The sequence below is a fragment of the Gammaproteobacteria bacterium genome (assembly GCA_019748175.1).
Lineage (GTDB): Bacteria > Pseudomonadota > Gammaproteobacteria > JAIEPX01 > JAIEPX01 > JAIEPX01.
In genome coordinates this window covers 115,343-346,028 of sequence record JAIEPX010000008.1, presented here as the reverse complement: position 1 = coordinate 346,028, position 230,686 = coordinate 115,343, and the positions used below count along the sequence as shown (strand labels likewise).

Genomic DNA, 230,686 nt, shown 5'->3' with positions numbered 1-230,686 from the left:
TAGATTCTGCATAAGGCACAGTATAGCAGAGAGATAATGATAAGAGAATCCGGCCTAGCCTCTCGTTTGGATTGACCCACACCGCTAATGCCTATTAGAATGTTCATCCGATTACTTCATAGTTCGGGGCTATAGCTCAGCTGGGAGAGCGCTTGCATGGCATGCAAGAGGTCGGCGGTTCGATCCCGCCTAGCTCCACCAATACCTCAGCATCTCCTGGTTAAGCATTTTGGTTACTCAATAACCAGTATTCACTGGCGCTTGATTCAAATTTCGTCTAATGCGAGGGATATCCTTGCTATTGATAATTTGTTTTGCTACGATTTCCAGCTCACAGACGTCCCCATCGTCTAGAGGCCTAGGACACCGCCCTTTCACGGCGATAACAGGGGTTCGAATCCCCTTGGGGACGCCATCAACGTCGACTCACTTCTAATATATTCGGTAGCTGCCCAAGTCGAGCAATAACTTTAGACAGCGTTATAGTTGAGGATAACTCAATCGTTAACTGAATTATCATTGTATGATCTTTTTTATCAATCTGACTTGTTAATGAGTGCAAAGCTATTTTTTCATTGGCTAAATACGACGAGATATTTCCCAAGACATCAGAATTATTATTTGCCAATATGCTCAGATCAATTGAATATTGAACTTCAGCAGTATCACCCCAATTCACTTCAATTAAACGATCAGGATTCAAGTCATTTTTATCACTCACATTTTGACAATCTTGTCGATGAATTGAAACACCATGACCTAGTGTGACATATCCAATAATTAAATCACCTGGAACAGGTTTACAACAGCGTGCATAATGCGTTAATAAATTACTCACACCAGAAATTTCAATTGCTGAATTCGTGAGGGCTTTCTTTATAGGCCGTTTTTTTTCTATGACAGCTGGCGCAATTGTGTGCAATTGTTCACCATGACGTTCAGCAAGAATTGCACTAATAACTGCACCGATACTTAAATCACCATGGCCCAATGCCGAAAACAAATCATCTTTATTATGAAAATTAAATTTCTCAAGAACTGTTTGAGTCAAATGTAATTTTTCTTTTCCTCGCCGGGCTTCTTTATCAAACAAATCAGCGCCCGCAACTTTATTCTTGTCATAATCTTGAATTCTAAACCAGTGATGCACTTTTGCTTTTGCTCGAGGTGTCATCAAATAACCTCGTTGCGCACTTAACCAATCACGACTCGGATGAGGCTCTTTTCCGGTTAAAACTTCAACTTTATCACCCATCTCCAGCTGATAATTTAATGACACCATCACATCGTTCACTTTAGCTCCGCGACATCGATGCCCAATATCAGTATGAATATTGTACGCAAAATCGAGCGGCGTAGAACCTCGAGGAAAATCTAACACATCGCCATTGGGAGTAAAAACATAAACTCGATCATCAAAAATATGAGAGTAGGCTTCTTTTTCCTGTTCTCCACTTCTTACAATTTCTTTTTGCCAATCAATCAAATTACGAAGCCATGCTATTTTCGCATCATAGCCTGCTTTAGAATTTTTTCCACCTTCTTTATACACCCAATGAGCCGCAACACCTAGTTCAGATTCCTCATGCATGGCATAAGTTCGAATTTGAATTTCAACATTTCGCGCGCCAGGACCTATAATTGCAGTATGAATTGATCGATATCCATTTGGTTTTGGCTTTACAATATAATCATCAAATTCTTTTTTAATATGATGCCATTTCGCATGAACAGTACTTAATATTTTATAACAATCTTCTACTGTTGGCACCAATAATCTCAGTGCTGTGACATCGTAAATTTCATCGAAAGGTACTTTTTTACGTTCCATTTTTTTTGCAATACTATAAATATGTTTAGAACGACCTGTAATTTCGTAGTGTGATATCCCCTCTGATTTTAGGGCTGTTTCTATTTCAGAGCGAACTTCCTGAACAAAATTTTCACGCTCTTCCTGCCTCATTTCTAAAGACTCAGCAATTTCTTTGTAGCGTTCTGGCTCCAAATATCGAAATGCGTAATCTTCCAATTGCCATTTGATTTGCCCCACACCTAATCGATTTGCCAATGGGGCGTAGATATCCATTGTTTCTTGTGCAACACGTTTACGTTCGCGATCACCTAATATAGCGACATGACGAAGAACAGCGAGACGTTCCACCAGTTTTATCAATACAACACGAACATCATCAACCATGGCAAGGAGCATTTTTCGTAAATTATCGATACTGCTCGTGAACAAAGCACTTTGAGTAAGACGGCCATGCGAAATATGAATCGCATCCATCTGCTCGGTACCTTTAATTAATTTGCGTATCCCAATACCAAATTGCTCTTCTACGTCATCCAAACTGACATGAGCGTAATGCACAACAGGGAATAGTAAACCTGCAATAATCGTTTCATCATCGAGTCCTAATTCTGCGAGATTTTCTGCCATGACTAATCCATGAAGAAAAGAAGACTCGCCATGAGGGGTGGCTTGGGAAATTCCAGTGACTTGAGCTAAGCTAGCTGCCTGGCGAATAGGATTGCTATCCAGTCCTTTGCGCAAAATAACGAGATGATCAAGCCAATCAGCAAGATTAATGTTGCTATATTGTTGGCTTTTAAATGAATCACGGCTTTCCATAATTTATCTCTTAATGAACAACGCCATCGCTTCAACATGGCTGGTCTGCGGGAACATATCCATTACTCCCGCGCTGTGGCAAGTATATCCTAATTCATCCAATTTGGCCGCATCTCGAGCTAAGGTTGCTGGGTTACAGGAGACATACACAATGCGACTCGGTTGCCACTGTACAATCCCTGGTATGATATCGACCGCACCCGTGCGAGGGGGATCCAACAAAACCTTATCATAATGCTGATAATACCAAGACAAATGCGAACTATTTCGACTTAAATCAGCAACGAAAAACTCAGCGTTCGAAATTTTATTTAATCGTGCGTTTTCACGAGCACGTGATACTGATGTTTCAGAACCTTCAACTCCTACTACGGATTTACAAAACCGGGCGATCGGAAGCGTAAAATTTCCGATTCCACAAAATAAATCGAGAGCAATATCAGAATATTTTAATTCTAATAAATCCAATGCTTGCTTCACAATTTGTTGATTCATCACAACATTGATTTGAGTAAAATCGATAGGGTGAAATTGCATTTCTAAATTATAATTCGACAAATGATAAGTTAAACGCTCTGCCCCATCGAATGGCCAAAGACGATTAATCGTTGAAATCCCCTTAGACTGAAGATAAATATGCCACTTCTTGGATCTTCCGAATTCAACTAATTTATTTTTATCATCGTCAGTCAGCGGAACCATATGTCGAAAAATTAATGCGACTGTCTCTTCTGATACAGCAACTTCAACTTGTGGAATTTGATCATAACAATTTAAGCTCTGAATTAAATTCTTTAACACTTCCAGCTGTTGCCCTACAGCAGGATGAAGCACCTCACATTGTGTAATCTCAGCTAAAAAACGCGGATCACGCTCACGAAAACCAACGAGCATCTTCTCTTTTTTAATCACATACTTAACACCTAAACGCGCTTTACTTCGATACCCCCATACAGGGCCGACAAGAGGTGGCAAAGTCACTGAAGGCGTTACCTTCCCGATACGAGCTAACAAGTCGAGGAGCGCTTGTTGTTTATGCTGAATTTGAGCTTCTGGCGCCATATGCTGGAGGGAACAACCACCACATACCCCATAGTGTTTGCACAATGGAGTGACCCGATCTGCTGAAGGCTTTACTACCTGAACGACCTCAGCTTCATCATATTGGCTGTGGCGTTTTGTGATGCGGAATTCCACCTCTTCTCCCACCAAAGCCCCATCAATAAAAATCGCTTTTCCATCGATATGGGCAATGCCTCGTCCTTCATGACTGAGAGTAGATATGGTTGTTCTATGGAGAGAGTCTGTCTTCATTCTGCCACCCAATATGCTGACGTGATAGATAGAGTGACAGTTTAACATACTAGCGTTATCTTTCCATAATTAATCTAAAATTCTCACCATCTCCACTATAGCCGGCATTTCTTTTTCTAGAGATCTCATTGGTGAGGATACCTCTAATGAATCACTCTTGTTTCCACAGTTGAAAAACAATTGAAATCCCCATGAAGACACTGAACCACGAGCGGATGACATTTGTGGTATTTTTTCAGAGTCAATAACTAGCGCATCAGACATAATGATTTTTTCAGGTGCCGGCTCTTTATTAGTGTCAGACTGACTTTTCACTAAAGAATATTTTTGAGATAATTTTATATCCGTCAATCTATCACGCATATCAATTTGAGCCAACATGGAATCATATTTCTTCACTCTAGTATCACGACGTTCGTTAATTACAGTGCTTACGTAATAAGTACCACATAATAATGCTGCCATACCTACGCCTACAAATAAAAATGCTGGGCCCAGCACAAAAGCCATCGCAACACCAAGACCTACCACAATTGGAGCCGTGATACTAAATCCATAGCCAACTACCGCTCTGAATGATTCTTTGAATGCTACAGGTTTTATCTTAAAATCGCTGTGATAGTTCACAGTGTCTTTTGAGTCTTCACCACTCACGTGATTTCTTAAATTTTTGATCAATTCTAGTGTAGACGTTCTTTGGCTTTCAACTTCACTCTGAATATTACCATCGATTAACTTACTAGCTAAAAACCCGTAGAAGGCATCCGCATTTTGCGCATCTGAAAGTTTTGCTCCAATCATTTTTTCAATCAAATGAAAGTCTTTCTTTTTACGATTACTATCTGTATTAGTTAGCAATGCAGTAATATACTCTTTCAATAACTCCCTTTCAGATAATTGAACAACATCTCGCAACCTTTGACTCGACGTCGCCTGCAATTTTTGAATAGCCAAATTATTATTAATTTGTTGAATCTTTTCCCTTTCAAAATGATAATCATGATAGGCGTTAACGATAAATTTTGTTAGAGAAAATAGTGAGAAAACACCCGCAACTATCGCTGGAAAAAGTATTGCGGAAACTCCAACTAAGCCTGCACCACCAATTAGTCCTGTTACTACAGTAACCCCCATAAGAACTGCCCACCATCCAGATACAGTAGCGTTTGATAGAATGAATGGTATATTGAATAAAATTCTCCATGATAGAGAGCCCACCTGATTTTCTGAAATAGGTCTCATGGAATCTTTTACATCGTCAAGCGAAACAGGCTTCATTGATTCTTGCACATCAGAAGAACTCATATTTTTCATTGAGGAAAAACTATTAATAGCCTGATTTTGTTTATAACGCACTTTCTCTTGTTTTAATTTCTCAGAAATTTTTTGGTGACGTCTTTTTTTCATTTCTTGAGTCAGTGTTAAACAACCATAACCAATACCTAGGCCCAACGCCACTAGAAAAACAATTGGGAGTGTCGCACTAAATCCTAAAGCTGCAACAAACGGAATCGCTGCAATAAATCCACTCATCACAACAACAATACTCATCCCTGTCGCATTAGCCATAATAAAATTACCGATTAATCTCAATACTCTACCTACAAATCGTGTATCTTTATCAGCAATAGGTGTGGCTTTTACTTTAGTTTTCAGACCCGCTTCGATTCTTTTTCTTAACTCTTCTCTATTTCCTATGGTAGGATCTTGAATGAATTTCTCCCAGGCCTGTAAATCTTCTTGAGTCGCTTTATTTCCAACAGCACTTCTGAATACATAGTACAACTCCTGCAATTCAAGCTCAGAAAGATTTTTGTTTGAAAGATTCTGCAATGCAGTATTAAATAGACTCGCATTGAAGTCAGCCCATTTGTCTTTAATTTTTTTTCGAGAATTATTATTGTTATTTTTCACAGGCAATTCATTCAAAGCAGATAGCATGGCGCGATGACGTTCAATGACCATTACGATTTTTTTTGTTTCTTTTTCTATTCGATCATCTTCAGCTAGCTTTTCACTTATAACACTGAATACTGAACCCAATAATCGCCAGCTTAAAATCGCTATAATAATTGCAGTCTGACCTTTCAAATGATCTGATGTCACCATTTCAGGAGTCGTTTCACATTTGACAATAAAACTTGCCAATGAACTGACTAAAGTAAAATTATCGTAGCCGTTAACGATTTCAAAACCCAGCGTTGAGAGTATATCTGTGACATCGTTTTGGGAATTGACTTGATCAAGGACGTTTCCGAATTGGACGTTAGCATCACCAGCATTAAACGCATCGGCCTTTTGCTGACCTACCTTTAATAACGCTATGCCTTCTTCACCACGTTTCATAAAGCACCTTTCGCTACTGATCCGTCAAACTCTCTAGTTTGAGCATCCAACCCAAACGCTACACAACCCCTATAGAACTAAGAGTAATGATAACAAACCAAGCTTAAGGTCACATTAACAAAGGATAATTTGAGGCTGTAAATTAATGAATACGTATAATTACATAGGTCGAGGAGGAAAGAATGGGGTAAGATCTAAGATCAATACTTTTGCTTATTCATTATGCCTTATATGAAACATCTATATTTATTGATCTTAGATATGACACAGTTCAGCAGGAAGTGGGCGTAACCCTCTAAAACAGTGGAAGGGAGACCAAGATGATCTTATGGATGATACCCGCTAAGATGGCTGTCGCTGGTATTGTAATGACCCAGGCAACCACGATTTGACGCGCCACCCCCCAGCGAACGGCTGACAGGCGCTGAAGAGCACCTACACCTATGATGGCGCCTGTGATGGTATGAGTCGTTGAAACGGGGATTCCAAGCCCAGTGGCTAGCATCAACGTCATGGATCCACTCAACTCAGCTGATGAGCCTCCAACAGGGTTAAGTTTAGTGATCTTCATGCCCATGGTTTTGACTATTCTAAATCCCCCAAATAGCGTCCCTAAAGCCATGGCTGAATAACAGCTAAAAACCACCCATAATGGAACATGAAAACTAGGTCCAATTAGATTACCTGTGAAAAGGAGCAGCGCAATGATACCCATCGATTTTTGAGCATCATTACCGCCATGCCCCACACTCAATAAGGCCGATGTGACAAGTTGGATTCGCCTAAAAATCGTATCAACCTTTTGTGGGGATTTGTGAAAAAACAAGCGGGTCGAGATAAACATAAAGATAGTCCCTAATATTAATCCTAAAATAGGGGACAAGAAAATTGAAACCACTGTCTTAATAATTCCGGACCAAACTAATTTACTAAAGCCCGCTTTTACGATGGCGGCACCAATCATAGCGCCAATTAATGCATGAGAAGAACTCGAGGGAATTCCGAAATACCAGGTTAGCAAATTCCAAATAATGGCAGCTATTAAAGCAGATAAAATAAATACAGTATTAACAACCTCCACCGAAACAATGCCTGTCCCAATGGTGGCAGCAACATGCAAACCAAAAATAAAAAAAGCTAAAAAATTAAACGCTGCCGACCAAATAACAGCTTGAAACGGCCTCAATACACGAGTAGACACAACCGTTGCAATAGCATTTGCCGCATCATGAAAACCATTCAAAAAGTCAAAAAATAACGTTATTGCAATAGTAATATAGATTAATATAAGCATTGAATTCATTTAGCTATATTCCAAAATAATACCTTCAGCAATGTAGGCAATCATTTGATAGCGATCAGTAATCGACTCCAAAAGCCCATATACCTCTTTCAGTTTTAAAATGGTTTTAAAATCGTCTTGTTTGTCATACAGTTCCGATATACCTGCAATGAGTAAATGATCAGCATTCGATTCGTGCTCTTTTATTTCTCGACATAGAGTCAAAATTTCAGAATGATGTTTTAAGTTCGACAGCATTCGCAGTACCTGTACTACTAGCTTTGCCGCATTTCGACAAACAAGCGCTAACTCTTTCATGATGTCAGGAAAAACATGCAAATGATAATGACTACATCGCTGAGCAGTTAAATTGATAGTATTCACGGCATCATAAATTTCGTTATTTAGGCTGTGGATATCATGTCGGTCAAATGGTGTAATAAAGGTCATGTGCGCTTGAGTAAATAGATTTCTCGCCTCAGATTTGGCCTGTTCTTTTGACTCAGTGATAGCCATAATCGCTTGATCTTCGAATTTGTCTTCATTCACAGCCTTGAGAAAGGTTTCAGACATTTCAAGCAGTAAATCTCCGAGAGTGTTAAACCCATCAAAGAATATCTTCTGCTGTGGCAATAACTTTTTAAGCATATCTATCAATTCTCCCTGACAGCAGTACAAGTAACTGCTTCCCATTAATCAACCCCAAAGCCTCACCCCTAGGTGATCGCGCATCGTTAAGCGCAAGCCGCTTACTCCTTGAATACAGACTCAAGATTTTAACAAAATTCCGCGAGATTTCTACACAATTGTATTGGTTCATACTGGTGCCTAACTTTATAAGCACCCTAATGTCTCAATCCCTACTAAGTTAAAAGCATTCCTGACGGCACCTGTATCATAAGCTAGATCAGACGCAGCTAGCAACGTATAACATGCAGCCTGTTGAAAATCAGTATACTCGTTCCAATAACCATCGCGATTGCACTTTAACATCAAGTTAAACGCTTTTTTGACATCCCAACCCGGTGAAGTGGCTAAAATATAAAAGAAGTGGTTAAAAACACCACTGCCATGATGAACGATAAACCCGTTTATGTCTTCCTCATCCTCGAAATTATTCTTCACAAAGTCTACAAGTTCTATGTAATTGATTGAGCAATTTGAAACGTTTAGATAACAATCCGCAGAAGATCTATCACGGGACGGTCTATCTAAATATCGCATGGCTACGTTAGGATCTGGATTTCTAATGATTGAACTCCCAATATTCCATATCATATCAGCAGTGTGATAATTGGCTGTATAAAGAACGGGAAATTTTTCACGTAAATAAGCATTTGAAACAACCGCTGCCATATCGGAAAATGCTTCATTCAAAGCACCTGACTCCTCATAATATTGAAGATTAGAATGAGTGGCAGTAAAACCATGACTCATCTCATGCCCTACAACATCTAGAGCAACAAAGGGATAAAAACTAATCTTTCCTCGCTCAGTTTTTGAATTAAGCACAGTTGATCCGTCACCGAAATTTATCGTTGCAGAAACAGGATCCCAAAATGCATTTTCCAATGGCTGATGTTTTTGTTTAGTAACATGAACTCTTAAGACAGTTTTAGGCAAATCAAGGACCTTAGTTTGATACCAATCTTGATACATCTTTTGCACAAGATGTCCAAAAAAATACGCATCATCTGCCGGAGAATAAGCCCCATAGAATTGATTCGTATCCCGAACTTCACTATTACATTTATATGAAAAAGGGCGAAGATAACCAATATAATTTGAACTACTCGGATTTGCGCTACTCATATCTACGACAATAAAATTGGAAATTTTATCATCCATAATACATTTAGACGATCGCCCACTAACATCTAATGGGGGTATGCCTGCAACGCCATAATGATATTCTGTTGTTTTTTCATTCCCGCCAGGACCTGTATCTGAAATATTTTTGACATCATTCCACACCCTAATAATTTTATTTCGTTTATTAGGATCTAAAAATGCGTGATAATATATCGGTACTTCATCATCCGCAGAAGCATAAAAACTGACCTCATATAATGGCGACAACTTCTCTTCTTGTTTTTTTATAATCAACTGAACCGATTCGTGATCGAACGACCACTGAATTTCTGAATGTTTTTGTAAAAAATACGCTTTAGTTTCAGACAATGCACGATCTAAACGTTCAGATGTTTTTAATCCTTCTAACTCATCTATACTAAAATTGATCTCATGAATTAATTGCCCGATTACTTTTTTTTCGGGCAACCCTCGTTGAGCAACATGACTATTTTCGTGGATTGTTATTTCACCATCAAGAACTCGAATTCCGTGATAATACTGATAATAAGTCGTGCTGTATTGCTGGGTGTCAGTCAAATACGTTTTTTCATGCTTGATGACCAGAGCATTCTCAGGAATTTTTTGATGTGAAACCGCTCTTTGAGAGAGTGATTGAGGAGATAATATTTGAAAGCCCTGCAGTGATTGATCCGCATTATGATTTAAATAACGATGTACATTATAGGCATTTGATAGTGATGTGTAAAAACAAACTGCAATTAACAATAATAATTTTTTCATAATGCACCTATTTAGAATAAATATCGACACTCTATTCAGCTTAAAAAATTTTAGGTTTTTGCTAATTAACCTTCTCATCAGCCTTAGGTATGCGTAGATCCAATGATAACAGTTTTGAGATCATAGTCTATACAGTAGTGCCCTAGGTAAACATTATGCCCTGTGCCAATGGCAACTCCTGCCCCCCATTAATTGTGTTGGTCTGGCGCCTCATATAGGCTTTCCAACTGTCGGAGCCGGCTTCTCGACCACCGCCGGTGTCTTTTTCTCCACCAAAAGCGCCGCCAATTTCTGCACCCGACGTTCCCACGTTGATATTCGCAATACCACAATCACTGCCAACAGCCGACAAAAATTGCTCCGCACGCATAATGGATTCTGTGAATAATGCTGAGGACAAGCCGTGACTAACTTCATTATGCCATCTAATCGCTTCGTTAAAATCCTGATACGTCATTAGATATAAAATTGGCGAAAATGTTTCTCGATGCACAACCGCCCAATCGTGATGTGCTTTGATGATAGTGGGTTCAACAAAAAATCCCGGTCGATTGATGACATTACCTCCGCACAAAATCTCTCCACCCAAGACCGCAACTTCTCGCAAAGTCGTACTATAACGATCACGCGCGGCTGCATCAATAACGGGTCCCAATAAAGTATTTTCTTGCAAAGGATCACCGATTTTAATTTGCGAATATGCTGACAATAATCCTTGAAGTAATTCATGATAACGACTCTGATGAACAAAAACGCGACGAGTCGTTGTGCATCGTTGACCTGCAGTACCCACTGCACCAAAAACAATAGACGGTATCGCTTTTTTCAAGTCAGCAGTTTCATCAACAATCACCGCATTATTCCCGCTTAATTCTAGCAGACTTCTTCCTAATCTTTCTGCAACCCATACGCTCACTTTACGCCCTACAGCACTCGAACCAGTAAATGAAATTAACGGCAAACGTCGATCACGAACCATTTGTTCGCTTAAATCTAAATTATCCGTGATGAATAAATTAAACACACCTTGAAACCCTTTTTTCTCCATCACATGGTTACACAAGTGTTGAACAGCAATTGCGCACAACGGCGTTTTAGGGGAGGGTTTCCAAACAACGGTATTTCCACACACTGCTGCTAAAAATGCGTTCCAAGCCCACACTGCGACTGGGAAATTAAATGCGGTGATTATGCCCACAGGACCCAAAGGATGCCATTGTTCCATCAAACGATGTTTTGGACGTTCGGAAGGAATTGTTTTTCCGTACAACATACGTGATTGCCCCACGGCGAAATCCGCCATATCAATCATTTCTTGGACTTCACCATCACCTTCAACTTTGATTTTTCCGGTCTCAAGAGAGACCAAGGTTCCTAGATAATCTTTATTTTCTCGTAATAAATCTGCTATAGCTCGTATTATTTCACCGCGTTCTGGAGCCGGAACACTTCGCCACTGCTCAAAAGCGGCCGTTGCACTTGACATTACATGCTCATAATCCTGAGCACTCGCAGAATTGACCGCAGCAATCACCTCTTCGTTAGCAGGATTGATTGACTCTAGCCTGTTACCTGCTTCCGTTTCTGACCACCACCGCGAGCCGGTCGATGTACCCGAATTGATGGGCTTAATACCCAATTCCTGCAAAACTGCCATATAAAACTCCTTTTTTATCCCAGCCAGTCCAATATCAAAGATTCGCCAGTTTAACACCGGCTCGTGGCTAAGGAAAATCATTTGAACTCAAGGTGTTAGAATATTTTCCTTTCACGCACCCCTACCAACGAGAACCCGTCTGCATTGCAAAACACCCCAAACATTGCTATTTTTATAACTGAGACAAACGACTTTAAGAAGTGAATATGAGCGCATTGAAACAACTGACCAAAGTAAGCAAGCTTGGGAAAACCGAGTTGCGAGAAATCCGCAAACTTGTTGATATCTGTAAGAAAGCCGACGGTTTTGAAACAAAATTTTACTACAACATACTTAAAGATCGTCGCATCCCAGAATTCGATGATTTCTTTTATTATCTAAACGGTAATCTAGTCGGATACCTCGCTATTTTTTGCTTTAAAGAAAACGAAGCCGAAGTCAGCGCTTGTGTTCATCCCAAAAATCGTCATCAAGGAATTTTTAAACGTTTATTTGAAGAAGCAGTCGATGAATTACGTCGACGTGGCATTCAAGATGCCTTGTTGTTGGTTCAACACGGATCTGAACCTGCAGAAACAATTTGTAAACATTACAATGCTACTTTTGCACATGCCGAACTTGAAATGACATCAGAACGTTTCGTAGAAATTCCTGATTTACCTCTAGTTGAACTTCGTGATGTCACTAAAGATGATGCCATGGAATTAGCACGCATCGACGCAGCCGGTTTTGACACTGACTTCAATAAAATGGTTTATCGCTTTTTAAGTGGTATGAAAGAAAAAGATCGCACGGTATGGATGGCAACTCACAACGGTGAAAATATCGGAAAAGTACACGTTCGTTTTGATGATGATGGAAGAGGCTATATTCACGACCTCTGTGTGCCACCAGAGCATCGCCGCAAAAAATATGCAACATCTATGGTTCAAGCGTGTTTAATTAAAATGAAAAAAATGGGCTTCAGAGGAATTTATCTTGATGTTGAAGGCTCCAATCCTAACGCAATTCAACTCTACTCAAAGTGTGGTTTTGAAATTTCTGCGACTCATGATTTTTGGCGTTACACAACGGCGTCGCGAGTGTAAGGTGTCAGATCTAAGATTAACACATCCCTCACTCCTCCGAGTATTGACCTTAGATCTAACACTATTGCTATGAAACAGCAAACATTCCACTTCACAATTCAAGACCCAACTCGCTTTAACATTCGAAAAAACCTATTATTAAAGAGCTTCACGGAAGTAAAAGAAGGAGAAAACGCCAATTTTTCTGATCTAAATATTGGCGCAAATGATATCGCATTACAGAAACTAGAATATAAAAACTTACTTGCCAATTTATTACACAAAGCAAATTGTTTTTTCGCGCCACCAACCTATGCCATCAACGATAGTAATTTTGCACAAGTGCTTACACTGTTACAGAAAAAATATGCTAACAGCGATTACACCTGGATTTACAAGCCCGCAACTCTCAACAACGGTCAAGGTATTAAATTATTCGCACACATAGATGATATTGTTCTGCATTACCAAACACAGCAACGCTTAGGTGGCGATTTTGTCATTCAGCAATATATTGACAACCCAAATTTACTCGATGGCCACAAATATACACTTCGACTCTACGTGATCCTAACAAACTATGCAGGCTACCAACTGTATGAGCACGGCTACTATAATATAGGCCGACAAAAATACCCTGGTAAAAAAAATTTCAGTGATTTAAGTGCGCATCTCACCAACGAACATCTGACAGAACCACTACCCAACGTCATCCAAATGCCCACCAGTATCGTCCCCGAATTTCATATGCTAATGCCACAAATTAAATCGATTGTAGACCAAACCATGCGAGCCTTTGCCCAATCAACCCCAGAATATTTCGCACCCGCCCAACATAAAGCCTTCGACATTCTCGGCTTTGATTTCCTTCTCGACAACACCCTGCAACTCTGGCTCTTAGAAATTAACCATGGCCCCTGGTTCCCAACCACAGAACCCCATAATTTGCAGCAGCATTTGTTCAATGCGTTCTGGCAATATCTAGTCGATGATTTTGCAATTCCAATTGCCACTAACCAGCACTAACCAGGCGTCGCGTCTTGAGTTATTATAGGTTTTGCAAATTCGCTATTAATTTTATTCTATCTTGCCAGTATATTCATTTAGCATTAATGTTTATACATTTTTTGCATCTTCTTCAGTAAGTAGTTATCAGATGTATCGCTACTCATTAAATATGATTGATGCTCTCAAATCACAAGAGTTGTTAGCTTTTTAGAAGAGAGAAAGTATTAGATCTAATATCAGTGCTTCGATATATTTAGCAGTTAACAGATCGAGTATTGATTATAGATCTGTCCTCTTCTTATAACATCTTTCCGTTTTTTATACGCTATAATGACATTGTTACTAATATCTTTTGAGTAACCGAAGCTCATATTTCTGTAGTAAACAAAGGAGGTCATTTCAATGGCTACTGCATTCCAGGTTACATGTATAAAAAGAGATAAACCTAGTTTACTAGGTATCCGTAAAGGACCCATATCACATATTGGTGGTGTTTCTAATGGCCTGATATGGAGACATACAACTCAGGAAGCAATAAATAACATCCTCCATGGATATTACTCATATTTTGTAGAGGTTAATTCTACTATTGCTAAAGTTGAAGTCGCTACAAATAATGGAATTATGTACTTAAAAACTAACAAAGATGGGCATTTAACAGATAATCTGTCGTCTTTACCGGAATGCCCATAAATGATGCTTGAAGAATAAAACATAGCGTCAACTCTTGAATTGTTATAGGTTTTGCAATTTCAGTATTAAATTTGTTATATCAAACCTGTGTTTTAATATATTATTAGCGGTTACAGATGATTACATCTTCTGCACTAACTAAGTAATCAGATGTGTAACTACTCAATATTATGATTGCTGAAGAAACAATATTAGACTAGCTTGACTGTGAAGATTCAATAGGCGACCCGCTTGTTTGATAAACTCATATAAAAATTCTAAATTTTAAATGGAACAATTCTGTTTCTGAATAATACAACTTGTGTTTTCAATAAAATATTGAAGTTTGCCTAAATTATTAATATGTACTATATATGAATATGAAAGGATGAATTAATTTCTGGGTTATTTTTAAAGGGGTCAAAAAATGTTTAAATTTAGAATTGAAAAAAAGGAGAATTACGATTCAGGCTATGATATGATTTTTCCTGAGAAAATTGATAAAATAATAAATGAAAAATATTCTGAATCTGCAGACTATACTCGAATATTATCTGAAATATGTAGAAAGATGGCTTTTGCAGTGGGATCTGTCTATTGGTTTTTGTGGAGTTATTTTCAAATACAAATTTTTATTGTTATTTTCGGATTTTTTTCACTACTTCTTTTCTTTGCTTTAGATGCCGTTCAATATTACAATGGATACAAGAACTGTGAAAGACAAGCTAAGAGATTTGAAAAAAACAGAGATCGAAACCATAATACTGAGGAGGATTATGAGGATGATCTATATTTTCATGACCCCATTGATTTACCTTTTTGGCTTAAATTAATATCTCTCTCGCTTGCTTTTGTTTTGTTGATAATCGGTTTTTTTATAGCTATATATCAATGTTTATATGTTGGTATCTGTTACCCTAAATAGAGATTTTTTGAAAGTTCTCTATAATCTCTTCAGCATTTCTTGAAGAATGGGACCAGGTCTAACATTGAAAAATCAGTCTCGCAGTCTGCATAAGCCCACATGTTAAAAGGGCAGAACAGATGTCGCGTCTTGAGCTGTTACATTAATTGCTAATTTCGAATTAAGTATAATTTACTATTACTATATTTTTATATAATATTGGCGCGTAATGCTAGCTTGCAAAGTATGACTTGCATTTTACTGCAAAATTGCATATTATACTTAGCATTAATCAACAATTTTGCAAGGTATACTTTGAATGAAGCTTAATGAGATATTAATTGATCAAAATCCACACTGGTCAGGGCAGCCCCATATGAACCTCATGGAACGGCAGCTCTTTCCAAGTCTGCTGAAGTTTTTACCCATTCCAGAAATTATGGTACTGACAGGGGTTCGCCGCTGCGGCAAAACAACTCATTTTAAATTTCTGATCAATCATTTATTATCAGTGACCGAGCCAAAATCAATCCTGTATCTGAATTTTGATGATCCTAGTTTTCAAAATTATTTAACAAATTCTGCGAAAATCTATGAATTAATTGAGGTCGCAGAAACGTTGGTCGGTGAAAAAATCAAATATCTATTTTTAGATGAGATTCAAAATGTCGAAAAATGGGAACAATTTGCAAAAAGCACTAATGATAGTCAACGGTTTAAAAAAATATTTGTCACTGGGTCAAACTCATCATTACTAAATAGTGATTATGCGAGCTTGCTAACAGGTAGATATATTGAGCAGCGAGTTTACCCGATGAACTTTCAAGAAATTCTCTTGGCACGTGGTATAACTGATCGCATCAGCATGATCACAGAAAAAGGTAAGACACTGAATATCCTCGAGGAAATGCTGCATTTTGGTGGATTTCCACGAGTGGTATCCGAAAAAGATGCCACGATCAAACGTGAGTTACTAATTAACTATTACAACGGTATATTATATAAAGATTGCATCTTACCTTCAGAGCTGCGGGACACTAAAACTTTTCTACAATTGGCGCATTATCTCATCTCCAACATCGGTAGCCTTTTTTCATACAGAAATCTAGCAGATGCTTTGCAATCAAGCGATGTAACACTCAAAGAATTCATCCACGTCCTAACGAACAGCTTTACGTGGTTTGAGCTTACTAATTTTAATTGGTCTCTACAATCACAATCCAAAGCCAAGAAAAAAAGCTATATTATCGATAATGGATTATTTACTGCAGTCGCGTTTCAAATATTATCCAACGAAGGTAAGTTACTAGAAAATCTTGTTTTCAGCGAGCTCACCAAGAAATACGGCGATAATATATATTTCAATAACGACCAAAACGAGTGTGATTTTATTGTCAAAGACAAACTCGAAATCATCGCAGTTCAAGTTTGTTACGAAGTTACTACAAAAAATCGTCAACGAGAAACACAAGGTCTCACTACTGCGATGGATAAACTTTCCTCTCATTCCGGATATATCATAACATTTAACCAAGAGGAAATTTTAACAGATAAAACAAAAATCATTCCTTTCTGGAAATTCTTTGGCTGGTAGGGGCAGAATCAGACGCGACGCCGAAGCCTTACAGAATCACTCTTAGAGGATTGCCAGGTGAAGTTGCGAAATTCTGTTCGTATTCATAATCTTCTACTTTATCGAAGAAATGTTGTTTCTGTTGTTCATTGCTGCAATAAGCGGTGTTTCGTTATACGTATCCCGCACATGAATTTTAGCGTTAATTGAAGGATTTTTAAGACGCTCTATACTTGTTGTTTCATCTTCAAGGTGTTCTAAGGTCGGTGGTATATAACCAAATTCATTTTAATTATATTCCTGAGTTGAGTTGGATCTAGCGTTGGTATATCTAAAGTAGGTTTGATATTACTCTCATAGGTACTTTGGATCCGTTCGCTCAGCTCATCAATTTCCTTTTCTACATAATGATATAAGAGATGTTCAGGTGAATTCTCAGTACCTAATTCTTTCTCAATGTCAGCAATTTCGCTTTCCGGGAGAAGCCCTGTCTTGGAGTATATGATCTGCTTCATCAGCCCTATCACTGCGTCATCGATATCGTCGTCAATCGCCACAAAAGGTTCAACCTCTACGTCGTTTCGACAACAGTCTACTAGATAAGTCTTATCTACTTTGAATTCATGTTTTAACACGCGATCGGCTCCAGTCGTAGGGGATTAATACCATCATGGGATAATATCATAAAGGCCTTAACGTTTTATTAATTATTGAAGAAGGCAAAATTCAATATAACTATGAGCTCTTTTGAGTTCCCACTTCCCCAGTGGCCATAAACCCCGTAGAATAACCTTTTTATTAACTCAGTCTGTAGCAATATGAAGCCACAAACACTATTTATCTCTGACCTGCACTTGCAGGAGACAGAGCCGCACATTGTAACGCTGTTTGAGCAATTTCTAAACCAGTACGCACCTCAAGCGGAAACCCTGTATATATTGGGCGATTTGTTCGAAGTCTGGCCTGGCGACGATGAGAACACTCCGTTTGCTCAAAAGATCAAAACTCTGATTAAAACCTGCGTTTCAAATGGAACACCCGTCAAAATTTTACCGGGAAATCGAGATTTTCTATTAGGGCCACGTTTTGCACAAGAAACAGGCTGCACTGTTCTGAAAGATCCTACAGTCATTCAACTCTACAACGAAGCCATTTTGTTACTCCACGGAGATACTCTGTGCACGCAAGATCGACTTCATCAAATTTACAGAAGCATCGTACAAAATCCACTTTTTAATCGATTCGCAACAACCGTTTTGCCACTGTCTTTTAGAAAAAAAATGGGTGGACTACTTCGTAAATTCAGCAAAAAACACACGAAAAAATTAAATCCCACAGCAATGGATGTTATCAAAGAAAGTGTTTCTCTCGCATTTAAAAATCACAACACTAGAATCATGATTCACGGCCATACGCATCGTCAAAAAACGGATGTCACGAATGAAAATAATAAGATATTTACACGTTATGTTTTAAATGCCTGGCACGAAACTGGCAGCGCTTTGAGTATAGATGCAAATGGAAATAAAAATTTTCTAGAGGTTAAGTCATCACTGCAGAAACTAGCCTAAATAAAAAGCTCTCGACTTTTAATCACTTTACTTCCTAAACGAACTTGCATAGTCATTCGCATGATTTGCTTGGCAGTACGCAATATATCGAGGTTGTCATATTTATTTTCTGCAATGGCTAATAAATGAGCGCCACTAAAAACCGTTTGATGATTGAAGTTTTGCAAGTTTTCACAAAAACCGAGATCCGGCTGAAAAGCATACCATTGCGTAGCCACAATAGAATTTAAAGTATCGGCCGTTTGAGCCCAAGAAAACCCAAAACCCAATTCGACTAATAAATTTTTTTCAAACCGCCGCAATATGGGCTCAATTTCTTGATTTTTCTGGAGCGCAAGTAAACTTGCATGATAGTCATCAAAAATTTCAGGATGAGAATCATGTTGATGCAATAATCGAACAATTAATTCATTGATATACAATCCTGCAAGTAATGAATTTTTCTCGAGTAAAATAGGTGAGCCACTTGATTCCAATTGATTTAATGAAACTAATTCAGATTTTCCAGACCAGGAAATTAAAATGGGAACAAAAGACCGTAAATGTCCGCGATAACGAGATTGCTGACTTCGAGCACCTCGAGCAATTGCCCCTAAACGCCCAAAATCACGTGTTAATAAATCAACTAGTAAACTAGTCTCCCTAAATGGACGTGCATGTAGAACAAAGGCAGGTTGAAGTAAAACGCGTTCTGTCAAAATAAATTTCCAAAAAATTTTTGCTCTGTCGAACAATAATTCACAGTATATCAATACTTAAAAAGCAGCGCTTCCTGGCACTCGAGGAAATGGGATTAAATCTCGTACATTTTTGACACCCGTGATATATCCTAAGAAACGCTCAAAACCCAGACCGAAACCCGCATGTGGCACAGTACCATACGCTCGCAAATCGAGATACCAACGATACGTATCTTTATCAAGATGCATTTCTGTCATTCGTTTATCTAAAATATCAAAACGCTCTTCACGCTGACTGCCTCCAATTATTTCTCCAATTCCAGGCGCTAACACATCCATTGCAGCCACTGTTTTTCCATCTTCATTTAATCGCATGTAAAAACCTTTAATATCTTTAGGATAATTCATCAAGATAATCGGTTTACCAACATGCTCTTCTGCTAAATAACGTTCGTGTTCTGATTGAAGATCAATTCCCCAGGCTACATCGAATTCAAATTTTTGATTTACTTTTTCCAAAATTGAGATTGCTTCGGTATATTCCATTTTGACAAACTCATCTTGAGCTAATTTTTCGAGGCGTTGAATGCATTCTTTATCAACCCACTGCGCAAAAAATGCCATATCATCGGGTCTTTGTGACAAGACTGTTTGACAAACATGTTTTAACAATTTTTCTGCTAACAACGCAATATCAGACAATTCTGCAAAAGCCACTTCAGGTTCCACCATCCAAAACTCAGCTAAGTGACGACTGGTATTTGAATTTTCAGCACGAAATGTAGGCCCAAAGGTGTACACTTTTGACATCGCTAAGGCATACGCTTCGATATTTAATTGTCCGGACACCGTTAAAAAAGATTCGCGCCCAAAAAAATCTTGTTTGAAATCAACTTTACCTTTCTCATCACGCGGAGGATTTAAAGAATCCAGCGTGCTAACGCGAAATAATTCTCCTGCACCCTCGCAATCACTCGCCGTAATAATTGGCGTATTTACCCAATAAAAGCCTTCTTGATCGAAAAACTGGTGAATGGCCAATGCGACGCAATGACGGACGCGTGTTAATGCGCTAAAAGTATTTGTTCGCGGACGCAAATGCGCAACCGTTCGTAAAAATTCCATCGTATGGCGTTTGGGTTGAATCGGATAGGTTTCAGGATCATCGACCCAACCAATCACTTGCACATCTGTTGCTTGCACTTCGTAAGCTTGCTCTTGGCCAGGAGATTTCACCAAATTTCCTTCCACAGCCAATGCACATCCCGACGTCAACTTTAATATTTCAGAAGTATAATTTTTCAGTTCTTGCGGCACCACAATTTGGATAGGTGCAAAACAAGACCCATCATGTAATTGGATAAACGACACTCCCGCCTTCGAATCACGACGAGTGCGTACCCATCCCTTTACAACAATCACCGAGTCGGTAGGCACTGCCCCCGATAATAATTCAGCCACTGAATTGACCATTTTCGCCTCACAATCTTAACAATACCCCATCCTCTATATAATCCTAGATTCTGCAGCGGGCCTACAAGAAGCCCCTAATGCAGTGAATTTAGGATTAACCTTCAAGGAACTAGCATAGGGAGTTCAACCTCCCGCAGTCAAGGGGTCACCTGACTTGATATCATCTTCCGGTTAAAGATTTTGGGTGTTTAGGCCAATCAATGCTCTCTATCCATGAATGTTGTCGCCAAACAATCTACTACTAAGCAAAACCGCACCCAAAGCTGAAGATTAGGCAATATCCAGGTCTAGCTGCGTACCGTAGTGCACTTTGACTGAGAAACCCCAAAATTTTCACTCAAAAGATGTGGATTCTTAGAAATATAGAGCCTATACTAATGAAAAGGACCTATTTTCACCAACATTACGAAAGCGATGCGAAAAAAGTGGACAGAGTGTTTTATGGCTGCTAGACTAATATTTTTAATGTTAATTTTAGGAACTTTAATCGATGAACAAAATCTATGTAGGCAATTTGCCTTTCTCCGTTGATGAACAAGAGTTACATCAAATGTTCGAACAATTTGGAGAAATTGAGTCAGCAAATCTGATTATTGATCGCGCTTCTGGCCGATCTAAAGGATTCGGATTTGTATCATTCAAAGATAAAGACGCTATGTCAAAGGCTTTATCTATGAATGACACTGAAATCAATGGTCGTAAGCTACGTGTAAACGAAGCTCGTGAACGTACCGAAGGTGGTAGTGGCGGACGCGGCGATCGTCGCGGAAGCGGAAGCCACAGCGGTCGCGGTGGTGAGAGAGAACGATACTAAGATATTGTGGGCAAATCTAAACCATTTGCCCACTTTTCTTTCTGCAGATAATATCCCTTATTAATCATTTCTCTGAAAATGAACATATCCTTTTTTCTATCTCTGCAATAACTATTCAACTTAGCTATGACACAACCAGAGCCCCTACTTAAGCAAAGGTATTGTTGCTTATATACTACTGTTGAAATCTCTGACCTGATTATCTGGATTCAACCTAGATCCTAGGTAACACTACATCACCTAAGCTGTAATCCTAGGTTCTGCAGTTGGAATCTAGGATAATGGCTAAAACGTTCAGATTTTGTCCAGGTTGGGTGAAAAAATTGATTTTAAAACCGGTGTTTACTCTTGTTTAAAATCAATTTTTACGCCCAAGATGGGCTAAATATGGACGTTTCCTTCATGTGGTAAATAGCTACAGTTAACTTTCGTAACCCAAATCACGTAAGGCCCGCTCATCATCAGCCCAGTGATCACGAACTTTAACCCACATTTTTAAATTCACCTGCACTTCCATATTCTTTTCAATATCCATTCTCGCTTGCTGTCCTACTTTTTTTAATACTGCCCCGCCTTTTCCAATGACGATGGATTTTTGACTATCTTTTTCAACCCAAATAATTGCATGAATATGGGTAATATTGCCTTCTTCTTTAAAGCTTTCTATTTGCACTGCAATTGCATAAGGAATTTCTTGACCTAAAATACGAAATAATTTTTCACGAATAATTTCTGCGGCAATAAACTTCATTGTACGATCTGTAACTTGATCTTCAGCGAATAAATGCGGGCCTTCTGGCAATAACCGATTGACTTCTTTGATTAATACATCCACTTGTACATTTTTTCTAGCTGAAATCGGGATAATCGTTTTAAACGGATAATATTCTTGCATTTCTGATAGCCTGGGTAATAATCGTTCTTTATCAGCAAGCGTATCAACTTTATTTAATACTAAAATCACGGGGCAATTAATATTTTTTAATTTTTCTAAAACTAACTCGTCGTCTTCAGTCCATTTTAAACTATCAATCACAAAAAGAATAACATCAACTTCTTGCAGGACGCCACTCGCTGCTTTATTGAGCTGACGATTGAGTTCTTTTTTAGCTTTAGCGTGTAACCCAGGGGTATCGACATAAACCGCTTGAATAAGCCCTTCTGTACGAATCCCTAAAATACTATACCGCGTTGTTTGAGGCCGCCGTGAAGTGATTGAAATTTTTTGCCCCACAAGACAATTTAAAAGGGTGGATTTTCCTACATTGGGTCGACCTACGATCGCCACATAACCACAAAAGGTTTTTTCATTTAACATGGACATTTTTTTCAATCTCAATTAAAAAATTTTCAGCGGCTTGTTGCTCTGCAGCCCGTCGAGTGGTCGCCACACTTTTTGTATTAATATCCATACCCTCAACCTGGCATTGCACATGAAAAATTTGGGCGTGAGCCTCACCTTCCACAGCCAATATTGTATATTGCGGCAACGGTAATTGATGAGACTGCAAATATTCCTGCAGACGCGTTTTGGGATCTTTTAGTTGTTTCATTGCAAGCGGATCTTTCATGCGACTATCAAACCATGAGAGCACTCTTTCACGACACGTTGTAAAATCAGAATCAAGATAAATTGCTGCAATGATAGCTTCCAAAGAATCCGCCAAAATCGAATCCCTCTGAAAACCTCCGCTCTTTAATTCACCTATACCTAAAATTAAACAATCACCCATTTTAAATTCTCTAGAAATGGATGCTAGCGTTACTCCGTTCACTAAATTAGCTCGTAATCGAGATAATTCACCTTCTTTTAAATTTGGATAGTGTTGATATAACGCTTCCGCAATTATGAAATTTAACAGTGAATCGCCAAAGAACTCTAAACGTTCATTATTTTTTCCAGACACACTGCGATGTGTCAACGCGAGCTGAAGAAGCTCTTTGTCTTTAAACTGATATCCCAGCCGCTCTGTTAAATATTGCCTTGTATTTTCCATCAATGAATCTCAGTAAACAGGCGATTCCAACGAACATTTGTTTTATTTGAATCCCAACTGAGCCAAATGGCAAAAGCACGGCCAATTAGATATTCTTCTGGAACTGTTCCCCAATAACGACTGTCTGCACTATAATCTCGATTATCACCCATCATAAAATAATGACGAGGTGGAACAGTGACATCAAATTCTTGAAACCATCCGCGATCTTGGCTGATAAAAATATCATGTTGAACGCCATCTAAATTTTCGCGCTTACGAATTACAGGCTTAGGTAATTCACCAGGATCTTCATTCATGGCAGGGCCTAACACCTCTTGCTTCATTTCTTTACCGTTGATGGTTAAGGTTTTATTTTTATAAACAATGTGATCGCCTGGCAAACCAATTACTCGCTTAATAAATCGAACGGCAGTATCTTCAGGATAATAAAATAAAGCAATATCACCGCGTTTAGGCTCACCCACTTCATAGATTTTTTTTTGCAAAACAGGCAGACGCAAACCATAGGAATATTGTTTCACAACAATAAAATCTCCGGGCATCACAGTAGGTTCCAAAGATCCTGTGGGAACTCGATAAGGTTGAATGATGAAAGATCGAATGATCAAGACAATAAATAACGCAGGGAAAAAAGATCGGGCATAATCAAAATACCACGGCTGTTTTTTTCCCGCCAATTCACGCTTCTTTTCAAAAAAGAATTTATCGAGAAAAGTTAATATTCCCGTACCTATTACCAACAGAACTAAGTAGAAAGGGAAATCGTAATTAATTGGCATACTCAATAGATATCTCCTACGTTATTTCTCGACTTTTAAAATGGCTAAAAATGCTTCTTGCGGAATCTCAACTCTACCGATTTGTTTCATACGTTTTTTACCGGCTTTTTGTTTCTCTAACAATTTTCGTTTACGTGATACGTCACCGCCATAACATTTAGCGATCACATTTTTTCGTAATGCTTTAACAGTTTGTCGTGCAATGACATGGTTGCCTATAGCTGCTTGAATAGCCACATCAAACATTTGCCGTGGAATAATTTCACGTAATCGATCTGTTAACTCTCGACCTCGCACCATTGTTTTATCTTTGTGCACAATAGATGCCAACGCATCGACTTTCTCACTATTAATTAAAATATCCAGCTTGGATAAATCCGCTTCTTGGAAATGATCAAAACTATAATCTAACGATGCATAACCCCGGCTCACCGATTTTAAGCGATCAAAAAAATCAAGCACAATTTCATTCATTGGTAATTCGTACACTAATTGCACTTGATTTCCCAAATAATGTAGCTTTTTTTGAATGCCACGACGTTCAATGCATAATGTTATGACATTTCCAACATATTCTTGAGGAACTAAGATCGTTGCTACCGCAATAGGCTCTCGCATTTCTGCAATATAATTCGGTTCTGGTAAACGCGATGGGTTGTCTATTTTTAGTACTTCGCCTTTGGTGTTTACCACTTCATACACTACCGTCGGAGCACTGGTGATCAAATCTAAATTATATTCTCGTTCAAGTCTCTCTTGAACAATTTCCATGTGCAGCATTCCTAGAAATCCGCAGCGAAATCCAAATCCTAACGCGTCTGAATTTTCAGGTTCATAAAATAATGCTGCGTCATTTAATCGCAATTTACCCAATGCATCACGGAAAGATTCATAATCATCGGCATTAATAGGAAACAACCCCGCAAAAACTTGGGGTTTCATTTGTTGAAAACCTGGCAACGCCTCTTTTGCAGGATTATGAGAATGCGTTAATGTATCTCCTACAGGTGCACCGTAGATATCTTTGATGTTTGCAATCACATACCCTACTTCACCTGCTGATAAAATACCTAAAGAAGTACGTTTTGGTGTAAAAACTCCAATGTCATCTACAGAATGCGTTTTTCCCGTGGACATGACGAGCATCTTATCGCCTTTTTTTAGCACGCCTTCCATTACTCTCACCAGGGAAACAACACCCAAATACGCATCAAACCAGGAATCAATGATTAATGCTTGAAGTGGATTTGTGTCTAATCCTTGTGGTGGAGGAATGCGTTTGACAAGCGCTTCCATCAATTCATCAATACCAAGCCCCGTTTTTGCACTCACTAACACCGCATCTTGCGCCTCAATTCCGATGATTTCTTCGATTTCATGTTTCACTCGGTCAGGATCTGCTGAGGGTAAATCGACTTTATTGAGGACTGGTACGACATCGAGGCCCTGATCCATCGCGGTGTAGCAAACAGCTAAGGTCTGAGCTTCTACGCCTTGTGCGGCATCAACCACTAATAAGGCACCTTCACAGGCTGCCAAAGACCGTGAGACTTCATAAGAAAAATCCACGTGCCCTGGAGTATCAATAAAATTTAGCTGATATATCTGCTGATCGGCGGCCTTATAGTGCAAGGTGACACTATGAGCTTTAATGGTGATACCTCGCTCTCGCTCCAAATCCATAGAATCGAGCACTTGCTCGCTCATTTCACGTGAGGACAGACCCCCACACAGCTGGATAAATCGATCCGCCAGTGTAGACTTCCCATGATCAATATGGGCAATGATTGAAAAGTTTCTTATTCGTTTCATAGATCGTATGATACACAAAGGACGCACGTCTTGCACTATTTGAGCCCAGAAGTTGCAAATATTCTATTGTTTCTGTCAATTGACAAGCTCAATCCGGGTGTTATTCTCCAATAAACAGCGCACTCAGGGAGATATGCAACGTGTCCAATCAGGTACCTACAACGATTCAAGATAACCCGTCCAATCAATCACGATCTTCTGCTCAAAAAACAATAGAAGAATTACTCGACATTGCGGGTGTCAAAATTAATGGAAACAATCCCTGGGACATTCAAGTTCATAATGACAATTTCTATAAACGTGTTTTATCTAATAAAGAATTAGGTCTAGGTGAATCTTACATGGACAAGTGGTGGGACTGTGCACAGCTAGATACACTATTTGATAAATTAGTTAGTGCAAACATCGAATCAAAAATGCGATTATCTTTGCATCTAAAATTTAATCTACTCATTGCCAGACTTTTCAATCAGCAGACAAAAATGCTCTCTAAAAAAGTTGCGCTTCAACATTACGATTTAAGTAACGAGTTATACAGTAAAATGCTCGACAAACGCATGATTTACAGTTGTGCGTACTGGAAAAATGCTGAAACCTTGGACGAAGCTCAAGAAGCGAAATTGGATTTAATTTGTCAGAAGTTACAACTTGAGCCTGGAATGACCTTACTCGATGTTGGATGTGGCTGGGGTGGATTGGCACGATATGCTGCCGAACAATATGGTGTGCGAGTCACGGGAATTACTCTCTCTCAACAACAATGTGATTACGCAAAAGAATACTGCAAAGATTTTGATATCCAGATTCGCTTACTAGATTATCGAGATATAAACCAGAAATACGACAGAATTGTTTCAGTCGGAATGTTTGAACACGTTGGGCATAAAAATTATCACCACTTTATGAAAATTATCTATGATGCCTTAGACGATCATTCATTATTTTTATTACATACTATCGGTAATAATGAAACAATGTACGCAACTAACGAATGGGTTCAGAAACATATTTTTCCGAATAGCATGCTTCCGTCCATTGCGCAAATTGGAAATTCCTCAGAAAAATTATTTATCATGGAAGATTGGCAAAGTTTTGGCGCCTACTATGACAGGACTTTACTCAGCTGGCACCAAAACTTTAAAGATCACTGGGATGAATTAAAATCTGAATTTGACGAACGTTTTTATCGCATGTGGGAATATTATTTATTGTCATCGGCAGGGTGCTTCCGCTGTCGATCCATTCAATTGTGGCAAATCGTTTTCTCGCGCAAAGGAATTGATGGTGTATATCTCTCGCCACGCTAAGAGGAACGAGTCAGATCAACTAACTCTGCATCAAGCAAAAATCTGCCCCTTTCCCTTCATATTGATCAATAATTACTTTTAATTCACGAGCTGCTATTTGTGGACATGGTTGATGTAAAATTGCACTAATCACACAAATGCCACTCACACCACAGTCTAATACTTGATGAACATTATTTTTGTTAATGCCACCAATCGCTACAATAGGAACATTGGTTTGAGAGCAAAATCTTTTCGCTTTTTCTAACCCCCAAGGATTAGTGAGATCCGGTCGTGATTTTGAAGCTAAAATGGGACTGATAGCAATATAATTCACTGATTGATTTAAGGCACTGTACGCTTGCTCTTCAGTTTCTACAGAAAGCCCAATGATGGCACCATCTCCCAGTATTCGTCTTGCATCCGATACAGTGCAATCTTTTTGTCCCAAATGAATCCAAGGAGTACCTATGGCTTTCGCAACCTCAGGACTATCATTAATGATCAGAGGAATATCGTATTCATCGAGCACTGGTTTTATGGATGCTGCAATTTCACAATAACGAGAAAAATCAGGATCTTTTTCTCGAAGTTGCACGGCAGTAACTCCACCTTTAACTGCTAAAATAATGGCTTTTTTAAATTCATCCAATGTCGAATATTTTTCTCGATCTGTCACCAAATAAAGACTTAATTTCTTAGCCTCAATTGTGCTCGTCAAATTGTAAGTATTGCGAAATAGTTTCATGATTTAATCTCGATAGAGTATCTAAAAATTGAAGTTGAAATGAACCTGTGCCTTGTGATTTTTCGGCAGCAATTTGTCCTGCAATTCCGTTTATTGCCATCGCCGCGGCGGTACAGATTAATTTATTTTCACCGGATGTTAATAGCGCTCCAGTAAGTGCAGACGCTGTGCATCCCATGCCTGTTACTTGAGTCATCATTTTATGCCCGTTGTTGATGCTCAATATGAAATTGCCGTCAGTAATATAATCTGTTTCACCACTGATACAAATAATTATTCCATACGTTTTTGCAGCTGTTTTTGCGAGTTCCAACAGTTCTCTTGGATCAGATGTATTATCAACGCCTCGGGTTTGATGACCATCAGAAAAAAGCGATCCAATTTCTGAAGCGTTGGCTCTTATTACGGTCAGGTTAAAATTATCGATAATTGATTTTGCAGTATCAGTACGATAATGAGTTGCACCTGATCCTACCGGATCAAGTACAACTGGAATTTTTCGAAGATTGGCCGTTTTAATTGCAGCATGCATGCTCGGAATCCAACCTGCGCTCAATGTTCCAATATTAACCACCAGAGCATTTGCCAATGTCGACATCTCTTCAACTTCTTCGATCGCATGCGCCATAACAGGCGACGCACCGATCGCTAATAAAGCGTTGGCTGTTTGTTGCATCACCACATAATTGGTAATATTGTGGATTAAGGGTGTCGTTTCCCGAACTTTGGAAAATAAAGAATAAACAGTATCGTCATTAAAATTCATTACACTTCCCTCCGCAGGTGCGATCCTGATCAGGTTCAATGGGTATTTCTCAACCAGAATCCACTGGTACCCCTCGCTCGAGGTCTTCAAATCGAGCTAGTGCTTAAACCTAGATTCTGCAGTTGGAATCTAGGTTAAACTCATCCTAATAAAATATTGCTATGCTGTCAAACCGATAAATTTCATTATTAATCTGATATACTGATAATAGAGGAGGAACTGTTATGAAAATATATCTGGTAAGGCACGGAAAATATGTGACCGATGATTCAATCGCTGCGTACCCTCTCAGTGACGAAGGCCGAGGCGACATTTTGCGCTTAGCCGATCATTTATCAAAAATAAATTTAAAAATCCCTCATGTTTTTCACAGCACAAAAACGCGCGCTCTCGAAACTGCACAAATACTGGCGAAGGTAGTTAATGAAAGTCGTTGTGAATATATTGAAGGATTAGAACCGAACGATCATATTTTACCGATGTTAAAAAAAATCTGGAATTTTTCTGAAGATGTGATGATTGTTGGGCATCTTCCTTTTTTAAGCAAACTCACTAGCATGCTTTTAGCTCAGGATGAAAATGCTAATCTCATCGATTTTCATCCTGGAACGGCCGTTTGCTTAAATCACGACAATAATTATTGCAACATACTTTGGGTTCTTACGCCTGAGATGTATTAAGCCGCCGCTAACTAATCGAACTTCGTAACATCCAGGCTGTTTTTTCATGCTGAGTTAATCGCTCGATTAGAGTATCACCGCTAACCTCATCACCCAGTTTTTGAATCGCTGGAATAGCATCGCGAATTTCACGACAGAGTAGTTCGTGGTCAGCTAATAATTGTTTGAGCATATCATTAGCACTTGGAACTTTAGTAGATTCTTTAATATTACCGAACGATGTAAATTGCGCGAATGAACCTGGAGAAAAGTGCCCCAATGCTCGAATGCGTTCAGCCAAAACATCCACTGCCCCTTGTAATTCTTCGTACTGTGATTCAAACATTAAATGAAGAGAAGGAAATAAAGGTGAAGTAACATTCCAGTGAAAGTTTTGAGTCTTTACATACAACAAATATGTGTCAGACATTATTACAGATAACTGCTTTACGATTTGAGAACAATTTTTGTCAGAAATACCAATTTTGACGCTCATAATAAATCTCCTTTTAGATGTCACAAAAAATCCTGATTAGATCGACTAATATTGGGTTAGTATAGACTGTTTTCTGTGTGGTGTCTTGGTCGATACGTTTGAGGGGTCAGATCTTTGCTTGATGCATTCTAAACTAATAATACATCAAGCAAAGATCTGACCCCTCACATTACACATTATTGATAATAATTCTGGGGAGGAATTCCCGCTCCACCACCTTGATATTGCTCAGGGTATTGCGCGGGCGGTATTTGATACGCAGGTAGTGCCTGATATAGCGCTGGATTGTATGGCGGCGGAGGAAAATAACTATTTTGCGGACCACTATTCCCTTGCCCACCCGATATATGTGGAACAAACGCTGGAGTGTGACCGTGCGCTGATCGATATTGTTGATACTGAGAATAACCTTGATATGCCTGTTGATTTTGGCCGGTACTTTGCTGACTTGCAAAAAACTGCCCTTGCCGAGCATATTGCTGAGGACCGTAAGGAGACTCCCCTTGTGTTTGCGGATAAACTGGTTGATAAAGAGGCGGAGCACTAGCAGGAGGTCCAGCAGGAGGTTGCGGTGGAGAATTCCCAAAGAAAGTCTGTTGACCACTTCCAGCACCAGTGTTTTGGGGTGGTAACGAATGCGAGTGTTTAACTCCAGAAGAAGCCTGCTCATACAGAGGAGCTTGACCTTGAGGAACCATAGGTGCACTCGCAGAACTTGATGGTAATCTACCTTGCGGCGGCGCAGGAGGAGGAGAAAAATAATCACTGTCATCTATGTCATCATCAACACCATGCCAACTCATTATCCATCGCTCCAATAATCCGAACGAAACAACAATCAACGCAATACCTAAAATAGGAACAATACGTTTTAAAAAGAATTGCCCGAAATTTCCAAGATCCTTACTCTCCGTTTTAACAGCTATAAAAATTCTTAGTACTTCAAAAAATAGATTGATCACATCCAAAAATAAATTCATCGCAGCTTCAACGGGTGATCTAAATGCTCCGATTTTCAATAGATAAACATCATAAACTAAATACAGAGAAAAAACAGCAACACCCGCAGCTCCGTAAAGCAACATGACTAACGGAGTTGGAAAAATTAATGAGATTAGGCCTAAAATAATCAGGCCTGTTAATGCTGTTGATAAAAAAGAACCCAACAATGAAATTCTGCGTAAACTAAAACTTGCTTTAACCCAAGCATAATTGTGCAACATTAGAGTCATACCTACTGTCACCGCAGCTGCAGCACAAATGATAAACATGCCACTTTCTACCGTTGCTGCAATCAATGCTAATTGTGGCCCTAAAACGATTCCCAATGTTGTTGCAAAAAATAAGAAAGCGTAGAAAGCACCAGAATATTCTTCAAAGGCATAATGGAGTAAAATAAACGCGAACAAAGAAATGAACATTACAGCCATCGCAGCGGGAAGTACCAGAAAAGGGATTGGTGTAATAAACGCTAAGGATGCGCCTGCTCCACAAAGAAACAATGCATAGAAAAAGAATCGCCATGTCTGCGCGACAAATTGATTGCTGCCTGGCTTGGCTATAGGTACAGAACCTTCATGAAAGTCATTCTTTCTAGATTTTTGTCTTCTTTGAGGTCTCGCTTCAACATTACCCCAAAAGTTTTCTTCATATCGTAAATCTCGAGCCATATCTACTTCCTCTCATATTGAATTTATTTGAAAATTCTAACAAAAAATCTGGGAAAAAACAACAAAAATGCCCTTCCCTGCCCTATTTTCACTGCTTTTCTTCCTTTTCCAAAGGCACTATTCACAAAATCTATCTATCGAATTATACTTTTTGAGAGGAGAGCACGCCCTCCTCCCAAAACATCTCCAAGGCATCCGACATCAGTCTGGAAATTATCTATCCAGACTATTCTCGTCTTTAATATACCTGTCGCTACGTACATAACCGTTATACACAGTGAATATTAATGAAATCTTAACGCCTCGAGACAAGAATCTATCAATTTCCACGCAATCATCACTAACAACGCCGACCTAAACAGCATTAATTCACAAAAAATGTTACTCCTCAACTGCACTTCGTATAGTTTCACTTGACTTTTAATCTAACCCTAATATATGATTCATCAACGTAATAAATACATGCAAAGGTTGGGTTATGAGGCAAAAAGTTTTAGGTTTCTTTAAATTTCTACCCCCAAAGTCCACTCCCCCTTTAATCAGTGATATTGATCGCGAAGTGATAATAAGCAAAAGAAATCCTATTGGCACAACATTAGAAGTGGAACAAAAAAGAATCGAAGACGAAATAGCCCAAATTGGGCAGGATGCTATGGTACTACAGCTAGAGAAAGAAGCTGTAGCATTAACTGAAATCAATAAAAGATTGCTAGAAATCAATAAAAAATCAGAGGCTTTCCTCCCGAAACTCGAAAATCAACAGTCATCCATGAAAGAAGCCATCAAACAAACCTACATGGACATCCAAAAAGCAGGCCTCGACTTTAACAACAATAAAGCATTGTACGAAACTCAAGGAACTCTTAGACGACGCCAAATGGTTATTGAAAAAAATCCCAACCTCTTAAATTTAGACTATAATATCAAAATGACAGAGACAAAATATTAAGTATTTTCTGCAATCGTAAAGGCATCTATTGAGGAAAGCTATGAAGAGAGGTACACGCTTATTTTCAAGTTATATATCGCCATTTTCTCGACCAGCGATAGCAAGTCTCAAAAGTAAGCTGATTGACTCTTATAGTCATTCTTCTTTCTTACATTCATTAATGAATGATTTTTCTAGAAGTCCGTACAAAAACCCTCTCGCACTCATTAATCGTGATACTCCACCACAATATTCCGATTCAGAATTAGAAGTTCAGGAAGCCTGTAAAAATTCTTCTCGAATTGTAGTAGAAAAAAAACATATGGGGGTGCTGTATCAATATTTCACTGAAGCCAGAACCACAGATTCAATCATGGGTCGTTTTTATAATACAATGAATTTCGAAGATTTTTTACAACGACTTTTTCAAAAACGATTTTTGACTTGCTATTTAAATGGCAGATTATTAATTCCACGCGACAAATCAGATGTCTTAGGAAAAGCCCTCTTTAAAGATAAGGTTAGTAAATTATTGAGTGGGTCAAACCCTTTCTCTCATCATCGACAATTATTATTAAATATTGGTACTGAAGCAGATCGTGATGAAATATTTAAAGAATATTTGACACTTCACGAATTAATACTAACACCTATGCTTTTAGCGCAAACAATATCTATTATCATCGGTACTGGATCACGTTCAATTGATTGGCCCTATGTTAGGGAGGCCGAATTATCAGCAGATCTAGTCGTACTTACAAACACAGTCGCACCTGAATTTGGTAATGGCGCTACACTACATCCTGATTTTATTTTTTGTGTGCTTTTAGAGAATCACTCACCTCAATTTTCAACGCGCATCAATAATATTAAAGAGAACACTCCTCTCCTGAATGCAGCAAGACAATTGTATGGGGGAAAACTTGCTATTGATTATACTGGTGATGATGCAAGAAAAAATCTTAACGATGAGTTTCTTCCTCTAAACGTAATGGGAGTTGATGTCTGGTTGTATAAACCTGCTTACCTTGCTCGAATTAAATCTTTGTTAAAAACATTATTCTTAAGTAACGATGAAGCAATGCGCAGAGCTGATACCGGCACAGTTTTTACTCTAAAAGGTATGGGACTAGGTGAATTTGGATTTTCTGAACCGCATAATCAGGAACAGTTAGAGCAATTATTTGTTCAAGCTGTAAAAGAAGTATTAAATGAAAATGCAAAAAGATTTACGCATATTCGAACTGTAAGCTTAACTAATCTCCCAAGTGATTGGAAAGACTGGAGTACAAATCATTGGATGGACCCTCGGGAAGAGGCCAAAATTGATGGCGTACGTCTTGTTAGAAGCGTGACCACACCCACCTCTAAGACATTACCTAATGATCATAATGAAATTGGCGGAACCCATTTTTGCGGCGATTCAGGCTCTTTTATAGGGAATGAAGGACAAATCGGTTTAGGAAGAGAAAATAGCGATGACCCTGCCACCTTATACTCTATGTTAGACCCTACACAACTCGATCCTAGACATAATCCCCGGTTACAATCGGCGGACTCTATCGTCATTCTGGATAGTGAGGCCAATACACTCACGCCCTTTAGGCAAAGCGATTTTGGTAAACGCTTCGACGCCAATGCCCCAAATAGCCCTCTGACCCATCGATTTGATTAATTAAGGCCCGAATCACCTGTATCTGTAAAACTAATGTGTTTGCAGCCCCAAACCCGCTCTAAGCCACTTCAAGACTACTATAAAGCCACCATAGTACTTTCTCACTTCAAACTTATACAAATTTAATATTTTGTTAACAATTAGCCTGTACAATCTATATCACATTGTTAATTAATCCTTAGTTGAGGCAGGTATATGAAAAAAGGTATTGAAACTGTTAGACGAGTTTGTAAAAGTAAAATTAAGGCATTCTTTGAACCGGAAAAGCTCCACACAGCGGTTTATTCAGACCAAGCCGAGGTTATTTTCAGACGTGATGGGAGGCCAATAACCACTATTGCAAACGATGGCGGCTATATAGGGCGTGAGTTTTCAGATGAGGTCAAAACATTACGTAATTATGTTCTAGGCAACCGTCCACTTATTGGTTATGGTGGTTGCATATGTCCACATTTTGCGATCAACTGGGGCAAAGACAGAGAGCCGATGGATATGCATGTTCATATCACTGATCCCACCGCTAATAAAGTAATTGTTGTATCGAACGCGGCCTTAAGATATCAAATTGGTGAATTATCTCGCGAATTAGGCAGCAGTGGTAAATCATTGACAATTCATGATGTATTGGCAGAACAAGAGTATTTGACTGTGCATAATGTTGCAATGAATCAATTTATTGTATCTGTTGGCAAGGATCATATTAGTCAATTACAAGAAGGTCTCTTGGTGCCCAATCAATTAAACGTGAGTGATATAGACAAGTCAGCTCCTGAAGTTGTTTCATTGCCCGATTTACAAAATGGAACTTCATTACTTTTAGCATGCATACGTTCAGGATCTCTAGATAAAGCTGAAACGTTAGCTACAAAGATGAAAGTCGAACGCGTGTTAAAAGAAGGTGATAAAAACGGCTATGAAAAGAAAACTCAACAGGAATTATTTTGCTTCTGGAAATCTGCAAATCCGACAAACGATGCGAAAATGCCTGAAGAGAAACACTTCTCAATTAGCATGACGGAAAAGAAGCAATAGAGTGATGTGAAGTTTGTGGTCAAAACCTAAATTCAGGTTTTGACCACTTATCCATAGTTGAAATCCACCCATCACTACTGCTAGCGCCATTTCACAATACGGTGTCTCATTTATTTTTCTTAAGCGTACCTTTGCTCTTCTTAATAGAAGAGCTAGTTTCAGGTATGAAGGGTTCCAGAGCCCCCTTATCCCGCCCCTTCGCCATTAGAATGTCTCGGACAAAATCAGTAGGCAAATCAGGGTTTTCCAGAGCTGCTTTTCCTATAGTAGCCCAATACTCTATCTGCTGGGCTGTACTACGAAATTCAGCCTTTGCTACTTTAGAAGCTGCCTGATATAACTTGTCACTAACTCGTACGGCTATACTCATAAAATCCACCTTGCTACTTATGTCACAATTAACAACAATCGTAACATAAGTATAGCACAGACAGAAGATCTTATTGCTGTTGACATCAATAACTGATCGCTCTTTAATGACTGCATAATTTACGTGTTTAAGGAGCGAACAAAATGTTAAGTAGTTATCCGGCTATTCAACCTTATGAACAACATATGCTGTCTGTAGCAGAGCCTCATCAATTGTATGTGGAAGTGTGCGGAAATCCTAATGGCATGCCTGTATTGTTCGTTCATGGTGGACCGGGGGGTGGATGTTCAGAAGATCATCGTCGATTTTTTGATCCTAATAAATATCGCATTATTTTATTTGATCAACGCGGCAGCGGTCGATCAACTCCGCATGCTGATCTAACTGAAAATACAACGCAAGCATTAGTCAGTGATATGGAAATGATTAGGGATTTTTTAGGGGTGGATCAATGGGTATTGTTTGGTGGCTCTTGGGGTTCGACCTTGAGTTTAGTCTATGCTCAAACATACCCAGATCGTGTGGCCGGACTGATTTTGCGAGGCATTTTCCTTTCACGACAGCACGACATGTATTGGTTATTCAACGGTAAAGGTGCGAATTACGTATATCCCGATTATTGGGAAGATTTTACTTCTGCCGTGAATCTGAATGGCCATAGTAATTATATTGATGCGTATCATGCCGTATTGACCGGAGAAGACGAAGTGGCTCGGATGGCTGCAGCAAAAGCCTGGTCAGCTTGGGAAGGTCGGTGCTCATCTTTGCAGCTTACTCAAGATGCCATGCAATGGACTTCTGATCCTCACACTGCTCTGAGCCTGGCTCGTATAGAATGCCATTATATGGTGAACAACTGCTTCCTCGCCCCCAATCAAATTTTGGATAATATGGATAAAATAGAGAATATCCCGGGGATTATTGTTCACGGTCGTTACGATATGGTCTGCACCTTTGAAAATGCTTGGCGCCTACACAAAGCCTGGCCAGCCTCGACATTGCAGATTATTCCCGATGCCGGGCATTCCAGCAAAGAATCCGGAATTATCGATGCTTTAGTCAGAGCGACCCAGACCATGATTGAGCAAATTCGATGAAAAATTATGATATTCAAGCAATTTTGCATTGACTTTACCCTGAAGCCACTATAGAATCTCATGTAACTAATCAACATCCTGGAGCCAATATGAAACTCAAAACACCGGCATTAGTAGAAGAAGTCAAAACACCTTTGTTAGAACATATAGACTACTTACCCCCCTTAGCATGGCTCACACGAGTATTATTAGATCCTTCTATTACCTCTTCTTATAACGAACCCGAGTTTCAAGACAAAGACGGAAAGTTGGTTGATAGTACAGGTCAAGCGCACTTATCAGTTGCTTCTGAAGACAATGAACATGATTTTTTATTGGGCCAAACTGCAAACGAAACAGCTGAGACAGAAGCAGAACGCGAGCTTCGACCTCTTATACCACGCATTAAAGCGTATCTTACTTATGTAGCAAAAAAAGTGTTTGTTGAAACTTATGAGTTTGATGGGCTTCACCTTTCTGATGCTACGTATACCGGTGCAGATGGAACAGAAAGAGTCTATCCGGACGATGAATTAACGTCATCAATGATTGCCTGGACTATTTTTGGATTCCCTAATCGACCACAATGGTTAAAAGGTCATTTTCGCGAATTAGTGCATGATAGGTGGACAATACTAAAAAATATGTTTGGAAGCGATATTCACCCAGATCCAAAACAATATCGTCTCACCGGTAAAAAAATCGGTGTCGGTACTCGATTAGTGCTATTAATCGGCATTCTGGTTGAAGCACTCTTCATAAAGACTACAATTTTCCTGATAAAAGCGATTGAAATTATCCCTAAGATCGCTCTGAACATTTTTAAATTTGTTACCGAATATATTCCTTCGTTCTTGAAAAATGTAACTGGTACTTTAATTGGCCAAACAACAAAAAATATTGCTCTTACTACAGAACTTTATAATATGGGTAAATTATCAGTCGGCTATTTAATCGGTGGTTATTTAGTATTCGGAATCGCTACGCTGATGTTGGCTCCGATTCATTATGCATTTCGTTTTGCCACTATCGCGACAACTGCTTTCGCGTCGCCACTCAAAAGTGCAAAAGCAGCATGGGCGTTGGGCTCATCATTTGTGATCCATGAAAAACTCGGTAACTTCAATTATATCCCAGTAGTGCTGATGGGGAGTATTTTCTTAGCTGCAAGCATTGCACTGTCTTCAGCATTGTGGGCGATTGCATTACCGCTTGTGTTTACTGGGCTAACTTCCTTATTTCCAGCCTTAACTGGCGTGATCAACGGTCTATTAGCTTCTCCGTTTGTTGCCAGCAGCTGGGCGACCATTAATACAGCCATTGCCTCTGCATGGTCTTATGTAGGACTAACAGCAGCGTTTGCTTATGCTTCCAGCGCATTAGCAACCTACATGGGGATTCACATCGCTGCATCAACGCTCGCAGTCGGTGTTGCAACTGCTCTTGTTGCCACTCCAACCGTTATTTTCGCTGCACGCATTGTTGAAGCCTTTAGTAATGGTTGGGCTCGGTTAAACCAGATGTCATTCAGATCAGCATTTTTCCCTGTGTTTTTTGCACCGGAAAAAGATGGCAGTGTACATGGGCATAATCACCATCATGGTCACGGCGAGGAAGTAAATCTTCAAGAACATCCCTCTCGAGACACTTACAGAGTGGTTGGAAATAAGAACGATTCAGTTGAAGAAGTTGATAATGCAGCCCACAATGCTCATAGATTTGGATCAGCTGTAGACGGAAAACCTCATACAAAAGTGTGGGCATATAACCCTGCAACAAAACAACTGACTGTTGATGGGCGAATTCCGACTACCCATGACTTAGATGAATCAGTTAATGTTCACGAATCAGATGCAACTGATAGCGTAATAAAGATGACAGTTACTCTTCCCAATGTTAATGATGGCTACTTCAATCTTACTTTCGTTGAAAGTAAACTTATTAAGTGTGATTTCCGGGAAACTAAGTCACACGTTATGGAAAAATTACGTTCGCCAGTCAAAACGCTTTCTTCGATCAATTAAGAAGTGATTGAAAGGGTCAGATCTAATAATAACGCAAACTTTGTGTTTAGAGATACTCAGCTTTTAATGCAAGTATGCGTTTAGATTAGACCTGACCCTTTTCGTGATCTTTACCCAGCTTTGGCCTCTTTGTTCACCTATGCAAATCCACTCTGTCGCCACGCCTCATATAATATTATTGCAGCAGCATTCGACAAATTTAAACTACGACTATCCGGCAACATGGGAATTCTCAAACAATTTTCTTTGGGAAGTGATTCCAAAATATTTTTCGGCAATCCTCGCGTCTCAGGGCCTAGCATTAAATAATCACCCGACTGAAAATGAACGTCAGTGTAATTAACAGAACCTTTTGTTGTAATGGCAAATAATCTCGCTGGATTATTTTGATTTAAAAAATCACTGTAATTCTCATAGATTTTAACAGACGCAAATTCATGATAATCCAATCCTGCACGACGTAATCGCGCATCATCTAATTCAAAACCTAGCGGTTTAATTAAATGTAATTGCGCACCGGTATTTGCACACAATCGAATAATATTGCCGGTGTTTGGCGGAATCTCAGGCTCATATAAAACAACGTGAAATTCAGCCACAATTTTTAACCAATAACATCAGGCAGATTTTTTCCCGAGTTCGATTGGGAATCAGCGTCTTTTTTTGTTCCTTTTTTATCTGACTTAATATCTTTTCGCACATTATCCTGAGACGTTTTACTTTGATCATCTCCTGATTCAGGTGCAGGAGCCACTGAAGCAACTCTTCCATTCATTTGTGTTTTAATGTCGTTTTCCCGTTTTTGTAGATACGCATCTCGCACTAAAATATACGGATCAAAGGCTTCATCGATCACTTTATCAGTAGGACGTAACTCAGCGCGAGTTTGCAGTTTTTCAGTGAAATAAATTTTCCACGCTACATTTTCGGGCTGAATATAAGGCCAAAAAGTAAATGCGTAAACATTACACGGCACTGCCACTAAATCACGGAAAGTATAAATTCCAATAAAAGGCATCACGATATAGTTTGATTGTTTCCATCCCCAACGAGCCATCGTGATTCCAAAATCTTGTTGATGTAAAGGAAATCCTACTCTCTGAGCGACATCTAAAAATCCTACTAATCCAAATGTAGAATTTAAAACAAACCGTGCACTATCTTGATACGCGTAACGCATTTCGCCTTGTAATATATCGTTGATCACACGAGAGGGTTCATAAAGGTTAGAAAACATCCTGCCAATTCCGCCTTGAACAGGAACGGGTGTTAATGTGTCATAAACATCAGCGAGGGGACGCAGGAGGACATAATCCAATGAGCGGTTAAATTTAAACATCTCGCGATTATATTTCTCATAGGGATCAATCTTGTTACTGGTGGTAGCGCATGCTGCTAATACCAACACTGAACTAAGCACGAGGGCCCTATGGCATCGTTTAAGGATTTGCGTCACATTTTTATTCATACCTGACTTCCTGTCGTTAAAAAGTTTGACCTGGATATTGCATAACTAATCGTAGCGACAAGCACAAGAGTGCTGAAATCTTCTGTAGATTCAGCGTTATTGTGCTTCGCAGTAGATTGCTTATGCAATATCCAGGTCTTAACTATACCAGAGATCAATTGTTGAACATAGAGGCGCCAGACCCTTGTAAGAGTATCAGGAAGGAGTTTCCTGCTTTAGCGTGAACTACTCGTGACTTTTAAAATTTTTCAGTGTATAATAGTCGTTTTCAAGTGGTTGCTATGGGCTCAGCGCGGTTGCGGATAGGTCAAGGTAATTACACTGTACGGTACCTGTCCCACCCAATAACAGTGAATACAGGGCATAAACAAACTAGCAAGCGATACTGAGGACTCTATGACCACATCAACACCTATTATTACATTCGATAAGTTAGGGCTTAACCCTAAACTTCTACCCTCTTTGGCCAATCAAGGCTACGAATTGCCTACGCATATTCAAGCTGAATGCATACCCATTATGCTATCGGGCAGAGACTTACTCGGACAAGCCTCAACAGGCACTGGTAAAACGGCTGCTTTTGCATTACCAATTTTATCCAATTTAGACGAGAATCAAATACCACCCCAAGCCCTAATTTTAACTCCGACCCGCGAATTAGCGCTTCAAGTTTCAGAGGCTTTCCAAACCTATGCTAAAAATGCCATCAAAGATTTTCATGTTCTGCCTGTTTATGGCGGCACCGATTATCGCGGTCAATTACAAGCACTCAAACGCGGCGTTCATGTCGTCGTCGGAACACCCGGACGAATTCTTGATCATTTAAATCGAGGCACTTTAGTTTTATCACAACTCAAAACTGTGGTACTGGATGAAGCAGACGAAATGTTAAATATGGGATTTTTAGAAGATGTTAAAACTATCCTTTCAAAAATTACAATTCCTCATCAAGTCGCTTTATTTTCAGCAACTATGCCCGCTAGTTTACGCAGTATAGTGAACGAACATTTAAAAGATCCAGCTAAAATACATGTCAAACAAAGCTCCGCTTCAAAGGTGAATATTGATCAAGGCTATATGGTCGTCAGTCATCAACATAAATTGGAAGCGCTCACACGCTACTTAGAAGTTGAAGATATTGAAGGTGTATTAATTTTTACTCGTACAAAAATTGGATCCGAAGAAGTTGCCAATAAACTTGAAGCGCGCGGTTATGCTGTCTCTGCATTAAACGGCGATATGCCACAATCCGCTCGTGAAAATGTTATCCGCAAAATTAAAAATGGTTCTTTGGATATTATTGTCGCGACAGAAGTTGCCGCAAGAGGACTTGATGTCGAGCGAATTAATCATGTAATTAATTATGATATTCCACAAGACATTGAATCCTATACGCATCGAATTGGACGCACAGGTCGTGCAGGTAGAACAGGCAAAGCAATGCTGTTTGTTTCTCCACGCGAAACACGAATGCTGCGTGCTATTGAAAATTCCAGCGCATCACCCTTAAAAGAATTGCAACCACCCACTACAAGTCAAATTAACAAAAAAAGAGCAGATGTTCTTAGCCTTGAAATTGGGAAAATTCTGGCTAATACCTCTTTAGATTATTATCGAGAATTAGTTAAGAGATTAGCGCATGATCATGAATGTTCTGAAACTGATATTGCTGCGGCATTTGCTTCACTGAGTGGCAAAGCGAATCCAGCGTCTGCAAAATCACAAGAAACTTTCGTTGAAAAATCTGATCAACCTAGAGATCGAAATAATGGTCGCCCCAGCAATTTTAAACGTAGCTTCAATGATAAACGTCCTGATAAAAAAAGACGTTTCGGTGAAGGCAATGACAGAGATGCGAATAAGAAACGTGGTAACGCAGAAAATAAACCACGCAATGCTGAAAGTAGACCGCGTAATGCTGAAAGTAGACCACGCAATGCTGAAGATAGACCGCGTAATGCAGAGAATAGACCACGTAATGCTGAAAGTAGACCACGTAACGCAGAGAATAGACCACGTAATGCTGAAAGTAGACCACGCAATGCTGAAGATAGACCACGTAACGCAGAAAATAGACCGCTTTTTAAAAAGAAATTATCAACCAATCGATAATACGAAATGTTTTATCCTAGATTCTACATTTAGAATCTAGGATTATTCTGATTTTAAGCTTCGCATTAATAAAGCTTGAACTGCTTCCGCCGCAGTAATTTGACCTTGTACAACTCTGCTAACTTGTTCAAGAATGGGCATTTCAATGCCAAGAGACTGAGCGCGTTTAGCAACGATAATGGCATTTTGTCTTCCCTCTACCACTTGTCCCACTTCTTTTTCTGCTTGATCAAGAGGGTGTCCTTGCCCCAACGCAAAACCAAATCGCCAGTTGCGTGATTGACTACCGGTACAGGTGAGAACTAAATCACCTAATCCTGCAAGCCCCATAAAAGTTTCCATTTTGCCGCCTAGCGCAATTCCTAACCGACTCATTTCAGCAAGCGCTCGTGTGATGAGCGCACAACGGGCGTTGGCACCATAACCTAATCCATCAGAAATTCCGGCAGCGATCGCGAGGGGATTTTTGACTGCGCCACTGATTTGTACACCAATAATATCGGTGTTGATATAGGGTCTAAATGTGCGAGTATGAAATCGTTCAACCAGCTCGTTGGAAAATGTTGAGTCATGACTCGCAACAGTAATAGCAGTCGGTAAATTTTGCGCTACTTCTGCAGCAAAACTCGGGCCAGCAAGAACTGCCGTAGGAATTGACCATGAAACCAAATCTTGCACCACTTCGTGCAATAATTTACCTGTAGAAGGATCAAGACCTTTTGTTGCCCATGCTAATCGAGAATTTGTATTGAGCAACGGTAATAATTCTGTGATGAGTTCGCGAAATGCGTGACTGGGTACGACAATTAAAATATCACTGACGCCATGCACTGCTTCTTGTAAATCAGCAGTCACTGAAAGCGACTCAGGAAAAGGACATTGCGGCAAGTAAACTGCATTAACTCGCTGTCGTGACATTTCAGCTATTCGCTCGGGATTTCTGCCCCATAATCGGATAGTTTGGCCACGTTGAGAAAGTAATATGGCTAGTGCTGTTCCCCACGAGCCTGATCCTAAAACAGCCATGGGAGAAAATGTATTTTGATCAGATAGCATATTTTCGAATTTCCTATTTGAAAAATTTATCTCAGAAAAGTGAGGTCAGGTCGAGGGATGCTTCCTTTCATATATTCAGGGGAGAGAATCACTATTCTCTCCCCTAAACCCCTCATCACGAGAGGAAAATCTTCTACACCTTGAGTGCAAATGATTTCCGTTAGGCGGGAATTGCTGGAGCTGACTCCACTTCCTAATCTGCGAAAATCTTTTTCAAATTAATTCGTTGTAACGCCTTCTTCACCTTGTTTCAATTGTTGCTGATAGACAGCATCAAAGTTGATAGGTGCCAAATACAATTGTGGAAATCCACCACGAGTGACTAAACTTGTGATCGTTTCGCGCGCATAGGGAAATAAAATGTTTGGACAGAAACTGCCTAAAAGTTGGCTGCGCTGTTCTTCATTAAAATTACCAATGCTGAAAATGCCCGCTTGTTTTGTTTCTGCGAGAAAAGCTGTTTTTTCTTTGATTTTCACTGTGACTGTGACACCCAAGATAACTTCGTACACATTTCCTTCAAGGACACTGCTGGTTGTTTGCAAATCAATATTTACTTTAGGTTCCCAAGGTTCGCGGAAAATGTTTGGTGATTCTGGTGATTCAAAAGAAGAATCCTTAACGTAAATTCGTTGAATCGCAAATTCTGGACCATGCTCTCCGTTTTCAGTTGCTCCGACATTTTCTGATGCATTCATAATCTTTCCTCTTTAAAAAATTTCAATTTAACCTACTGAGAGACTTCCCCATTCTCTCGACCTATTAACCGATTGGGTTGATGATATTATAGCGAAGATTGGGAGTCTGTGCGACTTCCACTTAAGAGTTTTGTTAGTTCTCCCGATTTGTCTAGAGCATAAAGATCATCACAACCGCCTATATGTTGATCATCAATGAAGATTTGCGGCACGGTTCGGCGGCCACTACGCTCCATCATGATCTCTCTTTCCTTGGGATCGAGATCGACTCGAATCTCTTGGAATTCAATTCCTTTTTTGGCTAGAAGCTCTTTGGCGCGGACGCAGTAAGGGCAGTTTGCAGAACTATAGACGACAACGTTTGACATGGCGAGCCTCCTATTCAATAACGGTTGTTACAGGCAATCCTTCTTGCCGCCACGCAGATAATCCACCACCCAAATAGCACGCTGAAAGACCTTCTTGTTGCAGTAACTTAAGCATAGGATTAATGCCACTACCATTGCTATCAATCAGTATGATGGGTCGATTTTTGGCTTTTTGCAGTTGCGCTTGTTGGTCCTTGAAGTTTTCAGGGGTAATGTTGAGCGCACTGATGATATGGCCTTGTTGATATTCTTCTTTTTTTCGAACATCAATGACTAGGGCTTTTTCGTGATTGATGAGTCGGGTCATCTCGGTACAATCTATACGTTGTGCGCCGCCTTGACGATCTTTCAGTTCGAAAAACAGCAGTGTTCCTAGCGTAATGACAAAAGCCAACGTTAAAGGCCAGTGGGCTAATAAAAATGGCAAAAGATCGTTCAATGGTTTCTCCTCTATCTATAAGCCCTCGATCCTACCAACATTTTTCTTTACTTTCTATAAGGAAACAAGGCCTCTTGATGTTCAACTACCTGTTTCGGCAAATCAAGAACTCGTTGAAGGAAAGTTTCTAGGCCCGAATTAGGTTGGCGACTAAGCTCCTTCGCTAGCTGCGATTTTAAATGCTCTTCCAAGTCCGGAGTATTATCACGATGAATTTCACCAAAATTTTCGGGATGCTTTGTGAGTATGGAAATTACATTTTTTTTTAATTTTTCTTGCCAACCTGCTTGATTCCGCAGTTCATATTTTCCGAAAGTCTCTAAACTTATTTGGCGTTTTTCTCTGAGTTGTTCAGACGTTTCAAAATCATATTTTTTGTTGAGATATTGCAATGCTGGCGTGAGTTCTTTTAGGCCTTTGGATATGAGTTGATTAGTGATGGATAAACCGTTCCACGAATTGGCAAAATAAACGAAGCCTGTTTGCGATTCGATATTGATCGCGACAAACGCTTTGCTATCTCCGTTATCTCCCCAGTGAAATGCAATAATGCCTTCTTCCGTTTTGAGTAATCCCCAACCGAGTCCCCATGATAATTGTTCTAAATCCGTCGGAGATACACCTTTTTCAATTGCCCAACGATCTGTGCTGAGTGTCTTTTCTTTGGAAAATTCAAAAGCGGATTGCAATAATTCATCGCGTGCTTGCACCCAAGCAACAACAAAGCGCGCATAATCGTCTGCCGTGGTATAAAGGCCTGAAGCGGCTGTTGCAGTTGTCGCAGGCGCAACAGGTAATGATTTTTTCATATCAGCGTTATGATGCACAGCGACGGGTTGATCTGTTGGGCGAGTCATGTACGAATGACGCATAGGAACTTGATCGAAAATAAATTCTTGTGTCAGTTCTGCGTATGTTTTTCCCGTGCGCTTTTCGATAATTTTTTGCAACAAAAAATAACCATAACCTGAATAGCCAAATTTTTCCCCAGGGTTTGCATAAAATTTCATATCAGCCGCATCGCCAGCATTTGGCAATCCAGAATGGTGTGTAAAGATTATTCGGGCAGTAAGTTGTTCACGTTCATTATACTGATTCAACGCATGATATTCGGGAATATCTTGTATGTCTTGCATTTTTCCAAACGGCTGATCCAAATCAATTACGCCTAGTTTAGCTAATTTCAACACTAACATGGCAAACAGAGGTTTAGTTAATGAAGCAGCTTCAAACACGGTTTTTTCCGTGACTGGAGTGTTCAAACTCCGATCTGCAACACCCAAAGCGATAGACTCTTGCGGCTTGCCATTGATCACCTGACAAAAAGAAATACCCGGAATTTTTCCCACTGCAAGTAATGATGTTATTTCTGCTTTTGACCAACTCATATTTCACCTTTATATCGTAGTGTTGTGCCCATATTGAAATTATAGCATTTACGTGTTGAAGCGTCGCGTTTTGAGTTGTGAGAAGTTTCGTTTATATGTTGGAATAAGTGTTCTTACTTAGGATCTTATGCTCCATACTTCCTTTGCTTGGGCCCAAGCTTCCTCTTGAGCATTTATCAGACGTAATATAATTTCATCCAACTGAATAGTCGTTCTTTTAATCGAGAGATTTTCTCCTTTAATAGCCAATCCAAACGCATCTTCTACACCCGGGATTAAATAACGGTGTAAATTAATTCCTAGCAATTCAAGATGACGTTGATAATCACGAAATATATCATTGTTATCTTGACCAATTAATTCAAGCATTCTATTTTGAAGTTGTGTGAACAATTTTGAAGAATAAAACCTTGCATTTTGCTGATCTTTATTTTGCCGCATAATAATCAACTCTATCTAAATTGAAAAAATGCAGAATATCGATGGCCAGCAATAAAGTCAAATCTTAGAACCCACCTGAAAACATCTTAGATTCAGGCCATAATTCTAGTTTAAACCATATGAAAATATTGCTTATGTTTTTGAAAGATGTTGCTGATATCGTATCAGTGGGAAGAAAGCCTAAAAAAAAGAAATCTAAATAACAATAATCTTTATCTTTACTTAGGTGCTCACCATTATGCAAATTGTTGTTGATACAAATGTAATTTTCTCAGGCATTTTTTTTCATGGCCCGCCGGGTAAAATACTGGAAAATATTTTGACTACAGATCTTTCCATGGTTTCCCCTCTATCTACAAGTCATCGACCCTACCAATATCACAGCGCAGAATCAATTTTATCCTATAAGCCAGACCTATTATTGATGCAACACTGAAATCCCAAAAATATACGTTTCATGATATTTTCAATATTTGACTTATCTTAATTTTGTACTATATTTAAATTGTGATTATCATTTAGCGTATTTTTGCTATAAAAAGGTATTTTAATATCAATACAGTAGTTTTTGTGTGACGGAGGAATCCTCCCCACACGAAACTCAACACTTGAGGTGAAATATGAGTAGCTCTAAACCCTCCAAGTCTCATTTGATCAAAAGTAATAGGCTATGCTCACCGCCCGAAGCAGGCATGGGTAAGCTTAGTTCAAAGCCTCGAACACATTTTCAGGCTAAAATGCTAGGATCATTTTGTCTTGGAACTTTCTTGATCGGATATTCTTTGAATGTTTTCGCAGATGCGGGCCCAATGCCTGACCCAACGATGGTCGACCCTAATTTAACAGTTAGCACTCTCTATAGCGATCTAGATGGATTTGATCACCCAACATCAGCTGCGGATACGATAGTCGATACCAAAAGCCTCCGAAACCCAATTGGAATGGTATTTCTTCCTAACAAAAATCCCACTGTTAAATACGACATGCTAGTACTCGAAAAAAATACTGGTAAGGTCAAAAGAATCAAATTTGACTTAAATGGCACACCTATGGGAGACCCTGTGACCGTGCTCGATTTAGCTGTTAATAACTTTAGTGAAAGGGGACTGTTATCCATTGCACTACATCCCGACTTCACTAACAAAGGTGGAAAAGTCTATCTGTTTTTTACAGAAAGATTAGCAGTAAATAACACTCCTAGCGGATTCAGCACATTGGCAGGTGCATCTACTAGAGTATGCCTTTCTGCAGGCCCTGTGACTGCTGGATGCCCGGCTGGACCAACTTATCCGGCTAGCGTTAGTCGGTGGATTGGACCTAATGCGGGAGATATAGCCCCACTAGCTAACGATCAGTTGTTTACAGGAACAAGAATTACCGTCCCTACATCTGTTTTCAACGGTATTTCAAATGTTACTGTCCCTGCATCAAGTAGTAACCAAGTAATTTTACCCGCAAACATCATCACTGCTGATGACAATGATGATACTAGCGCAACCGTTGTGACATCTCCTGCTGGTCCGCCAGCTTTTGGCGCTGACACTATCCCAGCGTCAGTAGATGCTCCTAAAACCCCACTATTGGGCAATCGTGTAGCATATTTTAACTTTGACCCAACTGCATCCGCTACCTTAGCAGGATCTGGTGTAGTAAACACAAGCGGTGGAGCTTTAACTTACGCTGGCGATATCATTCGTCTGCGATCATTCCAAAATGATCGAAATACTCGAAACACATCTAAGATAAGCGCTGGGGTTGACTATTGTGTCTCTAGAGCCGCAGATGGCACTTGCCCACCTGCAGTTGCGTTTTGGACTCGTAATTTTAATGGTAACCACAACAGCGGAAAAATTGTCTTTGGGCATGACAAGAAACTTTACATCATGCTGGGAGATGCTGGTCGAAGAGGAATGACTCAAAATATTAAGAAAAATCTTGGTATTCTCAAGGATGGTCAACTCATGGGTAAAGATGACATATTTGGTGGCATAGCACCAGATAATGCCCATATGACCGGGGTTGTTTTACGCCTCAACGACAATGGCACTGCACCCAGCGATAACCCCTTCTACGCGAAGGCATCAAAACGAGTTGTTGAAACTGAAGCCATCCTTGGGCGTTCTCTCAATATTGCTTCAGACAACATTCATCCTAGCAGCGAAAAAGTTGAAGTCTTGAATAACTTCAAAAAAATCTATGCTTATGGCCTACGTAATGGCTTTGGTCTTGCGATTGACCCCTATAGTGGAAATCTTTGGGATGCTGAAAACTCTGGAAAGGCATTCGAAGAAATCAATCTTATCAAAAAAGCGCATAATGGTGGTTGGATTCAAGTGATGGGACCGATTGACCGCATGGATGGCCCTGGGGGTAATTCATCCAGTTTCTTCTCACAGTTAGGTGACTTCCCAAGTGTAACGCCAGACGCGGGCTATCCGTCTTCTGTAACTCCGCCTACTGGCCTACTGCCAAGTTTAATGCCTACTACATGGGGTGATTTCAAAGCCATTGAAACATTATGGGGAATTGGTCGTTCAGGTGGGATAGGTCTTTCAGGTGCAGCTCTGACAAACACATTAACAGGACCTAGGGGCGTTCAGCAACCTCGATTCTTAGCTGCGCCATTACCAGGTTTTCCGAATAGCGATGTCATAGCAGCATCAAAAGCCGAAGCATTAGATGCAATGTATATGCCTGAAGGAGCTCATCTTAGAGATCCTCTCTATAGCACCAAACATGTGGTGGCTAATGGTGGATTAGGCTTTATTAATGGCAAAGCTCTTGGAAAGCAAAATAAAGGCGACCTGGTATTTGGGTCCGGTGTAACTCGGCAACAGTTAGAGACTGTTACGAATACCATCCTGACTAGACCTACTGGTGCCCCTTCTACCAACGGTTATGAAGGAACTGATTATTTCTATAATTGGCTCCTCACTTCCCCATTAATTCCAAAACCTGACGGTAGCCTGTCAACAAGTAACTATGGACATTTGTACAAGTTACATGTCAAAAGCCACCATAGGAGTAAAATTGGATATTCTGATCCAGCTCTCTTTGACGGTGTTGCCGATAATCGAGGAATAGATGACTGGGTCACTGAACAATCCTCAGTCCTCTTCGGATTAAACTTTGGTACAGTAACTGATGTCGTCACAGGTCCAGATGGCAACTTGTTCGTCTTATCGTTAAATAGGCTCGTTTGCAAAGGCGCGGTGACTTCAGGTTGTACTGGTAATGCAGCAAATGATGTCTCTGGAACCGGTAGAATTTACATGATTTCCAAAGTTCCAGGTACACCTGAAGGCTCAGATGACGATGGCGACCGTGAAGATAATGATAGTAATGAAGACTAAGGCAATTTTAAATTAGATTGACTTGATTATGTCTTGAAGCCGGGAGAAGTAAAAATCTCCCGGCTTTTCTTTTCGGAGGTCATTTATATAGAGTAACAGAGTAAACGATGAAATTGGACGGCCACAGAGATCTTGAAGAATATCCATTAGCGAGATGACGGCTAAAGTCGCACCCCAACCCCGAATTGACTTTTAAGAGCCCAGCACATAACCTCAGCAGCAATTTCAACACAATCGGTAAACTATGAATCATCGACCACTAGTACTAATTATTCTCGATGGCTGGGGATACCGCGAAAACCCAGTCTACAATGCTATAGAACAAGCTAAAACACCCACGTGGCATAAACTCTGGGCTGAATACCCCCATACGCTCATCAACGCGTCAGGTTATGCGGTAGGACTACCCGAAGGGCAAATGGGAAACTCCGAAGTCGGTCACCTACACATGGGTGCAGGAAGATCCGTTCCTCAAGATCTCGTTCGAATTGACCAATCTATTCAAAACGGCTCTTTTGAAGACAACCCAGTATTTAATCAAGCTTTCGAACAAGCAAACTCCACGAACAAAACGGTACACATTCTCGGATTAGTTTCGCCGGGTGGCGTTCACAGCCATGAAAAACACATTCAAGCATTCATCGCACTTGCTGCAAAAAAAGGCGTAAAAAAACTTTGCATGCATGCAATTTTAGACGGACGTGACACACCACCGCGCTCAGCATTACCTTCACTCGCGCTCATCGACAAACAATTAAACCAATCAGGCTATCAACCGATCGCATCAATCTGCGGACGCTACTACGCGATGGATCGCGACAAAAGATGGGAACGCACTCAAACCGCTTACGCTATGTATACCTCTGGAGAAGCAGCCTGCTACGCAAACTCCCCTGCTACGGCATTAGAATTGGCATACGAACGCGATGAAAGTGATGAATTTGTAAAACCCACTTTAATTTCACCAGATTACAACAACACAAACACGCCTCCAAATTCTCAATTTCAAGCACCTATTATTCAAGATAACGACATTGTATTCTTTATGAATTTCCGCGCAGATCGCACTCGACAACTCACACGCGCTTTTATTCAACAAGACTTTGATTTTTTTCCTCGCAAAAAAAATCCGAAAATTGCAGACTTTATTTCGTTAACTCAATACGCAGAAGATTTAAAAACTCATATTGCATTTCCTCCCATCAATTTAACGAATGTTGTAGGACAATGTGTCGCTGATGCGGGATTAAAACAATTACGCATTGCAGAAACAGAAAAATATGCGCACGTCACTTTCTTTTTTAATGGGGGTCGCGAACAACCCTTTAATAATGAAGACCGTATATTAGTTCCTTCACCTAGAATTTCAACATACGACCTTCAACCTGAAATGAGCGCTCCAGAACTCACCCAAAAATTATGCGAAGCCATTAAAAGCCAACAATACGCGGCCATCATTTGCAACTTCGCCAACGCCGACATGGTAGGGCATAGCGGAAAATTAGATGCAACAATCAAAGCCATTGAGGCCATCGATAAAAGTCTTGCTCAAATAGTGGATGCATTACATTCCGTAGGCGGCGAAGCCCTCATCACCTCTGATCACGGCAATGCAGAATTCATGTTCGACGAACTCACTCAACAAGCACACACCGCACACACAACAAATCCGGTGCCTGTCATTTATGTTGGCCGCCCCTGTGAAGTGGCTACAGCAGAAGGTAACCTTGCTGATATAGGGCCGACCATGTTAATGTTACTAGGCCTGAAACTGCCAAAGGAAATGACGGCACATCCCCTGTTTAAATTGTTGGGATAAGTAATGCGATGGAAAAAATGAATCGAGTCTATAGTCTACTGTTATTATCCTTGACACTACTGTCCACCTCAGCGACAGCCAATGTCTCTACGGCTCGAACTCAACTCAATAATGTCGACCAAGCCATCACACAAACCAAACAATTTATTTCTCAGCGAAAAAACAAACTGGAAAATATTCAAAATGAATTAAAACATGCCGAAATGGCGATGAGTGAATGGCATACAAAATTGGCTAAGACAAAACAATTCCTTCAGCAATCGACTCTCACCATTCAACAACTGCAAGCACAACTGGCTCAGCTTAACCACGAACGTGAAGAACAGTTTCAAGCCCTGGGTATCCAAATCAAAGCCCAATATATGGTAGGCGAAAAACACCCCTTAAAAATTTTGTTAAATAATGAAAATCATGCGAATATTGATCGCAACAATAAATATTCTGAATTACTTGCACAACATCGCGTAACCATTTTGAAATCTCTCGAAAAAAACCAGCAATTACTTGCTCTCAAAAAAGCGGCATTACAGCAACAACAAGATGAGTTAACTCATTTACAACAGCAGCAATTCTTTGCCCACAAAAAATTACAAGATCAGTTACAGCAACGTCAACAACTGATGAGTCAAATTGGCCAAAGTATTTCCAAACAAGAAACGAATTTACGCAATTTGGAACAAAATAAAAAACAATTAAATACATTGCTAAGTCAACTTCAACAGAAAACGAGTTATTCTGGAGGGGACGTTAGCAAACATCATGCTCATTTGGCTTGGCCCGTCAAAGGCAAAGTCATTTCTGAATTTGGTCAACCCATAAAAGGCAGCCAGCTGAGAACCAATGGTATTGTAATCGGCGCAAAATACGGTAATACTGTGAAAGCTGTTGCTCCCGGTAAGGTAGTGTTCGCGGACTGGATGCCAGGTCTTGGATTTATGATTATTATCGATCACGGCCAATCTTACATGAGCATTTATGGCCACAACCAACGACTGTTAATGACTGTCGGTGATATCGTCAAAGTGGGTGATGAAATTAGTTTGGTGGGAGATAGCGGCGGTCAACCCGAACCAGGATTATATTTTGGTATACGACATCAAGGTAAACCCATCAATCCGCACGATTGGTTGACTTAACTGGTAAATTTGAGATTTCTGAACTATGTTTACTGCGACAAGGGATACAGGGAGTGTACTGTGAATTCAATTAAACGTGTTTTTTACGGATTATTGTCATTAGTAATTATTACAGGCTTGTGCATTACGAGCGCGAGTTTAGCATCTGATACTGCTACTGCACAAAATAGATCCTCTTCCTTAGAAATCCCTGTTCAAGACATTCAACGCTTCTCAACCGTTATTGCGCAAATTAAACGCTATTATATAGAAACCCCCACCGATAAAGTACTCTTCAACAATGCAATCCGCGGCATGCTTTTGAGCCTCGACCCTCATTCTTCTTTTCTTGATGAAGATGATCTTAAAGATTTGCAAACTGTTACAACCGGAGAATTTGGCGGCATTGGAATCGAAATCATCCCAGAAAATGGTTATATTAAAGTGATCAGCCCTTTGGATGATACCCCCGCATTTAAATCGGGAATTAAAGCAGGTGACTTGATCATTCGAATTAATGATAAAATTATTCGTAAAATGACAGTGCGAGATGCAATCAACATGATTCGTGGTAAACGCGGCACATTCGTCGACTTAACTATCCTGAGAAAAAATGAAAAGAAACCATTACATTTTAAAGTGATGCGTGATGTTGTTAAAGTGGCTTCTGTTAAAAGTAAAATGCTGGAACCAGGATATGGTTATGCGCGGATTGTATTTTTCCAAGCTCCTGCTGCGGACGATTTGAAAAACGCAATTCTCAAATTACAAACAGAAGCGAAAGGAAAGCTCAACGGCCTCGTACTCGATTTACGCAATAATCCCGGTGGATTATTAGACTCTGCAATACATATTTCTGATTTATTCTTGGATGCACCTAGATTAAAACGAGATGGTTTGATTGTTTACACTAAAGGTCGTATCCCAGGTACTGACATACACGCAAAAGCAACACCCGGAGATTTGATCGAAGGTGTGCCTATGGTTGTATTAATTAATAATGGTTCTGCATCTGCTTCTGAAATTGTTGCTGGTGCACTGCAAGATTACAAACGCGCTATTGTTATGGGAACCCGAAGTTTTGGTAAAGGTTCTGTTCAAACAATTATTCCTATCGATCGCACGAGTGGAATTAAATTAACCACAGCGCTTTACTACACACCTGCAGGTCGATCTATTCAGGCGACCGGTATTGTTCCTGATATTATTGTCAATGATCTCAAAGTGAATAGGGATACCGAAGATAAATTAGTGGATGACGTTGATGAAAAAGATTTATCAGGTCATTTAGGTAACCCCAAAGATAAAGAGTCTGAAAAAGCACCGAAGGATAAAGATATGGTTACACCAACAGACGAACAGTCGGCAGCACCAGTTAATCCCCTTGTTTATGAAGATTATCAACTCTTTGAAGCTTTAAATATGTTGAAAGGCGTTCATGCTGAACGAGATCTGGGTGATCTTCAACCAGTTGCTTCTAAACCAAAGCCTAGTGCTTTAGCTGAGAAAAAATAGACTAGGAGAGGGGTCAGATCTAATATAACTGCTTTTACATATTTGCTAGGTAAATGTATTGATATTAGATCTGACCCCTTTCCTTTTTTACACTGCAACAGGCGCTTTAATCGCAGGATGATGTCGATAATCTACAATTTCAAAATCTTCAAATTGATAATCAAACAATGAATCAGGCTTTCGAAGAATTTTTAACTTGGGCAGTGCCATAGGCTTTCGTGATAATTGCTGTGTCACTTGATCCATGTGATTGGAATAAATATGACAATCTCCCCCGCTCCAAATAAATTCTCCTACTTCTAAATTACATTGTTGCGCAATCATATGTGTCAATAATGAATATGAAGCGATATTAAATGGGACACCTAAAAATGCATCTGCTGAGCGTTGCGTCAACTTACATGACAAACGACCTTTAGCAACATAAAATTGAAACAATAAATGACAGGGTGGTAAAGCCATGTTATTTACCTCACCCGCATTCCAAGCGCTTACAATTAATCGACGTGAATCAGGTTCGGTTTTAATGGTGTCTACAAGTTGTTGCATTTGATCAATTACTGTGCCGTCTTTTGATACCCAATGACGCCATTGTTTTCCATACACAGGCCCGAGCTCACCGTATTGATCAGCCCATTCATTCCAAATTGTCACACCATGTTCATTCAGATATTGAATATTGGTATCGCCACGAAGAATCCACAACAACTCGTATATGACGCTTTTCAAATGAACTTTTTTTGTTGTGAGCAAAGGAAATCCTTGTGAGAGATCAAAACGCATATCGTAACCAAAAATACTCAACGTGCCTGTTTTTGTACGATCTTCTTTTTTAATTCCGCGCATTAAAATTTCTTGCAAAAAATTCAAATATTGTTGCATACCCCTTACTCCTTAATTAGCTTGCTTTACTTGAGTTTTTCTTACCACGATAAGAATTCCAGAGCAAAAATCCACCTACTGCTATCATCGGAAAGCAAAGCAATTGCCCCATCGTTAACCAGCCAAATGCTAAAATTCCAATTTCAACGTCAGGTTCCCGTACAAATTCAATGAGAAAACGAAAGACACCATACGCTAATAAAAATAATCCGGTCACTGCCAAAGGTGGACGTTTTCGAGCAGAAAAAGTCCAAATCAAAATAAATAAGACAACGCCTTCCAAAAGAAATTCATACAATTGTGATGGATGCCGCGGCAAATTATCAGCATGCGGAAAAACCATCGCCCAAGGAACATTGGTGACACGTCCCCACAATTCACCATTAATAAAATTCCCAATTCGGCCCATTCCTAGACCCACCGGAACCAGCGGAACTACAAAATCGGCTATCTCGGCAAATGATTTTTTAGTTTTAAACATAAAAATCAAAACGCCAACCAGCACTCCCAGCAAACCACCATGAAATGACATGCCACCGTGCCATGTTTGTAAAATTTCTGTGGGCTTAGTGATCAGAAATAGTGGATTATAAAAAACGAAGTAGCCTAATCGCCCCCCAATTACCACACCTAAAACCATGTAGAACATGAGGTCAGTGACTTGTTCTCTTGTCCAACCACCCTTCATGTAGGCGCGATACTGTCCTAAAAGCCAAGCACCTGCAAATCCGATCAAATACATGATGCCATACCAAAAAACTTTGACGGGCCCAATTTGCAAAGCAACCGGATTAATGTCGGGATACTGTATCATAATAAAATCCATTCAAGTTGATACACGACTATACCAGCCATTCTATGCGTTGTGTAGATGGGGAGTCAGGACTTTATCTCTAGCATTTTTTCTTATTTAATCAATTAATTTTGCTGTGAAACTATAGGCGCGACGCCGCCATTCCCATTTTATTATTCTCTTGGTACAATGCACTTTTGGAGTCTTCTTAAACCTAAGGATGAGGTACTACTTATGCTATCTAAACATAAGCACTTGATTAAATTCGCTGCTCTCCCTACTATTTTCTTATCATCTTATGCATTTGCCAGTGGTATTCAGTTAGATACCAGCTATTCATCTGCTGGATATGCTTGGGCAGGTCGTGCTGCATTGCATGATGATGCTAGTACTGGCTATTATAATCCGGCGATATATTCTACTTTCTGTCATCCTCAGATTGGTTTAGCACCGCTTTTTGCTTATGTGAATCCTGACGTAAAAATGCTCAACGCACAAATCGATGCCTCCGCTATTGGACGAGGGATTATTCCTACAGTGGGTAATGACAGAGCCAGTATTGGTGGATGGAATATTCTCGCAGGGCTACATGCCGCTCTTCCATTACCATATCATTTTAGTCTCGGACTTAACGTAGCTACGCCTTGGGGTTTATCATTTGAGTATCCTCGCTCATCAAAATCACGTTATTTTGCACAAGAAGGCGCTCTAAAAGTTGTAGACATCGATCCAGGTATCTCATTTGAAGCGTTTAGAGGATTTTCTATTGGTGCAGGCCTTGATGCGATTTACACTCATTTCTCAAGCAAGCTTGCTATTCCGAAATTTACTCCCGCACCCGCTAACGATACCTATGTTACCAACAAAAATGGCGATAAATGGTCTTACGGTTGGAACGCGGGGCTACTCTACAGAGCACCAACACGCACCGAAATTGGTGTGGGTTACCATTCTAAAGTATCCACCACAACAAGCGGTACAAGTTCTGCAATCGACGGAGCCTCTAGACTCGAATTTGATGGTCGAGCTTATACAAAGTTCGTTTATCCTGAATTTTTCAACGTCAGTGTTACTCAAGCTCTCTCCCCTTGCTGGACTTTCTTGGCAGATATTCGTTACACGAATTGGAGTAGTGTGGATAAAAACGTCATTAAATTTAGCGGTGATGTCGCTACCGAAGTACCTACTATCATTTTACCACTCGACTGGAAAGACTCTTTCAACTTTGCAGTCGGCGTTGCTTACAAACCCACTGAACAGTGGAAATTGAAAGCGGGTTTTGGCTATGACGAAACACCAATACCTTCAGATGATAAACGCCCCTTCCTCATCCCAGATAACAACCGTTATGTTATCGGATTAGGCGCTCAATATTATATTAATCCGTGCTTACACTGGGATGCGGGTTATACGATGAAAATAGTTGCAAGAAGCCATATGAATGGCAAACTCACATCAGGGCCCATAGTTATTACGTCTGATGCGTACGCGTCCACTTTAATTAGTGAATTCTCATTTGCATTAACCTGGGATATCGCTTAAAAAAAGGGTCAGGCATGCATCTATGCATTTAACCTCGTTAGATGCATAGATGCTAAAAATGCATGACTGACCCCATCATCTACCCGCACGTATTAATCCACCAAGCCCTGCATCTTCTAATGCTAATTCCATGTGACCACGAATTTCAATAGGATCGTCCATCGCCAAAACTTCTTCCAGTAATTTACGCGCTTTACTCATCGTAAACGTTCGAATAACCCATTTAACTCTCGGTAAACGAGCTGCACTCAAACTCAACGCATCAAATCCCATTGCGATTAATATGGGAACAGCAATCGGATCACCCGATAATTCTCCACACAAACTTACTCGTTTACCTTCTTTATGCACATTACTCACAACATACATCATCGCGTGCAAAACAGCAGGATGTAATGGATCATAAAGACCCGCAACTCGCGCATTACTTCGATCAACGGCTAAAATATATTGTGTTAAATCGTTACTACCAATTGAAACAAAATCAACTCGCTTTGCAATTTCACGTGATAAATAAACTGCGGACGGTACTTCTATCATCACGCCAAATGCGGGCATTGTGACATTTTCACCCTCATCACATAACTCTTCATGGGCTTGCACAAAAAGCCGACGCGCCTCTTCCACTTCTGCAATAGTACTCACCATCGGTAACATCACTTGCAAATTATCAAACCCTTGATTCGCTCTCATCATCGCACGAATTTGTACTAGAAAAATATCCGGATGATCTAACGTAATTCTAATTCCGCGCCAACCTAAAAATGGATTTTTTTCTTCAATTGGAAAATACGGCAATGGTTTATCACCACCGACATCCAATGTGCGCATCATCACTGCACGTGGTGAAAATGCTTTTAATAATTGGCGATAAATAATACGTTGCTCTTCTTCTGTTGGAAATCTATCGCGCGCCATAAAAGGAACTTCGGTACGATGCAATCCCACACCTTCAGCACCAACACTCAGCGAACGTCCAACATCAGACATTAATCCGGTATTTACGTATAAAGAAGTGACATAACCATCCAGTGTTTCTGCGGGTAAATCTCTTAATTCTTCGAGTTCAGAATCTAATTGTTTTTCTTCACGAGATAAACGTTCAAATTCTTCGGTAACTGTCGCAGATGGATTTACATAAACTTGACCATAATAGCCATCAATAATAATTTGACACTCGTCACATTTTGCAACGGGCATACCCGTCACACCCATTACAACAGGAATTCCCATTGCCCGCGCTAAAATAGCCACATGCGAATTACTAGAACCTTTAATAGAGACCACACCTACGAGTCGATCTTCAGGAACTTCAGCCAAAACTGATGGCGTAACTTCTTCACCAATTAATATTGTTCGCTCTGGAAATTGAATGGTCTTTTTTTCTTGCGCTTGGAGATGAAATAAAATTCGTTGACCTAAATCTCGAAAATCTGTTGCACGTTCTCTTAAATAGGAATCATCCATCTCTTCGAATGTGTTCACATATTGAGTGATGACATTCTTCAATGCACCTTGAGCCCAAACTCCGGATTGAATAACATTTTTAATTTTTGTAATAAAAGAATTGCTTTCGAGGACGTGTAAATAAGCTTCAAATAATCCGAGTTCTTCATCCGGTAAACTGCTACCCATCATTTCGTGTAGTCGTGAAATTTCTTTGATCGCTTCAGCAAAAGCATGATCTAACAATTGTTCTTCTTCCGCGATATTTTCTGCGACACGTTCAGGCACTGCATCGAGATCTGTCAGAGGGAAAACAGCAACAGCCGTTCCAATTCCAACGCCAGGTGCACTTGGTAATCCGGAATATGTCGCTTCACGTAAAATACTCGAAGGTGCAACGTCAGTTTCCCACAACGTTCCCATCACTTGCGCGTGAGCAATAATTCCCGACAATTGAGCACATAACGTAATTAAAAAAGATTCTTCAGATTCATCAAATTGGGTAGGATCTTCTTGTTGTACCGTTAAAACTCCCATTAATTCACGACTATGAGTGAGTGGCACACCAAGAAATGCGGGGAATTTTTCTTCACCAGAATCAGGAATGACATGAAAATTGGGATGTTCAGGAGCTCGATCTAAATTGATAGGCTCTCCTCGCTCACCCACTAATCCAACTAATCCTTCACCATATTTAATTCGTGTTTTGAAAATCAGCTCGGGGTTGAGGCCTTCTGTTGCCGCTAAGACATAGTCTCCTCTTTCCGGATCGACAATAAAAATACTGCAGGCATCCGCTGAGGTATTTTCTTTCACTAAACGTACGACAATACTTAAGGCTTCACCAATATCTTTGGTGGCATTAACCTTTTGTACTATGCGTCGTAACGCTTTGAGCATCGCACTGTTTACTCCTACATTGCATCAATAATCTACTGCGAAGCACAATTATTTATGCGATATCCAGTTTAAATAATTGAGGCTCAAATTCTTTGAGCATTTCTCGATATACTTGGCGTTTAAATAAAATAATTTGTTTTGCAGGATACCAATAATCAACCCACTGCCACGATACAAATTCCGGTTTTGCAGTAGCGTCTAATTGTATAGCAGAATCATCGCTTATTAAACGCAGTAAAAACCATCGCTGTTTTTGACCAATACACAACGGCTGCATATGATAGCGCCTAAAACGTTTCGGCAAATAATACGTGTACCACTCTTTGCTAACCGCAACAATTTTGACATCAGTAGGTTTTAATCCCACTTCTTCATATAGTTCACGGAACATCGCTTCTTCGGCATTTTCGTTTTCGTTAATTCCGCCTTGCGGAAATTGCCATCCTCCCATCCGACCGAATCGTTTGCCCCATAACAGCTTACCTTCGGAATTGGATACGACGATACCAACATTGAGTCTGAAACCATCTGCATCTATCATGAACGCCACTCTTCCCTATACATAAAAAACTGGTTTTATTGTTTCATAAAGATCGGATTGAATCCAGCCTTAGTGCCTTTAATTTTAACAAGCGAAATGCCAGCCCATAGTTTTAGAAAGATGCTCCAACATAATAGCCCCTCGAATGCTGGTTCCTTTTTGATTGACACGTGGGCTCACAACAGCAATTCCCGCATGCCCCATCGCAGAAGCAAGAATATAACCAGATACTCCGCTTTTTGCAGGCATTCCAACTTTAACCATGTAGCTACCTGTCTCGTTATACAGACCGCAGGTTGACATCACAGCAATAACCGTTCGAGTCGTTTCTTTTGAAATCAGTTGTTCGCCTTTCTCATTCTGACCGCCATTGGCAAGCAACATAGGCAAATGACTTGCTTGAACTGCGGTAGCCTCATAAGAACATAATGCAAAATACGCATCTAAATCTTGATTCACTTCGCCTGGAAGCAAACCACGGCTTTTCAATAAATAGGCTAATGCCCGATTACGATCTCCAGTACGACGTTCAGAAGCATAGACCTTATGATCCAAAATCAAATGGGTTCCGAATAGTCGTTCCATCCAACCATCCAGCCACGCTAATTTTTGTTCTGCATTTCCAGGTATATGTGCGCTGAGTGAAATTGCACCGGAATTTAACATAGGATTTGCAGGCAAAGGCCCGTAAAGATCCAAACGAGAAATATTATCAAAATCACCGCCTGATGGTTCTACTTGAGTCCACTGAAGAATTTGATCAAGGCCGTATTCTTCGACTAAACCAATTAATACCACTAATTTCGCAGTACTTTGTAAAGTCACTTTGATATCGGGATTATCGCCAGCAAATAGTTGAGTACCATCTAAAAGACGGACAGCTATCGCTGTGACATCAACGGGCACTGAGGCTAGCTCAGGAATATAATTCGCTGCTGCACCCTCATTATTTTGTCGGGCTAACTCTACGGCTTCCTCGATTACCCCTTGAAGCTTTTGTACATCTATCGTTGTCATGAGACCTCCCCTATTATAGTAGCCTAAACCAGGTATTATGCCTAATTACCGCCCTTTAAGCTAGCATTCATAACAGTTTCGAAGTCTCTGCTATACTTAGCGTAAGTTTAGTTAACAAGGTAGTACGCTATGATTAAGAGTCAGGAATTTAATCCTTTTAACATCTTGCCCCGCCAATTGATGTTGCTGATTATGTTACAAACATTTGCTGAAGAGGGGCATGGCTCATTAGAAATTATTTTGGATTATCAAAAAGCCAATAAAGATTTCACTGCTATTTTGTCAGACGAATCAAATTTAAAATATATTTTTGATTCCTTACCTCAAGAATTTAATATCGCTATGTATCCAAGCTTGCGGCGACGCATGATAACCACGGAAGAAGGGCGTTATCGTGCAGGGCTAGCATTGTTATTTTTGAAGTATCTTTATGAACACGTGAAACCATTTCCTAACGATGATTTTCTCATTAATCATTATAACGATTATCATACATCGCTGAAGTATCTGGAAGAGTACTTCGTTGATTACCCCATGCCTATGTACATCTGTGGTTTTGTGTCATTTTACATATCAAAACGCCTATTGACACTAAATCCTTTAGATAAAGATCTTCTAGAAAAAGGAGCTAAAATATACAATATTTCTACTAACTGTATTATTCGAGCTGACGAACTAGAACATCCCTTAGCAAAAATATTTTACGCCGATATGAATTCACAGCTTCAACGGGTGAACGTCAGGATCGAAGATTTTAATAAAGAAAATCCTCATCCGAATATGTTAATGAACTTATCTGATTTGATCAAAATATTAAATGAAAAATTATCAATCGATATCTCAAAATTTGATGACGAAACACAAACATTACTCTTTGTAACATGGCGAAAACTAGCATTAGAAAATTATTATCATGCCTGTGATCTTTTTGCATTCTCATACCAAAATAACAAACTGATTCAACTGACAGAATATTTTTACCATTGCTATCAAATAAATCATTTCCATAGACATACGTTGGCCTTCAACCCACTCTTTGTGCATATTGAGAATAAAGAAAACCTTCTATTTCTACTAGAGAAATTCTCGATTGATTCATTGGTAGATCTTCATCAAAGTTTCCGCGTGAACCACCCACATCCGGATTCAATTTTGCTAACAACTATATTGACCATGAATAAAAGTGAATTAAATGAATTCAGATTACTAATAAGTGATATTTTAACTTTGCCTCAAAAAGAAAATTCGGGCTGGAGATTTTGCTTTCATGAAGCTTATCGTAATGCTATTGATGAGGGCACACTAAAAACTGTATCTCCTCGTCAGATGAAAATGGTACTGCACTATTTTATTCTGGTGAATCATTACGATCAAATTGAGTCTATTCTTGAAAGAGATGCAAGCATACCAAACTGCGTCTTTCATTGTAGAAGTAATCAAGTTCATGACATCGCCTTGGCTGTTTTTAAGCAAATTATCGATTTTACAAGATCCCATTCTTTTACACAGTTGTATCAAAAAGAAATGATATTGAAAGTGATTTATCAAGATTGCATTTTTCTATCAACTTTAAAACTGACTGAACAATCAGAGTTCACAAAAATTGCCTCTATCCTTGTCGATACTTTTGCGCAAATGATAATTCCTCAATTGCCAGATCAAGAAGACTTGAAAGTCTATGATTATATCTTTAACAATAAAGCACTGTTCCGTGAATTTACTGAGGTTATTCACCAAAAACTCAGTGCATAAAGGAGCGACACCTTTATCCTAAATTCTGCAGTCGGTATCGTAGCGAGATGTTCTAAGGTGCTGAATCTAGAATATTGAGCCCTTTCCTCTGAAAAACCCCTTTACAACCCCCCTAAGACCTTATATAATATCATGCATTATTAACAACTTTTTAGTAAATCATGGTATTATTCATCAAGATATTGATCACTGTCTTCTGCGTTTACGCAGCAGGTCGGCTATTCCTATTGGCCTGGCAAGAACGATTACACACCAAACCTTTAGCCCTCATGGAAAAGATCAAGTTGGGAATCACCGGTTTTGTCGCCAATGTGGCCGACACCGTTGGAATGGGCAGTTTTGCCGTGATAGTTGCCTTCGACAAGTACTGGAACCTCATGGAAGATGAGAAGCTTCCTGGAACCCTGAATGCTCATAGTGTCTTGCCAGGCTTATGCCAATCACTCTTCTTTCTGCAAGCCGTACCTGTTGAAATAACAACCCTCCTGTCCCTGATCGTAGCAGCCAGTGTTGGCGGCTTCTTCGGGGGATTTTTTGTATCCAAGCTCGACAAGGATCGCCTGCGATTTCTGATGTTTTTAGGCTATGCGGGGATTGCTATCCTTATTATAGCCAGCAAACTAGGGCTGCTTCCGATCGGGGGCGAATTGATGTCTCTGCATGGCATTTGGCTGGTTGCGGGTATTGTTGGTATGCTACTTACAGGCACCCTGCCAGCGATTGGTGTTGGCTCCTACGCCCCTACTCTTGTTATTCTCTTTTTGCTCGGCATGAGCCCACTTGCGGCTTTCCCTATCATGACCGCTTCAGGCGCCATACTACAATCAACAGCGGCCCTTGTTTTCATCGCACGAAAGCAAGTTGCCGTTAAAGCCTCTCTTATCTTGTCATTGACAGGCGTGCTCGGTGTTCTGGTCGCCGCTCCGATGATCACCTATATCAACTCGGATAGTTTGCGTTGGTTATTGTTAGCCATTGTCCTGTACAACGTTCATAGGCTTTGGAAATCTTCTGTGCGACGCGCAGTTCCGGCATAAGAAAAAGATAAGAGGTCATGAAAGACAGCAGCACAAATTTAAAAAAACTGACAGACATCTTAAGCGATTGTCAGTTTCACGATGGCGACTCTCTAGGAGAACGTCTTGGGGTGACGCGCGCAGCTATTTGGAAAATGACAGAGAAACTCTGTAATTATCAAGTTCCTATCACCTCTGTAAAAGGTAAAGGATACACTTTAAGTGAACCTTTAATTTTACTCGATGAAAAAACAATTAAAAATTTTTTGGACCCCGCGATACACAAACAAATTGATTTATCCGTTTTAGAATCCGTTAGTTCAACCATTACTTATTTAAAACAAAATTTTACTCAACAAAAAAATTCCATTTGTATTGCTGAACACCAATCAGAAGGAATAGGTCGACTAGGGCGAGTGTGGACTTCACCATTTGGACTGAATCTTTATTTTTCTTGTCGATATCAATTTCACTGTGATGTTGCCGAATTATCTGGCTTAAGCCTAGCAACGAGTATTGCGGTATTGAAAACCCTGCAAAAATTTGGCATTTCTCCCGAAATAAAATGGCCCAATGATATTTTTTGCCATGACAAAAAATGTGCGGGTTGTCACATTGAACTCATCGCAGAATCCAATGGTACATGTCATGCGATAATCAGCGTTGGTATTAATGTAAATATGATTCGATTTCCTACGCAGATCACCCAACCCTGGACTTCACTTGCTCTTGAAACCAACGAACGATTTGATCGCAATCACATTGCTGCCGAATTAATTCAGCAACTTTTCACTACACTAGAAAAATTCTCGTCAGATGGCTTACCGGCGTTTAAAGAATTTTACCGTCAACATGATTACCTACATGACCAATGGATTACTGTTCAGCAACACAGCAGTCGCTTTGAGGGCAAAGCGGTTGGGATAGACGATTTGGGTCGACTATTGTTACAAATGAAGCCCGGAAACATCGTTACCATATCGTCCGGGGACGCTACACTTAAGAAAACGATTCTCTCTTCCAAGTCACTCTGACGAAAGAACAATGACTTAGCTGAGCATATACCGAATTCTCACAAGGCGACGTTTTTTTTCCCGAACATATGATCTTGTTTTCCATTACAAAACACACTATCTTGTGTCCTATCTGAATGAAACACCTATATATTGGGGTACAGCCTTATCCGCTTAACTATACATAGTGGGTGTTCATCAATCAGCCCGAGCCCAGTCATCGAACACATAAAGGAGCAATTTTTTCATGACATCTGCCTCTCAAATGCCTTTTACCGATGCGAGTGAACGCCTCGGCGCCAACAATACAATAAATGCTATCCAGGCGGACGTTTTGGCGCCCGGTCAACTTCGAGTCATTAAACGCGACAATACTTTAGCCGCGTACGACGAAAGTAAAATTGCTAACGCTATTACTCGTGCATTTAATAGTCTTGCAGATGAAGGTCTTGCTCGAGATCCTGATACCGTGACCGAAATAGTTAATCGCCTCGTCCAAGATGTTACTGCTAAATTTCACCGAAGCTGGCCTGCAGGTGGCACCATTCATATTGAAGATATTCAGGAACGCGTAGAATACGCACTGATGAAATCGGAAGAACATCAAGTTTTTCGTCGCTACGTATTATACCGCGATGATCGTCGTCAAAAACGCGAAGAAGCCGCAACAAAAGCTAAACAAACTACCCATACTCTTAATATTAAACATCTCGACGGAACCATCAAACCTCTAGACGAATCTTGGTTACATGCACAAATCGTTGCTGCATGCAAAAGTTTATCCGACGTTAATCCAGACGTCATTCTTAAGCAAACCTTACGAAATTTATTTGATGGCGCCACAATTAACGATGTTTACAAAACAGCGACACTCAGCGCACGTGCACTTTACGAACGCGAACCCAATTACGGATTTACTGCAGCACGATTATTACAAAATGATTTACGTCAGGAAGTTCTCACTTTTCTCGGCTTAAATTCTAACTGGTCACAAGCAGAACTGAATAAAAATTACGGCGATGTTTTTATTAAGTATATAGAACGTGGCATCGAGCTAGGAACGCTGGATCCTAAACTAACATCCTTCAATTTAGAAAAGTTAGGAAACGCAATTCAAGGCGAACGCGATGATAAATTCACGTATTTAGGCCTTCAAACTTTGTATGATCGTTATTTCTTACACAGCAAAGGTATTCATTACGAATTAGCTCAAACTTTTTTCATGCGAGTTGCGATGGGTCTTGCCATTGCCGAAAAGAAAAACAAAACGCAACATGCGATCGATTTTTACAATTTACTGTCTACTTTCGACTATATGTCTTCAACACCTACACTTTTTAATGCAGGCACTTTGCGACCACAATTATCCAGTTGCTTTTTAACAACGATTCCTGATGATTTGGAAGGTATTTACGGCGCTATACGTGATAACGCATTGCTCTCTAAATTTGCGGGCGGAATAGGAAACGATTGGACTCCAGTACGCGGCATTGGTGCTCATATCAAAGGTACTAACGGTAAATCGCAAGGCGTAGTGCCTTTCATGAATGTGGCCGATGCAACTGCCATCGCAGTGAATCAAGGTGGAAAACGTAAAGGCGCAGTGTGCGGTTATCTTGAAGCGTGGCACATGGATTTTGAAGAATTTCTTGAGCTACGAAAAAACACGGGTGACGATAGACGTCGAACTCACGACATGAACACCGCCGCATGGGTTCCGGATTTATTAATGAAACGTGTTTTTGAAAATAAAGAATGGACTTTATTTTCACCCGAAGAAGTTCCTAATCTTCACGACAGCTATGGTTTAGAATTTGAAAAATTATATGTTCAATACGAACAAAAAGCGGAACGCGGAGAAATTCGAAGTCACAAAATTGCAGCACAATCACTTTGGCGTAAAATGTTAGGCATGCTTTACGAAACGGGGCATCCGTGGGTTACATTTAAAGATGCGTGCAATTTACGGTCACCGCAACAGCATGCGGGCGTAATTCACAGCTCTAATTTGTGCACAGAAATTACATTGAATACCAATAAAGACGAAATTGCCGTGTGTAATTTAGGCAGTATTAATTTAGCAAATCACATCACTGAAAAAGGTTTGGATCAGGAAAAATTGGCCCAAACAGTTAAAACAGCCGTGCGAATGTTAGATAACGTCATCGATATTAATTTTTATACGGTTCCACAAGCACGTCGCTCTAATTTACAACATCGTCCAGTGGGTCTTGGGATTATGGGATTTCAAGATGCGTTATATGCTCAACGAATTCCTTACACCTCAGACGAAGCTGTGAATTTTGCAGACCGATCTATGGAAGCTATTAGTTATTACGCCATCAGTGCATCCAGCGAATTGGCTGAAGAACGGGGCACATACGCAAGTTACGAAGGATCTTTATGGAGTAAAGGCATTCTACCACTTGATTCAATTGCACTCTTGCATGAAGCCCGCGGTGAATACCTGGAACAAAACACGGACAGCACACTAGATTGGGATAAACTGCGCACACGAGTAGCCACCAAAGGAATGCGCAATTCAAATGTGATGGCGATTGCTCCCACAGCAACCATTTCAAACATCTGTGGTGTAAGCCAATCTATAGAACCTACCTATCAAAATTTATTCGTAAAATCGAATATGTCAGGAGAGTTCACTGTCATTAATCCACATTTAGTACGAGATCTAAAAGCGCTTAATATGTGGGATGATTTAATGATCAACGATTTAAAATATTACGACGGCAGTTTGAAATCAATCAAACGTATTCCTGAAGAATTGAAAAAACTCTACCTAACAGCCTTCGAAATTGAACCTCGTTGGTTAGTAGAAGCAGGATCTCGTCGTCAGAAATGGATTGATCAAGCACAATCGTTAAATCTTTATATGGCAGAACCGTCTGGCAAAAAATTGGACGTGTTATATCGCATGGCATGGATACGTGGATTAAAAACAACGTATTATTTGCGAAGCCTTGGTGCAACGAACGCAGAGAAATCAACCATCACTGATGGTGCGCTTAATGCTGTAAAAGTCGATGCGCCCAAAGCTTGTTCAATCGATGATCCTGGTTGCGAATCTTGCCAATAGCTTTTAAAAAACAAACTGAAACAAGGAGTACCTGAAATGAGCGGAAATACAATGAAATCGAGTTTACTTAACTGGGATGATTACGAATCGGCATCTGCTGCTGTCATTCCTAAAAGTGAAAGCATCGCAGGTGCTATCGTCAGTACTTTTGGTCCAACAATAGAGCCTATAGTTGCACCGCAAATTGACGCTCCTGAAATACTAACCAAGAATGGACTTGATCGAGCCATCGCAGACCAAATTAACCTGCAGCAGTCCGCGGGTGGATCAGTAGGACTTGAACTGCTTCAAATGGGCGAAAAACGCATCGTTGTTGATGACAAAAAAATTATTAATTGCCGTGCTGATCTCAATCAACTCGTTCCGTTTAAATACGAATGGGCTTGGAAAAAATATAATGACGCGTGCGCGAACCACTGGATGCCCAATGAAATTAATATGTCAGCAGACGTCGCATTATGGAAAGATCCGTTTGGTCTCACTGAAGATGAACGTATTATTATTAAACGAAACCTTGGCTTTTTCTCTACTGCAGATTCTCTGGTCGCTAATAATTTAGTCTTGGCTGTTTATCGCCATATTACCAATCCTGAATGCCGTCAATATTTATTACGACAAGCCTTTGAAGAAGCGATTCATACTCACGCATATCAACATGTCATTCAAAGCTTGGGATTAGATGAAGCAGAAGTTTTTAATATGTACCGTGAAATTCCATCCGTTGCTACCAAAGCTAATTGGGCATTGAAATATACGCAAAGTTTAGGTGACCCTAATTTTCATACAGGTACTCTTGAAAACGATCAACGCTTATTGCGCGATCTGATAGCATTTTATGTGGTATTCGAAGGTATTTTCTTCTACGTAGGATTCACACAAATTCTATCAATGGGAAGACGCAACAAGATGGTTGGTACGTCAGAACAATTTCAATATATTTTGCGTGATGAATCGATGCACCTTAATTTTGGTATAGACGTGATTAACCAAATAAAAATTGAAAATCCACATTTATGGACCAAAGAATTTCAAGCAGAGATGATAGGTCTCATTCGTGAAGGTGTGGATTTAGAATATCAATATGCCGTTGATACAATGCCTCGTGGAATTTTGGGTCTGAACTCAGATATGTTTAAAGATTATCTACATTTCATCGCGAATCGACGCTGCGCTCAAATTGGACTCACAGAACAATTCCCTGGTGCAGAAAATCCTTTCCCATGGATGAGTGAAATGATGGATCTGAAAAAAGAAAAGAATTTCTTTGAAACACGCGTCACAGAGTACCAAACAGGCGGTACTTTGAAGTGGGATGAAGAATAATTCGTTCTAACATGAGAGGAGAATACTTCTTCTCCTCTTAGCCCTTCGCAACCCAATATCCACAGGCATTTCAGCCTCTTGTGGTTCAAAAAAGCAGCTTTTCTAATTTACGCTATAATTTAGTTTAGGGAATAATGTTTAGGAGAACAGCATGCGTAATTTATGGCTAAAAGTGTTAGTGTCAGCGTTTGGACTATTCGGAATATCAAGTGCAGCACAAGCATGGGATGAAGGTATTTACTTAACTCAATATACACTGGAAAATCCAACCAAGCTAGATTATTTAATTCGCGAAGCAAAAGCAACCGGTATTAATACCTTTGTGATAGACCATGACTATCACAGCTCTCGTTTTGCTCCTGCGATTGCAAAAGTCAAAGCTGCTGGTCTTAAGTTCATTGCACGGATCGTTGTATTTTCTGATGGCGCATCTTATGAACAAATGCGTTCAAAAGCCTATTGGGAAAAAAGATATAAATTTGTAGAAAATGCGATGAACGCGGGCGCTAACTCTATACAACTCGATTATATTCGTTATAGCTCTAAATTACCTGCTAATCCACAACATCCCAAAGATGTTTACCAAGTTATCAAATGGTTCAAAGAAAAAGTTAATGCAAGAAAAATCCCCTTGGAAATTGATATCTTTGGTGAAGTGAGTTACTACCCGTCTATGCATATTGGACAAGATATCAAAATGTTTGCAGATATAGTCGACGGTGTAAATCCCATGGTGTACCCATCTCACTATTGGCCATATCAAAAATATTCGGCCGAACCTTATAAAACTGTTAATAGCTCACTCAACTCGCTTGCAAAACAGTTTAACAACGATCCACCCTTTACCGTTCATGCATTTATAGAAGCAGCCAATTATCATTATTTAAAGAAAACGAGTACTAAAGAGAAACAAGCGTATTTATTACAACAAATCCGAGCGGTTGAAAATGCAACCGATGTTGCTGGTTGGTACGTGTGGAGTGCTAACAATGTGTATGAAAATCTTTTCGAAGTTTTGAAAAACAATAAAACTAAAGATTCAGATTTTTCACATAACAAAACAGCTCAAAACTAATGGCAGGAAGTGGTCAAGTCTTGAATTATTAATTTAGGTAGGATAGGACTTACTTATCCTGCCTAAATTAATAATTCAAGACTGCCCCCCTTGCACATCCTCAACCAGCTGCCGAACCAAAAGTTCTAACTAATGACGCAGTTTCCTGAATTTCTTGGGCGCATTCTTCGCTTGAATTATGAATGAAAAACGAACCAGTAAAGGCTGCTTTCAGTAGACATAACCCTGTGACCGCTAACAGCAAGTTCGCAAGGATTAATTGTAAAAAGCCGTAATAAGCAAGTTTATATTCTGCTTCACTGACAATGACCTTACACTCTTTCTTTAATCTTTTCCAATCAATATCAGTCGATGAACTGCAAAGATAAGGTCTACATGTTTCTGTTAATCGAAGTGCCAACTCAATCGCGCCTTGAGCATCATCTCGATACTCAGATCTTTTCATTGAATCTGCTTTATCCAGCAGTTCCAATAGATGAGTATAAACTTTTGCTTTCTTACGACTCAGTATATCATTTGATCGTCGACATTGTTTTTTGTGCTCTTGTAATTCAAGATAAGTTAATTCTAAGCTGCACCATTTTTCAGGAATCTCACAATGAGCAATATTTTTCTTAGCATCTCTGATAAGGGTATTACATTCTACTTGAAGCCTTAACCAATCTGCTGCCGAAATTTGATCTTCTGGCAATAATAAGAGCCTTTCAAACCGAACTTTCAAATCGGAAATCAATGCCAATAATCGACAAGCATCTTCGTCATGCCATTTTTCTTGTAAATCTTGGACTGAGTCTATCATGCTCATCAGCTGATCATAAACCTGTGCTTTTCTAAAACTCAGCGTTTTATTTTGGCACAGTAAATTGCCACGTTTACAGTAGAGCTCAATATAAAGCAATTCCAGCTTGAAAAAATCTTCTGGAAGCTGGAACTCTTTGAGTTGATTTCTTGCATCACCAATAATTGATTGACATTCTGATTGTAGCGCAGACCAATCAGCGTGCGTAAATTGAATTGAAGTCAATGATAAAAAAGGCTCGCATCGCTCAAACAAGCCATTGGCTAACTTAAGTAAGATATTAGCATTTTGAAAATGATCCTTATTATTTAGAGCATTAGATTTCCCAATAAGATCCATAATAAGCATGTAAAGTCGCGCTTTCTTAAGGCTGATCGAATCTTTTAACTTGTTTAACTTAGATTTTTTATCTATTACTCTCATAGCAGATGAAAGTTCATCATAACTAAAGTAAGAAAAAACGGGCGTTTGATCATCTATCTTTTTAATTTCATCAATATTTGCTTTACCATCAGATTTTATAATTTTTTGTACTAATTCAAACACTTCTTCGCATTGCAAAGACTCTTTCAAATCCGCATAAAAGTTGACATTTTCTAGTGGTAATTGATGAAGAGCTTCAAATCGTTCACACAATGCTTCGCTGAAATAAATAGTCACAATACGCTCATCTAAAGTTGCAGCTGCATTGGTGATGGTACAACACATCCAATTTTCTTCACGTGGAATTTGGTTTGCCGAAACTTGTGGATTTATTTGTTTGTAAATTAATGAAATTCCGCACGCTTCATTATTATCACTCCAGTATCCAAATCCCATAGCTTTTTTAAAAGCTGAAAAACTTGCAACTGGAACCTCGAGCTCTTCTTGATCTAGAGGAACTATATAACTCAACGGTAATATAATATTAATTCCACCAAATGCATCTCCTTGAGTGTATTGAGTCGTATTCGCCCATGAATTTCGGATTTGCATCTTCTGGGTAAAATTCCCAAACATGGGAGTTCTTTCTAAATCTATTTGAACTTGATGTCTTAATTTTTGGTCTTCTAAAGGTGATAAAAAGTCAATAACACCTAGAACCTCTAAATGATGGAGATCAGTACAAATTTCACGATAGGTACCTGTTAGTTTCTTTACTCTCATCTTAGCCTCATAGTGTGCTCTAACCTATTTGTCATATAAATTAGGTGATATCGATGTATACTATAACATAACTTATCAAAAACTTGAAGGCATATGGTACCTCATAGTCCTCAAAGCAAGTTTACGCTATACTTTTGAATCCTCCTATCCCAAGGATTACTCATGTGCGGTCGATTTGCCGTCTATACAGACCCTCGAGAGCTTGCTGACTACTTCTCAGCAACCCTAGCCTATGATATCGAACTTTCGTACAACATCGCCCCGACTCGCACTGTTCCTGTTCTTATCACACTCGATAACGATCGCATGATCGTTCCTATGCGCTGGGGACTTATCCCTTCGTGGCACAAAGAAGGCTCTAAACTAGCAATGCTCAATAATGCCCGAGGTGAAACTGTCGAAAGCAAACCTTCCTTCAGACATTCATTCCGCCACCAACGTTGCCTCATCTTAGCCGACGGATTTTACGAATGGGATGCGGATAAAACCCCTAAACAACCGTATTATATTCCGATGAAAAATCGCGAACCATTCGGACTCACAAGCTTATGGGCCCGGTGGATATCCAACGAAAAAACCATTGATAGTTGCTGCATAATTACCATGCCAGCGAACTCGGTTGTCTCGCCTATACACGATCGCATGCCATCCATAATGCCCGCGGATCTTATCGATACATGGCTTGATAATAATGTGCAAGATGTTTCAAAGCTGAAGAAGATACTGGAAAATACAGCTGCGTGTGATTTACTAGCACCCTATGCTGTCACTACTCGTGTGAATAAAGCGAATTTTGATGACGCTCAGTGCATTCAGCCTATATTGAGTTAACCCGTCACCGAAAGCATGGTAGGTGTAAATTCATCTATAGTTCTTGTGACTCTATTCAGTGATTCTTCTACATAATTCTTCGCCAAGAAACCAAATCGTCCCGTTGTAATCTTATAGCAAATAGGCTGTGCGCAGAGGCTGGCTAACGCAACAATAATATTAATCAAAAATCTTCCAAAGCTATATCCCAACTCACTCAACACATTATCTTTACTATGTACAACGGCGGTTAATCGAATTTGGAATTTTTCAAAAGCTTTAGGATCATTTTCAGGACGAGACATCACAAATTGATCCACCGTTTTTTGCAGTCTTTTAGCTAAATTACCGACATTAAAGGAATATCTTGGAGGAAGAGTGTCTGAATACTCTTTCATTTCTTGAATTCTGCCATACATGTATTTTACTTTTCGTGCATAGGCTTTATGAGCTTCAGATTCTGACGTCAGCAAACTCTGCAAAATACCTTGAATTTCTCCCCTTCTCGCACTTTCATCTGGAAACACATCATAATTAGAGATCTTCTTATTGCCAACGGTATCCCATTGGTCATCGTAATCCATTAAAGTGCATATCGTGCGGCTCATTACAGCTCTAAAATGAGCCCCTGGAAAACGGCTCATATTTTTACCGATAAAATCGATTATAGGAGAAACATCTCCAGAAGTATTGAATTTATTTAACTCGATCCTTAATTGGTTAATAAAAATTGATCGCTCAATTTTATCACTATCATAAAATATATCTTTAACGTAATACCGTTCAGAACGCTCAAGGAGATATCGATCAAGCGACCTGAATAAGCTTGCAGAAAGAGACATTCTTCTAACATGAGCTAGACTTATACCCACCGGCTCCAACGTTGCTTTAATCAAAAGCAGAGCACTTCTCTTTAGCTTTATCTGCTCACTATAATCCCCTCTTAAAAAAGCAGTATCTTCTGCAGAAGCATCCAGTTCACCTAACGTTCTAGTGATGAATCTTATAAGCAAATCATGCCGCTCAAGTAAATTTTGTATTTTACTGACTCTGTCTACTGCCAAATGATGGTCTAGTGTTTTTTTATAACCACTCTCAGGTGTTTCATTATCGTTGAGCTCCAATGGTTTTGATAATTCCTCCAATTCCGTTTGAAGAGGACCACACTTATCTTGGAGTTCTTTTAATTTATTGTCATAATCACGCAAAGTTGATTCAAATTTATATCTTATAATATCTGATATTCGACTACGAGTAGCGTCCAGTAAAAATGTTACTACTCTTGAGTATTGTTTATTTTCTTGAGGGAATTTTGACACCCGAATTGTTTCTAAAAATTCTTCAGCCAACGTTTCAAGTTTATCCTGCTCATCATATAATTTCGGGGATTTTCTGTATAGATTCCAATTATTGATGAAGTCTCCTTCGCCATTGAATTCTTCTATCCTCTCAACAAATTGTTTTATTAAAATTTGGATCTCAATAAACTTTTCAAGAACAGGAACACTATCCTGCATTTTTTCTTTTTCAAGAGAAACCTCTGAAATTTTATCGAGCAGTGATCTTTCATTGCCTTTTAAGTCAATAGCCCTAATATGAGCATTAATTTCAGTCAGTCGAGGGACCGCTGTTTTTATATGATCGCCATCTGCAATAAGCTTCTGAAAATCATCGATTTTTTTACAAACCATAGCATTCAAGAATGATCGTGTTTCATTAAATTCTTGATCAGAGGGGTTTGGCCAAAACAAACTCTCTTGCCTAGATCGAAATTCTTTGATTTTTGCTATACTGCCATCGGCCATTTCAATTATTGATAAACATTTATCAAAACCACAGGGCGCTACATCATCATCCGATTTAAAACAGAGCAAGTTATCAATCTTCTCAAATTGTATATATGATATACTGACATGCAAACATCTTTTCACAAATTCTAATTTATTGATAAGATCCTTATAATGGCCTGGGAATACTTTATTATCTTCAATTTTAGAAAATAAAGTTTCGAGGTACACCTTTTGATCTACTATCCATAAAAGGGTAAATTCTTTGTCATTCTGTAATCGAGTAATTAAGTCTCCGTCCACTTCTTTATGTTTTGAAACAAAACCTATTACTTCCTGAACTAAACCATTGTACTGCCTAGTATCAGAAAGTTGGCGCTTGTGCTCTTCTATAGCACAACCTAAGCGCGTGGTTTCACTTCTTCTCTCCACCACTAACTGACGCATTTGTTCAGGATTAGAAGCCCGCATTTGCTCTAGAAATTTTGCTTCAGAGTATGCTTTTTCTATTATTTTTTTCCTCGCAATTATCTGCGCTAATATATCAGCTAAATCTTTATGGAATATTTCTAAATTACCCGCCATTTCTTTAGCTAATTCTGATAATTCATTTTGAAATTTATTATCTTTATCAAATTTCTTAAATAAAGGATCAACAGCAGAAGATTCGGTTACTCTGTTAATTAGGGCACCTACTGATTCATGAAATGCGAGTATCGAAGCATGTTCCTGATTTACTTGATCAAAATCTAATTGCAAGGACTGAAGATCTTTAGATAAAACCCCCACCTCAAAATGAATGCCCTTAAGAGCGATCTTATATTTTTCTAATATCTTTTTAAGCTCTTGGTGATAAACCTGTAATTCTTTACAACATACTAGATTTTTATCTTTTTTATATCGAGACACAGCTTCATTTAATTGGCCTTGTAGCTGATCAATCAAATATTGATTGTCACTATATTTATTTCGATTATCAGTTACTTTCAGATCAATTTCCGTCATGCTACAATGGTATAGTGGAATTACATAAGGAATTCCAACACCTTTAATACGTTCTAATAATTTAACAGGAACGAGCTCAGTATTTCGAATAGGCTCTTTTGTCACGGCATGATAAACACTTCTAATGTGCTCACCAGGTAATTCAATAAATTTTTCTAGTCTCTCAAATGCGGCTTTGAATTCTTGCAAAGCTGCGAGCGCTCTATCTAATGCTAAAATCTGCTCAAGCCCTTTCAAACTTTTGGCTTTAGTCAGATAATGTTGATCAAAACCTATTACCGACGGCAAAAAATTTTGAATCTGACGAGTGCTTTCTCTTAACAAGCTTTGACATAGCACATCCTCATCTAATAATACTTGAACATTCTGGTTGAGTAGACATGTCTGAAAATAGAGATTCATTCCTAGTAATAAACCCATTAACGGATGTTCGAAATATTCTTTAAAATGAGGTTCAGCATCGAATTCTTGAGTCTCTATATCATAATGAGCACTGTCAACTTGGCTATTTTGTACTTCAGCAGGGGGCGCATTTTGACTAGCGTTATCGGTTGCTACTTCTTTTGAGGTATAAGATAGTAATTGATAGCGAAACTTACTTTTGCTATCTTTGGATTGCTTAACATGTTCTATCTTAAAGCTTTGGCCAAATATCCCGCGAATGATAGAGCCTACAGGAATTGGAAGAGCAAGAGGTCCAACACCAGCATAATATGAATTATGTAAATCAAGTGTTAGCGAATCAGGATTAAAATACGGTAATATTTGATGTAGTTCCCGGGGGAAGGCATTGTAATGCATCAATACAAGCTCGACTAATTCATAGGCAAATTTAGCACTATTTCTATAATGATTTATATCAGGTATTCTGTTTCCTTCACTTCTAAAATCAATCTTTACAGAATCTAAAAGACCTTCAAGATCTATTGGCAGGGCGGCTTTTTCAGCATCTATTTCAGAAATTCTAACTCTGAACTCTTGGAAATAAACTTCTAGACTTATACCGGGTATATCGAGTGTTCTTGGAAAATAGGTTCTCTGATTCGCACGAAGTATTCTTAGCATATTGGCGCATAAATTTCCTCGCATTGAAACTGCTGATTTAATCACATCTGCTAAGTGCTCTTTCAGCTCATTGCAAAACACCTCTTCGCGATAAAGTTTAGCTTTAATCGCTTGGAAATAAACGCTTATATCTACACCGGGCATTTCGAGTGTTTTTGCAAAAAAGGTATTCTGATTCTTCTCGAGTATTTTTACTACATTAGTGCTTTTATCGCCTTGCATTGAAGCTGCTGTTTTAATCACATTCCCCAAGTGCGCTTCCAGCTCTTTGCAAAACACCTCTTCGCGACTATAAACATAGTCTTTATATCTATAGAAAAGCAAGGACCCGTCTTTAATAATGCCTAATATTCCCAAAACTCCTGGCTCACCACCACTACAAAAATTTGATTCTATAGCTCTATGAACCCGACCCAAAATGTCCTGACAAGCTAAGCTCATTTTATGAAAATACTTTAATTCAACAGATGAGTCTGCAGATAAGGGATGCCTTGTTAATTGATCTTCCATTTTTTGGAGGAGTGCGTCCAACAAGCGCCCTAGAGGACTATCGATGTACTTTGTATATACTGGCTTTTTCAAAGGTTTTCGCTCTCTATGTTACAAGCCCATTTTGATAAAATATTGATAATTCTACATGAGAAATCTTAACATTAACTTAAGGTTTTCACAATCTAGGTAGCCGCGGATGTACCACCCATAAAATATTTGCCAACATAACACATATTTATAATTGTAAATACACCTTTATCATCATTTGCTAACCTATGCCCCAGCAGCCCATTTCTCTATTGTACCGATTGATCTCACGACGATGTTGCGCATAATTCGGGTCAAACTTAGCCACCAAGGCCCAAAACCGCTTTGAGTGGTTAAGATGCCGGGTATGACATAACTCATGAATCATAATATATCGAACAAGCGGACTCGGTAAAAAAATCAATTTGGCATTGAGTGAAATGTTTCCATTGCTATCACAACTTCCCCATCGGGTTTTCTGCTCTCGAATTGATATTTTTTGAAATGACAAACCAATTTCATGAGCAACAATTTCTAACATAGGTATTAATAATGTTTGAGCTTTTTGTCGCAACCATTTTTTCAGAAAAGTCTGACATTCTAGCGTATTTTCTATATTTCCCATCAGTATTATTGTGCAATCAGGACGAGGTATAATTTTTGTTCGACCCATTGCTGGCACCAATTCAACACGCCAATTTTCATCCGACATCAGCAATCGAATCTGTGTTGGAATCCCTTCACTGAGTTGAACTTTAGTGTGATATGTTTTTAATTTTTTTTCTATCCATGATCGATGAGTTGTGAGTAAATTTTCTACATTATAAAAACCAAATCGATAAGGGATTACGATTTCTAATCCCTCTTGAGGACATACTTTTAATTGCAGATGTTTTGCACGACGACTTTTGCGTAATCGGTATGTCGGTGGCCAACTCTGTAGGTCTGTTTGCAAGGCAAAATATCCCTTTATAATCTATAATATAAGATATGCAGTTTAGGTAAAGAACTGCTCATTAGGGCAAATAATCTCATAGGATAGGACGAAGTACAAATGCCGATCGATGTTTACATATATGATGCTATTCGAACACCCAGAGGACGAGGAAAACCTGACGGAACCCTTTATGAGGTTACTCCTGTCAAGCTCGCAGCAGGGCTATTAAGGGTCTTGAAAAAACGTAACCACTTTAAAAGTAAGGACATAGATGCCGTTCTCATGGGGTGCGTGAGCCCCGTCGGCGACCAAGGAGCGGATATTGCTAAAGCCGCCGCATTGCTTGCGGGTTGGAACCACTCAATTCCAGGAATTCAAATTAATTGCTTTTGCGCCTCAGGGCTTGAAGCTGTCAATTTGGCAGCAATGAGGATAGCCGCTGGCTCGGATCATTGTGTTGTGGCTGGTGGTGTTGAATGCATGTCGCGGTTACCTTCAGGATCGGATGGTGGCGCTCTCATTCATGATCCTAGCCTAACAATGCCACATAAAATTATTCCGCAAGGTGTTAGTGCCGATTTGATCGCAACTATCGACGGTTTTACTCGTGAAGATGTAGATCAATTTGCATTACGTTCTCAACATTGCGCAGCTGTAGCCATACAAAATAATTATTTTGGTAAATCAATTATTCCCGTTTACGATGAAAATCACTGTCTTATTCTTGATCATGATGAACATCCTCGATCAGATACTTCACTCGCGAAATTAAAAGCATTAAAACCTTCATTCGCGGCACTCGGCAAAATTGGATTCGATGAAGTCGCTATTTGTCGATATCCTGGCATTGAACGAATTCATCATGTGCACACGGCAGGAAATTCATCCGGTATCGTCGATGGCGCTGGCGTTGTTTTGTTAGGCGATAAATCGGTTGGAGAAAAATTAAAAATTAAACCTCGAGGAAAAATAATTGCCTCTGCATTGATAGGAACCGATCCTACCATTATGTTAGTCGGCCCAGCTCCTGCTACAAAAAAGGTGTTAGAAAAAGCAAAAATGACGTTAGATCAAATTGACTTATTTGAAGTTAACGAAGCATTTGCATCTGTTGTATTACGTTATATGAAAGAATTAAAAATCCCATTAGAGAAGGTTAATGTTAATGGGGGTGCGATTGCTTTAGGTCATCCTGTAGGTGCTACCGGTACAATGTTGCTCGGCACTTTACTGGATGAACTCGAACGACGAGAATTACGTTACGGATTGTGCACTTTGTGTGCAGCAAGCGGAATGGCCGTAGCCACTATTATTGAACGTGTAAAATAGTCGCGAGATAGAAGGAGAAATGCAATGACAGGGATTCGCTACACAAAAGACTCAGACGACATTGTGACGCTGCAATTCGATTTGCATGGATCAGTCAATAAGATCGACCTTGTTTTCATCGAGGAATTTGGAAAAGCGCTGGATCAACTTGAAAAAGAAGACAATACTATAAAAGGCGTTATTATCACTTCAGCAAAAGATTCTTTTATAGCGGGAGCTGATTTAAAAGCAATTTTATCACTTACAAAAAAAATGGCTGCAGATTTTTTATATGTGATCAGTCTTTTTAAGTCGTTGCTTCGACGCCTCGAAAAACTATCAATACCGGTTGTTGCAGCAATTAATGGATCAGCGTTGGGTGGTGGAATTGAGTTCACATTGGCTTGTCATCATCGAATTGCGATAAACGCACCTTCTATTCAACTAGGACTACCGGAGATTACGCTAGGATTAGCTCCTGGGGGCGGTGGCATTGTACGTTTAATTCACCTCTTAGGTGCTGAATACGCGATTCCCTATATTTTGAGTGGTTGCATTCTTTCGCCACCGGAAGCTTTAAAAAAAGGCCTTATTAATGAGCTTGCTAATGATCGGAAGGAGTTAATGCAAAAAGCGAAAGCCTGGATCCAAAATAATCCTCATGCACAACAGCCTTGGGATATGCCTGATCATAAAATACCAGGTGGCGACATGCGCAACCCTAAAATGGTTCAATGGATCGCTGCGACTACAGCGTCAATCGTTAAGAAAACGTGTGGAGGGAATCTAGCCATTCAAGAAATTTTATATGTGGCTTCCCAAGTCTTATCCATACATTTTGATGCAGCACAACGCGTTGAGAGCCGATCATTGGTTAAATTAGCACTCACACAAGAAGCTAAAAATAAAATTAACACTCTATTTTTACAGCTGAATGAAATCAACAATGGAAAGAGTCGTCCAAAGAATATCCCCCACTTTTCCTTTGAAAAAATTGGTATTCTTGGCGCTGGCATGATGGGACGTGGAATTGCATTGGTCTGCGCAAAAAAAGGAATCAATGTCATCCTAAAAGATATTAATCACAGCAGTGCACATGCAGGAAAAGAATCTATAGAAAAATATTTAGAGGGCGATCACAATAAAGCTGCCATATTAAGTCGTATTTATCCAACTGAAGACCCACACGATTTACAAGATTGTGATCTCATTATTGAAGCTGTATTTGAAAATGTTGACATTAAAGCGAAAGTCACTAAAGAAACAGAATCCTACATTAATAAAAAAGGGATTTTTGCTTCAAATACTTCAACATTACCGATTTCACTATTAGCTAATGCAATACAAAAGCCCGAGAATTTTATTGGTATTCATTTTTTCTCTCCTGTGGATAAAATGCGATTGATTGAAATTATTGTGGGTAAAAAAACAAGTAAGGAAACTCTTGCGAAAGCGTTTGATTTTGCTCGAAAAATCAACAAAACTCCCATAATCATCAATGATAGCCGAGGTTTTTTTACTTCACGTGTATTCGGGACATTTCTTGATGAAGGTGCACGTTTACTCGAAGAAGGTGTGAATCCCGTTAAAATAGAACACGCAGCAAAACTCGCTGGAATGCCCGTCGGACCACTTGCTATTTCTGACGAGATCAGCCAGAAACTCATTATTTCTATTGCAGAAACGAATGACCAACTTGATATTGTGCTGGGTAAAGCAACGGCAATGAATGGTGAAGCAAGTTTGCGCGTTGCAAAAATATTGGTTGAAAAATACCACCGATCAGGCAAAGCTTACGATGGTGGGTTTTATGAATATCCTGAAAAAGGAAAAAAATATCTTTGGCCAGAATTGAAAAAACTTTTCGGTATTCCGCAAAAAATTATGCCCACTCAAGATATTCAAGATCGATTATTGTTTCGTCAAGCTCTCGAAGCCGTCCGATGCTACGACGAAGGCGTCCTCAACTCTGTCGCCGAAGCCAACATCGGCTCCATCTTCGGCATCGGTTTCCCCAGCTCTACCGGCGGCATTCTTCAATTCATCAACGCCTACGGCCTCGATGCCTTCTACTCTCGCGCCCTCGAACTCACCAATCAATACGGCGACCGCTTCTCCCCTCCTGCCCTCTTAAAGTCCATGGCCGCGAAAAAGAAGCTTTTCGAGTAAATTATGCAAAAATGGCGTCGCGTCTTGAGTTGCTAAACGATCTTGAAAAGGTAGATCTTGCCCAGTCTTCTAAACTCGACGCTTTCTTTTATTCATTTAGCTCTGGAAAGTTTATTAAAAAAACCTTCAAGACTTCTTAAGTTATCCTTGTGGCAACAAAATTTAATTATCCTGAGTCACGTAGGCGAAGAATCCGACTTTCTTGGAGAAAAATAAAGCGCAGCGAGGGGGACCCGAGCGAGCCATTTTCGGAAAGACAGTCGGATTGTAACGCCGACTTTGGAAAAGATCATGATTAGCCAGACAGAAGGAATCTACCTATTGTTACTTGAACTGCCGTAGCTATCAGCGCCTCACTAATTCTGGATACAGCCCAGACTTTAGAACTCTCCCATATTAACGCTTCGTTGGTGAAGAATGAATAGTTTGTTCTTGACTAGATTGAGCTGATTTTATAATGCTTTCTAGTTTAGCGATTAAGAGAGCGGGGTATTGATTAGTTCTGGATTCCCTCATCAGCTGTTCTGGTGTAATCAGAAGCGCCAATGCGTGTGCTTTTTCATCACATCCCTGATTAGTGCAAGCATGTAACATTGCTGTCAAATTTGTAAAATCTCTAATTGAAAGCATTTTAGGTACAGTATCATTTAGACCAAGAATTCTTAGCTGATTAGGAACCTCTTCACCTGACTGTAAACGTGGCAGATCTTTGTGATGAATAGAAGCAATGAATTGTCCAGATAAAATATCACCTAATACGATCATCTCACGTTCATTGGCCAGTTCTTCAGCAGAAATTGCGCTGCTCATGGGCTCAGGAATACTCCCAACATTATGATCAAGAGTAAACTGAAATGCGTCAATTACTCGGTTGTGTTTTCCCGTAACGAAAGAATGAATATTGTAATCCCCCTCTTCTTTTTTCCAATCGATTAATGCAGGTAAATTGTGAAATCCCATAGAGCCGAAACCAATTGATGGGTGATTAGTTTGCAAATAAGACCTCAGATCTTTTTCAATACCCGAGAAATGTCGTCCTTTGAAACCACCATTTTCAGTTATAAGATTAATGGGACGAGTATCTTTCCTAAATAGCAACATAGGGTTTGCCAGAAAATAATGTGGCTCTAGCTTCTTTGGTTTAAAAAAGCCAGAAAATAAACCTGGAACTTTCATGTTAATCTCCTTTAATGACTATGTTATTAGTATAGCAGTTGACCATTAAGGGAATATGAAAGCCCGAAAGTAAAAATATTTTTTTTAATTATTTATAAAATGAAAAAAGCTTTTTTTAAATATCAAACCATGGAAACCTTTAATTAATTATTAATTAACTGACAAATCTGCGTATGGCGGCAAAGAATTGTTCAGGAACATCAGATTCCATTGAATGATCGGCTTTAGGGAAAATAATTAGTTCACTGCCTTTTATCGCACTAGCAATTTGTTTTGAATATTTCTTATCTGTAATCCAATCTTCATCGCCCACTAAAACCAAGGTTTTGCTCTGAATTTTATGGATATCGTCCGCAAAGTTGAATGATTTTATAAACGTTTGAAATCCTTGATTAAATACTTCATGTGATAGCGGATACTCTGGCGGAGGACGGAAAACAGGTAGTCCATGACGAACTTTATATGAATATAAATTGGAAAGCTTTTTCAACCCATTTGTTGCATCTTCATCGCTAATAAATGCACCATTCAACAATTTCTCTAAAATTATTACTTGCTCTGTGTTGAGATCACGTTTACTCGCGTTAACTTTCGCAGTCTCAATCATATGGTAACTTGGTGAACCTGCAGCAAGTACAAGTTTACTGACACCTTCTGGATAACGCAGTGTGTAACCTAGTGCACAAATTGCGCCGTATGATTTTCCAAGTAGAATCACTTTATCCAGCTTGAAATATTCACGGATACAATTAATGTCGTCAATATTATTATCCGCCGTGTATGTTTCAGGACTACCACGATCACTTAACCCACAACCGCGCGGATCAAAAAAAATGATATTGGCGACATCTTTAAGATCAGCATAATCTTTATAGTATGAATGATTTAATCCTGGGCCACCACTTAGCATCATGATGTAAGGCTTAGTATGCAAAGACTCTTCATTTTCATATGCCATTACACTATATAAGTTGGTCGCGGGTGCATTTTTTCTTGCTGGAATTTCTACTTTATAATTTTGCTCCATGATTACCCCCTCTCATCCTCTGCGAAGGTATAGCTGTAGTCTTCCTCACCCAAGCAATATTGCGAGGAATACAAGGTAATAATGCTAAACGGTAAGATAATGATAATATCTTGGGGAAATTTAAAGAGACCAATTCCGCCAAAATTACCCAAGTAAGAAAGAACGAACAAACATCCCATATAAGACATAAACCAAAAGAGACTGCGTGAGCAGGCAAAAATACTTTTGCGTTGGTAAGCTAGGGTGATGATTAACGCAACAACAAGTGCTGAACACAATTTCCAAATCGTGGAAAAACCACACCAGTACAACATCAGATTACACACGAAAAAGGCGATGTGCGAATAAATTAAAGCGCCCGACAATCTAAATGGACGTTTGAGCGTAGGTTGTAATTTGCGCATAGCTAATAAACAAATTGGACCAGCGCCATATGACAAAATACTGGCTGATGAAAGAAAGGCTACCATTTTTTGCCAGCCGGGAAAAGGTAGGAAGCTCAAAGCTCCAACAAAAAAATTCACAAATAAAGTGATGTACGGAATTTTGTGACGATTGAGTTTAAGAAAAAATGGGGGTAAATGTTTATTTTCAGCCATACCATAAAGAATTCTGGAGGTGGCTGCTGTATAAACAAGTGTAGTACCAAAGGGTGAAAATGCTGCGTCAAACATTAATAACACCGCGATCACACCTAGACCTAATAATAATGTTAGCCCAACCAAAGGGCCGCTATCGCCGGGAAAACTTAAATTATGCCAGCCGTGACTCAAATATTGTTGCGGTATCGCTGCAATAAAACTCAACTGCAGCATAAAATAGAGTAGAAATCCAATGAAGACAGCACCCAAAATAGCGATTGGAATATCACGTTGTGGATTTTTTATTTCACCCGCTAGAATTAAACCATTTTGGAATCCAGTAAAAGCAAAAATCACACCTCCTACTGAAAGTGCAGAAAAAATTTGCTCCCAACTTTCTCTGGTGCTGACATTAATATCAATATTAACCAGCGAAGGTGCCGTGTAAAGCAATCCAACAATAGCTATAGAAGGTAAAATAAATTTCAAAATACTGGCGTATTTATTACACTCGGTCAATAATTTAATACCAAAAGAATTCAGCACGACGACGAATAACATAATACTAATAGCAGCAACATATCCAATACCTGATAATTTAAACTCGGTAGTACCTTTGGCAGTTAATGCTGGAATGAAATGACTGGAGTATTGCAAAATAGCTTGAATTTCAATAGGCGTCATCACCAAATAAGAAATCCAAGTCGTGCACGCAAATAGAAAGCCCACTTCTCTACCATGGGTAAAACTCGGATAATTTGCCAATCCACCCGAGACTGGAAACATGGTCCCTAATTCACAGAGAGGTAAAGCAATAAACACCATAAATATCGCAGCAATAATCCAACTGATGAGCGCATTGCTGCCCGCAATTTGTGCGCTGATAAATGGACTAAATAACCAACCTGAGCCGATCATACCCCCGGCAGCGGCAATTAAAACATTGGTTGTCGAAATATCACGCTTAAGCATGGCATCTTCTCCTAAAATTTAACTGTAAGCATGGTAACGTAATTTTTGGAAAGTTAGCAGCAATTTCAGTATTTACTTAAGCTTCATGCTGTCCCTTCCACGCCCTACATATCACTAATAATAGCGAATAAGGCGGTATAGTACGCGAAATAAGCATAAACCGTGTTGCGTATTGACAGCCAATATTTTGCATAATAGAATGCCTTCCGTCTTCAATTTGTAATATATGAGATTTTTATATGCCTAAAATTAGAGAAAATTACTCTAAAATGAAACCAGCCAAGCTTGACCGGATAGACAAGCGAATTCTTAACACCTTGCAAGGTAATAATTTGATTACAAATCAAGAGCTCGCAGAACAAGTCGGCCTATCTGCCCCACCCTGCTTACGCCGCGTAAGAAAATTACGCGAAATGGGTGTAATAAGTAAAGATGTTGCAATAATCGACCCTTTTAAAGTCAATAAAATACTCGTGTTCACCAACATTACCCTGCTGCAACAGCGAGAAGACCTCTTAAGTAATTTCGAACGCAAAATGCACGAACATGCGGAAATTCTCCAATGTTACTTCATCTCTGGTGAAGTCGATTATATTCTGGTTGTCTGCGTACGAGACATGAACCACTACCACGAATTTGCCAGAAGGATTTTCGCCAATGAACCGAATATTAAAACCTATCGCAGTAATTTCTGCCTCAGCCAAATAAAACATCAAACAAAGATTGAGCTAGACGATAACAGCGCGGATTAAACAAACTGCGATCTATAAATAGCGTTATAATAATATGATTTCGCAGAAACTGTCGTAGTAATTTAGTAACGATTTCGTAAAACCTCACACAACTCAAGACGCGACGCCGCTTTAATAGCGAAAATAGCCACGAAGGCACTGAGGGCGACATAAATTGCTGGACCTTGTTGCCAATCGAAAGAGCCGACGATGTATTGAGAAATCAGAGGAGCTGTGCCCCCAAAGATGGCGACGCTAATGCTCCAGGATACTGTTATACCGGTATAACGACGTTGTGTTGGAAATAACGTGTTGAGATAATTAAATAAAGGTCCTGAGCTCATTCCGTTGAAAAAAGCGTATATAAATTGCGCTAATAAGAGTAACGCAATTGAGTGATTAGAAGTTAATACAAAAATTAATGAAGCAGATATAGCGGCTCCACTTAATCCAAACAATATCAATGTGCGTCCGCTATTATATTTATCAGCAATTTTGCCAAATATTGGAATGAGTATTGCAACACAACCTTGTCCGAAAGCGGCTATCATTAAAGCATTGTGCGCTGAAAACTCCAAATGAGTAATGAGAAAAGTTGAAAAATAAATATTACATACATAGACATTAATTCCTACAAAAGCAGCTATGGCTGCTGTTTGCAACATAGCTTTTTTTCCAACTTCGAGCGATGTTTTTAAAGGTGATCGAAGTCTCTCATGCTGATTTCTCTGAAATTCTGGACTTTCGCTGAGAGTACGTCGTAAATAGAATCCAATTAAACAACTGAGCGATCCAATCCAAAACGGAATTCTCCAACTCCAACTGGGCAGGCCTTGGTAAGATACTGCTGAGACCATTAATGCACCACATACCATTCCTGCTGCTGCAGCAGATGCAATCCAACTGCCCGCACTATTTTTGTGAGGCTGATTTGCATGCTCAATTAAAAAAATAGCCGCGCCATTAAATTCACCTGAGACAGCCAAACCTTGTAAAATTCTACACAATAATAGCAATGCAGGTGCTAAAAGACCCCACTGAGAATACGTTGGCAAAATGCCCATGCTAAAAGTTGCCAACCCCATCAATGCCATTGAAAAAGTAAGCGCTTGTTTACGACCGTATCGATCGCCTATATGTCCAAATATCACACCACCAATAGGACGCGCGAAAAAACCCGCTGCAAATACACCGTATGCGGCAAGAAGCGCAACCCGAGAATCTACTTGAGGAAAAAATATTGCGCTGATTTTTGCAGCCGAATATCCATAGATAGAATATTCAGTCCATTCAAGAAAGGTACCTAACGCACAAATAAAAATTGATCGAGTTTCTTTACTCAACATAGGCTTTGCACTCGCTAATTAGTAAACCAGTGGATTATAAGCGATTTACTAACTTTTCTCAATCGTAGATTAAAATCGATTCGCGCTGTTTCATAAACTGAGCATTACTCTTTTTAAGTTTTTCGATAATTATTTCTGCGGACTCATGATTTTCAATAGCTTGACGAAAGTCAGCAGAACCGATCATGCCATTTATAGCTGAGAATCTCAATTTATTCTGAAATTGCGAATACAATACCTCAGCGACGCCGATAAATGTTTTCATAGTATTGATCTCTTTAATATCGGTAATCTTTATAGAAAACCCATGACACACTTTATTTTCATATTGTGCACGATCGGGCGTCCAGCTGATTACCTGAAATTTGAGTCCGGGTAATTTGAGTTTATTTAAATTTGAGACCAAAACATTCGCCTCTTCTAAACTGATCCACGGTGCACCAAATTGCTTAAAAGCATTTTTATTCGTTTGACTTCTACCAACGGCCAATTGCAGCGACTCAAACGGTCCAAAAATTGCGTATAAAAACGCTTGCTCAAATGTGGGTAATGCTGGTGAAGGTGCATGCCAAGTTAAATCAGTATCACTAAATAAATAATTTCGTTTCCAATTTTTCAGGGGCACTATTTTTAATTGAGAATCGATATTAAAAAAGCGATTATAATATTGCGCCAACTCTCCCATTGTTAATCCATAACGAGTCGGAATTGGATAGTAGCTTGCAAAATTTCCAACATATTTTTCATCAAGTATGGCCCCTGAAACATTTTTACCACCTAATGGATTGACGCGATCCAAGACAATGATGGGAATATTTTCCTGCTTTGCTGCCTTCATTACCAATGCTAGCGTAGTAATATACGTGTAATAGCGTAACCCCACTGTTTCCAAATCAAACACAATCACATCAACGCCAGATAATTGGTCAGTTGTCGGTGATTTACGAGGCCCGTAAAGTGAGTAAACTGGAATCATTTCACCTTCTTTATCTGATACTTTATCGTCTTCATTCACACTAAAACCATGTTCGGGCGTAAAAATCGCTACAACATTTGTATTTGGAAAGCGTTTTAGTAACTCTACTGTTGAGCGGCCTTGACGATCAACACTGGCATTATTGGCTACAATAGCAATTTTTTTATTTTTAATTAAGTGCACATACTCAGGCGTCAACAATCTATCGATACCTGATAGGACAGGTTGACTAGCATACGCAGATAACACCAGCAGTGATAAAAAAATTCCACCAAAACACGACAAACTTATTTTCATTTTTTACCTCTTAAATTACAAAAAATAGGCTAATGAGCTCTTAATGCAGCTTCATGAAACAAAGGATTAGGTTGGGTGAATCCCAAATTTTTCCAAACAGCCGATGTGATTTTCTGTCGCCAATATCGATCTCGCGCTTGATGTGTTGGATCAGGATTTCCAAAAACTCGATTCGTTAATAAGATTACATAAAGCCCTTGTTTTCGACTGATCCAAATTGACGTTCCAGTATAACCTGTATGTCCTATAGCATTCGCATCGATATAATACCCGGCACTAAATTGATGAGGTATTTCTGAATCTTCCGGATTATAAGCCGTATCCCAGCCTAGTGCCCTCGTACTTTTTGGTAAAACATCATCACGCTGAAAAAAAATGTCTAACGTTTCTCTCTGTAAAAACTGTGCATTATGATAACGACCCTTATTGAGGATCATTTGCGCAAAATGCTGTATATCATTAGCCGACGAAAATAAACCCGCATGCCCACATACACCTCCCATAGCACGCGCAATTGGATCGTGCACTACTCCAACACAATTTTCAGAAAATGTAGGTATGATAGAACACGCATCTTCCTTAGGAATAAACCCTGTGTGATACATCTCTAAAGGATAAAACACAAAATCTCTCAAATAATCACTTAAATTTTCACGCGTAATTCGCTCTACAATTTTCCCTAATAAAATAAAATTGAGATCTGAATAGAATGTTTTTCTTTTTGGATAAAATTTTAAGGGTGTATTAAATAAACAATTCCAACGATGACCTAATGAACAAGCAGTCATTTTATCTACGGCAATAATATCTTGCAATCCAGAACGATGCGTCAGTAAATCTTCTATAGTAATTGTTTTTTTAATTTGCGTATGAAGTAGATCTGGCCCTGAAAATTCCGGAAAATAATCAACTACTTTGTCTGTTAAACGAATTTTATGTTGCTCATACAATTTCATGATTGCAGTTGTTGTTCCAATCACTTTTGTGAGCGAAGCGAGATCAAAACGATCAAACACCTCATCTGAAATTTTTTTCTGATAAGTATGATAACCATAACATTGTTTTAAGATCACATGATCAGCTGTACCTGCAATTAAACAACCCCCGGGGAATGCATGATCTCTAAAAGCTTGCTGGAATAAATAATTAATGTTTTCTTTTGAATCATACCGATAATTTTTTGTTGCAAAAACTGACGTTGTTATTAAACAGCTTATTATCATTATTAATTTTATTTTCAATTTTATATTCCTAAAAAAAAAGCCCCTCAGTTGAGGGGCTTTATCACGGCCTAAAAGGCAAGGAAGCAGATTACATCATGCCGCCCATACCTCCCATTCCGCCCATACCACCCATGCCACCACCAGAACCAGCACCTTCATCACCGCCCTTCTTTGGAAGGTCAGCAATCATCGCTTCAGTGGTCAACATTAAACCTGCAATCGACGCTGCGTTTTGTAGTGCAGATCGAGTTACCTTGGTTGGATCCAAAATACCCATTTCGATCATATCACCAAATTCGCCCGTTGAAGCATTGTAACCATAGTTATCTTTGCCTGCTACGACTTTAGCCAGCACTACTGAAGGTTCATCACCCGAGTTGGCAACGATCTGACGTAAAGGAGCTTCAAGCGCCCGACGTAAAATATCGATACCACGCGTTTGATCTTCATTCGCGCCTTTGAGGTCTACCAATGCACGACGAGCACGTACCAGAGCAACACCACCACCAGCAACAATACCTTCAAGAGCTGCAGCACGAGTTGCATGCAATGCATCTTCCACGCGCGCTTTTTTCTCTTTCATCTCGATTTCTGTAGCAGCACCGATCTTAATTACTGCAACACCGCCTGACAATTTAGCCAAACGTTCTTGCAATTTTTCGCGATCATAATCAGAAGTGCTTGATTCAATTTCTTTTCGAATTTGATCAACACGTGATTTAATGTCTTTTGAATCACCTGAACCATCAATAATCGTTGAATGTTCTTTGGTGACAGTAACGCGTTTTGCACGTCCAAGATCTTGCAATGTTGCACTTTCTAAACTCAAGCCAACTTCTTCAGCAATGACTTTAGCACCGGTCAAAATAGCAATATCTTGCAACATAGCTTTACGACGATCACCAAAACCAGGCGCTTTTACTGCACAGACTTTGACGATACCACGCATATTATTCACAACTAATGTTGCTAATGCTTCCCCTTCAACATCTTCAGCGATGATGAATAAAGGTTGGCCAGATTTAGCAACAGCTTCTAATATTGGCAACATGTCACGAATATTAGTAATTTTCTTGTCGTACAATAATACGAAAGGATTATCTAACTCACAGTGCATGTTTTCTTGTTTGTTGATAAAGTACGGTGATAGATATCCACGATCGAATTGCATACCTTCAACCACTTCAACACTGCTTTCAAAACCTTTACCGTCTTCAACAGTAATAACACCTTCTCTGCCCACTTTATCCATCGCGTGAGCAATTTGATCACCAATCGATTCATCAGAATTTGCAGAAATTGCACCGACTTGTTTGATTGCTTTATTGTCTTTGATTGGTTTAGACATCGCGATGAGTTCTTTAACCACTGCAGCAACACCTGTGTCGATACCGCGTTTGAGATCCATCGGATTACGACCAGCAACAACATCTTTAATTCCTTCAACCAGAATGCTTTGAGCTAATACAGCTGCTGTGGTTGTACCATCACCAGCATCATCCGCTGTCTTAGAAGAAACATCGGCAACCATTTTAGCACCGAGATTCTGACAAATATCTTCGAGCTCAATACTCTTAATTACTTCAACGCCATCTTTGGTGATTTTTGGAGCACCATAAGCTTGTTGAATCACAACATTGCGGCCTTTAGGACCCAACGTGGTTTTCGCTGTATTCACAGCAAGATTTACGCCTTCTACTAAAAGTCGGCGTGCTTCATCACTAAATTGAATTTGCTTAGCCATTAATTAATCCTCTTAATTGATTCCAATTGATTACGCTTCGACTACACCGAGTAGATCGTCTTCGCGCATAACAAGTAATTCTGTTCCGCTGATTTTGACTTCAGTACCTGAGTACTTACCAAACAGCACTTTATCGCCCACTTTGACATCAGGCGCCAAAATTTTACCATCTACGACTTTACCTTTACCTACAGCTACAACTTCACCTTGAACAGGTTTTTCAGTCGCTGAATCGGGAATCACGATACCACCACCAGTAGTACGCTCTTCCTCCATTCTCTTAATCACGATTCGATCGTGTAAGGGACGAATTTTTACGCTCATACGTTCTCACTCCATACTTAAAAATAACAATTAGCCGGCTAAAACCGCCTGAAATGTGTTTTAGCAGCCCACATTAGCACTCACATGCTTAGAGTGCCAGTATTAACAAGATGGGGGTTGAAGTCAAGAATTCAAGTGCGGAATAGAATGGTATTGCGCTCCCGCATAAACGGGAGCGCTTTTACACTATTGTAATGATTTAATACTACCAGTGTCGATGATGGTGACGCCAATGATCACGATGATATCTGTGATGATGTCGCCAATTGTCATTATGGTGTCGATGATGATGTCTAAAATGCTTAACATGCATGTTAGGATGCACAACAATCACTCGATGCACGCCAGGATGACCATGTTTAATAGTCACAGTTTTCACCACTTCGGCATTCACACTTGTAGCGCCTACCAGAGCGGCGAGCGCAGTTCCTAATACAAGACTTTTGATTGAAATTTTCATGATACTAACCTCCTCGTAATATACTAGTCGCACTCTAATTATAGCAGGTTTTTAAACCACCAACTCCAATATATAGGGAATACACTTGTGTAATTATTAAAATATAATCAAATTATACGACTATAACGATATTTATTTGCACTCTTATTGACTACTTCAACATAGCGTGCCCGACCCTTTCGCGTTATGATAACTCTAGCTTTTTAACTTTATGGGAAACCGACCACATGATCACATTCAAACGTCTGTTTTTTGCCCTATTATTCATCATACTCACACAAACTGTATTCGCTGAAGATTCGCCAAAACCTATTTCAGGCGACAAGGCATTCGAATTTTCAATCAAAGCAACGAATAACGAAACTATTGTGGCTGAATGGAACATTGCACCTAATCATTATCTATATCGCGATCGAATTTACTTTAGTTTAAAAGATCATACTCAAGGCGTGCTCGGTAATTCGATTCTTCCAGCGGGTACCATTAAAGAAGACGAATACATGGGTAAAACGACTGTGTATCAAAACCATGTCAGCATATCAATTCCGATCATGACTCACACTAAAGATCCTGTGCAATTATTAGTCAGTTATCAAGGTTGCTCATCAGGGGGTTATTGTTATCCCCCGATCACAAAATTAGCTGAACTGGATTTGCAAAGCCATTTTGGCCATGCATTGAAAGGCACCACTGTCGAAAATACTTCACCTGAAGAACCCGTCGCGCCCTATTCAGATCAAGATGAAATTCAGGATCTGCTTGCATCACACGCCGTTATTACTATTCTTCTCAGCTTTTTGGGAATCGGTGTGCTACTTGCATTTACGCCGTGTGTTTTACCCATGGTCCCTATTATTACTACGATCATTGTCGGTCAAAAAAATATTCATACGTGGAAAGGTTTTCGATTATCTTTAGTTTATGTTTTAAGTATGTCTTTAACCTATGCGGTCGCAGGTCTACTCGTTGGTGCTGTTGGTAGCAGTATTCAAGTCATTTTTCAACAGCCTTGGATTATTGTACTTTCTGCCATTATTTTTGTTATTTTAGCCTTATCTTTTTTCGGTTTCTATGACATCAAACTGCCAGAAAAATTTGAAAGTACTTTAACGAAAATCAGTAATCATCAAAAAAGTGGAAGTTATATTGGTGTGGCAGTAATGGGTTGTTTAGCTACGCTGATTTTATCTCCGTGTGTGACACCGGCACTCGTCGGCGCGCTGGGTTATATTGGTGATACCGGTGATGCATGGCTCGGAAGTGTTGCACTATTTTCTCTTGGATTTGGAATGGGATTACCACTCATCGTCATTGGTACTGCTGGCGGAAAAATTTTACCAAAAGCCGGACATTGGATGGAATCCATAAAGTCCTTTTTTGGTGTTTTAATGTTAGCCATGGCCATTTATATGTTGAGCAGGATTCTACCACCAACCATTACATTATTACTCTGGGGTGCTTTACTCGTCATTGTTTCGATGTATTTAGGAACATTTACTCCTGTGAGTGAAAATAAATGGGCGCGATTACGAAAAGGCGTCGGAATTTTAATGCTTGTTTATGGATTAATGATGCTAGTAGGCGCTGGTTTTGGAAATGACGATCCTATACGTCCTCTTTCAAATTTAGGTCATCCGAATATTACTTTGGGCACAACATCAAATAAAGTTGAAACCGTAAAAAATCTCACTGATGTTCGACGTGAATTAGCAAAAAGCCGCGCAAAAGGAAAATTTTTATTGCTCGATTTTTATGCTGATTGGTGCACCTCTTGCTCTTCCATGGAAAAACACACTTTTCAAGATCCTGATGTTGAAAAACTATTGCGCGAATTTACATTTGTTCGCGCTGATGTCACTCATAATGATGCGACCGATAAAGCTTTGGAAACGTATTTTAATGTCATTGCACCACCCACTATTTTATTTTTCGGACCCGAATGTCGTGAACTCAAACAATATCGTGTCGTGGGTGAAATGAATGCGCAAAAATTCAAAGCATTGCTTGAAATGATTCTAGCCGATGAAGAATTGAACAAAAAGCAAGCCCAACAAAAAGACAAAGACGACGACGGGAAAATTTGCATTTAATGAGATTATTAATGACATACCTGCAAAGAGGTTTCCTCACTGTCCTTTAGATTTGTGAGGAAAAGACTGTCCATATAGAAATATACCTATTCAACACCTTCCTTGAAATCAATATGCTGGCAAAATGCATCATATTCGGCTAAATTGAAGAGATCATCTTCGAACTGGACAAAACGGGCAAGATAGTGCAGAATCGGCGTCTTGCCTCAAAAAGGCTTTATTGTATACGATTGAAAGGGGTTGAAACAGTGGATATTCGTAAAATTCGCAAGTTGATTGAACTAATCAACGAAACCGGGGTCGCCGAGATCGAAGTGCACGAAGATAAAGAATCTGTGCGCATCAGCCGGTACTCCCACGCACCCGCACAAGTTACTCCAGTGCATTATGCTCAACAGCCTGAGTCTCACCCATCACACGCTAATACCCAATCTCCTCAAGCCGCTAGTGCTCCCAAAGAAAGCACTCCAATCAAAGGTTACACTGTCAAATCGCCTATGGTCGGTACAGTGTATTTAGCACCGACACCCGGTGAGAAGCCCTTTGTGGAAGTGGGTCAACGCGTTGAAGTGGGTGACGTATTATGCTTAATCGAAGCGATGAAAATGTACAATCAAATTGAATCAGATAAAGCAGGTGTCATCAGCGCACGATTAATCGACAACGAATCGCCTGTTGAATTTGATCAACCATTGTTTATCATTGAGTAATCATCCATGGTGAAAAAAGTCTTAATCGCTAATCGCGGTGAAATTGCATTACGTATTTTACGCGCTTGCAAAGAACTCAACATTAAAACTGTTGCAATTTATTCCACCGCAGATGTTGATCTTAAACATGTTCGCCTTGCTGACGCAGCAATCTGCATAGGCCCACCAAACGTCGCAAAAAGTTATCTTAATGTTCCTGCGATCATCAGCGCAGCAGAAATTTCTGAAGTCGATGCTATTCATCCGGGATACGGATTTTTATCTGAAAATGCAGACTTTGCCGAACAAGTTGAAAATAGCGGATTTATTTTTATTGGACCACGACCTGAAACTATTCGAACAATGGGAGATAAAGTTTCAGCAATTGAAGAAATGATAAAAGCAAATGTTCCAACAGTACCTGGATCTAATGGAAAATTAGGTCTTAACAATGAAACGAATTTACAAATCGCAAAAGACATTGGCTATCCTGTTATTATTAAAGCATCGGGTGGTGGCGGTGGTCGAGGCATGCGCATCGTTCGCGATGAAAATGAACTGATTTCACTGATCGCAATGACTCGCACTGAAGCTGAAGCAGCTTTCGGAAATCCCGATGTGTATATGGAAAAATTCCTTGAACATCCACGACACATAGAAATTCAAGTGTTGGGTGATGGACAAGGCAATGCGATTCATTTAGGCGAACGAGATTGCTCAGTACAAAGACGACACCAAAAAGTTATAGAAGAAGCGCCCGCTCCTGGCATTACAGAAGAAGAAAGACAACGTGTTGGTATGCGCTGCGTAAAAGCATGTAAAGAAATGAAATATCGCGGAGCAGGAACTTTTGAATTTCTTTATGAAAATGGCGAATTTTATTTCATCGAAATGAATACTCGCGTGCAAGTCGAACATCCTGTTACAGAAATGGTCACTGGAATTGATATTGTAAAAGAACAATTATTAATTGCGAGCGGCAAAAAATTGCGTTACAAACAAGAAGACATTTCCATCAAAGGCCATGCTATTGAATGTCGAATTAACGCCGAAGATCCTCGATCATTTTTACCCTCTCCTGGAAAAATTAATTTATTCCACGCACCTGGCGGCCCTGGAATTCGCGTAGATAGTCATATTTATAGCGGATATTCTGTTCCTCCTTATTACGATTCAATGATTGGAAAAATTATTAGCCACGGCGAAAATAGAGAAAATGCCATTGCAAAAATGAAAAATGCATTATTCGAATTGATTGTAGATGGAATTAAAACAAATATTGAATTACATCAAGATATACTCTCAGATCCAAAATTTCAAACTGGGTGTCAAAATATTCATTTTCTTGAAAAGAAATTAGCCTCTGAAAAACAATAAGAGAAATTAGATGCCTTTTTTACAAATGACGCTGGCTACTAATCGAGAACAAGCTGAATTATTAAGTAATACGCTCGATAACTTGGGTGCTCTCGCAATTACATTACAAGATGCACAAGATCAACCCATTTACGCACCTGGAGTCGGTGAAACTCCACTTTGGGATCAAATTAAACTGACCGCGTTATTCGACGAATATGCCAATCTTCCTGAAGTTATCTCTGTACTACAAAATCAATTTGGGAATGAAATCGCTAGAAACTCCACCGTAGAATTAATTGTGGATCAAGCGTGGGAACATACTTGGAAAAATGATTTTAAGCCTCAATGCTATGTAAATAAATTGTGGATTTATCCAAGCTGGCAAATACCAGCAGAACGTCCTGCACACAGTTTGATTCTCGACCCTGGAATGGCATTCGGCACCGGAAAACATCCTACAACTCAATTATGTTTATCGTGGCTCGCAAAAAATATCTCACAACAAGATCTCGTTATCGATTACGGTTGTGGATCTGGAATTTTAGCTATTGCAGCTATTAAACTTGGCGCGAAAAAAGCATTTGCTGTAGATAACGATCCTCAAGCGCTTATTGCAACACGAGAAAATGCAGAGTTGAACGAAATATCATCTGAAAAACTTCAAACATTTTTACCCGAGGAATTGCTGCCTGTACAAGCAGATGTTTTGATCGCCAATATTTTAGCTTTACCCCTCATCGAATTATCAACTCATTTTTCACAGCTTCTAAAACCGGATGGAAAAATCGTAATATCTGGCATTCTTGCCAACCAAGTTGACGCCATTAAAACAGCCTATTCCACATGGGCCACTTTTGACACCCCCGAGCACCAGCAAGAGTGGGCGTGCCTTTGCGGCAGGAGTCAGATTTGACACACAGTAAAGGGGGTCAGATTTTTATTTGGTGTATACTCAAGATTAGCATACTCAAAATGCATCGCGCCCCCTCCTAAGAACGCCGATTAGAATAAACGCAGTGCCAATGACCGTTTTCAACCGTAAGATAAGAAACTGCACCCGTCTTTAGTTTGATATTATGCTCAGGCGCAAATCGCGCAACTCCATTACTTGTAACAACTAAGATAGTCTGATTAGGAAATTTTTTTTCTTTTTCATTCGCGAATTCTCGCCATGCTTCAGTTATTTTTTCTGGATTAACATTCCAACCCGATGGAACGATATTATTTTTCTCCCACTGCCCTAACGCAGATTCTCCAAGGCGCGCAACCACTTCAGTTTCAGGCTTTCCTTCATCAGGACCGTAATCAATCTCATCAAAAATATTTATTGCTTCAATCGGTATCTGTAACTGCATTGATGATAATAATATTTCTGCTGTTAAAATTGTGCGCTTTAAGGTACTGGTATATACAGCGTGAATATCGGGATGATACTCGCGTAAATATTCACCTAATTTTTGAGCCTGATCTTTTCCACTGTTTGATAAAGGAATATCAGTGCCTCGCCCAACACGGAGTACGGTATCACCAGGATCAAATGTATTTCCATGTCGAGCAATCAATATATTAATCATTTAACTGCTTCCTGTTGCAACAATAACAGCTCTGCTTTTTTAGCATCTTCTAGTGTATCAACACCGGACATACTGGGAAATTGTCCGTAATCAACTTTAACCGCTTTAATTTTTAAACCATTTTCTAAAAAACGAAGCTGCTCCAATCCCTCTAAGGCCTCATAATTTCCTTCAGGCAAACTAACGAATTTTTGAAGAGCAGAAAAACGATAACCATATAATCCAATGTGTCTAAAAACGGGGGATAATTTTTGTGACTGCCTTAATTTTTCTTCTTGGCGTAGAGCGGGAATAATTTTTTTAGAAAACCACAACGCATTATTACTGTTGTCAACAATCGCGGTTGTTCCACTGAAAGGTCGCAGTAATTTACTCTGTCTTAAATCATCTAATGCTTCCCATGATAACTGAGCAACTGGAGTCGCAACATCACACTCAGGATTATTAATTAATGAATTTATAATTGCCGTTACAAAATGCGGCGGGGTCAGCGGGGCATCACCTTGCAAATTCACCACGATTTCTGGCAATGTGTCCAGCTGTGAACATGCAGCAAGAGCACGGTCAGACCCTGTCTTACAGTCTTCGGGAGTCATTACTACTTCAGCACCCAATTCTAAAGCATGCGCATGAATTCTATCATCGTCTGTAGCCACAAAAATTTTGACATCACTTAAATTTTGACAAGCAGCACACGCTACTTCATAGACTCGCTGAAGCAAGGTCTTACTTGCTATCATTGTTAGTGGCTTCCCCGGAAACCGCGTAGATCCGTATCGGGCTGGGATTATGATAACTGATCGAGCCATTACTACTCCTTTTTTATTGAAATCGTGAGTCATTCTATCAAGTTATTTTCGCTTTCACAAAGATAGGACATGTATCTAAAACCTATAACGTTAATTAAATAGATATAGAATTCAAATTTTGAATCTCAGCGCCAACCTTTAATATAAAACGATTCGCTTGTCAACCAAAAGAAGCTCGCTCTACTTGACGCGCTGTATTTAATGTAGTAGAAGGTTAATACTTTTTTAATCATAGGCGGGATGACATATGCGATTAAGAAACGAATTCCGAAAGTTATCGTATTTTGAGAAGAGTGCTTATACTAATCCACACTTAGGGCTTAGAAGTGAATCTTTTTTAAATCGCTCTCATTTCTTTTCTACATGGAAGCCTTCAAATATTTCTACTAGTACTGTGCTCGATATTACTAAACCATTTACAATTGACGGAGTTAATTATTTTCAAGCGATTTCAGATTTTTCACCTGTTGGAACCGTTATTGATATAGCGCTAAGGAAACAGAATTCTGCGGCATTTGTCGCTGCCTTTAACAGCTCATATACTGAAATCTATATACCTCCTGGCAGATATGTATTTGATACATATGCTTATATGGCATACAATAGTGCAAATGGACTAACTAAACGAATCTATGGTCAGCTAGATACAAAGTTTTCAAAAGATCCGAATTTTAACACGATTCTTGATACAACTTTTTTTAACCCTGTTTTTAATGGAACAAATCGTTCAAATTTCTTAGAATTTTATGGCGCAGCTCGTGAAATTGAAACGACTAACAGTAGTATTGAAAGTGGAAACGATACCACATATAGGTTCTTTATACCAAACACCTCTAATTTAAAACCAGGTGATTTATTATTAATATCTGATCCCAACAATTTTAGCTATGGCATAAGAGAATATTATAAAAAAGGTGAAATACTACAAATAAAAACCATAGACTCATTAACTGAAAGAGTAACTTTTGATTGTATAGACAATTATCGTAACGGATGTAAACTATATAAATTAGACACAGTTAGTGTTAACATTGAAAATATCCATATCACTGCAAAAAAAAATAATAATGATCCAATCGACCCTAGAGCAACTACATCTATTGCACTCAGTTTTGGTAGAGATAGTAACATTACTAATGTAATTATTGATGAATCGTCTTACTATATCGGATTAGATTTTCATAACTGTTATAAATGTAACGTATTATCAGGAAGTTTTAATGTCAACAAAGTTAATACACATATATATACACCTCCCAAAACGGATAATAATCCAACTCCAGTACCAATAACAGTACTACACAACGCATATGGAGTCTCTTTCACTCATTGTCAAAGTATATCTGTAAAAGATATCAAAGCTGAATCTCATTGGCATGCTATAGCAACGGGGGGCGGGGCAGCAAATGAAGTCATAGTAAATCGTTTTATAGATATTCAAGATAGCACTTTTACTAGAAAAATAATTCCACAATTTCCGGAAGCTGGTGCTGCTGCAAATTTTCACGGAAATACAGAATTATCAGGGTTTACGGGATGTACACTGGTCAACAGCGGATTTAACATCGGTGGACATAAAAATTATTATATAAAAAATAATGTTTTTCCAAATTCTAGAGATCCGAATGTATTACAAGCTCATGATATTGGTTTTCAATTTGATGAAAATTTAAGCCTATCATTTACATTGATCGGAAATTCAGTCAAAATCACTGGATTTAGACGACAAAAAATTAGTGCCAATGAAAATATTTTCGCCGAATTTTTGTTTCTTGGTAAAATTGAACGCAGCGATAGTCGATGGCCTCTTCCAGATGATTGCAAATTAGTAGTTAAAAATAATACATTTGAGTTAGATTGCTCTAATGATAATCTTCCTGCTGGAAATTATTCTAATTCACGTGCGATCTTTATAGGAACTATCTCAATGCCTATAAACTATCAATCCATTTTCCCACGCATGAAAGTTGAAATAGCAGGCAATACATTCAATATTATTAAAAAGCCAGATAATGTATCGATGAGTATTGATATTTGTGGTGAAAATGGAACGATGAATGCAAAAGAAAATGAAAGAAGACAAAAAGCCAACGACCCAAAAGATCCACCTCTTTATTGGAGTACAATTAAGAATATTAGAATATCCAATAACAAATTTACGTTTATTTCACAAGCTGTAAATGGTATGCCCCTGTTAAATCCTGTAGATTCCGAATCTGACGAAGTAATTATAGAAAATAATGATTTATCCACTAAAGGATCTGAAGGCGTCAAGCAACTTGTCAAAGTAAGCCAAGCAAAATCTGTGACAATGAAATACAACACATTGGTGGGAGTACCAAATCAGCCCAATCGTTCATTCCAAGATTTTACGGATATTGATCCCCCATTATCTGATTATCACACGAATACTTACAATGGGCATACCTAACTTGATATTTATCACATGGCTGAGCTCAAATAATTGGGCTGATTTTAAGATTGTAGCCATCAGCATGGGAAAATCACTTATTCGACTAGATCACAAGCCCCATTCGGCTTTGCCGACTTAGTTCAAGGATCCCATATTAACTAGATTCAATAGGGCTTTTAAGCCCATTGTCAAGAACCCAACGTTAAGAACGTTAGGATATCAAACGTTGATAACGTTGGACTTGCCAACGTCATCAACGTTGACTATAATCAACTCTACTATTGTACTGCAATTATAAAGATGAGACTCAACATGCTAAGTAATGATGTTATCAATGAACTACTGCTTAACGGGAATATCGATCATCCTTCGTTATTTCCTCATCTTACTCGCTTAAAGCAAAGTCCTTTTATCTTTGAAAGCGAATTTGGATTAAACGAACTTCCGACGGAACCCGGGATAATTCTGATCCGAGGTGCTCGTCAATATGGTAAAAGTACTTGGCTTGAAAAAGAACTTAAAAAATCTGTTGAAACTTTTGGCCCAGGATCAACATTTTATCTAAATGGTGAACACATTTTAGAAGCCACTGTTCTCGAAGAAAAAATTAACACCCTAATTCAAGTTTTTAATAGTAAGGCCAAAGCGCATCGGATATTCATTGATGAAATTACGGCTATAGATAATTGGGAATTAATACTAAAAAAAATGGTAGATGATGGCAGATTGCGGAATACCTTAGTCGTTACAACGGGATCAAAAGCAACAGATCTTCATCGAGGATCAGAAAGATTGCCTGGTAGAAAGGGAAAATTAAACCGCACTAGTTATTTATTTACACCTGTTTCTTATCGAGAATTTAAACGTGTTTGTGGAGAAGGTCTCGGGGAAAAATGCTTTATTAGTTATTTATTATCTGGTGGTTCACCAATAGCTTGCTCTGAATTAGCAGAACGAGGAAGAATCCCTGAGTATGTTATTGAGCTAGTTAGAGACTGGGTTGATGGAGAAATCACACATACGGGACGTTCCAGAAGTTCATTGCTGAATATCATGAATGTGCTTCATCGATTATCTCCTAGCCCCATTGGTCAATCTAAATTAGCACGTGAAGCTGGTCTTGCCAACAACACGGTCGCTCAAGGATACACCGAAGTGCTTCATGATTTAGGCTGTGTCCTACCAGCCTATCCTTGGGATCCGCATAGAAAAATTCTCATTAAACGCAAGGAATGCAAATATCATTTCACAAATGTTTTGGTTGCTTTGGTTTATCATTCTAATAGCATTCGCAGTGTAAACGATTTCCTTTTGTTACCAGAAAAAAATCAAGGTGTATGGTATGAATGGTTAGTTGCACAAGAACTATTAAGAAGAAATTCTATACTAGGGAAAGATATATTAGCGCCTCTTGCTTTCTGGAAAAATAAAGAGCATGAGATTGATTTTGTTGAAACACACGCGAAAACCAAGTATTTTGAAGTCAAACGAGGGTCGACTAATCCTATGGAATTTATCTGGTTTACTAAACAATTCCCACATAATCATTTGTCAGTGATTGCTAACAATCACTTTGACACTGAGCGTATTAAAGGTTATACATTTGAAGAATTTTTATTGGAGGAAACCATCAATGAATCTTAAATCTTTTATTATAGCTAGTATCATAATGGGGGTGAGTATGGCAGCAATCGGTGAACAATCTTCTCCACAAAAAGCCACATTGGGAACTTGGGGTATAGACCTCAGCGGCATGGATACTTCCGTAAAACCAGGCGATGATTTTTTTCTCTACATGAATGGCTCTTGGCTTAAAAATGCAAAAATTCCTGCAGATCGATCTAGCACAGGTTCATTTCAAAATTTGCAAATCTTAAGCGAAAACCGCATGAAAGATATTGTGACAGATCTTCAATCGAAGCCTTATGAAAAATTATCTCCTGAAGAGAAAAAGATTATTGATTTCTACGAAGCTTTTATTGATACCAACACTATCGAGAAAAATGGATTAGAACCTGCAAAAAAAGATTTGCAATGGATTGCTTCTTTAAAAAATCACACTGAAATTGCTGCTGCAATGGGTAATCCAGGACGAAGTACTGACAGTTTATTTTCAAGCCACATCGCTGCTGACGCAAAAGATCCTAATAAATACAGTTTTTATATTGGCCAGTCTGGCCTTGGGCTTCCTGAGCGAGATTATTATCTTCGCCCTGGTCCTCAGCTAGAATCTACACGACAAGCCTATAAAGAACATCTCAGCACCATGCTCTCATTATCGGGTGCAAAAGATTCTGATGCTCGCGCTGCAGCCGTGTTTGATTTAGAAACAAAAATTGCTCAAGCATCATGGCCTGCTGCAGAACGTCGCGAAGCCGAGAAAGTCTACAATCCAATGTCCATCTCTAAACTTCAAAAGTTTGCCCCTGAGTTTCCTTGGAAAGATTTTTTCAAAGCACTAGGATTGAATACAAAATCACCGTCTGGAGAGCGCATTGTCATCGTCGCAGAAAATACGGCTTTCCCTGCATTGGCAAAAATTTTTGCAGAAACACCGGTATCAGTTTGGCGTGATTGGCACACGATTCATTATTTACAAAATATAAGTGCGTATCTACCTAAAAATGTTGATGATGCTTTTTTTGATTTTTACGGAAAAGTCATTGGTGGACGCGAACAACAACTCGAACGATCTACTCGAGGCGTGATTCAATTAGACAGTCGCCTAAGTCATCCGTTTGGAAAATTATATGTTGCTCGTTATTTTCCTCCTCAATCGAAGGCTAAAATGCAAAATCTCATCGATAATTTGATAAAAGCTTACGATGCTGATATTCGACAATTACCCTGGATGACAGAAAAAACGCGTAAAAAAGCGCTCGATAAATTACATGCTTTTAAAGCTCATATTGGGTATCCCGATAAATGGCGAGATTTTTCACAACTCACCATTGATAAAAATGACCTCATCGGAAATATTCAACGCAGTGATATTTTCGAATGGAGTTATCGCTTAAATCGCATCGATAAACCGACGGACCGAAATGAATGGGAAATGACACCTACGATAATTAATGCGTATTACACTGAAACATTTAACTCTATCTTTTTCCCTGCTGGCATTCTTCAACCGCCCTTTTTTGATCCGCTTGCAGACGATGCTGTCAACTACGGCGGAATCGGAGCAGTGATCGGCCACGAAATTAGTCATGGTTTCGACGATCAAGGATCAAAATACGATGGTCAAGGTCGCTTAAAAAGCTGGTGGACAGACGAAGACCTAAAAGCTTTTGAGAAACGCACCTCAAAGCTGGTTGCACAATTTAATGAATTTGAACCTCTCCCCGATATGCACGTGAACGGACAATTAACGTTAGGAGAAAATATTGGTGATCTTTCCGGAGTTGCAATTGCGCTCAAGGCGTATCACCTTTCACAAAAAAACAAACCAGAAATCAAGCTCGATGGTTTTACCGGTGACCAACGTTTCTTCTTATCATTTGCACAAGTCTGGCAAAGCAAATACCGAGACAGCGAACTGCGTAAATTAGTGTTATCCAATCCACACAGCCCACCCAATTTTCGTGTCATTGGTCCGCTTAGAAATATTGATGAATGGTATACGGCATTTAACGTGAAGCCAGGTGATAAAAATTATTTAGATCCTGATCAACGAGTCAAATTATGGTAGGTAATTAGGTTTAAGTTTAAGATTGCTACAGTCTTAAACTTAACACCTTTCACGAAAATATTTTTTGTTTGCATAAAATGATTCATCTTCATTATCAGACCACCAGCCTGGAATACCTAAAATTGGAAGAGGATTTAAATTGCCAGTGCTCAGTTGATCAGCTTTACTTTGAAAATACACTGACAGAAAATCATCAAGATTGTTGATATTTTGATCTTCTATCAAAAGAGCTTGAGCAATAATTCCAATATACGGATTAATTGCTTTCTCATATAAACCATGCCCAAAAATAATCACTCTCATTTGTGTTTTGACTTCTTCTCGACGTTCCCAAAATAATTCATGCCAACGATGATTTTTGAGAAGCTGCAATAAAACAGGATTGTGTGAAATCACTATTGCACCGTTCTCATCGAATAAGGTCAGCATATTTTCTGCAGGCAAACGCAGTTTATTCGGATAACGTTGTTTTAGAAATTTATACTGAAGCTGATTAATCACTTTTTTGGCGCAAGGAAATTGCTGCCAAACTAATGCATTAAAAAAATCATGCCAGCTGTTTTCCCTAGTTTGCACTTCGCCTCGCAAATAGATACGGGGTTCATAGCCATCATCAAACTCAGATGATCTTGTATCCTGCGCTACAAAACGGATGCCCTCAATCAGCAGATTCGCATTTAACTCGTTGGGCATTGGCAAATGATCAAAACCCTCAAATCGCTCTAAGACGGGCCATAGCGGCTCAAAGATCACTGATTGCTTCACAGGACTAATAATCGACATCATAAGCTCCAAACATTGGCTTTTACAGGCCTAGCGCGTCAAAAGAGTTAGGAAATATATTGATAATATACTAAAAAGCTGGCAATATTGACAGATTATTTTAATTCATAACCATATTAGGCATGACATGTATAAAAGCGGCGAAATAACCTCCGCAGTTACTGACTCAACTGCTACTGGCCAAACTGATGCGAATCAACCATCAGCCGCAGCACCGACTGAAGAAGATTCGCTTTTTTTAGGTTTTTTACCTGCAGAATCGTTTTTACACATATGCAGGTTTCTAGACCTGAACGCTCTTATACCTTTGCTTAGAGTTGAGAAAAAAATAAGAGTCCATTTGCAAGAACACATCATCAAAAAAGATTTCTGGAGAGAAAAGCTCCTGGCCGATTTCCAGATTCCTCTCGAGATTTCCGACACTTTTTTATTTCCGCATCTTGTGCACGAACGTCTTACCATGCTGGCTAATCACCTTGACGACGAAATATCGGAATTATTCAGTAAAATTCGCTTTGCTTTCTCAGCACCCGGATTCGATCCGTTTTCAATGCCGTGGCTATTTTTTCCCTTCAGGGCAAACTCTCACGCTCGTTTTATTGATCAACTCAAAGAAGATGGAAAAGTCTTTCAGGCTTATTACTTAGATATGGCATGTAAAGCCGGTAATTTTCACTTTGTTCAGTTTATGGTTCAGAAATATAGCTGCAAACTCTATTCTAAGCATCTCAAAAATGCCTGTATATCTGGAAATTTAGCTTTAGTGGCATTTTGCGCTGAAAAACACAAAATCGAGCCATCAGAGAAGTCACTGAGCAAGGCAGCAGGTTCAGGTAATGTATCGCTTGTAAAATATCTCATAAGAGGATTCAAGTTACAACCCGATGATCACACATTAGAATGCGCTATTTTATCTGGCAACCATGAGACCGTCGAATATTTAGATATTAATTATAAACTCAATTACAGCGCTCAAGCCTTGAGCTTTGCTATAAAGCGCGGAGAAACCGAATTAATTACGAGATTACCTGGTCAATTGACCACTGAGGATATAGAGTATTATCTTTGCGAAAATACGATTAGTTTAAAATTAATTCAGTATCTGATTGAAAAGAAAAATTTCATACCCACTGAAGAAACCTTGCATTTAGCCTTAATAAGTACACGTGGCGATCTAATTGAATTTTTAATTAACACTCTTAGCAGGCAGAACACCGACTTTAAACCTGATTTTAGTCTCTGCGCTCTTTCAGGTGATATTACCTTTGTGAATAAGATTATTAAAGAAAAAAATCAAGTTCCAGACTTACAATGGCTTCTCGCTGCAATTCTCTCTGGAAATGTTTTACTGGTAAAATATCTCATCGAAACCCATTCCCTTGACCCCCAAAAAATTAACCTCGGGCAATTACCAAAACCATATAACATGATGCTTCGTTATGTCTTTTGTCACGTCCCCATGGCAAAATATTTAATCGAAGAGCATGGATGTATTCCAATCCAAGATAGAATTTTAGACTATATACAAGGAAAAAATCTACCTCTCGCACGCTACTTAATCACTGAATGTGGATTACACATAAAGGGTGATTTACAGTTTCAGAGAAACCCCGATCATCCCCTCGCTAACATCTTTCAAGATGGCCGAGTATTTGAAGACTTAATGGAAATGGTGGGAGAAGTTGTAAATGGCCTGCTCTATGCAACGCAATTTCAATATCATTATCAAAAACAACTTTCAGCCAATCCGCTATTATGCGCATTTAGAATGCAAGAAAGTTATCACTTTGAACAGCTTCATCCAGAGTATGATTTGAGCGCTTTAGGCAAAACCCTCATTTCAGCGATGAGCCTTTTCATCAGACAACGTTTGCAAAATTTCACTTATCTTGAAATCGCTCCTCCTTGCTCGCACAAAAAACAAAATGCTCAAGCAGTGTTGCTAACAGTTGCTGCTTTTTTAAAGCAAAAATTGGCACAAACAGGTAAACCTACTAAAAGTATTCTTATCCCATTTACCATTGACGAAGAAGATCGTGAATGGCACTTATTAGAACTTTCTTTTGATCAAGACGCAGCTACTTGCGAAAAATCACTAGCAGCAACAATCTACAGTACTAAGGACTATCTATACTGCAGGAAAGATGATCCCAATAGAGCATTCGTACATGAATCGATTTATTATCAAAATGAATACACCGCCTCATCCGAAGAACAGGTGCTAAACACGCACTTCTCCTCAATTTTAAATTCTGTTGAAGCAGCATTTTGGCAGTTAACAAATAAAACGTATTCTCAATCAGCCCAATCAAGATTACCAAACTCTTCGGTATTTTCAGTACTTATGACAATGCTCAGCCATCTCAAACTGATACTCCCAGACAAAATGTATGAAGACCAAAGATCTCGGCACCCATTAAATCGCCAGAAAGGCGGGACATTTTATTCTACTCTTGCAATGTCTCATTGGCAAACAGAGGTTCTGGGATTTCTTTTTGTTAATCTCAATAAAATCCCAGATTTAATACAGAAAGGCTTTGGAAAAACCGATGATATGTCGAATCTAGAACGCACGCTCTCCTCGGCATTTTATGAAGAAGACCGGACCGCGCCCAAACTTGTTTCTTATCTTCATCGTGAAGGCTCAAATCAAGTCAACAAAAAAAATAATGACTATTATCTTATCAAAGAAGCTTTCTTGGAAACTTTCGAATTTGATGGATACAATGCCGCTACCAAAGAGTTCACCCCTGGACTTCCTGAAGATCCCATTCGACGGTATGAATTTCCTACTGAAGCATTAACATTCTGGACAGCACTCGCTATATTTTTCGGCATTCCGAGTCGTCCTGAAAAAGCCTGCTTGGATGAAGGCGCTGTGTGGACCGGGCGACAATTCATCCGAAATTTTTTCGGAGGATGGAATCCAGCACAGTGGCACTTTGAAACTGGTGAAAACAATATCGAAGGAAAAGTATTATTAAATTTTATTTTGTTATTTGTCCCCGTCAAAATTGCGATCGCTGTTTTCAAATTAGTTTCCATCCCTTTCAAAATCACACTGAATTTCATTAAATTATTGACTGAATTCCTACCCGCACTTGCACTTAGAACTCTTTTACTATGGTCTGAAGATTTGTATAATCTTCGACTAAAAAAAATAAAATGTGCTCGTGGATTATTTTCTACCGCTTTAGCTTGTACCATTTATGGAGGTTTATCTTTTTTCAACTTCGTTCTATTTGTTATGGTAAGTTTATTACATCCAACCCTAAGAACTGCCACATCCCCCGAAAAAAGTGCACGAATGGTTTGGGAAAAAGTAAAAACTGGACCAGGTGATCCAATAGATAAATGTATTGAGATTACAGCGCTTTTCTGCTACACCTATTTAGGCACAGTCATTTTCTGGACATGTACAGTTGCTGTCATTTGGACTCTCGCGATACCTTTCATTGTTATACATTTTCCAACCTTAGTTGCTTTGTTCACAACCCTCACTCACGCACCTATAATTTCGTCTAGCATCTTATTCATTAAAAGCTCAATGATTTCTCTTTGGGCACTTGTTGGTGAAACCAACATAGGTGTACTCAATTTAGGATTAATTGCTGCCACTCCACTGACGATCATGATTGCATCACGACTTGCAGATGAATTCAGCAACGCTTGGGCACGATGGGTTCCAGCCAAACCGACTTCAAAATTTGAGTTTCCCGAAATTGCAAAAGAGGATAATGCTGCTTTGAAAAGGAGTTGCTATGAAAACAATCCTGCTGAAGATCCATCACTACAAACTTCAAAAGACGCATTAGTGATTTATACAGGCTTTGAAGACGCTGAGGAGAAAGCCAACGAAAGTGCCACTAATGTAGCTACACTAGCGCGTCGAGTAGATGAACACCCTCTTAATAGACGATCCTCTGCTATTACTCCTCATCTAGATACATTGCCAGCAATATCAACCACGGTAACACCCGACCTGTATAGTTAAAGCTCTGCGAGCTAAGATCTGAAGCTTTTATAGACAGCAACAGGCCCAGCATATCAAAAGAGTCAGGAAATATATTGATAATATACTAAAAAGTTGGTAATATTGGCAGATTATTTGAATTCTTAACCGTAATAGGCATGAAATGAATAGAAGTGGCGAAACAACCCTAAGTATTACAAATACTAGAGATCCAAAAGACCAGATGACAGAGGCCAGACTATCTGATGATCTTCTAGAGCCCAATCAAGTAACAAATGAAGACAACGCTATTTCCAGCCCTACTCTTACTAGTCAAACTGATGACGCCAATCCAACATCTGAGTCCACAAGCGAAGACTCTGAGGATAAATTTAAATTATTGTCTGCAGAACTGATCGCACATATAGGCAGCTTTCTAGACCTGACTGCACTAGTACAGTTCCAGCAAGTTGATACGATTATACAAGCTTGTTTGCAACAACATCTTTTCAAAGTCGATTTCTGGAGAGAAAAACTCCTAGAGAATTTCCATATTCCTCTTGAGATTTCCAACACTTTTGCCTTCCCACATCTAGTGCACAAACGTCTTACTAGTCTGGCTAATCAACCTGATTATGACGGATTAGATTTATTCAAAAAAATACGATATGCATTTTCCGCGCCGGGTTACGATCCGTTATCAATGCCATGGCTATTTTTTCCTTTCACCATAGATTCGCACAAACGTTTTATTAATCAGCTCAACGATGATGGAGAAATCTTTCAGTCGTATTATTTAGATATGGGATGTAGAGTCGGTAATTCGGCCTTTGTTCAGTTTATGGTTCGGAAATATGGCTTCAAACTCAACTCTGAGCGTCTCAAATATGCATGCATGTCTGGAGATTTAGACCTAGTAAGATTATTTACTGAAACACACAAGATCAAGCCCTCAAAGAGTGTACTGAATTCTGCTGTAATTTCAGGAAACGTTTCGCTTGTAGAATATCTTACAAAAAAATTCAAATTCAAACCCAGCGATCACACGTTAGATTGCTCTTTATTGTCTGGCAATTGTGAAACCGTGGAATATTTACGGGATAATTATCAGATCGATCACGGCGTTAACGCATTAAACTTTGCTATAACAGGTGGAAACACCCAATTACTGATGAGCTTACCTGATAATTTAACCACTGAGCATGTCAACTCAACTCTTTCCGAAAAGACGATCAGTATAAAATTAGTACAACATCTAGTGGAAAAGAAAAACTTTAAACCCACTCAAAAAACTCTAGACAAAGCTCTTGCAGGTGCTCATCACGATCTAGTCGAATTTTTAATCACAACTTCATTTAAAAACCTACCCAATTTTTTATTAGATTTTAGCTGCTCTTGTCTTTCAGGCAACATCGAGTTTGTAAAAAAGATTATTAAAGAGAAAAATCAAGTTCCAGACTTACATTGGCTTCTCCCTGCAATTTTCTCTGGAAATGTCCTACTTGTACAATATCTCATCGAAACGTATGCGCTCGATCCAAGAAATATTGACTTCTGGAGATTTAAAGAACCACACATTTGTATGGAGCCCTATCTGTTTTGTCATGTTCCCATGGCCAAATTTTTAATCGAAGAGCATGGATGTATTCCAAACCAACGTAGATTTGAAGACTATATTCGAGGAAATAACCTACCTCTTGCACGCTATTTAATCACCGAATGTGGCTTTAAATTCGAGGATGATTTACTAGGTGAGATGAATCCCGATAATTACATATGGCTGGACGGGGGCCCATTTGAACAGTTAATCGAAATAGGGCGAAACATTCGCTTAAAACAATTGCGCAACCCATTGCTAATTCAGTACCGCCATCAACAACAGCTTTCATCCAATCCACTATTCTGCGCATTTAAGCTAAAAGAAAGCTATCGCTTTGAACAACTTCAGCCTGACTGTGATTTAAGTGCTTCGGGAGAAACCTTCATATCAGCGATGAGCCTTTTCATCAGAGAACGTTTTCAAAATTACACATATCTTGAAATGGCTCCTCCTTGTTCACACAAAAAACAAAATACTCAAACGGTGTTGCAAAAAGTTGCTGAGTCTGTACAAAAAAAGTTTGCACAGACAGGTAAATCAACCAAAAAGATTCTGATTCCATTTACGATTGATAAAGATGATCGTGAATGGCACTTATTAGAGCTCTCTTTTGATCAAAATTCGGATACTCACGAAAAATCACTAGTCGCCACAATCTACAGTACGAAGGACTATTTATACTGCAGGAAAGATGATCCTAATAGATCATTGGCACATGAATGGACCTATGTTGATCAAGATCAATATACCCCATCATCTGAAGAACAAATTCTAGATCAACACTTCTCCTCAATTTTAACGTTTGTTCAAGTAGCTTTTGGTCCTTTAAAAAATAAAACGTACCGTCAATCTACTCAATCAAGTTTACCTAACTCTTCCGTATTTTCAGTACTAATGAAAATGCTTAGTCATCTCAGACTGATAAACTCATCCAAAATGTATGAAGGCGAAAAATCTTATCACCGATTAAATTACAAAAAGGGAGGCAGCTTTTTTTCTACTCTAGCGATGGCTCATTGGCGCACAGAGGTTCTCGGATTTCTTTTTGTTAATCTCAATAAAATACCAGATTTATTACAAAAAGGCTTTGGAAAAACGGATGATACTTCGAATTTAGAAAGCAGTCTCACGTCGGCTTTTTATGAAGAAGACAAGACTACACCCAAACTCGTTTCTTATACTAATCGTGAAGGATCAACTCAAGCCAACAAAAAAAATGTCGGTTATTTTCTCTTAAAAGAAGCCTTCTTGGAAACGTACGAATTTGATGGCTACGATGCCGCAACGAAGGAATTCACCCCTGCACTTCCTGAAGATCCAAATCGACGAGATGAATTCCCTACCGAAGCATTAACATTCTGGACAGCACTCGCGATATTTTTTGGCATTCCAAATCGCCCTGAAAAAGCCAGCTTGGATGAAGGGGCTGTGTGGACTGGGCGACAATATGTTCGAAATTTTTTCGGTGGCTGGAATCCAGCGAAGTGGGATCTTAAAACAAATGAAAATAATATAGAAGGAAAAGTTCTATTAAATTTTATTCTGCTATTTATCCTCGTGAAAATCGCTATCCCTGTTTTCAAGTTAGTCACCATTCCTTTCAAAACAACACTGAACATTATTAAATTATTTACAGAATTTCTTCCTACTCTCGCACGAAAGATTACTTTACAGTGGTCAAATGATCTCTATCTTCTTCGACAAAAAAAAATACGACATGCCCGGGGATTTATTGCTACAGCTTCAGCTTATGTGATTTACGGAAGCTTATCTTTTTTCAACTTCGTTCTTCTTATTACTATAAATTTATTGTTCCTATTTTTAAGAACTGGCCTATCCCCCGAAAAAAGTGCCCGAATGGCCTGGAAAACAGGAAAAGAAGAGACTTATGATCCAGTTGGTAAATATATTCTAGGCACCGGTTTGGGATTCTACAGCTATTTAGGTACATTTATTTTTTGGACAATATTGGTTGCTGTCGCTTGGAGTCTCGCGATACCCTTCATCGCTGTACAGTTTCCAAGCCTAGTTGCTTTGTTCACAACTATCACACACGCACCTGTCATTTCTTCTGGCGTTTTATTCATTAAAAGCTCAATGATTTCTCTGTGGGGATTGGTTGCTGAAATCAATATTCCTGTAATCAATTTAGGATTAATTTTTGTCAGCACACTGACCCTCATGGTTGCATCCCGTCTTTCTGATGATTTCAGTAATGCGTGGGCACGATGGCTTCCAGCAAAATCAACTTCAAAAGTTGAGCTACCCGACACTGAAAAAGCGGCTTCAAAAAAGTGTGACCATGAAAACGATTTTGATAAAAATCCACCACAAAAAATTTCAGAAAGCACATTGGTGATTTTTACTGGGTATGAAGACGCCGAGCAGAAGGCCAATACAAGTGCCTCACTTACAGATGAGTTTGAACATCGAGTGGATGAAAGTCCTCTTAATACAAGAACTGAAACTAGTACCCCACTTTTAGATCAATTGTCTGGAGTACCAGAAGCGGTAAAATCACCCGATCTGCATAGTTAAAAAAGGGGTCAAGTCTAAGATTGCTACATTCTTTGGCTAACAGCTTGGCAAATGACGACGTGCTAGCCAAAGAATGTAGCAATCTTAGACTTGACCCCTTTCCCTTCGAGGATGCTATAATGCCCCTCTTCCATCTAAGAGACAACGATGTCAACCGCAACTATTAATATTGATTGCTCCAATCCTGCACTCACTGTGCAATCGACTCCGCTGCGCGAAATAATTCGGCAGATGTTGGTGAATTATTTTAAACAATTGGACGGTGCTCATACCGCTCATTTATACGAGCTTGTCATGGAAGAAGTAGAACTACCTCTTCTGCAAATTGTGATGCAATTTACTGAAGGTAATCAGACCAAAGCTGCTGAACTGCTTGGAATGAGTCGCGGCACACTGCGTAAAAAACTTGAGCATTATAAAGGAAAGTGTCAGATCTAAGACCCGACGCCTTTCCCTTCCATGTTAAATACTTTCTTTGACACCCATGACTTCTCGATACAGAATTCCAAATGACAAACCAGAAAACGGAATTAACCAAACGAAAATAATAGCCAAAAATAACAGTGACCAATGCACATTAGATGTAAGCAGAGCAATGACTATGGCGGGAATTAATAGCGTGACTAAGATAATTATAAACAATGTTCGACACACTTCAAACCAATGACGCCCTACTACTTTTCGGCTCGTTTCCAAGGCTCTCCATGTGCTTAACTTTCGATCAGCTAATAATGGCATTGTGAAAAAATAACTAATATAGGAATAAATCCCGATCGCGAGGGCTAATGGCACACAAATCCAATTAGCCACTGAACCGATAAACCCCGTCAAGTATTGTGCGGCATTGTTTGTCAAAAATGTTGGAATATCTTGAAAGAAAAATGCGATCCAAATATCTGCGAACAAATATCGCCATGGTTTTTGATAATAATTGAAAAGAGTACCTACACGTACAGGTAAGTTGCTTACTCGACGGATGGAAATCATCAACATTCCAGCTAATATTGGAAGCGTGATAAAGAGCCCTATATAAACTAAGGCTGATGTTATCGCCCTCATAACGAGAGATGCATTTCCAGCTGACTCTAATATTTTGCCCCACTGATGCCAATCGACAGCAGGATTAATTATTATGCTTAAGGCCACATAGAATAGCCCGCCTATAAGCATCAGCCCTATACAAATTAATGTACAAATACCCATGGCTTCCCAATAGAGCGCTTTAAAACCCAAGGTTTTTTCCCAGGCTTCATCAAAAATCTTTTTAGTTGATAGACTATATTCACCAGCCAAGGCTGACTCTAACCGAGCATCAGAAGATTTATGAGTTTGTGGATCTAGAGATTGATTCATAGGTAACACCTTTCATTCCTTGCTAAGACTGTAAAAAGATGAGCCTATGCTATCACGTTTGTTTATTTTCTGAAAAGATAAATAAAAGGAATTTGAGCGGCTTCAGTATGAAACCGCTCAAACACGCAGTCTTAATCTTTGCCACCAGAAACTCCGAACAAGCCAGGAAATACTGCTTTTCGATCCCCCATTCCCATAGAGCAGTTGATAGGCCCTAATGAAGTGATGAGCACATATTTTAAACCACTATGACCAGCATGATGCATGACTTCAAAATAATAATCGTCCAACATATGTTTAACTCCAACACCTGATAATGTTAAAGTACCAGCACCTTTACCCGACACAGGCATAAATCCACTAATTAACACATTATGATTATACATTTTTACAAAAGGACTACCCGTAGTACTACAGTGAAAATGCGCATGCGGACTATCGCTGTTAGACAAACCATTAAAATAACACAATCCACCAATTCCAAAAGTTAAACACTGATCAGCGTAAGCACTAAATTGCAGACATGAAAATAAAATTATTCCAAAAAATGTTAAAGAAATTCGTTTCATGATAATTCTCCGGGTTGATTAAAAATGAAGTAATGAGCGCTCATTTTCTTATTTAAAATAATATTAAACAATTCCGTGTTTTTAAAAAAACTAAAAATATTTTTATCATTACTATATTGACAAACTTTATAAAAATTATTTTTATTTGTGACGAATATATAAAGAATGATTTCAATACAGCAGCTCCCGACCAAGGGAAATCATTTGCATTCAAGCTTTTAGAATATTTTCATTTCACGATGAAGGGTTTTACCATCTCCCAATTTTTAGGCCTGAGAAGGCAGCAATCTTAGACTTTCCCCCTTTCCCGACGAGCCCTTTCAATGGTACTATCTGCCCATCATGGATGTTCAAACAATGAGAGTAATGAGAGAGGCTGAATGAGTACGGATATTTTATTAGCCCCTTCGGTGACGATACTGAATACCAACTCAGTGTTGGTGGAAAGTACACCCGCACCACATTCCCACAACCTCAGTGATACTGAGCTGTTGTCCTATTTTCGATCAGGCGCTTTTACAATAGAGCAAGCCCTAAACCCATTGATTGCGGCGGCAGCCCCATTATTTGCGCTCGCTACCAAAGTAAACTTACTGACCAACCAACAAACCCCGCAATCATTGGAGTCGCGAATCACCCACGAGATGTATTCATTTGAATGCCAAGCACGCCATCAAAATTTTAGAACTCAAACGGTCCTGGCTGCACGATATGGTATTTGCGTACTCTTGGACGAGTTAATCCATCAGAGCAATTGGGGACAGTCGCATGAATGGTCCCCGCATCGACTATTACATCTTTTCTATAGCAGTGCTGCTGAAAGCGAACAATTCTTTTCAATTCTGGAACGAGCAAGCTCTGATCCTGGTCAACACCAGGAGCTTTTAGAATTTTACTACCTCAGCCTTAGCCTAGGTTATTATGGTAAGTATCCACACACACCTGAAGGCCAGCTGTTACGGCAGAAAGTCGTTGATCAGCTCTATCAAACTCTACGCCGCTGTCGCAGCGAAGTTTCAAGAATTTTGAGCATCAACGCAGGACAAAAAATCTTGGGGTCTGATGCAAAAAAACGCATACAGCACCCGTTTACACTCATTGCTACCGTCGGTTTAGTTTTAGTTACCTTGGCTGTTTCCTATAGTTACATCAAATTAAAACGATCCTCAGCGACTCTGACCAACGCAATTAATAGTTTTACCATGACCCAACCCGGGTCTTAATGTCTATTTCTACTATTTCGAGGTGATTTATGAACCAGTTAAAAAAATTACTGCTGGATTCTAGGTTTCACACATTGATCGCTGTTGTTTTGTTAGGCTATCTTGTGTGGAATTACGGTCCGTTATTAGCTATTGGCAATCAACAACCTTTTGCTTCAATCAGCAACCGCCTCATCTCATTAGTGGCTTTAGCTTTTTTATGGGGACTAACCAATATTCGAAGTGAGTTTAATTTATTTAGAGGACATCATTTTTTCGACATACAAAATCAAATTAAAATAATCAGCCGTAAACTCAAAGATGTTCAAAAAGAAATTAAAAAAGCACAGAAAGCAAGCCGTCGCACTAATGCCCCCATTCATTGGCATTTAGTTGTTGGCCCTTGTCATTCTGGTAAAACAACTCTACTGAATAGCGCGTTGGATTCAGAACAAGATCACAATTTAATTACCGCCACACAAGATTGCGCAATCTGGCACACTCTAGACAATGTTTATATAGAATTAGGCGAACGATTTCTACCCAATCATGACGACTCAGATTCCTGTAGAATTTTATTCCAAGAATTTCTAAAGATTTGCGAACGCCTTAATATTAACTTTAACACTGTACTCGTAACATTACCTATCAATCAGGTAATGACAAGCACCGTGGATGTGGAGATCACACGTACACACCAAATCCTTACCACATTAATCGCTCAGAATCCTGGCCTCCCTATCAGTATTATATTAACAAAATGCGATCAAATGGCTGGTTTTACAGCGTTTTTCAGTGATTTACCCATGGATGAACGAGATCAATACTGTGGCATACGGTTACCCTTTGGCTTAACCGCTACTGCATTGAAAAAAACCATCAATACGAATCTTCAACAATTAAACAGGCGATTCCATGATCGTCTTCTCTCTAGGCTTCAACAAGAATCACATCAATTGCAACGCGGTGCAATGCATGATTTCCCCTATCAATTTGAATTATTCTGCTCACGATCTATCCATTTTCTTAATGAACTGCTTCCCGAATGTGATATTAATGTTACAGGATTATTTTTTACGAGCAGCCAACAAACCGGTTTTTCTATAAATCACCTTACCACACAACTTGCCGAAGTATTTTGCCTTCAAAGACAACCACAAACAGAATTATATACTCAGCAAACTCCTTATTTTATTAAAGAGCTTTGCCAGAATTTATTACCTAGTTTCGCCCAAAGCACTTCTCATCTCGTGAAATCTTCTAAGAAAATGAATTCTTTAATGATACCTATACTATTAACCGGATTTCTCGGTTTGGGCTTATTAATTATGTACAACGTTAATATTCATCGTATAGAACTTGCAACCAATGCCATAAAAAATGCTCAAATTGCTAACAATCAATCTGCAGTCGCTATTGCACAAAAACTCGCCGCATTAGATAGCTCAATCAAAATTTTAGATAACCGCCCCTCCAAACTTGGCATTATAAGACCTGGAAAACCACACAAGCTTATAAATCAAGCTCAAATTCAGTATGACAACATTATTAAGCATGAATTTCTTAACGCAATGGATCATACATTACAACTTAAATTACAACTATTAACCGAAGATGCTAATCAAGAACATTTAGCAGACCTTTATGACACATTAAAAGTTTCTTTACTGCTACAAAAAACGGATTTACCGAATGGCAACGAAACACGAGAAAACAACACACCACAAGTTTATAGTTGGTTTGCCAATGAATGGCAACACACTGTCTCTGACAATAATCTTCGTCAAATGCTATTAAAAGCACTCAGCGCAGCGCTAAAAGATCCACAGCTCACACTACCTGGCAATATGCCTCTAATTGATAAAGCGCGTCTTATTTTAACCAGCTCTTCTCCTGACAATATCATTTATACTATTTTAGAAAATGACAATCGAAAAACCGCTGTGATCTTCAGTGATAGTTCAACCTCCAATGATACGATCAAAATTCCTGTGATGTTTACGCGAGCCGCATATAAACATATCGTTCACGATCAAATACCGGTATTGTGTGAAAAATTTGCAGAAGGGGATTGGGTACTCGGATTTAATTCGATTCATAGTACAAATAATAGCGATACGTCTCAATTAGTGAACGCTCTGAAAGCGCGATATCTCAATAATTACCTCGCAGCGTGGCAAAGTGTTTCTACCCAGTTACATTTCACTCCCTCACAAAAATATAGTCATCTTATTGCAATGGCTAATAATTTTAATAATTTACAATCACCGATTATACAATTTATTCAAACAGTTCAGCTCAATACATCACCCATTCAAGGTGACAATCAATTCAATGAAATCGTCGCTGAGCATTTCGATGACCTTAATGATTTATCTCTCGAAGATGCGGATGATCCACTGCGAATTGCCGTAGAAAATTTCGCAAAGCTTTTACAACCTCTCGCTCAATCGAATTATCCTACTGAATTGGCTTTTAAAACCACCAAAGCCCGTTTGGTGAATGCGGATCCTAAAGATAGCTTGAATCATTTATTAGAAGTAGCTAAAACAACTCCAGAACCCGTAAAAAGCTACTTAACTGCTTTAGCTGATAATAGTTTGAATTTATTGATATCCGATACGCGAAACTACATCAGCAGTGTTTGGGCTAATATTGTCGTACCTGAATATCAACAACATTTACACAATCGTTATCCACTTTTTTCACAATCGAATTCTGAACTTAGTTTAGATGAATTTGCACATTTTTTTGCACCTGATGGCACCATTGACACTTTCTTTAAACAATACATTCAAGCATTCTTGAATAACGGGGAAAATGGTTGGCAATGGAAATCATTAAATGGCCACCAAGTTGCTTTATCAGATGATGCACTAGCCGCATTCATTCGTGCGAAACTCATTCAAAAAATGTTTTTTGCCAATGGTAACCATCATCCTACTGCAAATTTTACATTAACACCTACAGCCTTAAATTCTGATCTTAAAAATTTTTCTATTACCCTAAATGGGCAACGTGTTGATTATCATGGGCCTAACCAACCTCCCGAGCCTATTTCATGGCCTGGACCACATCAAAGTGGTGTCTTTCTTGAAGTAGCAGACAATACCGATCAAAAAAATCAAATCGGCTATCCTGGCCTTTGGGGCTTTTTTAGACTCATGGATAAGGCTCAATTTGGAAAAGCAGCATCTGGCTCTATACTGCAATTAAGTTGGGTCATCAATGAAAAACGCGTCGATTGCGAAATCTCATCCGATGCGCCAATTAATCCCTTTACGCCAGGCATTGTGAATCAATTTCGCTGTCCACAAACGCTTATTTAGTTGCTATACTCCACCGTATGACAGCACAAATACTGGATGGAAAACTGCTTGCGTCGCGTATTATTGATAAAATACGCGGTGAAATTCGCCAACTGAAAAGCGAAGGGCATCGTGCACCAGGTTTAGCAGTGATATTGGTCGGTGAAAATCCAGCCTCTCAGATTTACGTTCGCAAGAAACAAGAAGCCTGCGCCGAAGTCGGTATCATTTCCACTTTGCATCCCTTAGCGAGCAATATCGATGAAAAATCGTTATCTGCATTAATTCAAAAACTGAATGCGGACCCTACAGTGGATGGTATTTTACTGCAACTTCCACTCCCTAAAAGCATTGATTCCTCAGTTATTATTGATCAAATAAACCCATCAAAAGATGTAGATGGATTTCACCCGTATAATTTAGGCTGCCTCGCAGCTAGAAGACCAAAATTGCATCCGTGCACTCCCTTGGGTATTATCACATTGCTTGAAGAAAATGGCCTCACCCTTCGAGGGACCAATGCTGTCGTTGTAGGTGCCTCTAATATTGTGGGTAGACCGATGGCCTTAGAATTACTCCAAGCTGAAGCGACTGTCACAATTACGCATCGCGCTACAAAAAATCTTGATCAACATATTAGGGGCGCTGATCTTCTGGTTGTGGCCATAGGAAACCCTGGCGTCATACAAAGTGACTGGATTAAACAAGGTGCAATCGTGGTAGATGTCGGCATTAACCGGTTAAATGATGGCACAGTGGTCGGCGACATTGATTTTGCAACAGCAAAAAATCGTGCTTCGTGGATCACACCAGTTCCTGGTGGCGTTGGCCCGATGACAGTTGCACAGTTGATGCAAAATACATTATATACTTATAATCAGGGAAGGGTCAGATCTAAGTTTGATGGTTTCTCAAGTCTTGAGAAACCATCAACTTAGATCTGACCCTTCCCCTTTAAACTCAAGGATGATGAATGCATGTTGAGATTGTTATTTAGTTTATCGATATTAATTGCGGCAAACACTGTTGCTTACGCGACACCGGATATACTTCCGCCAGTCAATGAAAAAAAAATACAAAAATTACTCGAAAATTGGCGTGCCAGCTCTGGAATTCCTGGTGCCGCATTAAGTATTTACACACCAAATTATGACGAACCACTGACATTTTCGAGTGGAACTAGCCAATTTCGAGGCGGCGCTCCAATAAACAATAAAACGCTATTTCAAGCAGGTAGTATTACAAAATCCTTCACCTCTATGATTATTTTAAAATTAGAATCTGAAGGAAAACTCAACATTGATGATCCCATCACACGATATTTGCCCCAATATTCAAAGTGGCGAAATATCAGCATTCGACAATTACTTAACCATACTAGCGGCATTCCTAATTATACTAGCACTGGCATTTTTAATAGAATTCGAAAAGAAACTCCTCAAGCAGGATTCACTCACGAACAATTAGTCAACATGGTAGGTTCACGATTGTTATTTGAACCAGGCAGAGGTTGGAAATATTCTAATACTAATTACATTCTAGCTGGAATGATTATCGAAAAAGTAACAGGCTCCACAGCTGGTCAGATCATGAACCAATATATTCATAGCAATGCCGCTGTTGATTTGTTAAACACCCAATATTTTTCTGGATTATATCCTGAAACCACCATTTCTCGGATGGCGCATGGTTATAACTCCACAGGCAAAGATGTTACTTACGATAATATGTCTTGGGCATCCACCGCAGGAGCAATTGTCACCACTTCCGAAGATTTATTAACCTGGTGGTATGATTTACTGCAGGGGAAAATTTTACCTCAAACACAGCTTCAAAAAATGATGAGCTTAGTCTGTGAAGGCAGAACCACGAATTGTCGCAGTGGACAACCTATTCCCCATATAAGAGAAGGTGAATCTGGTTACGGTTATGGCCTTGGTATAATTCAAATGTCTTCTGGGTCAAGTAGCATTGGCCCTGTGTGGTGGCATAATGGAACAACTGCAGGATACCGAGCAATAGTGATGTGGTTTCCAAAAAGTGATATCTATATGGCCCTCACGATTAATCAAGGACCTGGTTATTTATTAAAACCAACACTTCCGTTTGTTAGAAATGTTATCAGCGTTTTATTGACCGATGCTAATCCCTCTTTTGCTACGACAGCCAAACACAAAGTGAAAAAATATTCACATTCTGTTCGCCATCACCACAAAAAATCAAAAGAACTAGCAGGCAAAAAACAAACTAAGCGGTCGTCAAAACTTTAACATCTGGATTTTTACTATACGCACTAATAATTTCTGCTACTAAAGTATCTATGACTCCACCTTTAGCTTCTTCATCGCTGAGACCTAATTTCTCACGAGATTCAGATAAACGTTCTTCAATTAATTTCGTTGCGCTACCACTCGGAAATAATGCAGCTAATACTTTTCTCGCTTCGCGTGGCCCCAATTTTCGATATAATTGATTACGAATATTGGCATCTTCAGCTGTGGTACTAAAAGACCATAATTCAACAGGACCCAACGTGCTCGTTAACAATTGAATATTAATACCTTCTTTAGTAGCGAATTGCGCTAAGAATGTCGCACCACCTTCGCGAGGACCATGCACTCGATTTCGTAATGCCCTTACTGCCGTCGGCGATAAACCAAATACTTTTTGAGTCTTAGCAATGGCTTGCTCAGGACCTGCATCCATAATAAATACCGAGGTCGCAAATTCAACCATCACATCATCAAAATCTTCCAAGGACTGAGATAACAATGCGATTTGAACTTTCCATTTTCGTCCCTCACGCATATCTTGAATAACTTGATCACGCACTGCTTGAACTTTCGAGGTACGATGGAATTCATCAAACACTAATCGTTTTAAATCTTCTCTAATTTCTTGAACACGTTTTGAATGATAATCACGATAAGCTTCCGTCATATCGCCCACATTTTCTTCGGTTAAGAAGAAATTTCGACCCAAAACATATCGTGCTAACATATACATTACAGACGTTTGTCGATTTGCAGCATCACCGCCACTCTTTGCTACTTCATCCAAGTCTAATGAAACTACACGAGCATCACCAATATCAAATTTTGTTACTTGCGCAATAATTGGATATTCACGTACTGCACCTGAAATCATTCGAGAAAATGCAGCAACGAGGGTTTCACCTGTAGGTGCTTTAATTTTTCCGTAAAGATCTTCAATTGCAGGCATACGGCAAATAGAAGCAGCTTCCGATAAAACAGGCATGGCATGACGTTGTGATAATGTCGCTTCATGCGTAAAACCAGCCGTAAATAATGCATCGGTGACTTCCCACCAAGTTGAATGTTGATCTCGAACAAAACCAATTTCTTCCAAACATCCATCAACAATATCTTCAACACCAGGTGTATAAACTTTTGGATTACCGTTGTCAGAAAGATCTTTGTACATTTCGTCTACAACAATTCCCGCCATATCAGTGATGCCATCATAGGATTTTTCTGCACCGACTGGCGTTCCTAATAATGTGATAAAATTCACCAAGAAGCTGCGTTCTTGTGGTGTAGGAAAGCGATTTCCTAACTGGGTGTCAAAAGGATTGATTGCAAATTCAGGTGTCATGCGTAATCGATAATAAGCTGCATAATGTCGTTGAGCAGGTGGTAACGCTTCTTTTAATAATGAAACTAATCCACTACTTGAATGTCCAATATCAATAATAGCGATTCTTGGCAATCGTTGAATTCCGCTTGATAAACATAATGCTAAATTAATCGCATTCGAGAGAACCGATTTACCTGAACCAGGCCTTGCAAAAACTAAATCAATCCATGTTGTTTGTTGACTAGACCCAGGTTGATACGGCCACGGTTTTCCGTCAGGTGTACGGAACAATATTGCACCATGTTCCCACGGCGAGGAAGGTCTAAAAATCGGCAACATATAGAGCACATCAGATAACGGGGCCACAGAAGCGGGCGCAACGCTATCAGGTGTAACACCCAACATGCTCGAGCAAACGCCATCAAATGGATCTCCACACACTTCAGACACATCACACGAACCCCAACCTTGAATCGCTTTAGCCAATTGCGCTGTTCGAGATCGCAGTAAACGAATATCACCTTCGGGAGCCCACGTGCAAGCAGAAACACGTAACTTCACAACAGCATCGTCTGTATTGATGTTAATATATTTGAGAAGATTCACAGAATCATTAAATAATCGATTATCTGAAGAAGCAAAACTTAACACCGAAGAAAGTGCGGCACGTAGTCTTACAGAATCTAATCCACCACTCTCGATTAAAAACGAAATTCTCCAAGGAATTTGTGTTTGTAATGTTCGAGAAAATAATGAAACGAATTGTTGAATTTCTTTAGGAAATAAATCAATAAATACAGATCCGTAAATTAAATCACCTATTTTACACGTTCGAATATCCATGTTTTCAGCATCACGGGGTAATAATTGCCGAGCTAAGCTTGGCCACAATATATCACCAATATCTCCTGTGATATCATGTGGTTCTCTAATAGTAATTTTATCTCCGGGTAAAAGCGGACGCCAGTTTGCGTCGGTGAAATTAGGATCTATACTATGGCGCACCGCGTGCAATGCTTCGTGCACTGGTAGTATATTACCAACAATTCCTAATCCAGATAAATCATTACTCATGGCTCGCACAAAAGAGTCATGCTGTTCACGAATGTCGGCAATAGCTGCCATCACATTTTGAGTATTGACAAACACAGGGAGTTTTCTATCTTTAGCTGTAGCACGTTTTTCTTTGAGTGCACGTTTACGTTGTTCATTTGTCATTGCTGTTGGTCGAGTCCACAAAGCTAAATACACTTCCTCGTATGCGCAATATTTAGCGAGAAAGTTTTCTCTTTCTAAAAATAAATCTTCGAGAGATAATCCAACGACTCTTGATGTTTCGTAAGCAGGTTCTAAAATTTCATGTATTTTTTCTTTCACTTGATCTTTATTATAAGAAAAAAGCACCTGAATCACATGACCTTTGCGCTTCATCGCAGTCTGTAATGCAAACTGCAATCCTTGTTGCATTCGATTAAATTCTTCTGTACCGATTAACGCTTTAACACCTCGAACTCTAATAATTGACATCAAAGCACCATCATGCCCCACCAATACTGTAGGACTATCGGCAGTTTGCAATGAACAATAAGATGCCATTGTCTGTCTTAAAGAAGTATTAAGCCAAGCTATAAAGGTATCGACACCATTAAATAACGAATTAGCCAAGGTCATTATGTTCCCTCACAATGTCAATCATAAATCCTTTTAAGCTGCTAGATCTTTTAGCGCGCTAGCTGCCCATGAATGAATCTGCGCATCGAATTTTGTTTTCGACGGTAATAATCGCAGATCTTTCAGTAATGTCTCTTGCACCCTATCGCGATCTTCAACGGGGGCATCAATTAACATTTGCCCTAATTTTACTGGGTTACTCATACCTTCACCCAGTATTTCATCTACAACTTGTATCCGCAATTTTAAATCGCGGTAGATCGTCTGTGCATTCGTGCGATAATCCGTTGCATTGGCTATCGCACAAAAAATAACATGACACAACCCATTTAATTCGGCTTGTGACATCTCCGGTAAATAAATAATTTTACCACCGCCATAATCATTAAAATCAATTGACTCAATAAACAAGCATTGCATACACAAAGGGCAAACAGTAATCATGTTGTCCATTTTTGTGTTGGCATAATCATTGTCTTTATTCACCACTTCCATATATTCGTCTGCTTGAAATCCGCAGAATTGACAAACGTGACGATCACGCTCCAATACCTTTTCGGCGAATTTCTTGAAAGCAGGATCTGCTTTCCTCGTCGAAAACAGACGCCATGCTTGTGGCTGAGCCTTCAATTTTAATTCAGTTCTATCCATAAATTACTACTATGGGTTTCCACCACCGGATGAACCTTGTCCAGGCAATGTAGCAAGTCCAGCTTGACCTGTTAAACCACCGGCTGAAGATGAAGCATTTGATCCGAATAATGTTGTACCTGCAGGTGTAATAATACCTGGTAAAAACATCAATACGATACCAATTGCTAACATTGCGATAGGAGTTCCCAACGGAATTTGTGTTGGGTTATCTTTATGTTGTTTAAACTTAAAGATAGCTGCCATTGTAAATCCCAAACCACCTACAAACGCAATTGCCAAAATTAATTGACCTAAGCTTGTAAATGATTGAGTAATACGCGCAGCAATAGTACCGATGGTTTCACCACCAGAAGCACCACCAGATCCTTGCGCTAATACCTCAGTCGCAATAAAACCCGCTGCGAAAATCATGGCGATCCCGCCAGTTTTTGCCAGAGCTTTCAAATTAACTTTCATTTCTCTTCCTCCGTTTAAGTAAACACTATTTACCACTAAGCAATACCCAATGAGTTTGTAACGACATCCCAAACTCCCACGATATTCCAAGCGAAAACGCCACCAACAATATGAATAATGGCCTTACCTGTCACACCTTGATGCTGCCCCTCTGAGCCCAGTTTAGCGAGCATTCCCCAACCTCGAACAATGGATATTAAACCAAATACTCGAAGTAAATTTATTAACGGATTCGTAAGCTGTACCCAAATATCGGTGTTTGCTGGATACGCTAATACCGAATCAGTTCCGTAATTCCAGAGCGTATACAAAAACGAATCCATTAAAGCTGGCAACCAAATAAAACCGACGCCTACCATTAACAACAAAATCGGTTTCGTTATACTTTTTTCTGACGACATCTGCGAAAGTGCTTGCGCATAAACTTTCAGTTTATTAATCGCCAAAAATATAAAAAACACACCCGCAACGTAAGAAGCCCCAAACAGTAGTTGAATAAGTCCTGGGACACTTTCATCTAACGTTGCCAACATTTTGTTCAAATCTTGCGCTGATACCGCACTTACCACTGTTGGCATAAGTAACAAAACAATAAATGCTAAACTTATATCGAACAGCCGCTTCATACATACCACCTCTCAATTAATGGTCATCAGACCCATATTTAATCACATCTCCACCATCAAACGTTACTTCTCCATAATCCGCATTTATTTGAGTTACTGTTCCGTAGCCTAAAACTCTATCACCAACACTGATTGAAAATTTATAACCACTTGGACTTTCTATCCAAGCCCGACCAGGTACAATTGCTCGTATATTATAGGCAGTTTTATCAAAATTTTCATGTCCTGACTTACCAGCAGTATTTTCTACAGCGTTCATTCCCATATTCATCATAGCGTGTTTTGGACGATTACGCTCTAATTTAACAGGACGTAAAGGTCGTTTTTGCATAACAATCCTCTCACGCGTAACAGGTTTTCTGTCTACTTTTGACACCACTGTCATATCGCCGATTTTTTTATCCAAAGTAGAAATTGAATTATTCAATTTAGAAATTGCGTTATCCAAATTTGTCACATGTGTATTGATATCATTTAGTTTAGTTTCATTTGTTTTAGCTTGTTCTTTTAAAGCTGAAATCTGTTTATCGATATCATTTGGCACTTGTGTTGCAACTGGCGTTGCCGGTGTTTCTGCAGTAGGAGCAGGAGTTGCTGCAGTAATTGCTTCGGCCACACTCGCATTTGCAGAATCTGTTTTTGGTGGTGCTGAAGTATCAGCAGCCATAGCCATTTTAGCAGCACTGTCTTCAAGTTGTTTACTGCTCGTCGGAATCACTGCGTCTGTTTTTTCAGGTTTTGCTCCACTCTCTTCTTTCTGTGTTACCACACTAGGTGCAGCCGTTGAAGCTGGCGCTTCAGGTTTTAATTCAGGTTTGTCTGCGGGTTTATTTTCTACAACATCTGTTTTTGTAGCTTGATCTGATTTTGCAGACTCTGAATCATTATTAGATTCTGGAGCTGGAGCCGCAATCGAATTTGTAACTATCGCTGTTGTTTCAGATTGTTCAGCCAATCGCACTTTTTTCTTATGGGTCAAATAAGAAGCTACTGCAAATACAGCGACAATTAATACGATAGCAACACCTACTTTTTTAAGAGGTGAGCTCTTTTCCTGAAGTGCAGCAGTACCAGCTACAGGCTCTTCGTCACGCACAGGTGAATATTCATCTTCTGAAATCTCTTCAGGATGCTCTACACCTGAAACTTCAGGATTATATTCTTCACCGTTTTTGTCATTGTCAGCGACCATAACCTTTAACTCCATTCAAAAATAGCTTAAGGCTCCACTCTTCAAGTATAGCAGAGAAAATTAGAATTGCTGGAACCCAGCAATTCCCATCACATAATGTTTAGTGGGAACTGCTGTGCCGTCAACATTAGATCCTTTCAGGTAACTCCAAATCATCTGTCAATAAGATCCCAATCGCAGCGCCACCTTCGATAGTGACGGTCGGCGGAGTATTGAAGTTAGCCCCCATGACACTTGAATAGGCTGTTCCAACCGCACCGAGAGCGGTTAAGATTGTCTCAAAGGTAGTTAATGGAGCACGGGTTATCACTAATCCGCCGGCACCTGAGGATGACTGAGAACCTGAGGACGAGACAGCCGTTGCCAATCCCGAAACAAAAGAAGAGGCAAATAAGGATCCGTAACGGAGTAAATAGTGATTATCGACGTTATGCGCCAACGCTGTACGCGCAGTTTCAGGGTCGATAGCTACACCTTTAAAGGCTACACTGGCCGGTAATTGAGGTAAGTTAATCTTATTGAAATTCACAATAACAACGTCACCTTGCAAAGCAAACTCACCAATTAGTCGGGCACCTCTCAAAGGGCCTGATACGACAGTTGCCAGAATTGGGCTCTTCTCATCAGAATTGACGCTCGTATCAAGGCTTGCATACATGATTGTCCCAGCTTTAACGATGGTACCCTTCACTTTTTTAGTACCTTCGGATCCAGCGCCACCGCCATCACGACCGCCGCCACCATGTCCTTTAGCATCACCACCATCCCCTCGATCTTTAGTCGGGGTTGCAGCAATATAGACCTGATTTGAAGGTGGAACCCATCCACCAAACATAGAGCCTGTTACGTTTTCCATAGCTTGAGAGGTTTTGTCTAGCAGGTCTCGTCGTTGGTCAGGCGTTAAACTTCGTTCATAGGCATCTTGTCCTGCCCAAGGACCTTTGCTTGCAACGTTTCCAGCCACAGCCATTGCCGCCGCCGCTGCTACCGTAGCAGGATCGAAGCCAGCCTTAGTTAACTGCGCAGCTGAACATTGGAATGTCTTCAGTTTTTCAACGCTGATACCTTGCTGTCTAGCCATTTGCAACGATGCATCACTGCAAGGATTTTGTAATGCAGCCGCTGCGACGACGCGCGGATCAAAACCAGCGTTTTGCAATTGAGCAGCAGTACACTTAAACGATTTCAATTGCTCGACCGATATATTTTGCTTTCTGGCATTTTGCAATGACAGCTCACTACAGGGATTTTCTAGTGCAGCTTTAGCGGCCAATAAAACCGCATTATCAGCAGGGTTTCCTGCTACACCTTGCCCTAGTTCCTCCGCAGTGAATCCGGCTCTTTGCAAATCACCCTGCGTATACCCAGCAGCACGTAATTCATCGGGAGTATATCCCGCTTTCCGGAGCTGCTCAGCCGAAAATCCACCTTCTCGCAATTCTTTCGCACTGAAACCAGCATCCTTAAGTTCTTTAGCAGTATAGCCTGCCGCACGTAACTCTGCCGCTGTAAATCCAGCCTCTTTTAGCTCAGCCGCTGTAAACCCAGCTGCTTTCAATTCTGCAGCCGAATAGCAAGCTGCTTTTAATTCACGCGCTGTATAGCCAGCCGTACGCAATGCAGCTGCGCCACAATTTAACTGACGCATTTCAGCCGCAGTAATACCTGATCGCTTAGCCCGCGCCAAACCTTGAGGATTGCAATCTTTTGGAGCATCTTTACCCGGTTTAACACCAATCCCAGCTTCAGCCATCTGCTCAACAGTAAAACCAGCCGCTTGTAATTGATTAGGTTTTGTACCCGCTTGAGCCAAATCACATACTGAGTAGCCCGCTTGAGCCAGTTGATTAGGACTAAATCCAGCTTTCAACAACTCGGCTGCAGTGACACCCGCCGCCTTGAGTTCTGCAGCAGTAAAACCCGCCCTACCAAGATCAGCGGCACTAAAACCCGCCTCAACCAACTCAGCCGCTGTATAACCCGCAGCCCTTAAATCTTTGGCAGAGCAACCACGACATTTGAGCTCGCTAGCTTTAACGCCCGCTGCACGTGCTTTCTTCAGATCATCCATCGTACAACCAGGTTTCGCAGAATCGGAGGATTCAAATTCCCCACCCCCTGCAAAAAGAGGTCTCACAATAGTTGCAACAGAACTACCGCCCGATTTTGCCGCTTCGTCGGCTTGTCGAATATTTTCTTGCTCTACGGTTCGAGCATACTCGGGTGTGGTTGCCTCACCAGGAACCGAGCCAATACTTGGCGCTCTCGCAAGTGACGCTGCGCTTTCTACACCACCTTGGGCATTATGGCGATGATATAAATAAGCCATTATTCCGATCACAAAGACCAGACCAATGATGAAAATAATAAACGTTCGAAAACGTCCAGATGATCCACCTACTCCGTAGGATTTGCCTTCGTCAGCCATGCGTTAGAATCCTTCCACTGTCAAAGTATTCGTCTTTCCTTTATCAGATACCAAAACGACTGGTGTCGAGGGTAACTGATAAGCATGCGTACCATCGGCACTCGTCAGAGTTGCTATCCAACCGGGTGACAACACAGTAAAACGAGTACGTAAGAATATTTCGCCATTGTACAACCAAGCGTTGCACTTACTACATCCAGAAACTTTTAACGTCGTGCTACCTTGTGGGGGAACACCGTTTAAAACATCCAATAGAGCAGGTGTTTCTTTACCTGGCAAATGAGTCACGGTTGTGACTGAATTAGGACCTAAACCGGGCAATCTCAAATCTACACGATAATCAACCGCTTTTTGTCCAGGTAACAACGTTAACATTATCGGTGTGTTCAAACCTTGCAACACTACCCCCAGATTACCAGTCTTATAACCACTGATGGCTTGCACCATTAACGTATTACCTTTCTGGTCCCACTGAATATTAAACGATCGTGGATCACCCAAATCGTAAGCGGCAATAGGCCAAGGTGAACCCGTAGCGTCTAAAAATACGATAGAAGACACAAATCCACCCTGTAATCGGATGATAGGTGGAGTCGCTCCCGGTGATAAATCTACAATTTGCGAGTTTGATGTTGGTTTAGGCGGAGTCCCTGGAGTTTCAGAGGCCGCTTTTTGAGCTTCATCAAACATTGATTTTAACGTTCGAATTTGTTCGGGCGTCATGGGCAGCTGAGTTCTCACCGTTTCTTCGAAGGCTTGATCGCGAACTGGGGGTAAAATTACTTCAGGCGCTACTGGTGCGCCTACAGTTGCTTGGCCCGGAATCGGTAGCCCATTAACATCTACAGTTCCCTGCTGAGCTGCTGCACCAGCAAGCGAAGGCTGCGCAGTGGGTCCGGGCACAAAATTCGGCCCTGGAGCAGATTGGACAGCACCGGTTGGAGGCGTTCCACCAGGTGCGGCAGGGGTAAGGCCACCAGCTGGGCTAATCGGTGGATTGATATCGGATGTCGACCCTGGCCCTCCCTGCGTCGTATCATTTAATTTTTGCAATTGTTGCTGCAGTGCCGAAAGCCCTGGCTGCTGCTGTTGAGCAACTGCCAGAATCGCTATTGACCCTAACACTACACTTGAAGTAATCAGTAATACTCTTTTCATCATGGCTCCCTGCTTAGCCCCCAATCGCTGTTTTACCACCGGCTGGAGCCGCAATGTATTGAGCAATTGCGATCCCTTTAGGTACATAAAGCGTTGACACACGAGTAATGAGTAACGTAACTAGTAATGGTGTCTGAAAATTTGTGCTTGCACTTTGAAAGTTAACAAGTAATGGCATTTGAACTTTCCAAGAATATCGACCATAAATAACGCCTTGGTCAATAATAACGGGAGCTCCGGTTGCCACTGCAGAAACAACCAATTTTTTTGTAATCACAGCACTAAGGTTATTTGAACTTTCCAACGCTGCTTGAAAATCTTTCCAACCTTCTGGGGTGAAATAATCAGAAGCATCCTGTAATGCTTGGCGATAGTTTGCAAAATTGTAACTAAATGCAGCGACTGCCGCCTGATTTGCCCATGATAATAATGCTGATGCAGAGACCATTGGGACATCAAGAGCATAAATTGGGGTGATTTTTCCATCAGCGCTGGTTGCAAAATAACGTGGTTCAGGACGTGATGAAAATTGATAAATAACAATACCGATTAGAGCGGCATTTATGCTCAATAAAATGAGCAACGCCATCACTAAACGACGATAATTATCCCTATAAAAATTATTCCTGAGCGTCACTAGCTCTAATGCATCTTCTGGCATACTACACTCCTTGTACTACAAATATTCCAAGCTGCACCCCGGCACTATAACCTAGAGCAACCTGTGCATCAACACATTTATGAAGTTGCTAGCAACCCCACAATTAAATTCCTCCACATGAAACTCCTAGTCCCAGTGAGGATGATCTCTGAAGATAATCTCAATTCGTCGATTTCGTGCTCGACCATAGTAAGTATCGCTATTCGCAATCGGATTCAGTGATCCGTAACCTTTTGTATAGAGTAAGCGCGAATCGGCTCCATGTTCCCATAAGTATTTGGCCACTTTCTTTGCTTGGGTTGTTGATAAGGCCACATTACGATTTTCATTACCACAACAATCCGTGTAGCCTTCAATTTTTACGTCCACTTTATTGTAACATTGCAACAATAAACCAACCGCTTTTAATACGTGCAGATATTCTTCGTTAAAGCTCGCAGAAACTGGTCTGAATAAATGGTCGCTTGGAATAATAATCTGCATATCCTCACCCACCCGATTCACTTGAACGGCTTGGTGACGCAACACACACATAATTTGCCGATTGGCAGCCGGCGTACAGACTTTGGGTGAAGGACAAAGAATAATATTATCACTGATCACTTCAGGACATTTTGCAGTAACATGCTCTTCTACAAACTTATGATAACAGCCTGTAATCATCATGACTGCACAAATGAGGGTGAGTATAAACCGTGAAATTGTGCCTGCACCCCGTTGATGGTGCGAATGGTTTCTCATAACTAAGACTTCCCTGTATGATAGTTGGGAGTGATTATGCATGATAATACATACCGTTTTCAAGACATACTTGCAAGTTCATTCTTTTTATCGGTTAGAAATTCAGTCATAATTAACTCAAATCTAGTCTTTTGAGGAAAAAACTTCGATTGGCAACTTTCAATAAGTTTAGGATTTAACATGGCAAAAATAGTACGTAAAGCGCCTTGGATGAAATTAATGTTCAAACTATGGACTAAAAAAATCCAAGACCGTCGTCATTTCTGTACCATCGCAGCATCATGCGGAGATATTGTAAGAATACCCCTTGGATTTCGATCGACATTTATTATGAATGACGCGGAGGCCATTTCACACATCTTAGTTCAAAACGAATCGAACTATGTGAAAAACAGTCATTCAAATGCGCGCTTAGAACCCTTTATTGGCCCAGGTTTATTAACAAACTCAGGCGAACCTTGGCGAAAGACACGTCATGAAGCCCAACGAGAATTGTATTATAAAAACATTACTCAATACGTGCCATTTATAACAAACGCCACCCAAAGACAGTTAGATGTATGGGCTGGAATTGTGGGAAAGAATGTAGATTTAGTTCACGAAATGTCTAAACTAGTATTTGATATCAGTGCAATGGCACTCTTTGGCGCTGATGTGCAACCCCGTAGTCATGATATTATTCCACGTTTACATGCGTCGAATAAATATTTTGTAAGTGGCCTTTTTTTAAAAACTTCCATTCCTACAATTGGAAATATTCAATTTCGCAGAACAAAAAAAATCATCGATGATTTAATAAGCGATTTATTGAATACACCACAACCTTACGATCATCTCTTAACACCGGCACTTAAATGTTTTAGGGATCTTCCGGATGATAGCGAAGAAGCAAAATTACGTCATCTCAACGAAGCAAAACATTTTATTCTTGCAGGACATGAAACAACTGCCACTGCATTAACTTGGACGCTTTATTTACTTTCTAAACACCCTGAAATTTTGCAACAACTCGTTTCTGAAATAGATTCCGTATTCAATGGCCTCACACCAACTTTGGAAAAACTAGACCAATTAGAATTTACAACAATGGTAATCGAAGAAACACTACGACTTTATCCTTCGTTATGGATTTTTGATCGCGCCGCAATTAATGATGATATTGTTCGCGATTATCACGTTCCTGCAAAAAGTGTCGTTATCATCTGCCCTTATACACTTCATCGCAATCCAAAATACTGGAGTAATCCCGATCAATTCGATCCGCAGCGTTTCAACAAAAACAATCGAAATAATCATCCTAAAAATGCATATATTCCCTTCGGATCTGGACCGCGTGTTTGCATAGGAAAACATTTAGGGCTGATGACTATGAAAATAGCGATTGCGATGATTTTACAACGATTTGAGTTATCTATTGATCCAAACTTAGAAGTGAACTCAGAACCCCTCATCACCATAAAACCTGATGGACCGATACCACTAAAAATTCGCTGTCGATCGAATGCTTCTGCATAAATATTGCATAACGTCGACAGGTTTCCAAAGCACACGTGGTTTTCAAAAAAAAAATAAATCAAAAATTAGTGCCGCATGGCTTCAATAGAACGGATGTCGTTCACTTCATATTCTCCTAAAACAAGATTAGCCCCTCTGGAGGCTTTTTTTTTAGTAGAACATGTCGTATTATCCAAATTGTATTTATTAGAGGCATAATGATGATAAAAGATAAGGAAATTGATAGGGAATCTTCAGCTACTCACGCTGATATTGAAAAAAATATTGCGCCCTGTAATTTTTACTTCTCAGGGTATACTGGGAATGGCGCATGCGAATATATTTCAATACTGGTAGGCGACCCTTCCTATAAACATAAAGCATACCCACCGACACATGCAATTCCTGTTAAATGCCATTTCATATCGGATTTTATTTTCACATTATTCATACTAATGGAACAAGACGCATACCAACCTCGAAACGATTTTTACTTAAAATTAGGCGGTTCGGTTTTTTTTCATTTCGATCTGAGTGACCAGTATGCAGCCCGCGCTTCCTATGGTATAGCTAAGAGTCAAATAAAACGCTGTCGTGATCTCAATATGCAGTCTTTTCATCTGATTGGATTTACCTCTAAAATAGGAGTGCTGCCAACTGCACAAGAGTGGTTCCAAAAATTTCATGACGAAGAAAATCTCGAAACTTCGACTCTCATTTGTGATACCAGTCCCAACAGCATAGAAAATCTACAGCAATATATGCGACAGTTGATTTTGCAAGCGTGTTATAATTTTGAAATGGAGAATAAATCATCACAAGAACTAGATCTCGAAGACAGAGATGACAATATTGACGATAACCCAAGGTGCCAGTTGTTGTAAAATAAATACGTTGAAAATGCATCACTCTCGTAATCCCACTTCTATAGTGTGATATTTGAAATTTAAACGCTCTGGCCATCCAATACCAGATGATCGCATACAAATGGATGTGATCGAATAATTAATCCAAGAATGAAGTATCTTCAGTACTAGCGCCACTTCCACCCGATTTAATTGTTGAAATATTCGCAACGAGATCATCGATAGAGGCTGCAAGTTCTGCTGCTGTTGGAATATCAACAATCTCCGGAGGATAATGCGTAGCCATTTGCATATCTTTAACGATCTCACTCGCAATTGAGTTTGAATATTGATCTGTTTTACCGAGAAGCCTTTCTACATAAGCGGTTTGTTCTCGAGTCGGGTTAAATGACAAAATAGCTTGACTAAATTGTCCACGGTCCGTCACCAACAACTGCTGCTCTAAGTACTCTGATTGGCGCATGCTGGAAAAGATATTAACTTCATTTTCAGGTAATTCAATAGCTTCTTGAACCACTCGTGGAGCAGCAACTTGATAGAAAGTTTTAATAGCAATCACTGCACGCTCTATGGGTAGCTCAGCCTGATCTGTTTTATTATATTCAGTAATAAAACGTTCCAAAAATTCATCCATAGCAACGGATTCTGGAAAAATATACGGTTTCGAAACCGCGACCTTAAATCGATCCATGCTTTGCATTAAATTATGCAAATCAGCATCTTCTGGTTTTTCAACTTTCAAGAATTGATTGAGACGCATCACTTTACAATGTGGCGGATCGGCGTAAAACATATTTGCACGAATAATAGAAGATTTAAAAAATATGTGCGCTTCACCTTCACGCTGATCTTTCAAATCCATGAGATCCACACGCGCTTGTTTAATGACTTGAGCGCCCCGATTATCCATGTAGTTGTTAGTAACACCACGCGTATCCGACTGAAAACCGCTCACCTGTGTCACGAAAGCTTCGCCTGCTGTTTTAGAGAAAAATTCCCAAGTTTCCATAGGATCTTCAAGCTTCATACAAATTTTAATATTGGTATTTGCACCAATAGACGCGGCTTCTTCTTTCGACGCTTTTTGGAACGCTGGAAGATCTTGTCCGGCAAACACTACCGAGAAACCTAATGAACGAGCCTGCGCAGGAACTACCGCAAATCCTTGCACCGCATAATAACCATACTCGTCAAGAATACACAGGTATGGTGTTGCAGCATTCGTTGGTTTACGTTTAATTAAATCGTGATATTCACCTTCAACTTCATCACCTAAGCCAGCAGCCATCATTGCCTTTAAAGAAGCAATAATAACTTTACCTAAATTTGCAAGTTCGTCAGGTGATTTTTCCAATGCAGGCAACAATACCACTAAAATTCGTCGATTTAATACAACGTCTTTCAAATCAACTTCCGCAAGATTGGTTCGAATAATGTGGCCATACGTATCGGCTAATGATGAAAACACACGTGTTAATTGCATTGTAATAAAACCGTGTTGTTCCAATACTTGAGAAACTTGTTTACCCTTACGTTCTTTATTATAACCCGGCAAGTTATATAAATAGTTATTGATGGGCTCAAGAACAACATCGGGTAAATATTCTAAACTCACGGGTTCTGCTTTATCACGTATTAAAACCTTGTCCATCACCATGGGCTCTAAACGTTCAAGCGTAAAATAATTTCGAATGGTATTAGCATCCAGTAATAGATGACCGCCATCTCTCATCGCAACCAATACTTTCATTAACGCTTCAACGAAAGCAATAGCACGACCTTTCCACATATCACCATCGCCACCACCTTTACTGGAGTCCATAAGACTCACAACAAGTTGTGACAACATACTGGAAGAACCTTGACAGAAAGGATTCATAGTATTGGACAATCGAAGTTTTTGTGGTCCTATAATATCACGCGCACCTGTCATAAAGTTGATCAGCAATAAGTCATCTTCACGACCCATCGCGCGAACCATACCGTAAATCGTAGCGTATAATGCGTTATCACCCTTACCATCCACGTAAATAAATCCACTACCTTGCAGCAAAGCGTTATAGGCAATTGATGTGAGCGCAACTGTTTTACCACTACCAGTTGAACCAAATATCAGCATATGAGTTCGCATATCTTCATTGGAAAACCAAAGTTCTGCATTGGTTTGAAGTTCATTTCCAAGAAAATAAATTCCACGAGATTTTCGCGGTTTCGCTGTACCTGGAATAGGATCATTATAATCTTTAACACCGGCGCTCATCGGCAATTTAAAGGGTAATGCGGTGACGCGCGTATAAGCAACGAGGAAAAATATCACTCCAAGTATAAAAAATACATCTGCGAAAGCAGGAAGCACAAATCCAGTAGCGGCCATTCCAATAATTGTCATTGCCACCATTGGAGGATTTTTAAAATAATCGCCAACCCGCATTCCGAAGGTGCGCGTATCGCGCAACATCAACCGCGGATCTTGCTCGTGTTTCCTTTCTAAACCTCGCCTTACTTTACGCATTATTCCTCATCCGGTTCATAAAGCACATCTGCAACTGCAGATTCCAGCGCTTTAACAGCATTATCAACCATCGGCGTACGCATAGGTGCATTCAGCCTTTTCTCGACTAACCAATGCGCGAACGGCCCACTCACTTCTACAAAAGGCGTTTGCCGTCCTATGCTACCTAACATAAACCATAATCGTCGATCAACAGGCTTCAACCATAAAAATTCAGCAACGGCTAACACACCATCTGCTCTCGATAATTCCATCATAGATGACATCATTGTTAAAACATACGCATGTCGACGTGTTACATATTGCACTTCTTTTGTATTAATATATTTTGCAACGACTTCTTTAACACCAGAAAAATCTAATTTTCCTGCTGCATAGGATTCGGACAATTGAGCCAACAATTTATCAGAATTAACTCGATCACGATTCGCTCGTGCTGCAAAAATTGCAAACAAAGCTTGAATATGCATCGGAAGCGCTTGAACCCCAGTAAAATAATGACCTAATTGCAAAGCAAATAATCGTGCAGCTGCACCACGTACAATAGTCACTGTTACAGGTCTTTTTGAACGGTCTTCCTTGAGTAATTTATTTTGTTTTGCAAATGTCATCGGTGGCGTAGACATTGCCCAAGGCCCTTTATTAATATCTTCTTTAGTAAGCTCCAACTTTGAAATAGGAGCAATCATTTTCCACAATCTTTTTTCACTTTCACGCAGAACAGACATGCGTTGATTAAAAACCCGCTTGAATCTAGAAGCAATACCTGTTTGGATTGTAATAAAAGCTAAAACGCCCATGACCACAGCAAAAGGTATTGCAAGATACCTTCCTACTAGTGAGCTCACTTGAGAAATTGGGGAAAAATCCATTGTTGATGTAGCGCCAGCTGAAATAATATTAAGAGATTGAATCAAACCGGCGGTACTGGGAACAGGCAATCCTACATAAGATGCAACAGTTCCATACATTTCTAAACCATAACTAATTAACAAAATTTCAAAATAGCGAACTTTAAAAATAGCGGTTCCAATATAAAATCGACCAAAATACCAAGCTGCTAATATACCAGCAACAATCATTACAATAACCCATAGGAAATCGAGCGAATTATCGCCGCCTCCTCCTCCGCCACCTTGCTGCTGTTGTCCAGCCATATTATTCCATCTCACTCAATAGCAATTCGACACATGGATCACTTCGAACGGTACTCAAAGCTTCATCCTACCAACGTAATTATAGCGTATACGAAAAATTTTGTGAGTCTTTATTATTTAGGCGGTAAATCTGTTTGAATTAACTTGAGAGAACCCTCGACGTATTCATACGTTCTACCACTGAGTATAAAACGCTGAATTCCTCCAGGTTTGATTCCACCTTCCTTGATGTTCAAGAGCTCATAACCTAGTTTATCTATAGCTGGCTTCCCTGGCAGACCTTTAACTATATCTTGCCTCTTCACAAGCACAACGACATAACCTTCTTTATTTGGATCGGGACGACCACGAATCATTTCTTTAATGTGTTCTTCTTCTTTGTAAACTGGACGAGTAATACTGTAATCGGTAATACTCTTTAAAGTTCGCTCCCAACTCCGTAAATCATTATAATCCTGCTGAAAAACAGAAACAAAAACGGTTTGTAAATCGTCAAGCTGAGTTTTGGTTACACCCATTGATTTAGCTTGATTTTCAGTTTTTATTTGATTCTGAAGTGTGATTGCTTCTTCACGAAGTTCTTTGATTTTTTTTTCCATATTTTGTAAGAGAAAAGTTTCTTGCCAACCACCAGTAGCAAGAGTTTTATCGACTGTGTCGATAAAACTCTTCAGTGTTTCAAGATCAGAATTATCCTTTTCTTTACTCATTTCTATCCCTTAGTAGCAATCCTGTCTACTAGAACTGTTTAACTATTGGAGGGTGTCTCATTTGCGTGGGTTGGTGTACCAACTTGTAGTTGATCAGCCATCGCACGTAAATCCATTCCAACCGCTTTAAACTCTTCGCTCTTTTTGCGATAAGCTTCAACTCTTGCATTATCTGCAGGAGTTTTATCCGTTTTGTTACTGATAACGGTAACAGCATTGACACAAGTATCTGCATTTTGCATACACGCTACCGCTGCTCTATTCACTAAGCTTTGTATCGCTTCATTAACTTTAGTCATTTCAATCTCCTCCAACCCTGCACTAAACGTGCTATTAATAACGCTGCCCTATTACCTGGAGTTAACTCGACCGAATCCTTGGTCACACCTGTTCTGATTTTCAGAACAGTCCCCTAAAGCCTTCCTTTCACTCTTATGGTAAGTATACCACATTTTTATTAACAAAATGTTAACAACCTTTACTTCCCCTATTCACCCAATCCTAGATAAATAGGCATCCACAGCATATTGGGTTCGAATTACAGAATTCAAGCCCGCTGTCATAGTTTAATTAATCGTACTTTAACTCATCCAAAGGCGTGATTTCCTTTGATGGAGCGGCATTAATCAACTCATTGAGAACATCTGTAATACATAACAAACGCAAAACGGTGGGGGTAACGTCGTCAAAATTGACTTTCACACCCAACATCGAGTCTTCTGCTTCATCAAAAGTCACACCGATTCCATAACCCAAGCAAAGAGAGCACAACTGATCTGCCCTTCGAGATAATGCTGGTAATAAGCCTCTATCAGAAAAGACTTCCTTATGCGTCATAGGGCGATCATTAAAACTAAAATTAGCCCCCATCTTTTTAGCTATGGCGCACATTTTGGTACTGATAAGACTATCGGCTGCCATTTATCTATCCCCAAAAAGGCTTCGCAATTTTTCGTGGCCCGGCCGCTACAGCTCTAACCCACCGACCAAAAATCGCTAATGTAAATCCAAAACGTAATAAGAACGAAAAAAAGATCGTGAATAGTGCAGCAATGATGAATGTCCACAATTTAATGTGTAACAAAAAGAAGAAAAATGGGAATACAGCGCGTGAATCCAAAAAAAAGAATTTCGGATATCTTGCAGAATCACGCCAGCTCGCATTTTGAGTCGGTAATGCCATATTAACTTCCCTATTAATCGTTATGACTGTGTCTATTATAGACTATTTTGGAAGAAAATCTATTCTTGGCGCTTCGCACCCGCTAACAGGACTTTATAGAGACGTTCGGTGATGAGACCTTCTTTGAAGACGCGCTCAGCATCAACTCTCATGGGCTGACCACGCTCTTTTAAGAGTTTACGTGTTAACGAAGTGACTTCGTTATAATTGACTTCTAATAATTTATCGCGGACTTCTTCATCAAAAACCAAAAATTCTCGAAGAGGAACGCGTTTTCCATCAACTGTCGGAACTAATTGTTGCCACATAATGAGTCGCATGGTTTCAATAATATCAATTGTACGACCTTGACGTTCTTCTTGTGAAAAACTTCCGACAAGACGTCGAATAGATTCAGCAACACCCGTACTATGCAATGTGGTATAAACTGGATGGCCCGTTAAGGCAGCTTCAATAACCGCACCAATGGTTTCTGGATCTCGAGATTCTCCCACTAAAATCAGACGTGGTTTACGACGCAATGCGTTGCGCACTCCCGCAGCAAATGTCGGTAAATGACGAGGAATTTCTGACTGACTGATCACCGATGTCGGCATTTGAACCATGTCGTACACAAACTCAATAGGAGATTCGTACGTCAGCATTTTACGATGCCCTTCGGGATCTTCGCTCAACTCACGTATTACCGCGGCTAATAATGTTGTTTTACCGGAACCCGTTGCACCCGTTACATAAACCACACCGTCTTTGGGAGCTAAATTTGCGATCACATTTTCGGGTAAATTCATGCTGGCTAAAGTCGGCGGTTCGTTTGGAATCGTACGCAACGTTAATTGCATTGCCGAATGGCCTTCGACTTGGCATGCAGTTCCATTCACACGAAAACGATATCGTTCATTACGACCCGGTCGAATTTCATAGTGGGTATCAACGTCCTGCCCACTGAGTAATTGCGTTGTACCATTGGGACCATAAATGGAATTTAAAAGATCACCTACTTCAGTATTAGTTAATTTTCGTTTTGTAATTTTATATAAACGACCATAAACCTCCGCGACAACTTCTTCATTAGTCTGTAGCGTCACGTCTGATGCATTCAAATTCGTAGCAAAAGCTAACAAACCATCAAAATTTTCAGGGGTAAAACGCGATGGCTCTCCTGGATAAAGAAACTCACTAGTCGATTTCATATTTTATTTGCCGTATTTTAAGTCAATCGGATGATCATACTTTTCAGATTTATAACGTTTAGGCATTAACATCGCTTTCACTTTAGTTTCATCAGGATCTTTAACTTCAATCATTTGATCAGGTTGTTTTTGAATAGCCGCTTGCCAAGTTTGACTATTAACATTCAACCTTGCAGTATCGGTAATTCGTAATACGCGATCATTAACTCGCATTTCACGATCATCACCTGTAACACCTAAATCAGCCTGCGCAACAAATGGCGCAGTGACCATATTCTGAGCGTACAATTTATGATACAAAACCATACCTTTGAAATCGCGATTTAAACGCATAAGATTTGACTGAAATATTTCATCGGCCTGGTCAACCCCTTTTTGCCAACCTTCGCGTACAAAACAATTCCACATCGCAGCTTCTTCTCTATTTCTTGGAAGCAAGGATGCATGAGGATTTTCAGGTTTTTCGTAGTGCATCCACAAATACTGACGCCATGTCGGCGCATTGCTGACAAAACAAGGTGGGGTAATAATGCGATAAACAGCATCGGCTGCCCTAATTGTTTCGCAATTAGAAATATTCGCAGGATCACGCCCCTCTTCTAAAACGGGTGGTAAAATGTCTTTATTGAGCAACAGTGCTGTGAAATTATAAATTTTATTAAGATTGTGTTGCTGTTGTTTTAAAACGCAATCAATGCGTTCCGCCCGCCATGCAAGACCACCTTGAGCCCCAATCGAAACAGCGGTATCACGCAAAGCATCCTGCCGCAAATTGGCAACCGCAGTTTGACCTCGATTTTGTTTTAACGCAGAAATTTTAATTAATTCGCGAGGCGGCTTGGGCGAAGAAGAACAGCCAACGCAAAGCGCTAGCAGTGCAAAGCCAACAGTGCTTAAAGTTCTTTTCATGGTACTCCAAGAGGTCTAACGAAGATAGCGCAACTCAATCACCCGGTTGCTCGGGTAAACAACGATATCGGCTTTTTTCTGCACTTGGAATGTCACATCGCGCAGAATATCCATTAACGGTACATCTTGCTTACTGATCTGTACTAAAGCAGGAATCGCTGGCTTTGGCCCTAAAACTCGAACACGATAATGACCGGCTTTAGCGATTTTTTCGATTAATGGCTCAACGGGCCCAATCCAATCGATCGAAGCAATTCCAGCCATACCAATTCGAGCAGGATTTGGAGGTTTAGGTAAACGAGCACCAGGATGCACCGCTCTTTCAATCTCAGATAATTCTTTTAGAGAATCGTTGATTGAATCGGCAGACTCAGCAATTTTAACCTCCGCTTCATCATGAGCGCGTGGTTCGAATCGCATTCCTGTCTCGAAAAAACCAGGATCTCGACCAGTAGTTCGCTTATGTATGTTACTCATACACCCGCTAACCAACAATGTCGTACAACAGATAATCAGAGGTAATTTAGCTTTCATAGTCCCTTAAGCCATTCCATTGAGTTGAGCTATTGAACCAACTTGAATCCTAGATGTCAAGCATTCAAATCTGCATGTTGAATAAAACAGTTGCCATGAAAATACTTTTAATCATAAAAATGCGGAACAAATCGAGAGTCCCAGTTAGAAATAGGGGTAATGTCTTCTCTCATTCCAATGCCAGATGCTTGTCCATTAATGATCCACGAACCAATTACGGGGAAATTATTCGCAAAATTTGCAGGTTTGAGTATTTGTTGATACATATATATTCTATGATCCGACTCATCGAAAACATCATCTACATTATCACTATTATGAATCGTAATTTTCACTCCCCCTCGACCACTTATAGGTTTTTTTACAAAATCACCCTGCAATTTTTTATAATCAAAATAGGAGGGAAGTAAATTTGGATGTTCAGGGAACATCTCCCATAACAACACCATCATACCCTTATTACTCAACATCATTTTCCAGGCGGGCTCCATAATTTTAATACTCGTTTGTAAAGTTCGATGATAAAATTCTTCACTCATCCACTCCCACGGAAAATATTTGTACAGATTATTGATAACTTCACGCTTATCATCAACTAAATCAGCACCATTCCAACCAATTTGATCAATATGAACAAGCTTTGTTTTTATGCCGTTTAGCTCCATAGTTTTTGCTAAATAATTCATATTGTCTAGAATTTCCGAATATTCCGTGCGACCAGCAACATGTATTTGACCAATCTCATTACTCGGCCAATTTTCCAAAAGACGCGCTTGAATGGAATTAAACTGCTGACAGTTTGGTCGTACCTGATCCAACCATTGCTTTTGAACTAGACTACCCTCTAACAAACAAACAGGTGTGTCGCCGTTATATTCGAGTAATTTTGGTGGGTCAATACCATTATAGCCAAGATCAAGCCGACCTATTTTCGTTTTGTCCCAATTTTTCCAACTCGTTTCAATTACAGGCCATGCATATTCTGGGATATTCAGTTCATGATAGCGTTGATGTGTAATAATATTATCCACTAGGGCAAGACACATCGTTTCAATTTCATTAGTGGCATTTTCTATGATTTTTATTTCGCTTACATCAAATCGATAACAGCAACTCTCATCCCAATACATTTCATTGTTAAGTGAATGAAAACTAAATCCGAGTGACTCAACCTCGGACTTCCAATGTTTTCGAGGAGATATTAAGATTCTTTCCATAGTAATCTCCTAATCATAAATGTGCGGTACAAATCTGCTCGTATCGCGGGTGATTGGAGTATTATCTTCTCTAACAATAATTCCCGCAGGCTCACCTGCGATTATCCAAGACCCTATTACAGCAAAATTCCCTTCAAAATCTGGTAAACAATGAGATTTTTGAAACATAAATTTACCTGCACCATACTCCCCGCCTGTTGTAATAACCCCTTTTTCAGTAACCATAGAAATATTTGCACCCTCTCGACCTATCATCGGTTTTTTAACATAATCTCCTGGTAATTTTGTATTGTCGAAAAAAGCGGGTAATAAATTAGGGTGCCCTGGAAATAATTCCCACAGTAACACCAAAAAACCTTTATTATTTAAAATCATTTTCCATGCGGGTTCTAATACTTGAATATTTGATTTTAGAACTTGGCTAAAAAATTCATCTGGCATTTGCTCCCAAGGAACTCTCTTAATTAATATCTTAATCGCCTCTCCATCAGTATCAATAAATTCATTTCCGTTCCATTTTACATCATCGATGTATACAGGTTTCTGTGAATAACCAGCTTCTTTGGCTGTGTCACCCAGATATAAAACATCACTTATTATCCAGGGAACGTTTCTTTTCCATGTCAAATGAATCTTTTCTGAAATTATGCGTGACCAAGCAGTCACTAACCTTTCGTGTATAGAATTAAATTGAATGCTTTCGGGATATACATCTTGATGCCATTGCTTCTGAACAAGACTGGATTCAAGGATGCAAGCAGGTATATCGGCATTATATTCCAATAACTTAGGAGGCTGAATTCCATCAAAGCTAAAATCTAGGCGACCGCAGAGGGATTCTTCATTACTATTCCAACTCTTCTCAATTAACGGCCAAGCATATTCGGGAATGTTGAGTTTGGAATAAAGTCCTTTACTCACTATAGAATCTACGAGCTCCAAACAAATGGCATGGATCTCTCGAGTCGCATTTTCAAGCTGCGTAATTTCTTTTTTTTGAAAACGATAACAAACATATTCGTTCCAATAGAGTTCATTTTTCGTTGAATGAAAACTTAGCCCTTGAGATTCCAGCTTAGATTGCCAATTTGAACGCGGAGTACTACTTATACGCTCCATAAAATTAATCTCGTTTAACAATAAAAATAGGGGACGACGCGACTTGCTCCCCGAGTAATAGGTGTATCGTCCTCTCTTATGATGATCCCAGATGACTCACCGTCTATCAACCAAGAACCTATCACAGGAAAATTACCATCAAAATTGGGCAGCAAATGAGCCTGTTGATAAACATAAGCACCATTACCATACGCACCTTCAGTAGTTATCGAGCAAGACTCTGTATTAAGCGAAATATTATGCCCTTCTCTTCCAAGGAGGGGTTTTTTAACGTAATCTCCTTTCAAATCTTTAGGATCAAAAAATGCTGGTAGCAAATTTGGGTGATCTGGAAATAACTCCCAGAGTAAAACTAAAAAACCTTTGTTACTTAATATCATTTTCCATGCGGGTTCAATTACCCTTGTTTTCGAGTTAAGTAAGCGATCAAAAACTTCTTCTAGCATCCACTCCCAAGGGGTAATTTTAAACAGCGTTTCTATAGGCTCATTCTCTTTGTCGAGATAATATCGACCATTCCAACGCACTTCCTCAACATAGATATGTTTGAAGTCTAAACCAGCACGAGCAAGTGTATTTGTCATGTAATTAATCGTTTCCAAAAGCCATGGCGCAGAATTACGGCATGTTAGGTGCACTCTACCAGAGCTCAACCGCGACCACGCTTTTACCAGCCTCTCCTGTATAGTATTCATTTGGTAACCACTAAGGCCAACTTCCTCTAACCAATGTTTTTGTATTAAGCTTGTTTCCAATAAACACAGCGGTGTATCAGCATTGTATTCGTACAATTTAGGTGGATGAATACCGTCATAACAAAGATCTAATCTTCCGATGAGGGGGTGCTCTTTATTTTTCCAGCTAAATTCTATTAAAGGCCAAGCAGATTCTGGAATATTAAGCTTATAATATGTACGTTGCGAAATTACATGATCAACCAATTCTAAACAAAGTCTTTCTATTTCGTTTGTGGCTTTTTGGATTTCTTGAATTTCTTTGCTTGTTAAATGATAGCAAGCATGTTCATTCCAAAAAATTTTATTATTAATCGTGTGATGAGTAAAGCCTAAAGCTTCAACTTGAGCTTCCCATTCAGGCCGAGGATTGATGCGTATTCTTTCCATAGTGATTTTAGACTATGCCATTCTTTAGCGCCATGTCAAGAAATCGTGTTATAGTTGATGCATGAAAATTAATCGAACCTCGTTGTCTTTGGTCATGACAGTGTACATACCGCTGTTTGCCCTCTATTTACTTGTGTATTTATTTAAAAAGCAAGAATTGCTGGGATTTCAACTAGTTCATTGGGTCTTTATTGCCATCGCATTATCACTATTAGTATCACCTAAAAGAAAAGAGTCTTACCCGTGTGGAAATAAGAAACTGCCATGGCCACTCTGGTTGATAGGCACCACTGGTTTTGTGAGCTTGCTTTACAGCTTCTTTTATTTTGGGCACCGTTTTCTGAGTGAAGTGTTAACCATTAACAAACCTATTGATTTGCCAACAATACCCCCACTGGCATCGGGTGGATTATTTCCATGGGCCTTAGTGGCTTTATTTGCGATTATATTACAACGTGTCTATTTTACGAATAAAAATACAGGTCTGATTAGTGATTGTTTAGAACCTATTTTTGATATCTCGCAACACAGTAACGTTGGTAAATATTGCAATACTTATTTAAGGCTGACTATCTTTTTTGCAATGTTGCTCCCCTTGTTCTTTATTGGATCTATAATTTTATTCTTTTTTACACAATACAGGGGTTTGACACTATCTCCTGGTATCAACATGCAAAATATTTTTGCTTCTACCATTTTATTCTATGTCATTAACTTCTCACAATGGCAATTAAGCTTTAATTGGTTGATGAAGAAAAAATTCCCAACTTTGTTGAGCATGTTGATCGTATTATTCTCCGCAATGATACTCCTAGTGTTATTAGTTTCAGGGGCTCAATTATTACCATTGTCATATGTTATCAACTATTATCCATTTGATCCAACAGTCTGGAATACTGTATTAGATATGCTCGATATTTTTATCGCCTTGAGTTGGCTGCCTATTGCAAGCTCAACAATTGCAGTTTTATCTCGTGGTTACAGGAACGATCAAATAATTATAGCAACATTATTCGTCCCACTGCTTACACAATTTTACACAATTTCAGATCTAATTTTTAACAATACACAAATAGCTATTATTTTATTATGGTGCTCAATTTTGTTACTCATGATTTTTTTAAAGGACTCTCTCGTTACCCTGGTGAGCAGGGGAGTATTTCCAACCTCTTTTTCAATGAGACAAAGAAAACCCACACTCTATTTACGCTCTTTGTTGATAACCACCATCGCTTTTATTGGTATTTTTTGGGTGACGGGTATTTACCTTATCTCATTATTAGTCAGTGCATTTACGATTACAACAGCCCTACTCATCATGAGTCTAGTGATTCATTATCCTAGATTCTGCAGCGCTGAAGATTAGGAATATCCTCCGCACCTGCAAGAATAAAAAAAAGGGGTTCTACATTAGTCAGAACCCCTTATGTGTTGATTTTAAAACCGGGAGATGCTTCCTTTAATATATTTAGGGGAGAGAATCACGATCCCCCCCCTAAAACCCCTCATCGCGAAAGGAAAATCTTCTAACACCTTGAATGTAAATGATTTTCCTTGGCCAGGAATTGCTGTATGGATGAATTGCCTATCGCATGTTACAGAAAAAATTATTCTCCGCCAGCACCACCTTCGCCACCACCGCCGCCACCGCCGCCGCCACCACCAGCAGATGGCATGGTCATACCTGAAGTCGTTTTCTCAGCGCCACTCTTAGTTTCAGACTCCGCAGCTTGTAAGGCTTGACCCGCTGCACTGGACTCAACTTGCTGACCTAACCAGCGCAACACACGATCAGGTACATTAAAAATTAAACTGTAGGATTGCGTAACGATTTGCGTTACCAAAACAGAATAAAGTGAAAGGATACCGTAGTACGCGCCAAACCCACCGAGCCCTCCCGCTCCTACTGCTGTAAAGAGAACTGTAACAAAAGGTTTATTAAATATGGTTAATGCAATCACTGACAACAACATACCTGCTAATAATCCCATCACCATTAATGCAGGCCGTAAAAACACGCCCAATAATAACATGATCGCTTGTTCGCCTTTACCTAACATGCCTTGACCTTCAGGGTGGGTAACGCCCAACGCGACCAGCGGCGCGGCAACCATTGCTTCGATAACGGCTATAAACCAGCCAATCACAGTGAACGTATAAATAATGAAAGGTATTAACGGGACATAAATTGAAACCAAGACGCCTTGAACCATGAGTATGAATAACAAGGCCATAAACAATGTCACAAATATTTGCATCATGCCTTGAAACGCATACCCCGCGGAACTTATTGAAGACATCAACGAAGCAAGTAATGAAACGAAAAACATCAACATCGCAAGCCCGATCCAGGCAGCAACCGCTTGGTCAACCCAGGTATGTCCCAATTTTTGTAACTTCATGATGGGATCGCCATTAGAGACCAATGTTTGTATCGACGATAATACTAAGCCACTCAACATACCCATTGGCCCAGCAAGCTCTCCCATATCACCCATATTAAATGAATTGGGAATGACGACATTGGCATTAGCTGCTTGAACCTGATTCGCCAACGCAATTGCTCCCGTAACGTAGGGGGATGCTCTATTTAGTACGATATCAAAAGCTGGGGAATTAATAGAATTTGCGTAATAAGTATTCCAATTTTTAATACATTGAGACTTTAAACTTAGTGGCCCTGATGAAGGAAAATTGATATAGTTACCGATAGCGGGGATACAATAAGCATCCGGAGAGACTAACTGAAACTTGATGGTACCGGCATCGTTGATCGTGCGCTGAATGCCTGATAATTGATAGTAGTAACTACCCGCATACATCCAACCATCTAGTCTGGCTCTAGCCCAGAAAGCATCCATAGTAGTCGGACTGGTCGCTGCCGCTCGAATCGGTAAAAGATAATTGACCCAATTCTGAGCCGCATTCACCAGCTGAGTCTGCACTAAGTCCTGTAACGGACTGGGGTTAGACGTTAAATCGCTCGGATAGGGGTCGGCAATTCGACGAGCAGCGCCGGATAATTGTTGCATCACCGCAACCAATGCATTCAGAACAACGGGATTATTCGTCGCTGTTGGCTGTCCATAAGAAAACTCACCACACCCATTATCGGTTTGACCATTGCCACGATTGGCTGGAAACAGTATTCTCGGATTATTGGGATCCACATACGGTTGATAAGAAGGGAAGTTCAGTACACGCGCTTGATAGATAGGACTGGTATCACCACTCGCGATTTTTTGTCGCGCTTCTTTTTGTAATTCTTTTTCCATTTTCTCGTGATAATACATACACACTTGTGATTCTAAAACAGTACCTGTCATGGTAATTAATGGCGCTAAATTGGTTGATGGCGGCACAAATATTTGGCCTCCACGTTCAAAATAGTCTAAGGCCTGATTCCACACGGTGTTCGCAAAACCAGCACCCTGCAGTACAGCCCACATCACAATAATTTGAATGATCGAATAACCACCGACAGTGGGTGACAACAATCCTATACCCAGCACCGTTCGAATAATGTGAAAACCCGTATTCACTTCTCTCCCCATAAAGGTTCCTTCATGAGAAGAATGAATCACCACTTTTGCCGTAGTCCAAATTAAAAACACACCCGCAATAACCAGGATCCCTAAATTAAAATACTTAAACAAAATACCTAAAATCATGCCACTGCTACCCGACAGCACAGAGCCCACATTACCAAATAATTGTCCTAAGAAATTAAGCGATGGATCTCCTGGTGGTAAATAAAAAATAGCTGCCGTATTGGAAGAAATCGTATCGGCTGCACCTTGCGCATACAGCAATGAAGGGAGTAATGAAAGACAGCTTATTATTAGGTATTTAATCGATGATCGCATTCTTATTTCCTCCCGGTAATAAAATTGACAAACTCAGAAAAGGTACAACCTAATTTTTTCTTTTTCATTTGCAAATACCAGAAGCCTTCTCGATACGCATAAACACCTGCAAGCACAGACAACAACCAAGCAATGAGAAACCCCGAAAAGGTTGAAAAAATAAGTAAATAAAAACCGTAGAAAAATAATAATGAAGCGCATGAGAAATAAATCCAACCGGAAATATAACATTGGTGCATTCTTGTTTGAATATCTTTTTCAGTCAGACTCTGCCGAGACATGGCTTCTTCGAAAGTCTCTCGACGATCTGAAATCTTCACTTCTTGTAAACTTTTAAACGTCTTGGCAATGGTATCGCCAGAATCGCGTAGTCCTTTAACATTCATCCAGGTGGGGAAATCCACCATTGAACGGAAAAATCCTTTCCTTTGGCGTTTTGCCATGAATCATCCCTCTTTAACATTTGAAATCCATTTATGGGGTACGAACCCCTTCGCATGCCGCTGGAGGTATACCACAATTATTCATTTACATCAAAAAAATTTGTAGTTCTTCACCCTTATTTTTTACCACCGCCACCTTTGCTGCTACTCGAACTGCTGTTGCTGCCTGTACTTTGCCCACCCGAGCTGCCATCCTCTTTCTTGTCGTCGCCGCCACCACTGCCGCCACCGCCACCAGTAGGCATTGTCATACCTTTAGTTGTGCTTTCAGCAGCACTCTTAGTTTGAGTTTCAGCAGCTTGCAAAGCTTGTGAAGCTTGGCTGACTTCGACTTGTTGACCCAACCATCGCAACACACGATCAGGTACATTAAAAATTAAACTGTAGGATTGCGAGACGATTTGCGTTACCAAAACAGAATAAAGTGAAAGGATACCGTAGTACGCTCCAAACCCACCGAGCCCTCCCGCTCCTACTGCTGTAAAGAGAACTGTAACGAAAGGTTTATTAAATATGGTTAATGCAATCACTGACAACAACATACCCGCCAATAATCCCATCACCATTAGTACGGGCCTTAAAAACACACCCAATAATAACATTATCGCTTGTTCGCCTTTACCTAACATGCCTTGACCTTCAGGATGGGTAACGCCCAACGCGACCAGCGGCGCAGCAACCATCGCTTCGATAACGGCTATAAACCAACCAATCACAGTGAACGTATAAATAATGAAAGGTATTAACGGGACATAAATTGAAACCAAGACCCCTTGAACCATGAGTATGAATAACAAGGCCATAAACAATGTCACAAATATTTGCATCATGCCCTGGAACGCAAACCCTGCTGAGCTGATTGAGGAGAACAATGATGCGAGTAATGAAACGAAAAACATCAGCATCGCAAGGCCTATCCAGGCAGCAACCGCTTGTTCGACCCAGGCTTGTCCCATCTTTTGTAATTTCATAATGGGATCACCATTAGAAACCATTGTTTGTATCGACGATAATACTAAGCCACTCAACATACCCATTGGCCCAGCAAGCTCTTCCATATCACCCATATGAAATGAATTCGGAATGACGACATTGGCATTAGCTGCTTGAACCTCATTCGCCAACGCAATAGCTCCCGTGACATAAGGCACTGCTCTACTTAAAACGTTATCAAAATTTGGGGACTCAACAGAATTCACATAGTAAGTGTTCCAATCTTTAATGCATTTGGACTTTAAAGTTAAAGTACCCCCGGTAGGAAAATTAATATAGTTACCAATAGCGGGAACACAATAGGCATCTGGTGAAACCAACTGAAATTTGATGGTACCGGCATCGTTGATCGTGCGCTGAATGCCTGATAATTGATAGTAGTAACTACCTGCATACATCCAACCATCTTTTCTGGCTGTAGCCCAGAAAGCATCCATCGTGGTCGGACTGTTCGCTGCTGATCGAATTGGTAAAAGATAATTGACCCAATTCTGAGCCGCATTCACCAGCTGAGTCTGCACTAAGTCCTGTAACGGACTGGGGTTAGACGTTAAATCGCTCGGATAGGGGTCGGCAATTCGACGAGCAGCGCCGGATAATTGTTGCATCACCGCAACCAATGCATTCAGAACAACGGGATTATTCGTCGCTGTTGGCTGTCCATAAGAAAACTCACCACACCCATTATCGGTTTGACCATTGCCACGATTGGCTGGAAACAGTATTCTCGGATTATTGGGATCCACATACGGTTGATAAGAAGGGAAGTTCAGTACACGCGCTTGATAGATAGGACTGGTATCACCACTCGCGATTTTTTGTCGCGCTTCTTTTTGTAATTCTTTTTCCATTTTCTCGTGATAATACATACACACTTGTGATTCTAAAACAGTACCTGTCATGGTAATTAATGGCGCTAAATTGGTTGATGGCGGCACAAATATTTGGCCTCCACGTTCAAAATAGTCTAAGGCCTGATTCCACACGGTGTTCGCAAAACCAGCACCCTGCAGTACAGCCCACATCACAATAATTTGAATGATCGAATAACCACCGACAGTGGGTGACAACAATCCTATACCCAGCACCGTTCGAATAATGTGAAAACCCGTATTCACTTCTCTCCCCATAAAGGTTCCTTCATGAGAAGAATGAATCACCACTTTTGCCGTAGTCCAAATTAAAAACACACCCGCAATAACCAGGATCCCTAAATTAAAATACTTAAACAAAATACCTAAAATCATGCCACTGCTACCCGACAGCACAGAGCCCACATTACCAAATAATTGTCCTAAGAAATTAAGCGATGGATCTCCTGGTGGTAAATAAAAAATAGCTGCCGTATTGGAAGAAATCGTATCGGCTGCACCTTGCGCATACAGCAATGAAGGGAGTAATGAAAGACAGCTTATTATTAGGTATTTAATCGATGATCGCATTCTTATTTCCTCCCGGTAATAAAATTGACAAACTCAGAAAAGGTACAACCTAATTTTTTCTTTTTCATTTGCAAATACCAGAAGCCTTCTCGATACGCATAAACACCTGCAAGCACAGACAACAACCAAGCAATGAGAAACCCCGAAAAGGTTGAAAAAATAAGTAAATAAAAACCGTAGAAAAATAATAATGAAGCGCATGAGAAATAAATCCAACCGGAAATATAACATTGGTGCATTCTTGTTTGAATATCTTTTTCAGTCAGACTCTGCCGAGACATGGCTTCTTCGAAAGTCTCTCGACGATCTGAAATCTTCACTTCTTGTAAACTTTTAAACGTCTTGGCAATGGTATCGCCAGAATCGCGTAGTCCTTTAACATTCATCCAGGTGGGGAAATCCACCATTGAACGGAAAAATCCTTTCCTTTGGCGTTTTGCCATGAATCATCCCTCTTTAACATTTGAAATCCATTTATGAGGTAGGAACCTGCAATATCCAGGTTAACCCCTTCGCATGTCGCAGCAGATATACCACAATTATTTGTTTACTTCAAAAATATATGCATATAAGGGTCTAATGGGTCAAACTATCATTTCTATGATTATTTGCTATACTATAAGTATAAGCCTAGCGATATCAAGGAGGGAGTATGCCAGATCTTAGTAACGAAGCTTGCCATGCCTTTTGGCATGAATATCGAGATCCTATGATTTATCGAGTGGTTAGCTTTATGGAAAGTGTTGAAGAATGGTCTCTCGATAATGACCCTAGCTTGGAAGAATCTATGCGACGGTTAGGCGATGCGCTAGAAGATATTGGCAATATCGATTTACAAAACGAACAAGAATTCATCAAAGTGGCAACGTACATAAAAGCGGGACGCGGATTACGTTTATTGCAAACTCTAGACACAGCCTTCCCGGGTGCGGCATCAAAACTTCTCATGTATGCAGAAGAACATTCTACCTCGAGTGACGACGTCCCTGGTCTTTTCTTGAGGCGAAATATTGTTTTCGAACGATTAAGATTACTTGGGCGTGTTTTCGCCCCTGAAAGATTGGCATTAATAGTCAAAGCAATGGAGAGTGAATAAAATGCGTAACATACTTTTTACAACAACTTTAGCGGCAGGACTCATTTTGAGTCTTTCGAGCAATGCTGATGATAGCGCGCTAAAAGCGTGCTTAGATTCAAATTCGGACAAACCGAATAAGACCACCCTTTGTGATATGCAACAATTGCAAGCTGCAATTGATGCTAGAAATAAAGACCTTGATGAAAAATACAAACAAGCAAAATCTGATCTTCAAAAAGAACAAGACGAATTAAAAAAGAAACAGGCCAGTACGCAACAAAAACCTTCTGAAGGGAGTAGCTCATCGACTGGAAGTGCAAGTAATACAAGTTCTTCCTCTCCAGATAATTCAGGCACTACAAATAATACCAAAACAGAAGATTCTAGCTCAACAAGTGTATCAAGCAGCCAATCACAGCCTGAAAAAGCTACGCAGCAACCGCAATCTGGATATGGAAAAAAACCTTCACCGACTATTCAATGGTATTAACTTACACGTATGAGGTATTGCAATGAAATCTTTTAAGTCACTGTCTCTTTCGGTATCACTCACAGCGGGGCTTGCTTTATTTTCAATAACAGCTTCTGCTCAGAGTGCTGATGCGCAATATATCGCACAAAGTGTAACGAGCGCAGGAAATGGTATAGTAGGTGCAATTAATACTTTTGCTGCCTATGTTATGACGATATTAAAAGCCGATCTTGAAGGCAAACAACCTAATATGGATCAAATTATTGAAATAAACCCTTACCAAAATACGTTGATTGCCACTCAATTCTACGCTACTTCACCGATATCAGAAAAAATCATTAACGATATCATTGGACCTGCAATAAATCCTGGAATGACAGGAGCGATGGCAAGTGACTATGCAGGAGACGTCTTGCCACCAACGAATGTGAGAAATCCCTCAGTCGTTCAAAACTGCGGAAATGCGATGTTTAATTTTGAAACTCTTCTGGGACATTCAAGCTTTTCCGCTCAAAACATGGCTTGTAATCCAGGAAACCCGACAGACATTAGCAACTATGCAAGCAATTACATAAAATATGCCGGTGACGTCGCCCGACAACCTGCAATGTTTTCGATAAATCAACTCGTACAAAATCATACTTTAACTCCCGATCAAGCGACTACTTTACAAGGATCACAAGAGTGGATAGATTTTGAACTTTATCGTCGCCATCTTGTGAGCGTTCAAACAGCCGGCCTTAGCAACTTGTATTATCTTTATAATCAACGTATAGCAGACAGCAATGGCAACAGCCCAGAAATGCTCTCTAACCAAATCGCAACTTGGAGAACCAGCAGCAAACAATGGTATACCGATATGGCAACAGCATTACCTACCGTTTTGCTTCGTGAACAACTTTTTATCTTAGCTGAAATCCAACGTGATCTACACGAAATGCGCAAGGAAAATCAACGTATTTTAGCTTCTGAAGCTATCCTGTTGTTACGTGGTACAGCGCTAAGTAAATCAATTCTTGCCGATAAATTAAACGGCGTTAACTCGAAAATTCAAAACATTGTAAATCCAAGTAGTGGCACATCTACCTCACCATCAGCATCGGGTGCTCAAGGTACGGTTTCTAAAGCAGTATCTGGATCGGGATACACATTTCCAACGGGGTCAGCAGGCTCTGAATAAAGGAAAGGGGTCAGGTCTAACATTGAAGAAGGTGTCAGATCTAAGATCAATGCATTCTCAAAACTATTTTTGAGAGTGTATTGATCTTAGATCTGACACCTTCCTCTTTTATTTATTTAGCCAATCGAGATATTTTTTTACACCACTTGCAACATCGTGAAATTCTTGCTGATATCCTGCATTACGCAACGCGGAAATATCCGCTTCAGTAAAACTTTGATAACTTCCCTTTAAATGATCTGGAAAAGGAATATATTCAATTTCACCACGCTTATGCCAAGCAATTACCGCATTCGCTACATCATTAAATGGCTGACTTCGACCTGTGCCGACATTAAAAATACCTGATTGTTTTGGATTATCAAGAAACCACAAATTAACAGCCACTACATCATCAATAAACACAAAATCTCGACGTTGCTCACCATTTCCATAACCATCTGTTCCTGCAAATAATTTGACATTTCCTTTTTCTTTTATTTGGTTATTTAAATGAAATGCAACACTTGCCATGCTGCCTTTATGCTGTTCACGTGGGCCATAAACATTAAAATATCGCAGACCTACGACTTGAGAATGATCCGCGGGTAATACACGGCGCAAGTAACGATCAAGCTGATATTTTGAATATCCGTAAACATTTAATGGTGATTCGTTACTAGGATCTTCAGTAAATTTTTCGTTTGAACCATAAACAGCTGCACTGGAAGCATAGATAAAAGGAATTCGATTTTGCAAAGAATAATGCAGTAATGTTTTTGTGTACTCATAATTATTCTGCATCATCATCCGACCATCCCATTCAGTAGTACTGGAACATGCGCCTTGATGAAAAATTGCTTGAATATCTTTAGCATTTATTTTTCCACTGATAATTTCATTGAGAAAATCATCCTTATCCCGATAATCTCGAATGTTGCAGTCAACGATATTAAAAAATTTTCGGCCGTCAGATAAATCATCCACTACGAGCACATCGTTAATTCGACGTTTATTCAGTGCATGTACTAAATTACTACCGATAAATCCAGCACCACCGGTTACAATAATCATGCTATTTCTCCATCAACAATTTTCTTTAACATTCCGGTTGTGGAATGCCCATCAACAAATGATAAGATCCGCACACTGCCACCATTTGCTAGCACTGCGCGTGAGCCCGCAATTTTATCAACTTCGTAATCACCACCCTTTACTAAAATATCTGGAAGAACTCGTGTTATTAATCTTTCCGGGGTGTCTTCACTAAAAGGAACAACCCAATCGACTACACGTAATGCAGCGAGCATAGACATTCGATTCTCTAATGAATTAATGGGGCGTGTTGGGCCCTTTAAACCAGCGACAGAAGCATCATCGTTCACAGCAACAATTAATCGTGTACCTAACGCTTTCGCCTGTTGCAAATAAGTGATGTGTCCAACATGTAAAATATCAAAACAGCCGTTTGTCATCACGATGGTTTCATTGTGTGCACGGGCATCTGCCACACTCACCATTAATTCTGATTCTGTAAGCACCCCTAATTCTGAATTTTCTTGTCGCTGCAAGACTCGTCGTAATTCTGGAACAGTGACTGTAGCCGAACCTAATTTAGTTACAGAAATTCCCGCTGCAGCATTCGCTAAATAAACAGCATCTGAATAGGAAGCACCTGCTGCAATGGACGCTGCTAATGTAGAAATTACGGTATCGCCCGCACCGGTAACATCGTAAACTTCTTGTGCACGCGCTTGCACATGCAAGGGTTCTTCATTCGGTTGAATAAAACTCATACCGTGTTCACCACGCGTGATGAGCATCGCACCAAATTTATGCTCTTTTATCAGTGCGAGTGCATTTTCTGTAATTGCATTTTCACTTCGAGAAGGTCCAACAACGGCTTCAAATTCTTTCAAATTGGGCGTGATAATTGTAGCACCATAATATCGACTAAAATCGCGTCCTTTTGGATCTACTAAAATAGGTTTTTGCATTCGATTCGCGAGCTCGATGATAGATTGAACATGTTGCAAAACACCTTTTCCATAATCCGATACAATTAAAACATCGGCTTCAGCTAATTGTGATTTACACTCTTCAAAAAGTAGCGTCGGATCGACACCGTGAAAACTTTGCTCAAAATCGAGACGAATTAATTGTTGATGACGCCCTAAAACGCGCAATTTGCTCGTCGTCGGTAATGACGGAACTCGTTGAAAATGACAAAAGACACCCGCAACTCGAAGCTCTTCTTCAAGGCGCTCGCCCGCACTATCATCTCCCACCATGCCCAATAAACGAACATCACATCCTAAGGCTTTAAGATTTAAAGCAACATTACCTGCCCCACCAGGTCGCTCTTGCATGTCTTTAACATGAACTACCGGAACAGGTGCTTCCGGGGAAATACGCTCAGTAGCCCCATGCCAGTATCTATCCAGCATCACATCGCCAAGAACTACAACCTTGACCTTCTCAAAATTAGGCAGTGATAATGTCATTTTTTCTTCCTATACAGTCTTCCGAAGGCTATGATACTAACACTTAGAGGCTGTGGGTCAAGACAGGAAACTCAACCATGAATCGCATCAGCGTGATACTAATCACTAAAAATGAAGCACATGATCTGCCTGATTGTTTGGCGTCTATCAGTTGGGCGGACGAAATCATTATTTGCGATTCCGGAAGTACCGACGCAACACTGGAAATCGCTCGCCAATATACGCCTCATGTCTTTAGTACAGATTGGCCAGGATTTGGACCTCAAAAAAACCGCGCCTTGTCAAAAGCTACCGGAGAATGGGTGCTTTCCCTTGATGCTGATGAACGCGTTTCTAGTGAATTACGCGATGAAATTAAAAGCCTTCTAAATCGCAATGATGCAGCCGATGCGTATGCTATTCCTCGGCAATCGCTGTATTGCGGCCATAAAATTCGATTCGGAGATTGGCGGGGTGATCGTGTCACACGATTATTTCGTCGAGAAAAAGCGCAATTTACTAATGTGCTTGTGCATGAATCATTACAGGTGAATGGAACCACGTGCTCCGTAAAATCGCCGCTGATTCATCTTGCTTTTAAAGATTTCAATGAAGTGTTGGCTAAAATGGATCAGTACTCTTCTCTTGGTGCTCAACATCAGTTTGCAGCGGGAAAATCAGCGAGTTTTGCTAAAGCCCTCATTCGCTCATTGTGGACATTTTTCCGCGGCTATTTGCTTCGACTAGGATTTCTGGATGGCAAAGCAGGCTTCCAACTCGCTATTTCAAACGCTGAAGGCTGTTACTATCGTTACTTAAAGCTCAGCCATTTGTCGAAGAAGCGTTCCGCTTCTCCCGGTTGAGAATTAGGCCGAATATTGCGTTTTTTCAGCGCTGCGTCTCAATCGATCCCAATCACGGAGTTTTGCTGCATCGAATTTCGATGAAGGCTGACCAAAATAGCGCATGTGATCTAAATCTAGAGCAAGGGGCTGATAATCGACCAGTAAAATATTGTTATATTGCCAATCATCATGTGTAAATCCTGCAGCATGTAGTTTTTCAGTCATGTGATGAATAGCTGCTCGAACTTGTTCACCGTATTCAAAATAATCTGGGCTGGATCGAAAAAAGTGGCTGGCTAAAGTTCCTTCACAATACTCTGTTATGTAATATGCCACGCCCCTTAACGGTCCGACTCGTTGCTCAATGACCGCCACAGGAACAGGGGTCGCAATTCCTGCGCGAAACAAGCCCAGTGCATTACCCCATGACACCATAGCACGACTTGGTAACAAACAACGGCGCAACCAATGACCAAAGCCTTTTACGTTATACCGCTTCACCACCCAATCATGACCCGCTATGTTAATACGCACAACTTTCGTAGTATCACCCGGTTTTTCTTTAAAGGCTGACACTCGATTCGATGTCAAAAAAGAATCTGGGTCACGAAAAAACGCCTGCAGTTCCGGAACATCGTAGCATTCCAGGCAGTAAAGAAACTGACGCCAATTTTTCTTGCCAATAATAGTGAAGCTTTCCATTTATCTACTCTCAAATAAGCATACGTTAGGTGATTCAAACGCTGATTCTACCTAACTTATTCGATAATGAAAGTGATGGAGTGAGTTAAGTCAAAAAACATTAAGCTATACTAATCGAAAGCAACAATTTTCTTTGTTTTATCTTCAAGCCCATGTTCTTCGTATACTTCATCTTCCTCAGCGCAGTCTCTTTGTTCACGGTCATATTCTTCAATTGCCCTTTCCGCTTCAGCATCATCAAGAACTTCCTGAGAGTCATCTGATAGGTTACTTGATTCTCGATTTGATTCAAAAAGAGTTGAAATAAAACTAGAGGGATTGCGATTAAATATCTTGTGATCATTAAAAATGTTTGGAGTAGATGTTAAACTTGTAGGTTCCACATTGTGATTTTCAATGAATATATCAGTAATATTTGATGCATCAATTTGAGAGCATTGTGTAATAGTGTAATCAGCTGTGAGATTTGGCATTATAAACTCAGTAATATTTTTTGCCTTATTATTAGGATCTTTAACTACACCCTCCATTTTACGTATATTTTCTAATTGATCAATAAATGAATAAAAGATGAGGATTGCTTGACCGTCTAGTTGTTTCTTCATCTCAGGCGGGACTTCTAATGGTTTATTATCTAACGTATAGGTATATCCGAATGATTTCCTTTTCTTCAATGGCTTATGTTTCTCTAGCCAAACTTCATAATAACGAATATCAATATAAAATGGCCTTCTTTCGCTATTGCTCATTTTTCTATAAACAGTTATTAAAAAAGCAACTATATCAAAATAAATATGGAATTTAGTATCATTATACTGACTTAATTTATGCTTATCAATTTCAAACAATATAAAATTATTTTCCATAATTATTATTGCTTTATCAATAATACTCAAAGCATGCGACAACTTATCAAGAGCATAAAAACAATGGCTAATAGTTAATAGAATTTCACACATTTCAATTTCATAATGATTAGGCGATTTCATAAAACGATATTTGAGTGCTTTATTTGTATAATGCAAAGCTTTGATATAGAATTCACATTTGTAAACCTTTAATTTTGTATCAGCTCTGTAATTTATTGCTAAAAGATATGATTTTGCCAAATTAAAGTAAGATATAGCAATCAGATTATATGTGTAAGGACACTTAAGTTTTTTTAAAAAAGGGATACATTCAATTTTGTATAAATCGGTAATCTTATATAAATCAAATAATTCAGGAGAATTTAAGGTTCCAGCGTAATTGTTGACACAGGTAGAGAAGTTGACGTAATCTTTTTCTCTTTCAAAATCTTCGAGAAGTATCTGAAATTTTCTATATGATATTTTTATTATATCAATACCTTTATTTTTAGACTTTTTTCTTCTCACATTAGCTCCTCCTCTAAATCTTAATAACCCAAAACCACCAACACCCGCCTCAAACCATATCAAACCCAATCCGCTATTCAATGTGAGTAGATGTGCATCATTATACAAGAGCCCCGATGAATATATTTGAATAGCTTCCTTTTTATATCGCTCAGCTAGATCAAATTGACCCAAACGACGCATTGATTCTGCACAATTAGAAAGCACTATCGCCGTTACATGATGAGAAGTGCCAAATAAATCTTTCGCTTTATAAATAGAATTGTTCAGTGCCTGGGTAGCTTTATCCAGGTCATTAACTCTAGACCATGCTTGACCTAAACAAAGATATAGATACGTTTCCTCTTCAGAGCAATAATCTGAATAATCACTACGCCGTATTATTGATAAAGCTTTTCTACAGACATGTATCGCTTTATCATGTTTCTCTAAATCATAGTAGATCTCAGCTTTTAATTTAAGAGACCTAACATATGACCTTGAGCGAGGCCCCGATTGAGATTTTGTTTGTTTTAATATTTTATTTATTTCTTCTTCAGCTTTATGAAATTTGTAACGATGTATATACACATTTACAAGATTATGCTTATACGTTATTAGAGAATCAGAAGGATACTCTGGAGATCTAAATAATTCAAATTTAACTGCAATATTCCCAGCCAATTCTGCATTAATATAGTCTTCAGCTTTATCAAGCGTTAAACAAAGATTAGATAACATCTCTGACACGCACTTAATTATTTCATGCATCCATTTTTTTCTGGGCAATACCTCTTTAAGATCAAACATTGAACTAAATTCGGTCAATTTTTCTAAAACAATAGGCATCTCATCTTCATACTTTGAATCTTCGATGTAGGGTACTAAAGAGTTCAAAATGTAGAAATCAGAGCACGCTTTCTCACTAAATAAAATGCTTTTTGAAAGAAAACAAATATAATTTATTACAGACCTGTATATTTTGAATTCTTTGGCTGAAAGATCAAAATTGTCTTTTTTTATTATTCTTTCAACTAACTCCTTCATCTTAATGATAAAAAACTCAATTCCTATACCAACCATTATAGTTTTAATATGATTAATAATAGCTAACTTATAGTTTCCAAGCTCTTCATAAACGCATGCCAAATGAGAATAAATTGCTGTTTGTTTTGGGTAAATTCGCGACGCATTTGAATAAACTACAAATGCTCTTTTAAAATCAGCTTTTTTAAAATACGCTCTTCCAAGACAATTTATACACCAAGGTAAAAAGTTATTTTTAGAATTATCATCATCAGTCACATTATTAACAGAATCGTCATTTTCTAATTCTTCAATTATCCCCTGGTTATCTTTTATAAAATATTGCCGAAGGTTTTTAACTAATAGTTCTGAGATTTGATTTTCTAAATAACGAATGAGTTCATCATGTTCATCTTTCATATCAAATATTCTTATTTGAGCAACAGACTCAGAATTTAAAAATGCATCTACATTCGAGAAAGGAAATTCTTCACCTACACTATCAACAAATTCATGCATATATATTTCAAGCGGTAATAAAGTTTTAAATATAGACGATATCGATTCTTCACTATATCCAGAATAATTTACAACAAGATCATCGCATTGAGAATTATTTTCTAGGTATACAACCGTTCTCAGCATGGTACATGTCGAAACAATAGATATTAGGTAATAATATGCTATTTTACTAATCAATTCTTTTTCATACATTTCACGAAGTCTTGCCCAAGAGCTAGCTGAACTTAGGTTATAGTATATTGCGAGTAAATCGATTAACATATTAGGTAATCGATATAATCCATACTTAACGTTTAATACACGACCTTGATCTTCTAGCTTTCCTAGTGATACTCGAAATCTAGCTAACACCACATTCATAGAATCAAATAAAAAGCTTCTGTAATCAACTGTATTAATAAGGGCATTCTTTATTCGGATGAAATCTACTACAATGCTTGAACCAAACTTAGTCGAGTATATAATATTTTCGGAGCTTAATGTGTTTAGTATCGTCCAAAGAGTAGAATTTCGTTTTATGAAGTCAATACTGAGATACCGACTTATCTCATCTGGCGTTCCAATTAACTCATGCTCACCTTTTTTACCCAAAGGAGTATTTTTACCAGGGTCAAACGTAAAACCCTTTGGGATACTTTGATCGAAAGTAAAATCAACACCTGGAGGAAAATCACTCATCTCTCCCCTAATGCGGGTTTCACCGAGATTTGCTATCTTGATATAAAGGTATTCTGTTATGATACGAAAATAATGCTTTATATTTATATCTTCTTCACCCTCATTTCTTTCATATAATATCGCAAATTCTAGATCAGAGTAAGGCGTCATTTCACCTCTGGCAGTAGATCCTAACGGTATAATTGCAAATTCACAGTGGGGACGCCAAAAAAATGGCAAAACCTGATTAATAATAATATCCCTAAGAAAATCTCTAAATAATGAGCTGATTTCTGAGTGGATCTTTTCAGAAGCATATGAATCTATTTGCCCTTTATTGAAAATATGTTTGAAGAGTTTTGTTTTTTGAGCTACATAACTCCTTATCAAGCTAATCCTATGTCTATTAAGTTTATTTTCATCAAGACATTGTTGTAAATTTTTTATAGCGTGAGAACTTTTTGATAAATTTATTTTGATAAATTCCATTTCTTGAGCAGCTATCTTTTTCTCTGCCTCTAATTTTTCAGCAGGATATTTACATGCTACAGTATTTAATAATAATACAACCTTTCTTATAGTTCTTGAATTTGTTTCTGTTTGTGAACAAGTCGATTGGTTGTGCTTTGCGACATAATCTAAATAAATCTGAGCAATATTATGGATTTCGGGTAGCGAAGAGTCCTTATTTAAGATAGCGTTTATAACCTTTTGATCTTCAGGATAACTAGAATCATCGGACTCAACATTTTTTTTGGTGTTTTTTATTAGGGCAGGCGAATCTTCCTCTTCTTTGCCTTTTTCGTTTTTATCCTGCAACTCGCCTCCCTCCGCAATGATGTAAATTTTCTATGATTATCTAATTATATAAGATTTTATCTCATATTTTCTTCGCAAAAAAACAGGCCCTCTGTTATAAAAAAAATTAACTCCACTCAAGTTACCAAATAAATTTCCATTATAAACTTATTCACATCAAAATTTATTTTTCAATTCCTCTCTTTCTTCATCGGTAGGCTCTTCTGATGATTTCTTGACCACTTCATTTCCACTCAATATCGGCGAGTCTCTTAAGACGCGAGGTGATGATAACTTGCCAATTTGGATTAGTAATGCATCGGCCTCTTCTAATTGAGTAGATTTAATCTCTTGACGAATGGAAGAACATAATTGTGCTTTCTCACGTGCTCTTTTTAAATCACCTTTCTCTAATGCGATTATCGCTAACCCATACGCTGCATCTGCTAGTGGAAAGTTTCTTTTCCCAGAGCCACTATTTTTAGCGATTTCTAAATCATAGGCTGTTTGAAATGACCGGGTTGCTTTTTCCAAATCCCGATGTGGATTTTTTTTATTCAAATATACTTGCCCCAAGACATTATAATTTTCAGCTTCATGCTCGTACCTTTCTTCTTTGACAGCCAATACATTTAACAGATAATGTTCTGCTTGTTGAAAGTATTCGCCTGGTGTTTCAAGTCGTTCTCCTAACGTAATGCAAACTAAAGCTAATTTCCGGTTACATACTCGCAAGTTAAATGGATCTTTATCAAATTCTCGTGATGGGGATCCATCATCAGTCAAATAGCTTTTACTATCACTCAGTAATGCCTTATAGTCTGCCAATAAACTTAATAATTCCTCTATACCTGCATGCGCTCGCTTATCCGAACGCAAGGACAACAATCCACGTTTTGATAGGAAATAATAATCGGGGCAATGTCCTGTCTTTTGTTCAATCACAGAACATAGCGACTTACATCGCTGATAATAATCAGCCTTTGTAAGGACAGAAGTGGATGGCAATCTACTACGCCCTAAAATATAAAACATCGCAGCGTAATAGTGCGGCCAAACTGAATCTACTAGAGATAGTTTTTTGTAGATAATTTCTGGACTGTCATGCAAAATGTCTAATTTACTGAACATGCCTAATTTATCGATAACTGACATGGCGTCTTTAGGCACTTGTGATTTATTACTGCCCATCGAGTCATACATAAAACATCGTGTTTTATAAAGTGGTATTAGAACATTTATAAGTGCTAAATCATTTATCTTCTCAAAATCATTGCACAGACATAACAGTGCATCCACATGAGGTAGAAAACATAAATTTTCTCCGAACCGCTTTTCTTCAATCATATCCTTGTTAGTAAAATGATTTGATAAGAGTCTGGCGGCTGTTTTTAGTGCCATACTTTGTTTTTGATGATATCGAGACGATAAAAAGAAAGGGTCTGCCAGGGACCATTCATTATTGACTAAACTACGCGTAACCTTATGCATACGGATGGCGGAGTCAGCACCTGCAGACAAAGGTATTAAAAGTGAGCCACTATTACGGATAAGCTGATTTAAATAAATTTTACAATATTCATTACTGAACTCTGGATGTAGGGACTTTATATAATCCAACAATAATATCATTGGTATATGTGACACATGGAGTTTGCTGGACAAAAATATCAACCCCAAAACCTCATCAGCTTCACCACTATCCACATTCGCTATTGAATTAAGGCTGAGCAAAGTTGCTGCGATAGTTCCACCTCGATAGTTTACTTGTTGCGAAAGTGTAGCAAATTCTCTAGTTAATTGTTTTTTAGAAGATGTAAAAAGCGTTAAAAAATCACTGAGTGAACTAGCTTCCCTGCGAATAAATTCACCCGCCAATGCTATACTGAGAGGAACATGCTCTAATGCTTCTAAGACGTGTTGAGCTTCTCTGTAGGTATATTTACGGCTGCTTCGCTTATTCAGTAGGTCAATTGCTTCACCGGAAAGCATTCCCTCATTGAGATTGATGTTTTCCATTTGAAGACCTCGGGTATTTTTCAGAGAATTTTGTGTTGTTACCCAAAGATAACCGTTGGTGGTAGCTTTGGGAATATAGTCACTAATGTGTATATCACCCTTGGAAGCACTTGAGTCATTATGACCTACGTTATCAAACACCCAAAGAAAATTAGGAAATTGCGTTAATTTATTGTGTGTGTCATGAATAGCATCCAAGGAAGCTACGTGCGGGCTCGCTTGATTCTTTACGGCAAGAGGCAGTTCACGGAAACTATTCCACAATGTGCCTGAATTGGTCGCATCAAAAATCCATACATGTAGCCTGCTTGATTCACTGAGTTGTTCCATTCGCCATGTGTGCCAAAAATGCTCCTCCATATACTGGTGAGCCATATGGTAGGCAAGCTCACTTTTGCCCATACCACTCATCCCTTCGATCGAGATTCCCATTAGGTGTTTATCGTGATTATTTTTTAAAGGGTAAAAAGTACTGAGCAACTTTGATTCATGGTGCGTGTTAACATAGCAAATGTTGGGCGAATAGTCATCAAGATTACTATGCTCAGCATAGCGTTTTAGATAAATTTTAATCTTATTTTTGTTTGCTTTGTCTTCACCCAATTGATATTTGTGTAATTCTTTTCCTCGACTCTCCAGGTATAATGTTGTGCCATCATAACCTGATTGCATCAACTCGATTTGTTTATCATTAGAAAGGTTGAAGTCAATCAGACTCACACCCCGAGTGTCAACAATAACATGGCGAGGAATTTCATTAGGGTCACCAACGACAGCTTCCGCTAGTTGTCTATCCATATAATGAGATTTTTCTTTTGCGCGATCACCATCTTTATATTTTTTTTGATAATAGGTGACTTTAGCATTATGCCACAACCATCCTAACCTACTCATCTTACTTGCACGTTTATCAACCAAGACAAAACCTAATGTCTCATGATTTTTAACTTCTTCTTTTGGTGATTTCTTTGGATCGGGGAAGGTCAAGTACTGCTGCTGATCAAATAACCGATATTTATAATTTTCCAAGTTACCACCATCACTACCGATAGGGTCTCCTTTAATGATATTTCCTTTATCGTCCTTATATCCTAATTTGCCGTGCGTAAACGCATACTGTATTGACATCGACACACGCACTGAATCAGCAATAATTAAATCTTTGTCATATAACGTAGGATCCTCATTAGCATAATAATCTAATACCTCGCTCGTGCTGATTCTTTGATATAACTTACCTGAAACTGGAGCGTTGTGAGCCTCTACCACATACAGGTGTTTATAATGCTTTTCTTTACGATGACTTTCTGCTTCAATCAGTTCAGTGAGCTGTCCATAGGTTAAATTATTGTATTTTTCTCTCAGTACAATGGACTCTTTTTCACGATCTACATTTGGTTGAGTATTACAGCGATGCGCTAATTCAATTTCAACGACTTTCTCAGTCAGTAATGAATTTAACCAATCTCTAAAATATTCACCATCTGACAATCCTTGATTATTGTAAGCTTTAGAGAACAATTTAAATGTCTGCACTGGATGCTGCAATCCTGCTTTTATTGTTCGTAACTTTGGAAATGAGAAATAACGCCCCCCGGGTGCTTGATATGCAGTAAGTAATGAAGCCACGACTTCTTTTTCGTTTGGCTCAAGATTACTGGTTAAAAATGATAACATGATTTGAGTGGATATTTTTTCGCGTATTTCACCTGAATGGTAGCCTGCTGCAATCAGCGCAGCGGTGATCGCACCGGCGGAACTACCTCCCACACGCTTGACATCTGGCAGATATCGGCCTTGGTTGTTTTCAAGAGCCTCAAGTACGCCTTTGAACGCAATTCCCTTGGGCCCGCCACCTTTGAAGACCAGGTTAGTAATACGTAATTGGCTGTCTGCACTTAAAGAATCCGAATTATCAGTCTGATTTTCGGTTGATTCTGCCGCCGAATTTGCGAATCCTAAGATTCCTGAAAAGAAGAAAAAGTAGGCTACGGATGTAAATGATTTTTTTTGTAAATGCCCACCACGCATTATCTCTGAACCCAACGTTGATTGTTGTAAGGGACGGCGATAATGACTGAGGAAGCTTAAATGTGGTCGAGTCGAGAATATACGCGTCATTTTTTTCATTGGAAAATCCTTACCTTAATTTAAAATTACACCATAAATACTATGGAAGCAGTGTTTCAAGCCATTGGTAATGTGTATTTTCCGCTACAAAATTTAGTTGCTAGTGCCATAGCAGCAAAACTTCATTCAGTGCTGAGCCTTTATACTATTATTTTTAGAGCATGTCAAAATATTCCAGCCAACGCCAACATCTTCGCTGAATAGTCACTAATTGCTTGGTCGATAAGTTTATTACTTTATGATGCTAGTATTTTTCTCATTAGTTGATTAATAAACCACTTGTAACTTTTTAGCATCAAGTTAATAAATTATCTTTTTCAGTCCCGGTGCACTCCGTTCTTTTTTAGCCCTGCGATAATGCGTTCATCCTTCGTTTCCATAAATCTCTCCTAACAAGTTGAATATTACAGATTTGGATTTAGTGATATTTCAATTTCCTCATTCTTTGAATTTGTTTTGTTTGGCGCTTTACTAGCTAATATCGGCGAGTCTCTTAATACACGTGGTGATGATGGTTTGTCTATTTGGGTGAGTAATGCATTAGCCTCTTCCAATTGATCAGACTTTATCTCTTTTCGCATGGAGATACACAGCTCTGCTTTTTCTCGGGCTGTTTTTATATCACCTTTTTCTAATGCAATAACTGCTAATCCATACGCTGCATCTGCCAAAACGAAATCTCGCTTGCCTAGACCTCCATTTTTTGCAGATTCTTGATCATAGACTTGTTGAAAATAGCGCTCTGCCTTGGCAATATCTCGGTCTGGATTGTGTTTATGGCAATACAGCATTCCCAATGTGTTTTCATATTCCCCACCTTGTTCATACTGCATTCCCTCACCACGAGCAGCCAATAAATAGGTTTGTGCTTTTTTAAAATAATCACCCATCTTTGTTGCAGCGACTTTCCCTGCCAGTACCATACACACCATCGCCAATCTTCGAGCACATACACGCTGATTGAATAAATCTGTTTGAAAATTTTCTATCTCGTTGTGGTCGGTTAAGTAGGATTTATCATCGAGTAGCAAATGCTCGTAAGCTTCTATTAATTCCTTTAATTCAAACACACTGGCCTCTTTGTGTGCGTTAAAACGTAATGATAATAATGAGCGTTCGGATAAATAGCGATAATGAGGGCAACGTCTAGTTCTATGTTCAATTACATCAGAAATAGAGATACATTCTTGAAAATACTTCTCCGCTACACTGATAGGTGATGTCGATACTGGATGCACTGCAGTGCGGCCGAGGATGTACATAATGGCAACGTAATAACGTGGCCATCTGAAGTTCAATGAGGCCAATTGCGTAGTGCGATGTTCGGGTGTATCGATTAATACATCGATTTTAGCGCGTTTGAGTAATGTACTTCGTAATCGCGTCGCCATGGGTGGAACTAAACTTCGCTTCTCACCAAGGGATAATTGCATAAAACAGCGACTTATATAAAGTGGCAAGAGAGCGTTGAGTAATTCATTATCGCCAATCAATTCTAATTTAGGACAGTGAGCCAATAAAGCATCGACGTGAGGCAGTAAGGCTTCATTACAATTAAATACTACGCGCTCTGTCATTGCTTTGTCAGTAAAGCGCTGAGATAAAATAGCAGCGGCTGCAAATATAGCATCGCGTTGTCTTTTTTGGTGCTGAGCTGATTGATAAAGTGGCTCATCCAATGACCATGCATTATTGATCACAATCCGAGTGACAGGATGCAAACAGTAGTTACCCTCACCATCTGATTGAATGAGAGCTTCGCTTGCCTGGATCACAGTACACAGCATGGATTGATTTGTTTCATTGCTGGCATCGGAGAATTTTAGTTGCAGGTAATCTAATAGTAATTCTTCGGGAATACTTTGAATATTGAGGGCACTGCAGAAATATAATAGGTCGAGTGTCGTTGTATGGATAGGATTTGCTGACTGATAAAGCTGAGATAATACGCATCGCTCAATCGCAGCTTGTGAACCTGCAACTAATCTTGGATGCAGTCGCTGTAGTTTTTCATCGGCAAGTAATTTCTTTCGCAGTTCCTCTTCATAGTGTTTTGTTTTATCTGGGTTGGCTTGAATGAGTTTTTTGACTTTTGCTAATAGTTTTGCTTTTTTCGATGGGTAGGATTGTTTATCCGCCTTTTGCTGGATTTGGAAACCGCGAAATAACTTCTGCGCTGCCTCTAGCTGATTAGAAACACAATACACTTTAATCAAGAGATAATGCGCTAAATAATACGCCTTGAATGAGAGCTTGTTTTCTTGATCAAGCAGGCACTGTAAATATTGATCAAGCGTGAATCTTTCAATCAGACCATAACTAAGCATTTTGTCAAGCTGCTTTAAATCAATGGCTTGCTGCAAAAGCGTAATGACTTTATTACTACCTAAGTAATCTCTGTTTTTCCATAGAAATTGAGCATACTCCGTACAAACACCTGCCTTGCCATCAAGTTGTATTGCCCGTTCAAAATAGCCTTCGGCTTCTTTGATATATTTCATTGCCTGCCCGTCTTCACCTTTGCTCTGTTCGATGCATGCCCGCACATGGATAAGACAGGCCAAATTATGATGGGCATGTACATTGTCCGGTGCTAATCGAATCAGAATACGGTAACTTTCTAAAGCTGCGGTCAATTTATTTTTTCCGTAACACTTGTTTGCCAAGTCTTGATGCGTCTTAGGATCTAGCACTGCCTTATGATCTTGAGAAGGAAATACTTGCGAGTAACATACACTCGCAGATTTAGTATCCATCGGTTCTTTCAGCAGATAGAAGTTGACTTCTCGAAGATAAGACTCTTCTCGAAAACTTTTAGTATCTTTTAGCGTGTGGTGTTCAGCTAGCTCATAAACTTTGATGGCCGCATCAAATAACCTACGTGCCTCCATATAGCGTTGTTGCTCTACAAATACTAGGGCCTGATAACACTTCATATGAGCTACAAAGAGATGATTAGGGTCGAGAGTAGCAAACATCCCTTCAGCTTTAGTAAACGCCTCGATTGCCTTGGGATACTGAATCTGATCTAAATACACTCTCCCTAAAATAAAGAGTACCTCAGCAACGGAGGGGTGCTCGGAGCTTTGGTGAGTGTTTGTTCTAATCTGTATTGCCTTCTCAAGCAGCGCGATCGCCTCGGGATATCGGAATTGTGCCTGATACACACCCCCTAAATTAATCAGTACACTGGAAACACTGAAATGATCAGGGCCTAGAGTGTCTATCATAATCTGTTTCGACTCCTCCAATGCTGCTAGCGCCTTGAGATACCGGGATTGCGACTGATATACCTTCCCTAAATTATTCATCGCAATAGCAAAAGTGATATGTGTAGGACCATAGATGGCTTTCACAATCCGTATCACCTCCTCAAACATCTCGGCCGACTCGCGATTCCGAGCAAGTGATTTATACACCATCCCTAAATTAGTCAGTGTAGGGACAAGAGAGGAATGCCCTGGGCCGTGAATGGCTATTTCTATCCGTTTTGACTCCTCCAGTGCTGCTAGTGCCTCGAGATAACGGGCTTGTGCTTGATACACAATCCCTAAATTATTCAGCGTACTGCTAACAGAAAGATGCTTTGGGCCGTAAGTGGCTATTTTGATTCGTTTCGACTCCTCCAGTGCAACTAGCGCCTTGGAACACAAGGATTGCGCTTGATACACCATCCCTAAGTTATTGAGCGTATCAGCGACGGAGTGATGCTCAGGACCGTGGATGGCTATTTTGATTCGTTTCGCTTTTTCAAACACGTCGACTGCCTTGGAATACAAGGATTGCGCTTGATACACAATCCCTAAGTTAATGAGCACATCGGCCATGGAGAGATGCTCAGAACCGTGAACGGCTTTTATGATTCGTTTCGCCTCCTTACACACTTCTATTGCCTGAGGATATTGGGCAACTTCTTGATATACATTCCCTAATTCGAGCAGTACTTGAGCAACAGAGGGATGCTTGGAGCCATGAGTGTCTATTCTGACCCGTTTCCCCTCCTCAAACGCCACGATCGCCTCAGGATACCGGTATTGTGCTTTATACACACCCCCTAAATTAATCAACACATCAGCAACGAAGTGAGGCTTGACGCCACGGGCAGCTACCACTGCCCGTTTCGCCTCCTCGTAGGCCAACGCTGCTTTGGAGTAATTCAACAATAAGAAATGCACTTCTCCTCTCATAAAGTCTCGCATATCGCCGTAGTCCCATTTCAAAGCAGCTTTGGTCCCACGTTTTTCAATAAACGATAGCGTTCTATCTTCAAGTTCGATTAGCTCTGAATAAATCTGTATCAGTAGCGTCTCATCAACCTCCAGATATTTTTGGACCGCAGCTTGATTTTTCTCTGGATTTTGTGGATCGAACATCAAGATATGATCATCTCGATATCCTTTTTTTAAATACGCTTTTAGTCTCAATCCCAAGACTTGAGAGATTGCCCGTTTAAGGGCCTTTGATTTATCAGGGAAATTCACAACGCCATCTTTTCCAAAAATATTCTCTACTCGATCCCACAGATTCGTTGACTGAATACCAAAATAGCTCGCTATATGATCAATCAGCATGTTCGGCAATCGATACAGATGGTACTTCGCGTCAAAATAATGCATCTCTTTACCGAAGTAGCCACCTTTAAATTCAAAACGTTTAACGCTTTCAGCTAGGTAAGTGAGTGAACGTTGTTGAATCAGTGTCTTCTGGGGATTAGACTCAATATTAGAGTTCCAGATAACTCTCATATTCTCTTCATAGTGTTGCACTAAATAGTCAATAGTTTCCGACGAATTTGAGGGTAACCCATTGGCAGAATTATTAAACCTTTTAATAATTTTGGAAAACTTCAATTTTCTGATTCTTGACACTAAAGTATTCCTCACAACAGGCACCGCTGCTAATTTGACGGTGTTACAGATAATGGGTGCAACCGTCGATAATACCGTACAGAAACCTCTTTTTGTTTCCCATCGCTCAGTTTGAAATTGCGCTAATTCTTCCGGGGTTCCTATGAGCTCGTACTCACCGTCTTTAATTTTTTGAATTTGCGTGGCTTTTTCTCCCTTATTTAACAAACTGTTCTGCTCGATCGCCCGGATTTTGCTGGCTGTATGATGACGATTTCCTAATGGTGTATGACAACCACTCATCATTTGTCCATCAAATGAAAATCCCTTTTTACACGGACTTTCTGACTCATCAAACCAATTTAATTCTTCTATATCCATCATTCGTGCTGTTGTCTCACCTAAATTAATGACTTTGATCCATAGCAATTCTGATAGTCGTCGAAAATTGTTTTTGTATTTTGGATTTTCGATTAATATAGCCCATTCAAAATCAGAATAAGGCGTGGCTTCTTCACGCGCTAATGATCCCAAAGTAATTATGGAATACACACAATCATTGGGTAGAGGTAATATTTTAAAACACGATTCAATCATGTCTTTTACCATTAATTTTAATTCTGCGGCGATGGTTTTATAGATCGATTGAATTTCGGGTGAACCAAATTCCACTTTTTCTAACGCTGCTTTAGCTTCAGCGCGAATGTTTTGTAATCTTCTTTTCCAATACTCAATTTCTTGTTCGTACGAAGACGAATTTTGATGAATGGGTTTGCCACCTGATCTTTCAATCATGACTTTCTCTATAGCCTGTATTTTTTCGAGCAGCTTTTTATTTGTCTGATCGTCATTGACAAATTGTGCACTTGATAGCGCTAAATTATAGAGTGATATCGCTTTGAGTGCTGTGCGATGACAGATTAATAAATTATCTTTTTGTGTCTCTGATTGTTCTACAAAATTATCACCAAGTGCCTCAAAACCCGCTGCTAATCGACGAGACTTTTCTGGCTCTTGTGCATCCCGTGCTTCCTTTAGCTTTGTGATAATGCTTTCATCATTAGTTTCCATCTTGAATTCCATAGTTTCCTCGCCCCTTGAAATTTCCCGGTTGTGTTTATCAATATTGAGATCAGTTACATTTGTTTGCTTGACCATAATTTTTAAAATAGGTACAAAATGAAGATTACATACAGCGATATGAAGTAATGTTTCCTCTTTCCAATCAATTTTATCTTCTTCGACGTTTTTCAAACCAGCCTCATCTACGAGATTGTGACTTACGATAAATTTTTGCGTTTTATTGGTTTCATCATCGGGATTTTCTCTAACTTCGATCACATGAAGCTTAATACCCAGTTTCTCACTCAATATTCGCCCATCTATATGCTGCTCGCCCCAAATAGCTAATTTATCATCTCCTACACCCTCCCCCGCTTCTCTTTCTTCTACCGTGTATCGGACATTAGCAAGATAGTCATGATATTTTCTGGTATCGTAATTGAAAGCCTTCGCTATCCAATTTTCAGGATGTTGTGGATTCCCATTACAGCGCTTATCCAACGCAACAGCGTATTCATGACACAAAAGCCTGAGGGATTTAATAGTATACTCATTTTTCCCTGACCGTTCATATAATTCTTGTGCACACGAATCATAGAAGCAATCTCCTTTACCTTTGGCTTCGCTTAATCTGAATCCCTCGGGAATCGCTTTATCAAAAAATGCTTTTTGTTCACTAGCGTTCTTTTTTTCATGTGTAAAAAGACCATGCCGTCCAAATATTTCTTCAACACTACCCTTTTGATTCTCTGATGATGTAGATACCCGTGACACAGTTTTTTGAACACTCTCAATTTTCTTATTCACTGCTTCTCCATCATATTTCAGTGAATCTTTAAACAAGCGTGGTGACTGCGACGACGGTCGAACTGGCTGTTTAGACTCACGAATTTGAGATAAAATGACTCGCTTAATCTCTGCCTTCGAACACTCAACTAGTCTTGCGTGAAGACGCTGTTGTTTTTCATTAGCAAGTGATTGCTGTCGTAATTGCTCTTCATAGTGTTTCGTTTTATCAGGATCAGCTTCCATCAGATCACTGAATTGTGCGCATAACGCTATTTGAGTGATTTCATACGCTTCCTCATCCTCCTTTACCTGGGCTTGGAAATCGCGGCATAAAGCCCGCGCTGCGGGTAGCTGATCCATCGCACAGTAAACTTGAATCAACAGATAATGTGCTAAATGATATGCTTTAAATGACAAGTGATTTTCTTGATCCAGGAGGATCTGCATATACTGATCTACGACGGATCTTTCCATCCGTCCATAACTCAACCTTTTGTCTAGCTGCTTCAAAGCAATGGCTTGCTGCAGCAGTGCAATGATTTTTTTATTGCCGTAAAAGTCTCGGTTTTTCCAAAGAAAGAGGGCATACTCGGTACAAACTCCTGCATCAGTACAAACTTCTTCATGAGAAGTAAGTTGAATCGCTCGTTCAAAATAGCCTTCGGCTTCTTTGATATAATCCAAAGCCAGCTTGACCTCACCTTTGCTCAGTTCGATGCAGGCCCGTGCATGAATAATACAGGCCAAATTATGATAGGCTGACGCATTGCCGAGCCCTAGTCGGATCAGAATGCTGTAATGTTCTAGGGCTGGGGTTAATTGACCCATATCGTAGAACTTCCTTGCCAAAGCTTCATGAATCTTGGGACTCTCCGGACTGTCCGGATCTAGTGAGGAATCCACGTGCTGGTAGCAACTGCTTGCACGATGGCTATCCATATCCTTTTGCAGCATGAAGACATTACCTTCTCGAATATAAGAAATCATTATATGATTATTCGTTATTTCTTGATTAGGGTGTTGAGCGCGCTTATAAACAATGAGGGCCGCTTTAAATAAGGCACGTGCTTCCTCATAGAGCCCTTGCTCGATGAGTATAAGACCCTTATTACACAGTGTCTCAGCAATGTATGGATGCTCAGGACTGAGGGTGGTTAACATTATCCGCTTCGCCTCCTCAAACACCGCAATCGCCTCGCGATACCGGGCTTGTAATTTATACACAACCCCTAAATTATTCAGCGTTACAGCAACAGAAGGATGCTTGGGCCCTAGAGAGGCTATCTTTATTCGTTTCGCCTCCTCATACGCCGCGGCTGCCTCACGACACCGGCCTTGTGCAGAATACACCGCCCCTATATTATTCAGCGTCTCGGCAACACCGAGATGCTCGTGGTTGAATGTAGCTATCGTTATCCGTTTCGCCTCCTCAAACGCCGCAAGCGCCTTGGAGTATCTGCATTCTGCTCGATACACCACTCCTAAATTGTTCAGTGGACTGGCAACGCCGACATAATCGGGGCCGTGTATGGCTATCATAATCCTTTTCGATTCTTCAAAAGCTGTGATCCCCTCGGGATACCGCCTTTGTGCTTCATACACAACGCCTAAATTATTTAGCGTCTCGGCAACGGACAGATGTTCAGGGCCGTAAGTGCCTATCGTTATCCGTTTCGACTCCTCATACGCTACGATTGCTTCACTGTTCCGGTCTTGCAAATGATATATCATCCCTAAATTATTCAGCGTCCCGGCAACACGGTTATCCTCGATGCTATGAGTGGCTATCATAACTCGTTTGGCCTTCTCAAACGCCACTGCTGCTTTGGGATAATTCAACAATAAGCGATGGACTTCTCCCCGCATAAAATCAGTCACATCGCCATAACGCTGTGCTAAAGCAGCTGATGCTCCTCTTTCTTCAATAAACGATTCCATTCGCCATTGAAGCTCAATTAACTCTGAGTAAATTTGTAGCAGTATAGTCTCATCCACCCCTATGTATTTTTTCACAGCGACTTCATTTTTCTCGGGACTCTCTGAATCGAACATTATGACGTGATCGTCTCGATATCTTTTTTTTAAATAGGCTCGTAATCTCAACCCTAACACTTGGGAGACCACTTGTTTGAGGGCCACTGATTTCTCTGGGAAATGCACTATGCCGGCTTCTCCAAAAATTCCCTCTAGCCGGTCCCACAGATTCTTAGGCTGGATACTAAAATAACTAGAAGCATGATCGATCAGCATATTCGGCAATCGATAAAGATGATACTTTGCGTCAAAATAATGAGTCTCTTTTCCAAAATGCCCCCCTTGGAATTTAAAACGTTCAATACTTTCATTTAAGTAAGTGAGTGAGCGTTGTTGAATGAGTGTATGGTTACTGTCACCCCCAAACGGGAAGTTCCATATCTTAGCCATATGTTTTTCATAGTCTTGCACTAAATGATCGTTGTTACTGATAATTGGAGCTACAGTCGATAGTACAGTACAGAAACCTCGCTTTGTTCCCCATCGTTGCGTTTGAAACTGCGCCAATTCTTCTTGAGTGCCGATAAGTTCATATTCACCCTCTTTAATCTTTTGAATCTGACTTGCTTTTTCTTCAGTGCTTAATATGGTACTCTGTTGGATCGTTCTGATTTTATTTAGCGTATGATGTTTATTTCCAAGTGGCGTATGGCAACCCGAGAGCATCTGCCCATCAAATGAAAATCCTTTTCGGCAGGGACTATCCGATTCAGAAAACCAATCCAATTCGACGATATCCATCATACGTGCCGTTGTCTCGCCTAAATTGATGACTTTGATCCAAAGTAATTCCGTTAATCGTCGAAAATACTCTTTGTGATTTGGATTTTCGATTAATATTGCCCATTCAAAATCAGAATAAGGGGTCGCTTCTTCACGCGCCAATGATCCCAAGGTTATAATGGAATAAACACAATCATTGGGTAGAGGTAAGATTTTAAAAAACGATTCAATCATGTCTTTTACCAGCAATTTTAATCCTGCCGCGATGGTTTTATAAATTGTTTGAACTTCGGGTGAACCAAGGTCTACTTTTTCTAAAGTTGCTTTAGCTTCAGAGCGGATACTATGCAATTTTTTTTTCCAGCCTTCTATTTCTTGCTCATACAATGCCAAACTTTGATAAATGGGTTTACCACCTGATCTCTCGATTATAGCATTCTCAATCGCATGTATTTTTTCAAGCAGCTTTTTGATCGTCTGATCATCACTGATCAATTGTGCGCTCGCCAGTGCTAAATTATAAAGTGATATCGCTTTGAGCGCCGTGCGATGACAAGTTAATAAATCATCTATTTGTGTCTCAGATTGTTCGACAAAATAATCGCCAAGCCTTTCAAAATTCGCTGCAAATTGACGAGATTTTTCTGGCTCTTGTGCATCACGTGCTTTTTTTAACTCAACGATAATGCGTTCAATTTTGGCTTCCATCTTGATTTCCATAACTTTCTCCTATTGAATTGAGATGAGTCTTACAGATTTGTATTCAGTGATGCCTGAATATCTTCTTCCTTAGATAGAGTCTTGTCTGATGCTGCTTTAGCCAATATAGGTGAGTCTCGTAATAAGCGTGGTGACACAGTCGGTGAACGAGTGGGTTCTTTTGACTCATGTATTTGAGATACAATGCATCGCTCGATCTCTGCTTGTGAACCGTCGACTAATTTTGTATGTAAGCGCTGTCTTGATTCATTGGCAAGTAATTGTTGTTGAAATTTCATTTCAATAAGTATCTTTTTATCTGGATTTTCTTTAATGAGCGCACTGATTTTTGCTAATAATGCGACTTTTTTTGATGAAGCGACAACCTCATCCTCTTTCACTAGGGCTTGAAAATTTCGGTATAAGATCTGCGCTGCTGATAGTTGATCCGTCACACAATACACTTTAATCAACAGATAATGCGCTAAATAATATGCTCTAAATGTCAGCTTGTTTTCTTGATCAAGTAGGCCCTGTAAATACTGATCGACTGTTGATCTTTCTATTGGGCCATAACTCAACCCATTCTCCATTTGCTTTAAGCCAATGGCTTTCTGCAAAAGAGCAACAATTTTCTCAAAACCACAATCAACTCGGTTTTTCCAAAGAAATTGAGCGTACTCAGTACAAACTGATGTATTAGTATCGAGTTGTATCGCCTGCTCAAAATGATCTTCAGCTTTTTTGAGATAATCCAAGACTACTTTGCTTTCACCTTTACATTGTTCCATGCATGCCTGTGCATGAAAAACACAAGCTAAATTTTGGTGGATTGACGCATCCTTGGATCTCAATAGAGCCAAAATGCGGTAATGCTCCAGAACTGCGGTCAATTGTCCACTATCGTAAAATTGCTTTGCCAAATCTTGATGCACTTTTGGGTCTTGAGGGTTAAGAGAAGAGGACACATAGTGATAACAGTTGCTCGCGCGATCAATATCAACCTCCTGCTGCAACATATAGGTGTTACCCTCTCGAATATATGAAGATACTAGACAAATTTTCGCTTTTTCTCGATTAGGATGTTGAACACCATCATAAACAACAATGGCAGCTTGAAATAATGCTCGCGCTTCCTCGAACTTCCCTTGCTCGATAAGTACTAAACCGATATTAAGTTGCGTGTTTGCAATGGAAGGATGCTCGGCATGGTAAGTCACGATCTTTATTCGTTTCGCTTCCTCATACGCTGCGATTGCCTCGGGATAACGGGCTTGAGATTTATACACCATTCCTAAATTATTCAGCGTCTCAGCAACGGAGAGATGCTCTGGACTGTGAGTAGCTATTGTAATCCGGATCGATTCCTTATATGCACCGATCGCTTCGGGATATCGAGCTTGTGCAGCATATGTAGCGCCAAGACTATTGAGCGTGTCGCCAACCGAAAGATGTTCAGGGCCGTAATTGACTTCCTTTATTCGCTTCGCTTCTTCTAAAGCTACGATCGCTTCGCTATAACGAAGTTGAACAATATATACAGCTCCTAGATTACCTAGCGTAGCAGCAACTGAGGGATGCTCCGAACCATGGATGGCTATTGTTATCCGTTTTGAATCTTCATACACCGCAATTGCAACAGGATACTGGGCCAGTGCTCGATACACATTCCCTAAATTATTCAACGTATCGGCAACGTGAAGATGCTCAGGGCCATGAATTGATATTCTGATTCGTTTCGCTTCTTCTAGTACCGTGATCGCTTCACGATAGCGAGCTTGTGCTTTATAAACATTTCCTAGATTATTCAACGTGTCGGCAACCAAGAGATCCTCAGTGCCGTATGTAGCTACCCTGATCCGTTTGGCTTCATCAAATGCCACAATCGCATCAGGATACAGAGCTTGTTCGCGATATACATTCCCTAAATTATTCAGCGTGTCGGCAACTGAAAGATGCTCAGCACCCTGAATAGCTATTCTGATCTGCTTCGCCTCCTCAAATGCTTTGATTGCCTCGGGATACCGAGCTTGTGCTCGATACACAATCCCTAAATAATTCTGTACATCGGCAACAGAGAGATGCTTGGAACTATGTGCGGCTATCATGATTTGTTTCGACTCTTCATACGCCACGATTGCCTCAGAATACCGAGCTTGCGCTTCATACACAGCGCCTAAGCTATTCAGAGTCTCAGCAACGAAGAGATGCGCAGAGCTGTGAGCAGCTATTGTTCTCCGTTTTGACTCCTCAAACGCCGCTATTGCCTTTGGGAAATTCAACAATAATCGATACACTTCTCCCTTTGTAAAATCACTCACATCACCGTACTGCCATGCCATAGCAGCGACCGCTCCGCGTTGCTCAATAAACGATTCCATTCTCCATTGAAGCTCAATCAGTTCTGAATAAATCTGCAGCAATAGCGTTTCATCCACACCAAGGTATTTTTTCAGTGCGGCTTCATTTTTCTCAGGTTTCTGGGAATCGAACATTACGATATGATCGTCTCGATACCCCTTATTAGCATATGCTCGTAGTCTTAACCCCAATATTTGAGAGACCACTCGTTTGAGGGCCTTTGATTTCTCTGGGAGAAACACAACGCCTGCTTCTCCAAAAATATGCTCTATCCGTTCCCAGAGATTCTTTGATTGAACACACCAATAACTCGATACATGATCGATAAACATATTCGGTAATCGATACAGATCATATTTTGCATCAAAGAAATGTGTCTCTTCGCCAAAGTGCCCCCCTTTGAATTTAAAGCGTTCCACACTTTCAGTTAAGTAAGTGAGTGAGCGTAGTTGAATCATTGTTTGGTCGGGATTAGACTTTACTATTAAGTTCCATATCTCTGCCATATTCTCTTCATAGGTTCGCACCAAATTGTCGTTGTTGCTGATTATGAGAGCCACCGTGGATAATACGGTGCAGAAACCTCTCTTTGTTTCCCATTGCTGGCTTTGAAACTGTGCTAATCCTTCGGGGGTACCGATGAGCTCATATTCACTATCTTTAATCTTTCGTATTTGGGAGTCTTTTTCTTCCGCGGTTAACAAGCTGTTCTGCTCGATCGATCTAATTTTATTTAACGTATGATGACCATTTCCGAGTGGGGTATGACAACCCGAGAGCATTTGTCCATCAAATGAAAATCCTTTGGAACATGGACTATCCGATTCAAGAAACCAATCCAGCTCGGCGATATCCATTATCCTTGAAGTGGTTTCTTGTAAGTTTAATATCTTGATCCATACTAATTCTGTTAATCTTCGAAAATAATCTATATTTTTCTTACTGGCATCATTAATCAAAATTGCCCATTCAAAATCGGAATACGGAGTCGCTTCTTCACGTGCAAGAGAACCTAAAACAATTATTGAATATTGGCAATATTGAGGTGGAAGCATCACCTCAAAACATTTTCGGATCATTTTCGTTATCAATTTTTTTAAACCCATTGCAATATTTTGATAAACAGTTTTGACTTCGATCGATGCGATATCAATTTGCGCAAGATGCTGATCTGCCATACTTCGTATTGATGCTAAATCTTGTTTATAGCCTTGAATTTCACTAATGTATTCTTCTGTAAATAGATGATGCGTCATACCACCAGAATTATTTAAGATTCCCTTTTCTATCATTTGAATTTTTGTCAATAAAATTTGTTGATCACCACCACTAGCAAGCGCCAAATTATATAAACACACAGCTTTTAATGTCAGACGATGTTTTTTTAAAATATCTGTATTAATGAGATCAGAGTCTCTAAAATAACAATCACCTAAATCCTCAAAACCCTTTGAATATGTTTTTAGCTTTTCTTTTTCGTCTTCAAAATCTATCGCTTTTTTTAATCGCTCAACAATCTCATTAGTTGATAACTGAGCCTGAAAAGATTTATCATCCATAATTTACTCCTTACAAAATAAACTTAAAATTTCATACGCTTTTCAGGTGGCTCTAGCGCCTGCTGTGATGCTGTGAGAATTATAAGCGATTCTGATGGCTGAAAAGAAGGACGTTCAGCTAATTCGCTTAAAGCATTCACGCTCTCTGAAGTGCCTACAGCGTTTCCTAGATTAGTAACGTTCCACTGATGAGAACCATTCTCCCGAACAGGCATATAATCAGATCCTCGATTTTGCTTAGTAGCATTTCTTAAAATAGGAACAAAATGAAGATTACAGACAGCGATATGGAGCAATTCTCTCTTTCTCCAATCAATGCCATCCTCATTGACATTTTTCAGCTCTGACTCGCTTACTAGATTGTGGCTTACGATAAATTTCTGGATTTCATTCGTCTTATCATCTGGATTTTCTCTCACTTCTATCACATGAAGCCTAACCCCTAGCCGCTTACACAGGATACGACCATCAATGTGCTGCTCACCCCAAACCGCTAGTTTATCGTCACCTACCCCTTCCCCTAATTCTCTTTCTTCTACTGTGTATTGTACATTGGCAAGATAATCTTGATATTTTCTGGTATCATAATTTAGAGCCTTTGCTATCCAATTATCAGGATGTTGCGGATTCGCATTACAACGTCCATCCAACTCAACAGCATATTGATGACACAAGAGTCTTAAGGATTTGATTGTATACTCAGATTTTCCTACCCACTCATTTAATTCTTGCGCACAAGAATCATAGAAGCAATCTCCTTTACCTTTAGCTTCGCTTAAACTGAAGTTATCTGGTATGGCTTGCTCAAAGATTGCCTCTTGTTCATCAGAATTCTTTTTTACATGTACAAAAAGTCCGTGCCTTCCAAATACCTTAACATGATTTACCTGTCGTCTATTTACTAATCCATTTGAATCACACACTTCTTCGGCGAATATAGGTTGATATAGATTAGGTTTAGTTTGACAAGATCTGTTATCAAACTGAAAAAATCTTGCATGTACCCTTTTTGATTTTTCAGAATTAATCGAGTCACGCGAATATTCTACCAACTCGCAAACCAGACTTTTTTCGGAGTCAGCCAATTTTTCAACTTCATTTTCAAATAAGCTTAACTGTATGACCGCTTCTTCTCGTTTACTGGTTTTTAAATAAACTTGTATCAATAAATAATGCGCCAAAAAAAAAGCCTTAATCGATATTTTTATATATCGGTCAATCATTTGCTGCAGGTTATTATCAACGGTTAGCCTATCTAGCCTATTGTATTCTAATTCACAATCTTTCTGACCCAAAATAATAGACCATTTGGCTAGAGCTATTACTTTTGAGGTATTATCAAAATCGTTACAATTCCGCCATAGAAAAAGAGCATATTCTGTACATATATTTGCTTGATAATCTAATTCCTGTGCTTTTTTAAAATTACATTCCGCCTGCTTAAAAAATTCAATATATTCTTTGCGATTACCACTATCTAACTTGATTTGCGCCCTAGCGTGTAAAAAACAGCCTAAATTATGAAATGTACTTGCTTTATATGGCTGTATTCGAGTCAATATTATACAATGCTCTATTGCCGCTGTTAAGTTATTATTTTGATAAAACCATGATACCAAAAAAAGATGTGTCCCAGGATCTTCGGGCATTTGTGGCAATTTGGTATTTTGATAGCAAGCTTTTGCCTTTTCAAAATCCATTTCTTCTTGAAGCAGATACAAATTACCTTCACGGATGCATGAAAAAATATAATTTTGATTCGACTCAAATAATATCTTTGGTTTATTCTTATCAATATCCTGTAGAGAATGATATATTTCAATCGCTCTTGCTGCACAAAGACGTGCTTTTTCAAATTTTTTTAACTCAATATAGATCCTACCTAATGTATTTTCAATAAAAGCAATCTTCTGCCCAAATATATCGCGATGTATATTTTGTATAATCAGTTTAACTTTTTTACAGCATCTTTTTGCTTTACTATATTCACCTTGATCAATGTAAATATCTATTAAAAATTCCAGCCGAACTTTGTAATAATCAATACTGTGATTCAAACTCAATTTAATAATGTTTTTCATTTCCCGCAATAACCTAATAGCCAAAGCATAATGTGATTGCATGATATATATAGCTACTAACATACCTATCGGGCTTGTTACTCGCCAGTTGTATTCGCCAGCATCATCAATGAAAATCAATTTTGATTCTTCTACAACCCTTATGGCATTGCAAAATTCGCGCTTCTGAAAATAATATTCTCCAAGTTCTATTTTAATCATTCCATTATAAATACAATTATTACCGAATTTTATAGAATATAATTCCATCGCACGTTCGTAGGCGATCATCGAATTTTTATAGTTAGATAGAAAACGATAAGCTCGACCTAAAGAGACAAACATTTCTGCCAAGAAAATACTAACATCTTCGGACGAGTGTTCAAGTTTTTGAATTGATTTCTGCAAGAGTATTATTGCATCAGAATACAATTTAAATGAAACAAATGTTTTTCCAACTCTTCCCCAGTGTTTTTCAACTTCGACGGCGTTTTGTCCAAAAACTAAACTATACAAGGAAACTGTTTCTAATAATTTTTTCATTGCCGCCTGGGGTTTTAATTGAAGGTGATAAATTCGCCCTATCGAAAAACATATATCTATACAAGTTAGTTGAATTTCTTTAGAGGTTTTCAATTTTGCAAATAGCCCTAATGATAGATTTAACATTTGTAGTGCGTTGATATAATCGCCGATAGCTGAATAAGACAAACCCAATTGATAATGCATCAACGGAAAGAGAGTGCCACTCTTTTCAGTTTCAGTGGCATTCTCTAAATTCTCTTTATTTATTTCGATTGCTTTTCGATAATTACATAGAGTTTCATATATATAACAAACCAAATGTTTATCAGCCTCAGGATAAATAGTGCTAAGCAAAATATTTTTCATTTCATTTGGCTGATCTACACACTCTAATAACTTAGAATGTAATTGAATTAAAACAGTAAATATTCCGAATAATACTTCGATCTTAACACAAAAATATTTTTCCAGTATTTTCTCATTCTTTTCTGGAGCATCTCGGTCTATCATAATAACATGATCTTCACGATAACCTTTATTTAAGTACGTTTTCAATCGAATTGCTAGTATTTTCGACACTATTTTATTGATATTATTTCCACCATCAACGTTAGCAAATTTTTTTATAAAAATGTCCTGTACTTTGTCCCAGATGTTTATTGATTCTATGGAAAAATAACTAGCAAGATGGTCGATCCACATAGTTGGCTGTCGATATAAATGATACTTAACATCAAAAAAGTGCGTTTCCGCATCAAAACGTCCGCCTTTAAATTTGAATCTTTCAAGACTTTCTGACAAATATTTTAAAGAGCGCGTTTGAATCAAATTAGGTATTGGTAAGAGACTAACCAGATTTTGAGTTTTTGCAGTGCCCACCAAATTTGACTGGTTTTGACTCGACCATATCCTTCGCATTTTACGCAGATATTTTTCCAATAAATGACCATCTTCATTACTACATATAGATGCCACAGATGACAATACAGTACAAAATCCGCGTTTATTTTCCCATTCAGGGAATTGAAACTGTGCAAGTTTTTTAGGAGTACCAATCAGTTCGTATTGTTGTTCTTTTGTGACATCATGGTGGCGATTACCTAATGGTGTATGACAACCACTTAACATTTGACCATCGAACGAAAACCCTTTCTTACATGGGCTCACTGATTCAAAAAACCAATCCAACTCTTTAATATCCATAATCCTTGGAGTGGTTTCTTGTAAATTTAATATCTTGATCCAAACTACTTCTGTTAATCGACGAAAATACTCTTTATGTTGGTCATTGTCCTCACCAATCAATATTGACCATTCAAGATCAGAATATGGCGTCGCTTCTTCGCGCGCAAGAGAACCTAAAACAATTATTGAATATTGACAATCTTTAGGTGGAGGCATCATCTCAAAACATTTTTCGATTATTTTCTTGACCAATTTTTTCAAACTAATGGCAATGTCTTGATAAACATACTTAACATCGATTGATGCAATATCAATTGAAGCAAGTTTCTCTTCAGCTTTAGCTCGAATTTTTTTAAGTTTTGTCTTGTAATAGAGAATCTCTTGATAATATTCATCAGTTGATTGAATATGAAACTTACCATTTATAGTTTGGATCACCGACTCTTCTATATTTTTTATTTTCTCGATTATTCTGCTTTGATTGCCACCACTAGCTAAAGCTAAATTATATAAGCAAACGGCTTTCAGTCTCATTCGATGTTTTCTTAAAGTCTCAGCATTAAAGAAATCAGACTCTTTAACATACCAATCACCTAAATCGCGGAAACCCTTTGAGTATATTCTTAGTTTTTCTTCTACATCTTCTAGATCTCTTGTTATCTTTAATCCATCAATAATATCGTTGACAGGGAAATCAGCTAGAAGATATCGTTCATCCATAATTATCCCCTAAAAAATTGTTATCACCTCTTAACTTAATAGGTAAATAAGTAATATAACCATTTATTATAATAATTAACACAAGCGCTCAACGGTGTATCTACTAATAGTACCACCATAACCGATTCCTTGGAGAATGTAAACTTACAATCATTACAAATGTTAACACCAAATAAAACTATAATTTTTAAGCTAAAAGTCGGGTCAACACTATTAGACGAACGAAAATTTGCTCAATGTCTTTTTTAATTAAAAAAGCAAATATTTGATATGCAAATATCTAATTTTGCTACAACTATTAGTTGATTGATGATATAGACTTTAGTTCTAAAAAATCGTACCCTACCGCTTTTCGTAAACAATATCAGGCGCGCTAGCGAAGGAGTAATCGTGTCAGTTCAACGACTCACAGATACTGCTTATATTCAGTTAGTGGGCGATGCGCAGATTCTTAAATTGCGCCGTGGAAAACCTGCTATTCTTCTAACATCAGATCAGCGTATCATCAAACATATCTATCGACGCCCTTGGTTTTCTTCATCACGAATTTGGCCCTACGCGGAACGATTTATCAACAATGCAAAATTACTTCATCAACGCGGAATTTGCGTACCAACAATAAGGGGACGTTATTTTTATCCTACTTTTGGATGTGATATTTTAGTCTATGACTACTTAAATGGAAAAAGTCTGTTTACCTATGCACAAGAAAATAATTTCAGCTATTTAGAAAAAACACCGGAATTTCTAGCCAAATTGCACGAGCTTGGTATTTATTTCCGTGATTTTCATCTTGATAATATTATTGTACACAACAACGAATTTGCACTCATCGACATTTCCTCAGTAAAATGTCGACGACTCCCCTGCGGCCTCAACTTTAAATATCGCGCCAAAAACATTGCTCAATTATTTTCAAAAAATGAAGATCAAGAAATCTATCGCATTTTTGGTAAAAACAATTTTTTACGCCGTTATGTTAAAAGCGCACAATTATGTCGTCGTAAAACTGCGCTACTCTATTATCTTGTTAGCAAGTATCGATCGATCAAAAAACCTGATGTTAGCCAACGGACATTACGTCCTTGATTTCTTTGTGGTGCTTACTTACCATTATTTTCTACTCGGCATTTTAACGATTGCAAGGCCCATATTTATGTAATTAAAGGGCTTTAAATACCCAATGAGAGACATTAACTCTGAAATCATCAATTGGAGATTTTTCTCCCGCTAATCAGTCATTACATAAATAGCAGGCTGAGATCTTTTGAGATCGAATCTATATCTTCGGGAGGCTCTTCCTCTTGTAATAAGGAACGGTCGAGAATTTCCTTTTCAATGAGGGCGTGATAGTGATTATTGACATTAGAAGCCTTATCACTCATTGTATATAAGATACAAAGAGGAGTTTGCGACACACTAGTATCAGCTGGCTCTTCCAACAATTTAATTTGCCCTTTCACCACATGATAAACGTCGATTCTCTGCCCTAAAAAAGCACTGATAGCATGAGTTTCTAGATTTCCAGCATACATACTTCTTTCGGACATGTTTTTTAAATACAGCTGAAAGTCATCGATGCCATTGGCGTAAATGTGAGCGTTTTCCTTCATGTACTCGACAACCCGAACTCTCATGACGGAATATACCAATTGTTCAAAACGAGTATCCTCAATTCCATGTTTGAAATTAAGAACATCCTCTTTGATCTCATCCATTAGTGCGTCAAACCCATCACCGAATAATTTTTTATAGCGTTGTAAAAATTGTTCTGGATTATTAATAATGGACAATAAATAATCCAATGCGATGGCATAGAACATACAAGTTCCATCACTAGGAACATTAATATCGTAAAAAGTTCCAGTCCTAGCTAATCCTATGACCGGAATTTTTATCTGCTTGAAGGATGCCTTTCTCCAAAATTGAGAAAATGAATGACCTGCTCTTCGTAAGAGTGGTTCACTGTCATGCCTCCGAAAAATAGGGGTAGCGTCTCTAAACGGCGACCCTCCCTGTGTTCGTAATGGGGGTTCGCTGCCCCCTAATGAGACTCTTCTTCGACGTGAGTTTAAAATAAATTGATCGCTGTGAACGACAGTTGGAGATACCGCACCTATATCTGATTGGTGTATGACTCTAATTTGCACGGGTGTCGCGTAATTACATGCGACTGTTCCAAAATCAACCCCTTTGTTTTGAGCGAAAATTTGTTGTGCAAGGTTATTGCTGGCTTGTTTACCTAATTGATCTCTTACACCTTGTTCTCTTTTAGGAAATGAAGTTGTAAGACCACCTTCATCATTCATATACAGAATCGTCTTTTTATCCGCTTTTGCGTATAATTCCGCCATAATGGTAATTGAATGGTATAGAATCAACCAATCCCGTAGATATTTTTCAACCCATACTCTTTGAGCGGGAAGAGAATGTGTTTTTATAATCGCTTTTTTAAATAACTGATATTGCTCTGGACTGAAACCATATTTTCTTCCATATTCAACGTGATAAGGACGATGAAACGAAGGAAATTTCATTTTTCGCTGAATCACAATTCGATCTGCCGGATAAAATGACAAAAATGAAACTTCGAGTTCAGGTGCAATGACACCTGAAGGTGCAATTTCACCTTCTTTTTCAAGATATCTCACGAAATTTGGACTGTCTAGGTTTAGAAAATCATCGATAGGACTCAATGCCGCATATATCATACCAACACAGAGTTTTTCAGCTCTGCCGGTTTCATCCCACCGTGGGTGCAGTGCGTAACTACCGTAAATAGTTTTCCAATCAGTTGTATAACGCAGAGCATGCAAAGGAAGCTCGCTGAAAGACACGAGGAAATTATGAGCATTGGGCAGATAGAGATGCCATTTAGGATCATTTTTTCTTAACCACTCCAACAATAACTTATAGCGTTCGATTCCATTGGTATAAAGATGTTGGAGAAATAAAAGCCAATTCGGGAATAGTCGATATTCACTATTATATTTGATAGCGATCCAATCTGGTGAAAATTTAAGATCAGTCGCCGTTGTTTTTAATGTTTTTGCATTTCTATGCAAGTCAGATTGATATTCATCATCAAGCCACTTATCTTTGTCTAAGTTTAAATAAAAATTCTCATTGACAGAATGTTCAGCGGCTGAAGAGTGCAATTTTTTCCCGACGAAATTTATCGTTCGATGATTTTTCTTGGCTAAACGCGCCCAGCGGTCAGTGAAGTACCCTATACCACGAATGAGGGGAACAACGATTTCTGCGTCTGTATCGAGCCATTCTTCATCACTTTCTTGTGAGTTTGTTTTGTATTGATAACCATTTTCTTTCTTTTTAATCGCCTTGATTGTGCCTATGCTTTGATCATCACGTTTTAACTTTGCCTTTAAACCTGATGGATCATGAGATCTTAGAAACTTTTTTGTTGCTTTTTCTAAAATATCTCGATCGCGTGTAGAATTTTCGCTACCAAATACCATGCCCGTGTTCATTGTTTCTTTTTCTAAAAATATTTTTAGATCTTTGATGCATTTCTTTCGATAAAACTTAATTCGATCATTATCATGTGCATCGCTAAATTTTTCATTTGATTCCTTTAATTCCGAATCTGAATCGGAAGAATAATCTTCTGGAAAATGCAACAATTTCCCAATTTTTTCTTCGTAAGCTGATAATTCACGAAGATATTCATCACGTTGACTACTATTTCGATAACGGCTATTTTTCATTAGACAAAGAGCAGTGCGATAGTACTTTGCTTCTTCTGAATACCAAGCACAGTTGTAAAGAAGGTGTTTCAGAGATTTCCAATAGGCTTGTTCACGGTCATCGCAGAGTGGCAAAATTAGGCAGACTTTATATTGAGAAAGTATCTTTTCAGAAGGGTTTTCTAGTAATTTAAATTTTTCATCACGTGTAGAAATAAGCACTAACTGAATCGGTAGTTTACTTTTCATAAAAAAATCCCTTTTTGTGCGTTCAAGCATATTTAATACCGCACAGTCAGAGACGTTTAGTAGCGCCTGAAAACGCGGTAGGATCATTATACCCATACACATGATTAAAGCACACCTTTAAAGGGCCTTAAAGTCTTGAGAACTCCCGACTTTCTAGCGGGAGTAGGTTGAGGATGAAAACAGAATTTAAACGTTATTTAGGTACTCAAATACTGAAGAAAGTGGCTCTGGGGATAGGCATAATACTATCATCTCAGGACACTCAAACGGGTATTCACAATGGTCCAATCATGACCTTATTCAAAGGCGGTCGAATGTAATGATACCCGTAACGGCATTATATCCTTGATCTTTTTGATATGAGCTTCAATTGTCAAATCATGTTTTTGTGAGAAGTTTTCTGGGATATCAAATTGCTGTTGAGAAGCACGCTCTATGGCCTGCTTGATTGCCTGAACACTCACTGACGGCATCACAATGCCATAAGAATCGTTCAGTAAATCTTTAGCTCCAACAAATGGCGACACAATGACCGGAGTACCACAGGCCAATGATTCGGGCACAACCAAACCGAACGGCTCATAGTAAGAAGGCAAAATTGTGACATCAACAGCCGCATAAAGTTCTGCCATATCAGTAACAAAACCTAAACATCGCACATTACTGGGCAGTTTAGTTTTGGTTATTTTATCGCCGGCAATTAGAAGTTCATAGCGATCTTGAGGAAGCAATTCTAGCGCTTTTAACAACGGCTCTATGCCTTTGCGTTTATGTCCAGTCGATGGAAATAATAAAGTCATTTTATCCGACTGAATATCCCATTTTTGACGAAGAATTTCACGAGACTTTCGAATGCCGCTGTGAAACTGCTGGGTGTTAATCGGGGGCAAGATGCAATGAATTTTTTCGGGCTCTATTGCGTAATAGCGCTGAATTTCATCAGCAACCATACGTGAATGCGCAATAATGCCTTTTGAGATCATAAAACTTTTTTGTTCTGCATAAATTTCACATCGGTCCCAAATGCTGGGTTTTTTATCGGTATGAGCCAAAAATCCGCAGTGTGTTCCTCCACAGACAATCAAATCTTGGCTCATTGATCTCATCAAACTGATCGTGAAATCATAGGAATCGCGACTGTATCCCCTTGATAAACGATAAGCAAAAAAATACTTTCTCAACACTCGAGGCAACCAATTAAGAGAGTATTTTATTACTTCTGAATTTTCAAAAGGCAATATTGACTTATCTTGCTTATACACAAGCACTGTAGTGCGATCATTTTTCTGTGAAAAGCCTTCGAGCAAATCAAATAAGTAACGTTCCATACCGCCTTTACGTTGATATTGATGGTGTATTATTGCAATTCGCATAATCTTCCTCGATCACTATTTTTTGAAGACAATAATATTGCCGACATGATAACAAAAACATCGCCTGAAGGATTAACATAAAGAGAAGCGTTACAAAAACCTAACAACACAAAACAGACTAACAAACCTTGTAATAATGCCTGTTCTTTTTTCGGCAACTGAAATGATTCTTTCAATAGAGTCAATTGCCACATTAAAAAAACGATTAACCCAATAATACCCCATTGAAACCAGACTAAAACATATTCATTATGCGGATGCCCCAATGGAGCAACGTCAATTTTTGGTCCACCACCAGCCAAATAGACGTCTTTAAAACTTCCTGTTCCATTTCCAAGCCACAGATGCTTTTTTATTTCTTGCCATGAGTATTGCGCAAATCCAAGACGTAACCCTATAGAAGAATGACGAAAATGTGCATGTGGATTTAATAGCCAATTTTTCTGGGCTAATAATCCTGTTTTTCCTTTATAAACATCATATAATGATGGGTTTTTTTCTTCGGATATTCCTGAATCATGGAGAGAAATCAACCCTAGGTATTCAGCAATTGATCGTTCCATCTTGGCCTTTTCAGATAAATAAGACACCGACTCCGAATATCCGAGTTTAATGCGGTCTTGAAACACGGGACTGACCCAGAATAAACTAACCATTAAACTGATAATCAAAGTCACACCTAACAGCAATCCTCGCCATCGAAAAACTTGCCAAAAAACGACCCCAAGACCTCCAAAGAAAATTAAATATCCTGTGCGCTCAATATTGTAAAATAATAGAAAAATGCTCAAGAAAATAAATAATGCACTATTAAGCCAACGCCATCTCCTACTATCGATTACTCTTCTTAACAAAATAAACGTTGTAAAACCAATAAGAAAACTACTATCAATAGGATTAATATCACTGCCCAAAATCACAGAAAGTACTACACTGATGACAAACGCATTGATTAAGAGCCGACGGTAAACTGCCCCTGCGAGCAATGGCAAAAAAGCGAAAAAGTAAAGTATTTTATCGTATTTACTCAAACCTTCCCATGAATTTTTAGATATTCCGCCACTGTAAAATACGCCCGCGAAAATAAGAATTCCGAATAATAAAACCCAATAGGTAGTCTTATGATGAGATAATAATGTTAATTTTTCTCGCCAATGACCGGACAATAACACAACCCCCGCTGCAGCAAGTAAAATAGTATTGGTAAAACCAGCACCGAATGGTAAAAAAATTACACCTAACAATAAAAGGACTTGCCCAATAACAGAAGGACTTTCTTTAGAAGGCAAATCTAGAGCCACACTAAAATTGTATTGCGTTTGCATTATTCTTTTCTCTAGTGTCATTGGTTTTCAGGCACGATTGAAGAACCACCCTTAGTCTGCATTAATTTACGCCAATTATCCGCTTCATGCTGCCTATCATTTTCTTTATGCCATAAATGTAGAACAGTGACCGCAGATCGACCTTGTTTACGACGTACATTAGCTCGCAACAATCTTATTACCAAATCAGAATCTTCATATCCCCAACCAATAAAATGCTCGTTAAATCCTTTGATAAGGTTAAAATCATCATGCCACATCGCTAAATTACAGGTTTTTGCACCTCGCCATTCTTGTGATTTATTTTTACGAGGGAGAAAAGGAAGGTGAAGTAACGGTAAAATACGATTACATTGGCCTGTGATGCGCGCAACTAACCAATGCCAAAAATTCCATTGCAGAATTTTTTTCTTTCCAGTCACAGCATCCTCTGTTAATGCGGGACTTAGAAGCAAACGACTTCCCGCTACAAACCAGCCTTTTTCGGCAAGCTCACTATGGCGTTTAATAAAATCAGAACACGGAACACAATCCCCATCGATAAATAGCAGATAATCGCCTTGCGCTTCCTTCACCGCTAAATTACGAATTAATGCAGCCCTAAAACCCTGATCTTCATGCCAAATATGCTTAATAGGAAAATTCCAGCGATTATTTTCAATGAGTGATTTTGTTTCAGTGGTTGACCCGTCGTCGGCAACTAACACTTCGAAATTTTTTTTTGTTTGGAGAGCTAATCCTTGCAACACGAGAGAAAGTGCATCAGGTCGATTGTATGTTGTCACAATTACAGAAAGTAAATTAGGGACATTATTAAGCAACAACATTTAACTCCATCAACTCGCGCAAATTTTGCCAAACTCTTTCAGGAGATATCGTTTCAAAACACGCGGGTTTAACTTTAGACTCACCGGAGTATCGACATTGCTCACTCAAGCACGGTGCACATTGAAATTGAGGATTTAAATGCACTTGATTGGCGCCCATCGTCCCAGTTGCCAATGGATCGGTTGGACCATACAAAGATATTGTAGGCAATGCTAACGCGGCTGCCAAATGACCAATACCCGTATCAACAGCCACAGCAGCACGTGAATGTGCAAGAATTGCCGTAATCCCCGATAACGTTAATTTCGGTAAAACTTTTGCACTAGGATGTGCTAAAGCAATTGTTTTTGCACGTTGAAATTCGATCTCATTTCCCCACGGAATTAATACTTGATAACCTGATGCGGCGACTATATTTAATAATTGCTGCCAATAAATGACTGGCCATTCTTTGGTTGTCCATGTTGTACCATGAATAAATAGGATAGTTTTATCAAAATTAACTTGCTCTGCAGTCAATGCGGCGAGTTGAGAATTATCCGCAATTTTTTCAGCATCGATACCATAATCAGGAATTGTGGTCGGGCATTTGTAACCTAGACAATTTGCCATTAATTGTCGCATTCGAATGACTGCGTGCTGTCTTGGATCAACACTGACTCGATGATGATACGTTAAACTTGCAAGAGGTTCCCACGCTGAACGAAAATTTAATCCGTACCGAGGACCTAAGGCTTTTCTCGCTAAAAATGCACTTTTTAATAATCCTTGAGCATCAATGACTTTATCATATTGACGCTCTCGCAGCGTATTTTTAAATTCTCGCCACGCTTCTTTAGTGCTTTTAGAAAATGGCTGTTTTCGCCATTGACGAAATCTAACAGGAATAACACGTTCAACACCAACGTGCCAATTCGGAACTTCTTGGAAAGAATTTTCGACAACCCAATCAAATCTAATTCCGGGAATTGCAGTTTGTGCATCAGTCAGCGCAGGAAGCAGATGAATGATATCACCCAATGATGTGGTTTTTACAATAAGTACGCGCATAATTTATTACTCTGATTCACTATAATGCGATAACGTTATCAATACCTTGCAATACTCTTTGAGAAGATAAATCTCTCAAACATGCAGTATGTCCAAATTGACAGTTTCGAGCGAAACACGGACTGCAAGACAAATTTAGCGTCGCGACATCAACTTGCTTAGCTAATGGGGGTGTAAATCCTGGTGAAGAGGAACCATAAACAGCAACAATAGGACGCGCTAAAGCTGCAGCTATATGCATTAAACCTGTATCATTACAAACAACAGCACTCGCTTGTGATAATAAATCAATGGCTTCAGCTAAAGACGTTTTACCGGTCAAATCTACACATTGTTGTGAGGTTAGCTGTTGAATTTCTGCTGCAAGAGGAGTTTCCTTTGCAGAACCAAACAACCACACTTGCCAACCTTCATTCAATTTTGCATTTGCAACTTCTGCAAAATGCGAAACCGGCCAACGTTTTGCAGGACCATATTCTGCACCGGGGCACAGAGCTAAAATGGGTTTATCTTTTAACAATTGAAATTTTGCTAGCGCATTTTCAATGTGCGAATCAGTGATTTGCAATAATGGCCAACGTGGTTCTGGTAAATCTTTTCCAGGCGGTAATCCCAATGCCATAAATCGTTCGATCATTAATGGATAACGTTTTTTATCCAAAATTCTAACATCATTAAGAAGACCATAGCGCATCTCACCACGCCAACCCGTGCGAACAGGAATTTTTGCAACGAAAGGAATAATCGCAGATTTCCAAGAATTGGCTAACACTATCGCATGATCAAAGTTTTTTTCACGCAAAGAACGTCCAAGCTTCCAACGAGAACTAAAATTAAATTCTCCGTGACCGTACGGAAGCGATAATGTTTCATCAACTTCAGGCATTCGCGCTAAAAGACCATGACTCCAAGGCGCAGCTAAAACCGTAATGTGGCAAAGTGCTTGTTGTTTCAAAAGAGTAAACAACGTTTGAGCCATGACCATGTCACCTACCCAAGCAGGACCTATAATGAGATATTTTTTTATGTGCTGCGCATTATTCATTTTTTATCTTTCAGAAAAAATTCTGATCCACAATAAGGGCAAGCAGCATGTCCTGTTTTTTCAATCGGTAAATAAACTCTCGGATGGGCATCCCAAAGCCTCATGTCCGGCATTGGACAAGATAAAGGTAAATCATCACGTGTCACATCATAACGGCGTAGTACACAAGCGCGTTCTTTCTTAGCCACAATCACTCCTCACTTAACCTGGATAAAGACGAGTCATTATCATGCGATCAAAGTGTGTGGTCAAGCATTAGAAATGAAAAGGGAGAACTGTAGCTCTCCCTCGATTGGACATAATACTCAAGTTATGAGCAAGCGAACTTATAAGCTAGACCCAATGTGTAAAGATCTGTGTTGGGCATATATTTATCGTCAAAAGTGCTGGTGCCTCTATAAAAAGTCCAGGTCAAATCAGCCGAAAATGAGTTAGTGATTGCATAGCTAGCGCCTACACCGAATAACACTTGAGCTACTTTACGGTTTTCTTGGTCAGCAACAATAGTGGCGTCATCTAAAAATATAGGAGCATGTGCTGCCTTGGTGAAATGCGCACCCGCTTTAGTAAACAACCTGAATCCGTTATCCAGAGGAAGACTGAGTTTTGCAACTAAATCGACTGCAAAAGCCTTTGGATGTTGATCATAGAGGGTTAATCCACCAGGTACGGTTGTCAGTGTATTTCTTCCAGCTTTGAAATAAGCTAAGCCTAATTCTACCGCAAAGAATTCATTAAAATCATAGCCTACGTCACCACGGGCAGCCCAATCTCCATGAGTACCTTCCCAGTGCAGACCTAAACTCGGGAAGTTGTCAGTGATAGAATCTAGATCACTCCACCATGTCTGAGCAAAACCTGCTTGTAGACCTATATAAAATCCTGGTTGAAATTCGTTTGCGACAACGCCGTAATAGGCAAGAGAACTGCAGCTAATCCCTAGAGATGCGACAACGCCCATAGTCCCTAAGAGCAATTTTTTAGCATTCATGCTTAATATCTCCCTGTTTAAAAAGCAATCGTTCAGATTGAATCGTGTACATACTATAATTGCGTCTACGCAGTAGGTCAAATCCTTTTTCAGCTCAGCATCTCCCGATTTTAGATTTTGGGTGTTTGGGCACTCAAAGCCTGTATTAATAACGGTTGCTTATAAAACCGGGGGATGCTTCCTTTTTAGATTTAGGGGTGAGAATCACGATTCTCTCCCCTAGAGCCCCTCATAGTGTAAGGAAAATCTTCACCTTTCATCTCAGCATCTCCCAGTTAAGCATGCAGAGCGATTCTAAAAAAGGCACGGAATCGATCGCCGTGATGATCCGCCAGCTCTTCAGCTAATACTTTTCGCGTTAATGGCTTAGCTATTACGAGATCAGCACTCAAATATCGCGTAAAATCAAAGCGCACTCCTGCTTGCAAAGAAGTCAGACTTTGACGATGGTGATGTGCATAGCGTGCCCACACAGCGCCGGCATCATAGGCAAGAAAATACTGCGCATTTTTGTGTTCTGGCGCACCAGGCTTTGTATCATAGCGTAATTCAGCTGTGCCAACGACGCCACTATCACCCATAATTTCTGCCCAATCGTACGCACGCCCCCAATACCGACCACCCACACTCAGCAATTCAGAAACAACGAGCGGATTAAAAGCATATTGTCCTTGACCACCCACCATCAAAGAAAACTGATCAACCAACGGCCGCGTATAACTGACTTCACCATTAATCTTGGTAAAATCGTCAACACCTTTGCCTAACGAGTGCCATGATCGCTCAATATCTTCAGCACCCAGCACGTCAAAACCATGACTTGCTCCCACTTGCGCAACTGCTTGACCTTTCCAACAATCATTAAAAATGTAATTAGTCGAAGCTTCTAAAACGCGCACTTTGTCGACATAATAATGTTTATGTTGCAGTTTGACTTCTTCATCCGTAAAACGCACACCTAAACGTGCCCATAATTGTTGCGTCACAGAAAGAATAAAAGGATGACGTGCAAAAATTCCAGCAGAAACTGCTCTTCCATCAAAATCAAAATGACTCAACGTAAATTCTGGTTCATTACGCGTATAATTTCCCCAAATTTTTAAACGCGTACCTGCATAGCCCAATGGCATATCATGTTCAACAGCCAAAAATCGCATTTCACTTCCATCACTACTCATCAGTGTATTCACATGAGAATGATCACCGAGTTGAAAAAGAGAATTACCAAATACATTAGCGGAATATTGATGAGGACCTTCCCATCGAACACCGTAATTATCATAACCTAAATCAATTCCAACTTGTTTAAATTCTGAATTTAATGTCACTTTTGCACAACCAGGATGCTGGCTATCTGGAGCAATATCAGCCGTCAAAGTAACGCCTGAAATTTCTCCCATCAATAAAATTTTTCTTTCGACATCAGCACGATTCAACGGAGATAATTTTTTTAATTTATGTGCATAACGCTGTAAAATATTAGCACTTGTTTTTTTATTAGTAATTTGAACATCACTGATTGCACCCTCATAAACAACGACTTCTAAAACACCATGACGCCTATGTTGTTGCGGGACTACAACTTGTGCTGCAAAAAAACCATGCTGTCGATAAAATTGCCCGAGCTCAGTTGCCAATTGTGTGACATTATTTAATGTCATCGGCAATCCCAGATAACGACCATTGATAATTTCTAGTTGAGCAGAAAAATCCGTTTCCTGATTTTTTACAATCACGTTTTGGAGTCGCGCAGGCGATTTCTTTTCTTGATGCCAATCAATTCTGACCAAGGGAAAATCTGCGTAATGAATTTGCGTTGCAGGTAAAGGACGGTGCAATGGAACGACTTCATGTTGAATGCGCCCTGGCGCAACTGATCCTGGGATTTTGATCGCAGAAGCGCTAGAACAAACAAAACCACAAAGACTGGCGGATACGATTAAGTTTCGAACTTTTGATGAATGACAAAACATTGAGCAATTCCTTTAGTAATTCCTTTTAAGGACAAAATTCTGCCTAGATGAACCCCGGAAGTCAACTAATGCATATGCCTTCAGTGCGATAGCCAGTGATTGCATCGTGTGTAACATGGTATAGGGAACCGTTCTTCGTTTCCTCATTTAATCATTTCACCTTGACACTGGCCAAGGTATAAAGTTAATTTTAGATCTTATGGGGTAAGTAAATAAGGATTTCATAATGGCACTAGAAAAGTCTGTATCTCTCCCAGCCAATAAACGACGATATGATTCAATAGCAACCATCATTCAAGGTGATGCGACTTGTGGTGCAACATGTTTTGATGGAAGAAATTTATTATTAGCCAATAATCACGCACTAAAATCCGAGTTTGTTGACAAGATATTGGCGTATTTAAAGAAAGTTTCTCAAAAATGCAGTGAAAGACCTAGTTCATCAGTCTTTATAAAATGGGCCGGTCAAATGAAATCAGAACTTTTGGCTTATACTCGAATACATATTAAGTTATTCCAACAAAACAAAACCTATGCCTCTCGTTTTGAATCCGCTTTAGATAAAGTCACGTATTCCATATATTTGGCTTACCACAACCCCCGCGATCCGGCAGCAATTTCTACCAAAATGGCAGAAATCATGCGTAAAGGTCTTTTTATTTTTTTAGAAAAAAAGCAGCAATATAAGCAGGGTAAAGCTCCTCACGCAGAATTACAGATCGTCGACTATCTTTATTCACAACGCCAGAATCTGTTCGAACAGGATGAGCCGATCTATGTAGGGGTCTCAAAAAAATGTTGCGGAAACTGTGAGCTCGCAATAACGGCACTGAATCAATCAAAAAAGAGCAAGGTCATAACTATACGGGGAGATGGGCATGGATTTCATTTTTTGGCGGGTATACCCAACTTTTTAAAAAACAATCTGCAACTTCAAGCAATTTTTTTGATGCTACGTAGTGTTAGCTCGCTTGAAAATGCCTTTGTAAATGATGCAGGGAGAATTTCGGGTGATGATCAGTTACTAACCCCCTCTTCTTCTATTTATGAAGATCCGAGCATTCATGAATCCATCACGTTTAGCCTCGAAGAAGAAAGTAGTGAAGTCACCATACCTTTGCAGACATCAAGCACAGCAAAAATGTTGAAGGAGCTTAAACCTGATCCAACGCTACCCGCACCACCACCGCCACGCTCTCCTCAAAAGCCAAAACCTAAACCGAAACATGATAATAAAAATAAAGTTGAAGCAAAAATCACACCTTCAAAACCTAAAGAAAAAGTGTCCAGGTCCAGTCTAAGCGCACCTGCTCTGATGTTTACTCCGAAAAATCAAAATTCTACGAAGGATAAAAAACAAACAATGTCCGTCAAACAAAAGAATGGAACCAAAACTAAACAGAAAGCGACAGGCACTAAAAAATCAAACAATAATCCAGCAAGGAAAAAACCAAGTAGATAATGCATCAGAAGGGGGCAACCTCAATTTTTGATATGATGCATTACGTCAAAAGTTGAGGTTGCCCTGAGCAAAAAGGTAGCAATCAGCGATTTGACCACTTATAATGCCCTTTTTGTCAATGCGGAGGAGGGGCCACATCATGAATAAGAACATAGATTCAAAGCAAATTACTCAACAATCACGTGCGCTAATCCCTCTGATTTTGATTATCTTCATCGACTCCATGGGGTACATGGTCTCAATCCCCACATTCTTGCGTTTATTCACAGAGCATTCTCACTCTCTAATGGGCGACATTTCCCCCATGATGGCCAACATTTTGTTCGGCTTATGTATAGCGACGGGATCATTCGGATATGTATTAGGTGCACCGATTATTGGCACATGGTCTGACAGCTGGGGACGAAAACGCACATTAGTCTTTTCATTGGCCCTTTCTTTAATTGGATTTATGCTGCCCATTATAGGCGTTCTCACGGCTTCATTATCATGGATATTAGTGGGTCGATTTATTGCCGGCATTGCGTCCAGCAGCCAATCCTTAGCACAAACCGCCATCGCCGATATTAGCGAAGGAACACAAAAAGCGTGGTATTTTGCAATGGTTGCGATTGCAATGACGTTATCTTTATTGGTGGGACCTCCTCTGGGTGCTTATTTATCTGACCCCAATTACGTGAGCTGGTTTAATAATACAACGCCATTTTTCGCTACCCTATTGTTGATTTTTATAACACTCCTACTGACAGTAAAAATGTATAACAACACTAACAATACATATGATGCTGAGAAATTATTAACGCTCGCAAATTTCAAGAACACGATTAAAGAAGCATTATCATCAGACATTACCACTCGATTATTTTTGATATTTTTCCTCTACGAATTGGGCTGGAGTTTTTACTATCAAGATATTTCTTTGTATCTCTCACAGAAATTTCTTTACTCAGTTAATTTAACCTCACAATTTTTAGCGTACACCGGAATTTGGATGGCGCTAGGATTAACATTTGGTTATAAAATTCTGACTCGTTATATTTCTTTAGAAATATTACTCACTAGCACATTACTCTGTTGTGCTATATCTTTTATTGCGTGCGCATTAACACAAAATTCTTTTTCACAATGGATTTTTGTTATCCCCGGCGCAATCGGAGTTGGTATGGTCTACCCCACTATCATGACACTGATTTCTGATAGCGTATCAAAAGCAAAGCAAGGTTGTGTTTTAGGATTAGCCGCTGCGGCATTCTCTGCACCTTGGGGAATTAGCGCGTTGTTAATGGGACCTTTAACGAATATATCTCAATCTTTACCGCTCACGATAGCTGCCGTAAGTTTAGTTTCAGCCACTTTCATAAGTTACCGAAGAAAACGTTTTGCGCAAATGGCTTACTAGTTCTTCTTCGATAATTTCTACTACATTTTGAACGTGATTTTATCTTGACGTGCGTGTATTACATCGCTAACTTCAGCTGATTTCAAAACTGTTTGCTTGCCAAAAAATCTTGGTGTAGTTATCTGAAATGTATTACAGAAATTATTATCATTATTTCCTTGATTCAGTAGAAATCCTCCGACTATTACTGACAATGCAGCAACAATAATCACTGGACTGAACATTAGTACAGCTAAATCGAGAGTCGCTAGCAGCGCAAGCCCTCCCAAAACCATAAGACCTGCGACAATACAAAAAATTCCATTCCGTAAATTTTGATCTTTGATTTTTAATATTGCAGCTTCATAGTTTTTTATAGACGCATTGGGATTTTTGATTATTTTATCAATTCTTTCATACGCCTTTAAGGCCATATTTGTGGCCTGTATTTTCTGTTGGTCAGTAAAAAACCAAATGGAATTTGGGTAATCTTTGATATAATCGTTCATACTATTGAGCTGTTCGACCCAAGTATTCAAGGTACTAGGAGGTACAGAATTAGGTTGTTTTTTAAGTATAGCGCAGCGTGCATTAATCTTACCCTGCAGACTCTCATGTTGCTTGTCTAGCTTTACAGTTAACTGACTTAAGGTGATGGCATCAACAACGCTGTCAATTTTATTATTTGCGCTATCCGCCAACCCTTCTAACGCTGTTCCCACATCTTCCAGGAAGCTTGCAGCTTTATCTTTTGCTGATTTTTTCCCTGAAACAGCCTCTCCGATAGTCCGAAGGCCTTTATCTGCCTCTCTTCCTAATTTTTCTAAACTCAACTTACCTTTCATGTGCCAACCTCTTATTCATTCAGTTAATGCAGCATTTTACCTCGAATTTTAACAAAAAGTCCAGTAAAGAATGCAGGGAAAAGAAATTGGTCAGATCTTCACTTGATACATAGTTAATAGTTAATAGTTTACAGTAAACTATTAACTATGTATCAAGCGAATATCTGACCCTACCCAACTTTACATAGTTCAATCGATTTTATAAGATCTGCCTGGTCAAGTAGATATTCACAACGCTTGAGGATTAGAGATTTATATTGATTAAAGTAATCCGTTTCTTCATTTGTTTTTGTTTGTGGCTTATATTCATTTTTCAACACCAATGACAAATTTGTTGCCAGCGATTTTAAGCGTCTCGTGACAAGCAATCTGTTAAGTTGGCAACTATCTGCAAAGTCTGCTAATTGATAAGCATTAATGCCATCACTATCAAATTCATCGCCAAATGCCATAGCCATTTCTTGTTCAAATTCAGGATACATCTTTATATTAACTAAGTCATAAAACGGAGCAAGTTTTATGCCACTATTATCAACAAAGAAACTAATATTTTTTCCATGCGCATCACAATTAAAAACTAATGCATTAAATAGCACCCAATCAAGTATTTTCAGTTTGGTGAGTGAAGGATTTGCGCATTGATTTGCAAATTGAAATATTCTTTTATAGCTTGCGCCATCTCGAATGTGAGCAACATCCCTACCACTACCAAAAATGCGTTCATATTTGTATTCTGGAGACATATTCAATGCCTGACAGCCATCAATAATATGGAGTCTTTTAATTTGCTCCATGGAAATAAATTTTCTGTCAAATCGGTCAACCAACAATGCTGAGTAATTGCCGTACCGCTTTAACTGGACATCAGCAACGTTCAACCCACATTGTTTTGCTAATTGCATTGTAGTAAATTCATTCAACACCAAATGGGATAATTGTTGTTTCTCAAATTTTAAAATATGAGTCGAACATAAAGCTTCTTCACCAAATCCTAACTGTCCCTGTTCATTTATTAAAACATTAATTTTATCTTGTACACCTGCACTTGATAATCGAGGTTTGGCATCCCAGATTATCAGGCTATGTCCTTCACGATGCTTTAGGCGCTCTTCTAACTCAGCATCTGTTATCGGGCGGAAAATTGGGTCGAGCGGAATTTTTTCATTTGATGCAAGTACAATGAGTGCACCTGATATATCTTTCCCAAGTGCTCTAATTAATCCAAATGTATTGTATTTGCTCAAATGAAAACTTCTTAACAATTCGTCTAACCCGTTACCTTCAGGCAATAAATTTCGCAAAAATCTCTCAACATTTTCGCGTGGAATTACATTATTTAAGCGGAGATGAGGTGATAACGGGTAGCCTTTTCGTTGCCATTCTTCGCTATAGTGAAACTGTAGCGAGTCTTCTATCAACAATATATCGGCAGTGTGTTTATTGTTTAAATATAGGGCTAAGCTATGTTCATTTCCAGACATCACCCACCTCTTCGTTTTCTTGCCAAGGTTTGATATAGAGTGTGATACCTAATGAATCGCAAATTCGCAGTACGTTATCGACGGAACTTGTACCTTGTCCATGTTCTATCCTATGAAATGTCTCTTTGGCAACACCACAAAGAGCTGCAGCATCTTCTAAACGCAAGTTGCTCTGTGTGCGCTTCGCTTTAATCGCTTCTCCCAACAGTTTAGGTCCCACGGGCTGGCTAAGGTCAGGAGTTGGTAGTTTCTTGATACGTCTGGCCATTTTAATCCTAATTTATTAGGTTTAATGTCTGATAAGTAGCCTTATCTTCAAATAGGTCTAATATAGTAGGATTATACAGAAAAGTCAAGGGAAATTTGATATAAAGCTAATATATTAGTTTTTTAAAAATATGGGGGGTCAGATCGTAGCTGCGCCGGTCGAAGAAATCGATTTGCGCAGCTAAAGCCATCAGTCAAATACATTACATTTCCAATGTTTCTTCTACAACCTCTAGAACTAGATCTTCAGGACGTAGACCTTTGCCTTGAAAAACTCTCTGAAAGTTTGTGAAATTATCATTGTTGTCCTGTGAAGGATTCGGGATAATTGCAAATTTAATATAATCAAATGCATTGGCAAATTCTTGTTCGCTGATAACGTCCAAATAAAATTGTGCCACCCGTTTAGAATCATTTCCAAATGCACCACAACCAAATGCGCTAAGCACAAGAGCTCGATCATGATTAGCCTTAGCCGCACGCAATTGACCACGAATTTTGCGCTTCATGCCATCTTCATACTGTTGAGTATTAGGATCTTTATAACTAGTCGATTTTTCATTACCTAAATTATAGGCAGCTGAACTCACCATATTGACTTGAAAACGGTCATCAGGCTTACAAACTTCGTAACCCGCATCTGCACCTTTACGAAATACTGTTACGCCTTCAGAATATAAAACAGTAAAATCTCCAAATCCACCCGCTCCCTCATAAAAATCAGGTAGTGAATTTAATAAGTCAGTTCGCCTACAAAGATCTTCTTCTTGAGCTCCAGCACCATGAGCGTAACCACCACCCACATGATTTTGATTAGCCATATTCAATACACAAACCGGAAGCCCTAGCTTAACAAGTGGTCGTGCAGCTTCTAAGCAATCTTGAGGAACCACTTCGATTACACAGTTAAGTTCGCCTTTATGCTTCGCCTTAAGATTATCTATCCTAACAAATGCAGCTTTCTTTGGAAGGAATTTTTCGTTCGGATCAGCTAAACACATAAGCGTATGCGCCTGAACTAATTTTCGCACATGTGAACATAAAAATGATTCTTCATGCAAAATAATAAAATGAGACGGATCCCATTTGTAATCTCCAAATACGGCACGTATTTTATCAACATTGGAAGGATTCACTTCTATTGTTCTCAGCCTATCAATTAAATTGGCTATATCTATTACTGCCTTCCTCTCTTCTGCAATTCGCAAATACAAATGTGCCAATAAACGCAATCGGAAATGAGACTCTGTAACAACAACAGTGTATTTTCCGTGATCGGTTTCGCGAACTTCCTTTATATAATTCTCATCACCATCCAGAAAGGAAGGTATCTCGTGAAAAAGAGCCAATAGTTTTTCATAATCTTTAGTCTCAATAGAAAATGATATTTTGCCCCCTCTAATTTGTTTTATTATCACCTTGCCTTCGATCCCCAACTTCAGCTCAATTGTTCTAGCTAAGTCAACGGATTTGATTTTGCCTCTAACGGGGGATGGTGCTACTTTTGGTTCTTCTGCTGGTCCTTTCATATTTCTTCTCCAAATGGTTAATTAAACGGGAAATTTTACCCTATTATTGGTGAAAAATCAACGAAACCCTAGTTTTTAAGGGGACAAATCTATGACCGCAACATCCTCTGACGACCATCTCACCATGTTCCAAACTCTCCCCTTTACTTCGATTTGTGCTACACTCTTGCGGTTTCAACATCTCATGAGAGGAAATGATGTCACAGTACATTTATACCATGCAACGGTTAGGCAAAATTGTTCCGCCAAATCGCTATATTTTGAAGGATATTTCGCTGAGTTTTATTCCTGGAGCCAAAATTGGTGTGCTGGGTATAAACGGTTCAGGTAAATCCACTTTATTACGCATTATGGCAGGCACTGATAAAGAATTTGTAGGTGAAGCTCGTGCTCAACCTGGGATAAAAATTGGTTATTTACCACAAGAACCCCAACTCGACCCTCAAAAAGATGTACGCGGAAATGTCGAAGAAGGGATTGCTGAAATTAAATCCCTTGTTGATCATTATGAAGCTATCAGCATGAAATTTGCCGAACCAATGAGTGATGACGAAATGAATAAACTCATTGAAGAACAAGGTGAATTGCAGACTAAAATCGAAGCAGTCAATGCGTGGGATATTAATTATAAATTAGAACGCGCAGCGGATGCATTACGTTTGCCTGCTTGGGAAGCGGATGTGACAAAATTATCGGGTGGTGAACGACGACGCGTCGCATTATGTCGATTATTATTATCTGAACCAGATATGTTATTACTGGATGAACCTACCAACCATTTAGATGCAGAAAGTGTTGCGTGGCTAGAACATTATTTGCAATCATTTCCTGGAACAGTAGTAGCCATTACTCACGATCGATATTTCTTAGATAATGCTGCTCAATGGATTTTAGAACTTGATCGCGGCGAAGGAATTCCTTATGAAGGAAATTACACGAGCTGGTTAGATCAAAAAGAACAACGCTTATTGATGGAAGGAAAACAACAAGCGGCACATGATCGCGCAATTAAAGCTGAATTGGAATGGGTTCGACAAAATGCAAAAGGTCGTCACGCAAAAAGTAAAGCGCGTTTGCAACGATTTGAAGAATTAAGTTCCAAGGAATTTCAACAACGCAGTGAAACTAACGAAATTTATATTCCACCCGGACCACGTCTAGGCGATTTAGTGATCGAAGGCAATGGCCTGAGCAAAAGTTTTGATGGGCGATTATTGTTCGAAAATCTTAATTTCCGTTTGCCGCCTGGAGGAATTTTAGGTGTGATCGGCCCGAACGGTGCTGGTAAATCGACATTTTTACGCATGATTACCGGAAAAGAGGAACCTGACGAAGGTGTTCTTCGAATTGGTGATACAGTGCAGCTCGCTTACGTTGATCAAATGCGCGACCATCTTGTGGATAACAAAACCGTGTGGGAAGAAATTTCTAACGGTCAAGACATTATTCAAGTCGGCAAAGTTGAAATGCCTTCACGCGCATACGTCGGTCGATTTAATTTCAAAGGATCCGATCAACAAAAACGTGTCGGTGAATTATCGGGTGGTGAACGTAACCGAGTGCATCTCGCAAAATTATTACGAAGTGGTGGCAACGTTTTATTACTGGATGAACCGAGTAATGATTTAGACGTTGAAACACTACGCGCACTCGAAGAAGCGTTATTGGCATTCCCAGGATCAGCGATTGTTATTTCACATGATCGTTGGTTCTTGGATCGAATAGCGACGCATATTTTAGCATTTGAAGGCGACAGCGAAACGGTTTTCATCGAAGGAAATTATCAAGATTATCACGAAGATTTACGTCGTCGAAAAGGTGATGCTGCTGAAACACCACGCAGAATTAAGTACAAAAAATTGGCTTAAAAAGAAAGGGGTCAAGTTTAATTAATTGATTAACCTTGACCCCTTTGCTCATGTCATCGCGATGACAACGTTTGTCTCTTGTGGTAAATAACTAAAAGTTTACTTCCTCAGGAGCGCTAGTATATCGACGACTTTTTTCTTGCATCACTGCAGGTTGATCCGCCCCCCAATCTCTCCAACGGGAAGGATTATAAGTTACCGTACGTGGAGGACTAATTTCACCCGTTGTATTCTTTTTATCCACTCGAGGGCTAAACGGAATTTTTCCTGATCGCACAAGCCGATCATGCCTTGATGCTTCGCTTTCTGGATTGGGTCCTCGAACTTGAATTAATTCATAGCCCACAACACTCATTTTTGATTTATTAAATTTATTAGCAGGCGTTTTGAATCGATTAGGACCAGCAGGCCAGTTCCTGACCACATCATTTTGATGAACACAACCGACTAAAAATAATACGGTGAATAAGGCGCAAACAAAATGCATTGAGCGAAATCGTTTCATACTATCATTTCCTTTGATATAAGAGAGTTCCTAAATATCCAGGCTAGAATTCTCGCCGTAATTCGTTTCACTGTCAACCAACCATTTGATGATGGATTTTGGTTAAAGCAGACCATTGCTCAGGCGTAGTCACCGTGCTAACATTACTTCTTAACTTCACAAAATAGGATTGTGATTATGCAATGGATGCAGTTTAAACGCCCTCTCTCCTCCTTAGTTTGGGGCGCCACCTTGTGTTTATCCCTCTCAACGATTAATTGTTATGCCGTTATTAAAGAGCAAACAATATCGACTTCTGAGAAGCTTGTTCAACTGCCCCCAGTTACGATCTCTGATCGTATGAGAGCTAAAATCGTTCAAACTGGACAATCCAAACAAAGCCATGATACATCTCATAAGCATATGGCCAGCGAAAACCACTCTATAGTGCCCTACGAAACGTGGCGTCAGCATCACCGCTTCACCGATCCTCGCCCAGGCGATCCTCAGCCCGCTGTTCGTCATATTGAACCACCAACACCTCTAGAACATTTACCCTCTTCAAAGGTGCTCGCACGCCAAGAATTTTCACCTGGTTATAAAGTGATGCATGACTTTTGGTTAAGACCATTCACACGAATAGTCGCCGATAGTGATATTAATATTACTTTACGAAATTCAAATAGACCCCAAGTTGCAGTAATGAATAGAGAACAACCTGGACGTGACCTGGTAATAACAACCGTAAAAAATGGCACGCTCTATCTACAAGATGCGGCCGCTCCGTCAGATGCAAGAATTCGCGACAAACCATTGCAAGTTTTAGTCGATGCAAACGGTATTGATTTTATTCGACTTCATAAAAGAAGTTCTTTATATGCCCCGAATTATCGAGCACATAACTTGAAAATACTTTCTTTCACCTCGGGAAATATTATTTTACACGGCTCCATTCATTCCAATCATATTGAACAACATGGTACTGGCATGATTAGCATGGATTCAATTAATGCTAAAAAACTGGATATTATGACAAACGGGCCCGGTTTAATTCGAGTAGCCGGTTCTGTGGATACTTTAACTGTTCGTGGAATTGGCAATGCCAAAGTCGATGCGAAATATCTGCGCACAAAAGATGCCATCATTCAAACGACTGATATTTCTGAAATTGCCGTAGCTCCTTACAATTCACTTAATGGTTTTGCAAGTGGTAATAGTCACATTTACTATTACAAAACGCCTGAATTTATAGCCCCACGAACTATGGGCAGTGGTAATATTTTGCAAATGCAGTACTGGGACTAATAAACTACGGCTGCGGCTGCAGTAAATCCAGAAACAGCGGTATAAGATCGATCCCATTCGTAGGGTGTGGAATTGTGTTACTCGTTACAATTTTTTCTGCGCCTGCCGCCAATAAATCTTCTTTTGCACCTTCAGCAAAAACAGCATGAATACCAACGCAAATTGGTTTTTTCATTCCTGAAGACTGCAATACATTGATACCCTGAATCATTGTACTACCCGTTGAAATTATATCATCAATCAATACCGGGGTATGATCACGATACTCAGACATTAAGGGTGCACTGATTGAAACCGTATTATCACCGTAGCGTTTCTTTTTAAAAATAATAAAAGGTAATTTAGCCTCGTGTGCAATCACTTTAATCCACTGCTCACTTTCTTCATCTGGTCCAATAATCAAGGGCTTCTCTACGTTTCGCCAAACCCAATTTGCAACAACGGGCGCAGCATGAATTACCTGATTTTGAATTGGGTAAAGAGTTTCTAATTTTTGAACTCGATGTAAATGCGGATCTACCGTGATTATACGGTCAAAGTAATGACTGATAAATTGAGCAAAATATTTTGATGTCAAACCTTCACCTGGTTTTGTAACTGCATCTAATCTCATATAACACAAATAGGGCGCAATTAATGTCACGGTTTTCGCACCGACAGCACGAAGTGCATCAGCAACAAAAATGAGTTTAATAATTTTTTCATTGGGATGACGCAAATTAGTCAAAAAATAAACATCCGAACTCGTAATAGCTGACAAAACCCTGACAGAAATCTCACCATCTGGAAAAGTATGCCACTCTAATGATCCTTGTTGCCAAGCTAAACCACGTGCTAATTCATAAGCAAATGATTCATCTTCTGGTAAATTAAAAAGTAACGTCATAAGTTATTCCTCTTGATTCGCTAATTGAATTACTGGCCCTTCTTCTCCCATCAGTGTCAAAGCATACTCCATTTCACCTTCTGATTCTGCATGAATTGTAAAAAGTGGCTGATTTTTTTCAACATGATCACCGATCACAGCTGATAAATAAACACCTGCTGTTTTTGCTTGTGGAGCACCGGCCGTACGAGCTATTCGAGCAATGACTCGATTATCAATTGCAAAAACTTTCCCTGATTTTTCTGCGCGTACTACATGTTGATACGGCGCAGTTCCAGGCTCACGCATCCCACCTTGAGCATTACATATTGCTTGAAATTTTTTCCACGCTTTACCAGATTCTAAAATTTCTTCGGCTATAGAAAACCCTTTTCCTCGCTCAACTGCAGGAGAAAATTCTATAATTCCAGCAGCCAATTGCAATGCTCTTTCGCGCAAATCAGAGGGTGCATTTTTTTCATTGCATAAAACTTCAATCACATCTTTAGCTTCTAATGCAGGGCCAATTCCACGTCCAACAGGTTGCGAACCATCCGTAATCATCGTTTGAACATGAATACCTAATTCAGCGCCGACTTGAATTAAATAATGCTCAAGAATTCTCGCCATTTCTAAACTTCGAACTTTTGCCGTTTCACCAACAGGTAAATCAATTAATACATGTGTTGATCCCGCTGCTATTTTTTTTGAAAGCACTGACGCGATTAATTGTCCTTCACTATCCAAATCTAACGCACGCTCAACGCGAATTAATTGATCATCTGCAGGACTTAAAGAAACACTTCCACCCCAAGCAATACATCCGCCTTCTTTTTCAACGACCCGACGCATTTCTTCGAGAGTTAATGAAACTGGAGCAAGCACTTCCATAGTATCAGCAGTTCCTGCAGGTGAAGTAATCGCGCGAGAAGAAGTTTTAGGAATCATCAACCCAAAGCTTGCAACAATGGGCACTACAATTAAAGATGTTCGATTTCCCGGCAAACCACCGACACAATGTTTATCGACAATTAAAGGTGCGTCCCAGTGCAATCGATCTCCGTGATTAATCATCGAAGATGTTAATGCAAGAATTTCGTCGCGATTTAAATGGCCACCCGCACATGCCGTTAAAAATGCGGCAATATGGATATCGGAATAACGTCTTTCTACTACATCCGAAATAATTTCATCGATGGCTTTTGCATCGAGTTGGTGACCATAAATTTTTCGACGAACCTCACTCAAAGAGCTCAAGGGTGTCGGATGAGAAAAAAAAGCATCGTCGCCTTCACTGGCATTTAATAATTCCCACGCTGATTCCGAAAGACCCACTTCACCTAATTGCAAAATATCGGACGTCACAATATTAAGCGTCGCAATTATCGACGTTTTACCGACTGTTAAACGAATTCGAGTTTGAGATCCAAAACCTTCCGATTGACAAACCAAACAGTCTCGGCGCATGAAAACGACTGTTTCCTGATAGGTATCAATCCCTATTCGACGAATCTTTAATGAAAGCCTTTTAGACACCTGGTACCATCCTTGTTAGGGATAAGATTTTAATTTTGAAACGAGTAGCGAAATACTCAAAAAGCAGCTTTAATCTTTCATATGACTGAGACTTGGCAAATTACCTTCTTCTTTTGCTATTTCATACCGTGCAAGACCCCTGTAATATGTTAGGGCTTTAGAGCAGCTAGGATACTCTAGCTCAACTTTTTCAATTCTAACAAGTGCGTCTTTATATAATTTATTTTCACATAATGTTTTTACTTCATCTAGAGCCTTCTGGCTAGAAGAACTCTTACTAGAAGATGACAGTAATCGTGATGAACTTGATGTTAGATTCTTAGTGTATCGACCAGGTGGTAATCTTTTCATGGGTTATCTCCTAGGTTTAAATGATGTGGGTGTTTCTTGAGATGGAGAATAACTGAACCGTTCACTGAGTACCATCATATCACGTGAATATTTTTCTTGGAACGCCTCAGATATTGGTTTTATTTCAGGATGTTGCGCGTGCTCTGTAGATTTTGCAAGATCGCAAAGCCCTTTAAGTCCTTCTGGTGTTAATATACCTTTTGCACCAAGCGTTTGTCCGTAATAGTTTAGTAAGCGATCAAAACCACCTGTCGTAAGAGCCTTGTGTACTACTGTGGCACAACTTTCACCATCAGCTAAATTGAGACGAGAGCCGAGAATGCTGTAAACTTTTTCTGGATTCTTGATATAGACCTCAATGAATTCTAACATTTTTTTTGTGTCTAAAGTATGCAAATCAATACAATGTGGTACACGTTCAAATCCGAGTGTATCTTGAAGGAGATTCTCAGACAATACTACTTTATGTTTAGACGCTGGTCTCAGAGCACGTAAATCATCTGCCATACCAATACTTAAGTACTTATCTTGAATTCCTAAGGCTACATGCCCGGGGTGAATATCGTGTTTGTGTCGTAATACTGCTTCTGGGGTACCATAATGTTGCAGTAAAAATGTAGCTGCCACCAAAGTTGTTGACGTTGGAACAAAAACCTTTTCCTTTTTGATACTGCCATTTTTTTGTGTTAATTCTTTAACTAATGAGTATCCTGGAGCCCAAATATAAACAGCAGTAGGATGCAGAGTACTTGGCTTAACGGAAACTCGTCCTGCATTAGAACTGATTGTTCGAACTTGCTGGATTCTTCTGTACACGCTATGGCCTCCCATATAAGTAAGCTATAGGTTATAGTATAGCACATTAAATGAATTTTTTCGCTGTTCTAAGCTTCGCATGACTCAAAACAGATGCCTCTCATTTTAAAAAAATAGTGTGTTACTTTACAGATAGATTCCACTTGATCACTAAAAGTAATTGTAACTTAACCAATATTGATAGGTTGCAGTTATAAGACCTGGAGCTATCAGATCTATAATTGACGCCATCTTAAGAGGTTTAGGAGATCGCGTTGCAAGAGGATTAGCGTATCTAGGGCCACATACATTACATGAATTATTTTTTCATTTTCCACCTCGATATAAACTTCGATTTTAATGACTATATTGATAATTATTGTAAGAAATCACGTCGTAATAGTTTATTTAAAGAAGATCAATTACCAAGTAGGTCTTCGATATTTTCAATTAACTCAATCCTAGACTTTATGCCAAATTTGCGCTTCATATTCATCAATATCGCTTCCACTGTTCTATAGCTCAAACCTAGAGTTCTTGCTATTTCCTTTATACTGCGACGATACAATAGATTAATTGCAACTTCTGCTTCTCTATGTGTCAGAACAGATCTAATGTTTTCATTCGAATTTACAGTTTTGTTATCACTAAATCTATCTTGTAATTTAGAGATTTTAGCTTCTATTTCTAGTCTTCGTGATTCATTAATTATATTGCATAATTTATATACATTTTCCTGCGAGAATAAATCATTATGATTTCCTTGAACATAGATATGTTTATAATTCGCATCCGTCATGTGCCGCCACCCTAATCTATCATTTTTAATACCATTTTCGGCAATATTTTCAGATGCTTCAACCAGATAAAACATCCCATAATATTGCGGTTGATAGCTTTTAACTAAATTAATATGATAATTTGCAACATCTTTAGTATCATTTGCAACTACTGATATTTCAGCATTAATCGTACGGTCATTCATTACATCAGGATGATATGTATCAAATAGATATATTTGGTCAATTTTAATATTCAATTGTTTTGCAATATGAGCCATTTCTAAAGCGACAAGACCACCAAATGACCAACCAGCCAAAGAAATCCTGTTATGAAATTGGGATTTCAATAATGATTCCATATAAAACTTCGCTAGATCCGATATAGTATTAAATCTTATAGACTCATCAAATAATGTAGGTGAGACAATTCCAATTATGTTCATATTCAAGTATTGCGCAAGTGTATAATAGTTAGTAATTAATCCTGAAACTGGATGAACTATTACTAGGGTTTCTGATGCGCCCATCTTAATAGGTTGGATACAAGCAACGTAATTAATTGTAACATTTAGGCTATGTTTCACGTGGATAGTGAAATTACGAATTGTAGGCTGTTTAAGTACATCTTCAGTTGCTAAAACGACAGAAAATCTGTCTTGGATTTTTGCAAGCAAGATTGTAAACAGCAATGAATTTCCACCCAAATCAAAAAAATTGGCGTCATAATTACAGTTATCAATTTCCAACAAGTCAAGCCATAGATTTTTTATGAATTGAAGAATCGCATCATTTCTTTTGGCTATATTATCATCAGTTACTTCATCATTATAATTATTCTTTATGACATATTTGTATAGATCATTTACATTGACTTTGCCATGCGAAGTCAATGGAATCGAACTTACCACATAATGATTTTGTGGAATCATATATTGAGGTAACCAACTAGATACTGTACTCCGTATAGTTCTCAATATTTGAGGCGATGTAGACAGCAACTTATCTTTTAATTTTATATATGCGACTAGGCTTGACTCATTTCTTTGCTTAATTGGCTGTACTACGACATTTTGTATTTCTGGCAATGAACGATAGACCCTCTCAATATCTTCAAGCTCGATTCGATAGCCTCTTAACTTTATTTGACGATCAATTCTGCCACCAAATTCAAGAGCACCATTATTAAGAAATCGAACTTTATCTCCAGTTTTATAGACTCGCATTGGTTTATCAGAAAACTCGGATAATGATAGTTCCAGAAATTTCAACTTATTATCTTTTTCACAATTAATATAGCCTTGCGATATAGCATCACCAGATAACAATAATTCACCCCATGCTCCAATCGGTGCTAATTTTCCATATTCACCGAGAACAATAGCAGTAATTCCGCAACATGGATATCCTATCGGAATTGGATCACGTACACTTCGGGGAATTCGATACAATAATGATATTGCTGTCGCTTCAGTAATTCCATAGGCATGGTATATTTTTTTTGGTGCAATTTCTGAGTTTATTAATTTATATACTGCACCTGCTTTTAATTGCTCTCCACCAATGATTAAACGATTTATTCCTTCAAATATCTTAGTATTATTGGAAACCATTGCGTGAAAATGAGAAGCCGTTAAGGTTAAGCAATTAATCTGCAACTTTTGAATTGTCTTATATAGTTTTGAATAATTAAGCTTATCGCTAGAATTAATGATTGATAATGTAGCTCCATTTAGTAAGGCAGACCATATCTCAAATAGTGAGACATCGAATGTCAATCTTGTAAATTGCGCGATATTATCATCAGGATTAATTTTAATAAAGCCAAGGTTCTTTGATATCTGAATAATTGAAGTGTCGGAAATCATCGTAGGTTTTGGCACCCCCTGAGTTCCTGATGTAAACAAAATTGCTGAAGTAGAATTTGTACGAGTAATATGTTTACGAATAACCGATGGATTAACATTGAATCCAACATCAGGTATAGTCTGACCTAAGACGTCCTCGAGAATAAATGTTTGAAACTTTAAAGATTTTGATTTTAAGAAGTACTTTCTACTAAGCAGACAATGACGTGCATTAATCTGATTATACATAAGCATTAAACGATTTAATGGGAGCTCAGGATCAAAAGTTACAAATGTTCCATTAATTTTTAATATTGCCAATATTGCTATAATATATCCAACACTATTATCCATCATGACTATTATTCTACGAGTATCGATAAATTGAATTCTATCGTATAGATATTGAGCCACAACATCAGAATATATATCCAACTGATTATACGTCAAAACTTGTTCAGTACCTTGAACAGCAATCTTATCACCGAATTTATTAATTTGCATTCTTAAAATATTTAGAAGTGATCTATTCAGATATACTCTCTTATTATTAGACCATTTTTTTAAAGCAACCACTTCATCTTGGCTAAGAATGGTTAAGTCTTTTATCTTTATCACAGGACAAGTTATCAATTGATTCAAGATATTCAGATAATGATTAGCTAACCTTTCAATGCTCACACGATGATAATTAATTTTATTGAATTGAAACTCCATTGTAATTGAGTTTTTTTTCTCACGAAAGATAATTACAATATCAAATTGGCTATATTGATCAATGTTTGTATATTGCTCAGTAACAATTTCAGTTAAAATTAGAGGGTGCTGATTATCTGGATAATATAGCATTGCTATTTGAAAAAATGGGTGCGGTCTTATGTTAGGCTGCACTCCCAGCAAACCAAACACCTTGGACAAACTAATTTCTGATCTTAGAGTAGCCTCTTCTATATCATGTTGTACTTTTTTTAATATATCCAAATAGCTGTCTTCATCTTTTACTGCACAGGTAACAGGAAAGACTTGAGTAAACAAACCAATAGTGTTTTGAAATTTAGGATTATTTCTGTTAGCAAATGCTGTAGCAATATGTGGTGTATTTACATTCAAATGAAAACGTAAATTTATAAGCATTGATGACATAAATATTACAAAAATACTATAAGACTTGAATACTTTTTCCTTGACTAATGAAAAATATAGATTATTCGGAATATCAATAAAAATTGTTTCCGTAATCATTCTTGCTTTACTGACATTATTATCAAACGGTATGAAACCAGTATTAATGTTAGACAACTTTTTTAACCAATATTGCTCATCCTCATTATAATTCGTAGTCTTTTGCTTTAAAATGTATTCTGAATATTTCATTGGCGGAATTCTAAGGTTACTTGATTTGTTAACATTAGTATTATCAAAATAAATTGCAAGATCTCGGTAAAGAATCCCTAGCGACCATTCGTCTATTACAAGATGGTGGAAACAAAGCGTTAAAATGTGTTCATAGTCATTAATTTTAAGAAGACCTGCACGACATAAAACGCCTTGATTAATCTTAAATCGCCTATTAGTGAATTTTTTTATCCATTGATCTATCTCTAGGGAATTTTCATGATCTAAAACATACTTTGAATGGTATACCTTGAATGGAAATCGACCTATTTTTTTAAATTTCTGAACAATACTATTACTTCTTAAGATAAAATTTGAAGATAGTGCCTCATTATTTTTTAGAACACTATTTAAAGCAAGATGTAATCTTTGAACGTTCAATTTACCCTTAAGTCTATGTGATGTTGACACATTCAAAGGGGGGCGATTTTTTTCTAGAATTTCTTTGGAAAAGATAAGATCTTGCTGATTTGACAATTGATAAAAGTATTTTTCGACTCGTTCACTAGGTGAATCTTGCTCTGTTGGCCTAGCATTTATCAGCTCCAAAACATCATCTGCGAGCATGTTAATACTGACTGACTTATTTACAGCACTAAAAGGCAAAGTGACATGAAAATTTTCATATATCAAACCAATTATCTGTACAGTTTTTAAAGAAGAGATTCCGTAATCGAATATATTTTTGCTAACATCAATAGTATTGTTTGGTAAAACTTGTTGCAAATAACGTACGAGACTGCGCAGTATTTTATCCCTTTCACTCCCTTTTCGCCACATTTTAGTATCTTTATAGGAATATTGGCCATATATCAAATTCGATAAGTCGTTGACGCTATGAATGGACATTAAAATTGACTCTCTATACTGATTTAATTTATTATTTGAGAGATCCGGCTTATCACTCTTAATATTGTGTGATAATGCGGCCATCTTAGTTAATCGCTCAATTCCAGAATAAGGAGCGAAATTAATTTCAAGTAGCTTGTTTAGACTACAACGCAATAAGATACCATCACCCAAATTTTTCTCAGAAGTTTTTTTTAATAAGTTTGTAAATTCTTTAGCGGGAACATTTTTTTCATTACCAACGAAGTAAAACTCTATTTCAGTTATTCCATCAGGCATCGACTCTTCAGCAATCAACTTAATGACCTGATGCTCAACTCCTCGACCAAGAACCCTACAACTTAAAAGAAAATTATCAACTCGTCGTACACTCTTACTTATATCATGGTAAAATAGCAATCCAACTAAACCATATTCACCAAATCTATCACTCACATATATAGTTCTGATTTTATTTTTAGTATCATTCATTATATTAATAATTTCTTGTGAGCTAAGCTCTTGTTTCGCAAAATTGAATTGATTAGTTCTCTGAGTAAGTTGCGAAACTCTTTGTACATCGCTATTTTTAATCCAACTTAAAGTCACTTGCAGATCGAGTTCTTGAAAAAACTTGTGTATGTTTTTTGATTTTTTTATTTCATTTACTCTAATATTCTCTTGATGATATAAATTTGTTCTTATCGCATCTTCATTAGTTATAGATAGTTTCTCAAGCTCCCAACTTTTATTTAAATAGTCAAGAAACTTTAAACTATCAGTAGGAATATGCACTACTGTTATCTGACTTAAATTTAACTTGACTTCTTCAACCTCAACTACGTTATCCTCGAACAGTGTTATTTTATCTAATCCTATATTTAATTCAGAAGACATCTCCGATATATTAACTGATTTTGGACGCCAATTTATTTTGTAACTCACAAAATGACTCCACTTCAACAACATATGAGGATTCCGATCGAATACTTGTTTGACATCATCTAGGTTGTTTTTACTACATAAACAAAGCAATACTCCTGAATCATGAAGTTTGACCAGTTTTTTTTGGAATTTCTTATGAACTTTTGAAATTCTAATATCATCCCAGCCCACCTCTCCACATACCCCATCCCAAAGAGTATTATCACAATCAAGCACAATTAATTTTACATCATACAGGTAAAGCTGATATAGTTTTTGGCTTATAATTACCCCTAATACATCATAATAATTTTGCGTATATGGCATATGCCCAAGCTCTTCTGTATGCTCATTAAATGTCGTAAAACTTGAGAAATCATAGCTTTTGAGAACTTTATTTGCGCAGAATATCTTAATATTTTTTCGTGATTTAAGCTTTAATAGTAATCTCTTATGAAATGTATCATGTAAATTATTATCCACATATTTCGAATCTGACGGACATAATATAACCAGATAATTTGATAGTTGATTAGCCGACAATAGTATATTGGAAAACAAATTTACATTATCGTTTAATTCATTCTTTCCCGTTTCATTATAACCTTTCAGCCAGTCTTGATAACGCACACAAATGACCACCACATCAACTTTATTAAGTAAAACTGATTCACGTAGCAAGTCTTGAAATAATTGATTATAAGTTGAAGCAGTAAAATTTGTCGCCAAGGGTTGATATTGACTCCAATATCTTAGTGAGGTTAAAATCGGGTCTATGACAAAAGTCCCACTAATAGAAATATTGAATTGCTTTGCCATAAGATCCCTATTCCTAAACTATGTAAGCCTAGAACTATTTTTAGGCTCATCTTGTTCTGAAGGACAATTCTCAGACTTCCCACAATAGCACGTGGGCTTAAAAAAGCGTGAAAAATTAGGCACATTGATCTTTTTGCTTTGACCATTTACCGTTTTATTTTTTAACAGGATACTACTCTGAGTTCCTAAGTATGCTTTAACTGCCTCTCTTCCAGCATCTATTAACTTTTTCTTATCCTCATCACTAGCATTGAAGTCTAATGTATCAACAGTTTGAGTATTAATAAGTATTGTGTTTAAAGGATTACATTTGATATCAAAATCACTCTCTTGCTTTGACCGTATTGATCCGATTAGAGAAAATGCGAATTGAAAGAAGTTTTCGCTTTTTTTATCAACTGTGAATAACCCTGTACTGTACTTTGACCAAAGCGACGGCTTAAGCAACCTAATTCCTAATGTATTCTGAGATACATCTTTAAAGAGCCACTCAGGATAGTTATCATTCAAACCCCCATCTACATATAAAGCACCATCATCAGTAATATCTAGCGCTCTTTTTCTTCCCGGTGGTTTCACATACCTTTCGTGTGGTTTGAAAAATAGCGGGACCGAACCAGAGCTTAGCGCTCCATCAGATACTATATGATGAGGATCATTAAGATAAGATAATACATGAGTCTTTTTGCGCATTGTATCAACTACTACAAGAGAAACATCTTTTACTTCAGTCTTAACACTTGCCAAAAGATGTTGCTCTTCAAAAGTAATATGTTCAATACCTGTTTTATCCCGCATATGCTGTTCTATTATATCTCTAAGTTTATCACCGCTGAAAACGCCCTTTTCAATGTAAAGAATAACACTCAACCTCATCAATTTCCTTAAATCTTCTTTTGTAACATCAACAGACTTTATTATTTGACTAAGTTCATTATATAATGCTTTTAGTGAAAATCCGAACCTTATCTTCGCTATAATATCATTATACCACTTAGCATTATTAAACCAATATGGCACACGTTCTAATTCAGCTTTATTATCTTCGTAAAAACTTTTAAGCTTAGTGAAAATAGTATTAACTGATTCTTTTAATGCGTTCAATTTTGCAGGATCATGGTGATATTTTTGATATAAGCTCTCAAATTCAGAGTAATGCTGTTGAGAATCCTCTAATAAAGTTGGTAGTTTCAGGCTTTCAATAATAATTCCACGTAATTCTGATGATTCATACCCAGCGGCGAATAATGAGGCTATAATTGCACCAACTGATGTTCCACCAACATATTTTATTTTTTTTAAGTTAACAATTTCATTGACCTCTTCTTCAAACTGTTGTATTGCCCCGACGTGTGAAATACCTCGCACTCCTCCTCCTTGAAACACCAGGCTATCAAATATTGGCTCTGCTGAACTCATATCATACTTAACTGCAGAAGCTATTAATGCATAGTCATCATCTATGCAAAATTTTCTCCCATTAATAGAGGCTATTACTCCAAGATTTGATAGGGCTTCAATCAAACAATACTGGATTGCATAACGATGAAATTTTTTTGCCAAGTTCAATGATTTTCTAATGTCATTTACCAATAAATTAAAATTTTCATTATCTGGCAAATTATCACCAACACGAAATTCGGATATTTTCTCTAAGTAGCATTTAGTTATAGCGTTAACACCAAATATATAACCATTTCGCGCAGCTAAATTTAAAGGAGTCAACTTTTTATCATTTTCATTTAAAAGAACTTTGATACTAAGATGACTTTTATACCATGCGCTATGTTTACTTAACAATATTTCTAGTAGAGCACATTGATTATGCTCTTTATCCTGATAAAATCTTAGCCCACCTTTGTCTTTCCCATATCGCACTGCAAGATGGAGTGGAGAATTCTTGCTACTCTCCAGCCTACCATCGAATTTTAATGTAACACAAATGGAAAGCATTTCGGGATTAGCAGATAAAAATTGCTCAACCAAAACGTAATTGCCATGGACTATTGCTAGTGAAAAAATTGTGTGCCCAGATGAAATATTCTGATTCGATTTATTTTCAGAAATTTCCCGAGATCCATTCAAACCTTTTAGCTCGTCTTCAGTGCCTTGAGATAGGGGAAAATTTGAGTCGGATGATTGACTTTCAGTTGATAATTCTTGCTTCTGATTTTCTTGTTGATATTCAATATTTTTCGATTGATCTGAATAACCAGCCCCATTTTTAAGCAAAAAATCTCGTGTATTAATATATCCATAGTATTCAGCTATATCTACCAAGGTACATTTCATTAATCGGTTATGATTTGATAGATTACCCTGAGTAAGCTGTTTTGCGGCATCATCCATACCAAGCTTTCCCAAGGTATCGAGTGATATCATGTTATCAAGGTCAGCACCGTGCCTAAATAACCACTCGATTACACGTTTTATTTTATTATCATCACCTTTCAGCCATTTAAAAGCGATAAGAGTACTTGGAACTTGAAAAACTCTATTCATCATATTTAGCTCATCATACACAATATATGCTGGCTCATGTATATTATATCCATAATTAAAGAATATCTTACTAAAGTTTCTTACCGAACCTGTGGTTAAAGCAAGATAAAAAGGATCATAGCCATAATTATTAGGCTTACGTAGAAAATTTTTAAGCTCAAAGCGCTCTGATATTACAGAATCTTTCTGTGCATTTTCTGATTTTGCAGAATCTTTGAGAGATAATAATAATTCGGATACTAATTGTGAATTTTCGGACACATTTTCAACAGCAATATGTAGCAGGTTATTCCCATTGCAATCTTCTGATTTAATAAATTCCAAAGTTTTTTTTGGATTTAAAGCAGGATTTTTAAGTAAACTTTGTACCCCAACTAAACTGTCATGTGCCACTGAGTAATGTAATGCATTAAATCCATATGGACCTTTTTCAGTAATTATTTCCGGATCACTTGCACACTCGATAATACTCTTGTCATCAGAAGTATATAACGTCTTAACAAATTTAAGCAACGTGGGACATTTAGCAAATGATGATCTGAATTCGTTGGCATCTATGATATTACGTAGTGTTTTCTTTTCTTCCAACGACCTAGATCGTTCGACAAAATTACGTTTATTAAAATACAATAGTGCGTACACCCATGGCGGGACGCCAATTGAATTTAGATCCGATAATATAGCGAGGTTGTTTTTAAGAGCACACTCTAATAATGTGCTAGCAATCCCTAGATGACCGTATTCAAAAGCAACATGTAAAGCAAAATTACCTCTATTGACATCTTTATCATTACCTTTATAGCGCGCCTTCAGCAAGGAAAGACCGGAAGATGTTTCAAGACTATATTTTACTTCATCAACATGCCCAAATTTAATTGTGTCTAAGAATTTACGCTCAGAATCGGTATTTAAAAATCTGAACTGAGTTGTTTTTGGTAATTTGTTATTTCTAATTATCGATCTTAACCGCACATTTATATCCCTATTAAACTAAAATCATTATTGTACCTAAAAATAAGTATAATACAATAGAGAGGGGTTTGAATTTCAAATTACCCTGTGTATTACAGAAGGAATTTACTACGAAGCGCAAGATGATTCTCACTGTGAATATTTATACAAAACTCAAGCTAGACAGGCCTAGTGATATGCCTTATATTCAGAAAATGACCGTATCTAATCGAGACAGATGATGAAGACACCGATTTACACATCAGAAGCACCCCCAGCCATTGGAACCTATTCACAGGCCGTTAGAGCTGGGCAACTGGTTTTTTTGTCCGGACAAATTCCACTGACAGCAAGCGGAGAGCTGCTTCAAACTCACGATATTAAATTACAAATCCGTCAAATTTTTTTGAATTTGGAAGCTGTCGCGAAAGCAGCCGGTGGTAATCTTGATCAAGTCGTGAAACTCACAGTTTATCTGACAAGTCTTGAAAACTTTAGCGCAGTGAACGACGTGATGTTAGAATTTTTCAGTGACCCTTTTCCTGCAAGAGCTGCAGTCGAAGTTGCTGGTCTCCCAAAAGGCGTACCGGTTGAAATTGATGCCATTCTTTCTCTGGATTAAATGAACAAGTCACTGCCAACGTTGAATTCACCTTGCACTGTTTTAAAAGGTGTAGGAGATCGCGTTGCAGAACGATTAGCGCATCTGGGCTTGAACACACTACATAACCTTTTATTTCATTTACCGCTTCGCTATGAGGATCGCACTCATATTGTTCCGATTGCTCGCCTGACCATCGGACACTCATCGCTTATAGAAGGACAGGTCACAAAAGTTCAAATGCGTTATGGTGGAAAACGATCAGTGATTGTAACGTTAGAAGATGATACAGGCTCAGTTGAATTACGCTTTTATCACTTTTCTGCGCCTCAACTTCGACAATTGCAAATTCCTAATATTCGATTGAGATGTTTTGGCGAATTGCGTTGGTTAGGCAATCAACGTGGCATTGTTCATCCCGAATATCAAATTATTTCTACTTCTGAATCTTTTACTGCAAGCGAACATTTAACTGCCGTTTATCCGACCGCTGAAGGTTTGTCACAAACAGTTTTACGAAAATTAGTAAAACAAACTTTTACAATTTTAGAATCGTCTGAAAATTCTTTACAAGAATTTCTACCTCTAGCACTTTTACAGCAATGGGAATATCCCTCATTAAAAGAAGCACTCAAAGCGCTGCATTTTCCATCGAGCCAACTCGATTCAACAGTGATTTCGGCTTCCAAGTATCCGCCTAGAAGACGTTTAGTGTTAGAAGAATTATTAGCTCATCAATTAAGCTTACAACAAATTAAATATAAAATTCAGCATGAGTCTGCTCATCCACTTCCTCAAAAAAACCAACTCGTAGAACAATTTCTCGCAAAATTGCCGTTTAAATTAACCGGTGCGCAGCAACGCGTTGTCTCTGAAGTGTCAGCAGATTTATCAAAACCCTTACCGATGCTTCGATTAATTCAAGGTGATGTGGGTTCAGGCAAAACCGTCGTGGCGGCAGTGGCTCTTTTGCAAGCTGTAGCAGCTGGTTATCAAGCAGCATTAATGGCCCCTACTGAATTGCTCGCCGAACAACATTATCGAAATTTACTGTCTTGGTTAAATCCTTTAGGAATAAAAATTGCCTGGCATTCTGGATCTCGTAAAACATCTGAAAAACAAGAAGCATTAAACACAATTTCTGATGGTACAGCTCAAATTATTGTAGGTACTCATGCGCTCTTTCAAAAAGATGTGCATTTTTCATCACTCGCTTTAATTGTCGTCGATGAACAACATCGGTTTGGTGTACATCAACGATTAGCGCTTCGCAAAAAAGGAAGTTTCGCTGATCACTGCCCTCATCAACTCGTCATGACTGCAACACCGATCCCTCGTACGCTTGCCATGACTGCTTACGCTGACTTGGATTATTCTATTATTGATGAACTTCCTCCTGGGCGAACTCCAGTTACAACTGTCAATATACCCAACTCAAGACGTGAAGAAGTGATTGAAAGAATCCGAGCAAATTGTTCTGAGGGTAAACAAGCCTATTGGGTATGCACACTCATTGAAGAATCTGATGTGCTCCAGTGCCAAGCTGCTGAAGAAGTTTGCACTCATTTACGCAGTGCAATACCTGAACTAAAAATTGGATTAGTTCATGGCCGATTAAAACAAAGTGAAAAAGAAGCCGTTATGCACTCATTTAAAACAGGAGAATATTCTTTACTCGTTGCTACAACGGTTATCGAAGTGGGAGTCGACGTACCGAATGCAAGCCTAATGATTATTGAAAATCCTGAACGATTAGGTCTTGCACAACTTCATCAATTACGAGGACGAGTTGGAAGAGGCCAAGCTGTGAGTTATTGTGTTTTACTCTACCAACAACCACTTTCAGAACACGCACAAGAACGCCTAACAATAATGCGTCAAACGAACGATGGTTTTTTAATTGCGCAAAAAGATTTGGAATTGCGCGGCCCTGGAGAAGTCTTAGGAACTCGACAAACTGGTCTTTTACAGTTGAAAATTGCAGACCTCATACGCGATGCTGATTTACTTCCGCAAGTTAGAGAGTTAGCCAACAAAATATTAGCAGAAGCCCCCAACACCGTCGAACCCTTAATTAAACGCTGGATTTCCACTCAACAAAATTACTTAAATGTTTGAATATAATATGTCGTAGTTATTCAGTGGTGCAATATCTTTTGGAACTCGAGAGCATAAATAATGGGTAATTTTACGACGCAATGGTTCTGATAGACAAGCCAAATCAAAATATTGATTTAAGAAATTCTCCAAACCAAATTGATTATAAAAAGGAATATCTTCTTTTTTATTAAACAAATGCACTAAATTCCTCGCACGCAAAGATTTAGACAATGAACGTCGTTTAATTTGAATGGATTCTAAATCCAACAAGGTAAAAATATTATTATTGACAACAATATTATCTAAATGGATATCTTGGAAATAAATTCCCAATTTATGCAATTGAGCAACGTATTCTACAAACTGTGGAAAAAACGACAAATCCCTATCTCGTGCGACATCGTATAATGTTCGACCATCTACATAATCATAGATCAAAATATCACAATTTAATTTAGGATAAAAATATACTGCTCGAATTTCTGGGACTAATATATTTTTTGATTGAAGATACTGTGCATTCTTGATAAATCGGGTCGCATAAGGCCAAAGTGTAGAAGATGATAACAATTTACGCTTGTAAATATGTTTAATAATTTTTCCGTCTTGACTCAAAAGCAGGCGAATTTTTGTGCGTGTACGCTTAACCAGACTCGCACCATCTGTGAGTTTTAAGTAATCTTGTTCCTGTAAAATTGGATATCCCATCGCTCATCCCATCCCTTCGACGAGGATATCTTACTTTACTTTGATCAATCCTCCAAGCCCTAAAACGGATATTCCATATTAAACTCTGAATGTCCTGGATATGCTAAAACCAATGGAAAAAAACCCTTACCAACTCAATTATTACTTCAAAAATAATTATAAAAAAGAATTTTTTGTGAGTCACTTCTGACTCGAAACATTTCAAATAATACTCGACGACATAACGCGCCAGTCCAACCTTTCACTCTGGCATTAGCTTCTATTCTCGCCGCTTGGTCAACAACTCGGCCCGATACACCTATACGTTTCATAATACACCACGCTTGCTTAAGAGCCTTCATTTCTTAGCATTCAAATCCCGGCTCATGACACCCTTCATCATTACCTACCTTCGCTATCCATTTCTAACAGGGCTTTTACTACTCTGTGACTATAAGCATAGGACATTACTGGTAATGGTGCCGTATGGCCCCTGAATTCTGAATCAAAAAGGGTTCCAATAAATCCTCATGTGCATTATCATTGACTCGAGTCATAGCTTTACTCCTTGTTAGCATAGTACTCTACGAAGGGTTATCTTTGGCTCGTCGCTTCTCAGGACAAATCGAATTTACAGAAACTATTGTGCGCAAGCTGTTAGATGAATTAAAGTACGCTTAACGATTAAAAAGTACCTTATCTAACTTTATCGAGGTCTGAATGGATTTTAGTACAGACATGCTCGGATCTATGTTAGAGATTTATGATCAATCTCCTAATATTGTTTGGTGGAAAGATTTAGAGCATCGTTACAGGCTTATTAATAGGGCTGGTGCTGTTTCTTTGGGGTTTAAATCGTCAAAGATATCATATGAAAGTCCGACAGATTATGATATTCCAAATCATCTTCGTGAACACGCTGATCAATTTGTTGAATTGGATAACTATGTCTTAAAGACTGGGATTCCCATTTCCATCTTGTGCTTTGGAAAATATTCTGATGGTCAGTGGAGAATGCATATTTGTAATGTTCACACTATTTTGAACAATAACAATTGCATAATGGGTCTTGCGGGAAATTCAATCGAAATCACTGATACGCCATTGATGCGATCAGCATTGTTTCTGATCGAAGGTGGCATGATATTTAATCAAGACATCAATCATCCGCACTTTAACTTGATATTGCAAAATGCTTATGACGATTTTAAACTTTCCTCACGTGAATCTGAATGCTTATTTTTTTACATCCGCGGCTATACCGCAAAAGAGGTTGCATTAAAGATGGGTATTAAATATAAAACTATACAAAATTATTTAGAAAGAATTAAAATAAAAATGGGGTGTAGCAGTCGGTCTCAAATTGTCGAAAAAGCGCTTCATCGA

The 230,686-nt window shown here is 39.1% G+C and carries 165 protein-coding genes, 2 tRNA genes and 1 riboswitch (1 of these 168 only partly in view); of the genes, 63 read left to right on the top strand and 104 right to left on the bottom strand.

The genetic code is table 11. The annotated features are described in order from the left end of the window. Positions 1–125 precede the first annotated feature (125 nt). Together K2X50_04560 and K2X50_04555 are read left to right on the top strand one after the other, a co-directional pair. Positions 126–201 (top strand) — tRNA-Ala (locus K2X50_04560). Positions 202–339: 138 nt separating this feature from the next. Then, positions 340–415, top strand: a tRNA-Glu gene (locus tag K2X50_04555). On the opposite strand, the gene relA is transcribed toward K2X50_04555, so the two are convergent. The 7 genes from relA to K2X50_04520 form a co-directional block, all read right to left on the bottom strand. Next, the gene (gene relA / locus K2X50_04550) at positions 416–2,632 is read right to left on the bottom strand and encodes a GTP diphosphokinase (protein ID MBX9586511.1); all 2,217 of its coding nucleotides are present in this window, start codon (positions 2,630–2,632) and stop codon (positions 416–418) included. Between the two features lie 3 nt (positions 2,633–2,635). Continuing rightward, positions 2,636–3,946, bottom strand: a complete 1,311-nt coding sequence (rlmD, locus tag K2X50_04545; GenBank protein MBX9586510.1) for a 23S rRNA (uracil(1939)-C(5))-methyltransferase RlmD — start codon at positions 3,944–3,946, stop codon at positions 2,636–2,638. Positions 3,947–4,015: 69 nt separating this feature from the next. Then, entirely contained in the window at positions 4,016–6,292 is a 2,277-nt protein-coding gene (locus K2X50_04540; GenBank protein ID MBX9586509.1) for a hypothetical protein, read from the bottom strand. Between the two features lie 295 nt (positions 6,293–6,587). Beyond that, positions 6,588–7,595: an inorganic phosphate transporter gene (locus K2X50_04535; GenBank protein MBX9586508.1), complete on the bottom strand. Its 1,008-nt coding sequence runs from the start codon at positions 7,593–7,595 to the stop codon at positions 6,588–6,590. Beyond that, positions 7,596–8,222 carry a DUF47 family protein gene (locus K2X50_04530; protein ID MBX9586507.1) on the bottom strand — a complete coding sequence of 209 codons (627 nt, stop codon included), beginning with the start codon at positions 8,220–8,222 and terminating at the stop codon, positions 7,596–7,598. Between the two features lie 186 nt (positions 8,223–8,408). Next, the gene (locus K2X50_04525) at positions 8,409–10,169 is read right to left on the bottom strand and encodes a M4 family metallopeptidase (GenBank protein MBX9586506.1); all 1,761 of its coding nucleotides are present in this window, start codon (positions 10,167–10,169) and stop codon (positions 8,409–8,411) included. A 142-nt stretch (positions 10,170–10,311) separates the two neighbouring features. Next, positions 10,312–11,826 (bottom strand): aldehyde dehydrogenase family protein, encoded by a 1,515-nt coding sequence (locus tag K2X50_04520; protein ID MBX9586505.1) that lies wholly within the window; start codon positions 11,824–11,826, stop codon positions 10,312–10,314. A 206-nt stretch (positions 11,827–12,032) separates the two neighbouring features. Here K2X50_04520 and K2X50_04515 point away from each other — a divergent pair, with 206 nt between their 5' ends. From K2X50_04515 to K2X50_04495, 5 genes are all read left to right on the top strand, one after another. Further along, a complete protein-coding gene (locus K2X50_04515; protein ID MBX9586504.1) occupies positions 12,033–12,914 on the top strand; it encodes a GNAT family N-acetyltransferase in 882 nt (293 codons plus the stop codon). A gap of 69 nt (positions 12,915–12,983) precedes the next feature. Then, positions 12,984–13,919 carry a tubulin--tyrosine ligase family protein gene (locus K2X50_04510; GenBank protein ID MBX9586503.1) on the top strand — a complete coding sequence of 312 codons (936 nt, stop codon included), beginning with the start codon at positions 12,984–12,986 and terminating at the stop codon, positions 13,917–13,919. A 384-nt stretch (positions 13,920–14,303) separates the two neighbouring features. Continuing rightward, on the top strand, positions 14,304–14,594 hold the full coding sequence (locus K2X50_04505) for a DUF3892 domain-containing protein (protein MBX9586502.1): 291 nt from the start codon (positions 14,304–14,306) through the stop codon (positions 14,592–14,594). A gap of 406 nt (positions 14,595–15,000) precedes the next feature. After that, on the top strand, positions 15,001–15,498 hold the full coding sequence (locus K2X50_04500) for a hypothetical protein (protein MBX9586501.1): 498 nt from the start codon (positions 15,001–15,003) through the stop codon (positions 15,496–15,498). A 298-nt stretch (positions 15,499–15,796) separates the two neighbouring features. Then, the gene (locus tag K2X50_04495; protein ID MBX9586500.1) at positions 15,797–17,071 is read left to right on the top strand and encodes an ATP-binding protein; all 1,275 of its coding nucleotides are present in this window, start codon (positions 15,797–15,799) and stop codon (positions 17,069–17,071) included. A gap of 236 nt (positions 17,072–17,307) precedes the next feature. Here K2X50_04495 and K2X50_04490 read toward each other — a convergent pair whose 3' ends face one another. Further along, positions 17,308–17,685 carry a hypothetical protein gene (locus tag K2X50_04490; protein ID MBX9586499.1) on the bottom strand — a complete coding sequence of 126 codons (378 nt, stop codon included), beginning with the start codon at positions 17,683–17,685 and terminating at the stop codon, positions 17,308–17,310. Between the two features lie 183 nt (positions 17,686–17,868). Here K2X50_04490 and K2X50_04485 point away from each other — a divergent pair, with 183 nt between their 5' ends. Continuing rightward, positions 17,869–18,621: a UDP-2,3-diacylglucosamine diphosphatase gene (locus K2X50_04485; GenBank protein MBX9586498.1), complete on the top strand. Its 753-nt coding sequence runs from the start codon at positions 17,869–17,871 to the stop codon at positions 18,619–18,621. On the opposite strand, the gene recO is transcribed toward K2X50_04485, so the two are convergent. Beyond that, positions 18,618–19,319 (bottom strand): DNA repair protein RecO, encoded by a 702-nt coding sequence (recO, locus tag K2X50_04480; GenBank protein MBX9586497.1) that lies wholly within the window; start codon positions 19,317–19,319, stop codon positions 18,618–18,620. The two genes, K2X50_04485 and recO, sit on opposite strands and share 4 nt — an antisense overlap. A gap of 57 nt (positions 19,320–19,376) precedes the next feature. Next, complete coding sequence (asnS, locus tag K2X50_04475) at positions 19,377–20,774, bottom strand: asparagine--tRNA ligase (GenBank protein ID MBX9586496.1); 1,398 nt, start codon at positions 20,772–20,774, stop codon at positions 19,377–19,379. A 490-nt stretch (positions 20,775–21,264) separates the two neighbouring features. Here asnS and K2X50_04470 point away from each other — a divergent pair, with 490 nt between their 5' ends. After that, entirely contained in the window at positions 21,265–21,588 is a 324-nt protein-coding gene (locus tag K2X50_04470) for an RNA-binding protein (GenBank protein MBX9586495.1), read from the top strand. Between the two features lie 421 nt (positions 21,589–22,009). On the opposite strand, the gene era is transcribed toward K2X50_04470, so the two are convergent. Genes era through lepA form a run of 4 tightly spaced genes read right to left on the bottom strand, consistent with a single transcriptional unit; the run spans position 22,010 to position 26,179 of the window. After that, positions 22,010–22,912 (bottom strand): GTPase Era, encoded by a 903-nt coding sequence (gene era, locus K2X50_04465; protein ID MBX9586494.1) that lies wholly within the window; start codon positions 22,910–22,912, stop codon positions 22,010–22,012. Then, positions 22,896–23,585, bottom strand: coding sequence for a ribonuclease III (gene rnc / locus K2X50_04460; protein MBX9586493.1), 690 nt, complete (start codon positions 23,583–23,585; stop codon positions 22,896–22,898). Before rnc ends, era begins: the two co-directional genes overlap by 17 nt. After that, positions 23,585–24,367: a signal peptidase I gene (gene lepB, locus K2X50_04455; protein ID MBX9586492.1), complete on the bottom strand. Its 783-nt coding sequence runs from the start codon at positions 24,365–24,367 to the stop codon at positions 23,585–23,587. Before lepB ends, rnc begins: the two co-directional genes overlap by 1 nt. A 21-nt stretch (positions 24,368–24,388) precedes the next feature. After that, positions 24,389–26,179, bottom strand: coding sequence for a translation elongation factor 4 (gene lepA, locus K2X50_04450; protein ID MBX9586491.1), 1,791 nt, complete (start codon positions 26,177–26,179; stop codon positions 24,389–24,391). A 164-nt stretch (positions 26,180–26,343) separates the two neighbouring features. On the opposite strand from lepA, the gene cfa reads away from it, so the two are divergent. After that, positions 26,344–27,486, top strand: coding sequence for a cyclopropane fatty acyl phospholipid synthase (gene cfa, locus K2X50_04445; GenBank protein MBX9586490.1), 1,143 nt, complete (start codon positions 26,344–26,346; stop codon positions 27,484–27,486). A gap of 19 nt (positions 27,487–27,505) precedes the next feature. Here the strand turns inward: cfa and thiE are convergent, their stop codons facing one another. Both thiE and thiM read right to left on the bottom strand, forming a co-directional pair. Then, positions 27,506–28,213, bottom strand: a complete 708-nt coding sequence (thiE, locus tag K2X50_04440; GenBank protein MBX9586489.1) for a thiamine phosphate synthase — start codon at positions 28,211–28,213, stop codon at positions 27,506–27,508. After that, positions 28,170–28,979, bottom strand: coding sequence for a hydroxyethylthiazole kinase (gene thiM, locus K2X50_04435; GenBank protein MBX9586488.1), 810 nt, complete (start codon positions 28,977–28,979; stop codon positions 28,170–28,172). Before thiM ends, thiE begins: the two co-directional genes overlap by 44 nt. Then, positions 28,969–29,063, bottom strand: a riboswitch (TPP riboswitch). (Overlaps the previous gene by 11 nt.) A 140-nt stretch (positions 29,064–29,203) precedes the next feature. Between thiM and sixA the strand changes: the two genes are divergently transcribed. Then, the gene (gene sixA / locus K2X50_04430) at positions 29,204–29,659 is read left to right on the top strand and encodes a phosphohistidine phosphatase SixA (GenBank protein ID MBX9586487.1); all 456 of its coding nucleotides are present in this window, start codon (positions 29,204–29,206) and stop codon (positions 29,657–29,659) included. A gap of 7 nt (positions 29,660–29,666) precedes the next feature. Here sixA and K2X50_04425 read toward each other — a convergent pair whose 3' ends face one another. Further along, positions 29,667–30,134, bottom strand: coding sequence for a DNA starvation/stationary phase protection protein (locus K2X50_04425; GenBank protein MBX9586486.1), 468 nt, complete (start codon positions 30,132–30,134; stop codon positions 29,667–29,669). A gap of 176 nt (positions 30,135–30,310) precedes the next feature. Then, entirely contained in the window at positions 30,311–31,804 is a 1,494-nt protein-coding gene (locus K2X50_04420; protein ID MBX9586485.1) for a Bax inhibitor-1 family protein, read from the bottom strand. A gap of 478 nt (positions 31,805–32,282) precedes the next feature. On the opposite strand from K2X50_04420, the gene K2X50_04415 reads away from it, so the two are divergent. The 3 genes from K2X50_04415 to K2X50_04405 all read left to right on the top strand — a co-directional run bounded on the left by K2X50_04415 (position 32,283) and on the right by K2X50_04405 (position 35,439). Beyond that, positions 32,283–32,753: a hypothetical protein gene (locus K2X50_04415; GenBank protein MBX9586484.1), complete on the top strand. Its 471-nt coding sequence runs from the start codon at positions 32,283–32,285 to the stop codon at positions 32,751–32,753. Positions 32,754–32,793: 40 nt separating this feature from the next. After that, the gene (locus tag K2X50_04410; GenBank protein ID MBX9586483.1) at positions 32,794–34,407 is read left to right on the top strand and encodes a DUF4804 domain-containing protein; all 1,614 of its coding nucleotides are present in this window, start codon (positions 32,794–32,796) and stop codon (positions 34,405–34,407) included. Positions 34,408–34,602: 195 nt separating this feature from the next. After that, positions 34,603–35,439 carry a hypothetical protein gene (locus K2X50_04405; GenBank protein ID MBX9586482.1) on the top strand — a complete coding sequence of 279 codons (837 nt, stop codon included), beginning with the start codon at positions 34,603–34,605 and terminating at the stop codon, positions 35,437–35,439. A gap of 106 nt (positions 35,440–35,545) precedes the next feature. Here the strand turns inward: K2X50_04405 and K2X50_04400 are convergent, their stop codons facing one another. Next, positions 35,546–35,809 (bottom strand): ParD-like family protein, encoded by a 264-nt coding sequence (locus tag K2X50_04400; GenBank protein MBX9586481.1) that lies wholly within the window; start codon positions 35,807–35,809, stop codon positions 35,546–35,548. A 143-nt stretch (positions 35,810–35,952) separates the two neighbouring features. Between K2X50_04400 and pip the strand changes: the two genes are divergently transcribed. Both pip and K2X50_04390 read left to right on the top strand, forming a co-directional pair. After that, positions 35,953–36,906, top strand: a complete 954-nt coding sequence (gene pip / locus K2X50_04395) for a prolyl aminopeptidase (protein MBX9586480.1) — start codon at positions 35,953–35,955, stop codon at positions 36,904–36,906. 89 nt (positions 36,907–36,995) lie between these two features. After that, positions 36,996–38,909, top strand: a complete 1,914-nt coding sequence (locus K2X50_04390) for a hypothetical protein (GenBank protein ID MBX9586479.1) — start codon at positions 36,996–36,998, stop codon at positions 38,907–38,909. A gap of 137 nt (positions 38,910–39,046) precedes the next feature. Here K2X50_04390 and trmL read toward each other — a convergent pair whose 3' ends face one another. Both trmL and K2X50_04380 read right to left on the bottom strand, forming a co-directional pair. After that, positions 39,047–39,508 (bottom strand): tRNA (uridine(34)/cytosine(34)/5-carboxymethylaminomethyluridine(34)-2'-O)-methyltransferase TrmL, encoded by a 462-nt coding sequence (gene trmL, locus K2X50_04385; GenBank protein MBX9586478.1) that lies wholly within the window; start codon positions 39,506–39,508, stop codon positions 39,047–39,049. A 5-nt stretch (positions 39,509–39,513) separates the two neighbouring features. Further along, positions 39,514–40,377 carry a VacJ family lipoprotein gene (locus tag K2X50_04380; protein MBX9586477.1) on the bottom strand — a complete coding sequence of 288 codons (864 nt, stop codon included), beginning with the start codon at positions 40,375–40,377 and terminating at the stop codon, positions 39,514–39,516. 396 nt (positions 40,378–40,773) lie between these two features. On the opposite strand from K2X50_04380, the gene K2X50_04375 reads away from it, so the two are divergent. Continuing rightward, positions 40,774–42,489 (top strand): DEAD/DEAH box helicase, encoded by a 1,716-nt coding sequence (locus K2X50_04375; GenBank protein MBX9586476.1) that lies wholly within the window; start codon positions 40,774–40,776, stop codon positions 42,487–42,489. Positions 42,490–42,531: 42 nt separating this feature from the next. On the opposite strand, the gene K2X50_04370 is transcribed toward K2X50_04375, so the two are convergent. From K2X50_04370 to K2X50_04345, 6 genes are all read right to left on the bottom strand, one after another. Next, positions 42,532–43,545 (bottom strand): NAD(P)-dependent glycerol-3-phosphate dehydrogenase, encoded by a 1,014-nt coding sequence (locus K2X50_04370; protein ID MBX9586475.1) that lies wholly within the window; start codon positions 43,543–43,545, stop codon positions 42,532–42,534. 218 nt (positions 43,546–43,763) lie between these two features. Continuing rightward, positions 43,764–44,243, bottom strand: a complete 480-nt coding sequence (secB, locus tag K2X50_04365; GenBank protein MBX9586474.1) for a protein-export chaperone SecB — start codon at positions 44,241–44,243, stop codon at positions 43,764–43,766. Between the two features lie 86 nt (positions 44,244–44,329). Continuing rightward, positions 44,330–44,611 carry a glutaredoxin 3 gene (gene grxC, locus K2X50_04360; protein ID MBX9586473.1) on the bottom strand — a complete coding sequence of 94 codons (282 nt, stop codon included), beginning with the start codon at positions 44,609–44,611 and terminating at the stop codon, positions 44,330–44,332. Positions 44,612–44,621: 10 nt separating this feature from the next. Continuing rightward, positions 44,622–45,050, bottom strand: coding sequence for a rhodanese-like domain-containing protein (locus K2X50_04355; protein ID MBX9586472.1), 429 nt, complete (start codon positions 45,048–45,050; stop codon positions 44,622–44,624). A gap of 47 nt (positions 45,051–45,097) precedes the next feature. After that, complete coding sequence (locus K2X50_04350; protein ID MBX9586471.1) at positions 45,098–46,438, bottom strand: beta-lactamase family protein; 1,341 nt, start codon at positions 46,436–46,438, stop codon at positions 45,098–45,100. Between the two features lie 117 nt (positions 46,439–46,555). Then, positions 46,556–46,879 (bottom strand): hypothetical protein, encoded by a 324-nt coding sequence (locus K2X50_04345; protein ID MBX9586470.1) that lies wholly within the window; start codon positions 46,877–46,879, stop codon positions 46,556–46,558. A gap of 620 nt (positions 46,880–47,499) precedes the next feature. Here K2X50_04345 and K2X50_04340 point away from each other — a divergent pair. The 4 genes from K2X50_04340 (at position 47,500) to K2X50_04325 (ending at position 54,681) form a co-directional block, all read left to right on the top strand. Beyond that, positions 47,500–50,232: a PQQ-dependent sugar dehydrogenase gene (locus K2X50_04340; GenBank protein MBX9586469.1), complete on the top strand. Its 2,733-nt coding sequence runs from the start codon at positions 47,500–47,502 to the stop codon at positions 50,230–50,232. Positions 50,233–50,476: 244 nt separating this feature from the next. Beyond that, positions 50,477–52,051, top strand: coding sequence for a 2,3-bisphosphoglycerate-independent phosphoglycerate mutase (gpmI, locus tag K2X50_04335; GenBank protein MBX9586468.1), 1,575 nt, complete (start codon positions 50,477–50,479; stop codon positions 52,049–52,051). 8 nt (positions 52,052–52,059) lie between these two features. Further along, a complete protein-coding gene (locus K2X50_04330; GenBank protein MBX9586467.1) occupies positions 52,060–53,187 on the top strand; it encodes a peptidoglycan DD-metalloendopeptidase family protein in 1,128 nt (375 codons plus the stop codon). A gap of 60 nt (positions 53,188–53,247) precedes the next feature. Further along, positions 53,248–54,681: a S41 family peptidase gene (locus K2X50_04325; protein MBX9586466.1), complete on the top strand. Its 1,434-nt coding sequence runs from the start codon at positions 53,248–53,250 to the stop codon at positions 54,679–54,681. An 87-nt stretch (positions 54,682–54,768) separates the two neighbouring features. On the opposite strand, the gene K2X50_04320 is transcribed toward K2X50_04325, so the two are convergent. Together K2X50_04320 and lgt are read right to left on the bottom strand one after the other, a co-directional pair. Further along, positions 54,769–55,563 (bottom strand): thymidylate synthase, encoded by a 795-nt coding sequence (locus K2X50_04320; protein ID MBX9586465.1) that lies wholly within the window; start codon positions 55,561–55,563, stop codon positions 54,769–54,771. A gap of 16 nt (positions 55,564–55,579) precedes the next feature. Next, a complete protein-coding gene (gene lgt, locus K2X50_04315) occupies positions 55,580–56,377 on the bottom strand; it encodes a prolipoprotein diacylglyceryl transferase (GenBank protein ID MBX9586464.1) in 798 nt (265 codons plus the stop codon). A gap of 213 nt (positions 56,378–56,590) precedes the next feature. Between lgt and K2X50_04310 the strand changes: the two genes are divergently transcribed. Next, positions 56,591–57,898, top strand: a complete 1,308-nt coding sequence (locus tag K2X50_04310) for an outer membrane protein transport protein (GenBank protein ID MBX9586463.1) — start codon at positions 56,591–56,593, stop codon at positions 57,896–57,898. Positions 57,899–57,973: 75 nt separating this feature from the next. On the opposite strand, the gene ptsP is transcribed toward K2X50_04310, so the two are convergent. From ptsP to glsA, 3 genes are all read right to left on the bottom strand, one after another. Then, positions 57,974–60,244: a phosphoenolpyruvate--protein phosphotransferase gene (ptsP, locus tag K2X50_04305; protein ID MBX9586462.1), complete on the bottom strand. Its 2,271-nt coding sequence runs from the start codon at positions 60,242–60,244 to the stop codon at positions 57,974–57,976. Positions 60,245–60,296: 52 nt separating this feature from the next. After that, positions 60,297–60,785 (bottom strand): RNA pyrophosphohydrolase, encoded by a 489-nt coding sequence (gene rppH, locus K2X50_04300; GenBank protein MBX9586461.1) that lies wholly within the window; start codon positions 60,783–60,785, stop codon positions 60,297–60,299. A gap of 84 nt (positions 60,786–60,869) precedes the next feature. Continuing rightward, entirely contained in the window at positions 60,870–61,802 is a 933-nt protein-coding gene (gene glsA / locus K2X50_04295; GenBank protein ID MBX9586460.1) for a glutaminase A, read from the bottom strand. 129 nt (positions 61,803–61,931) lie between these two features. Here glsA and K2X50_04290 point away from each other — a divergent pair, with 129 nt between their 5' ends. The 6 genes from K2X50_04290 to K2X50_04265 all read left to right on the top strand — a co-directional run bounded on the left by K2X50_04290 (position 61,932) and on the right by K2X50_04265 (position 71,075). After that, positions 61,932–63,554, top strand: a complete 1,623-nt coding sequence (locus tag K2X50_04290) for a hypothetical protein (GenBank protein ID MBX9586459.1) — start codon at positions 61,932–61,934, stop codon at positions 63,552–63,554. A 161-nt stretch (positions 63,555–63,715) separates the two neighbouring features. Continuing rightward, positions 63,716–64,591, top strand: a complete 876-nt coding sequence (locus K2X50_04285) for a TSUP family transporter (GenBank protein ID MBX9586458.1) — start codon at positions 63,716–63,718, stop codon at positions 64,589–64,591. A 17-nt stretch (positions 64,592–64,608) separates the two neighbouring features. Then, complete coding sequence (locus K2X50_04280; protein MBX9586457.1) at positions 64,609–65,604, top strand: biotin--[acetyl-CoA-carboxylase] ligase; 996 nt, start codon at positions 64,609–64,611, stop codon at positions 65,602–65,604. 226 nt (positions 65,605–65,830) lie between these two features. Further along, positions 65,831–68,677, top strand: a complete 2,847-nt coding sequence (locus K2X50_04275; protein ID MBX9586456.1) for a ribonucleoside-diphosphate reductase subunit alpha — start codon at positions 65,831–65,833, stop codon at positions 68,675–68,677. A 51-nt stretch (positions 68,678–68,728) separates the two neighbouring features. Continuing rightward, positions 68,729–70,000, top strand: a complete 1,272-nt coding sequence (locus K2X50_04270) for a ribonucleotide-diphosphate reductase subunit beta (GenBank protein ID MBX9586455.1) — start codon at positions 68,729–68,731, stop codon at positions 69,998–70,000. Positions 70,001–70,151: 151 nt separating this feature from the next. Further along, the gene (locus K2X50_04265; GenBank protein ID MBX9586454.1) at positions 70,152–71,075 is read left to right on the top strand and encodes a putative glycoside hydrolase; all 924 of its coding nucleotides are present in this window, start codon (positions 70,152–70,154) and stop codon (positions 71,073–71,075) included. Between the two features lie 100 nt (positions 71,076–71,175). On the opposite strand, the gene K2X50_04260 is transcribed toward K2X50_04265, so the two are convergent. Further along, complete coding sequence (locus tag K2X50_04260; GenBank protein ID MBX9586453.1) at positions 71,176–73,020, bottom strand: hypothetical protein; 1,845 nt, start codon at positions 73,018–73,020, stop codon at positions 71,176–71,178. Between the two features lie 162 nt (positions 73,021–73,182). On the opposite strand from K2X50_04260, the gene K2X50_04255 reads away from it, so the two are divergent. Beyond that, positions 73,183–73,851 carry an SOS response-associated peptidase gene (locus K2X50_04255; protein ID MBX9586452.1) on the top strand — a complete coding sequence of 223 codons (669 nt, stop codon included), beginning with the start codon at positions 73,183–73,185 and terminating at the stop codon, positions 73,849–73,851. Here the strand turns inward: K2X50_04255 and K2X50_04250 are convergent. After that, positions 73,848–78,269: a hypothetical protein gene (locus K2X50_04250; GenBank protein MBX9586451.1), complete on the bottom strand. Its 4,422-nt coding sequence runs from the start codon at positions 78,267–78,269 to the stop codon at positions 73,848–73,850. The genes K2X50_04255 and K2X50_04250 overlap by 4 nt on opposite strands. Positions 78,270–78,447: 178 nt before the next feature. Beyond that, positions 78,448–79,161, bottom strand: a complete 714-nt coding sequence (locus K2X50_04245; protein MBX9586450.1) for a M48 family metallopeptidase — start codon at positions 79,159–79,161, stop codon at positions 78,448–78,450. A gap of 99 nt (positions 79,162–79,260) precedes the next feature. On the opposite strand from K2X50_04245, the gene K2X50_04240 reads away from it, so the two are divergent. Both K2X50_04240 and K2X50_04235 read left to right on the top strand, forming a co-directional pair. Continuing rightward, complete coding sequence (locus K2X50_04240; GenBank protein MBX9586449.1) at positions 79,261–80,472, top strand: acetyl-CoA C-acetyltransferase; 1,212 nt, start codon at positions 79,261–79,263, stop codon at positions 80,470–80,472. Positions 80,473–80,496: 24 nt separating this feature from the next. Beyond that, a complete protein-coding gene (locus tag K2X50_04235; GenBank protein ID MBX9586448.1) occupies positions 80,497–82,620 on the top strand; it encodes an enoyl-CoA hydratase/isomerase family protein in 2,124 nt (707 codons plus the stop codon). Between the two features lie 396 nt (positions 82,621–83,016). On the opposite strand, the gene K2X50_04230 is transcribed toward K2X50_04235, so the two are convergent. The 3 genes from K2X50_04230 to K2X50_04220 all read right to left on the bottom strand — a co-directional run bounded on the left by K2X50_04230 (position 83,017) and on the right by K2X50_04220 (position 86,376). Continuing rightward, positions 83,017–83,796, bottom strand: a complete 780-nt coding sequence (locus tag K2X50_04230; protein MBX9586447.1) for a hypothetical protein — start codon at positions 83,794–83,796, stop codon at positions 83,017–83,019. Positions 83,797–83,950: 154 nt separating this feature from the next. Continuing rightward, positions 83,951–84,823, bottom strand: coding sequence for an alpha/beta hydrolase (locus K2X50_04225; GenBank protein MBX9586446.1), 873 nt, complete (start codon positions 84,821–84,823; stop codon positions 83,951–83,953). Positions 84,824–84,825: 2 nt separating this feature from the next. Next, positions 84,826–86,376, bottom strand: a complete 1,551-nt coding sequence (locus K2X50_04220; GenBank protein ID MBX9586445.1) for an APC family permease — start codon at positions 86,374–86,376, stop codon at positions 84,826–84,828. A gap of 239 nt (positions 86,377–86,615) precedes the next feature. Here K2X50_04220 and K2X50_04215 point away from each other — a divergent pair, with 239 nt between their 5' ends. Continuing rightward, on the top strand, positions 86,616–87,128 hold the full coding sequence (locus K2X50_04215) for an Lrp/AsnC family transcriptional regulator (GenBank protein MBX9586444.1): 513 nt from the start codon (positions 86,616–86,618) through the stop codon (positions 87,126–87,128). A gap of 62 nt (positions 87,129–87,190) precedes the next feature. On the opposite strand, the gene K2X50_04210 is transcribed toward K2X50_04215, so the two are convergent. The 6 genes from K2X50_04210 to K2X50_04185 form a co-directional block, all read right to left on the bottom strand. Next, on the bottom strand, positions 87,191–88,453 hold the full coding sequence (locus K2X50_04210) for an MFS transporter (protein MBX9586443.1): 1,263 nt from the start codon (positions 88,451–88,453) through the stop codon (positions 87,191–87,193). Between the two features lie 58 nt (positions 88,454–88,511). Further along, positions 88,512–89,726, bottom strand: coding sequence for a DUF1343 domain-containing protein (locus K2X50_04205; protein ID MBX9586442.1), 1,215 nt, complete (start codon positions 89,724–89,726; stop codon positions 88,512–88,514). 29 nt (positions 89,727–89,755) lie between these two features. Continuing rightward, a complete protein-coding gene (locus tag K2X50_04200) occupies positions 89,756–90,967 on the bottom strand; it encodes a beta-lactamase family protein (GenBank protein MBX9586441.1) in 1,212 nt (403 codons plus the stop codon). A gap of 70 nt (positions 90,968–91,037) precedes the next feature. Further along, positions 91,038–92,693 (bottom strand): chaperonin GroEL, encoded by a 1,656-nt coding sequence (groL, locus tag K2X50_04195; GenBank protein MBX9586440.1) that lies wholly within the window; start codon positions 92,691–92,693, stop codon positions 91,038–91,040. 30 nt (positions 92,694–92,723) lie between these two features. Further along, positions 92,724–93,017 (bottom strand): co-chaperone GroES, encoded by a 294-nt coding sequence (locus K2X50_04190; GenBank protein MBX9586439.1) that lies wholly within the window; start codon positions 93,015–93,017, stop codon positions 92,724–92,726. A 205-nt stretch (positions 93,018–93,222) separates the two neighbouring features. Beyond that, positions 93,223–93,477 carry a hypothetical protein gene (locus K2X50_04185; GenBank protein ID MBX9586438.1) on the bottom strand — a complete coding sequence of 85 codons (255 nt, stop codon included), beginning with the start codon at positions 93,475–93,477 and terminating at the stop codon, positions 93,223–93,225. 227 nt (positions 93,478–93,704) lie between these two features. On the opposite strand from K2X50_04185, the gene dsbD reads away from it, so the two are divergent. The 4 genes from dsbD (at position 93,705) to prmA (ending at position 98,528) form a co-directional block, all read left to right on the top strand. Further along, positions 93,705–95,567 (top strand): protein-disulfide reductase DsbD, encoded by a 1,863-nt coding sequence (dsbD, locus tag K2X50_04180; protein ID MBX9586437.1) that lies wholly within the window; start codon positions 93,705–93,707, stop codon positions 95,565–95,567. A 248-nt stretch (positions 95,568–95,815) separates the two neighbouring features. Further along, positions 95,816–96,277, top strand: coding sequence for an acetyl-CoA carboxylase biotin carboxyl carrier protein (gene accB, locus K2X50_04175; GenBank protein MBX9586436.1), 462 nt, complete (start codon positions 95,816–95,818; stop codon positions 96,275–96,277). A 6-nt stretch (positions 96,278–96,283) separates the two neighbouring features. After that, complete coding sequence (accC, locus tag K2X50_04170) at positions 96,284–97,633, top strand: acetyl-CoA carboxylase biotin carboxylase subunit (protein MBX9586435.1); 1,350 nt, start codon at positions 96,284–96,286, stop codon at positions 97,631–97,633. Between the two features lie 10 nt (positions 97,634–97,643). Beyond that, a complete protein-coding gene (gene prmA / locus K2X50_04165; GenBank protein ID MBX9586434.1) occupies positions 97,644–98,528 on the top strand; it encodes a 50S ribosomal protein L11 methyltransferase in 885 nt (294 codons plus the stop codon). A gap of 76 nt (positions 98,529–98,604) precedes the next feature. Here the strand turns inward: prmA and K2X50_04160 are convergent, their stop codons facing one another. Both K2X50_04160 and K2X50_04155 read right to left on the bottom strand, forming a co-directional pair. Further along, the gene (locus tag K2X50_04160) at positions 98,605–99,189 is read right to left on the bottom strand and encodes a histidine phosphatase family protein (protein ID MBX9586433.1); all 585 of its coding nucleotides are present in this window, start codon (positions 99,187–99,189) and stop codon (positions 98,605–98,607) included. Further along, on the bottom strand, positions 99,186–99,998 hold the full coding sequence (locus K2X50_04155) for a 3-deoxy-manno-octulosonate cytidylyltransferase (protein ID MBX9586432.1): 813 nt from the start codon (positions 99,996–99,998) through the stop codon (positions 99,186–99,188). The genes K2X50_04160 and K2X50_04155 overlap by 4 nt, the downstream gene beginning before the upstream one ends. Positions 99,999–100,245: 247 nt before the next feature. Here K2X50_04155 and K2X50_04150 point away from each other — a divergent pair, with 247 nt between their 5' ends. The 3 genes from K2X50_04150 (at position 100,246) to K2X50_04140 (ending at position 106,102) form a co-directional block, all read left to right on the top strand. After that, on the top strand, positions 100,246–102,429 hold the full coding sequence (locus tag K2X50_04150; protein ID MBX9586431.1) for a hypothetical protein: 2,184 nt from the start codon (positions 100,246–100,248) through the stop codon (positions 102,427–102,429). A 294-nt stretch (positions 102,430–102,723) separates the two neighbouring features. Further along, entirely contained in the window at positions 102,724–104,055 is a 1,332-nt protein-coding gene (locus K2X50_04145; GenBank protein ID MBX9586430.1) for an AAA family ATPase, read from the top strand. Between the two features lie 37 nt (positions 104,056–104,092). Then, complete coding sequence (locus tag K2X50_04140; protein MBX9586429.1) at positions 104,093–106,102, top strand: M13 family metallopeptidase; 2,010 nt, start codon at positions 104,093–104,095, stop codon at positions 106,100–106,102. Between the two features lie 39 nt (positions 106,103–106,141). Here K2X50_04140 and K2X50_04135 read toward each other — a convergent pair whose 3' ends face one another. Further along, positions 106,142–106,885, bottom strand: a complete 744-nt coding sequence (locus K2X50_04135) for a DUF3025 domain-containing protein (protein MBX9586428.1) — start codon at positions 106,883–106,885, stop codon at positions 106,142–106,144. A 127-nt stretch (positions 106,886–107,012) separates the two neighbouring features. Here K2X50_04135 and K2X50_04130 point away from each other — a divergent pair, with 127 nt between their 5' ends. From K2X50_04130 to fis, 3 genes are all read left to right on the top strand, one after another. Beyond that, complete coding sequence (locus tag K2X50_04130) at positions 107,013–110,879, top strand: ankyrin repeat domain-containing protein (protein MBX9586427.1); 3,867 nt, start codon at positions 107,013–107,015, stop codon at positions 110,877–110,879. A 142-nt stretch (positions 110,880–111,021) separates the two neighbouring features. Continuing rightward, positions 111,022–114,975 (top strand): ankyrin repeat domain-containing protein, encoded by a 3,954-nt coding sequence (locus K2X50_04125; GenBank protein ID MBX9586426.1) that lies wholly within the window; start codon positions 111,022–111,024, stop codon positions 114,973–114,975. Between the two features lie 147 nt (positions 114,976–115,122). Further along, positions 115,123–115,413, top strand: a complete 291-nt coding sequence (fis, locus tag K2X50_04120; GenBank protein ID MBX9586425.1) for a DNA-binding transcriptional regulator Fis — start codon at positions 115,123–115,125, stop codon at positions 115,411–115,413. A 24-nt stretch (positions 115,414–115,437) separates the two neighbouring features. Here the strand turns inward: fis and K2X50_04115 are convergent, their stop codons facing one another. After that, a complete protein-coding gene (locus K2X50_04115; GenBank protein ID MBX9586424.1) occupies positions 115,438–116,328 on the bottom strand; it encodes a hypothetical protein in 891 nt (296 codons plus the stop codon). 131 nt (positions 116,329–116,459) lie between these two features. After that, positions 116,460–116,897 carry a hypothetical protein gene (locus K2X50_04110; protein ID MBX9586423.1) on the bottom strand — a complete coding sequence of 146 codons (438 nt, stop codon included), beginning with the start codon at positions 116,895–116,897 and terminating at the stop codon, positions 116,460–116,462. 380 nt (positions 116,898–117,277) lie between these two features. On the opposite strand from K2X50_04110, the gene icmH reads away from it, so the two are divergent. The 4 genes from icmH to K2X50_04090 are packed head-to-tail and all read left to right on the top strand — an operon-like array spanning position 117,278 to position 123,677. After that, the gene (gene icmH / locus K2X50_04105) at positions 117,278–118,120 is read left to right on the top strand and encodes a type IVB secretion system protein IcmH/DotU (GenBank protein ID MBX9586422.1); all 843 of its coding nucleotides are present in this window, start codon (positions 117,278–117,280) and stop codon (positions 118,118–118,120) included. A 29-nt stretch (positions 118,121–118,149) separates the two neighbouring features. Then, positions 118,150–121,428, top strand: coding sequence for a hypothetical protein (locus K2X50_04100; protein ID MBX9586421.1), 3,279 nt, complete (start codon positions 118,150–118,152; stop codon positions 121,426–121,428). Positions 121,429–121,445: 17 nt separating this feature from the next. Next, positions 121,446–122,345 carry a bifunctional methylenetetrahydrofolate dehydrogenase/methenyltetrahydrofolate cyclohydrolase FolD gene (gene folD, locus K2X50_04095; GenBank protein ID MBX9586420.1) on the top strand — a complete coding sequence of 300 codons (900 nt, stop codon included), beginning with the start codon at positions 121,446–121,448 and terminating at the stop codon, positions 122,343–122,345. A gap of 39 nt (positions 122,346–122,384) precedes the next feature. Further along, a complete protein-coding gene (locus tag K2X50_04090) occupies positions 122,385–123,677 on the top strand; it encodes a beta-lactamase family protein (protein MBX9586419.1) in 1,293 nt (430 codons plus the stop codon). Here the strand turns inward: K2X50_04090 and K2X50_04085 are convergent. From K2X50_04085 to K2X50_04045, 9 genes are all read right to left on the bottom strand, one after another. After that, positions 123,655–126,678, bottom strand: a complete 3,024-nt coding sequence (locus tag K2X50_04085) for a type IV secretion protein IcmB (protein ID MBX9586418.1) — start codon at positions 126,676–126,678, stop codon at positions 123,655–123,657. The genes K2X50_04090 and K2X50_04085 overlap by 23 nt on opposite strands. A 30-nt stretch (positions 126,679–126,708) precedes the next feature. Continuing rightward, positions 126,709–127,326: a type IVB secretion system protein IcmJDotN gene (icmJ, locus tag K2X50_04080; GenBank protein MBX9586417.1), complete on the bottom strand. Its 618-nt coding sequence runs from the start codon at positions 127,324–127,326 to the stop codon at positions 126,709–126,711. A 9-nt stretch (positions 127,327–127,335) separates the two neighbouring features. Further along, the gene (locus K2X50_04075) at positions 127,336–127,785 is read right to left on the bottom strand and encodes a type IV secretion protein IcmD (protein ID MBX9586416.1); all 450 of its coding nucleotides are present in this window, start codon (positions 127,783–127,785) and stop codon (positions 127,336–127,338) included. A gap of 35 nt (positions 127,786–127,820) precedes the next feature. Beyond that, complete coding sequence (locus tag K2X50_04070; protein ID MBX9586415.1) at positions 127,821–128,411, bottom strand: hypothetical protein; 591 nt, start codon at positions 128,409–128,411, stop codon at positions 127,821–127,823. 16 nt (positions 128,412–128,427) lie between these two features. Next, the gene (locus K2X50_04065; GenBank protein ID MBX9586414.1) at positions 128,428–129,603 is read right to left on the bottom strand and encodes a hypothetical protein; all 1,176 of its coding nucleotides are present in this window, start codon (positions 129,601–129,603) and stop codon (positions 128,428–128,430) included. Positions 129,604–129,730: 127 nt separating this feature from the next. Next, the gene (locus tag K2X50_04060; GenBank protein MBX9586413.1) at positions 129,731–132,031 is read right to left on the bottom strand and encodes a hypothetical protein; all 2,301 of its coding nucleotides are present in this window, start codon (positions 132,029–132,031) and stop codon (positions 129,731–129,733) included. Positions 132,032–132,034: 3 nt separating this feature from the next. After that, on the bottom strand, positions 132,035–133,189 hold the full coding sequence (locus K2X50_04055; GenBank protein ID MBX9586412.1) for a type IV secretion protein IcmK: 1,155 nt from the start codon (positions 133,187–133,189) through the stop codon (positions 132,035–132,037). 13 nt (positions 133,190–133,202) lie between these two features. Beyond that, positions 133,203–133,850, bottom strand: coding sequence for a type IVB secretion system apparatus protein IcmL/DotI (locus tag K2X50_04050; GenBank protein ID MBX9586411.1), 648 nt, complete (start codon positions 133,848–133,850; stop codon positions 133,203–133,205). 126 nt (positions 133,851–133,976) lie between these two features. Beyond that, the gene (locus K2X50_04045) at positions 133,977–134,591 is read right to left on the bottom strand and encodes an OmpA family protein (GenBank protein ID MBX9586410.1); all 615 of its coding nucleotides are present in this window, start codon (positions 134,589–134,591) and stop codon (positions 133,977–133,979) included. 180 nt (positions 134,592–134,771) lie between these two features. On the opposite strand from K2X50_04045, the gene K2X50_04040 reads away from it, so the two are divergent. Both K2X50_04040 and K2X50_04035 read left to right on the top strand, forming a co-directional pair. Further along, on the top strand, positions 134,772–136,106 hold the full coding sequence (locus K2X50_04040) for a cytochrome P450 (GenBank protein ID MBX9586409.1): 1,335 nt from the start codon (positions 134,772–134,774) through the stop codon (positions 136,104–136,106). Between the two features lie 200 nt (positions 136,107–136,306). After that, entirely contained in the window at positions 136,307–136,969 is a 663-nt protein-coding gene (locus tag K2X50_04035; protein MBX9586408.1) for a hypothetical protein, read from the top strand. A 121-nt stretch (positions 136,970–137,090) separates the two neighbouring features. Here the strand turns inward: K2X50_04035 and K2X50_04030 are convergent, their stop codons facing one another. From K2X50_04030 to K2X50_03975, 12 genes are all read right to left on the bottom strand, one after another. Then, positions 137,091–139,463, bottom strand: coding sequence for a TraM recognition domain-containing protein (locus K2X50_04030; GenBank protein ID MBX9586407.1), 2,373 nt, complete (start codon positions 139,461–139,463; stop codon positions 137,091–137,093). Beyond that, positions 139,463–140,620, bottom strand: coding sequence for a type IVB secretion system coupling complex protein DotM/IcmP (gene icmP / locus K2X50_04025; GenBank protein ID MBX9586406.1), 1,158 nt, complete (start codon positions 140,618–140,620; stop codon positions 139,463–139,465). The genes K2X50_04030 and icmP overlap by 1 nt, the downstream gene beginning before the upstream one ends. A 113-nt stretch (positions 140,621–140,733) precedes the next feature. After that, positions 140,734–141,330: a Dot/Icm secretion system protein IcmQ gene (icmQ, locus tag K2X50_04020; protein MBX9586405.1), complete on the bottom strand. Its 597-nt coding sequence runs from the start codon at positions 141,328–141,330 to the stop codon at positions 140,734–140,736. Positions 141,331–141,368: 38 nt separating this feature from the next. Continuing rightward, on the bottom strand, positions 141,369–141,629 hold the full coding sequence (locus tag K2X50_04015) for a hypothetical protein (protein ID MBX9586404.1): 261 nt from the start codon (positions 141,627–141,629) through the stop codon (positions 141,369–141,371). Between the two features lie 271 nt (positions 141,630–141,900). Beyond that, entirely contained in the window at positions 141,901–142,221 is a 321-nt protein-coding gene (locus tag K2X50_04010) for a type IV secretion protein IcmS (protein MBX9586403.1), read from the bottom strand. Between the two features lie 34 nt (positions 142,222–142,255). Then, the gene (gene icmT, locus K2X50_04005; protein MBX9586402.1) at positions 142,256–142,513 is read right to left on the bottom strand and encodes an IcmT/TraK family protein; all 258 of its coding nucleotides are present in this window, start codon (positions 142,511–142,513) and stop codon (positions 142,256–142,258) included. Positions 142,514–142,572: 59 nt separating this feature from the next. Next, complete coding sequence (gene dotB, locus K2X50_04000; GenBank protein MBX9586401.1) at positions 142,573–143,703, bottom strand: Dot/Icm type IV secretion system ATPase DotB; 1,131 nt, start codon at positions 143,701–143,703, stop codon at positions 142,573–142,575. 3 nt (positions 143,704–143,706) lie between these two features. Then, on the bottom strand, positions 143,707–144,612 hold the full coding sequence (locus K2X50_03995) for a type IV secretion system DotC family protein (protein ID MBX9586400.1): 906 nt from the start codon (positions 144,610–144,612) through the stop codon (positions 143,707–143,709). Positions 144,613–144,627: 15 nt separating this feature from the next. Beyond that, a complete protein-coding gene (gene dotD / locus K2X50_03990) occupies positions 144,628–145,089 on the bottom strand; it encodes a type IVB secretion system lipoprotein DotD (GenBank protein ID MBX9586399.1) in 462 nt (153 codons plus the stop codon). A 164-nt stretch (positions 145,090–145,253) separates the two neighbouring features. Next, a complete protein-coding gene (locus tag K2X50_03985) occupies positions 145,254–146,363 on the bottom strand; it encodes a glutathionylspermidine synthase family protein (GenBank protein MBX9586398.1) in 1,110 nt (369 codons plus the stop codon). A 9-nt stretch (positions 146,364–146,372) separates the two neighbouring features. Then, a complete protein-coding gene (locus K2X50_03980; protein MBX9586397.1) occupies positions 146,373–147,482 on the bottom strand; it encodes a glutathionylspermidine synthase family protein in 1,110 nt (369 codons plus the stop codon). Between the two features lie 14 nt (positions 147,483–147,496). Further along, on the bottom strand, positions 147,497–148,606 hold the full coding sequence (locus K2X50_03975; protein MBX9586396.1) for a glutathionylspermidine synthase family protein: 1,110 nt from the start codon (positions 148,604–148,606) through the stop codon (positions 147,497–147,499). Between the two features lie 61 nt (positions 148,607–148,667). Here K2X50_03975 and K2X50_03970 point away from each other — a divergent pair, with 61 nt between their 5' ends. After that, complete coding sequence (locus K2X50_03970) at positions 148,668–149,972, top strand: hypothetical protein (GenBank protein MBX9586395.1); 1,305 nt, start codon at positions 148,668–148,670, stop codon at positions 149,970–149,972. A 241-nt stretch (positions 149,973–150,213) separates the two neighbouring features. Here K2X50_03970 and K2X50_03965 read toward each other — a convergent pair whose 3' ends face one another. The 4 genes from K2X50_03965 to K2X50_03950 form a co-directional block, all read right to left on the bottom strand. Next, entirely contained in the window at positions 150,214–152,472 is a 2,259-nt protein-coding gene (locus K2X50_03965; GenBank protein MBX9586394.1) for a DotA/TraY family protein, read from the bottom strand. Positions 152,473–152,474: 2 nt separating this feature from the next. Continuing rightward, a complete protein-coding gene (locus K2X50_03960; GenBank protein MBX9586393.1) occupies positions 152,475–152,915 on the bottom strand; it encodes a hypothetical protein in 441 nt (146 codons plus the stop codon). 116 nt (positions 152,916–153,031) lie between these two features. Then, positions 153,032–155,350, bottom strand: a complete 2,319-nt coding sequence (locus tag K2X50_03955) for a DotA/TraY family protein (GenBank protein ID MBX9586392.1) — start codon at positions 155,348–155,350, stop codon at positions 153,032–153,034. A 2-nt stretch (positions 155,351–155,352) separates the two neighbouring features. Further along, a complete protein-coding gene (locus K2X50_03950; protein ID MBX9586391.1) occupies positions 155,353–155,793 on the bottom strand; it encodes a hypothetical protein in 441 nt (146 codons plus the stop codon). Between the two features lie 209 nt (positions 155,794–156,002). Here K2X50_03950 and icmW point away from each other — a divergent pair, with 209 nt between their 5' ends. The 3 genes from icmW to K2X50_03935 are packed head-to-tail and all read left to right on the top strand — an operon-like array spanning position 156,003 to position 158,080. After that, complete coding sequence (gene icmW, locus K2X50_03945) at positions 156,003–156,446, top strand: type IVB secretion system protein IcmW (GenBank protein MBX9586390.1); 444 nt, start codon at positions 156,003–156,005, stop codon at positions 156,444–156,446. 1 nt (position 156,447) lies between these two features. Continuing rightward, complete coding sequence (locus K2X50_03940) at positions 156,448–156,918, top strand: hypothetical protein (GenBank protein ID MBX9586389.1); 471 nt, start codon at positions 156,448–156,450, stop codon at positions 156,916–156,918. Positions 156,919–156,940: 22 nt separating this feature from the next. Beyond that, positions 156,941–158,080, top strand: coding sequence for a hypothetical protein (locus tag K2X50_03935; GenBank protein ID MBX9586388.1), 1,140 nt, complete (start codon positions 156,941–156,943; stop codon positions 158,078–158,080). Between the two features lie 108 nt (positions 158,081–158,188). Here K2X50_03935 and rfaD read toward each other — a convergent pair whose 3' ends face one another. Both rfaD and hldE read right to left on the bottom strand, forming a co-directional pair. After that, positions 158,189–159,133, bottom strand: a complete 945-nt coding sequence (gene rfaD / locus K2X50_03930) for an ADP-glyceromanno-heptose 6-epimerase (protein MBX9586387.1) — start codon at positions 159,131–159,133, stop codon at positions 158,189–158,191. After that, positions 159,130–160,563 (bottom strand): bifunctional D-glycero-beta-D-manno-heptose-7-phosphate kinase/D-glycero-beta-D-manno-heptose 1-phosphate adenylyltransferase HldE, encoded by a 1,434-nt coding sequence (gene hldE / locus K2X50_03925; protein MBX9586386.1) that lies wholly within the window; start codon positions 160,561–160,563, stop codon positions 159,130–159,132. Before hldE ends, rfaD begins: the two co-directional genes overlap by 4 nt. A gap of 77 nt (positions 160,564–160,640) precedes the next feature. Here hldE and K2X50_03920 point away from each other — a divergent pair, with 77 nt between their 5' ends. Then, positions 160,641–161,405 carry a glycosyltransferase family 2 protein gene (locus tag K2X50_03920; protein MBX9586385.1) on the top strand — a complete coding sequence of 255 codons (765 nt, stop codon included), beginning with the start codon at positions 160,641–160,643 and terminating at the stop codon, positions 161,403–161,405. Between the two features lie 3 nt (positions 161,406–161,408). Here the strand turns inward: K2X50_03920 and K2X50_03915 are convergent, their stop codons facing one another. From K2X50_03915 to K2X50_03905, 3 genes are all read right to left on the bottom strand, one after another. Then, positions 161,409–162,089 carry a lipopolysaccharide kinase InaA family protein gene (locus tag K2X50_03915; GenBank protein MBX9586384.1) on the bottom strand — a complete coding sequence of 227 codons (681 nt, stop codon included), beginning with the start codon at positions 162,087–162,089 and terminating at the stop codon, positions 161,409–161,411. Positions 162,090–162,199: 110 nt separating this feature from the next. Continuing rightward, the gene (locus tag K2X50_03910; GenBank protein MBX9586383.1) at positions 162,200–166,468 is read right to left on the bottom strand and encodes a hypothetical protein; all 4,269 of its coding nucleotides are present in this window, start codon (positions 166,466–166,468) and stop codon (positions 162,200–162,202) included. 156 nt (positions 166,469–166,624) lie between these two features. Beyond that, on the bottom strand, positions 166,625–170,596 hold the full coding sequence (locus tag K2X50_03905) for a patatin-like phospholipase family protein (protein MBX9586382.1): 3,972 nt from the start codon (positions 170,594–170,596) through the stop codon (positions 166,625–166,627). 42 nt (positions 170,597–170,638) lie between these two features. On the opposite strand from K2X50_03905, the gene K2X50_03900 reads away from it, so the two are divergent. After that, the gene (locus K2X50_03900; protein ID MBX9586381.1) at positions 170,639–170,800 is read left to right on the top strand and encodes a hypothetical protein; all 162 of its coding nucleotides are present in this window, start codon (positions 170,639–170,641) and stop codon (positions 170,798–170,800) included. A gap of 200 nt (positions 170,801–171,000) precedes the next feature. Here the strand turns inward: K2X50_03900 and K2X50_03895 are convergent, their stop codons facing one another. Genes K2X50_03895 through K2X50_03885 form a run of 3 tightly spaced genes read right to left on the bottom strand, consistent with a single transcriptional unit; the run spans position 171,001 to position 189,160 of the window. Next, entirely contained in the window at positions 171,001–180,771 is a 9,771-nt protein-coding gene (locus K2X50_03895; GenBank protein ID MBX9586380.1) for a tetratricopeptide repeat protein, read from the bottom strand. Between the two features lie 29 nt (positions 180,772–180,800). Then, entirely contained in the window at positions 180,801–184,670 is a 3,870-nt protein-coding gene (locus K2X50_03890; GenBank protein MBX9586379.1) for a tetratricopeptide repeat protein, read from the bottom strand. A 23-nt stretch (positions 184,671–184,693) separates the two neighbouring features. Next, positions 184,694–189,160 (bottom strand): hypothetical protein, encoded by a 4,467-nt coding sequence (locus K2X50_03885; protein MBX9586378.1) that lies wholly within the window; start codon positions 189,158–189,160, stop codon positions 184,694–184,696. Positions 189,161–189,550: 390 nt separating this feature from the next. Here K2X50_03885 and K2X50_03880 point away from each other — a divergent pair, with 390 nt between their 5' ends. After that, positions 189,551–190,249: a hypothetical protein gene (locus K2X50_03880; protein ID MBX9586377.1), complete on the top strand. Its 699-nt coding sequence runs from the start codon at positions 189,551–189,553 to the stop codon at positions 190,247–190,249. 152 nt (positions 190,250–190,401) lie between these two features. Here K2X50_03880 and K2X50_03875 read toward each other — a convergent pair whose 3' ends face one another. Further along, on the bottom strand, positions 190,402–193,116 hold the full coding sequence (locus K2X50_03875; protein MBX9586376.1) for a hypothetical protein: 2,715 nt from the start codon (positions 193,114–193,116) through the stop codon (positions 190,402–190,404). A gap of 173 nt (positions 193,117–193,289) precedes the next feature. Between K2X50_03875 and K2X50_03870 the strand changes: the two genes are divergently transcribed. Continuing rightward, positions 193,290–193,436: a hypothetical protein gene (locus tag K2X50_03870; protein ID MBX9586375.1), complete on the top strand. Its 147-nt coding sequence runs from the start codon at positions 193,290–193,292 to the stop codon at positions 193,434–193,436. On the opposite strand, the gene K2X50_03865 is transcribed toward K2X50_03870, so the two are convergent. From K2X50_03865 to K2X50_03830, 8 genes are all read right to left on the bottom strand, one after another. Then, positions 193,413–194,489 (bottom strand): glycosyltransferase family 4 protein, encoded by a 1,077-nt coding sequence (locus K2X50_03865; protein MBX9586374.1) that lies wholly within the window; start codon positions 194,487–194,489, stop codon positions 193,413–193,415. The two genes, K2X50_03870 and K2X50_03865, sit on opposite strands and share 24 nt — an antisense overlap. Beyond that, positions 194,474–195,814: an O-antigen ligase family protein gene (locus K2X50_03860; protein MBX9586373.1), complete on the bottom strand. Its 1,341-nt coding sequence runs from the start codon at positions 195,812–195,814 to the stop codon at positions 194,474–194,476. The genes K2X50_03865 and K2X50_03860 overlap by 16 nt, the downstream gene beginning before the upstream one ends. A 17-nt stretch (positions 195,815–195,831) precedes the next feature. Further along, positions 195,832–196,641, bottom strand: coding sequence for a glycosyltransferase family 2 protein (locus tag K2X50_03855; GenBank protein ID MBX9586372.1), 810 nt, complete (start codon positions 196,639–196,641; stop codon positions 195,832–195,834). Then, positions 196,628–197,692, bottom strand: a complete 1,065-nt coding sequence (gene waaC / locus K2X50_03850) for a lipopolysaccharide heptosyltransferase I (GenBank protein ID MBX9586371.1) — start codon at positions 197,690–197,692, stop codon at positions 196,628–196,630. Before waaC ends, K2X50_03855 begins: the two co-directional genes overlap by 14 nt. 19 nt (positions 197,693–197,711) lie before the next feature. Then, complete coding sequence (gene waaF, locus K2X50_03845; protein MBX9586370.1) at positions 197,712–198,737, bottom strand: lipopolysaccharide heptosyltransferase II; 1,026 nt, start codon at positions 198,735–198,737, stop codon at positions 197,712–197,714. After that, complete coding sequence (locus K2X50_03840) at positions 198,734–198,925, bottom strand: zinc-finger domain-containing protein (GenBank protein MBX9586369.1); 192 nt, start codon at positions 198,923–198,925, stop codon at positions 198,734–198,736. The genes waaF and K2X50_03840 overlap by 4 nt, the downstream gene beginning before the upstream one ends. A gap of 122 nt (positions 198,926–199,047) precedes the next feature. Continuing rightward, positions 199,048–199,728, bottom strand: a complete 681-nt coding sequence (locus K2X50_03835; GenBank protein ID MBX9586368.1) for an outer membrane beta-barrel protein — start codon at positions 199,726–199,728, stop codon at positions 199,048–199,050. Between the two features lie 275 nt (positions 199,729–200,003). Next, positions 200,004–201,701 carry a hypothetical protein gene (locus tag K2X50_03830; protein MBX9586367.1) on the bottom strand — a complete coding sequence of 566 codons (1,698 nt, stop codon included), beginning with the start codon at positions 201,699–201,701 and terminating at the stop codon, positions 200,004–200,006. A gap of 226 nt (positions 201,702–201,927) precedes the next feature. On the opposite strand from K2X50_03830, the gene K2X50_03825 reads away from it, so the two are divergent. Both K2X50_03825 and K2X50_03820 read left to right on the top strand, forming a co-directional pair. Continuing rightward, positions 201,928–203,163, top strand: coding sequence for a nucleic acid/nucleotide deaminase domain-containing protein (locus K2X50_03825; GenBank protein MBX9586366.1), 1,236 nt, complete (start codon positions 201,928–201,930; stop codon positions 203,161–203,163). A 139-nt stretch (positions 203,164–203,302) separates the two neighbouring features. Continuing rightward, a complete protein-coding gene (locus K2X50_03820) occupies positions 203,303–204,562 on the top strand; it encodes an MFS transporter (GenBank protein ID MBX9586365.1) in 1,260 nt (419 codons plus the stop codon). A 20-nt stretch (positions 204,563–204,582) separates the two neighbouring features. Here the strand turns inward: K2X50_03820 and K2X50_03815 are convergent, their stop codons facing one another. From K2X50_03815 to K2X50_03800, 4 genes are all read right to left on the bottom strand, one after another. After that, on the bottom strand, positions 204,583–205,386 hold the full coding sequence (locus K2X50_03815; GenBank protein ID MBX9586364.1) for a hypothetical protein: 804 nt from the start codon (positions 205,384–205,386) through the stop codon (positions 204,583–204,585). 170 nt (positions 205,387–205,556) lie between these two features. Next, positions 205,557–206,867, bottom strand: coding sequence for a HipA domain-containing protein (locus K2X50_03810; GenBank protein MBX9586363.1), 1,311 nt, complete (start codon positions 206,865–206,867; stop codon positions 205,557–205,559). Beyond that, the gene (locus K2X50_03805) at positions 206,854–207,135 is read right to left on the bottom strand and encodes a helix-turn-helix domain-containing protein (GenBank protein MBX9586362.1); all 282 of its coding nucleotides are present in this window, start codon (positions 207,133–207,135) and stop codon (positions 206,854–206,856) included. The genes K2X50_03810 and K2X50_03805 overlap by 14 nt, the downstream gene beginning before the upstream one ends. Before the next feature lie 202 nt (positions 207,136–207,337). Then, a complete protein-coding gene (locus K2X50_03800; protein MBX9586361.1) occupies positions 207,338–208,663 on the bottom strand; it encodes a TIGR02452 family protein in 1,326 nt (441 codons plus the stop codon). Positions 208,664–208,860: 197 nt separating this feature from the next. On the opposite strand from K2X50_03800, the gene ettA reads away from it, so the two are divergent. After that, positions 208,861–210,531: an energy-dependent translational throttle protein EttA gene (ettA, locus tag K2X50_03795; protein MBX9586360.1), complete on the top strand. Its 1,671-nt coding sequence runs from the start codon at positions 208,861–208,863 to the stop codon at positions 210,529–210,531. A gap of 91 nt (positions 210,532–210,622) precedes the next feature. Here ettA and K2X50_03790 read toward each other — a convergent pair whose 3' ends face one another. After that, the gene (locus K2X50_03790; protein ID MBX9586359.1) at positions 210,623–211,036 is read right to left on the bottom strand and encodes a hypothetical protein; all 414 of its coding nucleotides are present in this window, start codon (positions 211,034–211,036) and stop codon (positions 210,623–210,625) included. 177 nt (positions 211,037–211,213) lie between these two features. Between K2X50_03790 and K2X50_03785 the strand changes: the two genes are divergently transcribed. Next, complete coding sequence (locus tag K2X50_03785) at positions 211,214–212,320, top strand: DUF2807 domain-containing protein (protein MBX9586358.1); 1,107 nt, start codon at positions 211,214–211,216, stop codon at positions 212,318–212,320. Positions 212,321–212,324: 4 nt separating this feature from the next. Here K2X50_03785 and K2X50_03780 read toward each other — a convergent pair whose 3' ends face one another. The 6 genes from K2X50_03780 to K2X50_03755 form a co-directional block, all read right to left on the bottom strand. Next, positions 212,325–213,206, bottom strand: coding sequence for a ribose-phosphate diphosphokinase (locus K2X50_03780; GenBank protein MBX9586357.1), 882 nt, complete (start codon positions 213,204–213,206; stop codon positions 212,325–212,327). 3 nt (positions 213,207–213,209) lie between these two features. Next, positions 213,210–214,721: a thymidine phosphorylase family protein gene (locus K2X50_03775; protein ID MBX9586356.1), complete on the bottom strand. Its 1,512-nt coding sequence runs from the start codon at positions 214,719–214,721 to the stop codon at positions 213,210–213,212. A gap of 69 nt (positions 214,722–214,790) precedes the next feature. Beyond that, positions 214,791–215,072, bottom strand: coding sequence for a hypothetical protein (locus K2X50_03770; protein ID MBX9586355.1), 282 nt, complete (start codon positions 215,070–215,072; stop codon positions 214,791–214,793). Positions 215,073–215,075: 3 nt separating this feature from the next. Next, complete coding sequence (locus K2X50_03765) at positions 215,076–215,888, bottom strand: hypothetical protein (protein MBX9586354.1); 813 nt, start codon at positions 215,886–215,888, stop codon at positions 215,076–215,078. 397 nt (positions 215,889–216,285) lie between these two features. Then, entirely contained in the window at positions 216,286–222,459 is a 6,174-nt protein-coding gene (locus K2X50_03760) for an HAD-IIIC family phosphatase (GenBank protein ID MBX9586353.1), read from the bottom strand. 18 nt (positions 222,460–222,477) lie between these two features. Beyond that, a complete protein-coding gene (locus K2X50_03755) occupies positions 222,478–225,933 on the bottom strand; it encodes a patatin-like phospholipase family protein (GenBank protein ID MBX9586352.1) in 3,456 nt (1,151 codons plus the stop codon). Positions 225,934–226,150: 217 nt separating this feature from the next. On the opposite strand from K2X50_03755, the gene K2X50_03750 reads away from it, so the two are divergent. After that, positions 226,151–226,534 carry a Rid family detoxifying hydrolase gene (locus K2X50_03750; protein ID MBX9586351.1) on the top strand — a complete coding sequence of 128 codons (384 nt, stop codon included), beginning with the start codon at positions 226,151–226,153 and terminating at the stop codon, positions 226,532–226,534. 12 nt (positions 226,535–226,546) lie between these two features. After that, a complete protein-coding gene (gene recG / locus K2X50_03745; GenBank protein MBX9586350.1) occupies positions 226,547–228,631 on the top strand; it encodes an ATP-dependent DNA helicase RecG in 2,085 nt (694 codons plus the stop codon). On the opposite strand, the gene K2X50_03740 is transcribed toward recG, so the two are convergent. Together K2X50_03740 and K2X50_03735 are read right to left on the bottom strand one after the other, a co-directional pair. Then, complete coding sequence (locus tag K2X50_03740) at positions 228,620–229,321, bottom strand: hypothetical protein (protein ID MBX9586349.1); 702 nt, start codon at positions 229,319–229,321, stop codon at positions 228,620–228,622. The two genes, recG and K2X50_03740, sit on opposite strands and share 12 nt — an antisense overlap. A 146-nt stretch (positions 229,322–229,467) precedes the next feature. Then, on the bottom strand, positions 229,468–229,632 hold the full coding sequence (locus K2X50_03735) for a hypothetical protein (protein ID MBX9586348.1): 165 nt from the start codon (positions 229,630–229,632) through the stop codon (positions 229,468–229,470). 388 nt (positions 229,633–230,020) lie between these two features. Between K2X50_03735 and K2X50_03730 the strand changes: the two genes are divergently transcribed. After that, a protein-coding gene (locus tag K2X50_03730; GenBank protein ID MBX9586347.1) for a helix-turn-helix transcriptional regulator crosses the window boundary here: on the top strand, positions 230,021–230,686 show its 5' portion. It continues 63 nt past the right edge of the window; 666 of the gene's 729 nt are visible here — the first part of the coding sequence; its start codon is at positions 230,021–230,023; its stop codon lies beyond the right edge, outside the window.

Bases quoted from the DNA above. Each gene is read 5' to 3' on its own strand.
- K2X50_03995 (MBX9586400.1), bottom strand. From the start codon at position 144,612: ATGAAAAGAACTTTAAGCACTGTTGGCTTTGCACTGCTAGCGCTTTGC.
- K2X50_03870 (MBX9586375.1), top strand. From the start codon at position 193,290: ATGAAAACAGAATTTAAACGTTATTTAGGTACTCAAATACTGAAGAAA.
- K2X50_04070 (MBX9586415.1), bottom strand. From the start codon at position 128,411: ATGAAGCGGCTGTTCGATATAAGTTTAGCATTTATTGTTTTGTTACTT.
- K2X50_03760 (MBX9586353.1), bottom strand. From the start codon at position 222,459: ATGGCAAAGCAATTCAATATTTCTATTAGTGGGACTTTTGTCATAGAC.
- K2X50_04400 (MBX9586481.1), bottom strand. From the start codon at position 35,809: ATGAGTATAGCCGTACGAGTTAGTGACAAGTTATATCAGGCAGCTTCT.
- K2X50_03800 (MBX9586361.1), bottom strand. From the start codon at position 208,663: ATGAAAGGACCAGCAGAAGAACCAAAAGTAGCACCATCCCCCGTTAGA.
- K2X50_04350 (MBX9586471.1), bottom strand. From the start codon at position 46,438: ATGAGTTGGTCAAAAGCAGAAATAACATCATTACTTGCAGTGGGAAAA.
- rnc (MBX9586493.1), bottom strand. From the start codon at position 23,585: ATGGAAAATACAAGGCAATATTTAACAGAGCGGCTGGGATATCAGTTT.
- K2X50_04505 (MBX9586502.1), top strand. From the start codon at position 14,304: ATGGCTACTGCATTCCAGGTTACATGTATAAAAAGAGATAAACCTAGT.
- K2X50_04530 (MBX9586507.1), bottom strand. From the start codon at position 8,222: ATGCTTAAAAAGTTATTGCCACAGCAGAAGATATTCTTTGATGGGTTT.
- K2X50_03740 (MBX9586349.1), bottom strand. From the start codon at position 229,321: ATGGGATATCCAATTTTACAGGAACAAGATTACTTAAAACTCACAGAT.
- K2X50_04290 (MBX9586459.1), top strand. From the start codon at position 61,932: ATGATTAAGAGTCAGGAATTTAATCCTTTTAACATCTTGCCCCGCCAA.
- K2X50_04515 (MBX9586504.1), top strand. From the start codon at position 12,033: ATGAGCGCATTGAAACAACTGACCAAAGTAAGCAAGCTTGGGAAAACC.
- K2X50_03855 (MBX9586372.1), bottom strand. From the start codon at position 196,641: ATGTTGTTGCTTAATAATGTCCCTAATTTACTTTCTGTAATTGTGACA.
- K2X50_04235 (MBX9586448.1), top strand. From the start codon at position 80,497: ATGACAGGGATTCGCTACACAAAAGACTCAGACGACATTGTGACGCTG.
- K2X50_04015 (MBX9586404.1), bottom strand. From the start codon at position 141,629: ATGACTAAAGTTAATGAAGCGATACAAAGCTTAGTGAATAGAGCAGCG.
- grxC (MBX9586473.1), bottom strand. From the start codon at position 44,611: ATGTCAAACGTTGTCGTCTATAGTTCTGCAAACTGCCCTTACTGCGTC.
- K2X50_03815 (MBX9586364.1), bottom strand. From the start codon at position 205,386: ATGAAAGGTAAGTTGAGTTTAGAAAAATTAGGAAGAGAGGCAGATAAA.
- K2X50_04310 (MBX9586463.1), top strand. From the start codon at position 56,591: ATGCTATCTAAACATAAGCACTTGATTAAATTCGCTGCTCTCCCTACT.
- K2X50_03875 (MBX9586376.1), bottom strand. From the start codon at position 193,116: ATGAAAAGTAAACTACCGATTCAGTTAGTGCTTATTTCTACACGTGAT.
- K2X50_03785 (MBX9586358.1), top strand. From the start codon at position 211,214: ATGCAATGGATGCAGTTTAAACGCCCTCTCTCCTCCTTAGTTTGGGGC.
- K2X50_04145 (MBX9586430.1), top strand. From the start codon at position 102,724: ATGCTAAGTAATGATGTTATCAATGAACTACTGCTTAACGGGAATATC.
- K2X50_04090 (MBX9586419.1), top strand. From the start codon at position 122,385: ATGTTGAGATTGTTATTTAGTTTATCGATATTAATTGCGGCAAACACT.
- K2X50_04330 (MBX9586467.1), top strand. From the start codon at position 52,060: ATGGAAAAAATGAATCGAGTCTATAGTCTACTGTTATTATCCTTGACA.
- ptsP (MBX9586462.1), bottom strand. From the start codon at position 60,244: ATGCTCAAAGCGTTACGACGCATAGTACAAAAGGTTAATGCCACCAAA.
- K2X50_04040 (MBX9586409.1), top strand. From the start codon at position 134,772: ATGGCAAAAATAGTACGTAAAGCGCCTTGGATGAAATTAATGTTCAAA.
- K2X50_03905 (MBX9586382.1), bottom strand. From the start codon at position 170,596: ATGAAAAAAATGACGCGTATATTCTCGACTCGACCACATTTAAGCTTC.
- relA (MBX9586511.1), bottom strand. From the start codon at position 2,632: ATGGAAAGCCGTGATTCATTTAAAAGCCAACAATATAGCAACATTAAT.
- K2X50_04110 (MBX9586423.1), bottom strand. From the start codon at position 116,897: ATGAAACGAATTTCTTTAACATTTTTTGGAATAATTTTATTTTCATGT.
- K2X50_04135 (MBX9586428.1), bottom strand. From the start codon at position 106,885: ATGTCGATTATTAGTCCTGTGAAGCAATCAGTGATCTTTGAGCCGCTA.
- K2X50_03980 (MBX9586397.1), bottom strand. From the start codon at position 147,482: ATGGAGCGTATAAGTAGTACTCCGCGTTCAAATTGGCAATCTAAGCTG.
- icmQ (MBX9586405.1), bottom strand. From the start codon at position 141,330: ATGAGTAAAGAAAAGGATAATTCTGATCTTGAAACACTGAAGAGTTTT.
- K2X50_04230 (MBX9586447.1), bottom strand. From the start codon at position 83,796: ATGAAAGTTCCAGGTTTATTTTCTGGCTTTTTTAAACCAAAGAAGCTA.
- lepB (MBX9586492.1), bottom strand. From the start codon at position 24,367: ATGCCAATTAATTACGATTTCCCTTTCTACTTAGTTCTGTTGGTAATA.
- K2X50_03885 (MBX9586378.1), bottom strand. From the start codon at position 189,160: ATGGATGAACGATATCTTCTAGCTGATTTCCCTGTCAACGATATTATT.
- K2X50_03940 (MBX9586389.1), top strand. From the start codon at position 156,448: ATGCGTAACATACTTTTTACAACAACTTTAGCGGCAGGACTCATTTTG.
- waaC (MBX9586371.1), bottom strand. From the start codon at position 197,692: ATGCGCGTACTTATTGTAAAAACCACATCATTGGGTGATATCATTCAT.
- K2X50_04160 (MBX9586433.1), bottom strand. From the start codon at position 99,189: ATGATTAATATATTGATTGCTCGACATGGAAATACATTTGATCCTGGT.
- K2X50_04220 (MBX9586445.1), bottom strand. From the start codon at position 86,376: ATGCTTAAGCGTGATATTTCGACAACCAATGTTTTAATTGCCGCTGCC.
- folD (MBX9586420.1), top strand. From the start codon at position 121,446: ATGACAGCACAAATACTGGATGGAAAACTGCTTGCGTCGCGTATTATT.
- K2X50_04155 (MBX9586432.1), bottom strand. From the start codon at position 99,998: ATGGCTCGATCAGTTATCATAATCCCAGCCCGATACGGATCTACGCGG.
- K2X50_03820 (MBX9586365.1), top strand. From the start codon at position 203,303: ATGAATAAGAACATAGATTCAAAGCAAATTACTCAACAATCACGTGCG.
- K2X50_03805 (MBX9586362.1), bottom strand. From the start codon at position 207,135: ATGGCCAGACGTATCAAGAAACTACCAACTCCTGACCTTAGCCAGCCC.
- K2X50_03865 (MBX9586374.1), bottom strand. From the start codon at position 194,489: ATGCGAATTGCAATAATACACCATCAATATCAACGTAAAGGCGGTATG.
- K2X50_04280 (MBX9586457.1), top strand. From the start codon at position 64,609: ATGAAAGACAGCAGCACAAATTTAAAAAAACTGACAGACATCTTAAGC.
- dsbD (MBX9586437.1), top strand. From the start codon at position 93,705: ATGATCACATTCAAACGTCTGTTTTTTGCCCTATTATTCATCATACTC.
- K2X50_04510 (MBX9586503.1), top strand. From the start codon at position 12,984: ATGAAACAGCAAACATTCCACTTCACAATTCAAGACCCAACTCGCTTT.
- K2X50_04130 (MBX9586427.1), top strand. From the start codon at position 107,013: ATGTATAAAAGCGGCGAAATAACCTCCGCAGTTACTGACTCAACTGCT.
- rppH (MBX9586461.1), bottom strand. From the start codon at position 60,785: ATGATAGATGCAGATGGTTTCAGACTCAATGTTGGTATCGTCGTATCC.
- K2X50_04065 (MBX9586414.1), bottom strand. From the start codon at position 129,603: ATGGTCGCTGACAATGACAAAAACGGTGAAGAATATAATCCTGAAGTT.
- icmT (MBX9586402.1), bottom strand. From the start codon at position 142,513: ATGGCATTACCGACTCAAAATGCGAGCTGGCGTGATTCTGCAAGATAT.
- K2X50_03975 (MBX9586396.1), bottom strand. From the start codon at position 148,606: ATGGAAAGAATACGCATCAATCCTCGGCCTGAATGGGAAGCTCAAGTT.
- K2X50_04415 (MBX9586484.1), top strand. From the start codon at position 32,283: ATGAGGCAAAAAGTTTTAGGTTTCTTTAAATTTCTACCCCCAAAGTCC.
- K2X50_04285 (MBX9586458.1), top strand. From the start codon at position 63,716: ATGGTATTATTCATCAAGATATTGATCACTGTCTTCTGCGTTTACGCA.
- K2X50_03770 (MBX9586355.1), bottom strand. From the start codon at position 215,072: ATGAAAAGATTACCACCTGGTCGATACACTAAGAATCTAACATCAAGT.
- K2X50_04185 (MBX9586438.1), bottom strand. From the start codon at position 93,477: ATGAAAATTTCAATCAAAAGTCTTGTATTAGGAACTGCGCTCGCCGCT.
- era (MBX9586494.1), bottom strand. From the start codon at position 22,912: ATGTCCATGTTAAATGAAAAAACCTTTTGTGGTTATGTGGCGATCGTA.
- K2X50_04420 (MBX9586485.1), bottom strand. From the start codon at position 31,804: ATGGCTCGAGATTTACGATATGAAGAAAACTTTTGGGGTAATGTTGAA.
- K2X50_04035 (MBX9586408.1), top strand. From the start codon at position 136,307: ATGATAAAAGATAAGGAAATTGATAGGGAATCTTCAGCTACTCACGCT.
- K2X50_03895 (MBX9586380.1), bottom strand. From the start codon at position 180,771: ATGGAAATCAAGATGGAAGCCAAAATTGAACGCATTATCGTTGAGTTA.
- glsA (MBX9586460.1), bottom strand. From the start codon at position 61,802: ATGACAACGATAGATGTACAAAAGCTTCAAGGGGTAATCGAGGAAGCC.
- K2X50_03810 (MBX9586363.1), bottom strand. From the start codon at position 206,867: ATGTCTGGAAATGAACATAGCTTAGCCCTATATTTAAACAATAAACAC.
- K2X50_04010 (MBX9586403.1), bottom strand. From the start codon at position 142,221: ATGTGCGCCATAGCTAAAAAGATGGGGGCTAATTTTAGTTTTAATGAT.
- K2X50_04540 (MBX9586509.1), bottom strand. From the start codon at position 6,292: ATGAAACGTGGTGAAGAAGGCATAGCGTTATTAAAGGTAGGTCAGCAA.
- K2X50_04100 (MBX9586421.1), top strand. From the start codon at position 118,150: ATGAACCAGTTAAAAAAATTACTGCTGGATTCTAGGTTTCACACATTG.
- sixA (MBX9586487.1), top strand. From the start codon at position 29,204: ATGAAAATATATCTGGTAAGGCACGGAAAATATGTGACCGATGATTCA.
- dotB (MBX9586401.1), bottom strand. From the start codon at position 143,703: ATGAAATCGACTAGTGAGTTTCTTTATCCAGGAGAGCCATCGCGTTTT.
- K2X50_04255 (MBX9586452.1), top strand. From the start codon at position 73,183: ATGTGCGGTCGATTTGCCGTCTATACAGACCCTCGAGAGCTTGCTGAC.
- K2X50_04500 (MBX9586501.1), top strand. From the start codon at position 15,001: ATGTTTAAATTTAGAATTGAAAAAAAGGAGAATTACGATTCAGGCTAT.
- K2X50_04485 (MBX9586498.1), top strand. From the start codon at position 17,869: ATGAAGCCACAAACACTATTTATCTCTGACCTGCACTTGCAGGAGACA.
- gpmI (MBX9586468.1), top strand. From the start codon at position 50,477: ATGAATCATCGACCACTAGTACTAATTATTCTCGATGGCTGGGGATAC.
- K2X50_04375 (MBX9586476.1), top strand. From the start codon at position 40,774: ATGACCACATCAACACCTATTATTACATTCGATAAGTTAGGGCTTAAC.
- K2X50_04115 (MBX9586424.1), bottom strand. From the start codon at position 116,328: ATGAATCAATCTCTAGATCCACAAACTCATAAATCTTCTGATGCTCGG.
- K2X50_04390 (MBX9586479.1), top strand. From the start codon at position 36,996: ATGAAACTCAAAACACCGGCATTAGTAGAAGAAGTCAAAACACCTTTG.
- hldE (MBX9586386.1), bottom strand. From the start codon at position 160,563: ATGACATTATCACTGCCTAATTTTGAGAAGGTCAAGGTTGTAGTTCTT.
- K2X50_04125 (MBX9586426.1), top strand. From the start codon at position 111,022: ATGAATAGAAGTGGCGAAACAACCCTAAGTATTACAAATACTAGAGAT.
- K2X50_04075 (MBX9586416.1), bottom strand. From the start codon at position 127,785: ATGAAAGTTAATTTGAAAGCTCTGGCAAAAACTGGCGGGATCGCCATG.
- K2X50_04340 (MBX9586469.1), top strand. From the start codon at position 47,500: ATGAGTAGCTCTAAACCCTCCAAGTCTCATTTGATCAAAAGTAATAGG.
- K2X50_03825 (MBX9586366.1), top strand. From the start codon at position 201,928: ATGGCACTAGAAAAGTCTGTATCTCTCCCAGCCAATAAACGACGATAT.
- K2X50_03780 (MBX9586357.1), bottom strand. From the start codon at position 213,206: ATGACGTTACTTTTTAATTTACCAGAAGATGAATCATTTGCTTATGAA.
- K2X50_04275 (MBX9586456.1), top strand. From the start codon at position 65,831: ATGACATCTGCCTCTCAAATGCCTTTTACCGATGCGAGTGAACGCCTC.
- K2X50_04495 (MBX9586500.1), top strand. From the start codon at position 15,797: ATGAAGCTTAATGAGATATTAATTGATCAAAATCCACACTGGTCAGGG.
- K2X50_03830 (MBX9586367.1), bottom strand. From the start codon at position 201,701: ATGTTTTGTCATTCATCAAAAGTTCGAAACTTAATCGTATCCGCCAGT.
- icmH (MBX9586422.1), top strand. From the start codon at position 117,278: ATGAGTACGGATATTTTATTAGCCCCTTCGGTGACGATACTGAATACC.
- K2X50_04270 (MBX9586455.1), top strand. From the start codon at position 68,729: ATGAAATCGAGTTTACTTAACTGGGATGATTACGAATCGGCATCTGCT.
- K2X50_03960 (MBX9586393.1), bottom strand. From the start codon at position 152,915: ATGGCAAAACGCCAAAGGAAAGGATTTTTCCGTTCAATGGTGGATTTC.
- K2X50_04190 (MBX9586439.1), bottom strand. From the start codon at position 93,017: ATGAGCGTAAAAATTCGTCCCTTACACGATCGAATCGTGATTAAGAGA.
- K2X50_04265 (MBX9586454.1), top strand. From the start codon at position 70,152: ATGCGTAATTTATGGCTAAAAGTGTTAGTGTCAGCGTTTGGACTATTC.
- K2X50_03965 (MBX9586394.1), bottom strand. From the start codon at position 152,472: ATGCGATCATCGATTAAATACCTAATAATAAGCTGTCTTTCATTACTC.
- prmA (MBX9586434.1), top strand. From the start codon at position 97,644: ATGCCTTTTTTACAAATGACGCTGGCTACTAATCGAGAACAAGCTGAA.
- K2X50_04470 (MBX9586495.1), top strand. From the start codon at position 21,265: ATGAACAAAATCTATGTAGGCAATTTGCCTTTCTCCGTTGATGAACAA.
- secB (MBX9586474.1), bottom strand. From the start codon at position 44,243: ATGAATGCATCAGAAAATGTCGGAGCAACTGAAAACGGAGAGCATGGT.
- K2X50_04320 (MBX9586465.1), bottom strand. From the start codon at position 55,563: ATGCAACAATATTTGAATTTTTTGCAAGAAATTTTAATGCGCGGAATT.
- K2X50_04380 (MBX9586477.1), bottom strand. From the start codon at position 40,377: ATGAATAAAAATGTGACGCAAATCCTTAAACGATGCCATAGGGCCCTC.
- accC (MBX9586435.1), top strand. From the start codon at position 96,284: ATGGTGAAAAAAGTCTTAATCGCTAATCGCGGTGAAATTGCATTACGT.
- K2X50_03900 (MBX9586381.1), top strand. From the start codon at position 170,639: ATGGAAGCAGTGTTTCAAGCCATTGGTAATGTGTATTTTCCGCTACAA.
- pip (MBX9586480.1), top strand. From the start codon at position 35,953: ATGTTAAGTAGTTATCCGGCTATTCAACCTTATGAACAACATATGCTG.
- K2X50_04140 (MBX9586429.1), top strand. From the start codon at position 104,093: ATGGCAGCAATCGGTGAACAATCTTCTCCACAAAAAGCCACATTGGGA.
- lgt (MBX9586464.1), bottom strand. From the start codon at position 56,377: ATGATACAGTATCCCGACATTAATCCGGTTGCTTTGCAAATTGGGCCC.
- K2X50_03935 (MBX9586388.1), top strand. From the start codon at position 156,941: ATGAAATCTTTTAAGTCACTGTCTCTTTCGGTATCACTCACAGCGGGG.
- rfaD (MBX9586387.1), bottom strand. From the start codon at position 159,133: ATGATTATTGTAACCGGTGGTGCTGGATTTATCGGTAGTAATTTAGTA.
- K2X50_04060 (MBX9586413.1), bottom strand. From the start codon at position 132,031: ATGGCTGACGAAGGCAAATCCTACGGAGTAGGTGGATCATCTGGACGT.
- thiE (MBX9586489.1), bottom strand. From the start codon at position 28,213: ATGAAACTATTTCGCAATACTTACAATTTGACGAGCACAATTGAGGCT.
- K2X50_04215 (MBX9586444.1), top strand. From the start codon at position 86,616: ATGCCTAAAATTAGAGAAAATTACTCTAAAATGAAACCAGCCAAGCTT.
- K2X50_03970 (MBX9586395.1), top strand. From the start codon at position 148,668: ATGAAAATTAATCGAACCTCGTTGTCTTTGGTCATGACAGTGTACATA.
- K2X50_04260 (MBX9586453.1), bottom strand. From the start codon at position 73,020: ATGAGAGTAAAGAAACTAACAGGTACCTATCGTGAAATTTGTACTGAT.
- K2X50_04425 (MBX9586486.1), bottom strand. From the start codon at position 30,134: ATGAGCGTCAAAATTGGTATTTCTGACAAAAATTGTTCTCAAATCGTA.
- icmW (MBX9586390.1), top strand. From the start codon at position 156,003: ATGCCAGATCTTAGTAACGAAGCTTGCCATGCCTTTTGGCATGAATAT.
- K2X50_04345 (MBX9586470.1), bottom strand. From the start codon at position 46,879: ATGCGGCAAAATAAAGATCAGCAAAATGCAAGGTTTTATTCTTCAAAA.
- lepA (MBX9586491.1), bottom strand. From the start codon at position 26,179: ATGAAACGAATAAGAAACTTTTCAATCATTGCCCATATTGATCATGGG.
- K2X50_03790 (MBX9586359.1), bottom strand. From the start codon at position 211,036: ATGAAACGATTTCGCTCAATGCATTTTGTTTGCGCCTTATTCACCGTA.
- K2X50_04205 (MBX9586442.1), bottom strand. From the start codon at position 89,726: ATGAAAATAAGTTTGTCGTGTTTTGGTGGAATTTTTTTATCACTGCTG.
- rlmD (MBX9586510.1), bottom strand. From the start codon at position 3,946: ATGAAGACAGACTCTCTCCATAGAACAACCATATCTACTCTCAGTCAT.
- K2X50_04525 (MBX9586506.1), bottom strand. From the start codon at position 10,169: ATGAAAAAATTATTATTGTTAATTGCAGTTTGTTTTTACACATCACTA.
- icmP (MBX9586406.1), bottom strand. From the start codon at position 140,620: ATGGCTGGACAACAGCAGCAAGGTGGCGGAGGAGGAGGCGGCGATAAT.
- K2X50_04410 (MBX9586483.1), top strand. From the start codon at position 32,794: ATGAAGAGAGGTACACGCTTATTTTCAAGTTATATATCGCCATTTTCT.
- thiM (MBX9586488.1), bottom strand. From the start codon at position 28,979: ATGAATTTTAATGACGATACTGTTTATTCTTTATTTTCCAAAGTTCGG.
- K2X50_04030 (MBX9586407.1), bottom strand. From the start codon at position 139,463: ATGCGTAAAGTAAGGCGAGGTTTAGAAAGGAAACACGAGCAAGATCCG.
- K2X50_04405 (MBX9586482.1), top strand. From the start codon at position 34,603: ATGAAAAAAGGTATTGAAACTGTTAGACGAGTTTGTAAAAGTAAAATT.
- K2X50_04535 (MBX9586508.1), bottom strand. From the start codon at position 7,595: ATGAATTCAATGCTTATATTAATCTATATTACTATTGCAATAACGTTA.
- asnS (MBX9586496.1), bottom strand. From the start codon at position 20,774: ATGGTCAATTCAGTGGCTGAATTATTATCGGGGGCAGTGCCTACCGAC.
- K2X50_04210 (MBX9586443.1), bottom strand. From the start codon at position 88,453: ATGTTGAGTAAAGAAACTCGATCAATTTTTATTTGTGCGTTAGGTACC.
- icmJ (MBX9586417.1), bottom strand. From the start codon at position 127,326: ATGGATAGAACTGAATTAAAATTGAAGGCTCAGCCACAAGCATGGCGT.
- K2X50_04045 (MBX9586410.1), bottom strand. From the start codon at position 134,591: ATGAGAAACCATTCGCACCATCAACGGGGTGCAGGCACAATTTCACGG.
- K2X50_03735 (MBX9586348.1), bottom strand. From the start codon at position 229,632: ATGAAACGTATAGGTGTATCGGGCCGAGTTGTTGACCAAGCGGCGAGA.
- K2X50_03985 (MBX9586398.1), bottom strand. From the start codon at position 146,363: ATGGAAAGAATCTTAATATCTCCTCGAAAACATTGGAAGTCCGAGGTT.
- K2X50_03890 (MBX9586379.1), bottom strand. From the start codon at position 184,670: ATGGATGATAAATCTTTTCAGGCTCAGTTATCAACTAATGAGATTGTT.
- ettA (MBX9586360.1), top strand. From the start codon at position 208,861: ATGTCACAGTACATTTATACCATGCAACGGTTAGGCAAAATTGTTCCG.
- K2X50_04055 (MBX9586412.1), bottom strand. From the start codon at position 133,189: ATGAAAAGAGTATTACTGATTACTTCAAGTGTAGTGTTAGGGTCAATA.
- K2X50_03860 (MBX9586373.1), bottom strand. From the start codon at position 195,814: ATGCAAACGCAATACAATTTTAGTGTGGCTCTAGATTTGCCTTCTAAA.
- K2X50_04050 (MBX9586411.1), bottom strand. From the start codon at position 133,850: ATGCCAGAAGATGCATTAGAGCTAGTGACGCTCAGGAATAATTTTTAT.
- K2X50_04370 (MBX9586475.1), bottom strand. From the start codon at position 43,545: ATGCTATCTGATCAAAATACATTTTCTCCCATGGCTGTTTTAGGATCA.
- K2X50_04150 (MBX9586431.1), top strand. From the start codon at position 100,246: ATGCGATTAAGAAACGAATTCCGAAAGTTATCGTATTTTGAGAAGAGT.
- waaF (MBX9586370.1), bottom strand. From the start codon at position 198,737: ATGAATAATGCGCAGCACATAAAAAAATATCTCATTATAGGTCCTGCT.
- fis (MBX9586425.1), top strand. From the start codon at position 115,123: ATGTCAACCGCAACTATTAATATTGATTGCTCCAATCCTGCACTCACT.
- K2X50_03950 (MBX9586391.1), bottom strand. From the start codon at position 155,793: ATGGCAAAACGCCAAAGGAAAGGATTTTTCCGTTCAATGGTGGATTTC.
- K2X50_03955 (MBX9586392.1), bottom strand. From the start codon at position 155,350: ATGCGATCATCGATTAAATACCTAATAATAAGCTGTCTTTCATTACTC.
- K2X50_04520 (MBX9586505.1), bottom strand. From the start codon at position 11,826: ATGGCAGTTTTGCAGGAATTGGGTATTAAGCCCATCAATTCGGGTACA.
- K2X50_04240 (MBX9586449.1), top strand. From the start codon at position 79,261: ATGCCGATCGATGTTTACATATATGATGCTATTCGAACACCCAGAGGA.
- groL (MBX9586440.1), bottom strand. From the start codon at position 92,693: ATGGCTAAGCAAATTCAATTTAGTGATGAAGCACGCCGACTTTTAGTA.
- K2X50_03915 (MBX9586384.1), bottom strand. From the start codon at position 162,089: ATGGAAAGCTTCACTATTATTGGCAAGAAAAATTGGCGTCAGTTTCTT.
- K2X50_04225 (MBX9586446.1), bottom strand. From the start codon at position 84,823: ATGGAGCAAAATTATAAAGTAGAAATTCCAGCAAGAAAAAATGCACCC.
- K2X50_03920 (MBX9586385.1), top strand. From the start codon at position 160,641: ATGAATCGCATCAGCGTGATACTAATCACTAAAAATGAAGCACATGAT.
- dotD (MBX9586399.1), bottom strand. From the start codon at position 145,089: ATGAGTAACATACATAAGCGAACTACTGGTCGAGATCCTGGTTTTTTC.
- K2X50_03750 (MBX9586351.1), top strand. From the start codon at position 226,151: ATGATGAAGACACCGATTTACACATCAGAAGCACCCCCAGCCATTGGA.
- K2X50_03835 (MBX9586368.1), bottom strand. From the start codon at position 199,728: ATGAATGCTAAAAAATTGCTCTTAGGGACTATGGGCGTTGTCGCATCT.